This window comes from Xanthomonas sp. SS (genome assembly GCF_014236835.1).
Taxonomy (GTDB): Bacteria; Pseudomonadota; Gammaproteobacteria; order Xanthomonadales; family Xanthomonadaceae; genus Xanthomonas_A.
The window spans coordinates 340,786-568,576 of sequence record NZ_CP051190.1; the positions used below are offsets into that span (position 1 = coordinate 340,786).

191 protein-coding genes, 4 tRNA genes, 3 rRNA genes and 3 pseudogenes (2 of these 201 running past the window's edge) are annotated in these 227,791 nt (G+C 67.8%); 87 read left to right on the top strand and 114 right to left on the bottom strand.

The genetic code is table 11. From position 1 onward, the window contains the following. A protein-coding gene (locus HEP74_RS01515) for a putative peptide modification system cyclase (RefSeq protein WP_185814887.1) crosses the window boundary here: on the top strand, nt 1–2,272 show its 3' portion. 365 nt of this gene lie to the left of the window's left edge; the window shows 2,272 of its 2,637 coding nt (coding positions 366–2,637); its start codon lies off the left edge, out of view; its stop codon occupies nt 2,270–2,272. On the opposite strand, the gene HEP74_RS01520 is transcribed toward HEP74_RS01515, so the two are convergent. Beyond that, nucleotides 2,215–2,556 (bottom strand): NHLP-related RiPP peptide, encoded by a 342-nt coding sequence (locus HEP74_RS01520; RefSeq protein ID WP_185814888.1) that lies wholly within the window; start codon nt 2,554–2,556, stop codon nt 2,215–2,217. The genes HEP74_RS01515 and HEP74_RS01520 overlap by 58 nt on opposite strands. Before the next feature lie 104 nt (nt 2,557–2,660). On the opposite strand from HEP74_RS01520, the gene HEP74_RS01525 reads away from it, so the two are divergent. Next, nucleotides 2,661–3,848, top strand: a complete 1,188-nt coding sequence (locus HEP74_RS01525; protein ID WP_185814889.1) for a putative peptide maturation dehydrogenase — start codon at nt 2,661–2,663, stop codon at nt 3,846–3,848. Nucleotides 3,849–3,962: 114 nt separating this feature from the next. Here HEP74_RS01525 and HEP74_RS01530 read toward each other — a convergent pair whose 3' ends face one another. The 3 genes from HEP74_RS01530 to HEP74_RS01540 all read right to left on the bottom strand — a co-directional run bounded on the left by HEP74_RS01530 (nt 3,963) and on the right by HEP74_RS01540 (nt 7,242). Beyond that, entirely contained in the window at nt 3,963–4,778 is an 816-nt protein-coding gene (locus tag HEP74_RS01530; protein WP_185814890.1) for a DUF2884 family protein, read from the bottom strand. 121 nt (nt 4,779–4,899) lie between these two features. Then, nucleotides 4,900–5,403, bottom strand: coding sequence for a cupin domain-containing protein (locus HEP74_RS01535; protein WP_185814891.1), 504 nt, complete (start codon nt 5,401–5,403; stop codon nt 4,900–4,902). A 216-nt stretch (nt 5,404–5,619) separates the two neighbouring features. Then, nucleotides 5,620–7,242, bottom strand: a complete 1,623-nt coding sequence (locus HEP74_RS01540) for a SulP family inorganic anion transporter (protein WP_185814892.1) — start codon at nt 7,240–7,242, stop codon at nt 5,620–5,622. Nucleotides 7,243–7,691: 449 nt separating this feature from the next. Between HEP74_RS01540 and HEP74_RS01545 the strand changes: the two genes are divergently transcribed. The 4 genes from HEP74_RS01545 to HEP74_RS01560 all read left to right on the top strand — a co-directional run bounded on the left by HEP74_RS01545 (nt 7,692) and on the right by HEP74_RS01560 (nt 10,522). Then, nucleotides 7,692–8,111: a hypothetical protein gene (locus HEP74_RS01545; protein WP_185814893.1), complete on the top strand. Its 420-nt coding sequence runs from the start codon at nt 7,692–7,694 to the stop codon at nt 8,109–8,111. Nucleotides 8,112–8,302: 191 nt separating this feature from the next. Beyond that, nucleotides 8,303–8,509, top strand: a complete 207-nt coding sequence (locus HEP74_RS01550) for a hypothetical protein (protein WP_185814894.1) — start codon at nt 8,303–8,305, stop codon at nt 8,507–8,509. Between the two features lie 31 nt (nt 8,510–8,540). Continuing rightward, entirely contained in the window at nt 8,541–9,632 is a 1,092-nt protein-coding gene (locus tag HEP74_RS01555) for a DUF3182 family protein (protein ID WP_185814895.1), read from the top strand. A 2-nt stretch (nt 9,633–9,634) separates the two neighbouring features. Beyond that, a complete protein-coding gene (locus HEP74_RS01560; protein ID WP_185814896.1) occupies nt 9,635–10,522 on the top strand; it encodes an alpha/beta hydrolase family protein in 888 nt (295 codons plus the stop codon). 90 nt (nt 10,523–10,612) lie between these two features. On the opposite strand, the gene HEP74_RS01565 is transcribed toward HEP74_RS01560, so the two are convergent. Both HEP74_RS01565 and dkgB read right to left on the bottom strand, forming a co-directional pair. Continuing rightward, nucleotides 10,613–10,930 (bottom strand): hypothetical protein, encoded by a 318-nt coding sequence (locus tag HEP74_RS01565; RefSeq protein WP_185814897.1) that lies wholly within the window; start codon nt 10,928–10,930, stop codon nt 10,613–10,615. Between the two features lie 335 nt (nt 10,931–11,265). Then, nucleotides 11,266–12,069: a 2,5-didehydrogluconate reductase DkgB gene (gene dkgB, locus HEP74_RS01570; RefSeq protein WP_185814898.1), complete on the bottom strand. Its 804-nt coding sequence runs from the start codon at nt 12,067–12,069 to the stop codon at nt 11,266–11,268. Nucleotides 12,070–12,368: 299 nt separating this feature from the next. Here dkgB and HEP74_RS01575 point away from each other — a divergent pair, with 299 nt between their 5' ends. From HEP74_RS01575 to HEP74_RS01585, 3 genes are all read left to right on the top strand, one after another. Further along, nucleotides 12,369–13,271 (top strand): LysR substrate-binding domain-containing protein, encoded by a 903-nt coding sequence (locus HEP74_RS01575; protein ID WP_185814899.1) that lies wholly within the window; start codon nt 12,369–12,371, stop codon nt 13,269–13,271. 264 nt (nt 13,272–13,535) lie between these two features. Next, nucleotides 13,536–13,982: an Rrf2 family transcriptional regulator gene (locus HEP74_RS01580; RefSeq protein ID WP_185814900.1), complete on the top strand. Its 447-nt coding sequence runs from the start codon at nt 13,536–13,538 to the stop codon at nt 13,980–13,982. Next, a complete protein-coding gene (locus HEP74_RS01585; protein WP_185814901.1) occupies nt 13,972–14,913 on the top strand; it encodes an NAD(P)/FAD-dependent oxidoreductase in 942 nt (313 codons plus the stop codon). The genes HEP74_RS01580 and HEP74_RS01585 overlap by 11 nt, the downstream gene beginning before the upstream one ends. Nucleotides 14,914–14,982: 69 nt before the next feature. Here HEP74_RS01585 and HEP74_RS01590 read toward each other — a convergent pair whose 3' ends face one another. From HEP74_RS01590 to HEP74_RS01600, 3 genes are all read right to left on the bottom strand, one after another. Further along, complete coding sequence (locus tag HEP74_RS01590; RefSeq protein WP_185814902.1) at nt 14,983–16,203, bottom strand: RtcB family protein; 1,221 nt, start codon at nt 16,201–16,203, stop codon at nt 14,983–14,985. A 55-nt stretch (nt 16,204–16,258) separates the two neighbouring features. Further along, a complete protein-coding gene (locus HEP74_RS01595) occupies nt 16,259–17,380 on the bottom strand; it encodes a slipin family protein (protein WP_185814903.1) in 1,122 nt (373 codons plus the stop codon). A gap of 373 nt (nt 17,381–17,753) precedes the next feature. Further along, nucleotides 17,754–17,829 (bottom strand) — tRNA-OTHER (locus tag HEP74_RS01600). Nucleotides 17,830–18,756: 927 nt separating this feature from the next. Between HEP74_RS01600 and HEP74_RS01605 the strand changes: the two are divergent. Together HEP74_RS01605 and pcaD are read left to right on the top strand one after the other, a co-directional pair. Further along, nucleotides 18,757–19,246, top strand: a pseudogene (locus tag HEP74_RS01605) (nuclear transport factor 2 family protein). Nucleotides 19,247–19,570: 324 nt separating this feature from the next. After that, entirely contained in the window at nt 19,571–20,350 is a 780-nt protein-coding gene (gene pcaD / locus HEP74_RS01610) for a 3-oxoadipate enol-lactonase (RefSeq protein WP_185814904.1), read from the top strand. A 73-nt stretch (nt 20,351–20,423) separates the two neighbouring features. Here the strand turns inward: pcaD and curA are convergent, their stop codons facing one another. Together curA and HEP74_RS01620 are read right to left on the bottom strand one after the other, a co-directional pair. Next, nucleotides 20,424–21,470, bottom strand: coding sequence for an NADPH-dependent curcumin/dihydrocurcumin reductase (curA, locus tag HEP74_RS01615; RefSeq protein ID WP_185814905.1), 1,047 nt, complete (start codon nt 21,468–21,470; stop codon nt 20,424–20,426). After that, entirely contained in the window at nt 21,467–22,426 is a 960-nt protein-coding gene (locus tag HEP74_RS01620) for an aldo/keto reductase (protein ID WP_185814906.1), read from the bottom strand. The genes curA and HEP74_RS01620 overlap by 4 nt, the downstream gene beginning before the upstream one ends. 175 nt (nt 22,427–22,601) lie before the next feature. Between HEP74_RS01620 and HEP74_RS01625 the strand changes: the two genes are divergently transcribed. Together HEP74_RS01625 and HEP74_RS01630 are read left to right on the top strand one after the other, a co-directional pair. Further along, complete coding sequence (locus HEP74_RS01625; RefSeq protein ID WP_185814907.1) at nt 22,602–23,459, top strand: class I SAM-dependent methyltransferase; 858 nt, start codon at nt 22,602–22,604, stop codon at nt 23,457–23,459. A gap of 113 nt (nt 23,460–23,572) precedes the next feature. After that, complete coding sequence (locus HEP74_RS01630) at nt 23,573–24,109, top strand: pseudouridine synthase (protein WP_185814908.1); 537 nt, start codon at nt 23,573–23,575, stop codon at nt 24,107–24,109. Between the two features lie 314 nt (nt 24,110–24,423). Here the strand turns inward: HEP74_RS01630 and HEP74_RS01635 are convergent, their stop codons facing one another. The 3 genes from HEP74_RS01635 to hrpB all read right to left on the bottom strand — a co-directional run bounded on the left by HEP74_RS01635 (nt 24,424) and on the right by hrpB (nt 27,979). Then, nucleotides 24,424–24,825: a hypothetical protein gene (locus HEP74_RS01635; RefSeq protein ID WP_185814909.1), complete on the bottom strand. Its 402-nt coding sequence runs from the start codon at nt 24,823–24,825 to the stop codon at nt 24,424–24,426. A 336-nt stretch (nt 24,826–25,161) separates the two neighbouring features. Next, nucleotides 25,162–25,338, bottom strand: coding sequence for a hypothetical protein (locus HEP74_RS01640; RefSeq protein WP_185814910.1), 177 nt, complete (start codon nt 25,336–25,338; stop codon nt 25,162–25,164). A 25-nt stretch (nt 25,339–25,363) separates the two neighbouring features. Then, nucleotides 25,364–27,979, bottom strand: a complete 2,616-nt coding sequence (hrpB, locus tag HEP74_RS01645) for an ATP-dependent helicase HrpB (RefSeq protein ID WP_255427847.1) — start codon at nt 27,977–27,979, stop codon at nt 25,364–25,366. Nucleotides 27,980–28,089: 110 nt separating this feature from the next. Here hrpB and HEP74_RS01655 point away from each other — a divergent pair, with 110 nt between their 5' ends. After that, nucleotides 28,090–28,887: a TatD family hydrolase gene (locus HEP74_RS01655; protein WP_185814911.1), complete on the top strand. Its 798-nt coding sequence runs from the start codon at nt 28,090–28,092 to the stop codon at nt 28,885–28,887. Nucleotides 28,888–29,112: 225 nt separating this feature from the next. Here HEP74_RS01655 and HEP74_RS01660 read toward each other — a convergent pair whose 3' ends face one another. From HEP74_RS01660 to HEP74_RS01760, 21 genes and pseudogenes are all read right to left on the bottom strand, one after another. Then, nucleotides 29,113–29,625 (bottom strand): hypothetical protein, encoded by a 513-nt coding sequence (locus HEP74_RS01660; RefSeq protein WP_185814912.1) that lies wholly within the window; start codon nt 29,623–29,625, stop codon nt 29,113–29,115. 431 nt (nt 29,626–30,056) lie between these two features. Beyond that, nucleotides 30,057–31,001: a 2-dehydropantoate 2-reductase gene (gene panE / locus HEP74_RS01665; RefSeq protein ID WP_185814913.1), complete on the bottom strand. Its 945-nt coding sequence runs from the start codon at nt 30,999–31,001 to the stop codon at nt 30,057–30,059. 445 nt (nt 31,002–31,446) lie between these two features. Beyond that, the gene (locus tag HEP74_RS01670) at nt 31,447–32,679 is read right to left on the bottom strand and encodes an OmpA family protein (RefSeq protein ID WP_255427848.1); all 1,233 of its coding nucleotides are present in this window, start codon (nt 32,677–32,679) and stop codon (nt 31,447–31,449) included. After that, a complete protein-coding gene (locus HEP74_RS01675; protein WP_185814914.1) occupies nt 32,607–33,215 on the bottom strand; it encodes a hypothetical protein in 609 nt (202 codons plus the stop codon). Before HEP74_RS01675 ends, HEP74_RS01670 begins: the two co-directional genes overlap by 73 nt. After that, nucleotides 33,215–33,886, bottom strand: a complete 672-nt coding sequence (locus tag HEP74_RS01680) for a TadE/TadG family type IV pilus assembly protein (protein WP_185814915.1) — start codon at nt 33,884–33,886, stop codon at nt 33,215–33,217. The genes HEP74_RS01675 and HEP74_RS01680 overlap by 1 nt, the downstream gene beginning before the upstream one ends. Further along, entirely contained in the window at nt 33,883–34,272 is a 390-nt protein-coding gene (locus HEP74_RS01685; protein ID WP_185814916.1) for a DUF192 domain-containing protein, read from the bottom strand. The genes HEP74_RS01680 and HEP74_RS01685 overlap by 4 nt, the downstream gene beginning before the upstream one ends. Further along, entirely contained in the window at nt 34,269–35,159 is an 891-nt protein-coding gene (locus HEP74_RS01690) for a type II secretion system F family protein (RefSeq protein WP_185814917.1), read from the bottom strand. The genes HEP74_RS01685 and HEP74_RS01690 overlap by 4 nt, the downstream gene beginning before the upstream one ends. Beyond that, nucleotides 35,156–36,004: a type II secretion system F family protein gene (locus tag HEP74_RS01695; RefSeq protein WP_185814918.1), complete on the bottom strand. Its 849-nt coding sequence runs from the start codon at nt 36,002–36,004 to the stop codon at nt 35,156–35,158. The genes HEP74_RS01690 and HEP74_RS01695 overlap by 4 nt, the downstream gene beginning before the upstream one ends. Continuing rightward, a complete protein-coding gene (locus HEP74_RS01700; protein WP_185814919.1) occupies nt 36,004–37,716 on the bottom strand; it encodes a TadA family conjugal transfer-associated ATPase in 1,713 nt (570 codons plus the stop codon). The genes HEP74_RS01695 and HEP74_RS01700 overlap by 1 nt, the downstream gene beginning before the upstream one ends. Before the next feature lie 32 nt (nt 37,717–37,748). After that, nucleotides 37,749–39,272 (bottom strand): type II and III secretion system protein family protein, encoded by a 1,524-nt coding sequence (locus tag HEP74_RS01705; RefSeq protein WP_255427849.1) that lies wholly within the window; start codon nt 39,270–39,272, stop codon nt 37,749–37,751. A 71-nt stretch (nt 39,273–39,343) separates the two neighbouring features. Continuing rightward, nucleotides 39,344–40,123 carry a Flp pilus assembly protein CpaB gene (cpaB, locus tag HEP74_RS01710; protein ID WP_255427850.1) on the bottom strand — a complete coding sequence of 260 codons (780 nt, stop codon included), beginning with the start codon at nt 40,121–40,123 and terminating at the stop codon, nt 39,344–39,346. A gap of 96 nt (nt 40,124–40,219) precedes the next feature. Continuing rightward, nucleotides 40,220–40,414: a hypothetical protein gene (locus HEP74_RS01715; RefSeq protein ID WP_185814921.1), complete on the bottom strand. Its 195-nt coding sequence runs from the start codon at nt 40,412–40,414 to the stop codon at nt 40,220–40,222. Then, nucleotides 40,411–41,004 (bottom strand): hypothetical protein, encoded by a 594-nt coding sequence (locus HEP74_RS01720; protein WP_255427851.1) that lies wholly within the window; start codon nt 41,002–41,004, stop codon nt 40,411–40,413. Before HEP74_RS01720 ends, HEP74_RS01715 begins: the two co-directional genes overlap by 4 nt. Nucleotides 41,005–41,099: 95 nt before the next feature. Continuing rightward, a complete protein-coding gene (locus HEP74_RS01725) occupies nt 41,100–41,912 on the bottom strand; it encodes a TadE family protein (protein WP_255423632.1) in 813 nt (270 codons plus the stop codon). Between the two features lie 5 nt (nt 41,913–41,917). Further along, the gene (locus HEP74_RS01730) at nt 41,918–42,781 is read right to left on the bottom strand and encodes a hypothetical protein (protein WP_255427852.1); all 864 of its coding nucleotides are present in this window, start codon (nt 42,779–42,781) and stop codon (nt 41,918–41,920) included. Beyond that, the gene (locus tag HEP74_RS01735; protein ID WP_185814923.1) at nt 42,718–44,232 is read right to left on the bottom strand and encodes a pilus assembly protein TadG-related protein; all 1,515 of its coding nucleotides are present in this window, start codon (nt 44,230–44,232) and stop codon (nt 42,718–42,720) included. Before HEP74_RS01735 ends, HEP74_RS01730 begins: the two co-directional genes overlap by 64 nt. Before the next feature lie 164 nt (nt 44,233–44,396). Then, nucleotides 44,397–44,675 carry a pilus assembly protein gene (locus tag HEP74_RS01740; RefSeq protein ID WP_184413945.1) on the bottom strand — a complete coding sequence of 93 codons (279 nt, stop codon included), beginning with the start codon at nt 44,673–44,675 and terminating at the stop codon, nt 44,397–44,399. Between the two features lie 837 nt (nt 44,676–45,512). Next, nucleotides 45,513–45,716, bottom strand: a pseudogene (locus tag HEP74_RS01745) (ABC transporter permease); the annotation flags it as partial. A gap of 88 nt (nt 45,717–45,804) precedes the next feature. Next, a complete protein-coding gene (locus HEP74_RS01750) occupies nt 45,805–46,257 on the bottom strand; it encodes a hypothetical protein (RefSeq protein WP_185814924.1) in 453 nt (150 codons plus the stop codon). Beyond that, a complete protein-coding gene (locus tag HEP74_RS01755) occupies nt 46,254–47,069 on the bottom strand; it encodes an ABC transporter permease (protein WP_185814925.1) in 816 nt (271 codons plus the stop codon). The genes HEP74_RS01750 and HEP74_RS01755 overlap by 4 nt, the downstream gene beginning before the upstream one ends. 21 nt (nt 47,070–47,090) lie before the next feature. Beyond that, the gene (locus tag HEP74_RS01760) at nt 47,091–48,104 is read right to left on the bottom strand and encodes an ABC transporter ATP-binding protein (protein ID WP_185814926.1); all 1,014 of its coding nucleotides are present in this window, start codon (nt 48,102–48,104) and stop codon (nt 47,091–47,093) included. A 139-nt stretch (nt 48,105–48,243) separates the two neighbouring features. On the opposite strand from HEP74_RS01760, the gene HEP74_RS01765 reads away from it, so the two are divergent. After that, nucleotides 48,244–48,954, top strand: a complete 711-nt coding sequence (locus HEP74_RS01765; protein WP_255427938.1) for an FAD-binding oxidoreductase — start codon at nt 48,244–48,246, stop codon at nt 48,952–48,954. 112 nt (nt 48,955–49,066) lie between these two features. On the opposite strand, the gene HEP74_RS01770 is transcribed toward HEP74_RS01765, so the two are convergent. Continuing rightward, the gene (locus tag HEP74_RS01770; RefSeq protein ID WP_185814928.1) at nt 49,067–49,960 is read right to left on the bottom strand and encodes an AraC family transcriptional regulator; all 894 of its coding nucleotides are present in this window, start codon (nt 49,958–49,960) and stop codon (nt 49,067–49,069) included. Between the two features lie 237 nt (nt 49,961–50,197). Between HEP74_RS01770 and HEP74_RS01775 the strand changes: the two genes are divergently transcribed. The 6 genes from HEP74_RS01775 (at nt 50,198) to HEP74_RS01800 (ending at nt 55,535) form a co-directional block, all read left to right on the top strand. Beyond that, nucleotides 50,198–50,953 carry an SDR family NAD(P)-dependent oxidoreductase gene (locus HEP74_RS01775; protein ID WP_185814929.1) on the top strand — a complete coding sequence of 252 codons (756 nt, stop codon included), beginning with the start codon at nt 50,198–50,200 and terminating at the stop codon, nt 50,951–50,953. A 247-nt stretch (nt 50,954–51,200) separates the two neighbouring features. After that, complete coding sequence (locus tag HEP74_RS01780; RefSeq protein ID WP_185814930.1) at nt 51,201–51,782, top strand: hypothetical protein; 582 nt, start codon at nt 51,201–51,203, stop codon at nt 51,780–51,782. Further along, on the top strand, nt 51,779–51,979 hold the full coding sequence (gene relB / locus HEP74_RS01785) for a type II toxin-antitoxin system RelB family anti-toxin (RefSeq protein WP_053840574.1): 201 nt from the start codon (nt 51,779–51,781) through the stop codon (nt 51,977–51,979). Before HEP74_RS01780 ends, relB begins: the two co-directional genes overlap by 4 nt. Nucleotides 51,980–52,061: 82 nt before the next feature. After that, a complete protein-coding gene (locus HEP74_RS01790) occupies nt 52,062–53,579 on the top strand; it encodes an alpha/beta hydrolase (protein ID WP_185814931.1) in 1,518 nt (505 codons plus the stop codon). A 31-nt stretch (nt 53,580–53,610) separates the two neighbouring features. After that, on the top strand, nt 53,611–54,357 hold the full coding sequence (locus HEP74_RS01795; RefSeq protein WP_185814932.1) for an ABC transporter ATP-binding protein: 747 nt from the start codon (nt 53,611–53,613) through the stop codon (nt 54,355–54,357). After that, nucleotides 54,354–55,535: an ABC transporter permease gene (locus tag HEP74_RS01800; RefSeq protein WP_185814933.1), complete on the top strand. Its 1,182-nt coding sequence runs from the start codon at nt 54,354–54,356 to the stop codon at nt 55,533–55,535. The genes HEP74_RS01795 and HEP74_RS01800 overlap by 4 nt, the downstream gene beginning before the upstream one ends. Nucleotides 55,536–55,676: 141 nt before the next feature. Here HEP74_RS01800 and HEP74_RS01805 read toward each other — a convergent pair whose 3' ends face one another. Together HEP74_RS01805 and HEP74_RS01810 are read right to left on the bottom strand one after the other, a co-directional pair. Further along, the gene (locus tag HEP74_RS01805; protein ID WP_185814934.1) at nt 55,677–56,690 is read right to left on the bottom strand and encodes an energy transducer TonB; all 1,014 of its coding nucleotides are present in this window, start codon (nt 56,688–56,690) and stop codon (nt 55,677–55,679) included. A gap of 178 nt (nt 56,691–56,868) precedes the next feature. Next, nucleotides 56,869–57,477 (bottom strand): TIGR00645 family protein, encoded by a 609-nt coding sequence (locus tag HEP74_RS01810; RefSeq protein ID WP_179571039.1) that lies wholly within the window; start codon nt 57,475–57,477, stop codon nt 56,869–56,871. A 110-nt stretch (nt 57,478–57,587) separates the two neighbouring features. Here HEP74_RS01810 and HEP74_RS01815 point away from each other — a divergent pair, with 110 nt between their 5' ends. From HEP74_RS01815 to HEP74_RS01830, 4 genes are all read left to right on the top strand, one after another. Further along, a complete protein-coding gene (locus HEP74_RS01815; RefSeq protein WP_185814935.1) occupies nt 57,588–58,277 on the top strand; it encodes a glutathione binding-like protein in 690 nt (229 codons plus the stop codon). Nucleotides 58,278–58,353: 76 nt separating this feature from the next. Beyond that, nucleotides 58,354–60,585, top strand: a complete 2,232-nt coding sequence (dap4, locus tag HEP74_RS01820; RefSeq protein ID WP_185814936.1) for a dipeptidyl aminopeptidase 4 — start codon at nt 58,354–58,356, stop codon at nt 60,583–60,585. Between the two features lie 39 nt (nt 60,586–60,624). Then, nucleotides 60,625–61,233, top strand: a complete 609-nt coding sequence (locus tag HEP74_RS01825) for a cytochrome c oxidase assembly factor 1 family protein (RefSeq protein WP_185814937.1) — start codon at nt 60,625–60,627, stop codon at nt 61,231–61,233. A gap of 319 nt (nt 61,234–61,552) precedes the next feature. After that, the gene (locus tag HEP74_RS01830) at nt 61,553–63,346 is read left to right on the top strand and encodes a DUF885 domain-containing protein (RefSeq protein ID WP_185814938.1); all 1,794 of its coding nucleotides are present in this window, start codon (nt 61,553–61,555) and stop codon (nt 63,344–63,346) included. 45 nt (nt 63,347–63,391) lie between these two features. Here HEP74_RS01830 and HEP74_RS01835 read toward each other — a convergent pair whose 3' ends face one another. Further along, nucleotides 63,392–63,763, bottom strand: a complete 372-nt coding sequence (locus HEP74_RS01835) for a hypothetical protein (RefSeq protein ID WP_185814939.1) — start codon at nt 63,761–63,763, stop codon at nt 63,392–63,394. A gap of 317 nt (nt 63,764–64,080) precedes the next feature. Continuing rightward, nucleotides 64,081–64,554 carry a YbjQ family protein gene (locus HEP74_RS01840; RefSeq protein WP_185814940.1) on the bottom strand — a complete coding sequence of 158 codons (474 nt, stop codon included), beginning with the start codon at nt 64,552–64,554 and terminating at the stop codon, nt 64,081–64,083. Between the two features lie 178 nt (nt 64,555–64,732). On the opposite strand from HEP74_RS01840, the gene HEP74_RS01845 reads away from it, so the two are divergent. The 3 genes from HEP74_RS01845 to hemB all read left to right on the top strand — a co-directional run bounded on the left by HEP74_RS01845 (nt 64,733) and on the right by hemB (nt 68,305). Continuing rightward, entirely contained in the window at nt 64,733–64,981 is a 249-nt protein-coding gene (locus tag HEP74_RS01845) for a hypothetical protein (protein ID WP_053839316.1), read from the top strand. Between the two features lie 152 nt (nt 64,982–65,133). Then, nucleotides 65,134–66,894 (top strand): thiamine pyrophosphate-dependent enzyme, encoded by a 1,761-nt coding sequence (locus tag HEP74_RS01850; protein WP_185814941.1) that lies wholly within the window; start codon nt 65,134–65,136, stop codon nt 66,892–66,894. A 418-nt stretch (nt 66,895–67,312) separates the two neighbouring features. After that, nucleotides 67,313–68,305: a porphobilinogen synthase gene (gene hemB / locus HEP74_RS01855; protein WP_185814942.1), complete on the top strand. Its 993-nt coding sequence runs from the start codon at nt 67,313–67,315 to the stop codon at nt 68,303–68,305. Nucleotides 68,306–68,458: 153 nt separating this feature from the next. Here hemB and HEP74_RS01860 read toward each other — a convergent pair whose 3' ends face one another. Beyond that, entirely contained in the window at nt 68,459–69,469 is a 1,011-nt protein-coding gene (locus HEP74_RS01860; protein ID WP_185814943.1) for an NAD-dependent epimerase/dehydratase family protein, read from the bottom strand. A 94-nt stretch (nt 69,470–69,563) separates the two neighbouring features. Here HEP74_RS01860 and HEP74_RS01865 point away from each other — a divergent pair, with 94 nt between their 5' ends. Further along, a complete protein-coding gene (locus tag HEP74_RS01865) occupies nt 69,564–70,451 on the top strand; it encodes a LysR family transcriptional regulator (RefSeq protein WP_185814944.1) in 888 nt (295 codons plus the stop codon). 183 nt (nt 70,452–70,634) lie between these two features. Here HEP74_RS01865 and HEP74_RS01870 read toward each other — a convergent pair whose 3' ends face one another. After that, a complete protein-coding gene (locus HEP74_RS01870) occupies nt 70,635–71,387 on the bottom strand; it encodes a DNA/RNA non-specific endonuclease (protein ID WP_185814945.1) in 753 nt (250 codons plus the stop codon). A 196-nt stretch (nt 71,388–71,583) separates the two neighbouring features. Here HEP74_RS01870 and HEP74_RS01875 point away from each other — a divergent pair, with 196 nt between their 5' ends. Then, nucleotides 71,584–74,088 (top strand): PepSY domain-containing protein, encoded by a 2,505-nt coding sequence (locus HEP74_RS01875; RefSeq protein WP_185814946.1) that lies wholly within the window; start codon nt 71,584–71,586, stop codon nt 74,086–74,088. A 226-nt stretch (nt 74,089–74,314) separates the two neighbouring features. Here the strand turns inward: HEP74_RS01875 and HEP74_RS01880 are convergent, their stop codons facing one another. Then, complete coding sequence (locus HEP74_RS01880) at nt 74,315–75,214, bottom strand: TolB-like translocation protein (RefSeq protein ID WP_185814947.1); 900 nt, start codon at nt 75,212–75,214, stop codon at nt 74,315–74,317. Nucleotides 75,215–75,266: 52 nt separating this feature from the next. On the opposite strand from HEP74_RS01880, the gene aroE reads away from it, so the two are divergent. The 6 genes from aroE to HEP74_RS01910 all read left to right on the top strand — a co-directional run bounded on the left by aroE (nt 75,267) and on the right by HEP74_RS01910 (nt 82,879). After that, nucleotides 75,267–76,115, top strand: coding sequence for a shikimate dehydrogenase (gene aroE / locus HEP74_RS01885; protein ID WP_185814948.1), 849 nt, complete (start codon nt 75,267–75,269; stop codon nt 76,113–76,115). Between the two features lie 47 nt (nt 76,116–76,162). Continuing rightward, entirely contained in the window at nt 76,163–76,489 is a 327-nt protein-coding gene (locus HEP74_RS01890) for a hypothetical protein (protein ID WP_185814949.1), read from the top strand. Between the two features lie 106 nt (nt 76,490–76,595). Beyond that, entirely contained in the window at nt 76,596–78,695 is a 2,100-nt protein-coding gene (gene dinG, locus HEP74_RS01895) for an ATP-dependent DNA helicase DinG (RefSeq protein ID WP_185814950.1), read from the top strand. A gap of 220 nt (nt 78,696–78,915) precedes the next feature. Further along, entirely contained in the window at nt 78,916–80,439 is a 1,524-nt protein-coding gene (katB, locus tag HEP74_RS01900) for a catalase (RefSeq protein ID WP_221893151.1), read from the top strand. 68 nt (nt 80,440–80,507) lie between these two features. Next, entirely contained in the window at nt 80,508–81,053 is a 546-nt protein-coding gene (locus HEP74_RS01905) for an ankyrin repeat domain-containing protein (protein WP_185814951.1), read from the top strand. A gap of 245 nt (nt 81,054–81,298) precedes the next feature. After that, on the top strand, nt 81,299–82,879 hold the full coding sequence (locus HEP74_RS01910; protein WP_185814952.1) for an SDR family NAD(P)-dependent oxidoreductase: 1,581 nt from the start codon (nt 81,299–81,301) through the stop codon (nt 82,877–82,879). A 50-nt stretch (nt 82,880–82,929) separates the two neighbouring features. Here the strand turns inward: HEP74_RS01910 and HEP74_RS01915 are convergent, their stop codons facing one another. Next, nucleotides 82,930–83,226 carry a hypothetical protein gene (locus HEP74_RS01915; RefSeq protein WP_185814953.1) on the bottom strand — a complete coding sequence of 99 codons (297 nt, stop codon included), beginning with the start codon at nt 83,224–83,226 and terminating at the stop codon, nt 82,930–82,932. Nucleotides 83,227–83,233: 7 nt separating this feature from the next. Further along, nucleotides 83,234–83,659 carry a hypothetical protein gene (locus tag HEP74_RS01920; RefSeq protein WP_185814954.1) on the bottom strand — a complete coding sequence of 142 codons (426 nt, stop codon included), beginning with the start codon at nt 83,657–83,659 and terminating at the stop codon, nt 83,234–83,236. Nucleotides 83,660–83,937: 278 nt separating this feature from the next. Here HEP74_RS01920 and HEP74_RS01925 point away from each other — a divergent pair, with 278 nt between their 5' ends. Next, nucleotides 83,938–84,468, top strand: a complete 531-nt coding sequence (locus HEP74_RS01925) for a TfoX/Sxy family protein (RefSeq protein WP_255427853.1) — start codon at nt 83,938–83,940, stop codon at nt 84,466–84,468. A 36-nt stretch (nt 84,469–84,504) separates the two neighbouring features. Here HEP74_RS01925 and HEP74_RS01930 read toward each other — a convergent pair whose 3' ends face one another. Beyond that, nucleotides 84,505–84,972 carry a metallophosphoesterase family protein gene (locus tag HEP74_RS01930; RefSeq protein ID WP_185814955.1) on the bottom strand — a complete coding sequence of 156 codons (468 nt, stop codon included), beginning with the start codon at nt 84,970–84,972 and terminating at the stop codon, nt 84,505–84,507. A gap of 141 nt (nt 84,973–85,113) precedes the next feature. Between HEP74_RS01930 and HEP74_RS01935 the strand changes: the two genes are divergently transcribed. Continuing rightward, nucleotides 85,114–85,419 carry a hypothetical protein gene (locus tag HEP74_RS01935; RefSeq protein WP_221893152.1) on the top strand — a complete coding sequence of 102 codons (306 nt, stop codon included), beginning with the start codon at nt 85,114–85,116 and terminating at the stop codon, nt 85,417–85,419. Nucleotides 85,420–85,917: 498 nt separating this feature from the next. Here the strand turns inward: HEP74_RS01935 and acpA are convergent, their stop codons facing one another. The 21 genes from acpA to HEP74_RS02030 all read right to left on the bottom strand — a co-directional run bounded on the left by acpA (nt 85,918) and on the right by HEP74_RS02030 (nt 102,664). After that, nucleotides 85,918–87,618 carry an acid phosphatase gene (gene acpA / locus HEP74_RS01940; protein WP_185814957.1) on the bottom strand — a complete coding sequence of 567 codons (1,701 nt, stop codon included), beginning with the start codon at nt 87,616–87,618 and terminating at the stop codon, nt 85,918–85,920. A 312-nt stretch (nt 87,619–87,930) separates the two neighbouring features. Then, nucleotides 87,931–88,329, bottom strand: coding sequence for a VOC family protein (locus tag HEP74_RS01945; RefSeq protein WP_185816455.1), 399 nt, complete (start codon nt 88,327–88,329; stop codon nt 87,931–87,933). 115 nt (nt 88,330–88,444) lie between these two features. Continuing rightward, nucleotides 88,445–88,726, bottom strand: a complete 282-nt coding sequence (locus HEP74_RS01950) for a hypothetical protein (RefSeq protein ID WP_185821911.1) — start codon at nt 88,724–88,726, stop codon at nt 88,445–88,447. A 144-nt stretch (nt 88,727–88,870) separates the two neighbouring features. Beyond that, entirely contained in the window at nt 88,871–89,215 is a 345-nt protein-coding gene (locus HEP74_RS01955; RefSeq protein ID WP_185814959.1) for a hypothetical protein, read from the bottom strand. A gap of 2 nt (nt 89,216–89,217) precedes the next feature. Continuing rightward, nucleotides 89,218–89,706: a YcxB family protein gene (locus HEP74_RS01960; protein ID WP_185814960.1), complete on the bottom strand. Its 489-nt coding sequence runs from the start codon at nt 89,704–89,706 to the stop codon at nt 89,218–89,220. A gap of 79 nt (nt 89,707–89,785) precedes the next feature. After that, complete coding sequence (locus HEP74_RS01965; RefSeq protein WP_185816456.1) at nt 89,786–90,772, bottom strand: AI-2E family transporter; 987 nt, start codon at nt 90,770–90,772, stop codon at nt 89,786–89,788. Between the two features lie 210 nt (nt 90,773–90,982). After that, nucleotides 90,983–91,297 carry a hypothetical protein gene (locus HEP74_RS01970; protein ID WP_255427854.1) on the bottom strand — a complete coding sequence of 105 codons (315 nt, stop codon included), beginning with the start codon at nt 91,295–91,297 and terminating at the stop codon, nt 90,983–90,985. Nucleotides 91,298–91,400: 103 nt separating this feature from the next. After that, nucleotides 91,401–91,820, bottom strand: coding sequence for a YfbO family protein (locus tag HEP74_RS01975; RefSeq protein ID WP_185814961.1), 420 nt, complete (start codon nt 91,818–91,820; stop codon nt 91,401–91,403). 68 nt (nt 91,821–91,888) lie between these two features. Beyond that, nucleotides 91,889–92,212 carry a hypothetical protein gene (locus HEP74_RS01980; RefSeq protein WP_185814962.1) on the bottom strand — a complete coding sequence of 108 codons (324 nt, stop codon included), beginning with the start codon at nt 92,210–92,212 and terminating at the stop codon, nt 91,889–91,891. Between the two features lie 46 nt (nt 92,213–92,258). Beyond that, the gene (locus tag HEP74_RS22070; RefSeq protein WP_255427855.1) at nt 92,259–92,432 is read right to left on the bottom strand and encodes a hypothetical protein; all 174 of its coding nucleotides are present in this window, start codon (nt 92,430–92,432) and stop codon (nt 92,259–92,261) included. A 213-nt stretch (nt 92,433–92,645) separates the two neighbouring features. Further along, nucleotides 92,646–93,452 carry a trypsin-like serine protease gene (locus HEP74_RS01990; protein ID WP_185814964.1) on the bottom strand — a complete coding sequence of 269 codons (807 nt, stop codon included), beginning with the start codon at nt 93,450–93,452 and terminating at the stop codon, nt 92,646–92,648. An 83-nt stretch (nt 93,453–93,535) separates the two neighbouring features. After that, nucleotides 93,536–93,757: a hypothetical protein gene (locus HEP74_RS21850; RefSeq protein WP_255427856.1), complete on the bottom strand. Its 222-nt coding sequence runs from the start codon at nt 93,755–93,757 to the stop codon at nt 93,536–93,538. Between the two features lie 356 nt (nt 93,758–94,113). Next, complete coding sequence (locus HEP74_RS01995; protein ID WP_185814965.1) at nt 94,114–95,334, bottom strand: PQQ-dependent sugar dehydrogenase; 1,221 nt, start codon at nt 95,332–95,334, stop codon at nt 94,114–94,116. 602 nt (nt 95,335–95,936) lie between these two features. Beyond that, nucleotides 95,937–96,263, bottom strand: a complete 327-nt coding sequence (locus HEP74_RS02000; RefSeq protein WP_185814966.1) for a hypothetical protein — start codon at nt 96,261–96,263, stop codon at nt 95,937–95,939. Between the two features lie 60 nt (nt 96,264–96,323). Continuing rightward, nucleotides 96,324–96,776 carry a hypothetical protein gene (locus HEP74_RS02005; protein ID WP_185814967.1) on the bottom strand — a complete coding sequence of 151 codons (453 nt, stop codon included), beginning with the start codon at nt 96,774–96,776 and terminating at the stop codon, nt 96,324–96,326. Nucleotides 96,777–96,836: 60 nt separating this feature from the next. Continuing rightward, entirely contained in the window at nt 96,837–97,190 is a 354-nt protein-coding gene (locus HEP74_RS02010) for a hypothetical protein (RefSeq protein ID WP_185814968.1), read from the bottom strand. A 120-nt stretch (nt 97,191–97,310) separates the two neighbouring features. Then, nucleotides 97,311–97,547, bottom strand: a complete 237-nt coding sequence (locus HEP74_RS22075; protein ID WP_524540760.1) for an Imm32 family immunity protein — start codon at nt 97,545–97,547, stop codon at nt 97,311–97,313. A 3,198-nt stretch (nt 97,548–100,745) separates the two neighbouring features. Beyond that, nucleotides 100,746–101,243: a DUF6265 family protein gene (locus HEP74_RS02015; RefSeq protein WP_185814969.1), complete on the bottom strand. Its 498-nt coding sequence runs from the start codon at nt 101,241–101,243 to the stop codon at nt 100,746–100,748. A 66-nt stretch (nt 101,244–101,309) separates the two neighbouring features. Then, nucleotides 101,310–101,777 carry a hypothetical protein gene (locus HEP74_RS02020; RefSeq protein WP_185814970.1) on the bottom strand — a complete coding sequence of 156 codons (468 nt, stop codon included), beginning with the start codon at nt 101,775–101,777 and terminating at the stop codon, nt 101,310–101,312. A gap of 116 nt (nt 101,778–101,893) precedes the next feature. Continuing rightward, complete coding sequence (locus HEP74_RS02025) at nt 101,894–102,073, bottom strand: hypothetical protein (RefSeq protein WP_185814971.1); 180 nt, start codon at nt 102,071–102,073, stop codon at nt 101,894–101,896. Nucleotides 102,074–102,247: 174 nt separating this feature from the next. After that, complete coding sequence (locus HEP74_RS02030) at nt 102,248–102,664, bottom strand: VOC family protein (RefSeq protein WP_221893153.1); 417 nt, start codon at nt 102,662–102,664, stop codon at nt 102,248–102,250. A 681-nt stretch (nt 102,665–103,345) separates the two neighbouring features. On the opposite strand from HEP74_RS02030, the pseudogene HEP74_RS02035 reads away from it, so the two are divergent. Next, nucleotides 103,346–104,358: pseudogene (locus HEP74_RS02035) on the top strand (integron integrase). 146 nt (nt 104,359–104,504) lie between these two features. On the opposite strand, the gene ilvD reads toward HEP74_RS02035, so the two are convergent. Beyond that, the gene (ilvD, locus tag HEP74_RS02040) at nt 104,505–106,343 is read right to left on the bottom strand and encodes a dihydroxy-acid dehydratase (RefSeq protein ID WP_185814973.1); all 1,839 of its coding nucleotides are present in this window, start codon (nt 106,341–106,343) and stop codon (nt 104,505–104,507) included. Between the two features lie 304 nt (nt 106,344–106,647). On the opposite strand from ilvD, the gene HEP74_RS02045 reads away from it, so the two are divergent. The 3 genes from HEP74_RS02045 (at nt 106,648) to HEP74_RS02055 (ending at nt 108,756) form a co-directional block, all read left to right on the top strand. Continuing rightward, nucleotides 106,648–107,190, top strand: a complete 543-nt coding sequence (locus HEP74_RS02045) for a DUF1190 domain-containing protein (protein WP_185814974.1) — start codon at nt 106,648–106,650, stop codon at nt 107,188–107,190. Between the two features lie 41 nt (nt 107,191–107,231). Further along, a complete protein-coding gene (locus HEP74_RS02050; protein ID WP_185814975.1) occupies nt 107,232–108,413 on the top strand; it encodes a glutathionylspermidine synthase family protein in 1,182 nt (393 codons plus the stop codon). A gap of 154 nt (nt 108,414–108,567) precedes the next feature. Further along, nucleotides 108,568–108,756: a hypothetical protein gene (locus HEP74_RS02055; RefSeq protein WP_185814976.1), complete on the top strand. Its 189-nt coding sequence runs from the start codon at nt 108,568–108,570 to the stop codon at nt 108,754–108,756. A gap of 210 nt (nt 108,757–108,966) precedes the next feature. On the opposite strand, the gene HEP74_RS02060 is transcribed toward HEP74_RS02055, so the two are convergent. The 17 genes from HEP74_RS02060 to HEP74_RS02140 all read right to left on the bottom strand — a co-directional run bounded on the left by HEP74_RS02060 (nt 108,967) and on the right by HEP74_RS02140 (nt 139,411). After that, nucleotides 108,967–110,274, bottom strand: a complete 1,308-nt coding sequence (locus tag HEP74_RS02060; protein WP_185814977.1) for a PstS family phosphate ABC transporter substrate-binding protein — start codon at nt 110,272–110,274, stop codon at nt 108,967–108,969. 320 nt (nt 110,275–110,594) lie between these two features. After that, nucleotides 110,595–122,657 carry a filamentous hemagglutinin family protein gene (locus HEP74_RS02065; protein WP_185814978.1) on the bottom strand — a complete coding sequence of 4,021 codons (12,063 nt, stop codon included), beginning with the start codon at nt 122,655–122,657 and terminating at the stop codon, nt 110,595–110,597. Nucleotides 122,658–122,681: 24 nt separating this feature from the next. Next, a complete protein-coding gene (locus HEP74_RS02070; protein ID WP_185814979.1) occupies nt 122,682–123,035 on the bottom strand; it encodes a hypothetical protein in 354 nt (117 codons plus the stop codon). Next, complete coding sequence (locus tag HEP74_RS02075; RefSeq protein ID WP_185814980.1) at nt 123,032–123,730, bottom strand: hypothetical protein; 699 nt, start codon at nt 123,728–123,730, stop codon at nt 123,032–123,034. The genes HEP74_RS02070 and HEP74_RS02075 overlap by 4 nt, the downstream gene beginning before the upstream one ends. A gap of 2 nt (nt 123,731–123,732) precedes the next feature. Continuing rightward, on the bottom strand, nt 123,733–125,436 hold the full coding sequence (locus HEP74_RS02080; protein ID WP_185814981.1) for a putative porin: 1,704 nt from the start codon (nt 125,434–125,436) through the stop codon (nt 123,733–123,735). Nucleotides 125,437–125,464: 28 nt separating this feature from the next. After that, a complete protein-coding gene (locus HEP74_RS02085) occupies nt 125,465–126,136 on the bottom strand; it encodes a TonB family protein (protein WP_185814982.1) in 672 nt (223 codons plus the stop codon). A gap of 9 nt (nt 126,137–126,145) precedes the next feature. Next, nucleotides 126,146–126,550: an ExbD/TolR family protein gene (locus HEP74_RS02090; protein ID WP_185814983.1), complete on the bottom strand. Its 405-nt coding sequence runs from the start codon at nt 126,548–126,550 to the stop codon at nt 126,146–126,148. Between the two features lie 4 nt (nt 126,551–126,554). Next, nucleotides 126,555–128,324: a DUF2341 domain-containing protein gene (locus HEP74_RS02095; RefSeq protein WP_185814984.1), complete on the bottom strand. Its 1,770-nt coding sequence runs from the start codon at nt 128,322–128,324 to the stop codon at nt 126,555–126,557. A 35-nt stretch (nt 128,325–128,359) separates the two neighbouring features. Beyond that, nucleotides 128,360–129,922, bottom strand: coding sequence for a ShlB/FhaC/HecB family hemolysin secretion/activation protein (locus HEP74_RS02100; protein WP_255427857.1), 1,563 nt, complete (start codon nt 129,920–129,922; stop codon nt 128,360–128,362). 620 nt (nt 129,923–130,542) lie between these two features. After that, nucleotides 130,543–131,841, bottom strand: a complete 1,299-nt coding sequence (locus tag HEP74_RS02105; protein WP_185814985.1) for a DUF58 domain-containing protein — start codon at nt 131,839–131,841, stop codon at nt 130,543–130,545. A 163-nt stretch (nt 131,842–132,004) separates the two neighbouring features. After that, nucleotides 132,005–132,997: an AAA family ATPase gene (locus HEP74_RS02110; RefSeq protein ID WP_185814986.1), complete on the bottom strand. Its 993-nt coding sequence runs from the start codon at nt 132,995–132,997 to the stop codon at nt 132,005–132,007. Further along, the gene (locus tag HEP74_RS02115) at nt 132,994–134,190 is read right to left on the bottom strand and encodes a DUF4350 domain-containing protein (protein WP_185814987.1); all 1,197 of its coding nucleotides are present in this window, start codon (nt 134,188–134,190) and stop codon (nt 132,994–132,996) included. Before HEP74_RS02115 ends, HEP74_RS02110 begins: the two co-directional genes overlap by 4 nt. Continuing rightward, nucleotides 134,187–135,887, bottom strand: a complete 1,701-nt coding sequence (locus HEP74_RS02120; protein ID WP_185814988.1) for a DUF4129 domain-containing protein — start codon at nt 135,885–135,887, stop codon at nt 134,187–134,189. The genes HEP74_RS02115 and HEP74_RS02120 overlap by 4 nt, the downstream gene beginning before the upstream one ends. Next, nucleotides 135,877–136,902 (bottom strand): stage II sporulation protein M, encoded by a 1,026-nt coding sequence (locus tag HEP74_RS02125; protein ID WP_185814989.1) that lies wholly within the window; start codon nt 136,900–136,902, stop codon nt 135,877–135,879. Before HEP74_RS02125 ends, HEP74_RS02120 begins: the two co-directional genes overlap by 11 nt. Further along, nucleotides 136,899–137,576, bottom strand: a complete 678-nt coding sequence (locus HEP74_RS02130) for an RDD family protein (protein ID WP_185814990.1) — start codon at nt 137,574–137,576, stop codon at nt 136,899–136,901. Before HEP74_RS02130 ends, HEP74_RS02125 begins: the two co-directional genes overlap by 4 nt. 232 nt (nt 137,577–137,808) lie before the next feature. Then, nucleotides 137,809–138,759 carry a DUF2167 domain-containing protein gene (locus HEP74_RS02135; protein WP_185814991.1) on the bottom strand — a complete coding sequence of 317 codons (951 nt, stop codon included), beginning with the start codon at nt 138,757–138,759 and terminating at the stop codon, nt 137,809–137,811. 91 nt (nt 138,760–138,850) lie between these two features. Then, complete coding sequence (locus HEP74_RS02140; RefSeq protein ID WP_185814992.1) at nt 138,851–139,411, bottom strand: RBBP9/YdeN family alpha/beta hydrolase; 561 nt, start codon at nt 139,409–139,411, stop codon at nt 138,851–138,853. A 125-nt stretch (nt 139,412–139,536) separates the two neighbouring features. Here HEP74_RS02140 and HEP74_RS02145 point away from each other — a divergent pair, with 125 nt between their 5' ends. Next, nucleotides 139,537–140,010 carry an Lrp/AsnC family transcriptional regulator gene (locus tag HEP74_RS02145; protein ID WP_185814993.1) on the top strand — a complete coding sequence of 158 codons (474 nt, stop codon included), beginning with the start codon at nt 139,537–139,539 and terminating at the stop codon, nt 140,008–140,010. Between the two features lie 17 nt (nt 140,011–140,027). On the opposite strand, the gene HEP74_RS02150 is transcribed toward HEP74_RS02145, so the two are convergent. After that, nucleotides 140,028–140,579, bottom strand: coding sequence for a gamma carbonic anhydrase family protein (locus tag HEP74_RS02150; RefSeq protein ID WP_185814994.1), 552 nt, complete (start codon nt 140,577–140,579; stop codon nt 140,028–140,030). A gap of 582 nt (nt 140,580–141,161) precedes the next feature. Continuing rightward, on the bottom strand, nt 141,162–141,371 hold the full coding sequence (locus HEP74_RS02155; protein ID WP_185816765.1) for a hypothetical protein: 210 nt from the start codon (nt 141,369–141,371) through the stop codon (nt 141,162–141,164). Nucleotides 141,372–141,425: 54 nt separating this feature from the next. Between HEP74_RS02155 and HEP74_RS02160 the strand changes: the two genes are divergently transcribed. The 4 genes from HEP74_RS02160 to HEP74_RS02175 all read left to right on the top strand — a co-directional run bounded on the left by HEP74_RS02160 (nt 141,426) and on the right by HEP74_RS02175 (nt 148,623). Continuing rightward, the gene (locus HEP74_RS02160; protein ID WP_179570936.1) at nt 141,426–142,283 is read left to right on the top strand and encodes a PA4780 family RIO1-like protein kinase; all 858 of its coding nucleotides are present in this window, start codon (nt 141,426–141,428) and stop codon (nt 142,281–142,283) included. 593 nt (nt 142,284–142,876) lie between these two features. Beyond that, complete coding sequence (locus tag HEP74_RS02165; protein WP_185814995.1) at nt 142,877–144,061, top strand: efflux RND transporter periplasmic adaptor subunit; 1,185 nt, start codon at nt 142,877–142,879, stop codon at nt 144,059–144,061. Nucleotides 144,062–144,070: 9 nt separating this feature from the next. Further along, a complete protein-coding gene (locus HEP74_RS02170; RefSeq protein ID WP_185814996.1) occupies nt 144,071–147,199 on the top strand; it encodes a multidrug efflux RND transporter permease subunit in 3,129 nt (1,042 codons plus the stop codon). Then, nucleotides 147,196–148,623: an efflux transporter outer membrane subunit gene (locus HEP74_RS02175; protein ID WP_185814997.1), complete on the top strand. Its 1,428-nt coding sequence runs from the start codon at nt 147,196–147,198 to the stop codon at nt 148,621–148,623. The genes HEP74_RS02170 and HEP74_RS02175 overlap by 4 nt, the downstream gene beginning before the upstream one ends. A gap of 171 nt (nt 148,624–148,794) precedes the next feature. Here the strand turns inward: HEP74_RS02175 and mnmG are convergent, their stop codons facing one another. Together mnmG and HEP74_RS02185 are read right to left on the bottom strand one after the other, a co-directional pair. After that, nucleotides 148,795–150,684, bottom strand: coding sequence for a tRNA uridine-5-carboxymethylaminomethyl(34) synthesis enzyme MnmG (mnmG, locus tag HEP74_RS02180; protein WP_185814998.1), 1,890 nt, complete (start codon nt 150,682–150,684; stop codon nt 148,795–148,797). A 500-nt stretch (nt 150,685–151,184) separates the two neighbouring features. Beyond that, complete coding sequence (locus tag HEP74_RS02185; RefSeq protein ID WP_185814999.1) at nt 151,185–151,742, bottom strand: hypothetical protein; 558 nt, start codon at nt 151,740–151,742, stop codon at nt 151,185–151,187. Between the two features lie 165 nt (nt 151,743–151,907). On the opposite strand from HEP74_RS02185, the gene HEP74_RS02190 reads away from it, so the two are divergent. From HEP74_RS02190 to HEP74_RS02200, 3 genes are read left to right on the top strand one after another with little or no spacing between them, the layout of a single operon-like run. Next, nucleotides 151,908–152,867, top strand: coding sequence for a pyridoxal-phosphate dependent enzyme (locus tag HEP74_RS02190; protein ID WP_185815000.1), 960 nt, complete (start codon nt 151,908–151,910; stop codon nt 152,865–152,867). Next, nucleotides 152,852–153,469 carry a YdcF family protein gene (locus HEP74_RS02195; RefSeq protein WP_185815001.1) on the top strand — a complete coding sequence of 206 codons (618 nt, stop codon included), beginning with the start codon at nt 152,852–152,854 and terminating at the stop codon, nt 153,467–153,469. The genes HEP74_RS02190 and HEP74_RS02195 overlap by 16 nt, the downstream gene beginning before the upstream one ends. A gap of 51 nt (nt 153,470–153,520) precedes the next feature. Continuing rightward, a complete protein-coding gene (locus HEP74_RS02200; protein WP_179570926.1) occupies nt 153,521–153,949 on the top strand; it encodes a ketosteroid isomerase-related protein in 429 nt (142 codons plus the stop codon). Nucleotides 153,950–154,121: 172 nt separating this feature from the next. Here HEP74_RS02200 and bioC read toward each other — a convergent pair whose 3' ends face one another. From bioC to bioB, 6 genes are all read right to left on the bottom strand, one after another. Beyond that, nucleotides 154,122–155,012: a malonyl-ACP O-methyltransferase BioC gene (gene bioC, locus HEP74_RS02205; RefSeq protein ID WP_185815002.1), complete on the bottom strand. Its 891-nt coding sequence runs from the start codon at nt 155,010–155,012 to the stop codon at nt 154,122–154,124. A 393-nt stretch (nt 155,013–155,405) separates the two neighbouring features. Next, entirely contained in the window at nt 155,406–156,188 is a 783-nt protein-coding gene (locus HEP74_RS02210) for an SDR family oxidoreductase (RefSeq protein ID WP_185815003.1), read from the bottom strand. A 183-nt stretch (nt 156,189–156,371) separates the two neighbouring features. Then, a complete protein-coding gene (bioH, locus tag HEP74_RS02215; protein ID WP_185815004.1) occupies nt 156,372–157,133 on the bottom strand; it encodes a pimeloyl-ACP methyl ester esterase BioH in 762 nt (253 codons plus the stop codon). 47 nt (nt 157,134–157,180) lie between these two features. Continuing rightward, nucleotides 157,181–157,534, bottom strand: a complete 354-nt coding sequence (locus HEP74_RS02220; protein WP_185815005.1) for a DUF7079 family protein — start codon at nt 157,532–157,534, stop codon at nt 157,181–157,183. Between the two features lie 24 nt (nt 157,535–157,558). Further along, a complete protein-coding gene (bioF, locus tag HEP74_RS02225) occupies nt 157,559–158,764 on the bottom strand; it encodes an 8-amino-7-oxononanoate synthase (protein ID WP_185815006.1) in 1,206 nt (401 codons plus the stop codon). 120 nt (nt 158,765–158,884) lie between these two features. Beyond that, nucleotides 158,885–159,940: a biotin synthase BioB gene (gene bioB, locus HEP74_RS02230; RefSeq protein WP_185815007.1), complete on the bottom strand. Its 1,056-nt coding sequence runs from the start codon at nt 159,938–159,940 to the stop codon at nt 158,885–158,887. A gap of 49 nt (nt 159,941–159,989) precedes the next feature. On the opposite strand from bioB, the gene HEP74_RS02235 reads away from it, so the two are divergent. Together HEP74_RS02235 and HEP74_RS02240 are read left to right on the top strand one after the other, a co-directional pair. Beyond that, nucleotides 159,990–160,715, top strand: a complete 726-nt coding sequence (locus tag HEP74_RS02235) for a ComF family protein (protein ID WP_185815008.1) — start codon at nt 159,990–159,992, stop codon at nt 160,713–160,715. A 369-nt stretch (nt 160,716–161,084) separates the two neighbouring features. Continuing rightward, nucleotides 161,085–161,594: a SecDF P1 head subdomain-containing protein gene (locus HEP74_RS02240; RefSeq protein WP_255423970.1), complete on the top strand. Its 510-nt coding sequence runs from the start codon at nt 161,085–161,087 to the stop codon at nt 161,592–161,594. Nucleotides 161,595–162,055: 461 nt separating this feature from the next. On the opposite strand, the gene ubiA is transcribed toward HEP74_RS02240, so the two are convergent. After that, nucleotides 162,056–162,958 (bottom strand): 4-hydroxybenzoate octaprenyltransferase, encoded by a 903-nt coding sequence (gene ubiA / locus HEP74_RS02245; protein ID WP_185815009.1) that lies wholly within the window; start codon nt 162,956–162,958, stop codon nt 162,056–162,058. Between the two features lie 269 nt (nt 162,959–163,227). Here ubiA and HEP74_RS02250 point away from each other — a divergent pair. Continuing rightward, nucleotides 163,228–163,304, top strand: a tRNA-Arg gene (locus tag HEP74_RS02250). A 532-nt stretch (nt 163,305–163,836) separates the two neighbouring features. Then, nucleotides 163,837–164,667: an alpha/beta fold hydrolase gene (locus HEP74_RS02255; protein WP_185815010.1), complete on the top strand. Its 831-nt coding sequence runs from the start codon at nt 163,837–163,839 to the stop codon at nt 164,665–164,667. Between the two features lie 323 nt (nt 164,668–164,990). Here the strand turns inward: HEP74_RS02255 and HEP74_RS02260 are convergent, their stop codons facing one another. Then, on the bottom strand, nt 164,991–166,556 hold the full coding sequence (locus tag HEP74_RS02260; RefSeq protein WP_185815011.1) for a YifB family Mg chelatase-like AAA ATPase: 1,566 nt from the start codon (nt 166,554–166,556) through the stop codon (nt 164,991–164,993). A gap of 13 nt (nt 166,557–166,569) precedes the next feature. Next, nucleotides 166,570–166,839, bottom strand: coding sequence for a ubiquinone biosynthesis accessory factor UbiK (gene ubiK / locus HEP74_RS02265; RefSeq protein WP_009595755.1), 270 nt, complete (start codon nt 166,837–166,839; stop codon nt 166,570–166,572). A 176-nt stretch (nt 166,840–167,015) separates the two neighbouring features. Here ubiK and HEP74_RS02270 point away from each other — a divergent pair, with 176 nt between their 5' ends. Both HEP74_RS02270 and HEP74_RS02275 read left to right on the top strand, forming a co-directional pair. Beyond that, nucleotides 167,016–167,354, top strand: a complete 339-nt coding sequence (locus tag HEP74_RS02270) for a P-II family nitrogen regulator (RefSeq protein WP_003480503.1) — start codon at nt 167,016–167,018, stop codon at nt 167,352–167,354. Between the two features lie 883 nt (nt 167,355–168,237). Then, nucleotides 168,238–170,217 carry a glycoside hydrolase family 84 protein gene (locus HEP74_RS02275; RefSeq protein WP_185815012.1) on the top strand — a complete coding sequence of 660 codons (1,980 nt, stop codon included), beginning with the start codon at nt 168,238–168,240 and terminating at the stop codon, nt 170,215–170,217. Between the two features lie 212 nt (nt 170,218–170,429). Here HEP74_RS02275 and HEP74_RS02280 read toward each other — a convergent pair whose 3' ends face one another. Both HEP74_RS02280 and speE read right to left on the bottom strand, forming a co-directional pair. Then, a complete protein-coding gene (locus HEP74_RS02280) occupies nt 170,430–171,161 on the bottom strand; it encodes a hypothetical protein (protein WP_185815013.1) in 732 nt (243 codons plus the stop codon). A 169-nt stretch (nt 171,162–171,330) separates the two neighbouring features. Further along, a complete protein-coding gene (gene speE, locus HEP74_RS02285; RefSeq protein WP_185815014.1) occupies nt 171,331–172,182 on the bottom strand; it encodes a polyamine aminopropyltransferase in 852 nt (283 codons plus the stop codon). A 262-nt stretch (nt 172,183–172,444) separates the two neighbouring features. Here speE and speA point away from each other — a divergent pair, with 262 nt between their 5' ends. From speA to HEP74_RS02300, 3 genes are all read left to right on the top strand, one after another. Beyond that, complete coding sequence (gene speA, locus HEP74_RS02290; protein ID WP_185815015.1) at nt 172,445–174,334, top strand: arginine decarboxylase; 1,890 nt, start codon at nt 172,445–172,447, stop codon at nt 174,332–174,334. A 235-nt stretch (nt 174,335–174,569) separates the two neighbouring features. Beyond that, entirely contained in the window at nt 174,570–175,685 is a 1,116-nt protein-coding gene (locus HEP74_RS02295; protein ID WP_185815016.1) for an acyltransferase family protein, read from the top strand. Between the two features lie 123 nt (nt 175,686–175,808). Then, nucleotides 175,809–176,456 (top strand): hypothetical protein, encoded by a 648-nt coding sequence (locus HEP74_RS02300; protein ID WP_185815017.1) that lies wholly within the window; start codon nt 175,809–175,811, stop codon nt 176,454–176,456. 397 nt (nt 176,457–176,853) lie between these two features. Here HEP74_RS02300 and HEP74_RS02305 read toward each other — a convergent pair whose 3' ends face one another. Next, nucleotides 176,854–177,762, bottom strand: coding sequence for a LysR substrate-binding domain-containing protein (locus tag HEP74_RS02305; protein ID WP_185815018.1), 909 nt, complete (start codon nt 177,760–177,762; stop codon nt 176,854–176,856). Between the two features lie 105 nt (nt 177,763–177,867). Here HEP74_RS02305 and HEP74_RS02310 point away from each other — a divergent pair, with 105 nt between their 5' ends. The 4 genes from HEP74_RS02310 to HEP74_RS02325 all read left to right on the top strand — a co-directional run bounded on the left by HEP74_RS02310 (nt 177,868) and on the right by HEP74_RS02325 (nt 180,001). After that, the gene (locus tag HEP74_RS02310) at nt 177,868–178,191 is read left to right on the top strand and encodes a carboxymuconolactone decarboxylase family protein (protein WP_185815019.1); all 324 of its coding nucleotides are present in this window, start codon (nt 177,868–177,870) and stop codon (nt 178,189–178,191) included. A 19-nt stretch (nt 178,192–178,210) separates the two neighbouring features. Continuing rightward, on the top strand, nt 178,211–178,609 hold the full coding sequence (locus HEP74_RS02315; protein ID WP_185815020.1) for a tautomerase family protein: 399 nt from the start codon (nt 178,211–178,213) through the stop codon (nt 178,607–178,609). Next, nucleotides 178,606–179,172 carry a DUF4865 family protein gene (locus HEP74_RS02320; protein ID WP_185815021.1) on the top strand — a complete coding sequence of 189 codons (567 nt, stop codon included), beginning with the start codon at nt 178,606–178,608 and terminating at the stop codon, nt 179,170–179,172. The genes HEP74_RS02315 and HEP74_RS02320 overlap by 4 nt, the downstream gene beginning before the upstream one ends. A 73-nt stretch (nt 179,173–179,245) precedes the next feature. Beyond that, nucleotides 179,246–180,001, top strand: a complete 756-nt coding sequence (locus tag HEP74_RS02325; protein WP_185815022.1) for an SDR family NAD(P)-dependent oxidoreductase — start codon at nt 179,246–179,248, stop codon at nt 179,999–180,001. 193 nt (nt 180,002–180,194) lie between these two features. Here the strand turns inward: HEP74_RS02325 and HEP74_RS02330 are convergent, their stop codons facing one another. From HEP74_RS02330 to radC, 3 genes are all read right to left on the bottom strand, one after another. Further along, a complete protein-coding gene (locus HEP74_RS02330; RefSeq protein ID WP_185815023.1) occupies nt 180,195–181,016 on the bottom strand; it encodes an SPOR domain-containing protein in 822 nt (273 codons plus the stop codon). A 15-nt stretch (nt 181,017–181,031) separates the two neighbouring features. Next, nucleotides 181,032–182,720, bottom strand: a complete 1,689-nt coding sequence (gene argS / locus HEP74_RS02335; protein ID WP_185815024.1) for an arginine--tRNA ligase — start codon at nt 182,718–182,720, stop codon at nt 181,032–181,034. Between the two features lie 166 nt (nt 182,721–182,886). Continuing rightward, nucleotides 182,887–183,561, bottom strand: coding sequence for a RadC family protein (gene radC / locus HEP74_RS02340; RefSeq protein WP_185815025.1), 675 nt, complete (start codon nt 183,559–183,561; stop codon nt 182,887–182,889). Between the two features lie 97 nt (nt 183,562–183,658). On the opposite strand from radC, the gene coaBC reads away from it, so the two are divergent. Genes coaBC through HEP74_RS02355 form a run of 3 tightly spaced genes read left to right on the top strand, consistent with a single transcriptional unit; the run spans nt 183,659 to nt 187,746 of the window. Continuing rightward, nucleotides 183,659–184,921 carry a bifunctional phosphopantothenoylcysteine decarboxylase/phosphopantothenate--cysteine ligase CoaBC gene (coaBC, locus tag HEP74_RS02345; protein WP_185815026.1) on the top strand — a complete coding sequence of 421 codons (1,263 nt, stop codon included), beginning with the start codon at nt 183,659–183,661 and terminating at the stop codon, nt 184,919–184,921. Further along, on the top strand, nt 184,918–185,388 hold the full coding sequence (dut, locus tag HEP74_RS02350) for a dUTP diphosphatase (protein ID WP_009588584.1): 471 nt from the start codon (nt 184,918–184,920) through the stop codon (nt 185,386–185,388). The genes coaBC and dut overlap by 4 nt, the downstream gene beginning before the upstream one ends. A gap of 15 nt (nt 185,389–185,403) precedes the next feature. After that, entirely contained in the window at nt 185,404–187,746 is a 2,343-nt protein-coding gene (locus HEP74_RS02355; protein ID WP_185815027.1) for a phosphomannomutase/phosphoglucomutase, read from the top strand. A 366-nt stretch (nt 187,747–188,112) separates the two neighbouring features. Here HEP74_RS02355 and HEP74_RS02360 read toward each other — a convergent pair whose 3' ends face one another. After that, nucleotides 188,113–188,793, bottom strand: coding sequence for a hypothetical protein (locus tag HEP74_RS02360; RefSeq protein WP_185815028.1), 681 nt, complete (start codon nt 188,791–188,793; stop codon nt 188,113–188,115). A gap of 15 nt (nt 188,794–188,808) precedes the next feature. Next, nucleotides 188,809–189,468: an orotate phosphoribosyltransferase gene (gene pyrE, locus HEP74_RS02365; RefSeq protein WP_185815029.1), complete on the bottom strand. Its 660-nt coding sequence runs from the start codon at nt 189,466–189,468 to the stop codon at nt 188,809–188,811. Nucleotides 189,469–189,603: 135 nt separating this feature from the next. Between pyrE and HEP74_RS02370 the strand changes: the two genes are divergently transcribed. From HEP74_RS02370 to HEP74_RS02380, 3 genes are all read left to right on the top strand, one after another. Then, nucleotides 189,604–190,404 (top strand): exodeoxyribonuclease III, encoded by an 801-nt coding sequence (locus HEP74_RS02370; RefSeq protein ID WP_185815030.1) that lies wholly within the window; start codon nt 189,604–189,606, stop codon nt 190,402–190,404. Beyond that, nucleotides 190,401–191,717 carry an AmpG family muropeptide MFS transporter gene (locus HEP74_RS02375; RefSeq protein ID WP_185815031.1) on the top strand — a complete coding sequence of 439 codons (1,317 nt, stop codon included), beginning with the start codon at nt 190,401–190,403 and terminating at the stop codon, nt 191,715–191,717. Before HEP74_RS02370 ends, HEP74_RS02375 begins: the two co-directional genes overlap by 4 nt. Nucleotides 191,718–191,787: 70 nt before the next feature. Next, nucleotides 191,788–192,015 carry a hypothetical protein gene (locus tag HEP74_RS02380; RefSeq protein ID WP_104558896.1) on the top strand — a complete coding sequence of 76 codons (228 nt, stop codon included), beginning with the start codon at nt 191,788–191,790 and terminating at the stop codon, nt 192,013–192,015. 42 nt (nt 192,016–192,057) lie between these two features. Here HEP74_RS02380 and HEP74_RS02385 read toward each other — a convergent pair whose 3' ends face one another. Together HEP74_RS02385 and HEP74_RS02390 are read right to left on the bottom strand one after the other, a co-directional pair. Further along, a complete protein-coding gene (locus HEP74_RS02385) occupies nt 192,058–193,188 on the bottom strand; it encodes an anhydro-N-acetylmuramic acid kinase (RefSeq protein WP_185815032.1) in 1,131 nt (376 codons plus the stop codon). A gap of 90 nt (nt 193,189–193,278) precedes the next feature. Beyond that, nucleotides 193,279–194,748, bottom strand: a complete 1,470-nt coding sequence (locus HEP74_RS02390) for a M23 family metallopeptidase (protein WP_185815033.1) — start codon at nt 194,746–194,748, stop codon at nt 193,279–193,281. 167 nt (nt 194,749–194,915) lie between these two features. On the opposite strand from HEP74_RS02390, the gene tyrS reads away from it, so the two are divergent. The 6 genes from tyrS to rrf all read left to right on the top strand — a co-directional run bounded on the left by tyrS (nt 194,916) and on the right by rrf (nt 201,983). Further along, nucleotides 194,916–196,127, top strand: coding sequence for a tyrosine--tRNA ligase (tyrS, locus tag HEP74_RS02395; protein WP_185815034.1), 1,212 nt, complete (start codon nt 194,916–194,918; stop codon nt 196,125–196,127). Nucleotides 196,128–196,739: 612 nt separating this feature from the next. Further along, a 16S ribosomal RNA gene (locus HEP74_RS02400) occupies nt 196,740–198,283 on the top strand. Between the two features lie 84 nt (nt 198,284–198,367). Next, nucleotides 198,368–198,444: transfer RNA gene (locus HEP74_RS02405), tRNA-Gln, on the top strand. A gap of 75 nt (nt 198,445–198,519) precedes the next feature. Next, a tRNA-OTHER gene (locus HEP74_RS02410) sits at nt 198,520–198,595 on the top strand. A 224-nt stretch (nt 198,596–198,819) separates the two neighbouring features. Next, a 23S ribosomal RNA gene (locus HEP74_RS02415) occupies nt 198,820–201,692 on the top strand. 176 nt (nt 201,693–201,868) lie between these two features. Continuing rightward, nucleotides 201,869–201,983, top strand: a 5S ribosomal RNA gene (gene rrf / locus HEP74_RS02420). The 16S, 23S and 5S rRNA genes sit together here with 2 tRNA genes alongside, the layout of an rRNA operon. An 85-nt stretch (nt 201,984–202,068) precedes the next feature. Here rrf and HEP74_RS02425 read toward each other — a convergent pair. Further along, nucleotides 202,069–202,254: a PepSY domain-containing protein gene (locus HEP74_RS02425; protein WP_185815035.1), complete on the bottom strand. Its 186-nt coding sequence runs from the start codon at nt 202,252–202,254 to the stop codon at nt 202,069–202,071. Between the two features lie 546 nt (nt 202,255–202,800). On the opposite strand from HEP74_RS02425, the gene HEP74_RS02430 reads away from it, so the two are divergent. Further along, nucleotides 202,801–203,868, top strand: coding sequence for an NAD(P)-dependent alcohol dehydrogenase (locus tag HEP74_RS02430; protein WP_185815036.1), 1,068 nt, complete (start codon nt 202,801–202,803; stop codon nt 203,866–203,868). Nucleotides 203,869–204,236: 368 nt separating this feature from the next. On the opposite strand, the gene HEP74_RS02435 is transcribed toward HEP74_RS02430, so the two are convergent. Together HEP74_RS02435 and HEP74_RS02440 are read right to left on the bottom strand one after the other, a co-directional pair. Beyond that, nucleotides 204,237–205,967: a M28 family metallopeptidase gene (locus HEP74_RS02435; RefSeq protein ID WP_185815037.1), complete on the bottom strand. Its 1,731-nt coding sequence runs from the start codon at nt 205,965–205,967 to the stop codon at nt 204,237–204,239. A gap of 84 nt (nt 205,968–206,051) precedes the next feature. Continuing rightward, a complete protein-coding gene (locus HEP74_RS02440; RefSeq protein WP_185815038.1) occupies nt 206,052–206,714 on the bottom strand; it encodes a DUF4097 family beta strand repeat-containing protein in 663 nt (220 codons plus the stop codon). A 161-nt stretch (nt 206,715–206,875) separates the two neighbouring features. Between HEP74_RS02440 and HEP74_RS02445 the strand changes: the two genes are divergently transcribed. Together HEP74_RS02445 and HEP74_RS02450 are read left to right on the top strand one after the other, a co-directional pair. Further along, nucleotides 206,876–208,129: a murein hydrolase activator EnvC family protein gene (locus HEP74_RS02445; protein WP_255427940.1), complete on the top strand. Its 1,254-nt coding sequence runs from the start codon at nt 206,876–206,878 to the stop codon at nt 208,127–208,129. A gap of 105 nt (nt 208,130–208,234) precedes the next feature. Beyond that, nucleotides 208,235–209,737: a S41 family peptidase gene (locus HEP74_RS02450; RefSeq protein WP_185815039.1), complete on the top strand. Its 1,503-nt coding sequence runs from the start codon at nt 208,235–208,237 to the stop codon at nt 209,735–209,737. 180 nt (nt 209,738–209,917) lie between these two features. Here HEP74_RS02450 and HEP74_RS02455 read toward each other — a convergent pair whose 3' ends face one another. After that, the gene (locus HEP74_RS02455; RefSeq protein WP_142742976.1) at nt 209,918–210,238 is read right to left on the bottom strand and encodes a DUF1820 family protein; all 321 of its coding nucleotides are present in this window, start codon (nt 210,236–210,238) and stop codon (nt 209,918–209,920) included. Between the two features lie 40 nt (nt 210,239–210,278). Further along, nucleotides 210,279–210,971: a rhomboid family intramembrane serine protease gene (locus HEP74_RS02460; protein WP_009605019.1), complete on the bottom strand. Its 693-nt coding sequence runs from the start codon at nt 210,969–210,971 to the stop codon at nt 210,279–210,281. 232 nt (nt 210,972–211,203) lie between these two features. Here HEP74_RS02460 and HEP74_RS02465 point away from each other — a divergent pair, with 232 nt between their 5' ends. The 6 genes from HEP74_RS02465 to HEP74_RS02490 all read left to right on the top strand — a co-directional run bounded on the left by HEP74_RS02465 (nt 211,204) and on the right by HEP74_RS02490 (nt 221,859). Further along, entirely contained in the window at nt 211,204–212,541 is a 1,338-nt protein-coding gene (locus tag HEP74_RS02465; RefSeq protein WP_185815040.1) for an outer membrane protein transport protein, read from the top strand. 632 nt (nt 212,542–213,173) lie between these two features. Next, the gene (locus tag HEP74_RS02470; RefSeq protein ID WP_185815041.1) at nt 213,174–216,155 is read left to right on the top strand and encodes a TonB-dependent receptor; all 2,982 of its coding nucleotides are present in this window, start codon (nt 213,174–213,176) and stop codon (nt 216,153–216,155) included. A gap of 72 nt (nt 216,156–216,227) precedes the next feature. After that, a complete protein-coding gene (locus HEP74_RS02475; protein WP_185815042.1) occupies nt 216,228–218,099 on the top strand; it encodes a beta-galactosidase in 1,872 nt (623 codons plus the stop codon). A 70-nt stretch (nt 218,100–218,169) separates the two neighbouring features. Then, entirely contained in the window at nt 218,170–219,543 is a 1,374-nt protein-coding gene (locus tag HEP74_RS02480; protein WP_185815043.1) for an APC family permease, read from the top strand. Continuing rightward, complete coding sequence (locus tag HEP74_RS02485; RefSeq protein WP_185816461.1) at nt 219,540–220,466, top strand: carbohydrate kinase family protein; 927 nt, start codon at nt 219,540–219,542, stop codon at nt 220,464–220,466. The genes HEP74_RS02480 and HEP74_RS02485 overlap by 4 nt, the downstream gene beginning before the upstream one ends. Beyond that, nucleotides 220,447–221,859, top strand: coding sequence for a family 4 glycosyl hydrolase (locus HEP74_RS02490; RefSeq protein WP_185815044.1), 1,413 nt, complete (start codon nt 220,447–220,449; stop codon nt 221,857–221,859). The genes HEP74_RS02485 and HEP74_RS02490 overlap by 20 nt, the downstream gene beginning before the upstream one ends. A 164-nt stretch (nt 221,860–222,023) precedes the next feature. Here the strand turns inward: HEP74_RS02490 and putA are convergent, their stop codons facing one another. Next, the gene (gene putA / locus HEP74_RS02495; RefSeq protein ID WP_524540782.1) at nt 222,024–225,209 is read right to left on the bottom strand and encodes a bifunctional proline dehydrogenase/L-glutamate gamma-semialdehyde dehydrogenase PutA; all 3,186 of its coding nucleotides are present in this window, start codon (nt 225,207–225,209) and stop codon (nt 222,024–222,026) included. A gap of 274 nt (nt 225,210–225,483) precedes the next feature. On the opposite strand from putA, the gene HEP74_RS02500 reads away from it, so the two are divergent. The 3 genes in view from HEP74_RS02500 to ctaD are tightly spaced (at most 30 nt apart) and all read left to right on the top strand, a layout consistent with a single transcriptional unit that may run on beyond the window. Continuing rightward, the gene (locus HEP74_RS02500; protein WP_185815046.1) at nt 225,484–225,960 is read left to right on the top strand and encodes a DUF2244 domain-containing protein; all 477 of its coding nucleotides are present in this window, start codon (nt 225,484–225,486) and stop codon (nt 225,958–225,960) included. Between the two features lie 20 nt (nt 225,961–225,980). Then, on the top strand, nt 225,981–226,970 hold the full coding sequence (gene coxB, locus HEP74_RS02505) for a cytochrome c oxidase subunit II (protein WP_185815047.1): 990 nt from the start codon (nt 225,981–225,983) through the stop codon (nt 226,968–226,970). A 30-nt stretch (nt 226,971–227,000) separates the two neighbouring features. After that, nucleotides 227,001–227,791 carry the beginning of a cytochrome c oxidase subunit I gene (gene ctaD, locus HEP74_RS02510; protein WP_185815048.1) on the top strand. Its footprint extends 820 nt past the window's final position, so only the first 791 of its 1,611 coding nucleotides appear in the window; its start codon is at nt 227,001–227,003; its stop codon lies beyond the right edge, outside the window.

Consider the following 227,791-nt stretch of genomic DNA (forward strand, 5'->3'; position numbering starts at 1 on the left):
CGCCAAGCCGCTGGAAGTGGAGGGCCTGGCCAAGCCGACCGCGGCGCGGCTGATGACCCTGGCCCGGCCCGGGCAGATCCTGCTGTCGGCGGTGGCCGAGTCGCTGACCCACCGCGCCGCGCGCGAACTGGGCGAGCGCGGCGAACGCCTGCTGTGGAAATCGCACGGCCGTTGGCGCTTCAAGGGCGTGCCGACGGCGCAGGAGATCTACGAAGTCGGCGAGATCGGCAACACCCCGCTGCGCGCGCCGAAGCCGACGCCGAAGGCGTGGCGGGACATCCCGCTGTGGCGGCGGCCGGCGGCGCTGGTAGCGGAGGCGACGCTGACCCTGGGGGCGGTCGCCGCGTTGCTGTTCTTCGGTCGTCCGGAGCCGGCCATCGCATTCGCCGAGCGCGACTGGATCGTGGTCGGTGACCTGCGCAACCTCACTGGCAACGCGACGCTCGACGCCTCGCTCGACCAGGCGTTCCGGATCAGCCTGGAGCAGTCTCGCTACGTCAACCTGCTCAGCGACCTCAAGGTGCGCGACACCCTGGGCCGGATGAAGCGTAGCCCGGACAGCAAGATCGACCGCGCGGTCGCCTCGGAGATCGCGCTGCGCGATGGCGCGCGCGCGGTAATTCTGCCGACCGTCGCCGAAGTGGGCGGCCGCATCCGCGTCACCGTGGAATTGGTCGACCCGGCGACGCAGGCGACCGTGCATACCGAATCGCAGACCGGACGCGGGCTTGAGTCGGTGCTAGCGTCGGTGGACACGGTCAGTGGCCAGTTGCGGCACCAGCTCGGCGAAGCGATCCAATCGGTCGAGCAGGCATCCAAGCCGTTGCCGCAGGTCACCACGTCCAATCTGGATGCGTTACGTTCCTACGCATTGGGCATGGAGGCGACGGGGAAGGGCAATTGGAAGCAAGCGGAACAGAATTTCCGCGTGGCGATCGAGCTTGATCCGCAGTTCGCGCTGGCCTACCTAGGCATCGCCCGTGTGCTTGCAGCGACCTCGGATCGCGCTGCGGCGGTGCCGTATCTGCAGAAGGCACAGGAATACGCATCGCGCCTGCCGGCGCGCGACCGGCTCTACCTTGCGGCATGGGCGGACGAACTCAAGGACAGTCCGGCCGCTCTGGGAGGATGGCAGCAGTTGGTGCGCTTGTATCCCGACAGCTTCGCCGCACACGGTAATGCGTTCTGGCATCTGTTCCAGGCCAATCGGTTCGCCGACGCATTGCCGCATGCGGTCGCCGCCGACACCTCGCAGGATCCGTATCGGTCGATCGCCACCGACGACATTGGCCGCGTCTATCTGGTGCAGGGAAAGTTGGAGCAGGCCAAGGCCCAGTTCACCCAGATCGCGCTCCAGGACAAGAGCGGACCCGGTCGGCGCCTGGCCAATGTGCTGGCGCTGCAGGGCAATTATGTCGAGGCCGAGGCGCGGCTGCGCGCCATTCCCAAGAGCGACTATGCGAACGACGACATGGTGCCGCGCCTGGACCTGATCGCGCTGAAGGTGGACCAGGGCAAATGGGACGAGGTCGCTGCCGAACTCGGCGATGCGATCAATGCCAGTCGCTCGGCCAACGACTTCACCCAGGCCCAGTTCGGCTTCGTGCAGTTGTCGGTCCAGGCGTTGACGCTGCCGTCCGGCAAGGTGTTGCCGCGACTGCGGCAATGGCAGAACGTCCAACTGCAGATGCAGGAGCGGGCGCTTCCGGGCGAGCCGTACGCGGCCGATCGCGCTGCGCTCATTCTCGCCTCCGCCTATCTGGCGCAGCGGCTGGGCGACGACGCGCTGTCGGCGCGCGCGCTGAAGGTGGCAGGTCCATGGGCGCAGACATCGGCGGATCCGGCACTGGGCAAGTTGCTGCGGGTCGTGCAGGCGGGTCAGCACCGCTTGCGCGGCGAGTACGCGCAGGCACTGGCGTTGCTGGCACCGCGCGATGACGATCTGCTGCAGTCGCGGGTGGCGCTGTATCTCACCTTGCAGGCGGCCGGGAAGCATCGGCAGGCGCTGGCGCAGGCGGATTGGATCGGCGAACACCGAGGCCTCGCCTATGGCGAAGCCTCGGTATCGCAGTCGCTGCAGACGTTGAATGTCGCCGATACGCGCCTGGCCGCACGTTGGGCGGCGCAAACCCTGTCGGAGATGGACAGGGTCCCGGATGCGCAGCGGCGGATCGAAGCGCTGTTCGCCGTATGGCCCAGGGCCACGATGCCGGCTTACTTGAGACAGACGGTCGAGGCGACCTTGCCGGCTTCGAAAGCGAAAATGACGTGATGGTTGCCGTCCACCGTCAGGTGGCTGACCAGCTCCTTGCGCGCCTTGGCGATTTCTTCCTTTGACGCCAGTTCCTGCGTGGTCATGCAGAAGAACGGCGCGCCCTGCGTGGGCGGCGTCGGGTCAGCGGCCAGGGCGTGGTCGGCCGGCTTGTAGCCGAGACTGGCGAGAGCGGCGACCGGATTTTCCTGGAAGCTGGTGCGGAAAGCGTCGTCGGTGCTGAGCAGCTCCAGCAGGCGGTCGGCGATGTCGGCAGGCAACGGATCGTGGGGAGCGGTATTCATAGGAGTGTCATCTCGCAGGGAAGGGTGATGTTCGGCGCGACGCGTAAGGCGCAACCACTATATCTATCGGCATAATCGCCTACCAACTGAATAGGTCTTTCCGCATGCGCGTGCGCCGCTGTTTTCATCTGTTCCTCGAGCCGCGCGAGGTCAGCCGCTTCGATATGGCCTCGCTGTTGGCAGGAGGCAATGGCCTCAAGCGCGAACGGCAATGGGTCGCGCTGGCACCGCATCTGGATCAGGAGGTGGAGGTCGATGCGTTGGAGCGGGAACTGCTGGGCACGCTCAGTGCGGGCGATTGGATCGAGGCGCAGGCATTGCCGCCGGATTGCGCCGCCGCCAGCACGCGCCTGCTCGAGGTCGGCCTGCTATTGAGCGACGACGACACGGCGCGCGCTGGCTTCGCCGAGCGCGACGCGGCCATGCGCGAAACCTACTGGTGGGGGCCGGCCGCACTGGCGCACCGCTTCGGGCGCTGGCAAGGCAGCGACAGCGTCGTGGCGATGGAGGCCAATGGACTGACCACGGCCGCCGGTCTGTGCGAGAAGCTCGGCCCGCCGCCTGCGGAAGTGGGCGAGCGCGTTGCGGCCGCCATGCGCCTGCCGTTGCCGCGCCAGCAGGAGGATGACTTCGATGCGCTGCTCGCGCGGCGCGCCACCTGCCGCAATTTCGATACCGCGCGGCCCTTGCCGCTGGCTGCGTTCTCGCAGCTGATGCAGCGGGTGTTCGCAGCACGCGCCAGGGTCGAGGCCGACGGTGTCGCTGCATTTCTGAAGAAGAACGCGCCTTCCGCCGGCGGCTTGCATGCCACCGAGGCCTATCTGATCGTGCAGCGCGTCGAGGGGCTGGCCCCGGGCCTGTACCACTACCACCCGGTCGACCATGCTCTGGAGCCGTTGCCTGCCGCGGATGTCGCCCTGGACGTGTTGGCACGTACCGCCGTCGCCGGTCAGCATTGGTTCGCCGACGCGCCGGTACTGGTGGTGATGGCGCCGCGTTACGCGCGCATTTACTGGAAGTATCGCCACCATCCCAAGGCCTACAGGGCGTTGCTGCTGGATATCGGACACCTGTCGCAATTGCTTTACCTGTGCGCGACGCAGGCGCAGTGGGGCGCGTTCGTGACCTCGGCGATCAACGAAGTGGATATCGAGCAGGCATTCGGCATGGACCCGTTGCGCGAAGGGCCGCTGGTGGTGTGCGGTTTCGGTTGGCGGGCGCCGGCGTTGACCACGGCGGAGTTCGATCCGGCCGGCGCGGTATGGCAGGCCAGCGACTCTCCATCGCCCTGACGAGCGCGCGTAGTGGCGTGAGGCGCTTCCCGTCAGCGCCAGCGAGCATGGCCGCGGCACTGGTGCTGCGCCACTGCAGCTGCGGTGCCGCCCGCAGCTGACCGCTGCCTGCGCTCAGTGCGCCTGGCTGTGCGCCGCTGCCGTTGCGGCCATAGCCGCCTCGTCGGGTGCGGCCGGTTTGGCTGGCTTGTCGCTATGTTCGAGCAGGTCCAAACGCTTGCCGCCAGGCAGCCGGTAGTCCAGTTGCTGCTCCAACGCATCGAGCGCGGCGACCTGCACGCAGAGCGCGTTGGCCCTGGCTTCCAGCGCCTTGCCGCGCGCGTCCATGCGCCGATCCATGTCCTTCTGCATCGCGTCGGTGCGTTTCTCGATGTCGTCGGCGCGGCCGGTGAACACCGCGAACATCACCCCGCTGGTCAGCGCGCCGGCCATTTCCTCGGCGGCGGCGCTGACGTCGGCTTCGAACGCCTTGTCGAACGGTTCCTTCTGCCATTGGCCTTTGCCGAGGGTGCGCTCGAGGTGGGCGAGGGCGGCGTCGCGGTGCCGCTCGATTTTGCGCGCCTTGCTGCGGCTGCCGGTGATCGCTTCGACCACGCCGCCGAAGGCGTCGAAGGTGATGCCCACCACTTCGCGGGCGATGCCGGCCACTTCGGGCATCAGTGCCTGCGCGCCCTGTTCCATCTGCCGCACGCGCTGGGCGTCGGCATTGCTGAGCGGCTGCGCGACGCCGTCCACCTGCAGGCGGCCGTCATGCAGGAACACGGTCTTCGGCGTGCCGGCGCTGCGCGTCAGGGCGACGCCGGTGCGGTCGACGATGACGTCGTAGGGCGTGGAAAAGCCGCATTGCTGCGAGGAGAACTGCGGCCCGGCGCTGGCACTGGCGGCGGCACCGAGCAGGGAGAGGGTGCATACGGAAAGCAGCAGGCGCATGGCGACGGTTCCTTTGACGATGGCAGCAGCATGGGTGCTGGGCCGTGCCGTGTCGTCTGCGGGAAGTCAGGGTGCGGGAAGTCATGCCCGCAGCGCGGTGCGCCGGCAGGCCCGCGCGGGTCTAGCCCCGGCCCTCAGGCATTTTCCAGTGCTGGAGAAGGGGGCCTTGCGGACCGGCGACGGGATCGCTGGGCGGGAACGGCAACTGGGCGATGCGCTGGATCGTTTCGGCGCTGGGCGCCTGCCGGCAGATGTCCCAGTCCTGCCCGGCGGGATAGGCACCGACCACCAGGAAGTCGCTGCTGGAATCGATGCAGCAATGGCCGGTGCCGGCCGGCAGCAGCAAGGCGTCGCCGGCCGCCAGCGCGGTTTCGGGGCCGCCTGGGCCACCGATGACCAGCCGCGCGCTGCCGCTGACCACACCGAGCACCTCGTGGGCAGTTGAATGGTAGTGGTGGTAATCGTAGATGCCATCGCGCCATTGCGGCGGCCAGCCATGGGCGGCGAAGCGACGTTCGAAGCCGGCGGCACCGCCATCGCGGTCGGCCTGGCGGTACAGCAGGACCGGCAGGAACGGATGGTTGGGGACCCAGTCTTGCGGCGGCAGCCAGTGTTCCAGGTGCATCGGCGAATCCTCGCGGCATGGTGCGGCGGACAGCGGGCGGCCGCCGTTGCGGAGCATGCTAGCCAGGCCGCGTGGTCGTGGCGTCATGGCGCGATGCGGCGGCATCGTCGCGGTGCATTTGCGCGTGCATAGGCCGACACGGGCACCGAAGCCATCCGCTGAACTGCGACACGGCAGCGAGCGCAGGCGGTATCGCCTGCGTTGCCGCTATTCACTTCAATGCAAGGGTGCCGGCCCTGCGTCGGCACGATGGTGCGTGCCCAGATCCCCGACCATGGCGGCGCTGGCGGCGTTCAGTCCGATCACCTGCACCTGCGCGCCATGGCGGCGGAACTTCAGCACCACCTTGTCCAGCGCGCCGATGGCGCTGATGTCCCACAGGTGCGCCTGCGACAGGTCGAGGGTGACCCGCGCCGGCGCGTGCGCATAGTCGAACGCGGCGGCGAAACTGCCGGCCGAGGCGAAGAACAGCTGGCCGCTGATGCGGTAGGTGTGGCCGCCATCGGCGTCCTCGGTCTTGACGATGTCCAGCATGCGCCCGACCTTGCGCGCGAAGAACAGCGCCGACAGCAGCACGCCGGTCAGCACGCCGCGCGCCAGGTCGTGGGTGGCCACGGTCACCGCCACGGTGGCGAGCATCACCACGCTGGAACTCTTCGGATGCGTGCGCAGCTGCGCCAGCGAACGCCAGCTGAAGGTGCCGATCGAGACCATGATCATCACCGCCACCAGCGCGGCCATCGGGATCTGCCGCACCCACGGGCCGGCGAATACCACCAGCATCAGCAGCACGCTGCCGGCGACCAGCGCCGACAGGCGGCCGCGGCCGCCGGATTTCACGTTGATCACCGACTGCCCGATCATCGCGCAGCCGGCCATGCCGCCGATCAGCCCGCTGGCGATGTTGGCGGTGCCCTGGCCGATGCACTCGCGGTTCTTGCCACTGGGGGTGTCGGTCATGTCGTCGACGATCTGCGCGGTCATCATCGATTCGAGCAGGCCGACCACCGCCATCGTCGCCGACACCGGGAACACGATCTTCAATGTCTCCAGCGTCCATGGCACGTCCGGCAGCAGGAACGTCGGCAGGCTGTCGGGCAACTGGCCCTTGTCGCCGACGGTGGGCACGGCGATGCCGAAGTACAGCGCCATGCCGGTCAGCAGCACGATCGCCACCAGCGGCGGCGGCAGTGCCAGCGTGCGGGTCCAGCGATGGCCGAGCAGCAGGGCCGCGGCACCGATCGCCGCCACCGCATACAGCGCACGCGCATCGAGGCTGCCGGCGGTCAACGCGGCGCCCAGCAACAGCAGCCACAGGCCGAGTCCGGCAAAGGTGCGCTGCGACAGCCACGGCAGGCCGTAGATCACCAGCAGGCCCAGCGCCACCAGCGGATACACCAGCGCCGGCACGCCGATCAGTTCCGGCAGCTGCGCCATGAAGATCAGGATCGCCAAGGCGTTGACGAAACCGGTGATCACCGAGCGCGACACGAAGCGCATCAGCGCGCCGAGCTTGAGCAGGCCCGCGCCGATCTGCAGCACGCCGGTCAGCAGCGTTGCCGCCAGCAGGTACTGCAGGCCGTGGTCCTTGACCAGGCCGACCATCAGCAGCGCCATCGCGCCGGTGGCGGCGGAGATCATGCCCGGCCGGCCGCCGACGAAGGCGATCACCACGCAGATGCAGAACGAGGCGTACAGCCCGACCTTGGGATCGACCCCGGCGATGATGGAGAAGGCGATGGCTTCGGGGATCAACGCCAGCGCCACAACCAGGCCGGCGAGCACGTCGCCACGGAGGTTGCCGAACCATTGCTGACGCAGCGGGGGATAAAGATTCACGAGAAAACACTCCTGGCGCCGCGCCCGTCGCAGGGCGGCGCTACACGAAATGGAAAGCCAGAACACACCGGGCGTCCCGCAGGGGGACAACGTGGAAAGCGCAACGCGGGTGTCAGGGTGGCGTCATGTCGTGGCGTGGGGAGCGGAAGAGCGCGCGCGGCGATGCGCTGCGTGCCGCGCCAGTATAGAACAGTCGCGCCGATGCCGGTCTTGCGCTGCTGCCCAGTTGCGCGTGCTGCGGTGGATGCAGCGCTGCATCTGCCGGCATGCGGCCACGCGGCGAGGAGCGCGCTGCTGTCCGATACGGCCGTTCGCAGCCGGTGGCCTACTTGCTCAGGCCGAGCCGCGGAACGCGCCGTCCCATTGCCGCAGAGGCTGCGGCTCACAATCTCCTCACTATTTGCGCGCAAAATGCGTCGATCGGATTGCGCGACGTGGAGCGCCAGCGAATGAACGATTTACGCATCGACCAGGTCGACGCTGCCTTGTCCGCACTGGACCAGGCCGATCCGCAACGCAAGGCGGCGCTGTGGCAGTGGGCGTATCTGGAGATGCTGCACGAAACCCTGAGCGCGATGCATCAGCTGTCGCACCGGGTCGGCGTGGCCGAGTTGGTCGCCGATGCCTGGCTGGCGCCGGTGGACGTGATCGCACTGGAACACTCGTTCCTCGACCGTGCCACCCTAGCCGACCCGCGCGTGCAGGCCTTCGCGCTGGCGCTGGCCGAAGCATCTTCGCGCCAGTCGCGCGCCGAGCTGTGGCGCAGCGGCTATGCCAGTACGGTGCAGGCCACGCTGCAGGGCATGCAGGCGCTGGCCGGCAAGCACCGGATCGATGCGCAGGTCACCGCACCATTGTCGTCCGCCTGAGCGCCGCCCCCGAGAGGCATTCGTGCGGGGTGGATAACGTTGTTAGTGACGCGCCGGTAGCATGCGCTCGCAACAGGCAACGTCGTCGGTTGCATCTTCGACATCGAGATTCGACATCCGGATATCCCGCTAACGCGCTCGGCACGCAGCGTTCACCATGGCGCAACGCGGTTGCCGACAGCCTTGGAACCATGGTCAATCCCCTCCGCCATTCCTCATCGCAGGCGACGGCCAGGCATCAGGCTCCGCCTACAAACGACGTTCCCGCCGATGCCCCGGGCATCTCGGAGGCCGGCGCCTGGTGGCGACAATTGCGCGCCGCCGTGCCGCGCTGGCTGCTCGCCGCGGTCGCGCTGTTCGCGCTGGGCTTGCTGCTGTTCTGGTACGCCCGTGCTTGACCTCCTGTCCTGTTCGCCTGGAGAGCCGCGCATGGCGCCATCTGCCGCACACGACCATGTCCGTCGCTGCAGCGTCCGCATGCATCCGCCCGGCGGACACGAGGTCGCCACGCACGCCTGGATCGCCGCCGAAGTGGCGCGGCTGATGCGCCTGCCGTTGCAGGATGCCGGCGCGACACAGAGCGGTTTCTACGTACCGGACGACACCCTGACCGCCGCGCAGGCGCAACAGCTGGGCGTGCGCGCGGCGGCCGACCTGCTCGGTGGCGTGGTCCCGCATGCGTTCGTCGCCACCAAGGCGATCAGCCATCCGCTGGTCGATCCCGGCGCAGCCGCGCCACAGGGCTGGAACCATGCGCTCGGCGGCGCATTGGCCGAGGCCACGGTACCTGGCTACACCGCGTTCGCGGCGGACGATGCGCGCGTGGCGTATGCGCGCCTGTGCAGCGGTGGCCAGGTGCGCTTGAAGTTGCCGCATGGCATCGCCGGGCAAGGCCAGCTGTTGCTGCACGATGCGCAGGCGTTGGAGACCGCGCTGGACGCGTTGGCAGCGTCGGATCTGGCGCAGCAGGGCGTGGTGCTGGAGCGGCAACTGGACCGCTCGACGACCTTCAGCGTCGGCGAAGTGGACTGCGCCGGCATGACCATCGCCTACTACGGCACGCAATCGGCCACCGACGACGCTGCCGGTCGCGAGACCTACGGCGGCTCGCAGCTGTTCGTGATCCGCGGCACCCTGGACGCGCTGCTCGAACGCACATTGCCGCCGCAGCAGCGTGAGGCGGTGTTGAAGGCGCGCCATTACGATCGTTGCGTCGCCCAGGCCTATCCCGATTTCTACGCATCGCGCCGCAACTACGACGTGATCGACGGCGTCGCCCAGGACGGCACGCGCCTGTGCGGCGTGCTTGAGCAATCCTGGCGTGTCGGCGGCGCCACACCGGCGGAACTGGCCGCGGTCGATGCCTTCCAGCGCGATCCGGCGTTGCACGCGGTGATCGCGGCCACGGTCGAACGCTATGGCGCGCCGGCGCTGCCCGCGGACGCGGAGGTCTACTACATGGGCGAAGATCCGCGCGTGGGCCGCCTGACCAAATACCGTTATGTGAGCGCTGCGGACTGACGATGGAAACCAAGCTCTCCAGCATCGATATCGCGGTGGACGGCGACGCCTTGAGCGGCACCTTGCTGACGCCGACCAATGGCATGCCCGGCGTGCTGTTCGTGCATGGCTGGGGCGGCAACCAGCATCACAACCTGGTGCGCGCGCGCGAAGCGGTCGGCCTGGGCTGCGTGTGCCTGACCTTCGACCTGCGCGGCCACGAAGGCATGGCGTCGATGCGCGAGACGGTGACGCGCGCGCAGAATCTGGACGACATCAAGGCGGCCTACGACCGGCTGGTGGATTCGCCGCAGGTGGATCCGGAGTCGATCGCGGTGGTGGGCCTGAGCTACGGCGGCTACCTGGCCTCGCTGCTGACCCTGGAGCGGCCGGTGGAGTGGCTGGCGCTGCGTTCGCCGGCGCTGTACAAGGACGCGCATTGGGACGGGCCGAAGGTGGCGTTGAACCGCGATCCGGACTTGATGCCGTATCGGCATCGCGCCGTCGCGCCGGACGACAACATTGCGCTGGCCGCGTGCCAGCGCTTTCGCGGCGACGTGTTGCTGGTCGAGGCCGAGCAGGACGTGATCGTGCCCGGCCAGGTGCTCAAGAACTATGCCGCCGCGTTTTCCAATGCGCGCTCGCTGACCTCGCGGGTGATCAAGGGCGCCGACCACGCGCTGACCCGCAAGGAACATCAGCTCGAATACACCCGCTATCTGGTCGACTGGCTCACCGAGATGGTGGTCGGGCGCCGCGTGGCGCTGGCCAAGAACGTGGTCGAACGGCGCAAGCAGCAACTCAAGAGTACCCAGGGCGATGCGGCGACGTCGCCCGGGCAGGGCTCGAAAGAATTCCACGGCCGCATCGAGGCCAAGGAACGCACCTCCGACGCGCCGCCGTCGCGGTGAAGCGCTGCGCGGCAGCGCCGCGACGGATGCGCGCAACGAAGCGGTCGCGCTGCAGTCTGCAACGCGATCCCGGCACGCTCGCCGCTGCCGTCAGTGGCTGCGCCCGGATTGCTCCAGATGGTGCCAGGCGTGGCGGACCAGCCAGCGCGCCTCGTCCCACGGCACCGACAGCGATGGCGCCAGGTGGTGATAGGACTCCTGCAGCACGCGGTACAGCTGCGCTTCGGTGGCGCGCGGATAGGCCAGATAGACGTCGTAGCCCATCTTCAGCAGCGAGGCATAGTCGGAGAAACCATGGTGACCGAGGCGGCCATTGGCATGCGCATGCCGCCAGTAGGCCATTTCGGCATCCAGATCGACGGCGCGACGAGCGTGGGCAGGACGAGCGAGAGCGGAAGCGGTCTGCATGGGTAGGACTCCTCTCGAAGCTACCCCCCTGTCGCTCCGATCCTAACGGATAGTTGCCGCGATTTGCGCCTGCAGCGCGATACCGCGCGCGAATCGCTGAACCGATAAGCGAGATGAGCGGGAAGACGCTCTGGAAGCGCTTGCAACGCCGTGCTGGATAACGTGCCGGTTGCGAGGTCGCATGACGCGTTGTCGTCGTGCCGGCGACAACGCGTCATGCAACGAGGCGCCATGCGCGCGGCACATGCCTTGTCATGCGGCACATGCCGATCGCCGTGGAGGTGACGTGGAGGCGACGGCACGTTCACCCAGCCGAGGCATGCAGCGCCGCGGCTTCAGTCCCAGTCCGGCGCGATACCGGCCGGGTTCGCCAGCCGTTCGCCGCGGTCCAGCGTGGCGATCTGCGCCATGTCCTCCTCCTCCAGGCGCAGCGACTGCGCGAGCAGATTGCTGGCCAGGTTCTCGCGCTTGGTCGAGGACGGGATCACCGCATAGCCCTGCTGCAGCGCCCAGGCCAACGCCACCTGCGCCGGCGTGGCGGCATGGCGCGCGGCGATCGCGGCGATCGCCGGATCCTGCAGCACCTTGCCGTAGGCCAGGGTCATGTACGAGGTGACGTGGATGCCCTGTTGCTGCAGGTAGCCGATCAGCTTGCGATTCTGCAGATAGGGATGCACTTCGATCTGCTGCGTGGCGATCGCGTCGGCACCGAGGATCGCGATCGCCTGCTCGGTCAACGCGATGGTGAAGTTGGACAGGCCGATCTGCCGGGTCAGGCCTTGCCGCTTGGCGTCGGCCAGGGCGTGCAGATATTCGGCCATCGGCACCGCATCGCGCGGCGAGGGCCAATGCACCAGGGTCAGGTCCACGTAGTCGCTGCGCAGCTTGTCCAGGCTCTGCCGCAGGCTCGGCAGCAGCGTGTCGGCGGACAGGTTGTCGGTCCACACCTTGGTGGTGACGAAGATATCCGCGCGCGGCACGCCGGAGGCGGCGATGGCCTGGCCGACCTCGGCTTCGTTGCCATAGATCTGCGCGGTGTCGACGGCGCGGTAGCCGAGTTCGAGCGCGTTGCGAACCGAGTCGACGACGACCTGATCCTTGAGCCGGAACGTACCCAGGCCGAAAGCGGGAATGCGCATGCGGTGACTCCTTGCGAGGAAGATGGGGAAGAAGATTGGATTTCAGTATGCGAGCGGCGCGGTCATGTCGGCGTCGCTGCGGCGCCCATCGCATCGGGCTGGCCGATCGGTGCGGTGACGCCGAGGGGGCGCTCACAGGGCAGGCAGGGCAGAGACGGAAGAGGGAACACGACGGCATCCGGGAGAAGAAGCAGGGACCCAGTGTGGACCTGTCCCTGGCCAGGAAAAACCCATCGCCAGACCAATCACTTTTGCATTCTGGTCAATAATCGATTCCCGATTCCACCATCCGCTCTGCCATGAAGACGACGCTGGACGAACTGCAGGCCTTCATCGCCGTGGTCGATACGCACTCCATCACCGCCGCCGCCGACGCATTGGGGCAGACCGCCTCCGGGGTCAGCCGCGCGCTGGCTCGGCTGGAGGAAAAGCTGCAGACCACGCTGCTGCGGCGGACCACCCGGCGCCTGGCGCTGACCGAGGAAGGCCAGGCCTTCTTGCAGCGCGCCCGCGAGATCGTGGCTGCGGTCGAGCAGGCCGAAGAGCAGATGGTCGCGCGCCGCCAGCGCCCGGTCGGGCGCCTGCGCGTGGATGCGGCCACGCCGTTCATGCTGCATGCGATCGTGCCGCACGTGGCCGGCTACCGCGCACGCTATCCGGATGTGGAGCTGGAGCTGACCAGCAACGACGGCATCATCGACCTGCTCGAACGCCGCACGGACCTGGCGATCCGCATCGGCGCGCTGCGCGATTCCAGCCTGCATGCGCGCGCGCTGGGCAGCAGCCGGCTGCGGGTGCTGGCCAGTCCCGACTATCTGGCCCGGCGCGGCGTGCCGCGCCGCGTGGACGCGCTGGTCCGGCACGACCTGCTCGGCTTCACCCAGCCCGAGTCGCTCAACGAATGGCCGCTGCGCGGCAGCGATGGCGCCGCGTTGCACATCCGCCCGACGCTCGCCTGTTCCAGCGGCGAGACCCTGCGTCAGCTGGCACTGGCCGGCGACGGCATCGCCTGCCTGTCCGACTTCATGACCGCGGCCGATCGCCGCGATGGCCGCCTGGTGCAGCTATTGCCCAAGCTCACGCTGGACGTGCGCCAACCGATCCACGGCGTGTACTACCGCAACACGGCGGTCTCGGCGCGCATCGCCTCGTTCCTGGACCATCTGGCCGACGCGCTGGGGCCGGCGCCGTTCGCGGCGTGACGCATGCGTGCGCCATGCGCGCATTGGCGAGCGGGGCGAGGCGTCGCCGATCGGGACACGCTGGCAGCGCGCGCCACGATGCCGTGAAGCTGCGCAGCCGAAACGGGCCGCACATGCACGTCGTGCAGACGACGCCTCCAATAGCCTGCCTGCGTACGAATGACGCGTGTGCCGCGTCCATGTGCGAGACCGCGGCGGCGGTTGCGCCGCCGTTCCGGCCACCCGGACTGGACACGCATTTGTAAATGTAACTAAGATGGTTACATGAAGCGAAACACGCAACTCTCCGATGTGCTGCACTTGCTGGTGCACATGGCCCAGCATGGCGAGCCGATGACCTCCGAGCAGATGGCGGCCTGCCTGCAGAGCCATGCGGTGGTGGTGCGGCGCCTGCTGGCGCGGCTGCGCGACGCGCAACTGGTCGAATCCACCCGCGGCCACGGCGGCGGCTGGCAGTTGGCGCGCGCGCCGGAGGCGATCAGCCTGTACCACGTCTATGTCGCCTTGGGCGAGCCGCTAGTGCTTGGCCACGGCGTGCGCGGTCCGCATCCGGATTGCGCGATCGAGCGTGCGGTCAACGATGCGCTCGACGACGGCTATCGGCAGGCACAGGCCGCGTTGGCCGCACAGCTGCAGGCATTGACGCTGCGCAAGCTGGGCCAGCGCGTACAACGCAAACTCAAACAGGAGCAGAAGACCCATGCAACATGATGCCGTGATCGTCGGTGGCAGTTTCTCCGGTCTGTCCGCCGCGCTGATGCTGGCGCGCGGGCATCGCAAGGTCCTGGTGGTCGATGCCGGCCTGCCGCGCAACCGGCACGCCGCGCACTCGCATGGCCTGCTGGCGCTGGACGGCATGCCGGGCAGCGCGGTGCTGGCGCAGGCCAAGGCGCAGCTGCTGGCCTATCCGACCGTCGAATGGTGGGACGGGCAGGTCGAAGAGGCGACTGCATTGCCCGGCGGCTGGGACGTGGCGCTGGCCGACGGCAGGCGGATACGCACGCGCGGCATGGTGCTGGCGACCGGCGTCGTCGACCAGTTGCCGGACCTGCCGGGCGTGGCCGAGCGCTGGGGACACACGGTCATGCACTGCCCGTACTGCCACGGCTACGAGCTGGGCCGGCAGGCGCGCATCGGCGTGCTCGGCAACGGCACCGCCATGTCGGCGGAACAGGCGCTGATGCTGGCCGACTGGGGCCGGGTGACGTTGTTCGCGCAGGGCATGCCGCTGGACGACGCCGAGCTGATGGCCAAGCTGGCCAAGCTGGCCAGGCGTGGCGTGCAGCTGGAAACGCGGCGGGCAATCGCCTTGGAAGGCGAGGGCACGGCGATCGACGGCATGCGCGTGGACGATGGCGCGCTGGTGCAGATCCAGGCGCTGTTCCTGGGCGCGCCGACGCGCATGGCCAGTCCGTTGGCCGAGCGCCTGGGTTGCCGCTTCGAGCAAGGCCCGTTGAGCCCGTATCTGAGCGTGGACGAAAAGAAGCTGACCAGCGTGCCGCGGGTCTATGCGGCCGGCGACGCGGCGCGCATGTTCGGCAACGCCACGCTGGCCTCGGCCGATGGCGTGATCGCCGGCATCGGGCTGCACCACGCCTTGATCGCCGAAGACAGCGAGCAGGACGCTGCGGCTGCGGCATAAAAAAAGGCCGTCCGCGAACGGACGGCCTCGCACCGGCACGAGGCCGGCAGCTGCCAAGGCCACACCGCCTCAGCCCTTCACGCACAGCACCTGACGCAGCGTGTGCACCACTTCCACCAGGTCGCTTTGCGCGGCCATCACCGCGTCGATCGACTTGTACGCCGCCGGCGACTCGTCGATCACCGCCGCATCCTTGCGGCACTCCACGTGCGCGGTGGCCTCGCGGTGCTGGGCCAGGGTGATCTGCTGGCGCGCGGCGGTCCGGCTCATCACCCGCCCGGCGCCGTGGCTGCAGCTGTGGAAGCTGTCGCCATTGCCCAGGCCGCGCACGATGAAGCTCTTCGCGCCCATGCTGCCGGGAATGATGCCCAGCTCGCCGGCACGCGCGCTGACCGCGCCCTTGCGCGTCACCAGCAGTTCCTCGCCGGCGTGCGTTTCCTTCTGCACGTAGTTGTGGTGGCAATTCACCGCCAGCTTCTCCAACTGGAACTTCGGCAAGCGGTGGCGCATCTCCGCCAGCACCCGCGCCATCATCGCCTCGCGGTTCTCGCGGGCGTAGTCCTGCGCCCAGGACACCGCTTCCACGTAGTCGTCGAACAACGGCTCGCCTTCCATGAAGAACGCCAGGTCCTTGTCCGGCAGGTGGAAGCCGAGCACGCGGTGCGCCAACTGCTCGCGCGCCTGCTCGATGAAGTAGCTGCCGATCAGGTTGCCGGTGCCGCGCGAGCCGCTGTGCAGCATCACCCACACCGCGTCGCTCTCGTCCAGGCACACCTCGATGAAGTGGTTGCCGCCGCCGAGCGTGCCGATCTGGCAGTCCAGCTTGTCGGTGCGGATCCGGCGGTGCCTGGCCTTGATCGTGTCCAGGCGCTCGACCAGCCCCGACTGCGCGATGCGCGTGGCGATGCTGTCGGGCAGCTTGCGGTGCTCGCCGCCGCGGCCGTTGCCGACCGGCACGCTGCGCTCGATGCTGGAGCGCAGTTGCGCCAGGCTGTCGGGCAGATCGGCCGCGCGCAGCGTGGTCCGCACCGCGGCCATGCCGCAGCCGATGTCCACGCCGACCGCCGCCGGGATGATCGCGCCGCGGGTCGGGATCACCGAGCCCACGGTCGCGCCCTTGCCCAGGTGCACGTCCGGCATCACCGCTACCCACGGTCCCACGAACGGGATCGCGGCGATGTTGCGCAGCTGCTCGTGGGCCTGCGCTTCCAGCGGCACGCCGCGCACCCAGCCCTTGATCGGCGTGGCACTGCCCTCGGCGTGCAGCAATTCATAGTTCTGCATGTTCATGTCGTCATTCCTTCGAGGCCCTGCGTGGCGCTTCCTTGCGCCGCACAGGGCAGTCCTACTTCATCGTCACCAACTGCTTCAGCACGCCATCCAGGCCGCCGAACACGGTGAGCTTGTCGATCTTCTCGGTGACCTTCTCCAGCGCCTCCAGCTCCTTCAGCCGCATCAGCACCGGGTTGTCCTCGATCAGCTTGGCGGTGTTGAGCAGCGACCGCGTGGCGTTGGCCTCCTCGCGCCGGCGGATCACGTTGGCCTGCGCCGACTTCTCTGCCTGCACCACCGCATTGAGGATGTCCTTCATCTCGCCTGGCAGGATCACGTCCTTGACCCCGACGCCCAGCACCTCGATGCCGAAGCCGGCGACCTGCTCGCGCACGTAGCCGAAGATGTCCGCATCCAGCGAGGCCTTGTCGCCCAGCAGCTCGTCCAGCGTCTTCGCCGACACCGCACGGCGCAAGCCGTACTGCAGCTCGCGGTACAGCTGGTCGCCGTACTTGGCCACCCGCGTCCGCGCCGCGACCGGGTCGGCGACGCGCATGCTGGCGGCCAGGTTGACGCGCAGGCTGACCTTGTCGCGGGTCAACAGCTCCTGCCCGGACACCTCCACCGACTGGATCCGCAGTTCGATCACTTCCGCGACGATGTTCTTGCGGAAGTTCCAGAACGCGTAGTGCCCCGGCGCCAGGGTCTGCTGCAGGCGCCCATCGACGAACACCAGTCCCGCCGACTCGGCCGGAACGTCCAGCGCCACCGCGAAGCGCGACAGCAGGCCGAGCTGGCGCAGGCGCTGGGCGACATCCGCCGGCACCGCCAGGCTCTCGCCCAGCGGCAGACGCATCACCTCCACCGCGATCAGCCCGTGCCAGTACAGCCGGCGCGTGCCGGGCGCCAGCACGTCTTCGAGCTTGCCCTGCTTGAACACCAGGCCGACCTCGTCGCTGCCCAGGTCGGCCAGCACGAAGACCTCGTGCAGCTGCGCGCCCAGGCGCGCGATCAACGCATCGACATCGGCACCGGCGTATTCCGGCACGGCGATATTGCAGGTCTTCACGTCGATCCGCTGCGACGGGTCGAACAGGCGGTAGACGCCGGGCGCGAGCACGCGCTCGAAACGCCGGTTGCGATACATCAGGCCGCGCTCGCTATCGCCGATCACGACCCGCTTGGTCCAGAACATGGCACGTTCTCCTTGTGTGGCTCTGGTGATCCGGTCCTGTGGATGAAATCGCCGCGCCGGACCGAGGGGCGCGAGGACGCTGGGTTGCGGATGCCGTCGGCACCGCAACGCTGCAAAGAGATGCAAGTACGCGCACGACGTCGCTGTGGCGGCCGGCGGGCGCTGTCGGTGCGGAGGCTTGCGCGTGGGATCGTCATCGCGTTGCAGTGCGATGCGACCGTCGGCGCAGGCGCGCACGTTCAGGGCGGCGCGGCGGCGGCAGCGGCGCTGCGGTGCATGCGTTACGCAGCGCCAGTGGCGATGCGTGCGGCGTGATCCGCGCGGCGCGACTTGCTGGGCTTGCGCCCGGTATTGCACATGACGTGAAAGGTCATGGTTCTCGGAGCGGGAATCGAACCCGCAACATTCGGATTAATTTCCGATGCTCTAACCAATTGAGCTATCCAAAAGCGACGTGCCGGAATCGAACCGGCGACCAGTGGACAAGCCACTGCTCTACCTCTGAGCTAACGTCTGGTGGAAACTGCACGTCCCGGCCGCAGGCATACGCGACGGCAGTGCCGTGCGCACCGGACGGGAATGGCATCCCGTACCGCTAGCGGCCATTAAGTGCAGTTTCCCATTGCCATCTCCTTCGAAACGGCAATTCCTGCGTCGATCCCATTCCCGCCGCCCGCGTCCGGCACCTGGACGCAGCGCTTGCGCGCCTCGCGAGCGAAACTTCCCTGTTTCCGGGCATTCCATGCCCGGGTGCCTGGGATGTTGGATCGACAAAACAAAAAAAGCATGCGAACGCGCAAAGCAAAACGCCCCCGGCATGGTGTCCGAGGGCGTTCGCGTTCCTCGGAGATCGATGCAACCGATCTCCGCAACGGGCGATCAGTCGATCAGGTGGTGGGATCCAGCCGCAGCGCGGTATCGCGCAGCGCACGCAGTGCCGCTGCGCGCGTTTCGCGCTGCAGGCTGGGCAGATGTGCGGTGAAGGGGCGGAAGGTCATGGTCGTCGGATTCGTCGTTGCCGAACGTGTCGGCTGATGGGCGCGCACATTACCTGCGTTGTTTTCGTTGCGCAAGGGGTTTATCGAATTATTTTTCTCTCTCGCCAATGCCTCGATCGCCGCGCGCCGCGTCGGCGGTCGCCGCAAGATTCGGAATTCCCTGGGGCGCGTTTCCAATTCTGGTGTTTTGGTTACTGTGGCCGGCTCCGAAGAGCGGGAAAATTCATCGGCAAATCGCCGGATTTTCTCTGGCGATGGCCGGCCTGGCGCAATGCGCACTGTTAGGCTCGCGATGCGTCCTCCAGCACCAAATCACTTACTTTTCGGTAACTGGATGGCGCCTGCGCTCAAGCCACTTCCCCCAACGGAGCCATCGAAATGAAAATTCGCCTGCATGCGTCTCTGCTCGCATTGCTGCTCGTGTTCCCCGCCGCGTCCGCATTCGCGCAAACCGCGGTCACCGCCAATCCCAACCACCAGCAGCTGCTGCAGGCGTCGGATTGGCGTACCGAGGCGAACAAGCGCCTGGTCTACGACTTCTGGCGCATCGTGTTCGAAGCCGGGCACACCGAGTACGCGCCGATGTACATGGCCAAGGACTATATCCAGCACAATCCGACCGTGGCCAACGGCCGCGATGCGTTCCTGCAGTTCCTGACCGCCTTCGTCAAACCTCAGCCGATCAAGCCGCGCGTGCAGCTGCCGCTGGTGGCGATCCTCGCCGAGGGCGATTACGTGACCCTGGTATCGGTGCGCACCTTGCCCGACCCCCAAGGACGCGACCAAGACCTATACGACCACCTGGTTCGACATGTTCCGCATCCAGAACGGCAAGATCCAGGAGCATTGGGATCCGGCGACCAAGTGAGATAGGCCAGGGTCGAGGACGTCGCGGCGATGCGTCGCTGCGGCACGCACGATGCGTGGTGTCGCAGCGACGCGGTGTGTGTGGCCGTGATGCCGTCATCGGACGGATTTCTTTGTTGTCCGGCGCCCGCACAGGGTGGCGAGTTGGATGTTGACGTGGCCCGCATGTGCAGTCTGTCGCGCATGCACCTCGAGAATGCTGTGCCGGCTTGCAGTGGCGAACATCCGGCGGTGCGCGTTTGGAGCATGCTGGCAAGGCGCGAGAGGGCTAGACTCCGGTAGCGGCCATCGGTCGCGCGCCCTTCCCCCAGCCGACATCGCCGCCATGCCCTTCCTCGAACTTCCGACGCATCGCCTGCATTACCGCATCGACGGCAGCGAAGGCCGTCCATGGCTGACCTTCTGCAATTCGCTCGGCACCGACCTGCACATGTGGGACGCGCAGATCGATGCGCTGGCGCCGTACTACCGGGTGCTGCGCTACGACCGTCGCGGCCACGGCGCCTCGAGCGCCGCGCCTGGTCCGTATCGGATCGAGGATTTGGCCGGCGATGTGCTGGCGTTGCTCGATGCGCTGTCGGTGGAGCGCACCCATTTCTGCGGCCTGTCGATCGGCGGGCTGACCGGGCAGTGGCTGGGCATCCACGCCGGCGCGCGCCTGCATACGCTCACCGTGTGCGCGACCGCGGCCAAGATCGGCACCAAGGATGGCTGGCAGGCACGCATCGCGCAGGTGCAGGCCGACGGACTGGCGTCGCTGCTCGCCGGCACCCGCGAGCGCTGGTTCACCCCGGCCTTCGCCGAGATGCAGCCGGCGACGGTCGAGACGATCCTTGGGAGCTTCATGGACACCGATGTGCAGGCCTATGCAGCCTGCTGCGAGGCAGTGGCCAGCGCCGACTTCCGTGGCGTCCTGGGCGAGATCGCCACGCCGCTGCTGGCGCTGGCCGGGCACGACGATCCGGTCTGCCCGCCGGACGGTCTGCAGGCGATCGCCGCGCAGGCGGCGCGCGGCAGCTTCGCCCAGGTGCATGGCCGGCATCTGTGCAATGTGGAATCGCCGCACGCCTTCAACGACGCGCTGCTGCGCTTCCTGTTGCAATAGCCACGGTCAGGGCTGCAGAGACGGTTGCCGCGCGATCCCGACCGCGCAGCGCAGGCTGTCCAATCCCGAATCCTTACTCCCGGCTCTCATCCAGCTTCACAACCAGCTTGCCGAAATTGCCGCCGCCGAGCATGTCGATGAAGGCCTGCGGCGCGTTCTCCAGTCCATGCACGACATGCTCGCGGTAGCGCACGCGGCCGTCGGCCAGCCACGCGCCCATCTCGCGCAGGAACTCGGGATAGAGCTTGACGAAATCGCCGACGATGAAGCCGCGCAGGGTCAGCCGCTGGCGCAGCACCTGGTTCATCAGCGCCGGCAGGCGGTCCGGCCCCGGCGGCAGTTCGCCCTTGCTGTTGTAGGTGGCGACGGTGCCGCACACGGGCACCCGCGCGAAATCGTTGAGCAGCGGCAACACCGCATCGAACACATGGCCGCCGACGTTCTCGAAGTACACGTCGATGCCGTCTGGCGCGGCGGCGCGCAGTTGCTCGGCGAAGTCCGCAGCGCGATGGTCCAGCGCCACGTCCAGGCCCAATTCCTCGCGCAGGTAGCGGCATTTCTCGGCGCCACCGGCGATGGCGATCACCTTCGCGCCGCGCAACCTGGCGATCTGCGCCACGCTGGCGCCGACCGGGCCGGTGGCGGCGGCGACCGCCACGGTCTCGCCGCTCTGCGGCTTGCCGATCTCGTGCAGGCCGGCATACGCAGTGAAGCCAGGCATGCCGTAGACGCCGAGCGCGGTGCTCGGCGGCAACGGCGAGTGCGGATCGAGCTTGCGCCGCAGGCCGGCGCCGTCGGCCACCAGATGCGTCTGCCAGCCGCCGCTCTGCACCAGCACCAGATCGCCGGGCTTGAAGTCGGGGTGGTGCGATTCCAGCACCTCGGCGACGGTGCTGCCGACCATCACCTCGCCCAGTTGCACCGGTGGCGCGTACGAGGGTCCATCGCTCATGCGCCCACGCATGTACGGATCCAGCGACAGCCAGCGGTTGCGCAGCAGCACCTGGCCGGGACCGGGCGCGGCCAGCGGCGCTTGTTCGATGCGGAAATTCTCCGTGGTCGGCGCACCTTGCGGACGCGAGGTGAGGACCACGCGGGTGGTATGGGAAGCGGTGCTCATACGGTTTCCTTGCTTGCGGTATCCAGTTGCGCGATATCGTCGGCCGACAGCGCCAGGCGCGCGGCGGCCAACAACTGCTGCAACTGCTCGATGCTGGTGGCGCTGGCGATCGGCGCGGCGATGCCGGGGCGCGCGATCAGCCACGCCAAGGCGACCTGGGTCGGCGTGGCCGAGTGCTTGCCGGCGATGTCGTCGAGCGCGGCGAGGATGCGCAGGCCGCGCGCGTTGAGGTAGCGCGCGATCACGCTGTCGCCGCGCGCCTGGCTTTTCGCCGCATCGGCGGGATTGCGGTACTTGCCGCTGAGGAAACCGCGGGCCAGCGCGTAGTAGCAGATCGTGCCCAGGCCCTGCTCGCGCACCAGCGGTTCCAGGCCGGCCTCGTAGCCGGCGCGGTCGTACAGGTTGTATTCGGGCTGCAGCGTCTCGTAGCGCGGCAACCCGTATTGCGCCGACACCTTCAGCGCTTCGGCCAGGCGTTCGGCGCTGTAGTTGGAGGCGCCGATCGCGCGCACCTTGCCTTGCTCGATCAGCCGCCCGAATGCGGCCAACGAGGCTTCCAGCGGCACCGACTCGTCGTCCTCGTGCGCCTGGTACAGATCGATCACGTCGGTCTGCAGGCGCTGCAGCGATTCGTCCACCGCCGCGGCGATGTTGTCGGCGGTCAGGCCCGGGCGTTCGGCCCATTTGCCGACCTTGGTCGCGATCAACACCTTGTCGCGCTTGCCGCTGCGCTTGAGCCACTGGCCGATGATGGTTTCCGACTCGCCGCCGCGGTTACCGGGCACCCAGGCCGCGTACGCATCGGCGGTGTCGATCAGGTTGAAGCCCGCTTCGACGAAGGCGTCGAGCAAGGCGAAAGAGGTCTTGGCGTCGGCACTCCAGCCGAACACATTGCCGCCGAAGGCGAGCGGCGCCGCGTGCAGGCCGGAACGGCCGAGTTCGCGCGTGTGCAGCATGGGGAACGCTCCGCTGTGGGGAAGGGCGACAGGATAGTCGCCGCAGGTTTCGGTATCGGGGCGATGGTCGCGAAAACAGCGTTCCGTTTGCGTGATTCGCGCTAACGCGAAGACAACATTCGGGCGCGCGCGCATGCGTGCTAGGCTCGCGTCACACCGACAACGGACGTACGCCATGAGCCTTCGCACCACGCTTGCCTGCGCTTGTACCCTTGCCATTGCCGCGACGCTGGCGATCCCGGCCGCACAGGCGATCAAGCCTGCCGACAGCGCCAGCCTGCCCGCTCCCGATGCGGCCTTGCAGAAGGCCATCGACGGCAGCTGGCGCGACCGCATCTACGTCGAGCGCGATGCCTATCGCCACCCGGGGCAGACCCTGGCGTTTTTCGGCATCAAGCCGACCCAGACGGTGATCGAGATCACCCCGGGCGGCGGCTGGTATTCGGAAATCCTGGCGCCGTACCTGCGCGAGCGCGGCCAGTACATCGCCGCGGTGGTCGATCCGACGGCGGTGCCGGAAGGGCGCGGCCGCGAGTATCAGCAGAAGGCGCGCGCGACGCTGGAGCAGAAGTTCGCCGCCGCGCCGGCGCAGTACGACCACGCCAAGCTGGTGGCGTATTCGCCGACCGCGCCGGTCTTGGGTCCGGCGGGCTCGGCCGATCTGGTGCTGACCTTCCGCAACGTGCACAACTGGCGCATGTCCGGCCAGGCCGAGGGCATGTTCAAGGGCTTCTACGCGGTGCTCAAGCCCGGCGGCGTGCTCGGCGTGGTCGAGCACCGGGCCAAGGCCGATGTGCCGGCCGACGACAAGAGCGGTTACGTCGGCCAGGCGCAGGTGATCGCGATGGCCGAGGCGGCCGGCTTCAAGCTGGCCGGCAAGAGCGAGGTCAACGCCAACCCGCGCGACACCAAGGACTATCCGGGCGGCGTGTGGACGCTGCCGCCGAGCAATAGCCACGATGCCGCCGACGACGCCAAGTACAAGGCGATCGGCGAGAGCGACCGGATGACGCTGAAGTTCGTCAAGCGCTGAGAGCGGCCGGCGCGGGCAGCGGAAAAAGGAAACCGGCGTGGGAGAATTGCCCGCGTCGCGCGCGACGCCGATGCTCGCCAATCCCGAATCCCCACTCTCCAATCCCCGCTTCCATGCTGATCGCGTTCAACAAGCCGTTCAATGTGCTGTGCCAGTTCACCGATCGCAGCGAACCGCCGCGGCGCACGCTGGCCGGGTTCGGCCTGCCCGCCGACGTGTATGCGGCGGGGCGGCTGGACTACGACAGCGAAGGCCTGCTGCTGCTTACCGACGACGGCGCGCTGGCGCACCGCTACACCGACCCGCGGCACAAGCAACCGAAGACGTACTGGGTGCAGGTGGAAGGCGTGCCGCAGCCCGAACAGCTGCAGCGCCTGCGCGATGGCGTGCTACTGAACGACGGACCGACCGCGCCGGCGCAGGCCAGCGTGCTGGAGACGGCGCCGGACCTGTGGCCGCGCGACCCGCCGGTGCGTTTCCGCAAGACGGTGCCCGATGCCTGGCTGCAGATCGTGCTGCGCGAGGGGCGCAACCGCCAGGTGCGGCGCATGACGGCCGCGGTCGGCTTGCCGACCCTGCGTCTGGTCCGCGCGGCGATCGGCACGCATCGGCTGGACGGGTTGGCGCCGGGCGCGTGGCGGGCGCTGTAAGCCGTCTGGGCAACGGTCTCTGTAGGAGCGGCTTCAGCCGCGACAGACTCTATCGGTAAAGCGTCGCGGCTGAAGCCGCTCCTACAGGAACGGGGCCGGGTGGTCGCGAATCTTGGATTGAGACGCGGGCGTGCCGCGTGGCGTATCCGCAGGCGCTCGACGATCGCCGTCGCGGCGGCCGCGTCGCCGCGCCGCGGATCGTCGGCGCATCACGCCCTCCGCCGCCTGCAAACTAAAACAGCGGCCGGATGCATCCGGCCGCTGTTTCGATGGCGCTGCTGTCGTCGCTGTCGCGGCGACGCTCCTGCAAAGCCTTATTCTTCGGTAGCGTCCTGCGCGGCCGCGGCACGGCGCGAGGTACGTGCCGCCGAACGACGGGCACCGGCGTTGCCGCGCTTGCTGGCTTCGATGCGCTGCGAATCGCCTTCGATCGGTGCGGCGTTGTCGCGCTGGCGCTTGCGGTAGATCGCATACCCGAGCAGGCCCACACCCACCGCCGCGGCGGCGATCGCGATGACCGGATTGCGGCGCACCGCGGTGCGCGCGACCTTGGTGCCGGTCTTCACCGCACCCAGCGCCGCACCGGTCTTGAGCGCGCCCATGGCGGCGCCGGACTGCAACCACTTGTTGGCCTGCGGCCCGATGTGACGGAGGCTGTCGCCGGCATGGCTGGCGAGATCCAGCGCGCGGTCGGTGATGATGGTCAGCTTGCTCATGGGGGCGTCCTTACTGGCAGGAATAAGGGCTGCAGTGTCCCTTGGGCGCCGTATACATGGCGTTAGCGCGCCGGCGTGGAATCGTCTGGCGGCTGAATGCGCAGGGCGGTTCGGGTGCGGCGGTCGGTGCGCTTGCGGTCGCCACGCTGGGGATTTCTCGCTAGGACGCGCTGGCGCGATATCGCCGCGGGCGACGCCGGTCGGCGCACGGTTCGCGCAGGGTTATTGCCTTCGCCATCCATGGCCGCGGGCGGCGGGTGAGGCGGTGCTCGCCGGCCTCCGTACCTTGGCGTGCTTGCATCGGACCTTGGCGGAAGCGCGGCAGGCAGAGCGTCCCTACGCCGCTGTCGCCGCCTCGAATGGCCGCAACCTGCAGCGCGGCAGCCGGGCGGCTTCGCCGAGCCAGACGGCGGAGGTCGTCGAACGTCTGCTGGCGCTCAACACCACCGCGCTGACGCGGCTGGCGATCGCGCCGCGGCTGGCGCAGTCCGGCCACGGCGCGATCATCAGCATCGGCTCGGTTTTGCCTGCCGTCGGCTCAGGTGCCACGCGGCTTCGCGCGATGGCTGGCGGTGGCGGTCCACGGGTCGTCCGGCCACGGGTGGCGGGGATAGCGGCCCTTCATTTCCTTCTTCACTTCCGGATAGGTGCTGGACCAGAAATTGCGCAGGTCCTGGGTCACCTGCAACGGGCGTCCGCCGGGCGAGAGCAGGTGCAGCAGCAGCGGCACGCGGCCGTCGGCGACGCGCGGGGTGTCGGCCAGGCCGAACAGTTCCTGCAGCTTCACCGCCAGCACCGGCGGCAACGGCTGGCCGTCGTGGTCGAGCGCGTAGTCGATGCGCCGCTCCATGCCCGAGGGCACGGTGATCCGCGTCGGCGCATGGCGATCGACGGCCTGCCGCCGGTCCCACGGCAGCAGCGACTTCAGCGCCTCGCCGAGGTCGTCTTCGCCCAGCGCGTCGAGCCGGGTCTTGCCGGCGAAGGCCGGGCGCAGCCAGCCGTCCAGGCCTTCCAGCAACGCCGCATCGCCGAGATCGGGCAAGCCCAGTTCCGGCATCCAGGTACGCAGCGCGACCACGCGCGCGCGCCACTGGGTCAACGGTTCGCTCCACGGCAGCGCCTGCAGGCCGAGTTCGCGCACCGCCTCGGTCAGCGCCGCCGCCGCGTGCGCCGGATCGACGCGGCCGGCGGGGCGGCTGTCGAGCACGATGCGGTCGAAGCGGGTTTCGCGCAGCGCGCTCAACGCACGCCGCTCGGCGTCCCAGCGCACCACGTCCTGCTGCACGAAGCGCTGCGGGAAGTCCACGCGCAGCCGCGCTTCGTCCACCGGCGCGGCGCGCAGCAGTAGCGCGTCCTTGGCCTCGTAGCGCAGTTCGGTGGCGACCAGCCACGGCTCGCCGCGCAGGTCGCTGTGCTCGAACAGGCGCGCGCTGCGGCCGTTGGCCAGCAGGTAGCGCAGCGGATCGGCCGGATGCCGGGTGGCGATGCGGTCGGGGAAGGCGTGGGCGAGCAGGTCGCCGAGTTCGTGCGCTTCCACGCTGTCCGGCGCCGCGGCGTCGCTGCGCAGGCGCCGCCGCCATTGCTTGGCCGCCGCGTCGATCGCGGCCAGGCCGCCGCGGTTGGCGTCGTGCGGGGCGCGGCCGCGGCGGAACCCGGCCAGTGCGCGCCAGCGCGCCGCCAGCGCGTCGCCGCCTTGGCGCAGCGGATCGCGGGCCTCGACCAACGCGGCCAGGTCGCAGGCCAGCGCCTGCGCCCGCGCATCCGGCGCGGCCAGCAGCATCGCCGCCAGCCGTGGGTGGGTGCCCAGCGCGAGCATGCGCCGGCCGCTGGCGGTAATCGCATGGTTCTCGCTCAAGGCGCCGAGCCGCTGCAGCAGTTCGCGCGCGGCGGCCAGCGCGCCGGCCGGCGGCGGATCGACGAAGCGCAAGGCGTCGCTGCCCCAGGCCGCCAGTTCCAGCGCCAGCCCGGCCAGTTCCACCTGCAGCATTTCCGCGCGGCGCTGCGCCTCCAGGCGCTGCGACTGCGGCCACAGCCGGTAGGCCCAGCCGGAGGCGACACGGCCGGCGCGGCCGGCGCGCTGGTCGGCCGAGGCCTGGGCGATGGCGGTGACGTCCAGCCGCGAGAAACCGCTGTTGGGATCGTAGTGCGGCTCGCGCGCCAGGCCGGCATCGATCACCACGCGCACGCCGGGCAGGGTCACCGATGATTCGGCCACGTTGGTCGCCAGCACCACGCGGCGGCGGCCGTGCGGATCGGGCTGCAGCACCTTGGCCTGCTGCTCGACCGGCAGCTCGCCATGCAACGGCAAAACGTCGACACCGCCACTCCCTTCTCCCATCGGGAGAAGGTGGCGCGCAGCGCCGGATGAGGGTACGCCCGAGGCGGTGCCGGACGAGATGCCGCCAGAAGCAGCCCCGGATGCGGGCATACCCAACCCCACCCCGGCCGCTTCCAGCGCCGCCTGCACCCGCGCGATCTCGCGCTGCCCGGGCAGGAACACCAGCACGTCGCCGGGATGCTGCTGCAGCGCGTGCTCGATGGCGCGGCGGGTCTGCGCTTCCAGCGCCTCCTCGCGCCGCGCCGGGAAATGCGCGATCTCCACCGGATAGCTGCGGCCGGCACTGGATAGCCGCGGCGCGTCCAGGAACTGCGCCAGGCGTTCGCCGTCCAGCGTCGCCGACATCACCACGATGCGCAGGTCCTCGCGCACCTGCGCCTGCACGTCCAGCGCCAGCGCCAGGCCCAGGTCGGCGGCCAGGTGGCGTTCGTGGAATTCGTCGAACAGCAGCGCGCCGACGCCGTCGAGCATCGGGTCGTCCTGGATCATCCGGGTCAGGATGCCCTCGGTGACCACCTCGATGCGGGTGCGCGCGGACACCTTGTTCTCGAAGCGGATGCGGTAGCCCACGGTCTCGCCCGGCGCCTCGCCGCGCTGCCGGGCCATGAACGTGGCGGCGCTGCGCGCGGCGACCCGGCGCGGCTCCAGCATCACGATGCGGCGGCCCTGCAGCCACGCCGCGTCCAGCAGCGCCGGCGGCACCTGGGTGGTCTTGCCGGCACCGGGCGGGGCTTCCAGCACCAGCCGCGGATGCGCGGCGAGGCTGTCGCGGATCTGCGGCAGCAGCGGATCGATCGGAAAAACGGGAGAGGCCATCGGCCAAGGATACGGATCGGCTGCGTCGCTGTAGAGCGCATCCATCTCGCCGGTAGCGCCGGCCCCGTACAATCTCCGGCTTTCCTGCCCGGCTTCCTCGGCATCTCCGCATGACTCTGATCGATATCGGCGCCAACCTCACCCACGACTCCTTCGATCGCGACCGCGACGCGGTGCTGCAGCGCGCCCGCGACGCCGGCGTCGCGCAGCTGGTGGTCACCGGCGCCAGCCGCGAGCACTCGCCGCTGGCGTTGCAGCTGGCGCAGCAGCACCCGGGCTTCCTCTACGCCACCGCAGGCGTGCATCCGCACCACGCGCTCGAGTACACCGCCGAGTGCGATACCGAGTTGCGCGCGCTGCATGCGCATGCCGAGGTGGTGGCGGTGGGCGAGTGCGGGCTGGATTACTTCCGCGATCTCGCGCCGCGCCCGGCGCAGTACCGTGCCTTCGAGCGCCAGCTGCAGCTGGCCGCCGACACCGGCAAGCCGCTGTTCCTGCACCAGCGTGACGCGCATGCGGATTTCCTGGCGCTGATGCGCCAGTTCGACGGCAAGCTCGGCCCGGCGGTGGTGCATTGCTTCACCGGCACCCGCGAAGAGCTGTTCGACTATCTGGACCGCGACTGGCACATCGGCATCACCGGCTGGTTGTGCGACGAGCGCCGCGGCGCGCATCTGCGCGAGCTGGTCAAGAACATCCCTGCATCGCGGCTGATGATCGAGACCGACGCGCCGTACCTGCTGCCGCGCACGCTCAAGCCGCTGCCGAAGGACCGGCGCAACGAGCCGGCGTTCCTGGCACACATCGTCGAGGAACTGGCGCGCGACCGCGGCGAGGACGTGGCGGCGACCGCGGCGGCGACCACCGCCACCGCGCGCGGGTTCTTCCGCTTGCCTGATGTCGCGTGAGTTGCGTCCATCGTGCGGCTGCGGCTATTGCCGTTGTGCTTGGCGATGTGCGCCTGTGCTGCACGGACCGAATTGCTGCCGCAGTGGTCGATCGCGGCCGTTTGCGCTGCGAGATCCTGTAGGAGCGGCTTCAGCCGCGACCGGCATTGCCGGTAACCCCCGTCGCGGCTGAAGCCGCTCCTACAGGGTTCATGGCCTGCCGGTTTTCCATGGCGCGCATCCGCGCTATTCGACCTGCGCGTCCTCGCGCTTGGCCTCGGCCATCGCTTCCGGCTCCAGTTCCTCGGCGCTGCGGTTGAGCTTGACGAACACGCCCCAGGCGACCAGCAAAAGCGCCGCGCACAGGCCGACCGCGGTGGCGTAGGGCAGCTTGGCCGGGTCGTCGTGCATCAGTTCGAAGATCGACACCAGCGTCTCGATCGCCAGGGCGATGACGATGACCACGAAGAACCGCGACAGGTAACGGCGCACCCGCGTCGGGCCACTGACCTTGACGTCGCGCTGCACCTCTTCCTCGAAGATGGTCTGGCCCAGTTCCAGCGTCACCAGGGCCACGGTGAGCAGCCCGATCGCCTCCAGCACCACGTTGAAGCGGTCGCGGATCACCAGGTCGCCGCCGGGGGCGAGGCCGTGCCACAGCTCCAGCACCGCCATCGCCACCAGGCCGGCGGCGCACAGCAGGAACAGCAGGATGATGACGAAATGGCCGCCGCGGAATAGTTTTTCCATGAACTTCATCGCCGCTCGCCGTGGTCAGGTCGGCGAGCATAGGCGCGGCGGGCGTCAGCGGGGCGCGAAGGCGTACGCAGAGGCGGGATGGTGGCAAGCGGCGCATGTCCCGATGCCGGGAATGCGTTCCCCCACGCCGTCCCGCGGCCATAGCCACAATGGCTATGGGAAGCTCGCCGTGAGCTGGCTGGTCCGGTGCTGCACAAGAGGTGGCGCGCGGCGATCGTTGGCCGAAGACACTGTGGGAGGGACTTCAGTCCCGACGCTTGCCGGCCGGCCAAGCGCATGGTCCGCTTGTGGCCGCTTAAGCCGCTCCCACACACAATGCGCATTGCGCCTCGCCACGCTGCGCCGGATCCAACATCGGGAAGATTGCGCGAGACGGCGGTTCCGGCGCTTCAGTGAATCGCATGCCGCTGCAGACGCCGCGCTGTCCGGTTCTATTGCTCCGCCAGCCCCGCCTGGTAGGCCTGCAGGTGGCAGTAAGCGGCTATCAGCCATGGCGCGGCGTGGCCGGCGGCGCGGGCGCGCGCCAGCATGTCGCCGACGATGTGCTGCGCTTCCACCTGCTGCCCGGCTTCCAGGTCGCGCAGCATCGACGCTTTCATCGGCGAGCCGGGTTGGGTCAGCAGCTGCAGCGCGTTGGCCTGCGCCGCTTCCGGCACCGGTTCGCCTGCGGCGGCGGCGACCGCCGTGCATTCGGCATACAGCCCATGCAGCAGCGCCACGCCGTCGTCGCTGGCGACGATGCGGCCGGTCGGCGCGCGCATCAGGCAGGTGGCCGCGGCCAGCGCGGTCAGGAAGGTGTACTTGATCCACTGTTCCTGTGCGATGCGCGGCGTGGCGACATGGTCGATGCCGGCCTGCGTGCAGGCGGCGGCCAGGTCGCGCACGCGTGCGCTGTCGGCGCCGCGTCCGTCGCGTTCGCCGAAGGTCAGCGAGGCCGGCTTGCCCAGGTGCTGGATGCTGCCGTCCGCGTCCAGCGTGGCGCTGATGAAGCACAGCCCGCCGAGCACGCGTTCGGCCCCGAAGCGCGTGTCCAGCACCGGGTAGTGGCGCAGGCCGTTGAGGATCGGCAGCAACGCGGTGTCGCCGCTCATCGCCGGCGCCAGCGCGTCCAGGGCGCTGTCCAGGTCGTAGGCCTTGCAGCTGAGGATCGCAAGGTCGAATGGCTGCGCGGCGGCCGCGGCCGGCAACGTGTCGGCGGTCAGCGTGGTCACCGCGATGTCGGCATCGCCGCGCGGGCTGCGGATGCGCAAGCCGTCGCGCTGCAGCCGATCGGCTCGTGCCGGGCGGACCAGGAAGGTGACGTCGGCGCCGGCCTGGGCCAGGCGTCCGCCGAAGTAGCCGCCGGTCGCGCCGGCGCCGAGGATCAGGATGCGCATGCGCCGATGGTAGCAGCGACGCCGGCCCGGTTCAGCGAGGCGGGTCGCGCGTCTGCGGCGTGCGCAAGCCGTCCGGGGGCGCGAAGGTCTCGGCGGGCACGGGCCCGTAGCTGACCGCGTCCACGCGCAGGCTGCGTTCGTCGCGGCGGCTGCCGATACGGCCGCGATAGCCGAGCAGCAGGCCGCTGCTGTCCAGCCAGAGCGTGCCGCTGGTGGTGCCGTCGGGCCCTTGCGTGGCGGATTGATAACGCCAGCCGGCGGCGGGGCGGCCGGCGATGAATTCGCCGGGGACCGGCGCGCAGCGGCAGCCGATCCGCCTAGGGGATTCTTGGTGTCGTGTAAGTAGAGCCCGCTGGCGTCGCGCGGAAAGGACCTGCCCGCGACGAGCCAGGCGTGCAGGTTTCCGCTACCGATGCGGCATCCAAGCGGGCTCTGTTGACAGGTCCTAGCGCTTGACTAGTTCGACCCTGCGGTTTTGCGCCTTGCCAGCTTCGTTTGCGTTGTCGGCTACCGGATCGGCATCGCCAAAGCCGGCAGACGTCAATCTGGTCGCATCGATGCCCTGGGCCGCAATTGCGGAGGCGACAGCCTTGGCGCGGCCGTCCGACAACGTCTTGTTGTGCGCCGGGTCGCCGGTGTTGTCGGTGTAGCCATTTACGGCCAACTTCAGCGAGGCATCCTGCTTGAGCAGCTGCACGACCTGCTCGATCTGCGGTTGCGAGTCCGGCAGGATGTCGGTCTTGTCGGTTGCGAAGTTGACGTGCAATGCCACCTTGCCGGTCTTGTCGATCTGCGCCTTCAGTTCGCTGGCCGGCAGCAGGCTGGCGGTGATTTCCAGCGGCTTGGTCTCGGCGATGAGCAGTCCGCCGCCGAACTGGTAGCTGCACAGGTGGATCCAGATGTCGCGATCGGCGCGATGCACGACGAACACCTGTGTGGGATTGTTCCAGACATCGCCCAGGCCGCTGTTGTACTTGACCGCGAAATCGCGCGGCCATTCCTTGATCTTCTGCCCGGCTTGTTCCGGAATCTTGCCGTCGAAGATCTTCTTGCCGCCCAGCGACGCGACCACCGCTTCGATGTTGCGTTCCAGTTCCACGTCCGAGAAGGTCTTGCCCTGCGCGGCATCGATGTGCGCGGACCATACCTTGCCCTCCACGGTTTCCAGGCGATCGCCTGTCCAGAACGGCACCTGGTCGAAATCGGCGACATCCGGCGTGCTTCCGGTGACATAGCCGTTGGGAAGCGCGATATACGGGAACGCGCCCAGCGGTACGCTCGACACCGGCAGGCTGGACGCATCGAAGCCCTTGGCGGTTGCTTCCTGTTGAGGTTGCGACGCCTGCGGACTGCCGTCCGCGGCCGCGGACGCGGCGGCATGCTCGTCGCCTTGCGCGGCGTGCTCCTGCTTCTTGCAGGCGCCAAGACCCAGGGTGATCGCTACAACCAACGTCGCCGCTACTGCCTTTTTCACAGAGGTACTCCTTTGCCGGGGGACGAAAAAACAGTGTAGCCGCGAACCCGGCCGATCTTCCTGCGCCACGATGAACACCGACCAATCGGCGACGCGAAACGGCGCGCGGCGCGGGCTGCCAGCGCCCGTGACTAGTGGGCCGGTTCGGGGGGCTGGAACAGCGCATCGGGTTGCGGGCGGTATTCCACGCGCTGGATGTCCCATTGCTGCTGCTGTTGCAGACCGGTCTTGCCGCGATACGCAAGCACCAGGCCGGTGTCGCGATCCAGCCACATCGTTCCCTGCCGGGTCATGCCGGGGCCGCTCGCATTGGACAGCCGGTATCGCCACTGCACCGCCGGCCGACCGGCATGGACGCCGGTGTCGACACGTTGGCAGTCTGCGAACATGCCCAGACCTGCGCAGGGCTGTTCCGGGTCGAAGCGCAGCGGCCAGCGCATGCCGGGCACCGGCATGCCATCGCCCTGCTGGCCCACGATCCACCCGATGCTCGCGTCCTTGGTGAGGATCAGCGCGTACGGCGTGCCGCTTGCATCCTTGAACTGCACGCGCAGCGCATCGTCGCGGAAATACAGCGTCACCGGCTGCGGCGCGTCTTTGGGGCGGATCCGGCTCAGCCCGCTCAGTTGGTTGGTCGTCACCTCGGCCACGCCGGAGAATGGCAGTTCCTGGGCGAGGGCCGTTCCCGCGAGCGCAAGGGAGAGCGCCAGCGCGCCGGCCAGCAACGAGCGTCGACGCATCACTTGTCCAGGTTGCCCTGCTTGTAGATGGGCGATTGCATCCGCACGATGGCGTAGCTCTCGATGGGCAAGCGCCCGGTGAATGTCTGCAGCGGCGATGATTCGAACGTACCTGGCTTCAGATACTGCGATCGCCCGCCGAGCACCCAGCCCACGAACGGCACCACAAGCGGTGCGTCGTAGACGACCTTGATCTTGAGGATGTTGGCGTCCTGGACATTCACGCCGCTGCTGCCGACCGTGGTGCTGCGGTAGGCGAGCGTATCGTTGGGCAGGGCGTACTGGCCGTTGTACTGCCGCTCCTTGAAGTTGCCCCATGCCGCACGCGTCGGGTTGATCACGGTGATATGGCCGTGCACTGTTAGGTCGGGCAGTGCTTTTGTCCAATATGCGACCTCCATTGCGGCCTGCCCGGTTTCGTGCACATACAGGGGCAGCATGCCTTTGGCCAGGGCCTTGCGCATTTCCTGCCGGTCCACGCCGCTCACCGCACCCGCCCGCGCCGTCATCAGCGCGGCATAGTCGAGCGTCGATTTCATCCGGTACACCAGCACCGCCTGGATGACGGAGAGCAACAGGAACAGCAGGACCGGGGTGATGATCACCAGTTCCACCATGGATTGGCCGCGCATCGAGTGCCGGCCGCGAAATTCCCGCATGCGTGTCTTCATGGCCATGCTCCAGTGTCGGGCGGCGGCGCGACCGCTGCGGCGCGCCAGCGCCACTGTTCGCCCTGCTGCGGTTGCAGGCGGTCCAGCGCGCCGCCATGGAATTCGATGGTGGCCACGGCGCGACGGCAGGCCGCGGCCCGGTACGGCCTGACGTTCTGGCGCCATTCCAGGACGACGTCGTCGCGCGCGAGAAACACCAGGTCCAACGGGTAGGCCATGCCGATGGTGTGCACGCTGGCGCATGGCCGGATCAACAGGGCTTCCGATCCGTCCTCAGCCAGGGCCGGCCGCGCCAGCAAGCCGCGCATCCGCGACCACCAGGTGTCGGCGGACCACACGTGCGGGATGGACGCGCCCCGGCTGCGTTCGATGAGTCCGCGCTTCACAGGATTCCCTCCTGCAACATCTTCAAGTAGATGAAGTAGCCCAGGAACAGGAAGATCAGCGGGAAGAAGAACATCACCAGCGGCAGCATCATCTTCACCGGCGCCTCCAGCGCCAGCTTCTCCGCGCGCAGGAAGCGCTCTTCGCGGCGTTGGTTGGCCTGCGCGCGCAGGGTGTCGCTCAAGTTGGCGCCGACCTTGTCGGCCTGGATCAGCGCGCTGGTGAAGCTGGTGATTTGGCCGATGTCCATGCGTTCTGCCATGCGCCGCAGCGCTTCTGCCCTGGGAAGCCCGGCGCGCAGATCGCGGAGCATGCGCGAGAACTCCTGCGACAGCGCGCCGGCCGGCCCCTTGGCCACGGCCTGCTCGATGCCGCCGGTCACATTCAAGCCGGCTTCCACCGACATGGTGATGAAATCCAGGTAGACCGGCAGGTCGCGCACCACCGCCTTCTGCCGCGCCTTGCGGCGTTCGCCCAGCCACAGCGCGGGGTAGAGCCAGCCCAGCACGCCCCCGAAGAACAGGCACATCAGCCCCGCCCCGATCGCGAGCTTGCCGAGCATCGCCGTGCACAGCAGGAATACCGCGGTCACCACGATCGCGCTGGCCATGCGCAGGCCGTAGAATTCTTCCGGGGTCAGGGTGAAGTCCTGCCCGGCGGCCTGCAGCTGGCGATGGGTCTGCTCGAGCTGGGTGACGCTGAGGTGCGGCGCGATGCGGCGCGTCAGCACCGTCACCAGCGGCCACATCAACTGCATCAACCGTGGCAGCGGGTCGTAGTAGGTACGATCCTCCAGCTCGACTTCGCGGATCACCCCGCGCGTGCCGATGATCACCAGCGCGACGGCGCCGGCGGCCAGAAGAGCGACGAGGGCGAGCATCCAGGTCATACGTCGATCGTCATGATCTTCTTGCAGAGACGATAGCCCAGGTATTCCATGACCAGGCAGATGGTGATCACCACCCATCCGTGCCAGCTGTGGAACATGGGCTGCATGGTTTCGCTGTACATCAGGCTGAGATAGCCGATCAGGAACACCGGCAGCATCGCCATGACGATGCCCTGCAAGCGGCCCTGCGCGGTCAGGGACTTGACCTTCTTTTCCATGGTCAGGCGCCGACGCAGCGTTTCGGCCAGCGTCGCCAGGGTTTCGGCCAGGTTGCCGCCCACCTCGCGCGAGATGTTCACCGCCGAGACGAACAGTTCGGCATCGGTGATCGGCACGCGCTTGCTGAAATTTTCCATCGCTTCTTCGGCGCGCACGCCCATGTGCTGTTCGCGCAGCACCAGCGCCAATTCCTGCGCCAACGGCGGCTGCCCATCGTGCACCAGCACTTCCATCGCCGGCGCGAAACCCACGCCGGCACGCAGGCTGCTGGACAGCATCTGCAGCGCGTCGGGGAGTTGTTCCTGGATCTTTTCCAGCCGGCGCCGGCGCAGATACGCATAGATCTTGCGGGGCGCGAAGATCAGGAAGACGCCGATCAGCACCGCGATGACCAGGCTGCCGGTCAGCATCCAGATGAGCAGCGGGATGATCACCATCACCACGGCGCTGATCATGTAGACCTGCGCCGGGTCCATGAACAGGAACATGTCCGCCAGGTTCATGCGCGCCTGGTCCATGAAACTCTCGCGGTAGCGCTGCATGAACCGCTCGCCGGAACGCGCAACCAGCAGAACGCCGACCAATGCGCCGCCGAACACCAGCAAGGCGATCAACCACAGGGCCATCAGCGCGTACTTCCCTGGCTGCGGAAAATATCCAAATCCACCGACACGCCACGCTCGGCCAGCTCTTCGTAGAATTCGGGCACCGCGCCGGTCGCCACGAAGTTGCCGGCGACCTTGCCGTCCGGCCCGTGGTAGGTGGTCGGCTTGAACAGGAACAGGTCCTGCATCTGGATGGTGCCGCTTTCGATGCCGGTGATTTCGGTGATGTGGCTGACCTTGCGCGACCCGCAGGGGTAGCGGCGCTGGTGCACGATGAGGTTGACCGCCGAGGCGATCTGCTCGCGCACGACCGTCATCGGCAGTTCCATGCCGGCCATCATCACCATCACTTCCAGGCGCGACAGCGTTTCGCGCGGGTTGTTGGCGTGCGCGGTGGTCAACGAACCCTCGTGGCCGGTATTCATGGCCTGCAGCATGTCCAGGCTCTCGCCTCCGCGGCACTCGCCGACCACGATCCGATCCGGGCGCATGCGTAGCGCGTTCTTGACCAGATCGCGGATGGTGATCTGGCCCTTGCCCTCCATGTTCGCAGGGCGGGCCTCCAATGCGACCAGGTTCGGCTGCACGAGCTTCAGTTCGGCCGCGTCCTCGATGGTCACCACGCGGTCGCCATCGGGGATGAAGTTCGACAGGATGTTCAGCAGCGTGGTCTTGCCCGAGCCGGTGCCGCCGGACACCACGATGTTGCGGCGCTCGCGCACCGCCATGATCAGGAAGTCCAGCATCGGCTGGTTCAAGGAGCCGTATTTCAACAAGTCTTCGCCCATCAGGCGGCGCGTGGCGAACTTACGGATGCTGATGCTCGGCCCGCGCAGGGCCACCGGCGGGATCACCGCGTTCACGCGCGAGCCGTCCTTCAGGCGCGCATCGACCAGCGGCGAGCTTTCGTCGATGCGCCGGCCCAGCGGGGTGACGATCCGTTCGATCGCCGCCAGGCAGGCGCGTTCGTTGGAGAACACCACCTCCGATTTCTGGATGCGCCCGGCCCGCTCGATGAAGATATCGTCGTGGGCATTGACCATGATTTCGGTGACGGTCGGATCCTCGATCAGATCTTCCAGCGGACCCAGACCGATGGCTTCGTCCAGTACCTGTTTGGCCAGGCGGCGCGGGTTGATGTCCGAGGGCAGGTCGGCAAACTCGCGCGCGAGGATGTCGTCGATCAGGTTGATGGTGCTGTCGCGGAGTGCGCCGTCGTCCATGCTGCGCACATCCATCCGGCGCAGATCCATTTGCCGGACCAGCGCCATGTGCAGTTTGGTGCGCCAGGTGGCGATGTCCGGCGGCGGCGGGCCGGCCAGCACCATGTCGGTGGAAGCCGGCGTTGCGGCTGCCGCATCGGCCGGCGCCGTTGCAGGTTCGGCCGCGCGCGCGGCGACGCCATCGTTGGCCGCCGGCGTGTGCTTGGCGATCCGCGCGTCGTCGCCACTCACCTTGAGCATGTAGTGCCCGATGCGGATCTCGTCCTTGCCGTCGATCGGGCCTTGCTTGGCCAGGACAACCTTGCCGTTGAGCGTGATCGGCTCGCGCCCGCCCAATGGCAGGATGAAAACGCCCTCGTCTTCGCGCAGCAGCGTGGCGTGCTTGCCGGCGATATTCCAGCCTTGGAGCATCACCAGGTTGGCATCGCCGCGGCCGATGCCGCACTCCCGATGCATGCATTTGACCTGGCGAGTATCGCGGCCCGGCGTATTGATCAGCACTGTGAACATGACGATGAACCTTCCGCACTACGTAGGGTGGATTACTTGATCAACTTGTCCTGCCTGGGGCTGATCTCGTCCTGCAAGCCCTTTTCGATCGCATCGCCGCGTTGCAGGTCCTGCAGGTTCTCCGGCGAGGTCGGGCTGACGATGCGCGGGGTCACGAAGATCACCAGCTCGGTCTTGTTGCCGCGGAACCCGTCGGAGCGGAACAGCTTGCCCAGGATCGGGATGTCGCCGAGGATCGGCAGCTTGTCCACGGCCTTGGAGGCCTCGCGATCGAGCAGGCCTGAGATGACGATGGTCTGGCCGGCGTTGACGTTGATTTCGGTCTCGGCGCGACGGGTCAGGAAGCCGGGCACGCCCTGCACCGACACCGAAGGGTCGATCCTGCTGACTTCCGCCATGATCGAGGTGTTCACCTGATTGGAGGAATTGACCGTCGGGTTGATGTTGAGACGGATGCCGTATTCCTTGTATTCGATCTGGGTCTGCCCGAGCACCGACGGCACCACGATCGGCACCTCGCCGCCGACCAGGAACGAGGCGCTGCTGCCGCTCTTGGCGCTGAGCTTGGGCTGGGCCAGCACCCACGCCTTGCCGCGGCTCATCAGCAGGTTGATCTGCGACCCGATGGTGGTCGCGATGCCGAAGTAGCCCTGCGGTCCGGGCAGCCTGGTCGGCAACGTGTCCTTGACGTCCTGGAAGGTCTGGTTGTTCTCGGGAAGCACGCGAAAGAAGCCGTTCGTGGTGACATCGCGGATCAATCCGCCGATCGGACCGTCGATCGTGGTGTCCCAACGGATACCCAGGTCTTCCACCGCGTTCTTGTTGAACTCCATGATGGAAACGTCCATCTGGATCATCGGCCGCATGCCGACCGGATCGGCGCCGGCAAAGTTCAGGACCTGCGGATACAGCTTCTGCAATGCCTGGATCTTTGCGGTCGTGGCCGCATCGATGTCGTTACCGGAGATGACGACGTTGGAGCCGATCGCCCTCACGGTGACGCCAGGCGTATTGCCCAGCAACTCGCGTACGGTGTCGGCCACGCCTTCCGACTTGCCACCCGTCACCGTCACGCTGACATCGCGCTGGCTGCCGTCCGCCATCCACAGATGCACGTTGGTGTCGCCGGGCTTGGTGCCGATCATGACCAGTTCGGACTTGCCGACCGAAAACACGCTGAGCACCTCGCCATCGCCGACCGCGATGCGGCGCAGCGCGCCGTGCACGCGCCGAACCACGGCCTCGCCCGCATAGACGGTCTGGGCAGGCTGCAGCGGTGGTGCCACCGACGGCTTCTTGTCGCCCGCCAGGGCGACGCCGCCTGAGGCGGTACCCGCTCCCAATTCCTGGATCTGCGATTCGGCCGCACGCTTGAACTGGTCGACCTGACGACCTTGCGCGATCAGCCGCGCCTGCTCGGCCGCGGCCTCGTCGGACGGCGTGCCGGCGGCGGCGGGCGCCGCTGCAGGATGCGCCGCGGTGTTCGCCGCAGTCTTCGCCGCGGCCGGTATGGCGGCCTGTTGGGCCGACGCGTTGATGCCTCCAATACCCGCCAACAGGATGCCAGCCAGCCACGCCGCCGACCTGCCTGCCTTGCTTCTGCTACGTCCTGTTGCTTGCCTCATGCTCAACCCTTTCCGCCAATGATGAACTCAACGCGGCTGCTTCCGGTGCCGGTGCTTTCCGGATCGCCCGATCCCAGCGATCGCAGTAATTGACTCTCGCTCATGCCTGTCGCCGCGCCGGGCGAGGTGTCCTGAAGTTCGCGCAGCAGCACACGGACCGCGCCCACCTTCGAGGCCATGGCCAACTGCTTGGCCTGGTACTGGTCGAGTTCCAGGGTGACGCTGGAGAATCCCGCCGATTCGTTCGACTCCTCTCCCTCCTTTGGCGTGGGCGCATCGCCGATCCGGCTGCCGGCCGCCAGGACCTTGACCTTCTGCAGCAGCGGAAACACCTGGGCGCCGCTGCCCGAACCGGGCGCGCCGCTGGTGGAGGCATCCTTCACGAAGAAGATATCGATGAGGTCGCCCGGGGCGATCATGCCGGAGATCGAGTTGTTCTCGTCCACGCTCATCGTGTAGGCGACCTTGCCCTTGGGAATCAGCCGGGAAAACTGTTCGTACAAGGGCACCAGCGCACTGGCGCTCAGTGGCGCGCCGCCACGGGCCGGAGCACGCAGCATCCGCCCTTCGTACTGGCCGTGGTTGTCCGGCGTGACCGCATCCGCAGGCGCGAATTCGGCCGGGATCGGCCGCGATGCCAGATCGCTGCCTTGCAGGATCGCGCCCTGCGGCAGGTCGTTCACCGGCACGGCCACCTCGACCATCGGCCGCGTGTCCTGGGTGCGCTCGGCGACGGTGGTGCGGATGTAGCTCACCGCGATGAAGGCGGCGAAGGCCGCCATCACCACGGCGATGATGATGAACAGGATGTTCTTGCTGAGTTTTGGTTTCTGCATGAAGAGTTGCCGTCGAGGCAGGCCGTGGCGAGGGAATGGAGGTCAACCCACCAGGATGTCGGACGCCGAGATGGCGTAGACAAAGGCGGCATAAAGGTCTTTCAGGGCGGTGACCACGTCGGTGATCACGTTCGGATTGGCGATCAGCACGATCACCAGCGCCATCACCACCACGGTGTACTCGATCGTGGATTGACCGCGTTGGGTGCGCTTGCAGGGCATGCCGGAGCGGATCATTCGACCACCGCCACGACCACGGTACCGGTCTTGCCGCGGCTGGAGGTCACCGTGACGCGTTCTTCCTGGCGGATGAAACGGCCGACGCAATGCGGGCTCGTCGCCGCGCAGGCGGACGAGGAGCTGTCCCGCACGTAACCTTGCGCTGCGAAGTGGCGCGTGTAGTACTGCTGGTTCTGCAGCGGCGTATAGCGGTTGAGCATGCTCAGGGTTCTGACATGGCGCGGCGTGTCCATGTAGACGATGTCTTCGGCGACCTGTGTATCCGGCAGCCGTCCGAAGCCCTTGCCGACGCCGTCCGCCGGCAGGTCGTTCTTCGGGAGCTGCATCACGCCGATCTGGCCGCGCGTGCTGGTGGCATCTCCGCTCAGTTCGACGGTGACGTAGTAACCGCCTGCCTCCATGTGGCCGAGCACGGTCTTGTTGCCCACGGGAGTGGCCACCACGCCCTTGCCCCATTCCTGTCGATAGAACTGTTCCACCTGGCCTGGCGGCGCGGCCACGGTGAAGCGGCTGGCGCGCATCGAAATGCCGTTGTAGATCATGTGGTCGGACACGATCTCGCCCGAGGCCTGTTCGGGCACAGGCACATCCGGCCAATCCGCCGCGCGTGCATGCTGTGTGGCGAGCCCGAACAGGACCGGGCCCACCATCTGCGCGAGCAGGCGGCTGGAAGGTCGCCCGCTCATTGCTTGGCCGGGTAATTGGCCAGCTTGTCCGCGGGGACGACATCCGGCTCGATCGTGCCGATTTCCAGGTCGCCGAGCGATCCGACCATCGGCATGATCGGCTCCAGCACCTTCAGGGTGTCGAAGATGCCATCCAGCCCTTCGAAATACGACAGCGGCGCCAAGGGCTTTACGGTGCTGACCACGCTGCGCGGTCCGCTGCGTGGGCCGGACGCGTTCCAGGCATCCGCCAGCAGGGTCTGGTGGCGCTTGTCGACCAGGTTGAGGTTGTCCAGCGGCTCCAGGAAATGCGCCGGCCGGCCATCGGCGGTCTTCAGGTCGCGGTAGTTCAGCGACACTTCCGCGGTGACGTAGCCCTTTCGATTGGGCGGGAAGGCGTTGTCGAAATAGTTCTTCGGCAACAGCGTCGCCGCTTCGTCGACGTAGCCAGGTGAATTGGCGTTGGCGGTCCGCGTGACCGACAGGTCGTTCTTCTCCAGCAACTTCTTGTTCGAAAACGTATTGAGCATCTGGTCGCCGAACGCACCGCTGCTGCTGCCGGACGTCGCCGACCTGATCGGCGCATCGGCATCGGCGAAGTTGCGATCGAGCGCTTTGCTCTGCAGTGCGCCTCGGGTCGGCGGCTGGTAGTTGTTGGCTACCGTGGCTTCCCAGGCCGCATTGCGTGCGGCCTGCATCGCCATCTGCTTGCCGTGCCCGAGCTTGGCCACGACCGGGATCAGCAGAAAGAGCGGGACCAGCACAGCGGCACACACGGCTAGTTCCACCATGCCTTGCCCGCGCATGCGGCGTGGCGACGCAATGGACATCGTTTTCATCCTGCCTGCTCCTTGCCTGCTACCTCGCCGGCGGGGTCCTCGGGAAGCAGTCCCTTGCCGAGGCTGAACGACTTGACCTGCAGCAGGCAGCCATTCCCGCCTTGCAGCGGCTTGGCTTCCAGCGGGATGGAATTCAGGTAGTTGCCCGCGCTGTCCACCGTGCAGCCCGCCGCGTCGGCCGGCGCCTCGGCGAATCCCCACTTCATGCCGCCGGACCACATGCACACTTCCTGCTGCCCGTTCTGCCACCGGGTGCAGGGCTGGCCCTTGATCTGGCCGTCGCCCATGAGCTTCCAACCGGTGCCCTGTACGTCCTGGCGCTCCTGGGTACGTGCGCCGCTGTCGATCGCTTCGTACATGCCGGTCGCGTCTTCGATCGCGTCGTGGTCTTCGTGTTGCTCGAGCTTGGCCAGGCATGCGCTTCGCCCGTCTTCGCCATCGGCGCCGAGCGTCCAGCTGACCTGGTGCGCGAACTGGCGTCGCGCGTCGATCATGATTTCGACTTCGCCGGTGCCCAGCTTGGCTTCTTCCTGCGGCGAGAGCGCGCGCGTCGGCATGCCGGAGCCGCTGCAGGCGTCCAGCTTGGCGCGATAGTTCTTGCGCTCCATGTTCTCGCCGCCCACGCGCGATTCCCATGCCAGAACGACATGCAGCGCGGGCAGCGATTTGGCACCGCCATCGGAAGCCGAGGCCTCCAAGTCGCCTTCGGCTGCATCGCGCGAATGGCAGCCGCCGGTGAAGGCAAGCAAGGCCACGCAGCCTGCGGCGAGGGCGCGGGATCTTTTTTCGAAGAACATCATGGAGCGGCCACCAAAAGAGTACGGTCCGCCGCTGGTGTCTGCACCAGGCGGGCCTGCCAATACGGACTGAACAAACTGCCTTTTTCGAATTTTCCGTCGCCCTTGCCCCAAACCGAACGCCGGAAGGCGGCGAGCTCATGGGGGCGGTTGAAATAGACCTGCGCGCTGGCCATCGCCCGCAACTGGTTTCCGCGCGCCTCGTCCTTCAGTTCCATGCGGCCACGCCCGATCTTGAGCGTGGAACTGGTGCGCGCCTTTTCTATCTTGGTGCCCACCTCGACCGTATAGATTGGCCCGGCATTGGCGCCGTCGGGAGTTTGCGAATAGGTGCTCTTGACGTCGTGATACTGCGGGCTGATACCGTAGCGGTAGCCATTGAAAAATGCTTTGTCGCGCTTGAAATCCTCGATCACGGCAGGGTCGCCTTCGATGAACCGGCCGGCGATATCGCTGCGCTTGGTGCCGTTGTAGGCCTTGTAGGTCCTGTTGTCGTAGGGCGATTTCCATCCACGCCCATTGCTCATTCCCCCGAAGAAATTCGGCTTGCGGCCATCGACGGCTTGGGTGCCGCCCCAGCCCAGCGGAATCTTGACGTCGTCCAGCGGCCAGGGAAGAGGAAGCTTGAATTGGAACGCATCCACGGCCGACCAGCGATCGTATTCGACCATGTCCGTGCCGCCGTTGTTGTTGAACACCCCGAATGCGGTGCCGTCGCGCGCGCGCGTAAACGTGTCGCGCGATGCCATGACCACGTTGCGGTAGCGTTCGCCGCCCGGGTTGGTGCTGGTCAGGCCTTTGCGCTGGCCGGGGCTGTAGCGTTCCAGCTGGTTGCCCGCCGAGACCACGTTCTTGGCTAACACGCCCTTGCCGACCAGGGTCAGTTCCGCATCTGGTGCGTTGTCCTTGACCACCTTGTTGGCAAGGAGGAAGACGTTGGCTTCCGATGCGAGCGTCCCGACCGCGGCATCCGCCGCAAGCGCATAGGGGTGGTCCAGCACCTGGTCCAGCACTCGGATTTCGCCGTTCGCCACCTGCATGAAACCTTGCCGAAAGACCTTGAGCGCCTTGTTGATCGCAGTCATGGCGCGATCGAGCGCGATCAGCACTTCGCCCAGGCCAGGCACCCAGAACAACAAGGTCTCGGCGACCTTGGTGAATTCTCCGAAATGCACGGAGGTGGAGTGCACCATCGTCAGCCACGAATTCAGGCTGACCGTTTGCGCGATCGCCACTTCGTTGGCGACGCGTCCGCGGTTCAAGTAAGCGGCGAAGTTGCGCGCGCGCGCCTGCTCGACCGCGATGCTGTAAGCCGCGGCATCGGCGGCATTGGTGATTTCCACTTTCTTGCCGACGACCTGTCCGGTGTTGAAGGTCACCAACAGGCCAACGCACAGCACCATCAGGAACGCCAGCACCATGGGCATCGACTGCCCCGACATGTCGGGGCGGACGCGTCCCAGCCGTGGCGCGACATTCCTTGTAGACGGATCGGCGGCTGCGATGATCCCCATCTGGTGTCCTTCCGGAAAAACGCTTCGCTAAGAACGCCATGGATGCGTTCAGCTCGGCTGGGTCCATTTATAAAGGTGCTGATCAAAAAAACGCCGAGGCGTGCCCACGGCGGTGACAACGACAGGCCACCATCTGCCCTGCTGGGCAGATGGTGGCGAAGGCCTTACTTGTTGCCGTTGTACGCGGCCATGCCCTTGTCCTTATCGGCCTGGCTCTGCGCCTTGCCGGCGTTGGTACCGGCGCGGTTGATCATCTGGCTAGCGTCCTGCTTGCCCGACAGCTCCTGCGCCATGCCGGCGACCTGGCTGCGGACGGTGCCGCCGAAGAAGGTAAACACGCCGATGGCGGCGATCGCGATCAGGGCCACGATGATGATGTACTCGGTCATGCCCTGGCCGAGCTGCTTGCGGCCGAAACGAATGTGCCTGCGTTGGTTCTTCATTGAATCCTCTCCTTGGCTCTGGCGCCCACTGGACCGGCAGCACACTTACGTCCGCGCGGTTGCGTGTAGGCGTGTGGGTTGCATAAGTGAAAACATGCGCAGATATGAAACTTATCCTTGGCCCGCATTTGACATCTGATGGCAAATGTATCTCGGACGTGGCCACTTTATAGTCAAAATATTGCCGGTTCAAGAAAACTACCGTTAATGTCTTGGGCAAAAATGGAATGTTTATCCCGTAATTGAGTCAAACTTCAGGCACAACGTTCCATGAATCGATTCACTCTGTGCTGATTTCGGAATGCCAGCTCGGCCAAGGCGGTGCGCGGCGAATTCTTGACTCGGCGCGGCCATACCCTTGGAATACCTAGATGAATAGGGGATCCCTTTACTGTTCCCCGGCGCACTGCTGGAGTCGAACGCCGGAATAGGGATGCGCAAGACGCGTCGCCATGTGGTGGAGACGACGGTATGGCGAGAGCCTGCGATGACTGACGCTGGTCCCATTGCTTTCACCTCTTAAGGGTTCGGCGAGGATCGCGAGCGTGTCGAGAATGGCCGGCGACAGAATCTGCGCAGGCAGGGCACCAGGGCTTCGCTGCGTGGGCTGACCGCCATCGGTCGCCAAGTGCCAGCCGGCGTGGCGACGGCGACCAAGGCATCGATCTACGGCTGCATGGCTTCGCAGACGCCGAAGGTATTGCCGGCGTCGACGATGTCCTTGTCCTGGGCATAACCCGGTTTCAACGCCCGGTCGACGTGCTGCTGCGATGCTTGGTATCGGTTCTTGCAGCCTGACGCGCGCAAGCTGGGCGCGCCAGGGCAGCGTGCAATTAGCTACGCAACCCCACTCACGCCACGCCGCAGCAGCCACAACGCCAGTGCGCTGATCACCGCGAGGAAGCCCAGCATCAGCGCGTAGGCCACTCATATCGACACGTCGCCGCTGCCGAGCAGGCCATAGCGGAAGGCATTGGCCATGTAGAAGATCGGGTTGGCCAGGGTGGCGGCCTCGGCCCAGCCGGGCAGCAGCTTCACCGACGAATGCTCCCTGGTCGCGACGGCGCCGAGGATCGGGGTGCGCGTCTGGTGGTGCCCTCCGGCGATGTGGAATCCGCCAACCGGGCCGCTAGCCCTTGGTGTCCTGCTTGGCCAGCGGGCCGATCAGGCTCTCGATCCCGGCGCGTACCTCGGCGCACTGCTCGCGGTAGTGCGCCTGGCGTTGCGCCAAGTCCTGGGCGCTGCCTTGCGCCTCGACGGCGGCCATCAGCTTGCGGAAATCGTCGAAGCCGGCGCGCATCGCAGCGTCGTGGGCGGCCGCATCGAAGGTCACGTTCGCGGCCAGCGCGCGCTCGCGCGCGGCCTGCTGCAGCGCGTCGGCAAGGCGGGACATCTCGGCGGGCGGCAGGTCGCAGTAACGGGCCTGGGCCAGCTGCGTGCCGTCGGCCTCGCCCAGCCGGTACAGCGTCTCGGCACCCGGCGCGGCCGGATCCTGGCCGGCGGCGGGCGCGGTAGCAGGCACCGCGGCGGCGCTGCACAGCAGCCACAATGACAGCGGCCCGATGGCGCGGCGCGCGCTCAACTGCGCAATCCCACTCCACGCTTGAGCAGCCACAGTGCCAGCGCGCTGAGCACCGCGACGAAGCCCAGCATCAGCGCGTAGGCCACCCATACCGGAACGTCGCTGCTGCCGAGCAGGCCGTAGCGGAAGGCGTTGACCATGTAGAAGATCGGGTTGGCGTGGGTGGCGGCCTCGGCCCAGCCGGGCAGCAGCTTCACCGAATAGAACACGCCGCCCAGGTAGGTCAGCGGGGTCAGGATGAAGGTCGGCACGATCGCCACGTCGTCGAACTTCTTCGCGTACACGGCGTTGATGAAGCCGGCCAGCGAGAAGATCGTCGCGCCCAGCAGCACCGTGGTCAGGGTCACCAGCGGGTGCGGGATGCGCACCGGGGTGAAGAACATGGCGATGATCAGCACCAGCACGCCGACCATCAGCCCGCGCAGCACGGCGCCAGCGACGTAGCCCCACAGGATCACCCAGTTCGGCATCGGGCTGACCAGCAGTTCCTCGACATGGCGGCCGAACTTGGCGCCGAAGAAACTGGAGCTGATGTTGCCGTAGCTGTTCTGGATCACGCTCATCATCACCAGGCCGGGAACGATGAACTGCATGTAGCTGTAGCCGCCCATGTCGCCCACGCGCGAGCCGATCAGCCCGCCGAAGATCAGGAAGTACAGGGTCATGGTGATCGCCGGCGGCACCAGGGTCTGGCCCCAGATGCGCAGGATGCGCTTGACCTCGCGGCGTACCACGGTGCCCAGCGCGACCCAGTTGCGCTGGGTTGGCGTGGTCTCGGGGAGGAGGGATTGCGGTTTGGCGGTGGTGTTCATTGGCGTCCAGCGAAAGAGGGGTCAGGCGGCGGCGGGCGGCTGCTTCGGCGAGTCTGGCGCCGAGGCCGGGCCGCTGGCGCCGTCCCGGTTGTCGCCGGTGAGGCGCACGAACAACTCCTCCAGGCGGTTGCTCTTGGTGCGCATCGAGCGCACGCGGATGCCGGCGGCGCCGAGCGCGGCGAACACGCGGTTGAGGTCCATCGCCCGCGGCATGTCCAGGTCCAGCGTATGCGCGTCCTGCGCGAGCAGGGTGGTGCCCTCGATCGCCGGCAGCTGCGCCGGCAGTTCGCCGTCGATGTCGAGCAGGAAGCCTTCCACGTCGAGCTTGGCCAGCAATTCGCGCATCGGTCCCTGTTCGACGATGCGGCCGCGGTCGATGATCGCCAAGTTGCGGCACAGGCTCTCCGCTTCCTCCAGGTAGTGCGTGGTCAGGATGATGGTGGTGCCGGCGGCGTTGATCTCGCGCAGCACGCGCCACATGTCGCGGCGGATCTCGATGTCCACGCCGGCGGTGGGTTCGTCCAGGATCAGCAGGCGCGGTTGGGTCATCATCGCGCGGGCGATCATCAGCCGCCGCTTCATGCCGCCGGACAGGGTGCGGCTCATCACCTGCGCCTTTTCCCACAGGTGCGCGCGCTTGAGCTCCACTTCGGCCTGGCGCTCGGCCTGCGCGCGCGGCATGCCGTAGAACCCGGCGTAGTTGACCAGGATGTCGAAGGGCTTCTCGAACAGGTTGAAGTTGATCTCCTGCGGGACCAGGCCGAGCAGGCGCATCGCCGCGCTGCGCTGGGTGCTCAGGTCGGTGCCGAACACCTCGACCTGGCCGGCGCTGAGGTTGACCAGCGAGCTGATGATGCCGATCAGGGTGGATTTGCCGGCGCCGTTGGGGCCGAGCAGGGCGAAGAAATCGCCGGGCAGCACGTCCAGCGATACGCCGTGCAGCGCCTGCACGCCGTTGTCGTAGGTCTTGCGCAGCTCGCGCACGCGCAGCGCGGGCACCGTCGCGGAGGGGGAGAGCGGGGAGGCGATATTCAAGGCGGACCCTTTCGCGCCCTGTAGACGGCGCTGAAGAAATGCAGCCGCTATTATAGGAGACCTCGTGGGCTCGGCCCCGGCCATAGACTGTTGCATCCGCGTGCCTGCCCAATTCCCGTTGAAACTGGTCGACCGCCACATGCTGGCCCCGGCCGTCGGCCACTACCGCTTCGTCCGCGACGACGGCCAACCGCTGCCGTTCGTGCCCGGCCAGTTCGTGCAGGTGCACTTCCACTACGCCGACGGCACCGCGACCAAGCGCAGCTATTCGCTTGCCACCCGCCACGACCCGTCGCAGCCGGCCGATGCGACGGTCGAGATCGCGGTCAGCTTCGTCGCCGGCGGCGCGGCCACGGCATTGTTCGAAGGGCTGGAGATCGGCGGGCAGGTTTGCGCCAGCGGTCCGTACGGCCGCTTCTGCCTGAACCAGGGCGACAGCAACCGCCGCTACCTGCTGATCGCCACCGGCACCGGCGTCACCCCGTACCGCTCGATGTTGCCGCTGCTGGAAGCAGCGATGGCCGAGCGCGGCGTGGAAGTGGTGCTGCTGCTGGGCGCGCGCACGCCGGCCGAGTTGCTGTACGGCGACGAGTTCCGCGCCTTCGCCGACGCGCACCCGGGCTTCCGCTTCGTGCCGTGCTTCTCGCGCGAGCTGCCGGAGGCGCCGCATGCCGACGTGCGCCACGGCTACGTGCAGCAGTTCCTGGGCGAGTTCGCGCCGCAGGCCGACGGCGATGTCGCCTACCTGTGCGGCAACCCGAACATGGTCGACGCCTGCTTCGACGCGCTGAAGGAAGCCGGCCTGCCGGTGCAGCACATCCGCCGCGAGAAGTACGTCAGCAGCAAGTAGCGCCAGCGCGTCGCCGCTGGCCATGCGCCAGCGCCTGGTTGCTCGCGTCCTGCTCGCGTCCTGCCCGCGCCGGACGCTGCAGCGTTTGCTTGGCACGGGACCCGCACCTCGGCTACGCGGCCGAGGTCAGGCGCTGCCGGGTGTGCTTCATGTCCTTGCCCGGCGGCATGCCGAACATGCGGCCGTATTCGCGCGTGAACTGGGGAACGCTTTCGTACCCTACGGCCGAGGCCGCCCAGCCGATCGTTGCGCCTTCCGCCAACAGCAGGCGCCTGGCCTCGATCAGGCGCAGCTGCTTCTGGAACTGCAGCGGGGTCAGCGAGGTGATCGCGCGGAAGTGCACATGGAACGTCGACAGGCTCATTCCCGCCGCCTCCGCCAGTTGCTCCACGCGCAACGGCTTGGCGAAGTCCGCGCGGATCCTGGCCACCGCGCGGCCCACCCGCCGGGCATGGCTGTCGGTGACGCCCAGCGCACGCATCGCGCCGCCGTGCCGCCCCGACAGCAGCCAGTAGTGCAGCTCGCGCAGCAACTGCGGCCCCAGCACGTGGACCGACGCGGGGCGATCCAGCAGGCGGATGAGCCTGTCCGCGGTGTCGGCGACTTCCGCCTCGGTCGGATCGACGCGTACCGGCGATCCCATCGCGAAAGGGAGCGTTCCCATCTCGGCCACCAGCGATGCGATCGTGGCCGGATCCAGCTCCACTACGCAGGCGTAGTAGGGCGCGGCGAGCGAGGCATGGGTGATCTGGCTGACCGTGGGCACTTCCGCGGTGACCAGCAGGGACTCACCGGCACCGAAGTCGTAGCTGCTGCTGCCCATCGTGACCTGCTTCCTGCCCTGCAGCACCAGCGCCACCAGCGGCCTGCAGATGGCGTAGTGCAATGGCGTCGGCCGGGTCTCGCGCAGGATCGCAAGCCCGGGCAAGGGCGTATGCGCGACCCCGTCCTCGTCGACGTTCGCATCGGCGTAGCGACGCGCGGTTTCCAACAGATTCGCAGGCATGTGCAGACCCTAGCGCGTGGCCGCAATGGGCACAATCGGATTGGATGATTGGGCAAGAAATCCGGAAGAAAAGGCAGGGCTGCGCCGAAATTAGCGCAGGAAATTAGTGCTGCTCGAGGTCCGCTGGTGCGAAATCGGGATGAATAGGCAAGAAATGGATGGAATCGGGAAACTGCGCGAGGGCGTTCCGGCCGATCGTCTCTGCACCCCGCAACATCCACCCCGCTGGAGATTCCCATGACGTCGATTTCGCTCATCACCGGTGCCAACCGCGGCCTCGGCCGCAATACCGCCATCAGCATCGCCCGCCGTGGCGGCGATGTCCTGCTGACCTACCGCAACGGCGCCGACCAGGCCAAGGCCGTCGTCGCCGAAATCGAGGCGATGGGCCGCAAGGCGGTGGCCTTGCCGCTGGACGTGAGCGACGTGGCGTCCTTCGGCGCCTTCGCCGACGCTGCGCGCAGCGCGCTGTCCGGTACCTGGTCCCGCACCGGCTTCGACCACCTGATCAACAATGCCGGTCATGGCGAGATGGCCATGCTCGCAGAGACGACCGAAGCCCAGTTCGACGCGCTGTTCGCGACCCACGTCAAGGGCGTGTACTTCCTGACTCAGGCGCTGCTGCCGCTGATCGCCGATGGCGGCCGCATCGTGAACTTCTCCTCCGGCCTGACCCGGGTATCGATGCCGGGCTTCTCCGCCTACGCCGCCGCCAAGGGCGCGGTCGAGATCCTGTCCGTCTACATGGCCAAGGAATTCGGTGGTCGCGGCATCGCGGTGAACACGGTGGCCCCGGGCGCGATCGAAACCGACTTCCTGGGCGGCGCCGTGCGCGACCTGCCCGATCTGAACAAGCAGTTCGCCGACATGACCGCCCTGGGGCGTGTGGGTGTGCCCGACGACATCGGCCCGATGGTCGCCAGCCTGCTCGGCCCGGACAATCGCTGGGTCAACGCGCAGCGGATCGAGGTCTCGGGCGGGCAAGCCATCTGACCGACGGTTCCACGAGGCTCCGGAGGGCGTCGGCCTGCTGGCCGGCGCCCTTCGTGCGGCGACGGCAGAGCGCGTTGCCCGACGGCATCGCCTGCTGCCAGTGGCTGTAAAGGACGCTTGACAGTTGCTGCCGGCGCGCGCATCCTCCTGTAAAGCGTGCTTGACAGGGGGATGTAATGCGGAACGTCGTAATGGCATTCAATCGGTACCGGCTGTGGTCGGCCAGCGTTGTGGTCGGGGTCCGGCCGTGACCCGCTGCAGGCGCAGCGCCATCGTGGTGTTGAGCGTGAGCGTTGCGTTGCTCGCGGTCACGCCATGGCTGCGGTGGTTGCGCGGCGACGATTACTTTCGCGGGTTGTGGTTCGGTGTGTGCATCGGCGGCGTGTTGCTGGCGCTGATGCTGTGGTGGTCGTCGGGCAGCATGCGCGACAGCGCGGTGCCGGCGCTGGCGCGCCGCTACTACCGTGAACTGGGTCCGCCGATGCTGATGTACGTCGTGGTGATGCTGTGCTGGAAGCGCCTGCTCAACAGCGTGGAGGTGGACTGGGCGCGGGTGCTGATCGCGCTGCTGCCGGCGTTGCTGGTGGCGTTGGTGATCCGTGCGGTGGCGCGCTTCGTGCGCGACTCCGACGAGATGCAGCGGCGCATCGAGCTGGAGTCCATCGCCATCGCCGCCGGGCTGGTCGCCGGCGGCTACATGACCGCCGGTTTCCTGCAGGCGGCAGGCACGATCGCGGTGCCGGCAGCGGCGGCGATGCTGTGGGTATTCCCGATGCTGTGCGCGACCTACGGCATCGCCAAGGGCGTGAATGCGCGCCGCTACCAATGAACAGCCGCGTCCGCGAACTGCGCGAGGCGCGCGGCTGGTCGCAAGGCGAGCTGGGCGAGCGGCTGGGCGTGTCGCGGCAGACCATCAACGCGCTGGAAACCGGCAAGTACGATCCGAGCCTGCCGCTGGCGTTCCGTATCGCGCGGCTGTTCGCGCACAGTATCGAGCAGGTGTTCCTGTTCGACGATTCCGAGTAGTCCTTCCGACCTGCCATCGGTCACCTACGAGGCCATGCTCCGGCATGGCATCCTGCACCCCATGAACTCAAGGATGCGAACCATGCGACACCCATGCAGACCGCTCGCGATCGTCGCGGCGACCTTGCTGCTCGCCGCCTGCCAAGGCGGACACGGACCGGCACCGCAGAATGCGGGGCGCAGCTACGGCACGCTGCGCTTCCATCCCTGCACGTTGACCAGTCCGGTCGCGTCCAACAACGTCGAGGCGCAATGCACGCGTATGCCGGTGCCGGAGAATCCGGCGGTGCCTGGCGGGCGCAAGATCGAACTCAACATCGCCTGGTTGCCGGTCACCGGCCAGGGCGGCAGCGATCCGGATCCGGTGTTCTTCCTCGCCGGCGGCCCGGGCCAGGCGGCGACCGAGGTGGCCAGCATCGTCGACATGGCCTTGCGCGAAACGCGCAAGCGCCGCGATGTGTTCCTGATCGATCAGCGCGGCACCGGCCAGTCCAATCCGCTGACCTGCCTGGGCGCGGACGGCAAGGAAATGCAACTGGCCGATCCTGCGCGAGCGCCCACCGCCAATGAGTTGCTCGACTACGCGCGGCGTTGCGCGCAGTCGCTGCAGGGCCGCGCCGACCCGCGCTACTACACCACCACGCAGGCCATCGCCGACCTGGATGCCGTGCGCGCCGCGCTCGGCACGGACAAGCTCAACCTGATCGGCGGTTCCTACGGCACCCGCGTCGCCCAGCAGTACGCGGCACGCTATGCGGCGCACACCCGCAGCGTGGTGATCGACGGCGTGGCGCCGAACGACCTGGTGGTCGGCGGCGAATTCGCCACCACCTTCGAGGATGCGATCAAGCTGCAATCGGAGCAGTGCAGGGCCACCCCGGCCTGCGCCAAGCGCTTTCCCACCGACACCCGCGCGCAACTGCGCACGGTGGTGGAACGGTTGCGGCAGGCGCCGGCGGACGTGGACTATCGCGACCCGGCCAGCGGCGAGAGCAAGCACGACCGGGTGACCGCCGACACCGTCACCAGCCTGGCGTTCTCGTTCTCGTATGCGCCGCAGACCGCCTCGCTGTTGCCGCTGGTGCTGGACGAGGCCGCGCACGAGCGCTATGCGCCGCTGATGTCGCTGGCGAAGATGATGGGCAAGCAACTGGACGGGCAGATGAACCGCGGCATGCAATGGTCGGTGATCTGCGCCGAGGATGCCGACCGTTACCACCCGCCTGCCGCCGGTGGCGAAACCCTGCTCGGCCCGGAGGTGGCGCAGATGTTCTTCGCCGCCTGTCCGGCATGGCCGACCGGGACGCGTCCGGCCGGTTTCACCGCGCCGTTCAAATCCGAACTGCCGGTGCTGCTGACCTCCGGCGAGCTGGATCCGGTGACCCCGCCGCGCTATGCCGCGCGCGTGTTGCAGGGTCTGCCCAACGGCCGCCATCTGGTGGTGCGCGGCCAGGGCCACGGCACCATGACCCTGGGTTGCATGCCCAAGCTGCTGAGCCAGTTCTTCGAGAACGCCGATGCCAAGCAGCTCGACGCCACCTGCCTGGACGCGATGAGCGGCGTGCCGGCCTTCACTTCATTCAACGGATGGGAACCATGAGCCGCGCAGCGTTTCGCAGGGGAGAGTGCGCATGATCGTCGCCGACAATCTGCACAAGGCGTTCAAGACCAAGGCCGGCACCGTGCAGGCGGTGCAAGGGGTCAGCTTCGAAGCCGCGGACGGCCAGATCACCGGCCTGCTCGGTCCCAATGGCGCCGGCAAGACCACCACCTTGCGCATGCTGTACACGCTGATGACGCCCGACCAGGGCCAGGTGCGCGTGGACGGCATCGACGTGGGCGCCGATCCGCTGGCGGTGCGCCGCGTGCTGGGCGTGCTGCCCGACGCGCGCGGCGTATACAAGCGCCTGACCGCGCGCGAGAACATCGCCTACTTCGGCGAACTGCACGGGCTGTCGGCGGCGCGCATCGCCGAGCGCACGCGGCTGCTGTCGGCGGCGCTGGACATGGACGACATCCTCGACCGCCAGACCGAGGGCTTCAGCCAGGGCCAGCGCACTAAGACCGCGATCGCGCGCGCGCTGGTCCACGACCCGCGCAACGTGATCCTCGACGAACCCACCAACGGCCTGGACGTGATGACCACCCGCGCGATGCGCGGCTTCCTGCGCGGGCTGCGCGCCGAAGGGCGTTGCGTGATCTTCTCCAGCCACATCATGCAGGAGGTGGCGGCGTTGTGCGATCGCATCGTCATCGTCGCCAAGGGCACGGTGGTGGCCGCCGGCACGGCCGACGAACTGCGCGCCCTGACCGGCGAAGACAATCTGGAAGACGCCTTCGTCAAGGCGATCGGCAGCGACGAGGGACTGCACGCATGAGCCTGTTTCGAACCGTTTTCACCGTGATGCGCAAGGAATTGCGCGATCTGTCGCGCGATCGCCGGACCCTGGCGCTGGCCCTGCTGCTGGGTCCGCTGCTGTATCCGGCGCTGATCCTGGGCATGGGCGCGCTGGCCGAGAGCCGGGTCAGGACCCAGATCGACAAACCGCTGGACATCCCGGTGATCGGCCGCGAGCGCGCGCCGAACCTGGTCGCGTTCCTCGCCGCGCAAGGCCTGAACGCGGTCGCGCCGCCCAAGGACCTGACCGCGGCGATCCGCAGCCAGGACGTGGACCTAGCGCTGAAGATCGACGAGGACTACGCCAACGCCTGGCGCGAGGGGCGGCCGGCGCTGGTGGAGATCATCAAGGACAGCACCCGCCGCGATGCCGACATCCCGACCACGCGCGTGCAGACGGCGCTGAGCATGTACAGCCAGCAGGTCGGCGCGTTGCGGCTGTTGGCGCGCGGCGTCGATGCGCAGGTGGCGCGGCCGCTGGACATGGCCGTCCAGGACCTGGCGACGGCCGAAGCCAAGCGCGGCGTGCTGCTGGCGATGCTGCTGCCGGTGCTGCTGAGCATCACCTCGTTCATCGGCGGCGCCTATCTGATCCTCGACGCCACCGCCGGCGAACGCGAGCGGCAATCGCTGGAGCCGCTGCTGGCCACGCCGGCTTCGCGCGGCGCCATCGTCAGCGGCAAGATCGCCGCCGCGTGCGTGGTCGGGCTGGCCTCGCTGCTGCTGACCCTGCTCGCGTTCAAGCTCAGCGCGCAGGTCGCCAGCGGCATCGGCCGCCAGCTCAACGTCAGCTTCGTGGCGATGTTGCAGATGCTGTTCGTGCTGCTGCCGATGCTGTTCATCGGCACCTCGCTGCTGACCCTGCTGGCCGCGACGGCCAAGAGCATGAAGGAGGCGCAGAGCCACATGACCTGGCTGATGCTGCTGCCGATGCTGCCCGGCTACGCGTTGATGGTGTATCCGCTGAAGACCACGCTGTGGCAGTTCGCGGTGCCGTTCCTGGCGCAGAACCAGATGCTGCTGAAGATCATCCGCCGCGAACCGATCGACCTGCAGATCTGGGCGGTGTACCTGGCCGCCGGCTTCGGCCTGGCCGCGGTGCTGTGGCTGGCCGCGGTGCGCCGCTACCGGCAGGAGCGGTTGGCGATATCAGGGTGAAGCCGGGATTGGGGAGTCGGGATTGGAGATTCGTAAAAGCAGCGCAAATGCATGCTGCAGGAACGCCCTTCGCTCTTACGAATCCCCAATCCCGACTCCCCAATCCCAAAAAAAAGCCCGGCAGAGCCGGGCTTTTTTTTCTCAGCCGCCGGGATTGAACGCCAGCGTGCGCCGCGTGGTCACCGGCGCGCTGACCGGCTCGAAGCGCCAGCGCTTGGTCGCGTTCAGCGCTTCGCGGTCGAACACCCGTGCCGGGGTGGCGCGCAGCACGCGGGCGCTGGTGACCGAGCCGTCGGTGCCAACGGTGATCTCCACCAGCACTTCGCCGGCGGTGCCCGAACGCAGCGCTTCGGGCGGGTAGCGCGGCGCCGGGGTGCTGATCGCGCGTAGCGATTGGGTGCTGGCAGTGGCCGTTGCTGCGGGCGCGGCGGCCGGCGGCGCGGCGGCGGGCTGCGCTGCCGGAGCCGCTGCCGGCGCGCTGCGTGCCGCGGCGGCCTGGCGCTCGGCGTCCTGTCGCGCTGTCTCGCGGCGCGCGGCTTCCTGTTGCGCGGCGATCTGCTGCGCAGCCTGCGCCTCGCTGGCCTGCTGTTGCGCCTGCTTCTGCTGCTCGGCCAACAGCTTGGTCTTCTGTTCGGCCTCCTTCTTGACCTTGTCGGTCTCTTCCTGGCTGCGCTGCGCCGCGGACTGCATGCCGTTGCTCACGCCCAGCTTCAGCCGCGGCAATGCCGGCGCCTGGCTGTCGATCTTTTCGATCAGCGCGACCAGCCGCTGCGCTTCCGGAAAGTCCTCGCGGTTGATGCTCTGCTCGGCGGCGATCAGCGTGTATGGCATCAGGTCGGTCAGCGCGCTCTTCACCCCGGCGTCGTCCGGCTGCTTGTCGCGCAGCGCCAGGTAGTACTCGACCGCGTTGTTGCCGGCCGGCGCGTACATGCGGTTCTCGCGCAACGCCTGGCTGGCCGACTCGTGCAGCTGCTCGGTGCCCATCGACTGCACCTTGGCCGAGACCGGCGGCGCGGCCGGCGCGGTTGCCGCGGGCTTGGCCGCCGGCGCAGCGGCCGGGGCGGCGTCTTCCTGCTTGGAACAGGCGGCCAGCGCGGCCAGCAGCAGTACCGGCGCCATGCGGCGCGCCTTTGCGAATGTCGTTACCTGCAACATGCTTCCCCCTAATCCCCGGTGATGGCAATGAATACGCAGCGGTGGTTCTCCCGCGCAGCCGGTCCGGCTCCCCCGTCCCTGCCAGCGCACCCCACCTGCCAATCTAGCATCCGCTCCCGCCGCGTGCTTGACGGTCGCGTGGCGGCCGCCGCAAAAGCGTGAGCCCGCGCACGCGAGGTCAGTGCGCCGGTTTCGGCGGCGCGGACATCAGCCGATCGGTCCAGGCGATGCCGATCGCCGACAGGATGAAGATGCCGTGGATGATGGTCTGCCACAGCACGCCGGTCTGGGTCAGCGTCGCACAGCTCTTCAGGTCCACCGTGGCCGCGGCGCTGGCCAATTGGTCCGGCGAGCACAGCGGCATGCCGCCCAGCGCGCCGACCGCGATGAAGGTCTTGAGCAGGTGGATCGAGGAGATGCCGATGATCGACAGCGCCAGCTTCACCTTCAGCACACTGGCATTGACGTGGCTCAGCCACTCCGGCTGGTCCGGATGGCCCTCCAGGCCCAGCCGCGAGACGAAGGTCTCGTAGCCGCCGACGATCACCATCACCAGCAGGTTGGAGATCATCACCACGTCGATCAGGCCGAGCACGATCAGCATGATCTGCTGCTCGCCCAGGCTCGGCGCTTCGTGGATCAGGTGCCACAGCTCCTTGCCGAACAGGAACACGTACACGCCCTGGGCCACGATCAGTCCCAGGTACAGCGGCAGCTGCAACCAGCGCGAGGCGAAGATCAGGCTGGACAGCGGATTCAGGCGGGGCGTCGGGCGCGGAGGGCTCATGGCGTGGTATCGAATGCTGCGTTGCAGGAAGGCGCAGGGTACTGGCCCGCCGTGATGCTGCCAAGCGCGCGGCGCGGCTACACTGGACGCCCCGTTTCCGGACCGCCGCCATGATCGATCTGTACTACTGGCCCACGCCCAACGGCCACAAGGTCACGTTGTTGCTCGAGGAAGCCGGGCTGGACTACACCATCAAGCCGGTCAACATCGGCGCCGGCGAGCAGTTCGCGCCGGAGTTCCTGGCGATCTCGCCGAACAACAAGATGCCGGCGATCGTGGACCATGCGCCGGCCGACGGCGGCGCGCCGCAGAGCGTGTTCGAATCCGGCGCGATCCTGCTGTACCTGGCCGAGAAGACCGGGCGCTTCCTGCCGGCCGATCCGCGCGGGCGCACCGTCGCGCTGGAGTGGCTGTTCTGGCAGATGGCCGGGCTCGGCCCGATGACCGGGCAGATGGGCCATTTCAATGTCTACGCGCCGGAGAAGATCGGCTACGCGATCGACCGCTATAACGCCGAGGTGCGGCGCCTGCACGGCGTGCTCGACAAGCGCCTGGCGCACAGCGAGTACCTGGCCGGCGCCGAGTACGGCATCGCCGACATGGCCAGCTATCCGTGGATCGAGGTGTACAACGGGATCACTCCCAATTACGCCGCGTTCCCGCACCTCAAGCGCTGGCACGATGCGATCGGCGCACGCCCGGCCACGCAGCGCGCCTACGCGCTGAAGCAGCAGGTCAATCCCAACGCCGGCAAGCCGCTCAGCGACGCCGAACGCAAGCACCTGTTCGGCAAGCGCTGAGCCGGTCCGCGTCACGCTTCTCAAACCGCCGGCACGCGCGCATCCTTGCGCGCTTAGTGCTACGCCAGGAACCTTCATGCGCTCTGTGTTCGCCGCTCTCGCCCTCATGCTCGCCACTTCCCTCGTTCCCGCGCACGCCGAAAAACTGACCCTGGAGGCCATCACCGGCAGCAAGCCGTTGTCGGGGCCGACCTTGATGAAACCGCAGGTCGCACCCGACGGTTCGCGGGTGACCTTCCTGCGCGGCAAGGACAGCGACCGCAACCAGCTGGACCTGTGGGAATACGACATCGCCAGCGGCCAGACCCGCTTGCTGGTGGACTCGAAGGTGGTGCTGCCCGGCACCGAGACGCTGAGCGACGAGGAAAAGGCGCGGCGCGAGCGCCAGCGCATTTCCGCCTATGCCGGCATCGTCGATTACCAGTGGGCGCCGGATGCGCACGCGCTGCTGTTCCCGCTCGGCGGCGAGCTGTATCTGTACGACCTGCGCAAGACCGGCAGCGCCGCGGTGCGCAAGCTCACCAATGGCGAGGGCTTCGCCACCGATCCGAAGATCTCGCCGAAGGGCGGTTACGTCAGCTTCGTGCGTGCGCGCAACCTGTGGGTGATCGACCTGGCCAGCGGACAGCAGCATCAGCTGACCCGCGACGGCAGCGACACCATCGGCAACGGCGTGGCCGAGTTCGTCGCCGACGAGGAGATGGACCGCCACACCGGCTACTGGTGGGCACCGGACGACTCGGCGATCGCCTTCGCGCGCATCGACGAATCCGGCGTGCCGGTGCAGAAGCGCCCGGAGGTGTATGCCGACCATACCGAGGTGATCGAGCAGCGCTATCCGCAGGCCGGGCAGCCCAACGTCAGGATCCAGCTGGGCACGATCGCGCCGCGCGCCGACGCGCAGCCGCAATGGATCGACCTGGGCAAGAATGCGGACATCTACCTGGCGCGGGTGGACTGGCGCGATGCGCAGCGCCTGACCTTCCAGCGCCAGTCGCGCGACCAGAAAAAGCTCGAACTGATCGAGGCGACCCTAGCCGGCGGCAAGCAGCGCGTGCTGGTCACCGAGACCAGCAAGACCTGGGTGCCGCTCAACCACGACCTGCATTTCCTCAAGGACGGGCGCTTCGTCTGGGGCTCGGAGCGCAGCGGCTACGAGCACCTGTACCTGGCCTCGGAAGACGGCCGCAAACTGGTGCCGCTGACCCATGGCGACTGGATCGTGGACGAGTTGCTGGCGGTGGACGAGGGCGCCGGCAAGGTCTACTTCTCCGCGACCAAGGAGTCGCCGACCCAGACCCAGCTCTACACGGTGCCGCTGGCCGGCGGCGCCATCGAGAAGCTGTCCAAGCCCAACGGCACGCATGCGGCCAGCTTCGCCAAGAACGCCAGTGTCTATGTCGACAGCTGGTCCAATACCACCACGCCGCCGCAGATCGAGTTGTTCCGCGCCAATGGCGAAAAGATCGCCACGCTGCTGGTCAACGACCTGGCCGATCCGCAGCATCCCTACGCCAAGTATCGCGACGCGCAGCGGCCGCTCGAGTTCGGTAGTCTGACCGCCGCCGACGGCAAGACGCCGCTGCACTACCGGCTGACCAAGCCGGCCGACTTCGATCCGGCCAAGCGCTATCCGGTGGTGGTCTACGTCTACGGCGGCCCCGCCGCGCAGACCGTGCTCGATGGCTGGCCGGCGCGCGGCGACGCGCTGTTCGACCAGTATCTTGCCCAGCATGGCTACGTCGTGTTCTCGGTCGACAACCGCGGCACGCCGCGCCGCGGCCGCGACTTCGGCGGCGCGCTGTACCAGCGCCAGGGCACGGTGGAAGTGGACGACCAACTGCGCGGCGTGGCCTGGCTGAAGGCGCAGCCGTGGGTGGATGCCGCGCGCATCGGCGTGTACGGCTGGTCCAACGGCGGCTACATGACCCTGATGCTGCTGGCCAAGCACAGCGAGGCCTATGCCTGCGGCGTGGCCGGCGCGCCGGTGACCGATTGGGGGCTGTACGACAGCCACTACACCGAGCGCTACATGAACCTGCCCGCGGCCAATCCGGACGGCTACCGCGACGGCCGCGTGGCCGCGCATCTGGACGGCCTGAATTCGCCGTTGCTGCTGATCCACGGCATGGCCGACGACAACGTGCTATTCACCAATTCCACCTCGCTGATGAGCGAGCTGCAGAAACGCGGCAAGCTGTTCGAGCTGATGACCTATCCCGGCGCCAAGCACGGCCTGTCCGGCAGCAATGCGCTGCACCGCTACCGCACCACCGAAACGTTTCTGGCGCGTTGCCTGAAGCCCTGATCGTCACCCGCACCGTCTTTCGCCGAAAAGGAGTTCTGCATGTCCACGCCGCCACCGCCGCTTCCCAATTCGCCCTCGCCCCCGCCCTCGCTCGATACCGCTGCCGCCGCCACGCCGCCGTTGGCGGTCCGCAGGGGCTGGTGGTCGCGTCACTGGAAATGGGCGGTGCCGTTGCTGGTGATGGTGCTGGGCGCAATGCTGCTGGCCTCGATCGCCGTGTTCGTGCTCGGCATCGCACGCGTCACCAAGTCGTCCGAGCCGTACCGCGTCGGCCTGATGGCCGCGCAGTTCGACCAGCGGGTCATCGATGCTCTGGGCGCGCCGGTCAAGGACGGGATCATGCCCAGCGGCAGCATTTCCACCAGCAACGGCACCGGTAACGCCAATTTCAGCGTCTCGCTGCACGGCGCGCGCGGCAACGGCACCTTGTACATCGAGGCCGAGCGCCATGCCGGCGAATGGCATTACACGACGCTGCAGGTGCTGCCCGACGCCGGTGAGGCGATCCCGTTGCTCGACGATGTCGCACCGGACGAAGAGGACGCCGGCGAAACCGATGCCGAGTCCGATTCCGACGCGGATGCCGCTAGCGAGGTGCAGGCCGAAGCGGATCCGTCTGCGCCGGTCGGGGCGGATAGCACGCAGTAAGCCCATACGCGGCTGCTGCACGCGCCGCGGTTGCGGGCGGGATACAAACAACCGCCCGGACGACTCCGTGAAGCCGCTGCGTTGCGCGGCCAGGGTGGATGCCATGCATCTCGCTATCGCCGTGCTGCGACCGCAGACGGCGCGGCCGTGTGTACGCGTCGCGTGCCTGCAGCGGCCGTCACGCAATTCGGGTCGCTGCCGCAACGCTTCCGTTTCGCGAGCGATCGCCGGCCACCCGGCGCGGCCATGACCTACGGCAGCTTGCCGGCCGCGCGCGCGCCGCGTACGGTCGCCGCATCGTCCCGCTGGAGATCCACCGATGAAGCCACTCGTCCTCGCCATCGCGCTGGCCCTGGCCGCGCCCTTGCCTGTCCTCGCGCAGGCCGCGCCGGCTGCCGCTTCGGCCGAGACCGCCGGCCCGGCATGGGTGAAGCGCAGCAACGACTTCGCGCAGATCCTGCTGCAGGCGCAGGCGCCGTTCCAACCCGAGGAGGTGAGCTTCTTCGGCGTTCCAGGGTATGACGACAAGGTCACCGACCTGGGGCCGGACAATGCCCGCCGCTATCGCGACGCGATCGGCAAGGCCCGGCGCGCGCTGCAGGAAAAGCTGGAAGTCGAGCGCGACCCCAACGTCCGCCAGGACCTGGCGATCATGATCCACGCCGCCGACCAGGCCGCCGAAGGCAGCGCGTTGAACGAGCGCCTGATGCTGCCGTGGCAGGATGCGCCGCAGATGGTGTTCGGCGGCCTCAACAATCTGCTGTCCGAACAGGTGCCGGCGGCGCGCCGGGCCAAGGCGCTGGACCGGCTGCAGCGCTACGTCGGCCTGGCGCCCGGTAGCAGCTCCTCGCTCGTGTTGGCGCGCCAGCGCTACGAGGAAAAGCTGGCCGACGGCGCGCTGCTGCCGCCGACCCGGCGCGAGGTCGAGCAGGCCTTGAGCAACGTGGACACCTACGCCAAGGGCATTCGCGAACTGTTCGCGACCTACAAGATCGACGGCGCCGAACCGGCGCTGGCGGCGATGGACAAACAGTTCAAGGACTACGCCGCCTGGACGCGCAAGGTGGTGTTGCCGAAGGCGCGCGAGGACGCGCGCCTGCCGCCGGAGCTGTATGCCTTCCAGCTCAAGCAGGTCGGCATCGACATCGCGCCGCAATTGTTGATGCAGCGCGCGCAACTTGAATTCATGGAGACCCGCGCGGCGATGCAGCAGCTGGCGCCGCTGGTGGCCAAGGCCAAGGGCCTGAAGGTCGACAATCCCAGTGACTACCGCGCGGTGATCCGCGCGCTCAAGCGCGACACCATCGCCAACGACCAGCTGGAAACCCATTACCGCGACGTCATCGCGCAGATCGATCCGATCATCCGCCAGCAGCGCATCGTCGATGTGCCGCAGCGGCCGATGCAGATGCGGCTGGGGTCGGCGGCCGAGAGCGCGGCGCAACCGGCGCCGCATTTCCGTCCGGCGCCGCTGGTCGGCAATACCGGCGAGCAGGGCACCTTCGTGCTGCCGCTGGGCAATCCGGATACCGCCGGCAAGGGCGAGCACTACGACGACTTCAACTTCGGCTCGGCGGCGTGGACGCTGAGCGCACACGAGGGCCGGCCCGGCCACGAACTGCAGTTCACCGCGATGGTCGAGCGCGGCGTGTCGCTGGCGCGCAGCATGTTCGCGTTCAATTCGGTCAACGTCGAGGGCTGGGCGCTGTATGCCGAGGCCGAAATGGTGCCGTACGAACCGCTGGACGGGCAGCTCATCGCGCTGCAGTTCCGCCTGCTGCGCGCCGCGCGCGCCATGCTCGACCCGATGCTCAACCTGGGCCTGACCGACCGCGAACGCGCGCGCCTGGTGCTGGAGAATGACGTCGGCCTGTCGCCGGCGATGGCGCGGCAGGAACTGGACCGCTACATGATGCGCGCGCCCGGCCAGGCCGGCAGCTACTTCTACGGCTACAGCCGCATCATGGAACTGCGCATGCGCACCGAACTGGCGCTGGGCGCGAAGTTCGACCGGCTCAAGTTCAACAATTTCCTGCTCGACCAGGGCCTGCTGCCGCCGGATCAGCTGGCGACCGCGGTGGACGAGGTATTCGTGCCGACGCAGCGGAAGTGACATGCCGTGCCGCTGCGTCCAGGCGCAGCGGCACGGCCACGTAACTCAGTGCTCGAACGGAACGTTTTCGGGCTGCCGCCCGTCCGTTCCCTTCCAGTTGCCTTCTTTCCGGGCCACAGGGCACACGCTCATGTATTGCCCGACGGCGGTCACCGCGGTTTGTGTCCATGGGAGAAAGCAGACATAGCCGAAGCAGCATGTGCCGGTGGTCGGGTAAGGGCAGTAGCCGGGGGCGGCGATCCAGGTTCCGCTGGTCGCGCTTATCGGAATCCAGTTTTTGTCTTTGCCCTTGCACCCCTGGGTGCAGAACACGAAGGGATCGTCGTCGCGACATGCCAGGGGCACATAAAAGCCTGCAGCTTCGGCGGTAACTTGTAGCCCGAAGAACGCGACCAATATCCATATCCAGCGCTTCATAACGAGTCCTTCTGTCAATGACGGTCCATCCCGGGCGCTAAGACCAATGACGGGTCACTGCCCTCGCGGGTCCGGATCCATCCCCTGCAGTGCCCGAGGGTCAGGGAATACTATAACCCGGCCAATAGCTTACCAAGGGTTCCCGGGTGATGGCCGCGTGTCTTGGCTCGCTGGCGCCAGCCCTGGGACGGCCACGTCGGGGGACAGCACTGGGCCGGCCTTGGCGCCTGGCCGCACCCGGCCTCGGGTCGGTCCGATAGCCGGGGGTGAACAGCGCTCCCAGTGAAAACGGCCGGATGCACTCTTCCCGGTGGCGCTCAGCGTTCCTGCGGCGGCAATGGCTGTTGGGGCTGCGCCTGTGGCGCTGCCGGCACCTGCGCCCCCGGCGGCACCCAAATGGCCATGCCGGCGGCACGCTTCTGCGTGGTCGGGATGCCGATGCCCAGACCGCCGCCGACGTGGCCGCCGTAGCTGCCGGCGCCGACCGACATGCCGCCGCCCGAGCGCTGCGAGGCCACGCCCATCAGCACCACGCCGTTGGCGCCGAGCTTGGCCGCCTCGCGCTTGAGCCGTGCCATCGCCGCGTCGGTCTGGCCCTGGGTGCCGAAGCCGGCCGCGCTGGACGATTCGAGCTGGGCGATGTCGACCGCGCCGAGCGGCGGGGTCGAATAGATCTGGACCAGGGCCGGGTCGATCGGCGCACGCGGCGCGCCGACCATCACCTTGGAGGAGCTGGCGCAGCCGGCCAGCGCGAACAGCAGCGCCAGCGGCAACAGCGGTCGGACGTTCATGGCATTACCCCCGTGGATCGGATACGAGGCGATGATAGGCGCGACCGGTGAACCGCGCCGCACCCGCCATTGCCGCGCCACCGTGGCACGCCCGCCGTGAGTCCCGTGCCAAGAGTTGGCTTGCGCCGCCATGGCCGCGCGCTATGGTGCGCACTGGCATTCAGCGAAGGGCGGCGGCATGGGCTTGATCAGTCTGTTGTGGGGCATCGTGGCGTTGCTGTGGATGATCCTGGCCTTCATCCCGCTGCTAGGCTGGGGCAACTGGTTCGTGATCCCGTTCGCGGCGGTCGGCGCGATCATCGCCGCGATCGGCCTGCTGTTCACCTCGGCCCCGAACCGCGGCCGCGCCAAGACCGGGCTGATCCTCAACGGCCTGGTGATCGTGGTCGGGGTGATCCGGCTGAGCCTGGGCGGCGGGGTCATCTGACGCACCCGTAGTGCGCCGCGCCGCCGGTCTGCATGGGGCGGCGTGCGTTGGGCCCGCCGTGCGTTTTCGCATGCCGTTGACCTTGCCCTGACGGATGCCGCACCGGCGCTGTGCTCTGCTCGCCTCGACGCAGTCGCGGACAGGAGCGAAGCATGGCGCGCAACGGGGCGGACATCCTGATCGACACGCTGATGGCGTTCGGCGTGGACACGATCTTCGGCATGCCGGGCGACGGCATCAATGCACTGATGGAATCGATCCGGGTGCGCGCACCGCGGGTGCGTTTCGTGCAGATGCGCCACGAGGAATCGGCAGCCTTCGCGGCCACGGCCCACGCCAAGGTCAGCGGCAGGCTCGGTTGCTGCCTGGCCACCACCGGCCCGGGCGGGGTGCATCTGCTGAACGGGCTCTACGACGCCAAGCTCGACCGCGCGCCGGTGATCGCGATCACCGGGTCGCCGTACCACGACCTGGCCGACACCTTCACCCAGCAGGACGTGGACCACAGCAAGCTGTTCATGGACGTGGCGGCGTATTCGGCCCGGGTCATGGGCGCCGGGCAGGTCGAGAACGTCGCCAGCCTGGCCTGCCGGCATGCGCTGGCGCTGCGCGGCGTGGCCCATCTGGCGATGCCGATCGACGTGCAGGACGAGCCGGAAGCGGCCGATGTCGCCTCCAGCCGCAACCTGCCGCACCATGCATCGCTGCTGCCCGCGGCCGGCCACGGCCGCGCCGATGCGGAGGCCATCGAACGCGCCGCAGAACTGCTGAACGATGCCGAGCGGGTGACGATCCTGGCCGGGCAGGGTGCGCTTGGCGCCATCGAAGCGCTGACCGAGACCGCCGAGCTGCTCGGCGCGCCGATCGTCAAGGCGCTGCTCGGCAAGGGCCTGCTGGCCGACGACCATCCGCTCACCACCGGCGGCATCGGCCTGCTCGGCACCCGCCCCAGCCAGGAGGCGATGGAGGGCTGCGATGCCCTGCTGATCGTCGGCTCGACCTTTCCCTACATCGAGTACTACCCCAAGCCCGGGCAGGCGCGCGGCGTGCAACTGGATTGCGATGCCACCCGCGTCGGCCTGCGCTTCCCGGTCGAGGTGGGCCTGGTCGGCGATGCGCGCAGCACGCTGCAGGCGCTCAACGCGCAGTTGCGGCGCAAGCAGGAGCGCGGCTTCCTGCAGCAGGCGCAGGAAGGCTACCGGCAATGGCGGGCCCTGTTGCGCAGCAGCGTCGAGCGGCAGGCGATCCCGATGCCGCCGGGGCGGATCGTGCGCGAGATGGGCGACCGACTGGACGAGGACGCCATCGTGGTGTGGGACTGCGGCCACAATACCGGGCTGATGGCGCGCTACGTGCAGGCGAAGGCGCGGCAGACCTACATCGGTTCCGGCCTGCTGGCGTCGATGGCCTGCGCGGTGCCCTACGCGATCGCCGCGGCGCTGGCGCATCCGGGCCGGCAGGTGGTCGTCTTCACCGGCGACGGCGGCTTGAGCATGCTGCTGGGCGAATTGGTCACCATCGCCCGCTACCGCCTGCCGATCAAGCTGGTGGTGATCAAGAACAACACGCTGGGCCAGATCAAGTGGGAGCAGATGATGTTCCTGGGCAATCCGGAGACGGAATGCGACCTCACTCCCATCGACTTCGCGCAGGTGGCGCAAGCCTGCGGCGTCGCCAGCTGGCGCGTGCAAGATCCGGCGCAGTGCGCCGAGGTGGTGCAGGCGGCGCTGGCCGCGCCCGGCGCGGCGTTGATCGAAGCGAGCGTGGATCCGAACGAACCGTTGCTGCCGCCCAAGCGCGTGGAGCAGTACGCCAGGCACTTGGAGCAGGCCTTGCAGCGCGGCACGCCGGGCGCGCAGGAACTGCGCGAAGCGCTGGCGCGCGAGCCGGCGCGGACCATGCTGCAGGACTGAGTTCGGCGGACCACGCGCTGCGGTTCCGGCACCGGCGTGCAGATCGCGCCAACCCACTGCGCCGCTACCTTGCGTCTGACCATCGCGTGCCGCTCGCGTGGCTGCGCCGACCTGGCCATCCTTGCGACAGGCCGCCGCGTTATCCACGCACTCAGCGTTGCCAGCGACGTCGTGCCATGGCCGGCGATGCGTGTCGAGAGCGGCAGCAGCGCTGTGGCGCGTATGGCCTTGCGGACGCTGCGTCCCGTGTCGGCACCTGGCGGGTGCGGGTGCCGGGCGTAGAATGAGGCCTTGCCGTTGCGGCGCCCGGCATCGCTGAAAGGCGGCGCGGCCGTCCGCTTCCATCTCGGCCTTGGAGCGCGTGCGGCGGTCGCTGGCCGGACGCGCCGCGCCCGTCTCTCTGCACAGGAACCGTTTCATGGCCCATCCCCATTACCGCCCCCGGCGCATGCGCCGCGACGACTTTTCGCGCCGGTTGATGCGCGAGAACACCCTGACCGCCGACGACCTGATCTGGCCGGTGTTCGTGCATGAACTGTCTGGCCGCGCGCCGATCGCCTCGATGCCGGGCGTGGAGCGGCTGTCGATCGACGACCTGCTGAAGGAAGCCGAGACCGCGCTGGAACTGGGCATCCCGGTGATCGACCTGTTTCCGGTCATCGACCCGTCCGGCAAGAGCCTGGACGCGGCCGAGGCCTGGAACGAGAACGGCCTGGCGCAGCGCGCGGTGCGCGCGTTGAAGGCGCGCTTCCCCGAACTGGGGGTGATGACCGATGTGGCGCTGGACCCTTACACCACCCATGGCCAGGACGGCATCATCGACGCGCGCGGCTATGTGCTCAACGACATCACCGTCGATGCGCTGGTCAAGCAGTCGCTGTCGCACGCGCAGGCCGGCGTGGACATCGTCTCGCCCTCGGACATGATGGACGGGCGCATCGGCGCGATCCGCCGCGCGCTGGATGCCGAGGCGCACCTGCACGTGCGCATCATGGCCTATTCGGCCAAGTACGCCTCGGCGTTCTATGGCCCGTTCCGCGACGCGGTCGGCAGCGCCGGCAACCTCGGCAAGGCCGACAAAAGCACCTACCAGATGGACCCGGCCAACGGCGACGAGGCCATGCGCGAGATCGCGCTGGACCTGGAGGAAGGCGCCGACATGGTCATGGTCAAGCCCGGCATGCCGTACCTGGACGTGGTGCGGCGAGTGAAGGACGAGTTCCGTGTGCCGACCTTCGCCTACCAGGTCAGCGGCGAGTACGCGATGCTCAAGGCCGCCGCCGCCAACGGCTGGCTGGACGAACGCAAGTGCGTGCTGGAATCGCTGATGGCGTTCAAGCGCGCCGGTGCCGATGGCGTGCTGACCTATTTCGCGCCGCAGGTGGCGCGCTGGCTGCGCGAGGCGCGTTGAGGCGACGGGGTACTTGCAATGCAGATGATGCCGCTTGTTGTAGGAGCGGCTTCAGCCGCGACAGGACGCTACCGGTAGCATCCTGTCGCGGCTGAAGCCGCTCCTACAACGGCAGGATGCGCAGGGAAAGACCTGCAGGCATAGGCGCTGCATTTATGACGTGGACGCTGGCTGCGCCAGCGGCATGGATGTCGCCGCCGGCAGGCAACCCAACCCTATCAGCGTCGCCTCCACCGCCTCGTCCAGTGGCGTGTGCGGTTCTTCGCCCAGCGTTTGCAGCAGGCGCGCGTTGCGCATGCGCAGCGGATGGCGCCACAGCGGGCGCATCTCGCGCAGTTCGCGCGCCAGCGGCCAGAACGGCATGGCCAGGGTCAGCAGCCACCACGGGAAGCGGCGGGTCTGCGGCGGCGCCATGCCGTGGCGTTGCAGTGCGCGTGCGATCGCCGCCGCCATCTGCGTGCCGTCGGCGTCCCAGTGGCCGTCCATGTGCAGCCGCGCGAACGCCGGCAGCGCATCGCGCTGCTGCAGCAGGCGCAGCATGGTCCGCGCCACGTCCGGTACGTACGCCCATTGATGGCCGACGCCAGGATCGCCCGGCAGCGTCACGCTGGCGATCGGCTGCCCTGGTTTCACCAGGCCCTGCGCGAACCAGCTGTTGCCCACGCGCGGGCCGAAGAAGTCGCCGGCGCGCACCACGATGACCCGCGCACCGTGCGCGGTCGCGGCCTGCAGGCGCCGCTCCAGCTCGACCCGGATCGCGCCCTTGCGTGTGGCCGGGGCCTGCGCCGCGTCTTCGTCCGGCGCCGGGTAGGCATCCAGGCCGTAGTTGTAGACCGTGCCCGGCAGCACGATGGTCGCGCCTTCGGCGCAGGCCGCGGCGATCGTGTTGTCGATCATCGGAAGCACCAGCTCGGCCCAGCGCCGGTAGCCCGGCGGATTGACCGCATGCACGATCGCCGCGCAGCCGCGCGCGGCCTGCAGCACGTCCTCGCGGCACATCGCGTCGCCGCGCAGCCAGTGGATGCCGTCGCGGGTTTCGCTGGCGGCCGCGAGTCCGCGCTGCAGGGCGCGTACCTGCCAGCCGGCGTCGCGCAGTTGGCGCGCCAGTTCGCCGCCGATGCCGCCGGTGGCCCCCAGGACCAGGGCGGTGGATGTCGTTGCCATGCGGATGCTCCGTTTGCGGGGAAGGCGATCAGTGTGGTCGCCGCCGCAGTTCAAAGGAATTGGCGAACATAGGCCATCGGCTATACATTTATGTATGGACAACGCAATCGGTTGGGAGCTCTATCGGTCATTCCTCGCGGTGCTGGAGGAGGGCTCGCTGTCGGCGGCGGCGCGTGCGCTGGATCTGACCCAGCCCACGGTCGGCCGGCATGTGGCGGCGCTGGAGAAGGCGCTGGCGGTGCCGTTGTTCGTGCGCTCGCAGAGTGGGTTGCTGCCGACCGACGCGGCCCTGGCGCTGCGCGGCCATGCGCAGGCCATGGGCAGCATCGCCGCGTCGCTGCAGCGCGCGGCCGGCCGCCACGGCGAGGCGGTGCAGGGCACGGTGCGGATCTCCGCCAGCGAGGTGATCGGCGCGGAAGTGTTGCCGCCGGTATTGGCCGGCTTGCGCCGCACGCATCCGCAGTTGCGACTGGAACTGGTGCTGAGCAACCGCGTGCAGGACCTGCTGCACCGCGAGGCCGATGTGGCGGTGCGCATGACCCGGCCGCAACAGGATCTGCTCATCGCCCGCCGCATCGGCGAGATCGCGCTGGGCCTGTATGCCGATCGCGACTACCTGGCACAGCACGGCACGCCGCAAGACCTGGAAGAACTCGCACAGCACGCGCTGGTGGGTTTCGATGCGGAGACGCCGTTCCTGCGTGCCGCGCGCGCGGCGCTGCCGCAGTGGCGGCGCGAGGCGTTCGCACTACGTGCCGACAGCGACCTGGCGCAGCTGGCCTTGATCCGCGCTGGCTGCGGTATCGGCTTCTTCCAGGCGGCCCTGGCCCGGCGCACGCCGAGCCTGCTGCCGGTACTGCCGCAGCAGGTGCACCTGGGCCTGGAGACCTGGATCACCATGCACCAGGACCTGCGCGGCAGCGCGGCCTGCAGCGCCGTGTTCGCGGCGCTGGCGGAAGCAATGACCGCGCACGTGGCCTGAGCCACGTGCACGGCGATTGCCTGGTGATGCGATGGGGCGAGCCGCCTGTCTGCGGAAATGCGGTCTGCTGGTGCAAATGCATCTGCAGACCGCTTTCTTAGCTCCATATGCTTACGGTATCGACACAGCCTCAGCAGGCGACGCGCCTACGAATCCCCAATCCCGAATCCCCAATCCCGGCCTTCAAGGCATCGTCAACGCGATCGGCGTCGATTTCATCGCCGCGGAGATCGACGGGAACGGATCGACGCTGGCCATGGTGATCACGTCGTCGATCGACACCACGTCGCAGGTGATGCTGTCGTCGTTCACGCACAGGTAGGCGGCCGCGCCGACGCCCGGCTCGTACACTGCCTTCCAGACGTAGTCCGCCACTTCCACCTTGTCGGTGCCGATGGTCGTCACCTTGTCGTCGAAGGCCGGGCCGGTCACCACGTAGATCTCGCCGCGCTGCTTGGCCAGCTGCCGCACCTGCTCTTCGATGCGCGCCCATTCGCCGGTGTTGAGCTTGTGGTCCTGCGGGACCACGTTGGCCATCGAGAAGGTCTCCTTCTCCGTGCTCTCGGTCGAGGCGTCGCCGGCCGGAGTCATGTGGCCGCGGTCGAACCCGGTGTTGGTGTAGTCCGAGCTCTTGGAGCGGTCGGCGGCGGGAATGGCGGTTTCCTCGTGGAACGAACCGACCCGGCCGATCGCCTCGGCACCGGCGACCTGCTGGTCGGTCAGGTGCTCGGCGGAGTACAGCGGGCCCTTGGTCACGCCCGAGGCCAGGATCGCGTATTCGGTGTGGCAGACCTCGGTGGTGCGCGCGGTCAGCGAGGCGTCCACGCTCGGCGGTTTGCCGCCTGCGTACAGCGTGGCGCAACTGGTGGCGGCCATCGCCGTTTGGGCCGTGAACAACGCAAGCAGAACCAGACAACCGCGCAGGGAGAAGGACATCGCGTACCTCGCTAGCCAAGGGGGAGTGAAGAAACTGGCGAGGGGCGATGTCGCTACGGTGACCGCTGGATGTGCCGCGCATGGCAAAGGTGTTGCCAGTCACGTTTGCGGGTAGACGAGGCGGCTCGGCCCGACGCAGATCCGATAAGCGTTCTCATTTACAATGCGCGGCCGCCTTCCGAACCCGTCCTGCGCCGTGACCAAGAAGCTGTTGTTCCAGCTGCACTGGCTGTTCGGCATCAGTGCCGGGCTGGTGCTGTCGGTGATGGGCCTGAGCGGGGCCACGCTGGCGTTCGAGGACGAGATCGTGCGTTGGGCCAACCCGCCGCTGGCCGAGGTGGCCGCGCGCCATGCGGCCGGTGAGTCGCCGTTGCCGCTGGCCGAGCTGGCGCGGCGTCTGGACCTGGGCGGCACGCACCGCACCACGCGCATGCTGATCGACCCCACCGGCACGCGTCCGTCCAATGTGCGCCTGACCGGCCGCGACGGCGGACGCCTGTATTTCGATCCCTATACCGGCCACACGCTGCCGCAGCCGCGGCTGAGCGGCTTCTTCGAATTCGTCGAGGACCTGCATCGGCGCCTGGCCGCCGGCGAACGCGGCAAGGCGGTCACCGGCGCCTGTGCGATCGCGCTGCTGTTCTTCTGCCTGTCCGGGCTGTACCTGCGCTGGCCGCGGCAGTGGTGGAGCTGGCGCGCATGGTGGGTGGTGGAATGGAAGCGGCAGGGCCGCAGTTTCCTGTGGAGCCTGCATTCGGTGATCGGCACCTGGTGCCTGGCGATCTATCTGTCGATCGCGCTGACCGGGCTGTACTGGTCCTACGACTGGTACCGGCAGGGACTGGTGGCGGTGCTCGGCGGCGAGCGCGCGGAAAACGAGGGCGGCGGCCGCGGCGGCAAACCGCCGGCGGTGGACTATGCGCGGCTGCAGGCCACGCTCGATGCGCTGCCGGACGTGCGCCGCGCCTATCTGGACCTGCGCCTGCCCGGCCGCCCCGGGCAGCCGCTGATCGCGCGCTATCTGGCCGCCGATCCGGTGCACAGCCGGGCCTTCGACGGCCTGGAGATCGATCCGCGCAGCGGCCGCATCCTGCGCCGCCTGGACTATCGGCAGCAGCCGCTGGGGCGGCAGCTGTTGAGCAGCGTGTTCGCCCTGCACACCGGCAGCTTCTTCGGCCTGGCCGGGCGCGTGGTGGTGATGCTGGCCAGCCTGTGCATGTCCTTGTTCTTCGTCACCGGCTGGTTGTTGTACCTGGACCGGCGGCGCAAGAAGCGCGCGTTGCACACCGCGCGGCGCGATCTGGCCTCGCCCGCGCAGGACGCCGCCGAGCCGTGGCTGGTGGGCTTCGCCAGCCAGAGCGGATTCGCCGAACGCCTGGCCTGGCAGGCCGCCGGCCAGCTGCAGGCGGCCGGCATGCCGGTGCAGGTGCAGTCGCTGGCGCAACTGGATGCGGTGCAGTTGCGCAGCGCGCGGCGCGCGCTGTTCGTGGTCAGCACCTTCGGCGACGGCGAGGCGCCGGATCCGGCGCGCGCTTTCGAGAAGAAGGTGCTGCGCCAGGCGCAGGCCCTGCCCGAGCTCGGCTATGCGCTGCTGGCGCTGGGCGATCGCCAGTACGCGCGTTTCTGCGGGTTTTCGCGGCGGCTGGAGCAGTGGCTGGCCGCGCAGGGCGCGCAGGCGCTGTTCCCGGCGGTGGAGGTGGACAACGCCGATCCGCAGGCGCTGGCGCAATGGCAGCGGCAGCTGTCCGCGGTCACCGGCGTGGCGGAAGCGGCGCCGGCTCTGCAGGCGCCGCCGGCGCTGGAGTGGCGCCTGGCCGGACGCACCCTGCTCAACCCCGGCAGTGCCGGTGCGCCGGTGTGGCGCATCGATCTGGCGTTACCGGCACAGGCGCAGTGGCAGGCGGGCGACATCCTGGAAGTGCAGCCGTGTCATGCGGAGGATGCCGTGCGCGCCTGGCTGTCCACGCATGGCCTGGCAGCGGACACGCCGCTGCGCGCCGGTGGCGTGTCGCTGCCGTTGCAGGCGGCGCTGGCCGATCGCGCACTGGCGCCGCCCGGAGACGCGCACGATCTGCAGGCCTGGTTCGATGCGTTGCCGCAGTTGCCGCTGCGCGAATACTCGATCGCCTCGGTGCCGGCCGACGGCCTGCTGCAACTGGTGGTGCGCCTGACCCGGCGCGACGACGGCAGCGCCGGCCTGGGCTCGGGTTGGTTGTGCCTGCATGCGCCGCTCGGTGCCGCGGTGCAGGCGCGGGTGCGCGCCAACCCCGGTTTCCGCCGACACGGTGATGCGCCCTTGCTGCTGATCGGCAACGGCACCGGCATTGCCGGCCTGCGCAGCCTGCTGCGCGAAGCCGAGCAGGCCGGTGTGCATGGGCATTGGCTGCTGTTCGGCGAGCGCAATGCCGCGCACGACGCGCTGTTCGGCACGGAATTGCAGGCCTGGCGGGACAGCGGCCACCTGCAGCGGCTGGACCTGGCGTTCTCGCGCGACCAGCCGGACAAGGTCTACGTGCAGGATCGCCTGCGCGATGCGGCCGACGAAGTGCGCGCCTGGCTCGCCCGCGGCGCCACGCTGCACGTCTGCGGCAGCTTGGACAGCATGGCCCGCGGCGTGGATGCGGCCTTGCGCGAAATCCTGGGCGAGGATGGGTTGGATGCGCTCAGCGCGGATGGGCGTTATCGGCGCGATGTGTATTGAGGTCTGAGGCAGGTGGAGCGATTTGGGGGAGTGCTCGGCTCCGGATCGAATTCGGTGGCGTTGTTTCCACCGCTGCGTCTGTCGCGGCTGAAGCCGCTCCTACAAGGGCAGAAGGCGCAGTTCGCTTTTTTGTAGGAGCGGCTTCAGCCGCGACCAACTGCATCAGTGATCGCGTGGAAGCGAAGATGCGGTAACCGGCCTGCGGCAAGCGCGCGTTTCGTCGCCGTCAGCGCACACCCGCACAATCGCCGCTGCCGCTCGCGGCCGGTGCCTTCATCCGGTAAATATCGCGCTTGCCGGCCTTCGGCGCACGCGCGCTGCCGACCAGCAACAGTTCGCTCGGCTTGGAAGCATCCAGCACCGCGCCGCGGGTGTCGCCGTCGGCGCCGTTGAACGACAGCGCCAGCGGCTGCGCCTGCACGTAGTGCCCGCCGGCGCACTGCGCGAGCAACAGCTGCGCGCCTTGCGGCTTGCGCGCCCGCGCGAACACCAGCGCGCGGCCGTCGCCCAGCCAGGCGGCGTCGGTTTCGTCGTCGGCACTGTTGATGCCGTCCAGCGCCTGCAGTTGGCCGAAGACCTGGCCTTGCAGCCGCGCCACGAACAGGTCCATGCCGCCGGCACCGCCGTGGCCGTCGCTGGCGAACAGCAGCCGGGTGCCGTCCAGCGACAGGATCGGGGCGCGCTCGTCGCCGCGCGAGTTCACTGCCGCGCCCAGGTTCTGCGGCGGGCCGTAGCGGCCGTTGGCCAGCAGCGGCGCGCGGTACAGGTCGCTGCCGCCCTGGCCGCCGGCGCGGTCGGAGGCGAAGTACAGCCAATGCCCGTCGGCGCTGAAGAACGGGTCGCCATCGGCAGCGGGCGAGTTCAGTGGCGCCGGCAACGGCTGCGGCTCGACCCAGCGCCCGTCGCGCAGCGTGGCCTGCCACAGGTCGCCGCCGCCGGGCGCGCCGGCGCGGTCGGGGCTGGCCCAGACGATGCGTTGTCCGTCGGGCGAAACGCTGGCACGGGTCTCGTCGGCCTTGGTCGAGACCACACCCATGCCCTCGATGCCGAACTCGGAAAGCGCGAACGCCGACGGCGCGCAGAGTAAACTCGCGGCCAGCGCGAGCGGCAGGGCGGGGGTCCGCATGTCGGATTCCTTCGGATGTCGCGACCAGTCTAAAACAACCAACGAGCGTTCCATGCCCACATCCCGCTATGCCGTGTTCGGCCATCCCGTCACCCATTCGCTGTCGCCGCGCATCCATGCCGACTTCGCCAAGCAGACCGGCATCGCCCTGCAGTACGACGCGATCGACGCCTTGCCGGACGGCTTCGCGGCGGCACTGGCGGCCTTTGCCGCGGAAGGCGGCGTGGGCGCCAACGTGACCCTGCCGTTGAAGGAAGCCGCGTATGCGCTGAGCGTGATCCACAGCGAGCGCGCGCAGCGCGCCGGGGCGGTCAACACGCTCAGCTTCCGCGACGGGCAGTGGCACGGCGACAACACCGACGGCGCCGGCCTGGTGCGCGACCTGACCGGGCGCAACGGCCTGGACCTGCGCGGCCGCCGCGCGCTGCTGATCGGTGCCGGCGGCGCCGCGCGCGGCGTGGCGCCGGCGCTGCTGGAGGCCGGCGTGCAGCAGCTGCTGATCGTCAACCGTTCGCCCGAGCGCGCTGATGCGCTGGTCGATGCGCTGGGCGAACCGGCGCGCGCCATTTCCCGCTACTGGGAAGACCTGCGCGAACTGGGCGACTTCGAACTGATCGTCAATGCCACCGCCGCCGGCCGCGACGACAGCGCGGGGTTCTCGCTGCCGCTGTCGCTGGTCAACAGCATGACCCTGGCGGTGGACCTGAACTATGGCGAGGTCGCGATCCCGTTCCTGGCCTGGGCGCGTGCGGCCAACTGCCGCGATACCGTGGACGGCCTGGGCATGCTGGTCGAACAGGCGGCCGAGAGCTTCGAGCGCTGGCATGGCGTGCGCCCGGACACCGACCCGGTCTACGCCGCGCTGCGCGCGCGCGACGCGGTGCTGGTCAGCGCCGACTGACCTTTTTTGCGCCCCGGCGCTTGTTTCGTAGCTAAACGGAGATTCCGATGGACGATGGATTCGTGATGCAGCTGTTGACCACGGTAGGCTTCCAGCTGCCGATCCTGATCGTGCTCGGCACCGGCCTGGTGCTGCTGGCCACGCGCCGCCCCGGCCGCGCCCGCACGCTGGGCCTGTGGGGCTTGAGCCTGCTGCTGCTCGGTGGGTTGTGCGGCACGGTGACCTCGCTGCTGCCGATGTGGATCATCGCGCAGGGCGGGACCTACTCCAGCTACGCGGTCTGGTTCGGCATCCTGCAGGCGGTGTTCACCCTGCTGCATGCGGTGGCGATGCTGCTGGTGGTGCTGGCGCTGCGCCTGGCGTTGCCGCGCTGACAGGCTGCGCGCGGCATCGGCGGCTAGCCGTTCACCTTTCCCCGGCACGCGGCGGCCAGACCTGGGAAAATAGCCGGCCGATCCCCGGCACGAGCAGACAGGCGGCATGGAAAAGGCAGCACCCACGCGGCAGTTGACCGACGAGATGAAGGCCGGCATCCGCGACGCCTACACCAAGCTGCAGGCCAACACGCCCGGCTTCATGGTGCGCCGCGCGCAGAGCCAGATGATCGGGGTGGTGTCGCGCGCGCTGGGCACCTCCGGCGGCGTCGGTGTGGCCGAGGCGCCGACCGGCGTCGGCAAGAGCCTGGGCTACCTCACCGCCGGGGTGCCGATCGCGCTGGCCAGCAAGAAGAAGCTGGTGATCAGCACCGGCACCGTGGCATTGCAGTCGCAGCTGGTGGAACGCGATATCCCCGCCTTCCTCAAGGCCACCGGCATCGAGGCGACGGTGGCGCTGGCCAAGGGCCGCACCCGCTACCTGTGCGCGCGCAACGTCGCCGAACTGCATGGCGAAGCAGCGCAGAACAGCATGTTCGAGGACGAGGCGCCGCTGTACGACCGCCCGCTGAGCCCGGCCGAGGCCGAACAGGCGCGCGCGCTGGCCAAGGCCTACGCCGACAAGACCTGGAACGGCGATCTGGACACCGCGCCGGAGCCGATCCCGGCGTCGTTGCGCGCGCGCATCACCACCAACGCCGCCGGCTGCGCCGGGCGCCGCTGCTCGTTCGCGGTGCAATGCCCGGTGCTGAAGGCGCGCAGCGACGTGCGCGATGCGCAGATCGTGGTCACCAACCATGCGCTGCTGCTGTCGGCGCTGGCGTTGGGCGACAGCGACAACGGCCAGCCGCTGATCGCGCCGCCGGCGGACATGCTGCTGGTGCTCGACGAGGGCCACCACATCGCCGGCGTCGCCATCGACCAGGGCGCCGCAAACCTGGCGCTGGACGACATGGCGCGGCGCACCGGCCGCCTGCAGGCGCTGGTCGGCGCCGCCTATCGGCTGGCCGACAAGGACACCATCGGCAACCAGCTGCCGAACGAAGCGATCGAACTGGCGACCCAGGTCAGCAAGGGGCTGAAAACCTTCCGCGCCGAGATCGAACGCGCCTGGGTGCCGGAGCCAGGCCAGGAAGAGCCGATGTGGCGCGCGCCCAACGGGCGCCTGCCCGAGGACTGGAAACCCTTCATCGATGCGCAGGCGCAGGACACCGCCGCGCTGCTCAACTGGGTGCAGGCCGCGCATCAACTGGTGGCCAAGTCCAAGCAGGAAGACGCGGCCAAGGAGCGCCTGCAGCGCAGCCTGGGCATGGCCCTGGAGATGGTCGAGCAGCAATACGCGCTATGGCTGGGCTGGCGCCGCGAGGACCAGGACGGGCAGGCGCCGATGGCGCGCTGGATCACCCTGTCGCGCGATGCCGACCTGGTCTGCCATTGCTCGCCGGTGTCGGCCGCGCAGGTGTTGCGCGCGCTGCTGTGGAGCGAAGTGGACTCGGCGGTGCTGACCTCGGCCACGCTGACCGGCGGCGGCGATTTCCAGGCGCTGGCGATCGACAACGGCCTGCCCGCGCATGCGGAGATGGTGTCGCTGTCCTCGCCGTTCGACCTGCCCAACCAGGCCGAGCTGATCGTGCCGAAATTCCCGGTGGCGCCGGACGACCGCGAAGGCCATCCGCGCGAGGTCGCGCGCTACCTGGTCAAGGAACTGGACTGGGGCAAGGGCTCGATCGTGCTGTTCACCTCGCGCTGGAAGATGCTCAAGGTCGCCGACCTGTTGCCGATCGCGCAACGCAACCGCGTGCTGGTGCAGGGCGATGGCTCCAAGTCGCAGATGATCGGCGAGCACATGCGCCGCATCGGTGCCGGAGAAGGCTCGGTGCTGTTCGGTTTGAATTCCTTCGGCGAAGGCCTGGACCTGCCCGGCGAGGCCTGCACCACCGTGGTCATCACCCAGGTACCGTTCGCGGTGCCGACCGATCCGCAGACCGCCACGCTCGGCGAGTGGTTCGAAAGCCGCGGTCTCAACGCCTTCAACCTGATTGCGGTGCCGCACGCGCTGCGCACGCTGACCCAGTTCGCCGGGCGCCTGATCCGCAGTTCCAGCGACCACGGCCGGGTCATCATTCTCGATTCGCGGCTGCTGACCAAGCGCTACGGCAAGCGCATCATCGATGCGCTGCCGCCGTTCAAGCGGGTGATCGGCTAGCGCCGCGCGCTGTCTACATATTGATGTCGCTTGCTTCGCATCGCGCCGCTTGTGCAATGCGCACATGCCACGAAGTGCAAAGCGCAACGCACATGGGCGAGGACCGCAGTCACAACGGCAGGCACGCATGCATCCTGCCTATCGCAGTCATAGCAACTAACGAATTCTCAGCCTGCGGTTCCGCCGCCATGCTTCAGCTCCCTCAACACGAGCTGACGCCATGCGCCCTGGAACACTGTTGGTGCTCGCCCTGCTGTCGCAGACCCTGATCGTTCCCGCCGGGTTCGCGCAGTCCACGCTCACCCGCGACAACGGTGCGCCGGTCGGCGACAACCAGAACTCGCAGACCGCCGGCGCCACCGGCCCGACCCTGCTGCAGGACGTGCAGCTGATCCAGAAGCTGCAGCGCTTCGACCGCGAGCGCATCCCCGAGCGCGTGGTGCATGCGCGCGGCACCGGCGTGCATGGCGAGTTCACCGCCAGCGCCGACATCTCCGACCTGACCAAAGCCAAGGTGTTCGCTGCCGGCGCGAAGACCCCGGTGTTCGTGCGCTTTTCCTCGGTGGTGCACGGCAACCATTCGCCGGAGACGCTGCGCGATCCGCACGGCTTCGCCACCAAGTTCTATACCAGCGAAGGCAACTGGGACCTGGTCGGCAACAACTTCCCGACCTTCTTCATCCGCGATGCGATCAAGTTCCCGGACATGGTGCATGCATTCAAGCCGGATCCGCGCAGCAACCTGGACGACGATTCACGCCGCTTCGATTTCTTCTCGCACGTGCCCGAAGCCACGCGCACGCTGACACTGTTGTACTCCAACGAAGGCACGCCGGCCGGCTACCGCTTCATGGACGGCAACGGCGTGCACGCCTACAAGCTGGTCAACGCGCAGGGCGAGGTGCACTACGTCAAGTTCCATTGGAAGTCGCTGCAAGGCCTGAAGAACCTGGATCCGAAGCAGGTGGCGCAGGTGCAGGGCAAGGACTACAGCCACCTGACCAACGACCTGGTCGGCGCGATCAAGCAGGGCGACTATCCGAAGTGGGATCTGTACATCCAGGTGCTGAAGCCGGAAGACCTGGCCAAGTTCGACTTCGATCCGCTGGATGCGACCAAGATCTGGCCGGACGTGCCCGAGCGCAAGATCGGGCAGATGGTGCTGAACAAGAACGTGGACAACTTCTTCCAGGAGACCGAGCAGGTGGCGATGGCGCCGGCCAACCTGGTGCCGGGCATCGAGCCGTCGGAAGACCGCCTGCTGCAGGGGCGCATCTTCTCCTATGCCGATACCCAGCTATACCGCGTCGGCACCAATGGCCTGAGTCTGCCGGTGAACCGGCCACTGGTGGCGGTCAACAACGGCAATCAGGACGGGTCGATGAACTACGGCGCCACCGCGAGCGGCGTCAACTACGAGCCGAGCCGGCTCGCCCCGCGCCCCCAGGATCCGAACGCGCGCTACAGCCAGCTGCCGCTGTCGGGCAGCACCCAGCAGGCCAGGATCGCCCGCGAGCAGAACTTCAAGCAGGCCGGCGAACTGTTCCGCAGCTATAGCAAGAAGGAACAGCAGGACCTGATCCAGAGCTTCGGTGAATCGCTGGCCGGCACCGACGACGCCAGCAAGCACATCATGCTGTCGTTCCTGTACAAGGCCGATCCGGCCTACGGCAGCGGCGTCGCCCGCGTCGCCAAGGGCGATCTGGCGCGGGTCAAGCAGTTGGCCGCGCAACTGCAGGATTGATCGTTCACTGCGCAGCGCGGCGGCGCCTCCCCCACGCCGCGCTGCGCCTTCTTTGCCGGAGACCGAGCATGCTTCGCTTCCTTCTTCTCGCCTTGAGCCTGGTCGCTGTCTCGGCGACTGCCGCGCCCGCATCCGCCGACCCGGCGAGGATCCAGGCGCAACTACGCGACTACTTCTTCGATGCTGCGCGCGAAGGCCGCCAGGACATGCTGGCCGAGTTCATCCAGGCGCACTACGACCTCGATACCCGCGACGACAAGGGCTATACCGCGCTTATCCTGGCCGCCTACCACGGCCAGCAGCCGGCAGTGGAGCAATTGCTGCGTGCGGGTGCCGATCCGTGCGCGCAGGACAAGCGCGGCAACACCGCGCTGATGGGCGCGATCTTCAAGGGCGAACTGGCCATCGCCAAGCGGCTGATGCAGGCCGATTGCGCGCCCGACCAGCGCAACAACGCCGGCCAGACCGCGGCGATGTATGCGGCGCTGTTCCAGCGCACCGAAGTGCTGAAAGATCTCGCCGCCAATGGCGCCGACCTGCAGGCCAAGGACGCACAGGGCAACGACGTGGCCAAACTGCAGCGTGGCGAGTTCGCGCAGGCACCGCTGCGCTGAACCACGCAGGAGAAGCGCGGTGCGCCTAGGCATGGCCGGCGCGCTGCAGGCGAGCACTGTGGTTCAGCCGCCGACCATGGCGCCGAAGCCCCGGGATCGGCGAAAATACCCGCCCTGCCGGGCAACTACGGCTTCCTGAAACACGCTTCGCGCTGCCGCTGCCCGTTCGCTGCAAGGACTGGGCACGCCGCATCGCCGGCGGCGCCCGCCGCGCTGTCGTGCCTTCGCTTCTTCCTGGATCCGTCTTGAACACCACCGCCTCGCCCCCTGCCGCCGACGACCTGCCCCTGACCGAGCGCCTGCGCGTCGCCCTGGACCTGCTCGAAGCCATCGATGCCGACCGCAGCGTGCTCGACGCGCTGCCCGAGGCCGACCGCGTGCGCCTGCACCAGGTCGTCGCCAAGGTCTATCACCCCGAGCCCAAGGCGCGCCGGCAACTGCTCAAGCAGCAGGCGCGCGAACGCCACCAGGAGAAGGTGCGCAAGGCCGAAGCGCTGCTCGAGCAGACCGGCATCCGCGCGCTGCGGCGCAAGCCGGTGTTCAGCACGCCGAACTACTTCCCGCCGCATGCCGCCGGCCTGCACGACGCCAGCAATGCCGCGGCCGCCGAACCCGCGGCGGCGCAGTCGCCCGAGCTGCGCCACTGCTACGTGTGCAAGCAGAAGTTCACCCAGCTGCATCATTTCTACGACCAGATGTGCCCGGCCTGCGCCGAACTGAACTACTTCAAGCGCACCGAGACCGCGGACCTGCGCGGGCGCGTGGCGCTGCTGACCGGCGGCCGGGTCAAGATCGGTTACCAGGCCGGGCTGAAGCTGCTGCGCGCCGGTGCCGAGCTGATCGTGACCACGCGCTTCCCGCGCGATTCGGCCGCACGCTACGCGCAGGAACCGGATTTCGCCGAGTGGGGCCATCGCCTGCAGGTGTTCGGCCTGGACCTGCGCCACACGCCCAGCGTCGAAGCGTTCTGCAGCCAGCTGCTGGCCACGCGCGAGCGGCTGGACTTCATCGTCAACAACGCCTGCCAGACCGTACGCCGGCCGCCGCAGTTCTACGCGCACATGATGGCCGGCGAGACCGCCGCGCTGCACGAACTGCCCGAGCACGTGCGGCGCCTGGTCGGCCATTACGAAGGCCTGCGCAGCCCGGAACTGCTGCCGGCGGCATCGGCGACCACGCTGCCGGCGGGCCAGGGCCACGGCATCAGCGGCGCCGACGGTCTGACCCGTGCTGCCGAACTGTCGCAGGTGCCGTTGCTGGCCGACGAACTGCTCGGCCAGCAGCACCTGTTTCCCGAAGGGCGCCTGGACCAGGACCTGCAGCAGGTGGACCTGCGCGGGCGCAACTCGTGGCGCCTGCTGATGGCCGAAGTGCCGTCGGTGGAATTGCTGGAGACGCAGCTGGTCAACGCCATCGCCCCGTTCATCATCAACGCGCGGCTCAAGCCGCTGATGCTGCGCACGCCCGAGCGCGACAAGCACATCGTCAACGTGTCGGCGATGGAAGGGCAGTTCTACCGCAACTTCAAGACCACCCGGCATCCGCACACCAACATGGCCAAGGCCGCGTTGAACATGATGACGCGGACCTCGGCGGCCGATTACCAGAACGACGGTATCCACATGAACAGCGTGGACACCGGCTGGGTCACCGACGAGGATCCGGCCGAGATCGCTGCGCGCAAGGTGCAGGAAGAACGCTTCCACCCGCCGCTGGACATCGTCGACGGCGCCGCGCGCATCGTCGATCCGATCATCCACGGCTGCAACACCGGCGAGCACGTGTGGGGCCAGTTCCTGAAGGACTACGCGCCGACGGATTGGTGAGTGGGCGGAGAGGCCATGCGTCGCCGGCCTCCCGGAAACCGCTGCGCGATTCAGCCCGGTTGGCGCAGCCGGTGCGCCTTGAACAGGGTTCCCAGCCAGTTACCCAGCCGGCCGGTCATCCAGCGCAGGCCGAGAAACCAGAGACAGGCAGGCCATACCAGCAAGGCGATGCCGAGCGTCAACAGCTCGAGGTCGAATGCCGTCATCGTGCCGGCCACGTAGCAATCTCCGCGAGGCGGGCAGCCCAGCTCCGCGTACAGGCGTTCGATCCTGTCGGAGAGCGCCAGCGGAACGTAGGCGAGCGCGAGCCACCACAAGGATTGGATGATGCGCTTGAGCAGGACCACCTGCGCCTCAACCGGATTGGTCGGAGCCGGCCGTGGAGGCGGCCTGGTCATTTTCGCGGCCCCAGAACTCCACCAGGATGGTCATGACGGTCCACACGATCAGCGTCGGCTGGACCTTGCCGGGGATGACGTCGTGCGCTCTGAGCACCAAGTCGGCCATCCTGGGGAAGCTGAGCACGAGCACGGTCGTATAGATCGCATAGGCGACCCTGTGCCGGCTGTTGGAGATGAAGAGGATGGAAATGACGATGCCGGACAGCAGGGTCAGCACGACGCCGAACTGCCAGTTGTTGAGCGTTTCGGTACCGGTGAGCACGAACCCCAGCACGGCGCCGAAGAACATGTTCATGCCGTTGAGGTTTGCCTGATATTCGTCACTGGACATTTTCCCCAGGCCGGTCTTGCCGAAGACACCGCCGAACTTCTTCCACATGAGACATCCCCTTTGTCTGCGACGCGATCTAGATCGCCCATTTCCCACTGCATCGAGCGTTCGGCAACGCCTGCGCCCCCGCGCGGCATCCACCATGTTCCCCGTTCCCCGTTCCCGTTCCCGTTCCCGGCCCGGGCCGGTCGGCCCTGCGGCCCTGCGGCCAGCAGCCAACTCTAGCGGAGATTGGCGATGGCCACAGCACGATCGCGGCACGGATCGCCGCATGCGCGGTGCGGGAAGAGCGCTTCTATCCAAGGTGGGGCAGCCTCGACGGCGCCATGCGCATCGTCGATGCGGATCATCCACGGCTGCAAAGCCGTGGAGTCGGCGTGCGGACATGGGCGTATCGCTTGGCCAAGGATACTTTCCGATGCGCGGCGCACTCCGGCGCTTGCGCTTTGCCGGCCGCGATGCAGAATCCGGCATCGACCCAAGCGCAGAGCGACGACATGGCCTCCGATGCCAGCTACGTGGATTACGTCATGGAACAGGCGGCGCTCGGCGCCGCGCTGACCTGCAAGAAGATGTTCGGCGAATACGCGCTGTATCTGGACGGCAAGGTGGTGGCGTTCGTCTGCGACAACCAGGTCTTCGTCAAGCCGACCGCCGCCGGGCGCGCGCTGCTCGACGACGTGGTCGAACAGGCGCCGTATCCTGGCGGCAAGCCGCACTACCTGATCGACGAGGGGCTGGAGGACCGGAGCCTGTTGCAGCGCCTGCTGCGCGCCACGGCGCAGGCATTGCCCGCTCCCAAACCGGCCAAGGCCAGCAAACGCGCAAGCCGGCCCCGGCCGCCCGCGCCGCGCTAGGTCGCGCGTCGTTTCCCGGAATCCTGCAGCGCCGCTTCAGGTCAGCGCGTGCAGCTCGCCGCGGACGCCGCCTGCCTGCAGATGCAGATAGCCCACTCCGATCGGCAGGCTGAAACGGCGCGGTCCGGCACTGCCGGGATTGACGTACAGCACGCCGTCGCGGGTCTGCAGCAGCGGCTTGTGCGAATGCCCGCTGACCACCACGTCGACGGATACGGGATCGCGCGCCAGCGTCTTCAGATCGTGCAGTACGTGCAGGCGGATGCCGGCGATGTCGAGGTCCAGCGTGTCGGGCAGCACCTGCGCCCATGGCGCGGTATCGATGTTGCCGCGGATCGCATGCAGCGGCGCCAGCGCACGCAGCGCATCGAGGATCTCCGGCTTGCCGATGTCGCCGGCATGCACGATGGCCACGCAATCGCGCATCGCCGCCAGCGCCTGTGGCCGCAACAGGCCGTGGGTGTCGGAGATCAGGCCGATTCGCAGCGGCGGGACGGAAGGCATCGGCAGGGCTTGGCAACGGGACGGAGTGCTAGCCTAAACCCCACGTTCGCAAGGCCGCGTGCCGGTCTGAGCGAAAGACTCCTTTCACCACGTCGCGAGAACCACATGCCTGCAGCGCTCGATCGGGAACCAGCGGCCTACGTGGAAAAGGCCGACGCCGCCGCGATCCAGGTCCTGGCGATGCGTGGCGAACACGATGCGGCGCTGCGTGCGCTCGGTTTCGCATGCACCGGCGAGGCCGGCGTCCATGCCATGGTGGTGCACGACGACGCGGAAAAGGCCGAGGCCTTCCACGCGCTGCGCGAACTCGGCCTGGCCTTTGCCGCCGGAAGGGAATGGTGCCCGGCAGAGGTCTTCTGCTATCTGCGCGACAAGGGACTGCTGAGCGGACCGTTCCTGCGCATCGCCTGGACCCAGCCGGGCCGTTATCGAGTGGAGGAGGCGTGATCGCGTGCCACGCGGACCGGCTGCTCGCGACCGTGCATCCTGGCCGAGTCGCCAGGCGCATCGGCGAGCATGGCCGCTACGCCTCTGTGCTGCCGCGATGCGGCGTGCAGCGTCGCATCGCGGCGCCCGATTGATGGCCGCTTCGATGTGGCGGCTATCGGACCCACCACAAATGCTGCGTAGTACGTGCGGGCGGATACCTGCGATGTCGACGTCCAGCGTGTTGAGCATCGCCTGCGCCCATGACGCGGCACCGCTGTTGCCGCGATCGCTGCAGCCACGCGAGCGCAGCGCATCGAGGATCTCCGGATTACCGATGTCGCCGGCATGCACAATGGCGACGCAATCGCGCATCGTCGCCAGTGCCTGCGGCCGCAGCAGGTCGCGGATGTCGGAGATCCGATTCGCAGAGGCGAATCGGACGGCATTGGCGGCGGCCTGACGGGGAGGCCGATAGCCTAACTGCGCTGGCGGCCACCGTTCTCCCCAGGCTCCTGCTCAGGCGAAGTGCAGCGCGGCGGTCAGGTCGCCCGGGCGCACTCCGCTTGCGGCCTGCATGGCGCGCTCCCGTTCGGCCAGGCCCGGCAGCGTCTCCAGCCCGAAGCGGCGAGTGATGAAGCGCAGGATCGAGCCGGTGTCGTAGACGTTGTGATCGACATGCCCGCGCCTGGCGTGCGGCGACACCACCAGCGCCGGGATGCGCGAGCCCGGCCCCCAGCGATCGGCCTTGGGCGGGGCCACGTGGTCCCACCAGCCGCCGTTCTCGTCGAAGGTGATGAACACCACCGTCTTGTCCCACAGCGGGCCGTTGCGCAGCGCGTCCACCACCATCGCGATATGGCGGTCGCCGGCGGCCACGTCGGAATAGCCAGCGTGCATGTTTAGGTTGCCCTGCGGCTTGTAGAACGCCACCGGCGGCAGCGTGCCGGCCTGCACGTCGGCGATGAAGCGGTTGTCCGGGGCGCTGTCGCCCAGCCCGCCGTCGCGCAGGCGTCGCGCGCGCGCGGACGTGCCGGGAGCGAGATTGGCGAAATAGTTGAGCGGCTGGTGGTGGATCTGGAAATTGGGGCTGGTCGGGAACTCGGGGGTGTCGCCGGTGTCGCCCTTGCCCTGCACCGCCAGGCCCCAGCCGCCGGCATACCAGGCCCAGTCCACGCCCTTGGCATCGAGCGCGTCGCCGATGTGGCGGTGGGTCTGCGCCGGCAAGACGTCGGGGCTGTCGGGGGCGGCGTAGTCGGGGCGCGCCGGGTCCTGGCTGGTGCTGGGCTGGAACGGCGGGCTCAGGGTGTTGACCGCCCAGAAATCCGGGGTCAGCGCGCCGCCGCGCACGAAGCGCGGCTTGCCGTTGAGCGCGGTGTCCGGCGAATCCTCCTGCACCGCCAGGCGGATCTCGTCGGGCCGGTCGCTGGCCATGGCGCTGATCTGCAGTCGCGCCGGGCCGGTGTCCGCATGCGGGTAGTACGGCGCCTGCGCGGCGACCAGGTATTGGTGATTGAGGAACGAGCCGCCGAACGCGCCCATGAAGAAGTTGTCGCACAGCGTGTACTCGCGCGCCAGGCTCCACAGCCGCAGCGTGGCCGGGGCATCGGCGTAATGGCCCATCACCAGCCCGCCGGCATCGCTCCACGCGGCAAAGCCGTCGTTGCGGCCGCCATTGATCTGCATCTGGTTCTCGTAGAACCGGTGCACCAGATCGCGGGTGACCACGCCATGCGGCAGCGGCTTGCCGTCGGCCGTGCGCAGCGGGAACGGCGCATTGGGCAGCGGACCGATCGCGTCCTCGCCGATCTTGTAGCGGCGGTGGTCCACCACCTGCTCGTCCGGCGCCAGCCCGCCCCAGATCGGCGGCAGGATATCGAGCACGCTGCCGTCGCGATCGACCTGTCGCGCCTGCGCCGGCGTCACCGCCGACAGCGGCCGCTGCAGCCCGGGAAACTCCGGGAACAGATTGTTGAAGCTGCGATTCTCGGCGTAGATCACCACCACGTGCTGGATCTTCTCGCGCAGTTGCTTGTCCAGGTCGCTGGCCGACAGCGGGCCTTGCGGCGCGCGCTTGGCCGCCTCGGCGAGCGCCTCGGTGGGGCCGATGGCCAGCGCGCCGCCGGCCAGCGCCAGGCCGCCGAGCAGGCGACGACGCTGTGGGTTTTCGGGGGTGGCATCGGTGTCGGTGGACGCGGGGTCCTGGGGCGGCTTCTTCACGGTGTCATGGGCGTTGGGAGAAAGGCATCGACCAGTGTGGGCCGCGCAAATGACAAGTCAAAGCGGGCGGGACGGCTGGCCGGCGTGGCGTTCAGCGGCCGTATCGCAGACCGTCGCCGTGCCCTGCTGCGATCCGACAGGAAGGGGGGCGCCGACCAGCCGATCCAGCGGTGTTCGACGGCGGAGATTTCCCGCAAGGCCTTGCGTTGCGGGCAGCGCCTCACGCGATCGGTCGACGGCATGGCCGGCGCCTACGCCAGCAGCGATCGGAACGCAGGCAAGCGCCCACCAACCGCCGCAGTGTCGCCGCGCCTACGGCGCCCGATTGATGACGGCTTCGATGTGGTGGCCATCCGTATCCACGACGAACGCCGCGTAGTAATCGGGGCCGTAGTCCGGGCGCAGGCCGGCGGCGCCGTTGCTCTCGCCGCCATGCTGCAGCGCCGCTTCGTGGAACGCGACAACCGCATCCCGGCTGGGTGCAGCGAAGGCGAGGTGGAAGCCGGGACCGGGCGCGCGCGCACCGGCGCCGCGCAGCTTGATCGCCAGCTTGTCGCCGCCGCCGGGCAGTCCATAGCCAACGGCCTGGTCGTCGTCCCCGGGACTCAGGTCTTCCCACACCCGGACATAGCCGAGCGCACCCAGCACGGCATCGTAGAAGCGCGCGGCGCGTTCGATGTCTGCGACGCCGAGAGAGACGTGATGGAGCATGCTGTGGAGTTCCTGGTCGAGTGGACCGGCTCCGCCCTTGCGGGAGCGAAGTGCCATGTGTGTGGGACCGATCCGGATCGGACGATTTGACGCGTGGTCCGACGCGAGTGGCAGCTTACCAACGCCAGCCGTACTTCTTCATTCGCTTGCCATGCGCCCGCATGTCCTCCGCGGCCGTGGAACCCCTGCGGACCCTTCCATAGCGGCCGACATGGTAGGCGACAAGCGCAAGCAGGACGCCCAACAATGCATAGCCGACATGGCGAACGTCCTGCAGCGCGAAGGCGAGATACAGGTTGCGCAGTGCGCCCAGAACCAGCAGCAGGGAAAATCCAAGCATCACCAGGCGCCTGACGCCAAGCCATGTCGTCGCAACCGCTTCTTCTGCAGATCGCATGGGCCTGCGCCGGCTGCGCAGCCAGAGCAACGCAGAGAAAAGCACTGCCAAGAGGCCGAGAATGTAGATTCCAGAATGCGGCACGCAACTTCCCTGTCAGTCCCAATGTGTCAGCGCCGCGGTAGAGGCGCCTGGTGGCCTAGTTTAGGCGCCATTGAGCGGTTTGTGTTTCGCCCACTCGTGTTCGCACTCGGCGCGATCGATGCGAAACGGCTCGAACTCGTCTGGATCGGGTGCCGCTGCGCCGAGGCCGCCATACGCGTCCTCAAGGTGATCGCGGTGGTAGAACAGGACCAAGCCGGCGTCATGGATATCGATCTGCCGGCTCGGCCAGAACGCATCATCGGTCTCGAACAACCACCAGGCGTGGCCCCATACGCTGTAGCGATCGGCGCGGGACTGATTCCAACGGCGTTTGTAGTAGTGGGGCATCGGGTGGTGCCAACCCTTGATTGCAAGGGGCCAAGAGATGGCCTCGACCGCATGCATCGTCAGGAAACCTTGCCGCCCGCAGCCAGGACCCGGGTGCGGATGAACTCCGCGGCTTCCGGGGTGAGGTCGGCGAGCGGCAAGGTGACGAATTGAGACTTCGAAAGCAGCAGCAGCCAATAGGATTCGAATCGCCACACTTCGCAGACGGCCGACCAGGGCAGTGTCGTGGTGCCGGCACGCGAGGAAAGCGATAGCGAGGCTTCGGATGCTTCGAGCGTGCCGAGGGGAGCGCCCATCGCATCGAGCCTGAGCAGCGAGTGGCGATAGTGGATGGCATAGAGCGCTACGGGAAAGACAACGCCGAGCGCCAGTACGCCAGCCAGTACGCCGACCCACCAGGAGGCGTTGCCGCCGCGAACGAGGAACACAAGGGATCCCGCCACCAAGGCCAGGGCTACGAGATACCGCAGCCCGACGACGCGCCAGCAGAAGCTCGCCACGGCTTGCCGGATCAGCGTTCTGTCGTAGCGCAGGGTGGCGCGATGCATCGGATAACGTCCGCATTGGGCGCCGCCGTATGGCGGCGTCGGTCATGAAGATCCGCAGTCTACGCGCTACGCGGCTGGATCAATCCGCCGGTACGGCATCGTCTGCGTCGTCCAGCGCATGGTGGACGTACAGATGCTTGACCAGCACGTAGATCACCACGGTCAGCGGCGCCGCCAGCACCACGCCCATCGGTCCGAACAGCACGCCGATGCCGAACAGCGAGAACAGCAGCAAGGCCGGCGGCAGGTCCACCGCACGCGCCTGGATCAGCGGTTGCAGCACATGGCCCTCGATCTGCTGCAGAACCACGAACACCAGCAGCGCGCCCAGCGCCACCTGCGGACTGACGGTGAAGCCGAGCAGCACCGCCGGAACCGCCGCCACAATCGGGCCGACGATCGGGATGAAGTCCAGCAGCGCGGTCAACAGGCCGATGCCGAGCGCCACCGGAACGCCCAGCAGCCACAGCCCCAGACCGGTCAGGCTGCCGATCACCAGCATCGCCAGGAACTGACCGCCCAGCCAGGCGCGCAACACCTGGCCGCTGGCGGCCAAGGCCTCGTCGGCGACATCGCGCCGGTCGCGCGGCAGCAGCCGCAGCAGCCCGCGCCGATACAGCTTGGGCTGCGCGGCCAGGTAGACGCCGCCGACGAGCATCAGCACCGCGTCGGTGATCCCGCCGCCGGCCGACAGCACGATCGCGCCGGCATGCGTGGCCAGCGTCGAAGCGCCGTCGCGCAACTGGTCGGGAATGCTTTCGATCTGCGGCCCGAGCGGGCCGGACTGCAACCACGCATGGAACTTGTTCCAGGCCGCCGGCAGCGTGGTCCGGAAGGCGTCGATCTGGGCGGCGACTTCCGCGCCGAACAGCAACACGATCGACGACAGGATCAGCACTAGCAGCAGGATCACCAGGCCCAGTGCCGCCCATTCCGGGACCGGCAACCACTTGCGCAACGCCGACGCCAGCCCGTGCAGCAGCACGCCCACCACCACCGCGCCGAACACGACCAGCAGCAGTTCGGAGAGCTGCCAGGCCAGCAGCGCCAGGCCCACCAGCGCCATAACGACCAGCACGCGCGCCGCGAAAGGCCGCAGCGGGGACGGAGAACTTGGGGCGGAGGAAAGCATGTGGCACATCCCGGCAAACGGCAGTGTGCGGACGATACGGTCAGCGCAGTGCAAGGCGAGCGAAGAGCGCAAGGCGCTGCCGTTGCCTGAACCGTCCTGGCAGATGACGCAGACTCGGCGCGAATGACAGGTCCGGGCGCATTCCTAGCACGTAAAGAAGAAGTACACGAACGCCAACCCCAGGCCGCCCACCCACACGGCGATCATCCCGCAAAACCCGAGGACGATGACGGCCGATCGAGACAACCAGCGCATGCCGCGCGAGCGCCGGACAAGGTAAGCGAACAGCAGACTGCCGACGACGATGCCCATGGCGACGACGAGCCAGCCCAGCAGGTTGACGATCGGATTCTTCGGTCCGAATTCGGGCGGGCATTGGCTCGTCGCGTACGCGGGGAAGGAGAACGTCAGCAGCGCAAAGAGCGTGCTGTCTGCCGAATGCCGCCACTCAGTCTTCATGCGTGTGTGCCGGCGCCGAAGGCGCAAAGAACGGCGTCCCGCCAATGCACGCATCAAGCCGCACCGCGAAGCGGCACCGGGTGGGACAGATCGCTAGAACCCACTAGTCCCACCAACAGGCAATGGGGCTTGTTCCACTGGGAACTCGATAAGGCTCATAGGATTGATCCGCGAATCCCGCCCAAGTCTCGTCGGGCTTTAGCTCCTTGGGGAACCATGTCGCCACCTCCTCGGGTGTGGCGGAGGTCATGATGTAGACGGTATCCGAAAACGGCCACTCGGGAACATCGAACGCGGTGATCTGAACGCGGATGTCTTCGACATCCGGACGCCGCGCAATAGCGCGAAATAGGCTGTGGAACGCGTCGGGTGCCGGAGCGCCGCCAAGGTTGCAACCAATGCTCCCGACCTCGACGTTCCCCTCGAAGAACTCGTCGACGGTCAGTAGCGGTCGCGGGGTGTCAGGCTCGTCGGGATGCCCCAGACGGCTGACGCGTTCGGTGATGCGGTCTAGAGGGGGCATGTGGCTCTAACGTCCAAATTGAGCTGGTGCGTGAGGCGGCTTCGGATTGAGCATTGCCATGACTGGCCTCACTCACGCCCCTGCATGTTGCTTGCCTTGATCAGCTTTGTAACGGTGAGGACGCGTTTGCATACGCCGAGATTGCCATAGCTCCCCTGCGGTCCGAGTACGCCCTGCACCGTGACATGTGAGATGCCCCAGCGCTCCGGCAACTCAGCCTTGGACATGTTGCCGTTGATGCACCATTTTTCGTTCTTGTCGGCGGGGGTCAGATAGGCAAACTCAAAGTTGTAGAAGTACTCTCCCGAGTAGGTATCTGTGCCATCCGAGGTGGTGGCGCAGCCTGCGCAAAGTGCCGAAAGAAGTGCTATCAGACCTGTTTGACGTCTCATGTAGCGCCCCAGCGTCTGGATTGAGCCACGCCGCGTAAATGAATTATTAGGACTGTACCGCAGCATTGCCGGGCTCTGAGAAGGTGCCGAGTAGAGTTTGCTCGAAGCCGAAAATGCTCACGGTTTTGTAGTCGATCATTCGGATGCGGGAGATGGCAAGCTCGACAAGCGATGGGTCCGCATTGGTCAGGCTGTCTTTGACGCCGAGATTGAGGTCCAAGAGCGGAAAGATCCAACGGGGATCGCCCACCTCCAGGAAGTCGTGAAGAGGCAGCTCGCTTGGGCACTCGTAAACGGTGATCCAGTGGGATCGGAAGTCCCCGAACTCACGAAGCTCCAACCCGCAGTGGCTGCAATATCTGGACATCGACCTAACGTATGGGTTGAGCCGAGCCGCGAGCGACTTCGGCTTGAAGGACTGGTTGGCGTCCGCCTACGGTTGCATAGAGACGATGCTTTCAATCCACTCGCTGTAATGACTCAGGCGAACATTGCAGGTGATTTGACCATACCTGCCAGGCGTCCTGATAGTGCTTTGAGGATCTGACCATGAGGTCAATCCGGCCACCAGCCAATCCTTGTTGGCCTGGATAAGGACTGGCCCACCACTGTCACCACTTCCCGACCCGCCTTCAAGGGGAAGGGCGTCCGATGGTTTGTCGAACATATAGCAGAGCCAGCGGCCATCGGCGCTGGTGACTTTGTTGTACGCACGGCGAAGCTGCGTGCGGTGAGCGTCACTGAATTCGTAGCCAGTGACCCCGTTACCCGTAGCGCCTTTCCCTATGATCTTGACGACATGACCGAACTCATCACTGCTCTTGTTGATTGCGGCTGGAGCGACATCGGTAACGGGTTGGGCCAATTTGAGAAGCGCGATGTCATCTGAGGAGGATAGAACCACCCTGAAAAGCGTCCAGTCCCAAGTAGCCAGCGCTTGGTCGAGTAGCGCTTGCGGAGGCTTCTTGTAACCTGGATGTATCACGAGACGTTCAACGTCCCTGGATATCCCATTGATGGTGACCTGCTTGATGTCCGGTTGCCAGGTAACCGCATGGGCAGCGGTTACCACCCATTGCGGCGCAATCAGCACGCCATGCCCCTCGCCAGGCATGTCAACCAAGGCAGGAAACTCAGATGCCGGAACTCGATACTTCGAGTCGTCAACGTCATCCCGAATGACGATTGCGCCCGCACTGAAGGGCACAACAAGCAGTGCGAGTAGCAAGAGCCGGGTCATATGCGATTCCTTTGAAATTCTCTTCGAGTGGCTAGCGCTTGAATCGAGCCAAGCCGCGAGGCGGCTTCTGCTTGAGCAAAATACTAGGCCCCCGCTGCTTGCCCCGGCCGCCAGCCAAGGAGGCGGGCAGGCAGGAGCAGGATGGCGTGCAGGAGCGCGAACACGGCTGAGAACGTGATCCCCACTAGGCGGAAGGGCAGGGTCAGTAGCCAAACGATTGGCCATAGGACCAAGGCCAGCAGGGCCAGTGGCCAGCACAGAACGAGGAGAAGGCACCACGCAACTGTCGCAATTAGCGCTTTCACGATGCGGCTCCTTTGGCCGGTGGGCAGAACCGGAAGGATTGCAGCTGCATGGCAACGCGGCGACTGGCGTGCGACGAACGAGCCAAAGCACCCGATAAAACGCCAAATAGGGCGACGAACTCTCCCAGCGGGCTAACGCCTGAGTCAAGCCGATCTGCGAGGTGAGTTCGGCTGCAATGGTTAGGCAGATCCATACCGCCGCCCGAGCCATAGCTTGATGTTACCGAGGTTAAAGGCGTTGACGATCCGAGTAGCTACAGACCTCCAAGTCCGAAAGGCGCTTGTCCGACGCCCAAACGATCGGGCCCAGGTACTCAACGCTTGAGTTCTACCCTCATCCGCCGCCCCTCAGGGCATTACTTCGGCGTGAGTCGGTACAGGCCGCCGGGTTGCGCATCTTCCAATACCCACAACGCGCCATCCGGCGCCTCTTCGATATCGCGGATGCGTTTGTCCAGGCTCCAGCGCTGAACCGCGGTGGCGCCGCCCTTGCGGTCAACGGTGACGCGAATGATCCCCCCGCTGACAAGGCCGCTGATCAAGGCGCTGCCCCTCCACTGCGGGAACATGCTGCCCTTGTAGAACATGATGTTGCCTGGTGCGATCACCGGTACCCAATAGATCACGGGCTTGACGAGATCGGGACGCGTGTCCGGGCTGGGGATGGGCACGCCGTTATAGTTCATGCCATAGGAAACCAGCGGCCAGCCGTAGTTCTTGCCACGCTGGATCAGGTTCAGTTCGTCGCCGCCTTGAGGGCCGTGCTCAAGCTCCCACAGTCGACCGTCAGGCGCGAAGGCGAGGCCATACGGCGTGCGGTGGCCGGTGGACCACGTTTCGGCCGGCGTGAGGTTGGGGCCGGGGAACGTATAGGTGCTGACGACCGGAGCCGTCTTGGCTGCTTCGGTATCGGCCGCCGGATCGATCAGCGGAATGGTGGCGGCACCGACCTTGCCTGCCCACGGATTGCCGGGCGCGGGTTTGCCGTCCAGCGTCAGCCGCAGGATCTTGCCAGCCGGTTGATCGGGATCCTGGGCCGGCGTGAAGCGCTGGCGGTCGCCCACGGTGAGGAAGAGGTATTTGCTGTCCGGTGAGAAGGCGATCTGGGCGCCGGCCTGGCCGCCCTTGCCCGTGGGCATCTGGCGCCAGAGAACCTGGAAGTTATGCAGCCGGGCCTGATTGCCTTCCAGAACGAGCTGGCCTCGGCCCATGGCCAGGCCGCCGCCATAGTCGCCGGGCGCGACATAGGTAAGGTACACATTGTGGTCAATGGCGTAGTGGGGCGAAAGGAAGACGCCCAACATGCCGTTCTGGCCTTCGACATAGCTGGCCGGGATGCCCTTGATCTCGGTCTTGGCGCCACCTGGCGTGACAAGCTGGAGACGGCCGACCTTCTCGGTCACGAGCATGCGGCCATCGGGCAGGAAGGCAATGCGCCAGGGCAGGTCGAAGCTAGCGACCTTGGTGACCTTGAAGGGGAGGTCGGGATCGGGTTTCTGACCGCCTGCGTTGGTCTGTGCGTGGGCGGCGCTTGTGAGCAGAGCACCAACCAGGAACCCGCTTGCCAGCTTCATCATGTGCGTGTTTCCTTGCGGCCGAGTGACCTGGGAGATCCTAATGTCTTGAATGCTGTTTGGGTGTGACGGTTTGTTTAATCCTGGCGTGAAGTCGGAATGAAAGTCCTGATTTCGAATTTCCAGTTGAAAATTCTTATCGGAAGTCACATCGCGTCAGATGTTTTCGAAGGCATGAGCTTGGGCGTCAACCCTGCCTAATGTCGAAGGCATAGAGGACCACTTGGATGACTTGAGGAGGCTTTGCTCGCATCTGCTTGTCCGCGAGGGGTCGATTCGGACGATGTGGCCAAAGACGCTAGCATGGCGCTTGAGGAGGTGATCTAAAATTTTTTACTGGCCGCCCTGATTGCCGAAACCAAAAACCGCATTGCCGCGAACATTGAAGTACCCGTGGGAGGCGAGTGCCATACAGATGCGCTCTGACCAGGCGCAATCTAACGGACCCATGGTTATCGCGATTGGGACATAGAGCGGCTCATCTGGTAAGCCGCGAGCAATCACGGCCTCAACATCCTGCTCTGTCCATCCGTCTTGAAATGGGCCCATTGTGGCAACTAGCGCCTGAAGCCGCGCCGCGAAGAGGTTTCGGCTTGAATGAATTGTTAGGTCGCGGCGCCATTGGCATCCTTATTTGGGTAGAACAGTAGGGTGCTGCCTTCTTGCAGCGCATCCTCGTAGAAGCCGGCAAACCCTCTGTATAGATCTGTATTTAGAACCTCGACCTGAAGCTTTCCATAGCGCATGTTCTCAATGTTCGTGAAGCCATACCTGCCACACTCAGCGACAGCCGCTTGGTACTCGCTTGCGTCCGAGTCTTGGCGGAGGAACAGCATGCACTTATGAGTTGCACCAACCTCCGGATGATTCCATGTGTACTCGGCATCGCCAGAGTACTTGCCAGTGAACCCATAGATTACGACGACAGTCATTGAGTGACCTAACGCCTGAATTAAGCCGACCCGCGAAGCGGGTTCGGCTTGAATGAATTGTTAGGCCCCTGGCCCCGCGCCATACAACTGCTCCCAGTAGTGGCCGTAACCCCATGCCTTGGCACCTGAGGATCGGCAGATGTATGGCCTCTCATCAGTACGTAGCTCACTAGTGCATTCAAAGCTGAATGTGGCGCTATGGAAGACGTGACCATAGGACTCCTTGACCTCGATCCCGGTGACCTCGAATGCGACATTCATCGACGCGTGCAGCAGTGCTTCCGCCGGAATGCCATGTGCCTCTGACTCTCTCAGGAGCCACTCTCGATAGCTTGCGCCGGTGCGCATCTCGGGCTTGGAGAGGCCGTTGATCGAGGCGGTTCCTTGCAGAAAATCGAACTCTACGACGCCATTCTTCTCCCTCGCCAACACTGCTAGATCCAACCCCTCGGGCAGATCAAGGAATCTCTGAGGAAGCATGTTTGCGAAATGCTGGATAACCTTGCGGCGCATGAAGGGGCCTAACGTCTGAGTTAAGCCGCGCCGCAAAGCGGCGTCGGCTTGGACGAATTGTTAGGTGGCCAGCCGGAACAGTGATTCGTCCTGCGGCCAGCTACCCTCATATGTGTACGACTCCAGGCAACTAATGTAGCCGTCCTTGACCCACAAAATGAGCCCGGCGCCGTCCGGCAGCTCCGGGTGCTCCGCGTGACCCTTGGGCATGTCCTCAATCTTCCAGCGAGCCTCGTCCAGCAGCGCTGCGCTAGGGTCTACTGCAAGATTTGTGTAGAGCCCAACACCCGTGTAGTCGCGGGACGCACATTTGCCTGTAGCCAGTTGAGCCAGAATCACATCCCGCTGCGGGTCCGAGGCAGCAATGGCTTCGATTGCTCGCTGCTCATATGCGCTGAGTTCTTCGATGGTCATCTAACGCCCGCGGTAAGCCGCACCGGAGTGCGTAGCACGGAGGGAATGTTGGTGTCGGCTTGACCAACCATTTAGGCCGCTGCGCGAAGGCAAAGCGTTGCCGTTGATAGATGAACGATGCTAGTCATTGCGACAAACCACAAACTGTGGCGAATTGCGGAACTGCTTAAGTTGATCAGAAAGATGGACGTGATCGTAGCTTTCGCCCATGCGTTCCATATCGGCAGCGCACTTAATTAAGAAATTGGCAATCTGGCGCAACTCTTTGGGAGAAGCGCATAGCGTCACCTCAGTGAGTGTAGTAGGTGTGATTTCCTCTGGCGGGAGATCAGTTTCTGAGTATCCGAAGAACTTCATATGCCAAGATGCCTAACACCAAAATTAAGCCGACCCGCAGCAGGGCGGCTACTGAGGGTGAGTATAGCCGAAGACGTGCGCTCGGGCGCCACCTTGATGTGGGTTCGGCTTGAATGAATTGTTAGGCTTCACTACTTTGTAGCCTGAAAAAAATTACAACATCAAGTACGATAGATGTTGCGGTAAAGAGACCTGCGCCTGCAAGGAATATATTTGTCAGCGCCAAAGAGTCGCTGGATAGTAAGAAGCGAAGAAATGCGCCTGGAGTCGCAATGGCGCAAAGGATCGCAAGAGATCCCGATGCTGCCGAGGAGAAGCGTATCCAAGGTCGTTTGTCCTCCAAGCCAAATTTGATGGCAAAGAGATTTATCGCAGCTGCGATGATCAGTATGAGGATAGCTGCGAGGACTCTCAATGAACTCTCACTTGCGGCCTATCGTCTGAATTAAGCCGACTGGCGAAGCCCGTCGGATTGAATGAATTGTTAGGCCGCTGCCCGAAGGAGCAAAAGCCCAATGATGCAAAAGACCAGCAGTCCGACGAGAACTTGGTGAGCACGGTAGTGCCGCCTAATGGCAACGTGATCAGGGTGTGACAAGTCATTAGCTACTGGAATCTTTCGCATGCGTAATAGGTTAAGGACGATCCCGAGTGGTGAGCCGCCCGAACGAAAGCTGTCCAACTCAGCAGACTTCAATTGCTGTGCACCAATGGCCTTGCGGATGCTGCGGGCCAGCAACCAGTCATTCGCTATGACGGCAGCGAAAAGAGCTATAGTTATATAAGTCAAAAGGTGCATGAACTCTCCGAGCGGCCCAACACCTGAATTAAGCCGCGCCGCGAAGCGGCGTCGGCTTGAATGAATTGTTAGGCATCGCGGCGCAAGGCTACTCTTTCGAAATGGCGTACTGGGCTTGCCTGACACAAGATTCCGCTTCGCTCCTGCTCTTGAACTGATCCACGGTGAGTACGCCCCAGCCGTGGCCCGTCATTCCTACCCAGATGATTGGGACTTCATCGGCGCGGGTGTCCAGATTTAGCACGCCACTTTTCCCGCCAGGGTTGTGCTCGATGTAGACGCTATGAGGGCCAGGTTCTACAACGACATGTGCGAAGTTGTTTGGCTTCAAGGTTCCGATCGGCCTATTGTCAACGATTGCAGTTGTGCGGTTGCCTGCTCCGACAAACGCGGCTTTCTCTCGACATACGTACAGGCTAACTCTCCCGGGAACAGGCTGCAGTTCACGCAACGTAGCTTCGGCGCTCTTGTCTCCGTATGTCACCGTCGCGCATCCGGACATGGTTGTGACGACTAGCCCAGCTGCTACAGCATGTTGGATCTTCATCTGAATCCCCCTGAGGCTTGACGAGGCCTAACGCTTGAATTAAGCCGAGTTGCGTAGCAACTTCGGCTTGAATGAGTTGTTAGGCAGTGAGTGGCCGAAACGGTTGAGACCGCAACCGTGCTCCCCCAGCATTGTCCGCCTGAGTCGAGTGTGCCACAGCCTGTGAGATGAAGCTTGTGCCGCAATGCCACGGGGCCTGTTGGCTCCGAAGCCAGGCGCAATGAGTGCCGCGCGGCAGTGACACGAAATGACGAAGCGGCGGACTGCCCGATGCCAGTTACGGTGAGAACCACTGTCCGGAGCCAACCGCGTGCGCGCCAGTGAACTGGTCGAAGATGCGAGCACCGATGCTGTTGCTCCACCACGGCCTAACACCAGAATTAAGCCGGCCCGCGAGGGGGGGGCGGCTTTAATGAATTGTTAGGCTTATGCGCAAGAACTATGTTCCAGTTCTTGCAGAACCCCTTCTCATTGGTGCAGGCGTCAAATAGCGACACCGTAAACGAAAAAATAATAAATGCGGTTGTTAGACAGATACCGAAGATGTTGAGATACGTGCCGGCCACATCTCTGGAAAGACGGCGGAGATAAACGATGAGAAGGACGAAGCATAATATTGAGACCTGTGTTAGTAGTCCCTTGAGTAAAAGTTCTCCGAAGCCCCCTGGGCCGTCGCCGTGAACAACGGAGAACTGTCGGAGGACAACCAACAAGAAAAGCGCGTTGATAGTTAGAAAAATTCTTGATGTGGCTTTCATCAGGGTCTGTCTGAAGTCTCCAGCACAAGCCTAACGTCTGAATTAAGCCGGCCCGCGAAGCGGGCTCGGCTTGAATGAATTGTTAGACCCTTTCATATGACCAGTCTTGGTAGCGCAGTAGCTCCATGAGCAGCTCAATGATCCGGTCTCTTGAGTTGTTGAGCTGAGCTCGATACTTTGAAATTCTCTCTTGGACCGAATTGGGCGGATAGACTTCACCGTGGGCCATAAACATTTGCAGCGGCTTCTTCGTGAGCGTACGAATCTCCCCAGCGTAAAAGCTGCCTTGTGGCAGCGACTCAATAAAGCGGCATAGCTCCTCACAATGGTCCGAGAGCTGATCTACGCTTTCCGCCGCACTGTTGACGTGTGAGAGAAAATTTAATCTTTTAAACAAAGGCTGAAACTTGGGGCATAGTATCGACGGGTCTTTGTGTTTCCTAAAAAGCCTCAATCTTCCGATCTCAATTGCCTTAGTTGGATTGTGCTGATCCCTTAAATGGCAGTTAGGACACAGCGGGATAAGATTATCAGCGACCGAATTAGATGGATCCTCGTCTATGTGATGCAGTTGTGGGTCGCGCGATCCACAGACGGAACACAAGTGACTGTACTCCTTGAGTACCGAAGCTGAGACTGCTTGTCGCGGACTTTTTCGCGGACTTTTCATAATGGTCTAACGCTTGAATTAAGCCGCGTTGCGAAGCAACGTCGGCTTGAATGAGTTGTTAGGCAGTGAGTGGCCGAAACGGTTGAGACCGCAACCGTGCTCCCCAGCACTGCCCGCCTGAGCCGAGTGTGCCACAGCTCGCGGGATGAAGTTTGCAACGCCAATGCCACGGGCCTGCTGGCTCCGAAGCCAGGCGCAATGAGTGCCGCGCGGCAGTGACGCGAAATGATGAAGCGGCAGACTGTCCGATGCCAGTTACGGTGAGAACCACTTTCCGGAGCCGACCGCGTACGCGCCAGTGAACTGGTCGAAAGTGCGAGCACCCATGCTGTTGCTCCACCACGGCCTAACGTTTGACATGAGGGGCGCCCAAAGGCGCTAGCCTTTGGGCGTCCCTCTCGATGGAAGGGTTAGGCGGCACGGGCTACCTGGCAGGGAGTTTGAGTTGTGAATCGCAGCTCACTCGGTTCATTGGGAACTCGATGACCCGGAGAGCTCCTTTCCGCATGCCCTCGATTCGAGCCCGCAGCTTCGTTTCGCCTTCGAGTTGATAGATGACCCGTTGCGGGAAGTCGTGTTGTGTATTCTCGAACACGACCTCGGTCTCACCAAGGCGCAGGAGAGGGAAGACCACTGTTTTCTGCCCTGACGGCATGGCGATGAATGCCAGTTGTCCACTTTCCACAGCTCGGATCTGCATGAACTCAAACTCGACTGTCTTTCCTTGCTTCACCGTGCGGCTCACGCCGAGCAAGGTGCCGCCAGCCAAGGGCAGCCAGTGCTCGCCTGAGCCCGGCTCGGCGGTATCGCTTTTCCAGCAGCCCCCAAGCCAAGCCAACTGCGAGATGTCTGCAGCTCTTGCACTTGTGCCCGTGTCAGCGAGAAGGACGAGTATTGCTGCTAGGAAGGGCAGAGTACGCATGGTATTTGTGCCGCCTAACACCTGAGTTAAGCCGCGCCGCAAAGCGGCGTCGGCTTGGACGAATTGTTAGCTGGCACCCGCAACCTCCCGCAGGGCCAGCGTGAGCGCCCGCAACTCCTCAGGATGGTAGCGGAAGTCGGCCTCTACATTGCTGGAGCCACGAGCAATCCACTCTTCTCCGACCTGCTGATACTGCTCCTTGGTAAGAGAGCTGTACTTTTCGTAAGGGTAGCGCAACTTTACGAAGTTGCTGCCGAGATCGGCCAAGACACTTTCGTGACTATCGGTCAGAGCGGACGGGCCGGCCCATTCTCCGGCGAGCCGAAGCACGGTGGCTTGGGTTTCTTGTGGGAGCTGATTGAAAAACGGCAAGTAATGGTGGCCGTGAGCCTGTTCGCCCGTGGCGCGTTCTACGACGACCTTGAGCAGCAGCTCAAAGCCGACAAGCTGTAGTAGGTACGCGGAATCTGATTCGTCACCTGCTGCCCGCAGCAGCTCAGCCGACGCGAAGCGCTTAGTGCTTTCTCGAAGCATCAATGAGTGCCGAATTGTTTGCATGCCAGCTAACGCCTGAGTTAAGGCGAGCCGCGAAGCGGCTTCGCCTTGAATTGTTAGGCCGCGAGCAAGGAAATCCCACTAGCTGCGATTCTTTATTCATCGGTGGAGCTGGTAATCGAAAGATCGAGGGCATTGCCGTTGATGTCTACGAAGAGCCGGCTGCCATCCTTGAATCTGATCCCTACCTCGCCTGGTTGGTGGCGCCAGACAGTCTCGACCATTTTTCCACTTAGCAGCTCAGTGGCCCGTTGGGCTTCCTCTTCAAGCGTCATGAACTTTTCCCTTGCGGCCTAACGCCTTGGCTCAGTTGCCGCCGGAGCAGCCTAAGGCAGCCGAAGCGCGGAGCGCTTTGGGCAGTCAACTGCAGCGATTTGTCGGGCACCCAAGGCAACCTCCGCAAACTGTTCAAGTCGCCATGAAGTTGTGAAACATGCCCGAAAATAGAATCATTTATCCAAGGACGGCGGTTGCATGAGTTCAAGTGCTGTTCCTGACGGACCTACGATATACATCACATGAGTACCAGTACGCGAGCCTTCTTCGATCTTCTGGGGTTTACCTTGAGCTTTCCAGCCATAATAACCGACCTTCTCGATCACTGCCTCAATGTTGCTTACTTGAATGGCCAAGTGAAGTATCCCGGCACTGTAAGGCCTGGAGGGAGCCTCCGTGCGCTTTGTAACATCGTCGTACTCTAGCAATTCGATTTTTTGGCCAGCGAGCTCAACTATTGCCATTTTTACGGTTGCATTCTTGGCGCCGGTCACCTGCGTAAGGAAGTCGCCAGCCATTTCCCCGGTGCGGATAAGTTCAGCGCCCAAGGCTTCGGTCCAAAACAGTATGGCATCGTCGAGAGATGGCACTGAAATGCCTACGTGATCAGAACGGTAGACCTCAAAATTTCGTGACGATGCCATTACTCACCTTGAAATTACGAAAGTTAATGATTGACTGAATTTCCGCACTAAATGACCGCGCCTAACGCCTGAATTAAACCGACCCGCGAAGCGGGTTCGGCTTGAATTAATTGTTAGGCATGAGCTACTGCCATGCCAGCGCTTCTGCTTTTCTAGTTGCCTTATCAACAGTTACGGTGAATCCCTTGCAATCAAAAACCCACTTGCTGCCGCAAGTTGAGTAGTCGAATGACCACACAGGACTCTGCGGATTAGCAACTCCGGATGGGCCAGTTTTGGTTGGCTCTCCAAACTTACTTAGGTCATATCCTGCTTTAGTCGCTTCAGCATTGGCGAGAAGAATCGCCTCTTGGCGAGAACCCACCGTCGCGACACCCTTGACTGCGAGAGTGGTTGAGTCCGTGCAAGCCGCAGCAATAAGCGCAGCGAGAGCTGAAATGGCAAGTAAGTCTGATCTCATGCCTAACTACTATTGGACCGCCTAAAAGCGGTGTTGTACCAAGTATCGACTAACGCCAGAAGTCTGGGAAGGGGGGGGATTCCTACTTCGTAACAATGACTTGCCGGATGGCAACCGATGGTCTTGGCGTCGATGCTGGTTGCGTTATCCGACGTTTGAGCAGGCGTATGAGTTACACCCATGACGATGCAGGCGTAACGACGCGGCTGGCGCCCAAGCTGCTGGATCAGGTCCGTGGTCGGCTGCGGCTTCGCCACTACAGCCTGCGCACCGAGCAGGCGTATGTGGGCTGGATACGGCGCTTCATTCTGGCCAACGGCAAGCGGCATCCGGTGCAGATGGGGCGGGCAGAGGTCGAGGCGTTTCTGACCGAACTGGCGACGCGGGGCCAGGTGTCGGCCGGAACGCAGAATCAGGCGCTGGCGGCGCTGCTGTTCCTCTATCGCGACGTTCTGGGCGTGGAGTTGCCCTGGATGGAGAATCTGGTGCGCGCCAAGCGACCGCGGCGGATTCCGGTGGTGCTCTCGACTGAGGAGGTCGCGCGCTTGCTGACGATGCTGGAGGGGTCCTGTCGGCTGATGGCGGGGCTGCTGTACGGCAGCGGGATGCGGTTGCTGGAATGCCTGCGGTTGCGGATCAAGGATGTGGACATGGTTCGCGGCGAGATCGTGGTGCGCGACGGCAAAGGCGGCAAGGATCGGCGGGTGCCGCTGCCGCGCAGCCTGCGCGGGGAATTGATGCAGCAACGCGAGCGGGCGCTGCTGCTGCACGCCGCGGATCTCGCCGAGGGGGCGGGAAGGGTGTTGCTGCCACATGCGCTGGCGCGCAAGTATCCCAATGCCGATGTCGAGCCCGGCTGGCAGTATCTGTTCCCCGCCGCGCGTCGATCGGTGGATCCGCGCAGTGGCCGAGTGGGCCGGCATCACGTGTCGGAGGAAACGCTGCAGCGCGCAGTGCAGGCGGCACGGCGCCGGGCTGGCATCGCCAGCCGGCGACCTGCCACACCCTGCGGCATTCGTTTGCCACGCACCTGCTGGAAGCCGGCCACGATATCCGCACCGTGCAGGAGCTGCTAGGCCACAAGGATGTGGCCACCACGCAGATCTACACGCATGTGCTTGGGCGCGGGGCCTCGGCGGTGCGCAGCCCGCTGGATGGGCTGGGCGTCGGCGGCGAGTGACGTGCCGCCAGGAAAAGCAACCCAGCTGCGGGCGATTGCAGTCACGCGTCGGGACTGATGGCCCAAGGCCACCCAGAGTCCCTCCCACAGTGCAATGCCAGGACACCATGAAGACCGCGGAAGTCCACGGTCTTCATGACAACGCCTCAACCGTCCAGCATCGCCTTGTCGCGCACCGCGCCCTTGTCGGCGCTGGTTGCCAGCAGCGCGTACGCCTTCAGCGCGGTGGTGACCTTGCGTGGGCGTACTTCGACCGGCTTCCAGCCTTGCACGTCCTGTGCGGCGCGGCGGGCGGCCAGTTCGGCGTCGTCGACCAGCAGGTTGATGCTGCGGTTGGGGATGTCGATCAGGATCTTGTCGCCGTCGCGGACCAGGCCGATGGCGCCGCCGGCCGCCGCTTCCGGCGAGGCGTGGCCGATCGACAGGCCGGAGGTGCCGCCGGAGAAGCGGCCGTCGGTGAGCAGGGCGCATTGCTTGCCCAGGCCCTTGGACTTCAGGTACGAGGTGGGGTAGAGCATCTCCTGCATGCCGGGGCCGCCCTTGGGGCCTTCGTAGCGGATCACCACCACGTCGCCGGCCTTCACTTCGTCGGCGAGGATGCCCTTGACCGCCGAATCCTGGCTCTCGAACACCTTGGCGTTGCCTTCGAACACGTGGATCGATTCGTCCACGCCGGCGGTCTTGACCACGCAGCCGTCGACGGCGATGTTGCCGTACAGCACCGCCAGTCCGCCTTCCTGCGAGTAGGCATGGGCGACGTCGCGGATGCAGCCGGCTTCGCGGTCGGCGTCCAGCGTCGGCCAGCGCGTGGCCTGGCTGAAGGCGATCTGGGTCGGGATGCCGGCCGGGCCGGCCTTGTAGAAGGTGTGCACGGCGTCGGCTTCGGTCTGGGTGATGTCCCACTGCGCGATGGCGTCGGCGAGGGTGCGGCTGTGCACGGTGGGCTGGTCGGTATGCAGCAGGCCGCCGCGCGCCAGTTCGCCGAGGATGGCGACGATGCCGCCAGCGCGGTGCACGTCTTCGATGTGGTACTTCTGGATGTTTGGCGCGACCTTGCACAGTTGCGGCACATGCCGCGACAGGCGGTCGATGTCGCGCAGGGTGAACGGCACTTCGCCTTCCTGCGCGGCGGCGAGCAGGTGCAGGATGGTGTTGGTGGAGCCGCCCATCGCGATGTCCAGGGTCATCGCGTTCTCGAACGCTTCGAAGGTGGCGATGCCGCGCGGCAGGGCGGTCGGATCTTCGGCGCCGTACCAGCGGTGGCATAGCTCGACCGCGGTGCGTCCTGCCTTCAGGAACAGCTGCTCGCGGTCGGCATGGGTGGCGACCACGGTGCCGTTGCCGGGCAGGGCCAGGCCCAGCGCCTCGGTCAGGCAGTTCATCGAGTTGGCGGTGAACATGCCCGAGCACGAGCCGCAGGTGGGGCAGGCGCTGCGCTCGAACGCGGCGACCTTTTCGTCGGAGGCGTTGGGATCGGCGGCGATCACCATCGCATCGATCAGGTCCAGGTTGTGGTCGGCGAGCTTGGTCTTGCCCGCTTCCATCGGCCCGCCGGACACGAACACGGTGGGGATGTTGAGGCGCAGCGCGGCCATCAGCATGCCGGGAGTGATCTTGTCGCAGTTGGAGATGCACACCAGCGCGTCGGCGCAGTGCGCATTGACCATGTATTCCACCGAGTCGGCGATGATCTCGCGGCTGGGCAGCGAATACAGCATGCCGTCGTGGCCCATGGCGATGCCGTCGTCCACCGCGATGGTGTCGAATTCCTTGGCCACGCCGCCGACGCGCTCGATCTCGCGGGCGACCAGCTGGCCGAGATCCTTCAGGTGCACGTGGCCGGGCACGAACTGGGTGAAGGAGTTGGCGATGGCGATGATCGGCTTGTGGAAGTCGGCGTCCTGCATGCCGGTGGCGCGCCACAGCGCGCGCGCGCCAGCCATGTTACGGCCGTGGGTGGAGGTCTTGGAGCGATAGTCGGGCATGGGGGTGTCGTGCGGTCGGAAGGCGGGCGGAGTGCTGGCGGAAGCGGGCGGCCCGGCGGGCCGCAAAGGGTTGCATTCGCAACCTTTTGCGCGCCGTACAGGGCCATTGGCCACGTTATCACGCGGCCTGTGCGGCTGCCCTTGCCGGCGATGAACCGGTGCCTTACGCCAGTCGCGTGGATGCCGCCGCGATGCCCGATCCGGGGATCGGACGATGCGGATGCACGGGCCTACGCTGTGCCGTCGATTTCCGTCCCTGGCCGGAACCAGGCATCATCTGGGTCTGTGGTCCGGGAGGGAACCGATGAAGCGATCCAAGAAGGCTGCGCTGTTGCTGATGGGCAGTGCGCCGCTGCTGTTCACGGCCTGCGCGCCCGAAGCCAAGCACCAGGAGGGGCTGTACACCTCGGTGGAAGCCTGCGCGGCGCAGACCCACGACATCACCACCTGCCGCGAGGCGTTCAAGCAGGCGCAGCAGCAGTCGGCCGAGCAGGGGCCCAAGTACGCCAACCGCGAGCAGTGCGCGCAGGAGTATTCGGCCGAGCGCTGCGTGGAGCAGCGCGACAGCCACGGGCATTCGTTCATCGGTCCGCTGATGACCGGTTTCTTCCTGTCGCAGATGCTCAACGGCAACCGCATGGCCGGCTTCAATGCCGCGCCGGCGTTCCAGGACCGGCAGAGCCAGTGGCAGCGGCCCGCTACCGCCGGGGCCGGCGCTACCACCACCACCAGCCTGCGCGGCAACCAGACCATGACCCATATCGGCGCCACGCCGAACCGGGCGGTCACGGTGAGCCGTGGCGGCTTCGGCAGCTCCAGCGGCGCGCGCGGCAGCTTCGGCGGCTGATTGCCGCACCTCTTTACGCCGCATCCAACCAAGGCAAGTACATGCAACGCATCGCGATCGTCGAACGCGGCGACTGGCGCGCGCAGGCCGCCGAGTGCGGCTTCCGTTTCCATACCATCGGCGGTGAACGCTACTGGGACGAACGCGCGTACTACGCGTTCACCTTGCGCCAGATCGAACGCGACCTGGAGGATCCCAGCGCCGAGCTGCACCAGATGGCGATGGGGCTGGTGGACGAGATCGTTGCCAGCGAGGAGTTGATGCAGCGCCTGGCGATTCCGCCGGCGTTCCGCGACTGGATCGCCGAGAGCTGGCGGCGCCGCGATCCGCACTTGTACGGGCGCCTGGACCTGGCCTACGACGGCACCGGCCCGGCCAAGCTGTACGAACTGAACTACGACACGCCGACCTCGCTGTTCGAGTCGTCGTTCTTCCAGTGGCAGTGGCTGGAAGACCAGCGTGCGCAGGGCCGTCTGGCGCAAGATGCCGACCAGTTCAACTCGATCCACGAGACGCTGGTGGAGCGCTTCGCCGAACTGGCGGCGCAGTTGCCGCCGCCGCTGTCCTTCGCCGCGGTGCGCGAGTCGGAAGAGGACCAGGGCACGATCGCCTATCTGCGCGATTGCGCGGCGCAGGCCGGGCTGTTCGGCGAGGCGATCGCGATCGAGGACATCGGCCTGTCCGAGGACGGGCGCTATACCGATCTGAACGACGTGGTGATCGGCGCCATGTTCAAGCTGTATCCGTTGGAAGACCTGTTCGCAGAGCGCTTCGGCCAGGCCCTGCCGGGATCGGGTCTGCGCCTGCTGGAGCCGCCGTGGAAGGCGGTGCTGAGCAACAAGGGCATCCTGCCGCTGCTGTGGTCGCGCCATCGCGGCCATCCCAACCTGCTGCCGGCCGCGTTCGACGACGGCGCCGCGCTGCCGCCGGGTTGGGTGCGCAAGCCGCTGCATTCGCGCGAAGGCGCCAATATCGCCTTGCACCTGGCCGACGGGCGCATGCTGGAGAGCGACGGCCCGTACCAGGGGCCGTGCATCGTGCAGCAGGCGCATCCGTTACCGGCATTCGATGGCCGCTATCCGATGGTCGGCAGCTGGATCGTCGGCGATACCGCGTGCGGCATCGGCATCCGCGAGGACGACGGCCCGATCACCCGCGACAGTGCGCGCTTCGTGCCGCATGCGATCGTCGAAGCGGGGCAGCCGGGGGTTTTGTACGCCTGAGCCTGGGGCGCTACCGCAGAGGTGCGCGCCGGCGCTCGCATGGCCATCGCCATCGCCATCGGCGAACGACGCGCCGCGCTGATGGCGAGTCCGCTGCGCGGCAGCCGGGTACGCTGGGTTACTCTAGCAATCCCATCCACGCAGGCGACGTGCCATGGATCGCAATTCGATCGCGCAACGATTGCAGTATATGAAGGACGAGCGCCGCGCGGGTGGCGAGCAGCTGCAGCAGCTGGATGCCCGCAGAAGCGATTTGCAGCAGACGCTGACGCGGATCGATGGCGCGATTCAGGTGCTGGAGGAGCTTCTGGGCGATCAGCAGGAGCCGCCGGCTTCGGCGTAGCGGTCTTCGGGGCGGTCGCGTTGCCGGTGGTGCGGGTCTCGCCCGGCGCGGCCTGCGGCGATGTTCGGCTGCGCGCTGAGGCTGCAGAAAGACAGGAAGACGGACGCAGCGCCGCGTCCCCATCGCTGCATCGACTGCAGCGGCCAAGAAACAGAAAACCGGCGGGCATCGCTGCCCGCCGGTCGCGTGATTGACGCTAAGCGCTAGCGTTTACTGCACGCAGGTGTTGACGGTGTTCTGCGCCGAGGCGGTGACGCCGCCCAGGTAGGCGAAGCCCTGCGGCAAGGCCGGGCGGGTGCTGGTGTTGTAGAAGATGTTGAACAGGTCCTTGACCGCCTGCACGTGCGCGGCGCTGCCGTTGCCGCTGGTGAAGCCGGCCAGGTAGGTGATCGCCGCGATCGGGTAGGTGTTGGTGATGGCGGCGGTCGGATTGACCAGGCGCACGCAGTTCTTCACCGCGGTGGTGCCGCTGCCCGGCACGACGTTGACGGTGGAGCCGTCGAGCACGCGACCCGTCAGCAGCGCAGCGGCGGCCAGGGTGACCGGAACCTGGTTGCCGCTGGAGTCCCTACCGAAGTTCTGCGGGTCGAAGCCGGCCACGGTGACGTACTTGGCCGACTGCAGCAGCACTTCGCCGATGTCGGCATAGCCCAGCGCGTTGCTGTTGGTGACGCGTACCGAGGTCACCACGCCGTTGTTGCCGCTGGCGCCGATCGCGCGCGAGCCGTACACGCCGCTGGTGCCGCCCGGCAGGGCCGAGTTGAAGGTCTGGTTCGGGCTGAACACGAAGCCCGACGGCACGTTGGCGGTGCCGTTGCAGGTGCGCGCCAGGTAGCTGGTGAAGGCGAAGGTGGTGCCGCTGCCGTCGGTGCGGTAGACGATCTTGATCGGACCGGTGGTGCCGCTGCCGGACACGCTGCTCCAGTCGCTGACCAGGCCCGAGTAGACCTGGCAGACCTGGGCGGCGCTCAGGTTGAAGCTGGCGGTCGGGGTGCTCTGCGGCAGCGCGATGGCGCCGGCCAGGGTCGGGACCTGGACGATACCCACTTTGCTGGCGGCATTGCCGCCACCCAGGAACGCGTTGTAGTCGGCGGTGCTGTACGGCGCGTCGGTGCCGATGAAGTCCGGTGCGGCAGCCGCGCCGCTGAGGCCCAGCGGCGAAACGCTGAAGTCCTGGCAGGCCTGGTTGGCGGCGGTGCTGCCGGTCACCGTGTTCTTGCCGAAGCCGCTGCCGGTCTGGCAATACGACACCTTGTTGGTGCTGTTGGTGCTGTAGGTCAGGAACACCGAACCGGTGCCCAGGGTCGCGGTGGTGAAGCCGCTACCGGCGGTGTTGCCGGCATTGGTCGACAGGCGCGCGTTCGGGGTCACGCCGGTATAGGTGTTGCCGACATACGGCTGCGCCGGGAAGGTGGCGCCGCCGCCGTAGAGGTTCTCGGCGGCCATGGCCGAACCGGTGGACAGGGTCGCGATCGCAATGGCGATCGCGCTGACGCGGGGGAAATTAAGATTAAGCACTTGCCTCTCTCCTTGGTGAGAAAACGACGGAATGGATCCGGGGGAATTCTTTACCTGTAGCGTGCTGGCGCCATGGACTGGCGCCAAGAAAGGTTGCGCTCGGCAGATGATAATGCGGCGACATTCGTCGGAATGTTTCTTTACCTGTGATGCGCAGTCTGAAATGGCCTGATTTTCATGGCGATGACATAATCAATTGATCGGAAACTAACGATTAACTAGATTATTTTCCGAAGCGGAAATTGGTGTCTACAAAATGCGCCATTTTCTACTTGCCGCGACGACGCCTGAACGCCGCCGCGGCCCGTGTCGCGGCACTGTCATGGACCGGGCTGGCAGCGCGGATCGTCCACCTTGCAGTCGCCGAACCCGACCACCTGCACGGTGATCACCGAGGGCGCTTCGCGTGGCGTGGAGGTGCCGCGCGCCGCCAGATCGCCGACTGCATCGGTCACCGCCGCCGCGGCGTTGGAGGCGGCGCTCAATGCACCGCCGTCGACGTTGCGTGCGGTGCCGACGCCGACCGCATCGCCCTGCACCTGGATGTTGTCGGCATTGGCGACGAACTGCGCGGCCACGATCAGGTTGCCGCTGGCGCGAATGCCTGCATCGCCGGCATCGACGGTGCCGCGCGGGGCGACTAGCACCGCGTTGCCGCGCGGGTCGTCCGTGTTCAGGCGCAGCGTGGCGATGCCGGCGCCGCTGACCTGGCCGCTGGCATCGAGGATGCAGTACTGATCCTGGTCGCACAGGTAGCGCGCACGCGCGCGCTCGGCGCTGGTCTTGCTGCCCTTGCCGGCGTTGATGTCGCCGTTGGAACTCCACAACATCAGGTCGCCGCCGCGCTGGGTGAAGATGCGGCTCTGCGCCAGCAGCACGCTGGCGTCGGTGAACACGCCGATGTCGCCTTGCCCCACCGCCAGGATGCCTTGCTGCGCCGGACCGATCAGCACGTTGCCCTGCGCATCGGTCACTACCGGCGGCGCCAGCACGCTGCCGACCTGCAGTCCGCCGCCCGGGCCGAGGATGCGGATGTCGCCTCCGGCCTGGGTCTGCAGGGTTGAGCCGCGCATGTCCAGGGTGCCGGTGACGCTGCGGGTCGCCGCGCCGTTGGCGCCGCCTTCCAGATTGTTGCGGGTGTAGCCCAGCCGTGCGGGGAACAGCGCTTCGATCGCGGCATAGCCGCGCGTGTATTTCTGGAAGTCCGGGCTGGACCGATCCGCATAGCCTTCGCCGACCTGTTTGAGAACGTCCAGGAACACGCGTTCGCTCAGCAGGCGCTGGGTCGCGCTCGGCAGCTGGGCGAACTGGCGCCAGGCCTCGGCGGGTGTCGGCGTGTCCTGCGCGGTCGCGGCTTGCTGCGCGCGCGGCGTCGAGGCCGGTGCGGACGTGTCCTGCGCATGTTGGCGCACGAAGTCGAGCAGCCATTGCCGGTAGGTGTCGGTGTTCTGCTGGCTGCCCGGATCCAGATACAGCGCGGCCAGCGCGTCGGCATCCTCGCCGTTGGCCACACCGTAGCGCACCACCAGGTCGGCGCCGGAGGTGGTGCGGATGCCGCCCGCATTGCGGTCCACAAGCCCGATGCGCAGGCCCTTCATCGCCTCTTCGGCCGAGGTCAGCGGGCCGAGATTGCGTCCGGCCTCCACCTCGAACGTTCCCGGGCCGGCGAGCGACATCCAGCCCCAGCGCACGGCCTGGTCGCCAAGCGGGCCTCCGAGGATCGAGGTGTAGCGGATGTCGCGCCCTGCCTGCACCCGGGTCACGTCCGAGGCCCGGTAGTTCTGCGCTCGCAGATCCAGGTTGACGATGTCGCGGCCGGCACGGATGTCGGCCGGTTTCGGCATTTGCAGGGTCAGCGGATTGAGCATGAAGCCGTCGGCCGCATAGCCGCTCGCCACGTCGCCGTCGCGGCTGTAGAGGCGCACCGGTTGCGTGTCGTCCCGATGCAGACCGAGTTGCGCGCCGCTGCCGGCGGCATTGTCGTTGCCGTCGTAGTTGCCGGTTTCGTCGAGCATCGCCAGTTGCAACCTGCTCTTGCCGGCGACCAGGGTGTCGTTGAACAGGCGGATGTCGCCCTGCGCCATCGCCTCGAGCTGCCCTTGCGCCGACGGATACAGGCGGCCGCCGGTCTCGAACTGCAGGCTGCCGGCATGGGCGACCGCTTCCACCAGGGCCGGCAGCACGTTGTCGAACACGCCGTCGTTCAAAATGAGACTGTCGGTGCCGCGGCTCGCATCGCGCGCGCCGTTGCCGAACAGCGTCGCCGGCAGCTTGAGCGTGCCGAGGCGGATATCGCCGTTCAAGGTGTCGATGGCGATCGCCGAGGCGCTGCCGTAGTCGGTGCCGGCGCGGGTGCTGTCGCTCATCAAGGCGGCGACGCCGCCGGAGGACAGCACGTAGCTGGGATTGACGATGGCGCCGAGCGCGGCGTCGCCGCCGGCGTGGATCGTCCATTGCCCGTCCTGCAGCGCGAACACCGGATCGACCGCGCTGCTCACCTGCAGCAGCGTCCCCGATGCGTCGTAACCCTGGCCGCTCAGCGTGAACGCGCTGCCCAGGTTGCCGCCGGCGTCCAGGCGGCCTTGTCCGCGTGCGACGAAATAGTCGCCGCCGAGCACGTCGCGTCCGGCCTGCACCTGCAGGTCGCCGCCGCCATAGGTCTGGCGGCCCTGCGCGGTCAGCCGGTAGCTGGTCGGCAGCGACACCGACAGTTCGCGGATGTCGCGGCCGGCCTGCACCGCGACGTCGCCGCCGCTGCTGAGCACGCCCTGGGAGAAGCCGCCGTAGTTGATCAGCCCGGCGCTGGGGGTGACGCCATCGGCGCCGACCGGATTGCCGACCTGCAGCCACGGCCACCAGTACTGACCGACGTAGTTGCCGACCACGCCGGTGCGGCTACCGTCGCGATCGAACACCTGGCGGTTGCCGAGGATGTCGCGCCCGGCCTGCAGCAGCAGGTCGCCGGCGGCTTCGGCATTGGCCTGCGCGCTGACCACCTGGTCTGCGCTGTGGCTGGCGTCGTCGCTGCGCACGATGCGGATGTCGCTGTCGGCCTCGCTGCCGGCGGCGGGCTGGCCGGCGCTGTAGATGCTGGCCGGCGCGTCGGCGTCGGCGAAGCGCAGGTCGCGCGCGGCGGCGATCTGGATGCTGCCGGTGCCGGTGCGCACCACGGTCGGCAGCAGCACGTCGTTCTTGCCGCTTTCCTGGTAACGCTGGTGGCCGTCGAGCACCACGTCGGCGTCGCTGCTGGCGCGCAGCGCGTCGGGGCGGATGCTGGCGAAATCGGCGCCGGCGACGATGCGGTAGCGGCTGCTGTCGCCGCCGATCAGGCTGGTGGTGGCGAGCGGCAGCGGATTGCTGGCGTTGGCCTGCAGCGACGGGGTGTTGTGGGTGGCGGCCGGCAGCAGCGGGCCGAGCACCGGCGCGGCGGGCAGGGCCAGGGTGGCCAGGCCGAACACGCCCGAGTTGGACAGCTCGGTGTTGTACGCGAACATGCCGAGCAGATAGCTCTGGTAGCTGGCCAGGTAAGTGGAATAGTCCGCAGGCGAAGTCGGCGCGCGCGGCGCCTGCGGCTGGTCGGGGTAGTCCTGGACCGGGTAGCCGTTGTCCGGCGAGTAGCTGTAGATCACCCCTTCCAGCAGGCTCATCGGCAGCCCGCCCAGGTCGTGCGGTTGCTGCAGCATGTCCAGCAATTGCAGGTATTGCCCGTAGTACTGCGCGGCCTGGTCGGGATCGCCGAGGTCGGACGGCGGCGCCGGGAGCAGGCCGTCGATGCTGATGAAGGCGTTGTTGAAGGCGTTGTCGAGCAGCGCCTGGTAGGCGTTGGCCGCGCCGCTGTAGGTGCCCTGCGGGCCGCCGCCGCCGAACGGATTGCGCAGTTGGTAGAAGCCGTCGCTGAGGCTGGCCTTGATGGTCACGCCGCCCTCGGCGCGCAGGGTCAGCACCGGTGCGTTGCCGTTGTAGCGGAAGTCCAACTGGTCGCGGTTGGCGCCGGCGCCGAGGTTCCAGTTGCTCATCACCCGGATCTCGCCGCCGTTGATGGCCGGATCCGGATTGCGCAGCTCGATGCCGGGGCGCGCGCGCAGGTTGGGCAGGTTGGCCAGGCGCGCTTCGAACGCGAAGCCGGGACGTTGCACGAAGCCCATCAGCGTGCCGGGTGTGCCCGCTGCATCGTCGGCATAGCCGTAGAACTGGCGATGCGCGGCGTTGGCGCTGTCCGGAACGAACACGTAGCGGCTGAGGTAATCGGCGACTTGCGCCGGCGTGGTGGGCGCCGCCACCGCGTTGCCGGCCAGATCCGTCCAGCTGCCGGCCAGCAGCGCGCCCTGCGCGTCGTACCAGCCGGCCGGATCGACGATGCCGTCGAAGTGTTTGACTGGATCGGTGCTGGCGTCGGTGGTGCTCCACACCGCGTAGGCTTCCAGGCCCACTTCGCGCGCGCCGCGCACGCTGGCGCCGTTGGCCACGGTCACGTTGACCTCGCCATCGGCGAGCAAGGGCGTGCGGATCTCGACGTTGCCGCCGGACAGGCCGCCAGCGCTGCCGCCGGAGACATCCAGTACCGCGCCGGCGCCGAGCGCGATGCTGCCGGCCGCGCCGACCTGCACGTTCTGGTAGCCGTAGTCGGCGTTGAGGGTGCCGTCGTCGCGGCCGCTGCTGCCCAGCGTGATCGTGCCGCCGCGCTTGTCGGCGGCGCTGCCGCGGGCCAGCAGTTGACCGTCGATCGCCACGCCGTGGCGGCCCCACAGGGCGATGCTGCCGCCCTGCGTGCCGGAGGCGTCGATGCTGCCGGCGATGCCGATGTTGCCGTTCGCCGCATCGCGGCCGATGGCATCGGCGCCGCCGTCGGCGGTCAGGGTCACCGCGTCGGCGCGCAGCGTGTTGCCGGCCGACAGCAGCAGGTTGCCGCTGCGCGCATGCAGGTCGATGGCGCCGTCGAAGCCGCCGCCGGCCAGCTGCGCGGCCAGCGGATCCAGCGCGATCGCGCTGCCCGAATCGAGCAGGAAACGGCCGCCGCTGCCCTGCGCGGCGTGGCCGTCGAGGGTGCCGGGCAAGCTCACCCGGCCTTGCGTTGCCGACAGGTTGACGCTGCCGGCGTCGGCGCTGCCCACGGCCGACACGTCGATGCGGGTGGTGGCATCGGCGAGCACGTCGCCGGCCGTGGCCTGCAGCGTGACCGTGCCGCCTTGGGTCGGCTTGGTGGTGTCGAAGAACGTGCTGGCAACGCCGGACGCATCCAGCGTGGCGCCATCGTGCAGGCGCACCGCGCCGTCGCTGCTGCGCAGGACGATGCCGCCGGAATTGGCGCGGATCAGTCCGTTGCTGTCGATGCTGGCACCGACCAGCGTCACCCGCCCGCCCAGCGGTTGCGCCGCGTTGACGCTGCCGCCGCTGCCTTGCAGGCGCAGCGCGCCGCCGGTGCGCAGAGTCTGATCGGCGCCGGCGTCGGCCAGCAGCAGCGGGGTGCGCAGGTCCACGTCGCGCGTGCCGAAATCGAACTGGCCGCGGTCGCGCACGTACAGCGTCTGCGCCGCATCCACCGCGACCGCGCCGAATCCGGTCAACTGCTTGTCGCCGCCGGCGAAGGCGACCTCGCGTCCCTGCAGGTGCAGCAGGCCGCCGCCGGCCACGGTGTCGGCCGGTGCCGCGCTGGCGCCCTGGTTGGACAGGGTCAGCTGATCGGCGCTCAGGCTGACGTCGCGGCCGTCGCCGACGAAGCGGCCGGCACTGAGCGTGAGCGCATTGCTCACGCGCAGATCCAGGCCGCCGGCGAAGTCCATGTCGCCGTAGCTGTGCAGGTTGACCTGTTTCGCTTGCGCGAACTGGGCCAGGCTGCCGGCGCCCAGCACCAGGCCGTCGGCATCGCCGCTGGCCGCCTGCGCGTCCAGCCGCACGTGGCCGGCGCTGGCGTCGATGCGCTGGCTGCGCAGCAGCGCGCCGGCATCGATCGCGCTGTCGCCGGTGGAATCCAGGCTCAGTGCCGCGCCGCCGTCGAGCAGCGCGCCGGCGCCGATCTGCAGCCGTGCGCGCGCCTGCGCCGCCTCTGGCACGTTCGCCCGTTCGATCGTGGCCGCGCCGAGGCTGGACAGGCGCACCAGCGCGCCGTCGCCGCTGTTGCCGCCGTCCTCGCCGATCAGCAGCGTCGTGGCCGCGCGATCGCCGCTGCCGCCCTGCGCGCGCAACACGCTGCCGGCGTCCACGCGCAGGCCGCCGTCGGCAGCGTCGCCGGCGGCGGTCGCCAACAGCAGTTCCGGCGCTTGCAGCGCGCTGCCGGCGTCGTTGCTGATCCGCAACTGTTGCGAGGTGACATGCAGGCGCGTGCCGTCGGCGCTCTGCTCGCGGGTGCCGCCGAGCAGCAGGCTGCCGGCGTTCATCGCGTTGAGCGCGCTCGCTTCCACGCCGACGTAGCCGGTCGCGGCGCTCTGGCCGGCGCCGAGCACCTGCAGCGCGCGCGCGGCGATATCGATCTGCGCGGCGTTGCCGCCGCTGGCCGCGGCGGTGGACAGGCTGGCGCCCAGGCGCAATGCCTCGCCCGCCGCCAGGATCAGCTGGCCGCCGTCGCGCGGCAGCTGCGGCGTCGCGTTGCCGGCGCCGGCCGCCTGCGCGGCGAAGAACGCGTTGGCGCCGGTGCGGGTGTATTCCGAGTACTGGCCCCAGGTCGCCGCCGACTGCACTTCGAACAGCTGGCTGCGCGCGCTGCGGGTGCCGCTCAGGGTATCGACCAGATAGCCGGCGACCACCGCGGTGCCGTCGGCCGCGACCAGGTTCTGCGCGGCGGTGGCGTCGGTGCTGCCGCTGCGCGCGACCACCCGGTAGGCGCCGGGCAGGGTGGCGTACTTGGCCGGCAGCAGCGTGTAGTCGCCGTCGGCCAGGCCAGGCACGCCGCTCAGATGCACGGCGCTGCCGAGCGCGGGCGTGCCGCCCTTCTGTTCGAACGCCGCGTCGCTGGCGGCGACCGGGCTCTGCACGCCTGGCACGATCGCATAGACGCTGCGGCCGTCCGCGTACAGCGGTACCTGGGTGGCGTTGCCGCTGGCATAGCTGGTGTTGGTCGAGGACAGCAGGTCGCGGCTGCCGCCGGTGCCGGGCACCCACTCGCTGGCCTGCAGGTCGCCGCCGCCGGACAGGTCCACGCGCGCGCCGGGCGCCAGCGCGACGCTGTCGGCGTCCAGCCGGATCTGCTTCTGCGGCGGCGCGCTCAGCGCGGTGCTGCTGCCTTGCGCGCTGCCGTCGTAGCGCCATTGCGAGCCGTCCACGGTGCTGCCGTACGGCAAGGTCGCGCCTTCCAGCGACACCGAGGTGAGGCTGCCGGCACCGAGGCTGACCTCCAGCGTTGGCGTCAACGTGCGAGTGCCGAACACCGCGCGCGTGGCCGCGTCGTCGAGCGCGCCGACGCCGAGCAGCAGCCGCCCGCTCGGCGCGCGCAGGCGTCCGTCCTGGGCGATGCGCGTGGCATCCAGCGCCAGGGTGCCGCCGGCCGACAGCGGCAGCGCCGGCATGTCGCCCTGGGCCTGGATGCGGATGCTGGTCTCGGCGCGGCTACCGTCGCTGCCGGGCGCGCCGAGCGCGCGCACCAGGAAGGTCTCGCCGCTGGCCGGATACAGCTGCGCGGCGCTGAAGCTCAGATTGCCGGCGGTCAGCAGTTCGCCGGCGCGCGGCGTGGCGATGCCGTTAGCGTCGAGCAGGTAGGCATAGGCGGCGGGCGTGTGGAACCGCACTGCGCCGCTGCTGGACAGCCGCGCCTCGCCGACGCCGTCCAGCGCGAACTGGCCGCCGAGATCGATCTGCGCGGCTTTCACCGTCAGCGTGGTCGCGCCGGGCGCCTGCGGTTCGACCAGGACTGCGGCCGCGCTGTTCGGCGACTGCCAGCCGTTGAGGCCGACGTAGGCGGCGCTCAAGGTGACTTGGCCGCTGTCGGCCAGGCTGCCGAAGCCGGTGGCATCGGCAGCAAGCAGGGCATAGCGCGGCGCATTGAACACCAGCGCGCGCGCCAGCGACAGGTCGACGTCGCCGGCGAAGCCAACCGCTACCTGCGGGCGCAACGTGTTGGTCGGCGACTGGTCGCCGACCAGCAGGGTGTCGATGCCGCTGCCGTCCAGGCGATCGGCGGCGAAGTACAGCGGGCCAGGCGTGGCGCTGGCGTTCGGCAACGGCGCGCCCGGCTGCGCGCCCTGCGGCAGGCGGCTGTCGTGCTGGGTGAAGATCACGCCGCTCGGACCGGGCAATACCTGGTTGCTGCCGTCGACCAGCTTCAGCGGCAGCAAGGCCAGGGTGCCGCCGCGGTCCTGCGCGCTGCCGCCGCCGGCGCGGATGCTGCCGTCGAAATACAGGCCGGTGCTGGCGGCCAGGTCCAGGCGCCCGCCGGCGCTGCCCACGGTCTGCGCCTGCAGCGTGTCGCCGCCGCCGATGATGGGGTTGCCGCTGGGCAGATCCAGCACCGCGCTGGTGCCGGACAGGTCCAGCTGCGCGCCGGCGGCGACCACGATCGCGCCGCTGTCGTTGCTGAGGGTGATGTGGCCGCCGTCGAGCACGCGCCCGCTGCGCGGCCGCACCAGGCCGTTGGCGCCGGGCTGCAGCGCGGCCTGCGGATCGAGCAGGGCGATGCCGGAGACGTCCAGACGGCTGTTGGCGCCCAGCCACAGCGCCTTGCCCGGCGCCGCATAGGCCGGGCCGCGGTCCACGTCCGGCGCCGCGGACAGGCCCGAGTCGCGCGAGGTGTCGCCGGACACGGCGATGCTGCCGCCGTGCGCCTGGATGCTGCCCAGCACCTCGACCTGGCCACGCCCGCCGATGCGCACGTTGGCGCCCGGATCCAGCAGCAGCTGCGCGCCTTCGTCGAGCAGCACGCGGCCGCTGGCGCCGCTCAGGCTGGGATTGCCGGCGACGCGGCCGAGGAAATCGCCGCCGCGCAGCGCGAAATCGGTGGCGGGACGATAGAACGGATCCAACTGGCCGAGCGTGGCGTAGCCATTGCCGCCGGACTGCGCCGCACCGGCGACCACCTCGCTGCCGCTGGCGGCGCCGCGCAGCGCCTGCAGGTTCGGGAGCAGGTTGCGCTGGCTCACCCGCAGCTGGGTGCCGGCGACGACGGTGGCGTCCTGCTCGGCGGCCAGGTCGTAGCTGCCGAAGCTGTTGTCGGCGAAGAAACCGGCATCCAGGTGCAGTACGCGCGCATCGCTCGGTGCGCTGCCGCCGATCTGCACGCCGAAGGCGCGCATGCTCAGCGTGCCGCCGCCGGCGAAGTTGTCCGCGCGCAGATTGGCCGGGTCGAATTGCAGCAGCCCGGCGCCTTCGGCGACCGGGTTGTTGGCGGTGTAGGTGGGCGAGCCGGCACTCTCGTTGGAGGGGCGTACGTAGGTGTGTAGCGCGATGTCGCCGCCATGGCCGAGCGGCCGCCCGTCGCGCATCGCCAGCGCGCCGTTGCCGTCGACATAGCCGCCGCTGGAGGCATCCAACACGGCGCCGGAGGCGATCAACAGCGATCCGCTCTGGTCGACGTTCTGGCCAGTGACGGGGTCGGTGATGCGCAGCTGCAACGCGTTGAGGCTGATGCTGCCGCCATCGACGAAAGCGCTGCCCTGCGCTTCGGCGCCGAACCGGCGATCGTCGTTGATCCAGCGCCCGCTCACATCCAGCCGTGCGTCCGCGCCGAGCAGCAGATCGCCGTGGCCGAGCAACTGCCGCGTGTCGGTGGCTCGCCTGGGATCATCCACGAAGGCGAAGCCGCCGCTGCTCTGCAGCGCGATCTTGCCGGCGTGCGCGGTCAGCGTGCCGTCGATCTCCAGGCGCTGCGCCTGCAGCGAGATCGTGCCGCCGTCGGCGACCTGCACATGCGCGCCGGTCGCTACCTCGATCACCGGCGCATTGCCGATCGCCAGCGTCTGCAGGCCGCTGCCATTCACCATGCGCGTGGACAGCTGCGACCAGAACAGCGGATTGTCGCGGTCCTGCGCCGGGGCTGCGCTACCCGGCAACGCATCGGCGCGCGTCCCGAGCGTCAGCCCCTGCGGCAGCGCCGTGGCGTCGTCGACGATGCGCCAGCTGCGTTGCTCGCGGCTGATGTCGCCGTTGACCGACAGGCCGATCGTTGCGTTGTACAGGCCCACATCGCTGTCGATGCGAAGCGCGCCGCCTTGCGGCAAGGTGCCGCTGGCAACTTGGTAACGCCCGGCGAGCGCCTGCGCGGAAAGATCGCCGGCGAGCAGTGCCACGCCCGGTTGCGCCCCGTTGCCGCTGTTGTGGCGGCCGAGTTCGATGTTCAGCGCGCCGGCGTCGCCGCCCTGTAGGTAGTCGCTCTCGTAGTAGCGGCGGCTGCCCAGCAATGGATTGCTGAACTGTTCGCTCACGCCCCAGCGCGTGTGCGCGACGGTCTGCGTGCCGGCCACGCCCAGGTAGCGCATGGACGGGTCGGCGCTGGCCAGGTCGTACAGGCGGCCGTCGGCACCGAGCAGGCGCGGCGTTTCGACCATGCCGCCGAGCATGTGCACGTAGCCGCCGTCCATGTTCACCTGCGCGCCGGGCGCGATCACCAGGTCGCGCGCGCCGATGTTGATGGTGCCGCCGTCGAGCAGCATCTCGTCGATGGTGCGCGGAACCTGGTCGACATAGCCCTGCGCGTTCAGCAGCGGGCTGCCGACCCAGGCCTGGCCGTCGTCGCGCACGCCGCTGGCGCGGCGATCGAACTGCAGCGACTGGCGGAACAGCGCGCCGTCGCGCTGCAGCGGCGCGTCGGCCAGTTCGTTCTGGCCCACGCGCGGGATCTGGATCAGGTTGCTGCGCATCGCCTGTTGCACGTCGGCGATGCCGGACACGTCGAGCTGTGCGCCACCGTCGATCATCAGCCTGTTGTTGAGCGGGGAACGCCCCTGCAACCGGATGGTCTCGCTGCCCAGGCCGATCAGGTTAACGGTGCCGCCCGGAGCGAAGGTGAGCGACTGCGCGCGCAGCTGCACCTGTGCGCCGGCCAGGATCATCTTGGGACCGAGGAAGGCCAGGTCGGCAGCGCTGCTGGAGGTGGTGGTCTCGCCATCGTGCTCGGGCAAGATGGCGGTGACCGAGCCTGGCGCCAGTTCCAGCGCGCCGCCTCTGTAGTTGGCCAGCGCATCGCCGCCGACGGTGCCTTCCTGGTCGATCGCCAGCAGCATCACGCTGCCCGGGCGGCTGATGCTGGTGCTGGCCTGGACCAGGCCGCGCTGCTGCACGTCGTAGCCGACCAGCGTCGCGTTGCCGCGGGTCGCCGCGATCGTACCGCTGTTGTCCAGTGTACCGACTGCGGAGCGGTCGCTGCCGATCGGCGAAAAGAAGCCGCTGAAGCCCAACGGCATGAGGTTGCCGCTGCTGGTGCCGAGCAGCGTCTGCAACTCCTGCGACTGCCGCAGCCCCAACACCGCCGCCAGCGTCGCCTGCCCGTCCTGCGCGGTCACGGTACCGGCGTTGCTGACGTTCGGCGCGGCGATCAGGGTGTAGCCCTGGCTGCCGCTGGCGATGCGCGCGCCGCTGTCGATCTGGATGTCGCCCGGGGTCTGCCCGGCGGCCATGCTGTCCAGGCCGGTCAGCACCGTGCCGCTCTGCCCGGTGGTCCCGAACAGGCCGCGGGCGAGGAAGGTCTGGTCGCTGGTGGCGCGGTTGGCGTCGAACAGATCCAGCGACGACACCAGCAGCGAATGCACGTTGACCTGGCTGGCGCCGCCGAACAGCACGCCGTTGCGGTTGAGCAGGTAGACCTGGCCCGGCGCCTGGATGCTGCCCAGGATCCTGCTCGGCGCCGCGCTCGGGTCGTTGACCCGGTTCAGCGCGATCCACTGCGCCGCGTCGCTGCCGCCGGCCGACTGGTCGAACTGCAGCAGGGTGCGGCTACCGACGTTGAACGTCTCCCAGTTGAGGATCGCCTTCTTCTGGGTCTGCTGAATGGTGACCTGGGTAGTGCCGCCGGTGGTCTGCTGGGTCGGCGCACGCGCGCCCAGCCAGACGTTGCGCTGGCCCAGGCGCGGGTCGTCGCTGCGCACCGCGCCCGGATCGATGACTGCGCCGTCGGGCAGTTGCAGGCCGCCCTTGCCCAGGCCATCGGGGACCATGCCGGCTTGCGCTGCCTGCGCCGCGGCGCGCGCGGCGGCCTGGGTCGCGTCCAGGGCCTGGCGCGCCTGCGCGGCGCGCTGGAACGCCTGCAGCGAGGTCTGCGCCAGCTTGCTGGCCGCCGCCGATTGCAGGCCCTGCTGCTGCGCGGCGGCCGCGGCCTGCGCGCCCGGGTCGGCGCCACGGCGCACGAACGGGCTGGTCTGCGCCTGGCTGCGGCCGACCAGGGCGGCCGAGATCGCCAGGCTCAGCACCAGCAGGCGAAGGGGACGGCGGAGGCGGTTGCGGCGGCGGCGACGGTTGCGGGGCATGGCGGCGATCTCGGTGGCGGCGCGTCAGCGCGCCGGAGCGAACGGAGTAGGGAGGTAGTGCGGCTGCGGCCGCTGCGGAACCAACGAGCGGCCATAGGCATCGCCGTAGCGCTGGCGCAGCGCGGCCGGCGTGGGTTGCCCGCGCTGCAGCGGATCCAGCGTGCTCGCGGCGGCGGCCAGCGGCGAGGCGCCGGGGCGGGCGCTGGCGGCCGCGGCGCGCAGCGCCTGGTTGAGGCAGTCCAGGTGGCCGGCGACGTCCTCGCCGATCCGCACCTGCACGCATGGCGCAGTCGCCGCGGGTGTGGCCGGCGCGGCGTGCGCGTGCAGTGCCAGCGCGGCCAGCGCGAGCGATGCCAGCGCGGCGCCGCGGCGCTTCATTGCACGCTGTCCTGCATCGCCGTGGCCGTGGCCGTGGCCGTCGCCGTCGCCGTGGCCGCGGTGGCGCCGGCGCAGGCCTGTGTCTGCGCGTGCTGTTCGGCCAGGCGGTCTTCCAGGGCGCGCACGCGGTTCTCGCGGGTCACCCTGGCCATGCCGAACAGCTCGCGGCCGTGGCTGCGCACGAAGCGCACGAACGCCGGGTCGCGGTACAGCGCGGCCAGTTCGCGCGCGGTGGCGTACAAGGCCTCGCTGCCGCTCGCGCACTGCGCCATCCGCGCGCGCTGGCGCTGCAGTTCCGCATCCAGCGTCGCCTGGGTCTGCGCCTGCTGCGCTGCGGCCTGCGCGGTCCTGGCCTGCGCCTGCTGCTGTTCGCGCTGTTGCGCCAGCGCCGCGTCGCGTTCGCGCTGCGCCTGTTGCAGTTGCCGCTGCAGCGCGGCCTCGCGGCCCGGATCGGCGCTTGCGGCACGCGGCGTTGGCGCTGGTGCGGCGCGCAACGCATCGCGCTCGCGTTCGGCAGCGGCGGTGGCCAGCTGCTGCTGCACCAGGTCCGCTTCGGCCTTGCGCAAGCGCGTGCTGGTCTCACGCAGCGCTTCGCGCAATCGCGTCTCGGTGCTGTCCTGGGCGTGCAGTGGGGCGACGGCGAGCAATGCCGTCACGAGCATGCCGCAGGCCAGATGGGAGGGAAGGCGGGGCATGCTCAGAACTCCGTGCCGAGGTCGAGCTGCAGCAGGTCCACCGCGAACGGCGGGCCGGAGATCTCGTTGGCGCTGAGCCAGCGCAGGCCGACCCAGGTGTTGCGCGCCAGCGCATAGTTGCCGCCGACGATCAGCCCGCGCGCATTGGTGCCGCCCAGGTGGAAATCCGAATCGGTGAAGCCGTCCGGCACCGCGTCCGATTCCAGGTACTTGTAGCCGATGCTGACGTTCCAGTCGCCGGGCTTGACCGGCTTGGGCTGGCCGACGGTGAAGTTGAGGTAGTAGCCCATGTCGCCGCCATCGAACACGCCCTGGTCGCCGAGGTTGTTGACCGGGCCGAGCGAGCGCACGCGTGCGGCGTTGTAGCGGGTGTTCTTGACCACGTCGGCCTCGACCAGCACCGCGACCGGGGCGAACTGGTCCAGCTGCAGCTGCGCGTGCAGGTCGGCCACGCCGAACTTGCTGGCATAGCCGTAGTACTGCAGTTGCGGGCCGTTGGGGTTGGCGGGATCGGCGACGATGTCGCGCAGCGCGACCAAGGTGTTGCCGAACTGCTGGAACTGCGGCCGCGAACCGTCGGTGTCGCAACTGTCGGCCGAGGTCGGCGCCAGGCACGGCGACGAACGCTTGCCCTCGAACTGGTCGTACTGGAAGTAGCCCAGGCCCACGCGCAGCGCCATCGCGTCGGCGAAGCGCCACTGCGCGCCCAATTGCGCGCCGTACATCCACTTGTCGCGGCTGCGGGTCTTGCTGGTGCTGGTGGAGCCGAAATCGAACTCGGTGTTGTAGACCGGGAACAGGCCGGCGCTGATCCACGGCGCGAACTCCGCGTCGGCGTCGGCGAGGTCGTAGCGCGCGGCCACGCCATCGAAGTTGAGATCGTTGTCGAACACCAGTTCGCTGCTCCAGAACGGATTGGCGAAGCGGCCGAACGACAGGGCCAACCCGTCGAGGGGCGTGAGCTGCAGCGCGGCGCGGTCCAGCCACAGCGAATACTTGGACAGGTTGCCGTTGCCGCCCAGGGTCTGGTTGGTGGACACCGGGCTGCGGTCGCTGCCGGTGGCCAGGCGCAGGTCGGCCTGCACCCAGTCGGCGATCTGCGCGCTGACCCCGAGCCGCGCACGCACGCGCATGCGGCTGCGGTTCTGGGTGGTGTTGAGGAACGGGGCGTTGTTGCTGCCCACCGTATCGAAGCCGGAGCCGGCATTGATGGCGCCGAAGTTGGGGAAGGCCGCGTAGTTGTCGTCGGCGTTGAACACGCCTTCGCCGCGCACGCGCAAGTCGCCGTACACGCGCACGCGCTGGGTCCATTCCGGCAGCGCACCGGGCGCGGCCCAGCCTTCGGACTTTGCCTGCGCGGTGACTTCGGCGCGCAGCTCGTCCTTGATCTGCTGGCGCACCGGCTCGGGTACGTACGGCACCACCACCGCGCCGGGCTGGGTCTTGTACCCCGCGGTGCCGGCCAGCGCCGGTGCGGGCGCGGCGGTGGCGGAGGCTTCGCGGATCAGGTCGTCGGCCTGGGCGCGGGTCATCACGCCCTTGGCGACCAGCAGATCGATCAAGCGCAGCGTGACCTGCGGGTTGATCTGCGCCGGGTCGATCGCGGGCGCCGCGGACTGGGCCATGGCTGCGGCCGGCGCCAGCAGCAATGCCAGCAGCGCCAGGCGCAGCCGGGACGGACGGTGGAGAGGAGACGAAGTGGTCATGCGGGAGTCCTTGATGCGAAACGCGGCGTCAGCCCGGCGCCAGGGCGCCGATGCGCAACTGGATGGGCTGGGGAAGGGAGGCGGGCGGCGGTTGCGGCAGCGGCTGGTCCTGCAGCGCGCGCACGATCGCCGCGTCCAGTTCCGGCTTGCCGGCCGAGGTGAGGATCTGCAGGCGGCCGATGCTGCCGTCCGGGTTCAGCCACAGCGCCACGGTGGCGCTGTAGCGGCCCTTGCGGGTGCGTTCGTCGCGCTGCAGCAGCTGCTGCACCGCGCGCTGCACGCTGGCCGCATAGCTGCCGAACGGACTGCCGCCGCCGCCCTTGCCGCCGATGCGGGTGCCGCCGCCGTCGCCGGCCTGCAGGCCGAAGGCGTTGTCGCCGGGACCGGCCGGCGCGGTCAGCGGGTCGCCCGGCGGGGTCGGCTCGGCGTCCGGCTTGGGTTGCGGCGTCGGCTCGGCGGCCTGCAAGGGCTGCGGGCGTTCCTGCGGCTTGGGCGGCTGCGGATCGGGTTTGGGCGGCGGCGGAGGCGGCGGGGGCGGCAGCATCACCTGGGTGATGCGCGGCGGTTGCGCGCGTGCTGGTGTCGCTTGCTGCGGGCGCAGCAGCGTGGAGACCAGCCAGCCAAGCAGCAGCAGCGCGAGCAACGCCGCGCCGACTTTCAGCCAGCGCCGCGGCGGCTCGGTGTACTGCAGCGTATCCATCGCGTCCACTCAGCCGGCCGCCGGGCGTTGCGTGGCCAGGCCGATCGAGGCGATGCCGAGCCGGCTGCACAGGTCCAGCACCGCCATCACCTTCTCGTACTGCACGGTGCGATCGCCGCGCAGCATCACCGGCAATTCGGCATCGCTGGCCAGCGCGTTGCGCAGCTGCTGTTCCAGTTCGCTCATGCTCACCGGCACCGCGTCCAGGCTGACCTGGCCGTTGTTGTCGATCGCGATGACCTTGGTCTTGGGCTCGGACAGCGGCTTGGCCGCGCTGGCCTTGGGCAGTTCCACCTTGATGCCCTGCACCGCGGCGGTGGTCATGATGATGAAGATCACCAGCAGCACGTACGCCAGGTCCAGCATCGGCGTGATGTTGATGTCGTCGTAGGGCTTCTTGCCTTGGACCTTCATCGGCTCAGCCTCCGCCCACGCGGACCGGCGCGTCGCCGGCATAGTCTTCGGCGATGCGTTTTTCCAGTTCGTCGACGAACACCTGCATGTCCGCCGAGACCGCTTCGGCCTGGCTGAGCAGATAGTTGTAGCCGAACAGCGCGGGGATCGCGACGGCCAGGCCGGCCACCGTGGCCAGCAGCGCGGCGGCGATGCCGGGGGCGATCGCGTTGATGTTGACGTCGCCGGCCGCGGCCACCGCGGCGAAGGTGATCATGACCCCGACCACGGTGCCGAGCAGGCCCAAGAACGGGCCGCCGGAAATGGCGATGGTCAGCAACACCATGCTCTTGTGGATGCGCTGGCCTTCGCGCACTGCGGCCGCGTCCAGCGCCGAGCGGATCGCGGCAATCGACTGCGGACGCACCACGTTGGTCCCGCTGGCCTGCAGGCGTTCGCGCAGTTCCTGCTGCCCGACCTGCAGCAGCCGCGCCAGATTGGAGCGCACGCCGGCGCTGGTGCCGAGCTGCTGCCAGTGCGGGGCGTGCAGCGGATGCGCGGCCACCTGCTGGCGGTAGGCGTGCAGGAAGCGCGCGTTGGCGCCGGCGGTGGCGTTGAGGTACAGGCCCTTGCGCACCATCACCCACCAGCTGATCAGCGCCATCACCCCCAGGATCCCGATCACCGCCCACGCATCCGGGGTCAGCGCGGCGATCAGGATGCCGAAGTAGTTGTGGCCGCCATCGCCGGAATGCTGTTCGACCGGATCGAAGCGCAGCAGCCGCGCGTCCACGCCCTGGCTGCGCGCCGCCGCTTCGATCGCGCCGATCGCACGCGTGTTTTTGGCGATTTCGACCTCGTCGAGCACGCCGATGAAGTTCGGCCGCGCCGCGCCGGATTCGCCGCCGAGCAGCAGGCCGCCGCTGCTGGCCGGCAATGCCACCGCGGTCTCGCCGGCGGGCTGGCCGTTGACGAACAGGGTCGCGGTCTTGCCGTCGCTGCGCAGCGCCACATGCGCCCAGGCATCGACCGGCAGCGCGGTGGTGGCGGCGATCTGCGCGGTCGCGCCGAACTCGGCCAGCACGCGGCCTTCGTCCAGGCGCAGGGTGAGCACGCCAGGCAGCGCCAGCAGCACGCCCGAGGCATTTGCGCTGGCCGGCTTGGCCCACAGCGACACGGTCGCCGGCTGCGCCGCTGGCCAGGTCAACGAGGCCGAGGTGGGGATCGTCACCGGCGCGCGTCCGTCCAGGCGCAGGCCGGCGCCGATCAGCGCGGTGTCGGCCAGGGTCGGTGTCGTGGCGGTGTTGTTGCCGTAGGCGGTGCTGTCGGCACCGGCGGCTTGCGCACTGGCGAAGTGATAGACCGCCACGGTGTCGGCGTCGTAGCTGCCCTTGGCGTCGCTGCCGCCGCTGGCCTCGGGGTTGCCGAAGTAGACGTATAACGGCGTGCTCGCGTTGGCCGGCAGGTCGGGCAGATCGACCCAGGCCAGCGCCACCTGGTCGACCAGGCCGTCGTATTTCTCGAAGTGGTACTTCAGCGGCGTGCGGTCGTCGCCGGCGACGAAACGCACGTCGCTGCCGTCGGCCTTGGCATCGGCGAAGTTGAAATTGCCCGCGTGCAGGCGCACCAGCACCTGGGTGCGCCCGGACGGCTGGCTCAGCGCCGCACCGGTGGACGTGGTCTCCAGGGTGAGCTTGGCTCGATAGTTCCACTTGCCGTCCCACCATGTCGCGGCCATCGCCGGCAACGCGAGCAACAACAACCCCAGCAGCACGAACATACGCAGTCTGATCACGATCTACCCCAATTGATGTTTGAACGACGCCGGCGTCAGAACTCGCTCCACAGCCGGAACAGCACGTTGATGTCTTTCTGCTTGTGCCCGCCGGGGCTGGACAGCGGCGCCGCCACTTCCAGCGCACCGTTGAGATGCGCGAACGCCTTGAAGGCCGCGCCCAGTCCGGTCGACACCAGGGTTTCGCTGACCGACTGCTCGGGCAGCGGGTCGTGGATGCGCGCATAGCCGGCGTCCACGAACGCGTGCACGCGCGCTTCCTGCACCATGCGCCCGGCCGCGGAGGCGAACGAGGGACTGCGCAGTTCGAACTGGCCGGCGGCGCCGTAATCGCCCAGCGCCTGGCTTTCGGCATAGCCGCGCACGCTGTCCATGCCGCCGATGCTGAATTGCTCGTTGCTGATCAGCGGCTCGGACGCCAGCTGGGTCTGCAGTCGCGCATACCACTGGTAGTCGCTGCCGAAGCTGCGCGTGCGCGAGGCGTCGGTGCGCAGGTGGAAGAAGTTGGAGCGCGCCTTGTAGCGCTTGATGTCGAAGCGCGCGCTGTCGTCGCCGACGCCGCGCACGTTCATCGTCGCGGTCAACTCCAGCGTGTCGGTGCCGCGCGGCTGGCTCCAGGTGGCGTTGTAGGCGGCGCTGAGCGGCAGGTAGCGGATCGGCGCGGAGCTGCGGTCGCCGCCGAACAGGGTGTCTTCCTTGAAGTCCTTGTAGTCGGCGCCGATGCTCAGGCTGTGGAAGAAGCCGGCATCGGCCGGCAGCGCACGGATCAGGCGCAGGCCGGACAGGCTGCCGTTGCCGATCACGTTGAAGCCGCCGATCGCGGCGACCTCGCTGTCGCTGCGCACCGTGTAGCCGAGCAGCGACCACGGCGATGCGCCGAAACGCGCCAGGTACGAAGCGGAAAACACCCGCGCATCGGACGGCTGTTGCGGCGCGGTCTGCGCCGAGAAGGTCAGGCTGTGGCCGCGTTGCCACAGATTGTCGTAGCGCACCGACCCGCTCAGCCGCAGTTCCGAGGTATTGGCGCTGTTGCGGTTGTTGAGCTCCAGGCTGCCGTGCAGCGGCAGCGTGTCCTCCACGTTCAAGTCCACGTCCACCGTGTTCGGCTGCGCGCCCGGCTTGACGTCGGGGGTGACGCGGCGGTCCGGCCACTGGTTCAGCGCGACGATATCGCGCTGCACGGCGTTGAAGTCGGGCACGGTGCCTTCCTGCAGCGACGGCGCGCCATCGGCGATGGCGTCGGGAGAAAAATAATCCGCGCCATTGACCCGCAAGCGGCCGATGCGCTGCTCGCTGACCTGCAAGGTGACGAGACCATTGCCTGCATCCTGCTCGGGAATGCTCACCGCCACCGTGGCCAGGCCCTTGCCCGCGTACAGCGTCTGCAACGCGGCGCGCGCCGCTTCCACATCGGCCTCGCTGCGTTGCGGGCCGAGAAACGGATACACCGCGCGCTCAATTTCCGTTGCGCTCAATTCGCTGTTGCCGACGACCTGATAGGCCATCACGTCGAAACGCGCGGTCGGCGCGTCTGCGGCGAAGGCGCACGGCACGCCGCACACGGCCATGCCGAGCGCTGCGAAGATTCGCAACTCCATCTGAAAATATCCCCTGAACTTCGGCGCGCGGCGCGATGCCGCTATGAAGACCGCTGCAATGCGGCGAGGACCATAGGAGCGCTAAATGACCATCCGCGAACGCTTTTATGACGGCGCGTGTAAGGTTTTTGCCATAGACGGCAAAAATGTGCCGAGCACTGAAATATGAATTCGAAGTGCAGCAACATCATCCGCGGCTAGCGCCAGGCTGCGCATAGCGAAGCGCGGGATTACCGCGCGATGACGCGCTCAGAGGCGCACGCAGCAGCGCAGCGGCACCGGTACGACTTGTCTACGAGATCGTCCGTGTCGCGGCTGCGCGACGACAAAGATCGGTCGCGCTAAATGCGAGGTAACGTTCACCAGCGCAGCCCGGCTGCTTCTCGCCGGTGGCCGGGAGTCGCGGCGCAGCGCTTGTCGCCAGCTTGTCGGCCGTGGCCTGCTACGACTTGATCAAGGAGAAGGCGCCGTCCGGCGTTTCGGCATCCGAGCTGGACAGGTTGCTGCAACGCTGCGAATGAACGCCGCCTTGGCATCTGCGGATCGCTTGCGTGCTTGGACGCTGCAGCGATCGCGCGCCGTTTCGCCGGCAACGCTGTTCCGCGAGCTGCGCGTTGCCGCTACAACAACCCGTCGCGTTTGACCGCGAGATAGCGTTCCACCAGCGCGCCCGGCAGTTCCTCGCCGGTGACGTCGAGCACCATCACGCCGTGGCTGCGCAGGGCGTCGTGGGCGTCGCCGCGTTGTTGCAGATAACGCGCCACCGCGCCGGCCTGCACCGCCTGCTGCAGGTCGTGCACGTCCTGGCTCAGCGCCTGGTCCAGCGCGTGCTCGCGCAGGCTGGCCACGCACACCAGGTGCCGGCGTTGCAGCAGCCGCACCGCGGCGAGCAGGTCTTCGATGTCTTCGTCGCGCACGTTGCTGATCAGCATCACCAGCGAACGGCGGCGCTGGCGCAGCGACAGTTCGGTCGCCGCCGCCAGGTAATCGGTGGCCACCGCCTGCGGCTGCAGGTCGTAGCTGGCGCGCAGCAGCGCATCGACCGTGCCCATCCCGCGCTGCGGTGCGACCCAGCGCGCGTCGCCGCCGCTGGCCATCAGGCCCACCGCATCGCCCTGGCGCAGCGCCAGGTACGACACCACCAGCGCGGCATTGAGCACGTTGTCGAAATGCGACAGGCCGCTCTCGCTGGCCATCATTCGCCGCCCGGTGTCGATCAGCATCAGCAGCTGCTGGTTCTTCTCGTCCTGGTACTCGCGCGAGATCAGCTTGCGCGCGCGCGAGGTGGCCTTCCAGTCGATCTGGCGCAGGCTGTCGCCGACGCGGTATTCGCGCATCTGGTGGAAGTCGGTGCCTTCGCCGCGGCGCCGCTTCAGGTGCGCGCCGACCAGCCGCGAGGCCTGTTCGGCACTGAACAGGGCGAAGCGGGTCAGCGGCGCGAAGTTCGGATACACGCGCACGGTCTGCGCCGCGCCGGCCACGCGCCGCTGCCGCCACAGGCGCCAGGCCGAATGCAGGCGCAGATGGGTGCCGGGAAATTCGAAACGGCCGCGCGCGGTCGGGCGCAGCCGGTAGCTGAGGTGGGTTTCGCTGGCCGCTTGCAGGGTCACGCGCCGCGGCAGGCCCTGCATCCACCAGCCGCCGGGCACCAGATCGAACACGTCCAGCGTCTGCCACTGCGCGCTGTCGATGCGCAGCCCGGCCTCGCGCTCCACGCCCAGCGGCAAGGCTTCCGGCAGTTCGCGGCGCAACTGCGGGGTGGGGCTGCGCCACAGCCGCCACGCATCGACCGCCGCGATCACGCCGATCGCCGCACCCAGCGCTTGCCACGGCCACAGCGACAGGAACTCCAGTGCCGTGGCCAGGCCGCACAGCGCCCATAGGCCGAGCAGGGCGAGCAGTGGCGGAGCAGGTCTCATGGATGAGTGGCCGGGATTGGGGATTCGGGAATGGGGAATCGCAACAGCGCGGCGCGTGCACCCAAGGCCGCACTGGCAGCAGTTCGGACTCGATCAGGGAATGCCGGCATCGCCGCCGGTGCGGGCTCTGCCGAATCCCCAATCCCCAATCCCGACTCCCGGCTCATTTCCTCGGCGCCTCCACCTTCGCCAGCAGTGCGCCCAGCGCGTCGTCGGCGCTCTGGCCTTCGATCTGCAGTTCCGGGGCCAGCGCGATGCGGTGGCGCAGTGCCGGCTTGGCGATGTCGCGGATGTCGTCGGGGGTGACGAAGTCGCGGCCGGACAGCACCGCCTGCGCGCGCGCGGCGCGGATCAGCGCGATGCTGCCGCGCGGGCCGGCGCCGAGCGCGATGCCCGGCCAGCTGCGGGTGGCGGCGACGATGCGCACCGCGTAGTCGATCACCTGCGGGTCCACCACGATCGCGGCGGTGCCCAACTGCATCGCCACCACGTCGTCGGCGCTGAGCACGCGCGGCACCTGCGACAGGTCGAAGTCGCCGGCGCTGCGCCCGGTGGTGACCGCTTCCACCATGCGCTTTTCGTCTTCGAGCTGCGGATAGTCGATCAAGATCTTCAGCAGGAAACGGTCCAGCTGCGCTTCGGGCAGCGGATAGGTGCCTTCCTGTTCGACCGGGTTCTGCGTGGCCAGGGCCAGGAACGGCGGCGCCAGCGGAAACGCTTTGCCCTCGATGGTGACCTGGCCTTCCTGCATCACTTCCAGCAGCGCCGACTGGGTCTTGGCCGGGGCGCGGTTGATCTCGTCGGCCAACAGCAGGTGGGTGAACACCGGGCCGCGGCGGATCTTGAAGCTCTCGGTCTTGGGGTCGTACACGGCATGGCCGCTGACGTCGCTGGGCATCAGATCGGGGGTGAACTGCACGCGCGCGTAGTTCAGTTCCAGCGCCTGCGCCAACGCGCGCACCAGTAGGGTCTTGCCCAGCCCGGGAACGCCTTCGATCAGCACGTGGCCGCCGGCCAGCAGCGCGATCAGGATCTGCTCGAGCACCTCCGGCTGGCCGATGAAGGCCTGGCCGACCGCGTCGCGGATCGCCTCGACGCGTTCGATCAGGGCAGGGCCGGTGAGGGGGGCGACGGATTCGGCGGGGGCGGTGGTCATAACTGGTTTCTCATCTGGACGAGGAGGCGAATGCGATCGCGGAAGGCGGCGTGGTGTTTGGGCGCTGGCGCCTGCAGCGCGTGTTCGACCTGCGCCGGCGACAGGTTCAGGCGTTCGGCGATGGCCGCGGCCTGCGCAGCACCCTGCAGCGCGGCGGCGAGCGGCGCGCGGCGCCGCAGCCGGGTCAGGAACGCCTGGCGTATCGCCGCGTACAGCAGCGCGGACTTGCCGTAGCGGAACAGGTGCTCGCCGCTGGCGCGCACGTGTTCCAGCAGCGAGCGGCGGTCGCCGGCCGGCGAGGCGCGCAGCGGACCGAAGCGCTGCATGCGCGACCAGAGCCAGGCCAGCAGCATCAGCAGCGCCGGCAGCCAGGCCGGCCAGCCGCGGGTGAACAGCGTGCGCCACAGCGACGGCAGTTCGGCGGAGTAGATCAGATAGATGGTGCCGTGGCCGTAGTTGGGCGCCAGGATCTGCCGCGCCAGCAGGCGATGCGGCACGTCGCGCAGGCCGCCCTGGCGGAAGAACGGCGAGTCCTCCATCGGCGACCCCTTGGTTTCGAGGGTCTTGCGCATGCGCGAATCCTCGTTCTGCAGGAAGTCCATCTCCGCCAGCACGTCGACGTTGCCGTCGCCGTACGGCAGGCGCGCGTAGGCGTAGTCCTCGTCGCTCCCCCACAGGTTGCTCGCCGCGTCATAGTCGACCTGGAAACGCCTGCCGTTGCAGAACTCGCTGTGTTCGGGCTGCCCGGGAACGGCCAGTTTCAGGCAGTCGTCCGGCGTGCCGTCCTCCAGGCTGACATCGAGCGCATCGAAGATAGGCAGCGTGGTCTTGTCGCCGTCGCCGTCGGCCGCCGGCGTGCGCAGGATCAGGTGCCCGCCGCGCTCGACCCAGGCCAGCAGCGCATCGCTGTCGGCCTTGCTCAGCATGCGCGGGTCGCCGAACAGCAGCACGCTGTCATGCGGCTGCAGGCGCATCGCCGCCAGGTCCAGGCGCTGCCGCGACTCGGCGCGCACGCCGTCGGCGCGCAGGGTCTGGCGCAACGCATACAGCGGGTTGTACGCGGCCTCGCCGCGCGGCGGCAGCGCCAGTTCGCGTTCCGCGCGTTCGTAGCGGCCCAGGAACCAGGCCGCCAGCACGCTGGTCACCAGCAGCCCGAGCAGGAAGATCAGCGCATTGCGGGTGCCGCTGTTCATGCGCGCCACCGGTATTGCTGCTGCAGTTCGTCGAGCAAGCCGGCGAAGGCGTCGTCGTCGGGCAGGCGCGCGGCGTAGGCGGCGTATTGCCAGGTGCGCACCATGCGCGCGAACAGGCTGCGGTCGGCTTCGTCCGGCAGGCGCCTGGAGGCGCGCAGGCATTGCGCTTCGGTGGCGCCGGGCGGCAGCACCAGGTTGGCGCGTTCGCAGACGGTCTGCACGCTGGCGCGGTACAGCAGCGCCAGCGCGTTGCGTTGCTGGCCTTCGCGCCACAAGCGACGCGCGATGGTGGCGACGTCGTCCGGCAGCGGCTCGGCGCTCAGCACCGGCGCATGCGCCACCGGCGTTTCGACCGGGGCACGCTTGCGCACGCTGCCGCGCATCCACGGTAGCCAGCGCTTGGCGGTCAGCAGCAGGACCAGCACCAGTATGCCGGCCAGCAACCACATGCCCCATTCGCCGACGAACGCGAACACGGCCGCCACGCTCGCCAGCAAGCCCTGACCGAAGCGTGGATCGAGCTTGCTCTGATCGGATTTCTTCTCCTCGTCCTGGTCCTCGTTGCGGTCGCGCTTCTTCCAGTAGCCGATGCTGCGCTTGCCCGACAGCAGCGGATCTTCGTAGGCGCGGTCGGCGGCGCGGTCGAAGCGCGCGTCGGCGGCGGGGACGGTGTTGAAGATGTCGTCGAGCGCGGCCGGCTCGGCAGCGTCTTCGTCATCTCCATCGTCCTGAGCCTTGTGCGGATCGCCCATCGCGGTGCCGTCGTCCGCGGCGTCCGCGTCGTTGGCGGCGGCGTGCGGCGCTTCCGTCGCCGGAGCGGGGGACAGCGCATGCGGATCGGCCGCGACCGGGCTTTCGCTGCCTGGTGCTGCGCTTTGCGCGCGCAGCGCGGCGCCCGGGACGCCGAGCAGGACCAGGGCCAGCAGCAGCGGCGCGGCCCCGCCCAGCCGATCGCGCAGCCGGCGCAGCGCCATTTCCACGTCCCAGGCTTCGATCTCGGTGCGGCGGTTGAGGTACAGGCCGAAGCCGGCGCCGACGAAGAACGGTTCGATCAGCGTCGTCGCCAACCAGCCGAAGGCGTTCAGGCCGACGTCGGCCCACACCGGGTTCTCATCGCCGATCAGCGCCCACGCCGCGCGCGCGGTTTCCGGCAGCAGATCCACCGGCACGAACATCGCGATCGCGGCGATGCAGGCCAGCAGCAGCATCGCCTCGAAATGCCAGCACACGCTGGCCAGCAGCAGCGCATGCCCGTACACCGCGCCGCCCAGGGTGCGGCGGCGCTGCCGCTGCTGTTCGGCGCTGGCCCCTTCGAGCAATTCCAGCGGCAGGAACACCGTGCGCGCCGGGCTCAGCCGGCGCCAGGTCAGGTAGCCGAACATCGGGCGCCAGCCCCAGCGCAGCTGCGCGCGCAGCGTGTCGCGCACGCTGGGTACGTCGCCGAACACGCCGCGCGAGATCACGAACAGTGGGATCCGGTCCAGCACCGGCTTCAGCCACCACAGCGCCAGGCTGGCCAGCCAGAGCTGGTCGATCGCCCAGGCGCCGAGATTGAGCAACGCGAACAGCGGCAGGGTGAACAGCAACCACGGTTTCCAGATCGCGCCGGCATGGCGGCGCACCAGCGCGCTGCCCAGCTCCATCGCCTCCCAGGCCGAGCGTGCGCGCAGCACCACGTCCAGGCGTTCAATCCGCATCGCCGGCCTCCGCCATGCCGCGCCCGCCGCGCCACAGCCACACCAGCACCAGCGTCCACAGCAGGCCGGACACGCCGTACTTCACCGCCGCCGGCAGCGAGCCGATCGAGGACCAGAACGCTTCGATGAAGGCGGCGACCAGCAGCATGAATGCCACGCCCAGGCAGAGCTTGGCGCCGATCGTGCCGCCTTCGACCAGCGCGTCGATGCGCCGGCGCCGGCCCGGCGCCAGCAGCTTCAGGCCCAGTTGCAGGCCGGCGCCGCCGGCGATCACGATCGCGGTCAGTTCGAACGGCGCATGCCCGGCGACGAAGCGCCAGAACGTCACGCCGTAACCGATCTGGTGCAGGTGCCCGGCCACTGCACCGATGGTGACGCCGTTGAACAGCAGCACCAGCACCGTGCCGAGCCCGGCCAGCAGGCCGCTGGCGAAGGTGCGCAGGCCGATGCTGATGTTGTTCATGATGTAGTGGCCGAACATCTGCCAGTCGTCGCCGCTGTCGCGGCCGAGCTTGTGCGCGGCGCTGGCCGGGTCGTACATCCGTTCCATCTGCGCGACCTGCATCGGATCCATCAGCCCGTGGATCAGTTCCGGCCGGTACTGCAGCAGCACGAAGATGGTGACCAGCGGCACCACGAACAGCGCGGTGGCCGCGGCCATGCAGCCGGCCTGGCTGCGCACCAGCTGCGGGAAATCGGCGAACAGGAACTCGGCCGCGCGCCGCCAGCGCGGCCGCGGCGGCCGGTACAGCTCGGTGTGGCCCTGCTGCATCAACTGCTGCAGGCGCGCGGTGACCAGCGGGCTGTAGCCGCGCTTGCGCGCCAGCGCCAGCTGCTGGCAGAGCCGCCGGTAGCGGGCCGGCATGTCTTCGTCGGCCAGGCGCCATGCGTCCGCGGCGCCGTCGGGCGCGCTCGCATTCGCGCTGGCGGGGCGCTTGCGTCCGCGCGTGTGCAGCCAGGTCTCGAAGGCCTCCCACTCGCGCTGATGGCGGGCGATGAACTGCTCTTGCCTCATCGCCGCCCCAACAGCCAGTTGGCCATCGCATACAGCCGCAGCACGCCGGCCTGGCCGGGCGTCTGCGTCAACGGCAGCGCCAGCGTGGCCAGTTCCAACTGCCGCGCCGGTGCCAGCCGCGGCGCGCGCTCGGCGAAGGCGATCAACGCCGCCTGCTCGGCCGGCAGCAACGCCAGCGGCGGCGGCGCCGCGCTGGTGATCGGCGGCAGTCCGGTCTCGTGGCGCGGCGGCTGGTGGATCACCAGGGTGCCGGCGACCATGTCGCCCAGGCGCCGCGCATGCACGTCGAACAGGCAGGCGATCAGGCCGACGGCATAGCCGAACGGCAGCATGTCCACGGTGCGCAGCAGGTTGCGGGTGATCGCCGCCATCCAGCCGGCCGGCGCGCCGTCGCGCGAGACCACGCGCAGGCCCAGCGCCTTCTTGCCCAGGGTCTGCCCGAACCAGCCTTCGAGCACGATCGGATAGGCCCAGAACACCAGGAACATCGCCACCAGGTACAGGCCCTGGCCGAAGCCGCCGAGCGCGCCGAGCAGCAGGCCCATCAGGGTCAGCACGCCGAAGCGCACCGCCAGGTCGATCAGCCAGGCCAGCGCGCGCGGCACCGCGCCGGCGGCCGGCAGGTGCAACGGCACGCCTTCGGGCGTGATCACTTCACGGTAGGTATCGAGCATGCCGCTCACCGCCGGAGTGCGGCGTGGCGCGCATGCGTGCCTGCGATGTAGGGAGGCCGTCCTTCCGTCCGGCCGGCTGCCTGTGGCGGCATGCGTGATCTCGACTGCGTCCTGCTCCGAACCGCGACTTTAGCCGGCGCGGCGCCAATTGCCCAGCCGGGCGCCGTTGCCGGCGCCGGAAGGTCCTCATTCGATGACCACGACAGCGCGGCGAGCATGCCGCGCAGGCCGTTCAACGCACCGTGCCGCCGTCGCGCTTGCGCCCGGAGAACAGCTTGCCGATCCCGCCAGCCAGCGCCATCAGCCCCAGCGCCACCAGCTTCCAGGCCTTGGCCAGGATCAGGCCGAGCTTGGCGAACAGGCCGGCCTTGGCCGCCAGGCCGCCGCCGATCAGCGTGGCCAGGCCGTAGCTGGCGATCTTGTCGGTGGATGGGTTGTGGTCGGCGTAGCGCGCGCCGCTGTCGAATTCGGCCATCGGCAGCAACTGCTGCATGCCGGTGCGCACCTGCGGCAACGCGTCCATGCCGGCGATCGCGTTGAGGCTCAGGTAGCCGTGGCGGCCGAGCACGCGGATGTCGTAGTTGAGGGTGTGGCCGTCGTTGCCCTGGAACGCCAGTTCGCGCGCCCAGTACAGCTTCTTGCTCGCGGCGTCGTAGCGCGGCGGCACCGCCCAGCCGACCAGGTCCACGCTCTCGTAGCCGGCTTCCTTGCGCTGTGTGTTCTCCTCGCGGGTTTCCTTCTGCATGTCCGCGAGCATGTCCTGGTAGTCGATCTTGCTGGCGTCCTCGTCGGACACGTAGCCGTCGTCGGCATAGGTGACCACCACCGCCCAGCTGCCCTGCTCGTCCAGCGCGGGCTTGCGCGGCACGATCAGGCCCAGCACGGTGTCGTCCGGCGGATTGCCCCAGTACGTTTCCAGCACCTGCCGCGCATCGTCCTTGCCGAGATAGCGGAAGTTGTGGTTCAGCTCGAAATGCACCTTGGCCTGCGGCACTTCGATGTGCCCATCCTGGAAATGCAGCGAGGCGACGAACTGCTCGGCGCTCATGCCGTCCTGGCCCTGCTCTTCTTGGGCGTGCTCTTCCTGAGCATGCTCTTCTTCGGCCACGGCCGATCCGGCACTGGCGCCCAGCGCAAGCAGGAAAGCGGCCAGCAGGCCGCGCAGCGGAAGTGTCTTGGTCATCGCGAATCCATTCGGTGGCGTCCCCACGCCAGAGGCGCGCAGTGTCGCGCAAAGCGCCACGCCGCGCCAGTCGCCCGCGTCGCGGCGGCGGTCAGGCGCGCGCGGCGGGCGCGTGGCCGATACCGGCGTCGAACGCGGCCAGCAGCTGCGCGCCGCCCGGCCACGCGCCCAGGCCGCTGGCCGCATTGAGGTGTCCCACGCGGTCGAGTTCGATGAGTCCGCTGCCCCACTCGGATGCGCGACGGCGGCTGTAGGACAGCGCTGCGTACGGATCGTCGCTGCCGGCCACGATCAGGCTGGGAAACGGCAGCGGCGCCGCCGGTACGGGAACGAAGCTGGCCGCCTCGGCCTGCGGAAACGCGGCGCTGTCCGGATCGGGCACCGCGACCAGGAAGGCGCCGCGCGGCAACCGCTCGGCGCGCGCGGCCCAATGCGCGACCAGCAGGCAACCCAGGCTGTGCGCGACCAGCAGCGGCGGCGTGGCGCATTGCTGCACGCAGCGGTCGAGCGCGCGCAGCCAATCGTGCAGTTGCGGTTGCGCGAAGGAATCCGGCTGCAGCCGCCGCATGCGCGCGTCGCGCTGTTGCCAAAGGGTTTGCCAATGCCCCGGTCCCGAGTTGCCGATGCCCGGCACGATCACCACCGCTTGCATGCGCTACGCTCCGTTCGAGAGAGCGGCCAGTGTCGCGATGCACGCGTCGCCGTGCCATGGCGATTCATCGCCGCCGGCGGCGTTTTGCCGATGAATCCAAGGTGCATGACGAGAGGACGAGCAGCGTGGCAGCGAAACCCTGGCAGGGCGATGCCCTGGATCACGCGATTCTGGAAACGTTGCAGTGCGACGGGCGCATCGCGTTGGCGGAGCTGGGGCGGCGCATCGGCCTGTCGCAGCCGGCGATGTCCGAGCGCGTGCGCCGGCTCGAGGAGCAGGGCGTGATCACCGGTTACGCGGCCAGGGTCGATCCGCGGGTGGTGGGCCTGGCGACGGCGGCCATCGTCCGCCTGCGCACCACGCATGCGCAGATCGGCGCGTGCCTGGAGCAGTTCGCGCAGATGCCGCAGGTACTGGAAGTGCATCGGGTCACCGGCGAGGACTGCTTCGTGCTGCGCGTGCTGGTGCCCGCGCCGGCGCAGCTGGAACCGATCATCGATGCGTTGGCACGGTTCGGTGCGGTGACCACCAGCGTGGTGTTGCGCAGCGAGGCGCCGCGGCCGATCGGCCGCGCGCTGCTGGCGCTGGCGGCGCAGTAGCCGCGACGCCTTGCGGCTTACTGCGGCGACGCCGCGGCCGCCTCCAGATAGCGATCCTTCAAGCGCACGTAGTGCTGCGCGGAGTAGTGCAGGCTTTCGACCTCCTTGTCGCTGAGCGTGCGCGCCAGCCGCGCCGGATTGCCCAGCCACAGTTCGCGCTCGCCGACGGTCTTGCCCGGCCCGACCACCGCGCCGGCGCCGACGAAGCCGTATTTCTTCACCGTGGCGCCGTCGAGGATGCACGCGCCCATGCCGATCAGGCACAGGTCCTCGATGGTGCAGGCGTGGATGATGCAGCCGTGGCCCACGGTCACGTCGGCGCCGATCAGGGTCGGATAGCCGGCGGTGTTGAACGGGCTGTGGTGGCTGACGTGGATGATGCTGCCGTCCTGGATGTTGCTGCGCGCGCCGATGCGCACGTGGTTGACGTCGCCGCGGATCACCGTGCCCGGCCACACCGACACGTCCTCGTCCAGCACCACGTCGCCGATGAGGGTGCAGGCCGGGTCCACGTAGACGCGTGCGCCGAGCTGCGGCGTCTTGTCCAGGAACGGGCGGATCGGGTTCACGGCATTCTCCGGTGGAGGGGGACAGGCACCGGGCTGCGGCGCGCCGGTCGATGATAGCGCCTGGCCGCGAAGCGCTTCTGGCACATGGCTGGGGGGCGCGGAGATGCCGGCAACGGCGCGGCCGCTGGCGCGATCGATCGTGAAGGTCCGTGCGGCCCTGGGCAATTGCGGCCGCCAGGTCAGGCCCATGGCCAGCAGCGTGCAGCTGGCCAGCGTCCGCAGCAGGTGCACCCAGGCGCAGCCTGCGGCCCTGGGCCGAGACATCTGCAGTCGCAGAGGCTGTCGACCGAGATGCGCCAGGCACGGCGCAGCGACCGGTGAACGACGGCATCGCCGGACACGGACAGCACGGAGGGGAGGTTGCGCTTAGCCAGGCATGCGCGAACGCGGCATCTGCGCGCGGGCGGGCTGGTGAAGGAGGGGCGAATCGTCGTAGGCGTAGGCACGGCACGGTTGCCCACGTGCCGGGAGCGCAGCGGATGCAGGCCGAGGCATCGCCCTCGGGCCGGGCCGGGATGCCGCACGCCGCCTCTGCGGCCGCAGTCCGGCGAGCCCGTCGCGCGAGCTCGCCGGAGGCGTTTGTTACTTCTTCTTTTCCTTCTTGGCCGCGCGCTTTTCCTTCAGCGTCTTGGTCGGCTGCTTCTTGTCGCTCTTTTTCTGATCCATGCCCTTGCTCATGACACCCTCTGGACGATTGCACTGTGGATTGCCGGCTGCGGCCGCCGTGGCGGCGATCGCGGCTGCCACTTTACTCCGCTGGCGGCCGGCCATGCCGCAGTTGTCGCCCGGCATGCACGCAAGGTTGGGTCATAATCCGGTTTTCCCCTTCAAGGTCCCCCGCGTCCGATGAAAACCCCCCAGGGCCTGCAGCCGCTGATCGAGGACGGCGTCATCGACAGCGTGCTGCGCCCGCTCAAGAGTGGCAAGGAGGCCGCCGTGTATGTGGTCCAGGCCGGCGCCGAGGTGCTGTGCGCCAAGGTCTACAAGGACATGGCGCAGCGCAGCTTCCAGGCGCGGGTGCAGTACCAGGAGGGCCGCAAGGTGCGCGGCAGCCGCCAGGCGCGGGCGATGGGCAAGGCGACCAAGTTCGGCCGCCGCGAGCAGGAAGCCGCGTGGAAGGACACCGAGGCCAACACCCTGTACCAGCTGGTGGACGCCGGCGTGCACGTACCGCAGCCGCGCGGCTACTTCCACGGCGTGCTGCTGATGGACCTGGTCACCGATGCCGACGGGCAGAGCGCGCCGCGGCTGGGCGAGGTGGAACTGGAGCCGGAGCAGGCGCGCGCGTTCCACATGCAATTGATCGGCGACGTGGTGAAGATGCTGTGCCTGGGCCTGGTGCACGGCGACCTGTCCGAATACAACGTGCTGGTCGCCGCCGAGGGCCCGGTGGTGATCGACTTCCCGCAGGTGGTCAGCGCCGCCGGCAATAACGCCGCGCGCGACATGCTGCTGCGCGACGTGCACAACCTGCGCGATTGCCTCGGCCGCTTCGCCCCCGAGCTCAACGAAACCCACTACGGCGAAGAAATGTGGGCGCTGTACGAGAAGGGCGAACTGCGCCCGGACAGCGCGCTCAGCGGCCGCTTCGTGTTCGACACCCGCCGCGCCGACGTGCGCGCGGTGCGCGACTCGATCGAAGACGCGCGGCAGGAAGCGATCATCCGCCAGCAGGGTCGCGAGGCCGCGGCGGACGAGGACTGAGCGCACGCGGCGGTGCGCCGTGACAGGGCGCGCTGCAGAAAACGTGTTCTTGCCGAAGTGTGCCGCTCGCCATTGCGCGCTGCGCGGCGCAGCGGCCGACCAAGTGCTGCGACTCCGCCGCTGCGTTCGTCGTAGCTGAAGTCGCTTCCACAAGGCTTGCGGCAACGCGTTGGGTGCGCTGCGTGAGGGGCTTCAGCCCCGACGCGCTCCGGTTGCCGCAAGTGCGCCACTTTATTTGTCGCGGCTGAAGCCGCTCCTACAGGGGCTTGCGGCCAACTTATCGGTTGCACTGTGGGAGGGGTTTCAGTCCCGGCGCAGCATGATCGTGGCTGACAGCGGACCCCAGTGACCACAACACGACACGACGCCGGCATGCGCTCTGTAGCTGTTCGCGAGTGCAGCGCACAGCGCAATTTTCGTATGCGATGCGATACCAAAGTATCGTCGAAAAGATCAATCTTTCTCCAGTCTTTCTGCGCGCGCAGAAAAATTGAAGTGGCAGCTGACTGCCATTTTCGTGCGGGTATAAAGCGGGAATACATTTCGTGTAGCGTTGCGCGCTTCGATCTCCCACCCCCTCGATTTCGACGCTCATGTTCGACGCCTTCGCCGCGCCTCGTTGTTTGATTTTCTGTGGATCCATTTTGTTTCTGGCGATGGCGACGGGGTGTTCGTCCACTGCGCAACCGCCGCCGCCGATCAAGGTCGGCACGCTCGCGCTGGCCCCGCACAGCCTGCCGGTGGAGCAGTCGCTGCCCGGGCGCACCGTGGCCTACGAAGTGTCCGACGTGCGGCCGCAGGTCAACGGACTGCTGCGGCAACGGCTGTTCGCCGAGGGTCAGGATGTCCAGGCCGGGCAGGTGCTGTACCGGATCGATCCTGCGCCGTATCAGGCCGCCTACGACACCGCACGCGGGCAGCTCGCGCAGGCCCAGGCCGCCGTGCTCGCGGCGCGTCCCAAGGCCGCGCGCTACCGCACCCTGGTCGAGCAGGACGCGGCCAGCAAGCAGGATGCCGACGACGCGCAGGCCGCCCTGCAGGAAGCCGAAGCCAACGTGGTGGCGGCGCAGGCATCGTTGCAGGCGGCGCGCATCAATCTCGGCTACACCCGGGTGACGGCGCCGATCTCCGGCACCATCGGCAGCTCGGCCTATACCGCCGGCGCGCTGGTGACCGCGCAGCAGGACGCGGCACTGGCCAGGATCCAGCGGCTGGACCCGATCTACCTGGACGTGAGCCAGTCCAGCACGCAGATGCTGGCCTTGCGCGAGCGCCTCGATGCCGGCCAGATCAAGGCCGCCGACGGCAAGATCGCGGTGCGGATACGCCTGGAGGACGGCCGCTTCTATCCGCATCCGGGCACGCTGGAGTTCGTCGGCAGCTCGGTCGATCCCGGCACCGGCGGGGTCACCCTGCGCGTGGTCGTGCCCAATCCGCAGCACCTGCTGCTGCCCGGCATGTACCTGCGTGCGCTGCTGCCGTTGGCAAGCGATCCGAGCGCGATCCTGGTGCCGCAACAGGCGGTGACCCGCGACAGCAAGGGCGAGCCGCTGGTGAAGTTGCTCGACGCGCACAACCGGGTGGTGGAGCGGCGGATCCGCACCGGCGACACGGTCGGCCACGACTGGGTGGTGGAAGCCGGGCTCAAGCCGGGCGAGCGGCTGATCGTGATCAACGGCAGCCGCGCCGAGATCGGCAAGCCGGTCGTGCCGTATGCGGTCAGCGCCGCGCAGCTCGAGGCCGCGCCTGCGGTGCCGGGCGACGCCCAGGCCGACTGAGGAGCTGCCATGTCGCGTTTCTTCGTCAACCACCCGGTGGTGGCCTGGGTCATGGCCATCGTCGTCGTCCTGGTCGGCATGCTGGCCATCCACGCGCTGCCGATCGAGCGCTATCCGCAGATGGCGCCGCCGACCATCACCGTGCGCGCGGCCTATACCGGCGCCTCGGCGCAGACCGTGGAGAACACAGTCACCCAGCTGATCGAGCAGTCGCAGCAGAGCCTGGACCACCTGCTGTACATGACCTCGACCAGCGCCTCGGACGGCACCGCGCAGGTCAACCTGGTGTTCGAGACCGGCACCAACGCCGACACCGCGCAGGTGCAGGTGCAGAACCAGTTGCAGTCGGTGATGTCGGTACTGCCGCAGGCGGTGCAGCAGAACGGCCTGGTCATCACCAAGTCCAGCGGCTCGCTGTTCGAGGTGGTGGCGTTCACCTCCGACGACGGCAGCATGGACAACTTCGATGTCGCCAACTACATGGAATCGAACATCGACGACCAGATCAGCCGGGTCAGCGGCGTGGGCAACATCCAGCCGATGGGCTCGGAGTACGCCATGCGCATCTGGCTGGATCCGGAGAAGCTGCGCAAGTACGCGCTGATGCCCTCGGACGTGGAGAACGCGCTGCAGGCGCAGAACACCGACGTGTCGGCCGGCGAGATCGGCGGCCAGCCGGCGCCGCGCGGGCAACGCCTGGATGCCACCGTGACCACGCGCAGCCGCCTGCACACGCCGGCGCAGTTCGGCGCGATCGTGCTCAAGAGCGGGCCCGGCGGCGCGGCGGTGCACCTGTCCGACGTGGCCAGGATCGGCCTGGGCCCGGAAACCTACGACAGCATCACCCGCTTCGACGGCAAGCCCTCGGCCTCGCTCGGCATCGAGTTGAACGCCGACGCCAATGCGGTGGAAACCTCCAGGGCGATCGATGCGCGCCTGCAGGAGCTCAAGCAGTACTGGCCGCACGGCTACAGCTACCACATCGCCTTCAGCACCACGCCGTTCGTGACCACCTCGATCAAGGAAGTGGTCATCACCCTGATCGAAGCGGTGCTGCTGGTGGTGGCGGTGATGTACCTGTTCCTGCAGAACTGGCGCGCCACGCTGGTCCCGACCATCGCGGTGCCGGTGGTGCTGATGGGCACCTTCGGCGTGCTGGCGGCGTTCGGCTATTCGATCAACACCCTGACCATGTTCGCGATGGTGCTGGCGATCGGCCTGTTGGTGGACGACGCCATCGTGGTGGTGGAGAACGTGGAGCGGGTCATGAGCCAGGAAGGGCTGCCGCCGAAGGAGGCGACGCTGCGCTCGATGCAGCAGATCGGCGGCGCGCTGGTCGGCATCGTGCTGGTGCTGACCGCGGTGTTCGTGCCGATGGCCTTCTTCAACGGCGTCACCGGGGTCATCTACCGGCAGTTCTCGATCACCATCGCCGCCTCGATGATCCTGTCGGTGCTGGTGGCGATGACCCTGACCCCGGCGCTGTGCGTGACCATCCTCAAGCCGCTGCATCAGGGCGAGGCGCCGATCGGCTCGCACGGCCGCCTCGGCCGGTTCTTCGTCTGGTTCAACACGCGCTTCGGCCAGCTGTCCGAGCGCTACCGTGCGCTGGTCGAGCGGGTGCTGGGCCGGCGCGCGCTGAGCCTGCTCGCCTACGCGCTGCTGCTGGTCGTCACCGGCGTGCTGTTGTGGCGCCTGCCCGGCGCGTTCCTGCCCGACGAGGACGAGGGCATGCTCAACGTGCTGGTCAAGCTGCCGGCCGGCTCCACCCTGGAGCAGACCCTGGCGGTGACCGACCGCCTGACCAAGGCCGCGCTGCACGAGCCGGGGGTGCGCTCGGTGCTGTCCTCGGCCGGCTTCAGCGTGACCGGCGCCGGCCAGAACGTCGGCATGGCCTTCGTCCGCCTCAAGGACTGGGACGAGCGCGAAGACGATGCCGACACCATCGCCGCGCATCTCAACACCGCCCTCGCCGACGTGCCCGACGCGGAACTGTTCGTGACCTCGCCGCCGGCCATCAGCGGCCTCGGCGACGCCTCCGGCTTCACCTTCGAGCTGATGGACTACGAAGGCGCCGGCCACGCTGCCCTGGCGAACGCGCGCGACAAGCTGCTGCGCCTGGCCGGGCACGATCCCAAGCTGCGCGACGTGCGCTACGCCAGCCTGGAGGATGCGCCGGTCTATGCGGTCAAGATCGACGACGACAAGGCCCAGGCGCAGGGCGTGGACCCGGGCGACATCAACGCCACGCTCAACAGCGCGCTCGGCGGCGACTTCGTCAACAACTTCATCTACAAGGGCCGCATCAAGAAGGTCTACGTGCAGGGCGACGCCGAGGCGCGCATGGCGCCGCAGGATCTGCAGCGCTGGACGGTGCGCAACGCCAGCGGCGACATGGTGCCGATGTCCGCCTTCACCACCTCGCACTGGACTAGTGCGCCGGCTGCGCTGGAGCGCTACAACGGCGTGTCGGCGATGGAACTCACCGGCCAGGCGGTGGCCGGGGTCAGCTCCGGCGCGGCGATGGACGCCATGGCCGAACTGAGCAAGCAGCTGCCGCATGGCTTCGGCTATGCGTGGTCGGACATGGCCTACCAGGAGAAGCTGTCGGCCAACCAGGCGCCGGCGCTGTACGCGATCTCGCTGCTGTTCGTGTTCCTGTGCCTGGTGGCGCTGTACGAAAGCTGGACGATCCCGTTCGCAGTGATGCTGGCGGTGCCGGTGGGCGTGTTCGGCGCGGCGCTGTTGATGACCGTGCGCGGCCTGCAGAACGACGTGTATTTCCAGGTCGGCCTGCTGACCACGGTGGGCCTGGCGGCCAAGAACGGCATCCTGATCGTGGAGTTCGCGCGCGAGCTGGAGCGCCGCGGCGAACCCCTGCTGGCCGCCACCTTGCACGCGGTGCAGATGCGCCTGCGGCCGATCCTGATGACCTCGCTGGCGTTCCTGCTCGGTGTGCTGCCGCTGGTGTTCAGTCACGGCGCCGGCTCGGCGGCGCGCCACTCGCTGGGTACCGGCGTCACCGGCGGCACGTTGGCCTCGATCACCCTGGGCCTGTTCTTCGTGCCCTTGTTCTACGTCATCGTGCGCAGCGTGTTCCCCGGCAGCAAGCATCCGCCGCTGGAGGCCACGCCATGAGCGCCCGGACGTTACGCTTGCTGGCCGTGGCCTGCTGCGCGGCGCTGGCCGCGTGCAGCATGGCCCCGCACTACGCGCGTCCGGCGGCGCCGGTGCCGCTGCGGTTCGACACGGCGGGCACTGCCCCGCCCGCGGCCGGCGCCGCGCTGGCGATGCCGGACTGGCGCGAGGTGTTCCTCGATCCGCGCCTGCGCCAGGTCATCGCGCTGGGCCTGGACAACAATCGCGACTTGCGCGTGGCCATGCTCGACATCGACAAGGCGCGCGCGCAGTACCGGATCCAGCGCGCCGCGCTGGCGCCGTCGCTGGATGCCAATGCCAGCAGCAGCCGCCAGCGGAGCAGCGCCAGCGCCAGCGACACCGGACAGGCGCAGATCGACAGCAGCGACACGCTGCAGGTCGGCGTCAGCAGCTGGGAACTGGACCTGTTCGGTCGCTTGCGCAGCCTGAAGGACGAAGCGCTGGAAACCTGGCTGGCCAGCGCCGAAACGCAACGCAGCGTGCGCCTGAGCCTGATCGGCCAGATCGCCGACGACTGGCTCGCGATCGGCGCCGACCAGCAACTGCTGGCGCTGGCGCAGCAGACCCTGGACAGCCAGGAGCAGACGCTCAAGCGCAGCCGCGTCCAGCACGACAACGGCATCGGCTCCGGGCTGGACCTGGCGCAGATCCAGAGCGGCGTGGAAGCGGCCCGCGTCGATGTGGCGCGCGATGCCACCCAGCTCGCCCAGGCCCGCGACACGCTGCAACTGTTGGTCGGCGCGCCGGTGGACGCCGCGTTGCTCGCCGGGCCCGATGCGTTCGACGGCAGCGTGGCCCTGGCGTCGCTGCCGGCGGGACTGAATGCCACGGTGCTGCTGCAGCGTCCCGACGTGCTCGCCGCCGAGCATGCGCTGAAGGCGGCCAATGCCGACATCGGCGCCGCGCGCGCGGCGTTCTTCCCGACCGTCTCGCTGACCGCGTCCACCGGGCGCAGCAGCGATGCGCTGTCCACGCTGTTCGCGGCGGGCTCGCGGACCTGGTCGTTCGTGCCCAGCATCGCGCTGCCGATCTTCCACGCCGGCGCGCTGAAGGCCTCGTTGGACGTCTCCAAGATCGGCAAGAACATCGCCGTGGCGCAATACGAGAAAGCCATCCAGAGCGCCTTCAGCGATGTCGCCGATGCGTTGGCGCAGCGCGATCACCTCGACGCGCAGCTGAGCGCGCAACAGGCGCTGGTGGACGCGGTGCGGCGCAGCCACACGCTGGCCGAAGCGCGTTACCGCGCCGGCGTGGACGACTACCTGCAGGTGCTGGACGCGCAACGCTCGCTGTACGCCGCGCAGCAGGATCTGATCGCCCTGCGCCTGCAGGACGACAGCAACCGGGTCGCGCTGTACACGGTGCTGGGCGGCGGCGCGGATGCAGTGGCGGCGGGTCGGTGAGCGCAATCCAGCGCGCCGTTGCCCCCTGTAGGAGCGGCTTCAGCCGCGACAGGTACTACCGATAATGCCTGTCGCGGCTGAAGCCGCTCCTACAGGGGCAGGCACCGGGAGCCTTGGACGGGTGGCAGTCGCCTGGGAAAATACGTGCGACGCCCTACCGGCCGCCGCCGCTTACGCCACCCGGCTGCGCCGCGCGCGCTCCAGGTGTACCAGCAGCAGCGAGATCGCCGCCGGGGTCATGCCGGGAATGCGCTGCGCCTGGCCCACGCTCTGCGGGCGCACGCGCTGCAGTTTCTGCTGCACTTCGGCGGACAGCCCGCGCACCTGCGCGTAGTCGAACGCCTCGGGAATCGGCGTGTCCTCGTGGCGCTGCTGGCGCGCGATCTCGTCGCGCTGGCGATCAAGATAGCCGGCGTACTTGATGCCGATCTCGACCTGCTCGGCGACCTGCGCGTCGTCCACGCCCGGGCCCAGCGACGGCACCCGCATCAGCGTCGCGTAGTCCAGCTCCGGGCGCTTGATCAGGTCGAGCACGGTGGTCTCGCGGCTCACCGCCACCCCCAGCGTCGCGGCGACCTCGCGGCCCAGCGCATTGCCCGGCGTGGCCCACAGCGCGCGCAACCGTTCGTTCTCCCGCGCCACCGCCTCCTGCTTGGCCTGGAAGCGCGCCCAGCGCGCCTCGCCGACCAGGCCCAGGTCGTGGCCGATGCCGGTCAGGCGCGCGTCGGCGTTGTCCTCGCGCAGCTGCAGCCGGTATTCGGCGCGGCTGGTGAACATGCGATACGGCTCGGTGGTGCCGTGGGTGATCAGGTCGTCGATCAGCACGCCGATGTAGGCCTGGTCGCGGCGCGGCGACCACGGCTCCAGCCCGCGCACCTGGCGCGCGGCGTTGAGCCCGGCGATCAGGCCCTGCGCGGCCGCTTCCTCGTAGCCGGTGGTGCCGTTGATCTGGCCAGCGAAGAACAGCCCCGGCATCGCCTTGGTCTCCAGCGAGGCTTTCAGCCCGCGCGGGTCGAAGAAGTCGTATTCGATCGCGTAGCCGGGGCGGGTGATGTGGGCGCGCTCGAAGCCGCGGATCGAGCGCACCAGCTCCAGCTGCACGTCGAACGGCAGCGAAGTGGAGATGCCGTTGGGATAGATCTCGGCCACGTCCAGGCCTTCGGGCTCGACGAAGATCTGGTGGCTGGCCTTCTCGGCGAAGCGCACCACCTTGTCCTCGATCGACGGGCAGTAGCGCGGGCCGATGCCCTCGATCTGGCCGGTGTACAGCGGCGAGCGGTCCAGCGCGCCGCGGATGATGGCGTGGGTGCGCTCGGTGGTATGGGTGATCCAGCACGAGACCTGGCGCGGATGCTGGGCGAGTTCGCCCATGAACGACATCACCGGCAGCGGATCGTCGCCGGGCTGCTCTTCCATCGCCGCGTAGTCCAGGCTGCACCCGTCGATGCGCGGCGGGGTGCCGGTCTTGAGCCGGTCCACGCCGAAGCGGCCGTCGCGCAGCGTCTGCGCCAGCGCGGTGGCCGGCGGGTCGCCGGCGCGACCGCCGGCATACTGGGTCTGGCCGATGTGGATCTTGCCGGCCAGGAAGGTGCCGGCGGTCAGCACCACCGCCGCCGCCTCGAAGCGCAGGCCGGTCTGGGTGATGGCGCCGCGCACGCGCTCGCCTTCCACGATCAGCGCGTCCACCGCGGCCTGGAACAGGGTCAGGTTCGGCTGGGTCTCGACCAGGCGCCGGATCGCGCCGCGGTACAGGTTGCGGTCGGCCTGGCAGCGGGTGGCGCGCACCGCCGGGCCCTTGGACGCGTTGAGCGTGCGCCACTGGATGCCGGCCAGGTCGGCGGCATGCGCCATCGCCCCGCCCAGCGCATCGATTTCCTTGACCAGATGGCCCTTGCCGATGCCGCCGATGGCCGGGTTGCAGCTCATCGCGCCCACCGTCTCCACGTTGTGGGTCAGCAGCAGGGTGCGCGCGCCGGCGCGCGCGGCGGCCAGCGCCGCCTCGGTGCCGGCGTGGCCGCCGCCGATCACGATGACGTCGTAGCGGTAGAAGGAATCGCTCATCGGGTACTCGTCCGCTCGGTCGCGGGGACCGGGATGGGGGCGTTCGCGAAACGGCGCACGCCGGAAAACAGAAATTTTGGAGTTCTCATCGCAGTTTACGGATTCGCCCCTAAAGTTGGCACGCCATCTGCAGATATCCCTACTGCACCCAACGTGGCATTGCGTCAGGGGCGTACGACTGGAATTGGAACAGGGGCCAGTCACGCGCACGTTGGGGGAGCTGGGGGCCGGTAGTCGGGGGACTGCCGGCCCTTTTTTATGCCTGCGATTCGGGTCCGATGCCAACAACAGCAAGGCCCGAACGCGAAAAGCCCCGGCGAACCGGGGCTTTTCGTTTTAGGCGCCGACGCCCGACAGGGCCGGAACAGGGGGGATCCAGATTTCCCTGTCGGACATCGACATAGACGGTGGGGCGATCCCTTCGGGTCATAAAGCGACGCAGGCGGTCACCCCGTACGACGTAGAGTGCGTCTTGTGCCTGCGTGAAATCAAGCCTTTTCTTAGGGCTCTAGTGTGCGCTTCGTCCCATTGCTACGACCCAGATTGCCAGGCCGGGGTGCGGCCGGACGCGGCTGGGCGGCCGGCCGCGGCGCGCTGGCCGGACGTGGCTGCATCGACTGCGGCCGCGGCTGCATCGACTGGGGGCGTGGGCCGGCGTTGGCGGCATCGGGACGGCGCAGCCGGTCCAGGTCGCGCCACGGCGCCTTGCCCCGGCCGCCGCCGCCACCGATGACCGGTGGCGGCCGGTCCGGCGGGCGGCCGTTGTCGTCGGGCCGCGGACGCGGAGGCGGACGGTGCCGCGGCGGACCGTAGTAGTCGCGGTAGTAGTAAGGACCGCCGTAACCGTAGTAGCCATAGCCGTAATAGCCGGCGCCATAGCCGTAGGGCACCGCGCCGTACGGCGCGTAGTAACCGTCGGAGTAGCCGTCCGGATAGCGGTATTCGACCGATGGGGCGCCGCGGTAATAACCGCCGCCGCCGTTGTCGGCGTAGTCGTAGGTGGCGCAGCCGCTCAGCGTGGCCAGCAATCCAGCGGCCCAGATCAGGCGCATGTTCATGGCGAATCCTCTCCCTGAGGCTGACCGACAGGTTCGGCGTGTTGCATTGAATGCCCCCTTAACTCGCTTCGTCGTTGATTGAACGCTTAAGTCGCGTGCAACCGCCGTTTTGCCCCGGCAGTCCGCGACACCGCGAACTTGGGACGATACGCTAACCTTTCACGCATGTTCTCATCTTCACTGCCCGTTTTCGCCGATGTGACCGCCGCCGCCGCGCGGATCGCGCCGCATGCCCAGGTCACCCCGGTCCTGCGCTCGCGGGCGCTGGACGCGGCGACCGGCGCGACCCTGCTGTTCAAGGCCGAGCACCTGCAGCGCAGCGGCGCGTTCAAGTTCCGCGGCGCCTGCAATGCGGTGTGGGCGCTGAGCGAGGCGCAGGCCGCGCGCGGCGTGGTCACCCATTCCTCGGGCAACCACGGTGCGGCCCTGGCGCAGGCCGCACGCAGCCGCGGCATCGGCTGCCACGTGGTGGTGCCGGAGGGCGCGGTGGCGGCCAAACTGGCCAACATCGCCCGCGACGGCGCCACCCTGTGGCGCTGCGCAGCCGGCATCGCCGCGCGCGAGGCGATGTGCGCGCAGGTGCAGCAGCAGACCGGCGCGACCCTGGTGCATCCGTATACCGATCCGGCGGTGATCGCCGGCCAGGGCACCGCGGCCCTGGAATTGCTCGGCGCCAGCGGCCCGCTCGACCTGCTGGTGGTGCCGGTCGGCGGCGGCGGCCTGGCCGCCGGCAGCCGCCTGGCGCTGTCGGCGCTGGCGCCGCAGGCGCGCCTGCTGCTGGCCGAGCCGGCCGGCGCCGCCGACACCGCGCGCTCGCTGGCGGCCGGCTCGCTGCGCGTGGACTTCGTCCCGGACACGATCTGCGACGGCTTGCGCGGCACCCTAGGCGCGCCCAACTTCGCGCTGCTGCACGGCCAGGCCGAGACGATCGTGGTCGAGGACGCCGCCACCGTGGCGGCGATGCGGCTGCTGTGGCAGGTGCTCAAGCAGGTGGTGGAACCCTCGTCGGCGATCGCGCTGGCGGCGGTGCTGGCGCAGCCCGAGCGCTTCGCCGGGCGCCGGGTCGGGTTGATCCTGTCCGGCGGCAACGTCGACCTCGACGCCCTGCCGTGGGGCGCGGCGTGAAGCCGCGGCGACGACGCGGCTGGCTGGGCTGGCTCGGTCGGCTGACCGCGGTGCTGGGGCTGTGGCTGCTGGGCGTGGCGATCTACATCGTCTGGGTCGGCGACCGCGACCAGGCGGCGCCGGCCGACGCGATCATCGTGCTCGGTGCGGCCGCCTACGACGCCAAACCCTCGCCGGTGTTCGAAGAGCGCATCCGCCACGGCCTGGACCTGTACCAGCGCGGCTATGCGCCGACCCTGATCTTCACCGGCGGCTTCGGCGGCAACGGCGCGCGCTTCGCCGAGTCGCAGGTGGCGCGCCGCTACGCGCTGCGCCACGACGTGCCGGCCGACGCGATCCTGATCGAGACCGTCTCGCGCACCACCCGCCAGAACCTGCTCGAGGCGCGCGGGCTGATGCGCAGCCACGGCCTGCACCGGGCGATCGTGGTCAGCGATCCGCTGCACATGGCGCGGGCGCTGCGCCTGTGCCGCGAGCTGCAGATCGACGCGCTGGCCTCCTCGACCCCGAGCACCCGCTTCCGCAGCTTCCAGACCCGCTGGCGCTTCCTGCTGCAGGAGGTCTACTTCTTCCACCGCGACCTGGTGGTGCCGGGCGCCTGAACGGACCCGGCCGCCGTATCATGGGCGCCCGCATGGCATGAGGTGGTGGCGATGAAGATCGACGGAACCCGCGAACAAGACCGCGCCATTGAACTGGTGCTGTCCTATTACGACGCGTTCAACCGCGGCGACTGGGCGGCGATGCTCGACAAGCTGACCGACGACGTCGCGCACGATCTCAACCAGGGCGCGCGCGAGACCGGCAAGGACACCTTCGCCGCGTTCCTGCAGCGGATGAACGCCAGCTACCGCGAGCAGCTGCGCGATATCGTGGTGCTGGGCGGGCAGGATGGCCGCCGCGCCGCCGCCGAATACGTGGTGCACGGCGAATACCACCACACCGACGAAGGCCTGCCGCCGGCGCGCGGGCAGACCTACGTGCTGCCGGGTGGGGCGTTCTTCGACATCCGCGACGGCAAGATCGCCCGGGTCAGCAACTACTACAACCTGCAGGACTGGATCGACCAGGTGTCTGCCTGAGCGATCGCACGCACGGCCGCCCGGCTGTCGTGTAGGAGCGGCTTCAGCTGCGACAGGTTCTACCCGTAGACTCGGTCGCGGCTGAAGCCGCTCCTACAGGTAATACGTCCGGTTCCGAGCTCTTGCGAGTCCCGAGTCCCCTGACCCGAGTCCCGGAACGAAACGCGCCGCCTCAATCGCCGCGGCGGCGGATCGGGATCGCCGACACCGGCACCGCGGCGATCTCGCTGCCGCCCTCGCGGATCGGAGCGCCCGGCGGCGGCGCCCAGGCGTGCGCATAGATCACTTCCCAACTGCTCGGCAGCTTGCCGTCGGCGTTGCGCAGCGGCTCGTAGGCGGCGCTGGCGGCGGCGAAACGGCCGCGCCCGGTCAGCGTGTGGCGGCGCGCGTGCAGCGCGTTGGTCGCGCCGATCGCGCGCAGTTCGCGCATCAGCGCGGCCAGGTCGGGATAGGTGAGGGTGAACAGGTCGCGGTCCAGCACCGGGTCGCGGAAACCGGACAGCATCAAGGCATCGCCGAACTGCGCGATCGGCGCAAAGCGGCTCACGTGCGGCGCTTCGCGGTCGGCCTGGGCGAACGCCTCGCGCAGTTCGACCAGCGTGTCCGGGCCGAAGCTGGAGCACAGCAGCAGGCCGCCGGGCTTGAGCACACGGCGGAAGCCGGCGAACACCGCCGGCAGGTCCTCGACCCACTGCAGGCACAGGTTGCTGAAGATCACATCGACGCTGTGCTCGGCCAGCGGCAGCGCGCGCGCATCGGCGCAGACGCGGCCGAACGGCTTCCACCAGCCGGCCTGGCGCTTGGCCTGCTGCAGCATCGGCAGCGCCTGGTCGAGCGCGATCACCTGCGCGCGCGGCCAGCGCTTCTTCATCGTCGCGGCGGCGTGCGCCGGGCCGCTGCCTACGTCCAGCACCACCTGCGGCACGCGGTCGCCAAGATAGTCCAGCGATTCCAGCAGGCGCTTCTCGACCTCGTGCTGCAGGGCGGCGGCGGCATCGTAGCTGGCGGCGGCGCGCGAGAACGCGCGGCGGATGTGGTGGGCGTCGAACGAAGAGGAATCCATCGGCGCATTATCGCCGGCCGCAGCGCGCAGCGGCCAGCGAAAAGCCGGGAATGGGGAATCGGGAGTGGGGAATCGAAACGGCTGCGGCGGCGAGGCGGTCGCCTGGCTTGCCCATTCCCGTCTCTCCATTCCTCAATTCCCATCGCCATCGTGCATCAGTCCGAGCGCATCAGCGGACACCGCGCGGACCGCACGCAGCCATTCACTCCGTCTCGAACCCTGTCCCTTTCCAGGATGGGCCGCGCACCGAGCAACAGGATCTGCCCACTGACGCAATGGCCTGTGCATTGCACGCAGGCGCGCAGGCCGCACCGAGCTCATCCGCAATACAAACGTCAAACATCGTAAGCGACCGCGCGCAGTCCCCAATCCCCAATCCCCAATCCCAGCTCTTCAGAACGTCCCCGGATAAGCGCCGCCATCGAGCAATAGGTTCTGGCCGCTGAGGTAGCCGGCCTGCGCGCTGCACAGGAACGCGCAGGCCGCGCCGAATTCCTCCGCCGTGCCGAAACGCCCGGCCGGGATCCGCTCGCGCTTCTGTGCCGCCACGGTGTCCACGTCGATGCCATTGCGCTGCGCGGCATGGGCGAAGTTGCTGCGCAGCCGGTCGGTGTCGAATTGGCCGGGCAGCAGGTTGTTGATGGTGACGTTGTGCGCGACGGTGCGCCGCGCCAGCCCGGCGACGAAACCGGTCAGGCCGGCACGCGCGCCGTTGGACAGGCCCAGGCTGTCGATCGGCGCCTTCACCGCCGCCGAGGTGATGTTGACGATGCGGCCGAAGCCGCGCGCCTGCATCGCGTCGACGGTGGCGCGGATCAGCGCGATCGGCGCCAGCATGTTGGCGTCCAGCGCGCGCAGCCAGTCCGCGCGCTCCCAGTCGCGGAAATCGCCCGGCGGCGGCCCGCCGGCGTTGTTGACCAGGATGTCGACCTGCGGGCAGGCCGCCAGCGCGGCGGCGCGCCCGGCCTCGGTGGCGATGTCGGCGGCGACCGCGATCACCGCGCCGGCGCCGGGCAGCGCGCGCAGGCCATCCGCCGCCTCGTCCAACGCGGCCTGGCCGCGCGCCACGATCACCACGTTGACCCCTTCGCCGGCCAGCGCCCGCGCGCACCCCAGGCCCAGGCCCTTGCTCGCGGCGCAGACCAGCGCCCATTTGCCGGCGATTCCAAGATCCATGCCTGCGTTCCGATCGATTGAGGGAATTGCGATGATCGGACATCGGCGTGATGGCGGCCAGCGCGCGGAATTCCGCCCCCCTGTAGGAGGGGCTTCAGCCCCGACCGGGTTTCACCGGTAACGCCTGGTCGGGGCTGAAGCCCCTCCTACAGAAAGCGCAAGCGCGCATCCGCAACGCGCGCGCTACGCCAGGCTGGCGAGGAATCCGCGCAACGCTTCCGCCACCTGATCGGCATGGCCAAGAAACGGCGCATGGCCGCCGCCGGCGATGCTCAGCGTCCTCGCATGCGGCGCCAGCGCCGCGGCGTCGTCCATGCCGGCGGGCGAGACCAGCCGGTCGCGCTGGCCGCTGATCCACAGGCTGGGTATGCGCAGGCCGGGCAATGCGCGGCGCAGGTCGCTGCGCTCGAGCAGCGTCAGCCCATCCTGCAGCGCCTGCGCATCGGGTTCGCCGCGTGCGCTCAGGGTCTCGCGCAGCGTGCGCAGTTCGGTGCGGGCATGCGCCGAGCCCAGCGTGTCCAGCGCCAGGAAGCGGTCCAGGGTGCCGCGGTAGTCGTCGGCCAGGTCGCGGCCGAACTGCGCGAACACCTGCGGTTCCACCGCATGCGGCCAGTCGCTGCCGCGCACGAACCGCGGCGTCGCCGCGAGCATCGCCAGGCCGCGCACCTGCGGCTGAGTCGCCGCGGCATGCAGCGCGAACAGCCCGCCCAGCGACCAACCCAGCCACGCCGCCGGCGGCGTCGCCGCGGCGATCGCGCTGACCACGTGCGGCAGCGCCAGCGGAGTGTCGTCGCCGCGGCTGTGGCCATGCCCGGGCAGGTCCACCAGGTGCATGCGGAACTGCGCCGACAGGCGCTCGACCAAGGGCGCGAAGATGCCGCCGTGCAGCGCCCAGCCGTGGATCAGGACCAGATCGGGGCCATGCCCCAGGGTTTCGATGTGCATCGTCGATCGTGTGCCGAATGGAAAGGAAGAACCAGGGAGCGCCGCGCTCAGCCTTTCGCACGCAAGGCCAGCAGTCGCGGCAGCAGCAAGCGCCATTGTTCGCGCGGGTAGGCGCGCGTGCGCCACGCCGGCCAGCGCTGCACGCCTTCGCCGCGCTGGATCGCCGCGCTCAGCCAGGCGTGGTCGAAGCCTTGCCAGGCCCCGGCCACGCTCAACAGGTTCGGCGCCAGGCGCGGATGCACGTCGCGCAGCAGCATGCGCCGCAGCGTCTCCGCTGCGTACGGCGAGGCCGCGAGCACGGCGGCGATATGCGCATGCCGCGCCGCGACGTCGTCGTCCAGGTACAGCTCGGACAGCGCGGCCCATACCTCGCGCCGCGCCGCGAGGTCGCCGTCGTTCACCGCAGGCCGCTCACGTCGGTGCGCTCACGCAGGCAGGCCGACCGGATGCGCGGCCAGGCGGTCGCGCGCCAGCGCCAGCGCGTCCAGCAGCGCCTGCACCTGCGCCGGCGTGTGCAATGCCGACAGCGTGACCCGCAGTCGCGACTTGCCTTCGGGCACGGTCGGCGGGCGGATTGCGGAGACCAGGAAGCCGGCCTGCTCGAGCGCCGCCGACAGCGCCAGCGCGCTGGCCTCGTCGCCGCACAGCAGCGGCTGGATCGGCGTGTCCGAGGCCATCAGTTCCAGGCCATGGCGACGCGCGCCGCCGCGGAATGCGGCGATGGTCTCGGCCAGGCGTTCGCGCCGCCACTGGTCGCGCCGCGCCAGTTTCACCGCGGCCAGCGAGGCGGCGGCCTGCGCCGGCGGCAGCGCGGTGGTGTACAGGTAGGGGCGCGCGGTTTCGGCCAGATGCCGGATCAGCGCCTCGTCGCCGACCACCAGCGCGCCGTAGCCGCCCAGCGCCTTGCCCAGGGTCACCAGCTGCAGCGGCACATCGTCCACGCCCAGTCCGGCCTCGGCCACGCAGCCGCGGCCATGCGGGCCGACCACGCCGACGCCGTGCGCGTCGTCCACGTACATCAGCGCCTGCTGCATGCGCGCCACCAGGGTCAGCGAGCGCAGCGGGGCGATGTCGCCATCCATGCTGAACACGCCATCGGTGGCCAGCATCGCCGCGCCGTCGGCGGCGTGCTTGAGCTGGCGCATCGCGCCTTCGGTATCCAGGTGCGGATAGCGGCGCAGGCGGCAGCCGGCCAGGCGGGTGGCGTCGAGTAGGCTGGCGTGGTTGAGCCGGTCCTGCACGCACACGTCCTCTTCTTCGCTCAGCAGTGCCTGCTGCACCGCCAGGTTGGCGAGGAAGCCGCTGCCGAACAGCAGTGCGCGCGGATAGCCGAGCCAGTCGGCGACCTCGCGTTCCAGGCTCTCGTGCAGCGCGTGGTGGCCGCAGACCAGATGCGAGGCGGTGGCGCCGACGCCCTCGCGCGCGGCCGCGTCCTGCAGTGCGGCGAGCACTTCGAACTGCTGCGCCAGGCCCAGGTAGTCGTTGCTGCAGAAGCCTGTCAGCCAGCGCCCGTCCAGCTCCAGGCGCACGCCGTCGCGGCGGCCCACGCTGCGGCGCACGCGGATGCGGCCCTGCGCCTCGCGCAGCTTGCGCAAGGACTGGATGCGGTCGTGCAGGTCGGGACGGGCCATGGGCGGCGGGGCATGGGGCGGCTGGCTAGCGTAGCGCGTCCCCGGCCGCGCCGGGCGCCGCCGGCGATGGACGGCCGGATCGGCGGATGGACGTGCGCGCGCCGGCGCGGCGCGCTGGGGTCAGACCAGCGCCGCGGCGATCGCCGGCCTGTCCGCTGCCGGCGCCGGAGTGGTGATGTCCGCATGCACGGTGCCGGGGTGGTCGTGCGCATCGGCGTCCACCTGCACCTGCATCGGCTTCAGCCCCAGCCGCGCGAACAGCGCCTGGTCGCGTGCGGTGTCCGGGTTGCCGGTGGTCAGCAGTTTTTCGCCGTAGAAGATCGAGTTGGCGCCGGCGCAGAAACACAGCGCCTGCAGTTCGTCGCTCATGCTCTCGCGGCCGGCCGACAGCCGCACCATCGCCTGCGGCATCGCGATGCGGGCCACGGCGATGGTGCGCACGAACTCGAACGGGTCCAGCTCGACCGTGCCGTGCAGCGGGGTGCCGGCGACCTGCACCAGGCGGTTGATCGGCACCGAGTCCGGATGCACCGGCAGGTTGGCCAGCGCCTGCAGCAGGCCGGCGCGTTGCTCGCGCGATTCGCCCATGCCGACGATGCCGCCGCAGCAGGTCTTCATGCCGGCATCGCGCACGTGGGCCAGCGTGTCCAGGCGGTCCTGGTACTGGCGGGTGTGGATGATCGTGTCGTAGAAGTCCGGCGCGGTGTCCAGATTGTGGTTGTAGTAGTCCAGCCCGGCCGACTTCAGCGCCTGCGCCTGGCGCCCGTCGAGCATGCCCAGGGTGGCGCAGGTCTCCAGGCCCAGCGCCTTCACTTCGCGGATCATCGCCGCGACCTTGGGGATATCGCGGTCCTTCGGCGAGCGCCACGCCGCGCCCATGCAGAACCGCGACGCGCCGGCGGCCTTGGCCTGGCGCGCTTTCTCCAGCACCGCCTCGGTGCTCATCAGCTTCTGCGCGTCCACCCCGGTGTCGTAGCGCTGCGCCTGCGGGCAGTACGCACAATCCTCCGGGCAACCGCCGGTCTTCACCGACAGCAGCGTGGAGACCTGCACCTGCGCCGGATCGAAGTGTTCGCGATGCACCGCGGCGGCGCGGTGCAGCAGCTCCGGGAACGGCAGATCGAACAGGGCGAGCAATTCCTGGCGTTGCCAGTCGTGTCGGACGACAGCGGACATGGGGGTTTCCTGACGGTAAGCGGCTGGGAAAGCGGGCAGTCTGGTGAGCATGGATATCCCTGTCAACTTCAGCGGGGTGGGTCGGGTTGACGGCTACTGGCGGCGGCTGCAGCGTTGGGTACTGCCGGAGCGCTGCCTGGTCTGTACCGAGCCCGGCGCCGCCGGCCTGGACCTGTGCCCGGCCTGCCGCGACGCGCTGCCCTGGAATGCCAGCGCCTGCCAGGGGTGCGCGCTGCCGCTGCCCGCGCTGGACGCGGACCAGTTGTGCGGCAGCTGCCAACGCAAACCGCCCCCGCTGGCGCTGGTCGCCAGCGCCTGCGTCTACGCTGCGCCGGTGGATGGATTGCTGCGCCGCTTCAAGTTCCATCAGGACCTGGCCGCCGGGCGCCTGCTGGCGGCATTGCTGCAGGCGCGCTGCGCCGGTTTGCCGCGGCCGCAGGCACTGCTGCCGGTGCCGCTGCATTGCGCACGGCTGCGCCAGCGCGGCTACGACCAGGCGCTGGAACTGGCGCGGCCGCTGGCGCGCGCGCTGCGCCTGCCGCTGTGCGCCGGCCTGCAGCGCGTGCGCGCCACGGCGCCGCAGTCCGAACTCGATGCGCAGGCGCGGCGTCGCAACCTGCGCCATGCGTTCGTGGTGCAGGCGCCGCTGCCGCCGCACGTGGCGCTGATCGACGACGTGATGACCACCGGCGCGACCCTGCATGCCGCGGCACAGGCGCTGCGCCGCGCCGGCGTGGCGCGGGTCGATGCGTGGGTGGTGGCGCGGGTGCCGTGAGGCCGTGAGTGCGCTGGTGGCTTGCATGCCGCGGCGGCGATTGGCCCTGCGATGGCAAGGGTGGCGGGTCATGTGGACCTGCGTGTCTGGCGCTGGCCGTGGTCGCGTGATCCGTCATGCATGCGGGGAGCGATCGCTGTTTGGTTGCCTGGACCACGCAACGGCAGCGAGGGCGTTTTCTGATTGGGGGGCGAGCTTTACGCTTCGTCGTGCCACGCAGGCGCCACGACCCGACGCAATCGGCCGCTGTCGGACGGGTTCCGCAGCACGGTGCATGGCACGTTCTTCTGCGTGACATGGGTGGGCACCTGTCTGCGACAGGCCACAACAGCCGGTTCTTCTATGATGTCGCCAAACGAACTGCGGGAGATGGCGATGCGCTTGAGAACTCTGGGACTGTCGTTGGCGTTGTGCGTGTTCGGGGTCAGCGGGTGCAGCTACGCCCCGTCGCCCGATGGCGCCGACACCAGCGCGAGCGCGAGTGCGGTGAAGGCGAAGATCGAATGGCGCCTGGCCAGCTATGCGCCGAGCGCCGGCTATACCGAGGCCGTGTACCAGGGACGGCCGGTGTATCTGGCGCCGCAGCAGTTATTGGCCGTCGATGGCGCCGCGACGGTGGCGCGCGTGGACGGCGACGATGGCAAGCCGGCACTCGATCTGAGTTTCTCGGGGAACGACGATCGCCTGACCCGGGCGACGGAGCAGAACATCGGCAAGCCGATCGCGCTGCTGGCCGATGGTCAGGTGCTCACCGTGGCGACGGTCATGGCGCCGCTCCCCGGCGACCGACTGCGTATCAGCGGTCTGCAGGATGCGCAGGAACAACAGCGGGTGTTCGCGCTGCTGACGCATGCGTCGACGGCGCACGCGAAGCCTTAGTGCTGGCTGATGCGATCCGGATGGGGCACCGTGTTCACCATTGCGGGCTTGTGTGGCCTTGCGTGCCAGTTGGTGTTCGAGCCACGCGACGCTGTCTTGTGCCGGCAGCTTCGCGCGATGCCGCTGCTTCGAAGCGGCGGGCGCCGGCGCTTCCTCGATTGCGCCGGCGGGCTAGGTCGAGGAAGGGGATATGCCGATCCAGCAGCTGGGATGCGGATTTTGCCGGTCACGCTTGTCGTGATCGAAGTCGCTCCTGGCGCTGTCCATGGGAAAGGCGTCGCGGCTGAAGCCGCTCCTACAGGAGTCGATCGATGGTTTTGTGGGAGGGACTTCAGTCCCGACGCTTTATCGGCAACGATCAGGCGAATCGTGCCCTGCGGCATTGCCGTCAGCGGCCAAACGCACCGATCCCGACGACATCCTTGTGCGCAGCCGCCACTGCATGGCTTCTCCGCTTCGGCCTACCCCGCCCGCAGCGCCAACGCCGCGACGATGCCGGCGAAGATCGCCAGGCCGACCCAGTTGTTGTGCATGAAGGCACGGAAGCAGGGCGCGCGTTCGCGGGTTCGCGCGATGCGGAATTCATAGACCACCAGCAGCGCGGCCACGCTCAATCCCGCCCAGTACCAGATTCCCAGCGCGCCGCGGGTGCCGACGAAGCCCAGCGCGACGAACATCAGCGCATACAGGATGCCCAGCGCGACCAGGTCCAGGTCGCCGAACAGGATCGCGGTGGACTTGGAGCCGGCGCGCAGATCGTCCTCGCGGTCCACCATCGCGTACCAGGTGTCGTAGGCGGTGGCCCACAGGATGTTGGCCGCGTACAGCAGCCAGCCCAGCGCCGGCACCTCGCCACGGATCGCCGCGAACGCCATCGGGATGCCCCAGCCGAAGGCCATGCCGAGGTAGACCTGCGGCAGGTAGGTGTAGCGCTTCAGGTAGGGATAGCTGGCAGCCAGGAACAGCCCGACCACGCTCAGGCCGATGGTCAGCGCGTTCATCGTCAGCACCAGCGCGAAGGCGGCGAGCATCAGCAGCGCGAACACCGCCAGTGCCTCGCGGCCGCTGACCGCGCCGGTGGCCAGCGGCCGGCCGCGGGTGCGCTCGACCTGCGGGTCCAGCCAGCGGTCGGCGTAGTCGTTGATCACGCAGCCGGCCGAGCGGGTCAGCCAGACCCCGGCGGTGAACACGAACAGCGTCCACAGCGGCGGCATCCCGTCGGCCGCCAGCCACAGCGCCCACCAGGTAGGCCACAGCAGCAGCAGCGCGCCGATCGGACGGTCGCCGCGCAGCAGTTTCCAGTACTGGCCCAGGCGCACGCGCGGCGGCAACGCGGCGGACGTTTCGTAGCGTTCGTAACCCATCGTGCAAGGGTAGCAGCCGGGCCCGCTCGGCGGCAGCACGGCACGGGTCGTGGCCGCTGCGACGGCTACGGTCTGTGCATCCGCGTCCAGTTACAGACCCAGGCGTAGGAGCCGGTTGTACGCAGGCGATGCGCAGTCGCCGGGCTCCGGCCGCTTGCGGAAACCGCGCCGCTCCGGCGCCGGCTACGGCGACCGCCGGTTCGGCCCTGGCGGCAATCGGACATGGGGGAGACGCGGCGCGCGGTTTGCCGTTAGAATGCGCGTCCGTTGCGCCCGTAGCTCAGCCGGATAGAGTAGTGGCTTCCGAAGCCATTGGTCGGGGGTTCGAATCCCTCCGGGCGCACCACATCATTCCCAGCCTGCATGGCCTCTTCGACCGCGAATCCTGCCGGTGGTGGACACCGCCTTCGGCGCTGCGGCGATCGACGGCCTGTGGCGCATGACACCGTTGCCCGTAATCATGCTGCTCGGGATGCCGAGCTGGCGCCCTCTGCGTTGAAAGGCTGGCGCGTACCGCGTGTCTCCCCGAGCGCGCCGCATCATCGTCCATCGTGCTTGGAATTCCTTCCGCAGCTGGTCTGCATCGCCTTTGGCGTTGCGGCGGCGACCGGCGGTCTGGGGCGCGTGGCGCCGCCGTCGCTCCCTGGGATGCCGCGCTGGATTTCGCTGGGCTGCATCGCCAGCGCGTGCGGCGCGCATGGCAAAGCGGCCTCCGCCATGCCCGCGCCGCCGCCGGGACGCTCGCGGCCGTGGTATCTGGGCTCGCGGCGGTCCAGTGCCGGGCAACTCCTTTCGCATCCTCTTCGGTGTCGTGTCAGTGCGGTCGCTATGAATCGTGTGGCGCGGACTTCGCTGCAGCCCCTTGCCAGAGGCCACCGGTGATCGGTCCGCGCACCCCGCTCGGCAAGCCCGCGGTCCACTTGCTGGGCGACGACGATGCGCTGGCCTACCTGCGGCTCGGCGCCGGCGCCCCGGTGGTGCTGGTGCACGGCGCGCTGTGCGACTACCGCTATTGGGCGCCGCAACTGCGCGGCCTATCCGAGCGCTTCGAGGTCGCCGCGCTGAGCCTGGGCCAGTATTTCCCGCAGCTGCCATCGTCGCTGCGGCATCGCTTCGGCTGGCGTTGGCATGCGCAGCAGGTGGCCGGGTTCCTCGCTAGCTACGGACAACCGGTGCATCTGGTCGGCCACTCGCGCGGCGCCGCGATGGCCTGGCAGGTCGCGCTGCAACAGCCTGCCGCGATCGCCAGCCTGAGCCTGTTCGATCCGGGTGGGCCGCAGCCGCAGGGCCTGCCCGAAGACGTGGTGGCGATCCGCGCGCGGGCGATCGAATTGCTGCGCGACGGACAGGTCGAGGCCGGTCTGGAGTGCTTCGTCGATTCGGTCAGCCAGCCCGGCGCCTGGGCGCGCAGCAGTGCGACGTTCCGGCAGATGGTGCGCGACAACGCGCAGACCCTGGTGCCACAGATCGGCGATGCGCTGCCGGCCTACGATCGCGAGCAGGCCGCGGCGCTGGCGGTACCGGTGCTGCTGGTCAGCGGCGAACTGAGTCCGGCGCAGTACCGCGACAACGCTTCCGCGCTGGCCGAGTGGTTGCCGGATGCGCGCCACCACGTCCTCTCCGGCGCTTCGCACGGGATGACCTTCACCCATGCGCGGCGCTGCAATGCCTTGCTGGCCGAGTTCGTGACATCGACAGCAGTGGGTTGAAGCCACACATGCATCTGCGGTGGGGGGAGCGCCCGTCGCGCGAGATGGATGATCCGAAAGCGCTGGCCGGTATTGCCGCGATGTATGGCCGGCACCGATTGTCCGTGGCGGATGGCGGCGATGGCGCGATCGCTTTGCGCCAAGCGTGCCGCCGTCGCTGTATCCGCATGCGGTAGGCGAGGCCGCCGCGCGGTTTCGTGCGATGCGTGCATGCACACCAGTAGTCCCACTTCTGCTTGCCGTGTTCGCGACCACGGCCAGGTCCGCGTCGCCGCCGGGCAGGGCGAACAGCTTGGCGCTAGGCGGTTGCCGCGCCGGCAGGGTCAGCGCGCTATCGCACCGCGCCGCGCTTCGCTTGCGCGCGCAAAGGCGTCCGCTTGCGGTGCTGCGGACTCGCCGCGATCCAGTTGCCGGTAGCCGATCGCCTCGGCCAGGTGCGCGGTGGCGATCGCATCGCTTTCGACCAGGTCGGCGATGGTGCGCGCCACGCGCAGGATACGGTGCAAGGAGCGCGCCGACAGGCGCAGGCGGTCGATGGCGTGTTCCAGCAGCGCTTCGTCGTGCGGTTGCAGGCGGCAGTCGCGCAAGGTCTCGCTGTGGCCGAGCTGGCCGTTGGGGCAGCCGGCGCGCGCCAGCTGGCGTTGCCGCGCCTGCTCCACCCGGGCGCGCACGGCGGCGCTGCTTTCGCCGGGGGCGGCATCGGCGCGCAGCGCCTGTGGCGGCAGGCGCGGTACGTCCACGTGCAGGTCGATGCGGTCCAGCAACGGACCGGAGATGCGCGCGCGGTAGCGGCGGATGCTGTCGTCGCTGCAGCGGCAACGGCCGCTGGCGTCGCCGGCCCAGCCGCAGGGGCAGGGATTCATCGCTGCGACCAGTTGGAAGCGGGCAGGGAATTCGGCGCTGCGTGCGGCCCGCGACACCGTGACCGTGCCCGATTCCAGCGGCTCGCGCAGCACTTCCAGCGCGTGCCGGTTCCACTCGGGCAGTTCGTCGAGGAACAAGACGCCGCGATGCGCCAGCGAGATCTCGCCGGGGCGCGGATGGGTGCCGCCGCCGACCAGCGACACCGCGCTGGCGGTGTGGTGCGGGGATCGGTAGGGGCGTTGCCGCCAGCGCGATGGATCCAGTCCGCGGCCGCTGACCGAGGCGATCGCCGCCGCTTCCAGCGCCTCGGCCTCGCTGGCCTCGGGCAGGATGCCGGGCAGGCGCGAGGCCAGCAGGGTCTTGCCGCAGCCCGGGCTGCCGATCAACAACAGATGGTGGTGACCGGCCGCGGCGATCTCCAGCGCACGCCGCGCCTGCGCCTGCCCGCGCACGTCGCTCAGGTCGGGAAACGGCGTGGCCGCGGCCGGCAGCGCTTCGGCGGCGGGCAGGGTCTTGGTGCCGTTCAACAGCGCGCAGACTTCGAGCAGGGTACGCGCGGTGAACGCCTGCACGTGCTGCGCCAGCGCCGCTTCGGGGCCGTTGCCAGCCGGCACGATCAGCGTGCGCCCGGCTTCGGCGGCGGCCAGCGCCGCCGGCAGCACGCCGTCCACGGCGCGCAGCTCGCCGGTCAAGGCCAGTTCGCCGAGGAATTCGTAGTTGCCCAGCGCCTGCGGGTCGAGTTGCCCGGCGGCGGCGAGGATGCCCAGTGCGATCGGCAGGTCGAAACGGCCGCCTTCCTTGGGCAGGTCGGCCGGGGCTAGGTTGACGGTGATGCGCCGCGCCGGGAACTCGTATTGCGCGCACAGGATGGCGGCGCGCACGCGATCGCGCGATTCGCGCACCGCGGCTTCGGGCAGGCCGACGATCTGCGTCGCCGGCAGTCCGCCGGACAGATGGACCTCGACCCGAACCGGAGGCGCAAGCACCCCCGCGCGGGCACGGCTGTGCACCAGCGCCAGGCTCATGGCGGCGGGTGGCTCAGGCTTGCGCGGACGGCGCGTCGCCGCTGCGCGCGGCTTCCAGCGCGGCGACGCTGCGTTCCAGCGCTTCCAGTTTCTCGCGGGTGCGCAGCAGCACCGCGCGCTGCACGTCGAATTCCTCGCGGGTGACCAGGTCGAGTTTGCCCAGGCCGGCCTGCAGCGCGCTCTTGAAGGTGCTCTGCAGTTCGTCGCGGGATTCGCGCAGGCCTGGCGGTACCAGGTCGCTGAGGCGGCGGGCGAGGTCGTCGAGGTGATTGAGGTCGATCATGGCGATACTCCGGCAGGGAGCGCCAGACTGCGGCACCCTGCGGTTCGGGGCCATCGGTATCGGGCGCGGCGCGCTGTCGGAAAATTCCGGCGATGGGGCGCGCGATCATTTGAACCCGGCGGCCGGGCATCGCGCAACCGCGCTATCCTGACGCCATTGTGATTGGAGAAAGCCGCATGAAGATGATCATGGCCGTCATCAAGCCGTTCAAGCTCGACGACGTGCGCGAAGCGCTCGCCGCGCAGGGCGTGGCCGGCATCACCGTCACCGAGGTCAAGGGCTTCGGCCGGCAGAAGGGCCACACCGAACTGTACCGCGGCGCCGAGTACGTGGTCGATTTCCTGCCCAAGGTGAAGCTGGAAGTGGCGGTTACCGAGGACCAGGTCGAACGCGTGCTCGAGGCGATCGTCAAGGCGGCCGGCACCGGCAAGATCGGCGACGGCAAGGTGTTCGTGTACGACCTGGGCACGGTGGTGCGGATCCGCACCGGCGAACTGGATGCGGACGCGCTGTAAGGTCTCGGCGCGCGCGCTGCGCGCCCGGCGACAGGGCTGCATCGCGAGAATTCCAACGGTGATGTGAGTGGCAGTGCGATCGCATCGCGGATCGAGGCGCGTGTAGTCGGTGTTTCGACGCCGTACTGCGTCGCCCGGCACGTCGCCGCTCTACATAGACAAGCTCTCGGTAGAACTCGGCCCATGCTGTTCTCTGCGCCGCGATAGAACTGCTTTCACTCCGCAAGATTCGTCCGGCGTAGGGCCGCTGCGCCTGCGTGCAACGCCGATGGCTGCACTGGCTTCGCTGACCGCATACTCCTCCACGTTATCGCGCTCCGCGCCGTTGAACGAACGGAGTCCGGAACTGCACCGGCTTCGGTGGGTGTCGGGGCTGAAGCCCCTCCTACAGGTGCACCAGACGAGCATCGAGGCTCCCTGTGGGAGCGACTTCAGTCGCGACGCGCGAAGCGGTGATTTTTCGGCTGCGGATGCAGCCGGGACTGAAGTCCCTCCCACAGTGCGCCCAGCCGCTTGTCGCAAGGTTCCTGTAGGAGCGGCTTCAGCCGCGACAAACGAGCCGGAACTGCGCCCGCTTCGGCGAATATCCGGGCTGAAGCCCTTCTCGGTCTATAGCCGGGCAGTGATTGGTCAGGGCGATTTGCTCACCTTGCCGCTGCGGCAGGATCAGCGCTTTCGCGACAATCCGTAGGTCACCGGGCCGCCACTCATACCATTTAAATACCGAATGGGCGCGGGCCTGCTCCGCATTCGGCCTGATGCGAGCCAAGCCCGGAATTCGACATGCACTACTGAACTCCCCAGCCACGGCCGCGCAGCTTGTCGCGGCCCAGCGACTTGCCTACTCTGTGCCGTAATACCATTCCAATACCGGAGATCCGGAATGACGCGACGCGCTACACGGGCAGGCCTGAGTCTGCTCTCGATGACGGTGGCGCTGGGCCTCGCGCTGGCAGCCCCGGCTACGGCGCAACCGGTCACGCGGCCGGCGCTGTTTCCGAGTCCGGTCTCGATCCGGCTCGAGGCCGGCACCGTCGCGCTCGGCCGAAAGGTCGTGCTGGTCGCCGCGCCGGGCGCTGACCAGGCTTCGGTCGCGTTAGTCCGCCGCATTCTGGTGTCGGCGGGCGTCGAGCACATCGCCACCGCATCGCGCCTGCCGGCCACGTTCGAACAAACGTACATCGTCGTCGGCACCGGCGAGGCGGCGGTCGTCCGCGAGGCACTGACGCGCAGCAAGGCCGTGCAGGAGATGCGCAAGGAGGGCTACACCCTCGCCAGCGTCGCTACCGGCAAGGGCAGCCTGATCACGCTTGCGGGCCACGACGCCGACGGCCTGTTCCATGCCGCGCAGACCTTGCGTCAGCTTGCCGAACGCCCGGCCATCCCGACGCTGGTCATCCAGGATTATCCGGCGATGGCCATCCGCGGCACGATCGAGGGATTCTACGGGGCGCCATGGTCGATGGCCGATCGCGCCAAGCACATCGATTTCCTCGCCCGCACCAAGGCCAACACCTACATCTACAGCCCGAAGGACGACCCCTATGCGCGCGACCGCTGGCGCGAGGCCTATCCGGCGGCCACGCTGAAGGCGCTGGGTAGCTTGGCGGCGACGGCCAGGCGCAACCATGTCGATTTCGTCTACGCGATCTCGCCCGGGCCGTCGGTCTGCTTCTCCGATCCGGCCGATGCCAAGGCGCTGCTCCGCAAGTTCGACGCGTTTCGCGCGCTGGGCGTGCGCAGCTTCTACGTCGCGCTCGACGATATCGAATACACCAAGTGGAATTGCGAGCGTGACAAGGCCGCCTTCGGCCCGTCGGGCGCGGAAGCGGCAGGCATCGCGCAGTCGCACTTGCTTAACCTGGTGCAGGCGGACCTGGTCGCCCGGCACGCTGCGGCGTCGGAACTGATCATGGTGCCGACCGAGTATTACGACGCCAAGGAAAGCCCGTACAAGGCCGCGTTGCGCCAGCATCTGGATCCGAAGATCGTGGTGCAATGGACCGGCACCGACGTCGTGCCGCCGGCCATTTCCATCCCCGATGCGCGCGCGGCGACCAAGGCGTTCGGGCGCACGACGCTGCTGTGGGACAACTACCCGGTCAACGATTACGAAACCTCGGCCGGCCGGTTGTTGCTGGCGCCGTACACGCGGCGCGAGGCCGGTCTGTCCGTCGAGTTGGCCGGCATCGTCGCCAACCCGATGAACCAGGAAGCGCCGAGCCGCGTCGCGGTGATGGGGCTGACCTCGTTCGCATGGAACGACAAGGACTACGACGCCGAGCGGACCTGGCATGCGGCGGCGCGCGATCTGGCGGCGGGCGATGCGCGGGTGACCGCGGCGCTGCTCACCTTCTTCGATACTCAGCACCTGGCGCCGACCTTTGGCAGCCAGCCGTGGCAGGAGCAGGCGCCGCGGCTGAAGGCCGTGCTCGACCGGGTTCGCGAAGCGCTTGCCGGTGGCGACGCAGATGCTCGCGGCCAGGCGCTCGCCGAACTTGCGCGCAGCGCGGACGAGATCGCGGCCGCGCCCGCCGTCATCCGCGCGGGGGTGGCCGACCCCGGCTTCGCCGAACAGTCGCGCCCCTGGCTGGATGCGATGCAGGGTTGGGGGCGCGCGCTGCAGGCCACGGCAGCGGGTCTGCAGGCCGCCAACCGAGGCGACGCCGCGGCGTCGGGCTTGTTCGCCGATGCGACCCGGCTCGCCGCCGAGGCCGCGGCGATCCAGTCGATCCCCGGCGCGACGCGTTTCGGCGGGCCGGTCAAGATCGCCGATGGCGTGCTCGATCGCTTCGTGGCGGACGCCCCGACGCTGATCGCGCTCGGCGTACCGGCTGGGTCCGCTCCGACGGCCGCGCGCTGACGGTTCGGCGCGCGCCTGCATGGCGCGCGCAGCCCTACGTGGGCGATGCGGCCACTTTCAGTGTGGCGTAAATGTCTTGTTGAACAGACCTTCGGCTGCAGGATCGGCACCCAGCAAGCGCCGACGCAAGCATGCCGACCATGCCGACCATGCCGACCATGCCAGTCAGGCCACGCGTTGTCGTCGGCATGCGCGACCTCGATCAGGCGTTCTCAAGCCGCGGTATAGCCGCGTCCAAGGGTCAGCCAGAAGGCGAGCACGACTAGCGCGCCGATGAACATGACGGTCCGGCTGGATGGTGGAGGCAAGACACGGGACGGGCGCCGGGAGAACGCAACGAAGAGCAGGCCCAGCGGCGCGAGCAGGCTTTCTTGCGCCGCTTCCTTGAGAGCGGGCAACACCGCGCCTGGATAGAACAACACGCTGATGCAAGCCACGCCGCCGGCTACGCAATATGCGGCGAGCAGTGGCATGCCGTTCGGCAGGCAGGGGGCGACGTTGCGCACGACGAGGCGGTAGAGCCACAGGCCGGCCAGTCCCATGCCCAGGCGCCATGCCCATTCTGGCCGCAGTGCGAGATCGCGCACGACGAAGGCGAGGTCGCCAGTGTCGGTGACCGCCGAGAAGATCAGGTAGCCCGCGCCCCACAGGCCGTTGAACGCGGCGACCAGCGCGAACGCGGTGCGCGCGGTGGCGCGCCGGCTGCGATGTGCGGCGAGGGCGAACACCGCGGCGACGCAGAGATTGCTCAGCGGCCCGGCGGCATCGACCAGCGGATGGCCCGGCTGGCAGTGGAAGTACACGGAGCTGAGCAGGCTGACGGTGCCGCCCGTGCCCAGGCAGGTCAGGCCGTGGCCGACCGCCTCGTGCGCGATGCACGCGGCGACGAAGGCCATCGCCGCCAACGCGCACAGGGTCCAGAGGCGGGAGAACTCGGCAGGCATGCGCGACGCTGCAAGGGAGCGGGCTGACAGTATGCCGGCGTCGCGGCTTGCCGACCGTCCGCACGGCAATGCCGCGGCCAGCGGCGTGCGCCGCCGTTGCCGAGCGGCCACAACGCCCCCGGTCCGCGCGACGTGGCCGGCGCCAACCTCGTCGGCGCCGGCCCGGTGATTAGCCGCCCAGCGCCTCGGCCACGAACGGCGGCAGCACCTGGGTGCCGGTGTGCAGGTGCGCGCTGTAGTAGCGGGTGGCGAACGGCTTGGCCGCCGCGTCGGCTTCGCGGAAATCGAAGCCGCCGGACTTGCGCGCCAGGGTCACGCTCCACCAGCCGGTCGGGTAGCACGGCTGCGGGAACGGCACGGTGTGGAAGCTGGCGAAGCCGGCCTTGCCCATCTCCGCGCGCATTTCCTTGATCAGGTCCAGCAACGCCAGCGGCGATTCGGACTGCTGCACCAGAATGCCGTCGTCCTTCAGCGCCTTGAAGCAGCTGGCGTAGAACGCCTTGTTGAACAGGCCTTCGGCCGGGCCGACCGGATCGGTGGAATCGACGATGACGATGTCCACGCTGCCGGCCGGGCAGTTGGCCATGTAGGCGATGCCGTCGTCGAACAGCAACTCGGCGCGCGGGTCGGCGTTGGACTCGCACAGTTCCGGGAAGTACTTCTCGGCCATGCGCGTGACCTGTTCGTCGATGTCGCACTGGGTGGCGCTCTCCACGCCCGGGTGCTTGAGCACTTCGCGCAGGGTGCCGCAGTCGCCGCCGCCGATGATCACCACGCGCTTGGGCGCGGCGTGGGTGAACAGCGCCGGGTGGCTGATCATCTCGTGGTAGAAGAAGTTGTCGCGCGTGGTCAGCATCACCGCGCCGTCGATCACCATCAGCTTGCCCCAGTCGGTGGTGTCGTAGATCTCGATCTTCTGGAACGGCGACTGCACCTCGTCCAGCTTGCCGGTGATGCGATAGCCGATGGCCGAGCCGGTGGGCTGGAAGTGTTCGATGTACCAGTTGTCGTTGGCGCTCATGCGATGTCCTAAGAAAGCGGAAAGAATGCAGGCTATTCCTTCTCCCACCGGGAGAAGGTGGCGCGAAGCGCCGGATGAGGGTAGGGCGCAGCCTCGTGCAGCTGGATCACGCCAGGCCCAACCCTTCGCCGGATGAGGGCAGGGCGCAGCCTAGTCCAACCAAATCAAGCCACGCCAGGCCCAAGGTCGGCGCGGATTGTAACGGAGCCCACGCGTAGCAGGCGTTACAATCCACGCCCCTTTTCCCCGCCGAGCCGCCACGATGAGCGATTGGTCCCTCGACCAAGCCCGCAAGACCTATTCGATCCCGCACTGGGCCGATGGGTATTTCGACGTGGACGCGGCCGGCCGGGTGGTGGTGCGCCCGCAAGGCGCCGACGGCGTGGCGATCGCGCTGCCCGAGGTGGTGGACGCGGCGCGCGCGGCCGGCGCCAAGCTGCCGATGCTGGTGCGCTTCCCGGACATCCTGGGCGAGCGCCTGGGCAAGCTGCAGTCGGCCTTCGCCCAGGCCCAGGCCGACTGGGACTACGCCGGCGGCTACACCGCGGTGTACCCGATCAAGGTCAACCAGCATCGCGGCGTGGCCGGCACCCTGGCCAGCCACCACGGCGAGGGCTTCGGCCTGGAAGCGGGCAGCAAGCCGGAACTGATGGCGGTGCTGGCGCTGTCGCGGCCGGGCGGGCTGATCGTGTGCAACGGCTACAAGGACCGCGAATACATCCGCCTGGCGCTGATCGGGCGCAAGCTCGGCTTGCAGACCTTCATCGTCATCGAGAAGCCGTCGGAGCTGAAGCTGGTGCTGGAGGAAGCGCGCGCGTTGGATGTCAAGCCAGGCCTGGGCGTGCGCATGCGCCTGGCCTCGCTGGGCGCGGGCAAGTGGCAGAACAGCGGCGGCGACAAGGCCAAGTTCGGGCTGTCGCCGCGGCAGGTGCTGGACCTGTGGAAGGCGCTGCGCGACACCGAATACGCCGACTCGCTGAACCTGCTGCACTTCCACATGGGCTCGCAGATCTCCAACGTGCGCGACATCGCCAACGGCATGCGCGAGGCCACCCGCTATTTCGTCGAGCTGTCCAAGCTGGGCGCCAAGATCAGCCACGTCGACGTCGGCGGCGGCCTAGGCATCGATTACGAAGGCACCCGTTCGCGCAGCTACTGCTCGATCAACTACGGCCTGCATTCCTACGCCAGCAACATCGTGCAGCCGCTGGCCAACGCCTGCGAGGAACACGGCCTGCCGCCGCCGCGCATCGTCACCGAGTGCGGCCGCGCGATGACTGCGCACCACGCGGTGCTGATCGCCAACGTTTCGGAAGTGGAGCAGGCGCCGGAAGGGCGCGTGCCCGACGCGCATGCCGACGAGCCGGCGGCGATCCGCCACCTGCGCGAGATCCACGACGAACTGGACGTGCGCCCGGCGGTGGAGCTGTTCCAGGAAGCGCAGCATTTCCATGCCGAAGGCCTGTCCAGCTACGCGCTGGGCCAGATCGACCTGCCGCAGCGCGCGCGCATCGACGACCTGTTCTACGCCATCGCGCACGGCGTGCGCGCGCGCCTGAGCCATGAGGAAAAGAGCCACCGCCCGGTGCTGGACGAGCTCAACGAGCGGCTGGTGGACAAGTATTTCGTCAACTTCAGCGTGTTCGAATCGATCCCCGACGTGTGGGCGATCGACCAGGTGTTCCCGATCGTGCCGATCGAGCGCCTGAACGAAGCGCCGGCGCGGCGCGGGGTGATCTGCGACATGACCTGCGACTCCGACGGCATGGTAAAGACCTACGTCGAGAACGAGAGCCTGGACAGCTCGCTGCCGCTGCACGAACTGCGCCCGGGCGAGAGCTACCGGCTCGGCTTCTTCCTGGTCGGCGCCTACCAGGAGATCCTCGGCGACATCCACAACCTGTTCGGCGACACCGATGCGATCGAGGTCAGCGCCGATGGCGACGGCTACCGCATCGCCCAGCAGCGCCGCGGCGACACCACCGACGTGATGCTGGATTACGTGGGCTATGCACTGGCCGACCTGCGCGCGGCCTACGCCGAGCGCGTGGCTGCCGCGCAGCTGCCGGCCGAGCAGGCGCAGGCCTTGTCGGCGGCGCTGGAAGCGGGACTGACCGGTTACACCTACCTGTCGGACGAACCGCTGGGCTGAGTGCCGGCATGCGCTCCCTCGCCAATGGGCGGGGCGAGCGCGCTCCCCGGCGGCGTGTCGCGCCGCGTTGTCGAACGCACGCAGGAGCGTATCGAGCACGATCGTCGTTCCAGCGCATCCCGTGCAGACGCCACGCGCTTTTTCATCGCGGCACCTCTCGCGTTCGCCACGGCGGATGGACGAGCGCTGGCACCGGCCCATAAGCTGAGCGCCTCTGCCATCACTCCTTGACGCGATGCGCTACCCCGGATTGGATTTGCTGCGCGCGCTGGCGATCGTGTGGGTGATGCTGTTCCACTCGTTCGTGGTCGGCGGCCTGGGGCCGGAATGGGCCTGGCTGTCGCGCTATGGCTGGATGGGCGTGGACCTGTTCTTCGTGCTCAGCGGCTTGCTGATCGGCGGTCAGGTGCTGGCGCCGTTGGCGCGCGGCGAACCGCTGCGTTATGGCGATTTCTACCTGCGCCGCGCGTTCCGCATCCTGCCGGCCTTCATCGTGGTGCTGGCGCTGTACCTGGCCTGGCCCGGTTTCCGCGAAGCGCCAGGCCTCGCGCCGTGGTGGATGTTCGCCAGCTTCACCTTGAACCTGGGCATCGACTACGCCAGCCAGCAGGCGTTCTCGCATGCCTGGTCGCTGTGCGTGGAGGAGCATTTCTATCTGGTGTTCCCGCTGCTGGCGGCGCTGTCGCTGCGGCGGCCGTCGGCGCCGCGTTTCGTTGCGGTGTGCGGTGCGGTGGTGCTGGCCGGCATCGGGTTGCGCACGGCGACCTGGCTGCACGACAGCGCGCTCGAACGCATCGGCGACGGGCTGCAACGCAACTGGTTCATCGAGGACATCTACTACCCGACCTGGAACCGGCTCGACGGCTTGCTGGCCGGCGTGGTGCTGGCCGCGATCAAGGTGTTCCGGCCGCAGCGCTGGCAGTGGCTGCAGGCGCGCGCCAACGCACTGCTGCTGGCCGGGTTGGCGGTGTGCGCACTGGCGATGTGGCTGTTCCGCGAACGGACTGGCCTGCTCGGCAACGCGATCGGCTGGCCGCTGTTGTCGCTGGGACTGGCGCTGCTGGCGATCGCCGCCGCCTCCACGCGCAGTTGGATCGGCCGGCGCGCATTGCCTGGGGCGGGGTGGCTGGCGGCGGTCTCCTACAGCCTGTATCTGTCGCACAAGGCCGTGTTCCATCTCACCCAGAGCTGGTTCGGCGCCGCGCTCGATGGCCGCGGGCCGCTCGCGTTCGCGATCTATGCGGCGCTGGCGCTGCTGGCCGCCGCGTTGCTGCACTACGCGGTGGAACGGCCGTTCCTGCAGCTGCGCGAGCGCCAACGCGTCCAGCGCCGCATGGCGGCTGGTGCTTGAGCGCCGAGCCGTGCACGGTCCTAGCGAGGTGGCATCGTGGGCCTCTTTGGAAGCACCGCGAATCGTGTTATTTTCGCCCGCTCATGGAAGAGGGGGATCGAAATGCGGACGAGATGCTATGCCTTGATCGTTGCAGGGTGCTGCGGCCTGGCCGCCGCCGGACAAGGGGGCGCGCAGGTGCGCACGTCTCCCACAGTGGATACCAAGCCGAAAATACGCGAAACCTCGCCAAGAGCCCCTTTCGACAAGCAGGCGGCCGAAGCCGCGCTGGCCAAAGGACGGGCGACGATCGTTGGCGTGGCTTGCGCCTATCACGACAGCCGGATTTTCCTTGCCAATAACCGCAAAGTGATGCTGTTCCCGGCAACGCCGTACTTTGCGGAGTGGGTCGCCATGCGCAAGAAGGCGGACCGCAGCAAGGAGACGGCGCTGATGTCGGACGAGGCCTACAACATGCGCGTGGAAACCCAGACGGACGCCAAGGGTGCATTCCAGTTCACCGAGATGCAGCCAGGTAGTTACTACCTGGTGTTGCCCTTCCAGTTCGATCAGGCCAAGTCGCGCGATGTGTACGCGGGTAGCAGCTACGCCGGTTCGACCGAGGTGGACCACTACGAGCGGCAGGACTATACGGTCGCGCGCGACGACGAGCTTTTCAAAGAAGTGGAAGTCAAGACCGATGGCAGCACGGTCAAAACGGCGATTACCGGCGGCGCCGGCATGCTCAATGGCGGTGGTGGGCTGTTTAGCAAAATGCTGCCATGCAAGTGACGCGCCTAGCGGGATGCAAGCCGGTTTCGCGACCGCCGATGAGGTTCGTTGAAGGTATGGTGCGGCGCTAATTCCGGCGTGTCGTCGGTATTTCGCGGCAGCGGTGCAAGTTTTGCGGTCAACGCCGGCAGGAGCGGAAGTTGGGTCGCGGCACCCTCTAGCGCCGGTGATCGGGCAGTAGATTTCCGGCTACAGCCTCAGTTCGAGACCAAGATGGGCTGAGCATGACGGAGCGGGCAGAACATCGTTCGGTCCTTTGCCGCCCAGCTGCCGTTCCTGCGCCTGCGCGAACGCCTGGGGCGCGAGCCCTCCGAAATGCCGGTGGCTGCCTAGGCCATCACTGCCGGAGCGTACTGGCGCGGCAATCCGGTTGCGCGTAGTTCTCCACGTGGCCGCCTCACTCCGGATCGGCGTACGCCACGCGTGCCTCGTGCAGGCGCTGCTGCAGGATCTCCGCCAGGCGCGCCACTGCCGGCGCCGGTTCCGCGTCGGCACGATGCAGGTTCAAGCCCAGCGCCGGCAGCGTCGGCAGGCCGCCGACCCCTGGCGGCAGCAGCGCCAGCGCGTCGGGCAGGCCGGCCGGCGTGCGCAGGGTCAGGCCCAGTCCGGCGCGGACCGCGGCCCAGACGCCGCCCAGGCTGGCGCTGGTGAAGGCGATGCGCCATGGGATGCCGGCACGGTCCAGCGCTGTGGTCGCCGCAGTGCGCAGCAGGCAGGGCGCTTCCAGCATCACCAGTGGCAATGGCGTATCGCTGCTCCAGCCGCTCGGGTCCGGAAGTGGCGCCTGGGCTGCGGCGATCCAGCGCATCGGCCAGGCCGCCTGCGGCGCGCGATGCGCCGTCGCGGTCCCGGCGTCCCAGACCAGCGCCAGGTCCAACTGGCCCGCTTCGACCCGCGCCAACAACTCCTGATGGCGCGCGATGCGCGCTTCGATGCGCACCTTGGGATGGGCGCGGGCGAAGCGCCCCAGCACGTCGGGCAGCATGTGTTCGCCGAAATCCTCCTGCAGTCCAAGCCGTACCCAGCCCTGCAGGGCTGGCCCGTGCAGCGCACCGGCGGCCTCGTCGTTGAGGTCCAGCAGACGCCTTGCGTAAGCCAGCAACACCTCACCCGCGTCGGTCAGCGCCAGTCCGCGGCCACTGCGGCGCAACAGCGCGTGGCCGGCCTGCGCTTCCAGTTTCTTCAGCTGCGCGCTGATCGCCGACGTGGAACGCCCGTGCCGGTCTGCGGCCTTGGCGAAGCTGCCCAGTTCGACGCCGGCGACGAAGCTGCGCAGCGCATCGAGATCGAAGGTGACGCGACGCATGCTATCGATCCTGTTTTATCGAAGGTTGGATGCTGAATTTCCCGATTTTCAGGAACATCTTCGGTGGCTAGGCTGTGCGCAGTCAATCTCCAGCGCGAGCCATCAATGTCCGTCCTGCCCCCGCCTGCTGCATCCTTGTTCGGCGATATAGCGCCGAAATTCGCGCAATTGACCGAGGACGTGCTGTTCGCCGACCTGTGGCAGCGCCCCGCGCTGTCGCCGCGCGAGCGCAGCCTGGTCACGGTGGCGGCGCTGGTCGCGCTGTACCGGCCGCAGCAGTTGCCGTTCCACCTGAGCCGCGCGCTGGACAACGGCCTGGGCCGCGACGAACTGGCCGAAGCGATCACCCATCTGGCGTTCTACGCCGGCTGGCCGTGCGCCGCCTCGGCGCTGCCGCTGCTGCGCGACGCCACCGCGTCGGCCACCTGATTCCCCAAGGAGACACCCCATGCCATACGCCCGTATCTCGCTGCATCGCGGCGCTAGCCCCGACTATCTGCGCGCCTTGTCCGCCAGCGTCTACCAGGCCATGCACGAGGCCTTCGAGGTGCCGGCCGGCGATTGCTTCCAGGTCATCCATCAGCACGATCCGGGGGAACTGGTGTTCGATCGCCACTACCTCGGCGGACCGCGCTCGGACGCCTTCGTGCTGATCGCGATCACCGCCGGGCGGCCGCGCAGCGAGGCCTGCAAGCGCGCGTTCTATCGGCGCCTGGTGGAGCTGCTGGCGGTCGCGCCGGGCATCGCGCCGGAAGACGTGATGGTCAACATCGTCACCACGCAGGCGCAGGACTGGTCCTTCGGCGGCGGCCGCGCCGGGATCTTGGCAGCGGAGACCGACGCATGATCGCCATGCAGTACAGCATTGCGTTGCCTGCCGACTACGACATGGCCATCATCCAGCGCCGCATCGCCGACAAGGGGCCGTTGCTGGACGATCTGCCGGGACTGGTATTCAAGGCCTATCTCAGTGCCGATCGCGGCGATCGCGCGCTGTCCAGCCGCAGCAACCTGTATGCGCCGTTCTATCTGTGGCGCGATGCCGAGGCGATGCGCGATTTCCTCGCCGGCGCCGCGTTCCGCGCGCTGACCGCGTCGTTCGGACGGCCTGCGGTACAACTGTGGACGGTGTGCGCTGCGCGTCTGCACGCTGACCTGCGCAGTGCCCGCTACGCCCGGCGCGAGATCGCCGCGATCTCCGAGGCCGACGCGCTCGAAACGCTGGGCGACCGCGAGGCCGAGCGGGCGAGGGACGATCTTGCCGCAGGCGCGCTGGCCACGGTGAGCGCCTACGAGCCGCACGGCTGGAACCTGCTGCGCCTGCGGCTTTGGCGGGATCTGCCGCCGCCGCCGGACGTCGGTCAAGCCTATGCCGTGGGCCACGTGTCCATGCCGACAAGCGGCGATTGAGGCAACAGCACCCCGGCTTTGCCTGTTTGCTTTTACCATTCCCGATTGCCCACTCCCCATACCCGGCCTCCCAATGACCCAGACTGCCCTGATCACCGGCGCCACCTCCGGTTTCGGCGCCGCCGCCGTGCGCCGCTTCGTCAACGCCGGCTGGCGCGTGATCGCCACCGGCCGCCGCGCCGAGCGGCTGCAGCCGCTGCTGGCCGAGTTCGGCGCCGAGCGCGTGCACGTGGCGGCGTTCGACATCCGCGACGAAGCCGCGCTCGATGCGATGCTGGCGGAGCTGCCGGACGCGTTCCGCGGCATCGACCTGCTGGTCAACAACGCCGGCCTGGCGCAGGGCACCGCACCGGCGCAGGCCGCGTCGCTGGACGACTGGCGCACGATGATCGACACCAACATCACCGCGCTGGTGACCCTGACCCATCGCCTGCTGCCGACGCTGATCCAGCGCCGTGGGACGATCGTCAACATCAGTTCGGTGGCCGCGCTGTACCCGTATCCGGGCGGCAATGCCTACGGCGGCACCAAGGCCTTCGTCAGCCAGTTCTCGCTGGGCCTGCGCTCGGACCTGCACGGCACCGGCGTGCGCGTGACCGCGATCGAGCCGGGCATGGCCGAGACCGAGTTCACCCTGGTGCGGACACACGGCGACCAGGGCGCGTCGGACAAGCTCTACCACGGCGCGCAGCCGATGACTGCCGAGGATATCGCCGAGCAGATCTTCTGGGTCGCCACGCTGCCGCCGCATCTGAACATCAATCGGCTGGAAATCATGCCGGTGACGCAGTCCTTCGCCGGCTTCCAGGTGGCTAGGGGCCGGGATTAGGGATTAGGGATTAGAAAAAGCGAAAGCGGCGCCGATGTGTTGCGCCTGCTGACGGCTGTCGCAGCCAGGCGGCCGTCAGTCGCGCTCGCGACCGGCGAGGCAATTCAACGCATGTGGTAAGCCAACGGGTCGCAAGGAATGCGGGAGACGTTGCTTCTCCCGAATCCCCAATCCCGAATGCCCAATCCCGGCCTCACTGCGCCTTGATCGCGATCGCCGGCAGTCCGCTGCCGGTCAGCTTCTGCTTGGCCGCGGCCAGTTCGCTGGCGGTGCCGTAGGGCCCCATGCGCACGCGGTACACGGTCTTGCCGCTGATCTGCGCCGATTCCACGCGCGCCGACAGGCCCAGCATCGCCAATTTGGCCTTGGTCGATTCGGCATCGCCGGAGGCGCCGAACGAGCCGGCCTGCAGGATGTAGCGGGCGTTGTCCGCTGCTGCCGCGGCGGCCGTGGCAGCGGCAGGCGTGGCCGCCGCCGCGGTCGGCTTGGCCGCCGTGTTGGCGGGCGCGCTCGTTGCGGCGGTTTCCGGCAGCGGCGTGGGATTGGACAGCGCCGCCGTCGTTGCCGGAGCGGTAGCGGCCGTGGTCGCCGTCGCCGGCGTGGCGGCGGCCGGCTGCGGCGCGCGCGCCTGGCGCGCGGCCTCGGCGCGTGCGCTGGCGGCCAGTTCGGCGTCGGACATCTGCACTTCCTTGCCGGGCAGCAAGGTGTAGAAGTCGTACTGGGTCTGCGGGTCCTTCTTGGCGTCGGGCTTGGTGCTGCCGGCCGCCGCTGCCGCTGGTTTGGGCAGTTCCGGGGCCGCGTCCACATCGGCGTCGGCCACCGGCGCCGGTTGCGCATCCGGGTTGGCGCGTGGGCCGCCCACGCGCAGGAAGCCGTCGCCGTCCTTCTTGAACAGGCCCGGCGCCGCCAGGAATACCACTGCCGCGATCGCCACGCCGGCAATCAGCCACACCCATCCGGGCGTGCCGTTGCCGCTGTTGCGCCGCGCCTGCGTCTTACCGCGTCGTGCTGCCATCTACCGCTTCTCCACTCACATTTTTTCCGGGGCGGAAACGCCCAGGAGGTTCAGGCCGTTCGCCAGCACTCGCTGCGCCGCCACGGCCAGGGTCAACTTGGCGTTGCGCTCGCTCGCATCGTCCACCAGCACGGGAGTGCCGTGGTACCAGGTGTGGAACGCGGTCGCCAGTTCGCGCAGGTATTGCGCGATCAGGTGCGGCTCCAGCACATGCCCCGCATTCTCCACCACTTCCGGGTAGCGCGAGAGTTCCAGCATCAGTTCCAGCGAGGTCGCATCGTTCAGCCGGTTCAGCTGGCCCAGGCCGTCGGCCTGGTCGTAGTCCAGCTTCTTCTCCTGCGCCTGGCGCAGCAGGCTGCACACCCGGGCATGCGCGTACTGCACGTAGAACACCGGATTGTCGTTGCTCTGCTGGCGCGCCAGGTCGATGTCGAAGGTCAGCTGCGAATCGGGCTTGCGCGCGATCAGGAACCAGCGCGTGGCGTCGCGGCCGGCTTCCTCGATCAGGTCGCGCAGGGTCAGATAGCTGCCGGCGCGCTTGGACAGCTTCACTTCCTCGCCGCCACGCATCACCGTGACCATCTGGTGCAGCACGTACTCGGGCCAGCCCTTGGGGATGCCCAGGTCCATCGCCTGCAGGCCGGCGCGCACCCGCGCCAGCGAGCCGTGGTGGTCGGCGCCCAGCTCGGTGATCGCGCGCACGTAGCCGCGCTGCCACTTGCTCAGGTGATAGGCCACGTCCGGCACGAAATAGGTGTAGCTGCCGTCGGACTTGCGCATCACGCGGTCCTTGTCGTCGCCGAAATCGGTCGATTTCAGCCACAGCGCGCCGCCTTCCTCGTAGGTGTGGCCGGAGGCGACCAGCTTCTGCACCGCTTCTTCGACCTTGCCGTCGCGGTACAGCGAGCTTTCCAGGAAGTAGATGTCGAAGTCCACGCCGAACGCGGCCAGGTCGTGGTTCTGCTCGTTGCGCAGGTAGGCCACGGCGAAGCGGCGGACCGCTTCCAGATCGTTCGGATCCTTGGAACCGGTGACCAGGTTGCCTTCCAGGTCCACCGAGTCGCCGGCCAGGTAGGCGTTGGCCACGTCCTGGATGTAGTCGCCGCGGTAGCCTTCTTCCGGCCAGTCGGGGCTGTCGGGGGTCTTGCCCTGCGCGCGCGCCTGCACCGAACGCGCCAGGTTCTCGATCTGGCCGCCGCCGTCGTTGTAGTAGAACTCGCGCTTTGCGTTCCAGCCGTTGGCCTCGAGCAGCCGCGCCAGGCAGTCGCCGATCGCCGCAGCGCGGCCGTGGCCCACGTGCAGCGGGCCGGTCGGATTGGCCGAGACGTATTCCACGCCCACGGTGCGGCCATTGCCGACCAGGCTGCGGCCGTAGTCCTCGCCCTGCTTGAGCACCGCCAGCACCTCGCGCTGGTAGGCGCTGGGGCTGAGGTGGAAGTTGATGAAGCCGGGGCCGGCGATCTCGACCCGGGTCACTTCGTCGCTGGCCGGTAGCGCGGCGACCAGCTGCTGCGCCAGCGCGCGCGGATTGCCGCGCGCGGCCTTGGCCAGCAGCATCGCGGCGTTGGTGGCGAAGTCGCCGTGCTCGCGGGTCTTGGGCCGTTCGACCACGAAGTCCGGCGGCAGGGTGTCGGCCGGCAGGGTGCCGTTGGCGCGCAAGGCTTCGATGCCTTGACCGATCAGGGCGCGGAGTTGGGATTTCACGTGATCTCTGCTTGAAGCGCGGAACCGGCGATTTTACCCGACCCGCCGCCTCCCGGCCCGTGCCGGGTTCAGCCCGACCTCAGGCCGTCCGACGATGGCGGGTTGGGGAGTGGGCATTCGGGATGTGCCGCGCCGCCGCCGTGCTGCCCGGTTCCCGAATTCCGGCTCAGGCCCAGCCGCGCGCCGCCATCGACACCGGCGCTCCGTCGCCGACGATGAAATGGTCCAGCAAACGGATGTCCACCAAGCCCAGCGCCTGCTTCAGGCGGTGGGTAACGGCGCGGTCGGCGGGCGAGGGCTCCGAGTTCCCCGATGGATGGTTGTGGCCGATGATCACCGCGGCCGCGTTGTGCGCCAGCGCGCGCCGCACCACTTCGCGCGGATGCACCTCGGCGCCGTCCAGGGTGCCATGGGACAGTTCTTCGAACGCCAGCGAGCGGTGCTTGGTGTCCAGGAACAGCACCGCGAACACCTCGTGCGGCCATGCCCGCAGCCGTTGCGCGAAGTAGCGGCCGGCCGCCCCCGGATCGGTCAGGGTGGTGCCGCGTTCGAGCTCGGCGGCCAGGTGGCGCTTGGCCAGTTCCAGCGCCGCCGACAGCTTGCAGGCCCGTGCCGGGCCCAGTCCCGGCAGGCGCACCAGCTCGCGTGGCGGGCGGTCCAGCAGCATGCGCAGCGGGCCGTGCCGATGCAGCAGGTCGCGCGAGGTCCGCACTGCGTCACTGCCGGGCAGGCCGGAGCCGAGGAAGATCGCCAGCAGTTCGGCGTCGGAGAGGGCGCCGGGGCCGCGTTCCAGCAGCTTTTCCCGTGGACGTTCGGCGTCGGGCCAGTCGTTGATGTGCATATCGCCAGATTGGCGGGCGATATGGCGCAACGGTATCAGGGCCGCAAAGGGCCATCGGGTAAGCTAATCGTTCTTGCATGGGTAGGACATTCCCGACGTGACCGGTACTTTCGAGGGGCCCCTGCAGGGGCGGCGTGTGCTGTTGTGCGTGGGCGGCGGCATCGCTGCCTACAAGGCGCTGGAGCTGGTGCGGCGGCTGCGCGAGGCGGGTGCCGAGGTGCAGGTGGCGATGACCGCCGGCGCGCAGCAGTTCGTCACGCCGCTGAGCTTCCAGGCGCTGTCCGCGCACCCGACCCGCACCAGCCTGTGGGACAGCGCCGCCGAGCAGGCGATGGGCCATCTGGAACTGGCCCGCTGGGCCGATCGCGTGGTGGTGGCGCCGGCCACCGCCGACCTGCTGGCGCGGCTCGCCCACGGTCTGGCCGACGATCTGGTGACCACGCTGTGCCTGGCCACCACCGCGCCGCTGACCGTGTGCCCGGCGATGAACCACCGCATGTGGCTGCACCCCGCCACCCAGGCCAATGTCGCCACGCTGCGCCAACGCGGCGCCAGCGTGGTCGGGCCGAACGACGGCCCGCTGGCCGAGGGCGAATCCGGCCCCGGACGCCTGGCCGAGCCGGAAGAGATCGTCGCCGCGCTGGCCGGTGGCCACGCCGCGACCGCGGCGACCCTGGCGGCGCCCGCGCCGGTCGCGGCCAGTAGCGGTGGCGGTGCGCTGCACGGCCTGCGCCTGCTGATCAGCGCCGGGCCGACCTACGAAGACCTGGACCCGGTGCGCTACCTCGGCAACCGCAGCAGCGGCAAAATGGGCTATGCCCTGGCCGCCGCGGCGGCGCGGCAGGGCGCGTCGGTGGTGCTGGTCAGCGGCCCGGTGCACCTGCCCACGCCCGACGGCGTGCAGCGCATCGACGTACGCTCGGCGGCGCAGATGCGCGCCGCGGTGCTCGGCGCGTTGCCGGCCGACATCTACATCGGCACCGCCGCGGTCGCCGACTACACGCCCAAGCAGGTCGCCGCGCAGAAGATCAAGAAGAGCGGCGAGGTGCTGACCCTGGAACTGGTGCGCACCCCGGACATCCTGGCCGAGGTCGCCGCACAGACCCAGGCGCTGAAACTGGTGGTCGGCTTCGCCGCCGAGACCCACGACATCGAACGCTACGCGCGTGGCAAACTCAACGACAAGCACCTGGACCTGATCATCGCCAACCAGGTGGGGGTGGCCGGCAACGGCTTCGAGAGCGACCAGAATGCCGCCACCGCCTACTGGCAACAGGGCGCGCGCAGCTTCCCGGCCGTGTCCAAGGCGCAACTGGCCGAACAATTGCTGGCCCTGATCGCGGAGCGACTGCACGCATGACCATCCCCACGCCATACCCGCTGCAGGTCAAACTGCTCGACCCGCGCTTCGGCGACAGCTGGCCGCTGCCGGACTACGCCACCGAAGCCAGCGCCGGGCTGGATCTGCGCGCGGCCACAGAGGCGCCGCTGACCCTGGCGCCGGGCGATACCGCGCTGATCCCCAGCGGGCTGTCCATCTACATCGCCGATCCGCAGCTGTGCGCGGTGGTCTTGCCGCGCTCCGGGCTGGGCCATCGCCACGGCATCGTGCTCGGCAACGGCACCGGCCTGATCGATGCCGATTACCAGGGACCGCTGCTGATCAGCGTCTGGAACCGCGGCCGCGAGCCGTTCACCATCGCCCCCGGCGACCGCATCGCGCAACTGGTGGTGATGCCGGTCGTGCGCGTTGCCCTGCAGGTGGTGGATACTTTCGCCGACAGCGCCAGGGGAACGGGTGGATTCGGCCATACCGGAGTGCGCTGACAGGGGATCGTCTGCATGAGCGAGGCAACACAACGGCCGCCGGCGCCGGAGGGTTTGCGCAAGGCGGCGCCGCTGCTGGCGCTGCTGCTGGCCGTACTGGCCGGCTGGTTCGGCTGGAGCGGCGCGCAGCAATGGCGCTACGAACACAGCGCCACGGACCTGCAGCAGGCGCGCGACACGGCGGTGGCGCAGACCTCGCAGGCGCTGGCGGCGGTCGCCAAGCGCTTCGCCGCGCAATTGCAGCAGCCCGCGGTGCAGGCCGCCCTGGCGCGCGGCGACGCGACGGCGGCGGCGCAAGCCTTGCGCGAGGGCTGGAAGGACGCGGAAGACGCACAAGTGCTGCCCGGCGACCTGAGCGCCGGCTACGCCGACGCGGGCGGCTTCGGCTATGGCCGCCTGGCGCTGCTGGAAAAGGCGTTGCTGACCGACGCGGTCGCCAGCGCGGTGGTGCGCGACGGCGGCGGCGCGCGACTGGGGCTGGCCGCGCCGGTGACCCTGGACAGGGGCGCCGGCGTCGCCTACCTGCGCCTGCCGCTGCGCGTGCTGACCGCACCGCTGGCGCAGGCTGCGGTCCCGGCCAGCGGCTATCTGGCGCTGCGCCAGGGCAGCTACGACGTGATCGGCGCCGGCGATGCCGGCCTGGCCGACCATGGCGACGCCTTGTCGCGGCCGATCGGCACGACCGGGCTGCGGGTGGTCGCGGCATTGCCCGACGCCGAGGTCGGACCGCTCGGCCTGGACGCGCTGCCCTGCCTGATCGTCGCCGGACTGCTCGGCTTTTTGGCTCTGGCGGTGCTGCTGGCCACGCGTGGCCGCCTGCCGCGGCCGCGCCGCGCCAAGGCCGCCGCCGCGGCGGCCGAGCAGGAACCCACCCTGCGGCAGAGCCTGCAGCACCGCGAGCCGCCACCGGCGCCACCGGTGCCGGAGGGCGAGACCGCGCCGGCCAGGACGGTTCCGGCACTGACCGTGCCGGCCGCCATCTTCCGCGCCTACGACATCCGCGGCGTGGTCGGCCGCGATCTCAGCCCGCAGGTCGCCGCCTTGATCGGCCAGGCGATCGGCGCGGTGATGCAGGAGCAGGGCTTGAGCGAGGTGGTGGTCGGCCGCGACGGCCGCCTGTCCGGCCCGGAACTGTCGGCGGCGCTGATCGAAGGCCTGCGCCGCGCCGGCTGCCACGTCACCGATATCGGCCTGGCGCCGACCCCGGTGGTGTATTTCGCCAGCTTCCACCTGCGCGCCGGCAGCTGCGTGGCGGTGACCGGCAGCCACAACCCGCCGGACTACAACGGTTTCAAGATCGTGGTCGGCGGCGAAACGCTGTCCGGCGCGGCGATTACCGACCTGTATGCGCGGATCAGTGAAGGCCGCCTGCCGGCCGCCGCCGAACCCGGGCGGCTGGAGCAGCGCGACGTCGGCGACGACTACATCAAGCGCATCGCCGACGACGTGCAGCTGGATCGCCCGCTCAAGGTGGTGGCCGATGCCGGCAACGGCGTGGGCGGCGAATTGGCGCCAAGGCTGCTGGAGGCGATCGGCGCGGAGGTCATCCCGCTGTATTGCGACGTCGACGGCACCTTCCCCAACCATCACCCCGATCCCAGCGAGCCGCACAACCTGGAAGACCTGATCCAGACCGTGAAGCGCTTCGACGCCGACCTGGGCATCGCCTTCGACGGCGATGCCGACCGGCTCGGCGTGGTCACCAAGGAAGGCACGGTGATCTATGCCGATCGCTTGCTGATGCTGTTCGCCGCCGACGTGCTGCAACGCAACCCCGGCGCGCTGGTGATCTACGACGTCAAGTGCACCGGCAAGCTGTCGGACTACGTGCTGCGCAACGGCGGCAGCCCGATGGTGTGGAAGACCGGGCATTCGCTGATCAAGGCGAAGATGCGCGAGACCGACGCCGAACTGGCGGGCGAGATGAGCGGCCACTTCTTCTTCAAGGAGCGCTGGTACGGCTTCGACGACGGCCTGTACGCGGCGGCGCGGCTGCTGGAGATCCTGGCGCAGCGCGAGGAGAGCCCGTCCGAGGTGCTGGCCGAGCTGCCCGACAGCGTGTCCACGCCGGAGATCAAGCTGCCGCTGGCCGACGGACAGGACGCGCATGCGCTGGTTGCGCAACTGGTCGCTGTGGCGCAGCAGGAAGGCTCGGCGTTCGCCGGTGCGCGGCTGCTCACCATCGATGGCCTGCGCGCGGACTTCGCCGACGGCTGGGGCCTGGTGCGCGCGTCCAACACCACGCCGGTGCTGGTGCTGCGCTTCGAGGCCGACACCAGTGCCGCGTTGGAGCGGATCAAGGACCTGTTCCGCAGCCAGTTGCAAGCGCTGTTGCCGTCGCTGGCGACGGGATTCTGAGGCGCATGGCGTGTGCGCCCGGCGCCGCGCCGGGCGAGGCGACGTAGCGCCATCGGCATGCGGAGTGCTGCGGGAGCGGCTTCGTCCCGCGACAGGATGGCCGAGAGCGCAGCGATTCCGGGCTGCGCTCGTCGCGGTTGAAACCGCTCCTACAGGAAGCGCGGCCAACTCGCCGGGCGCAGTGTAGGAGGGGCTTCAGCCCCGACAGCATCCGAAACCGCTGGGCATCCGGGCTTCGCTCGTCGCGACTGAAGTCGCTCCCACAAGAGACTTGCGGCCTACTCGCTGGGTGCACTGTGGGAGGGACTTCAGTCCCGACATCCCTGTCGCGGCGACCTGGCTACCGCCGCTGGCCGCACGCCGCGCTCAACCGCTGTTCGTCGTCGCAGCCGGCGCCGTGCCGGTCCCGGGCCGCTTCGCCGCACGGTAGCGCTGCAGCGCGTCGTCGATTTCCTGGTTCAGGCCGAACCGCTGCTGTTCGAAGTTCTTCTGCATGCGCAGCTGCCACAGCAGCGCGCGATGGCGCTGCTGCACGTCCTCGACGATCTTGCCGGTCACCTTCTGCCCGGCCAGTTCGCGCGCGCCGGCGTTGGCCAGCAGGCCGACCAGTCCTTCGCGCAGGCTGTTGACGTTGTAGCGGGCGGTGTTGATGTTGTTGTCGACGATGCCGATGCGCTCGGAGAACACCCGGCGCAATTCCTCTTCGGTCTGGAACGACAGCAGCATCGCCTGGTCGGTGCGTTTGCGCGTTTCCAGCGCCGCCTGGTCGGCGCGCTGCTGCGCGGCATCGGCGGCGGCCGCGGCGCGCTCCTCGGCATTCAGCGCGCGGCCGACCGCGCCGCTGCGCATCCCGCTCTTGGCGTTGAATTCGTCGCGCGCCTGGTTCACCGCTTCCGGCGGCAGCGCATCGCTGCACACGCGCTGCCCGCCCTGGTTCCAGCAGTACAGCTTCTTGGATGGCGCCGGCTGCGCTGCGGCCGGCAATGCAATCAGCGCGAGCAGGACCGGCAACGCGGCCCGGCCCCATGGTCGTTGGATCGGCATCATGGCAGCCCCCTGCTGTCAGCCTGACGGATCGCAGCCGTAGCGTGCCCGGTAGGCCAGCAGCGGTTCGCGGAAGCCGACAAGGTCCGCGTTTCCATCGATGAATGCAAGCAGATCGCCCAGGTGCGCGACCGACACCACAGGAACGCCGGCCTCCGCCGCCACCGCCTGCGCCGCCGAGCGCCGGTCGTGCTCGCCGGCGATCTCCTGCCGGTCCAGCGCGACCAGGATCGCCGCCGGGAGGCCGCCGGCCTCGCGGATGATCGCCAGCGCCTCGCGGATCGCGGTGCCGGCGGTGATCACGTCATCCACGATCAGCACCCGGCGCCCGGCCAGCGGCGCGCCGATCAGGCTGCCGCCTTCGCCATGGGTCTTGGCTTCCTTGCGGTTGAACGCCAGCGGCAGGTTGCGGTCGCGCTGCGCGTACTCGCAGGCCAGCGCGGTCGCCAGCGGGATGCCCTTGTAGGCCGGGCCGAACAGCAGGTCGAAGTCGAGCCCGGCGGCGTCGGCCGCATCGGCGTAGCACGCCGCCAGGCGCGCCACCGTGCTCCCGGAATCGAAGCGCCCGGCATTGAAGAAATAGGGACTGACGCGCCCGGACTTCAGCGTGAACTCGCCGAAGCGCAGCGCCTGCGCATCCAGGGCCAATTGCAGGAAACGTTGCCGGTAGTCGGTCATTGGGATGCCGGGATTCGGGATTCGGGATGACGGGATTCGTGAAAGCATAGCCGGTTGCGGCCATGCAGCGTCCACGCATGGGGTACGCTTTCACGAATCCCCAATCCCCCCATCCCGAATCCCGGCTCTTCATCCATGCGCATCATCAGCTTCAACGCCAACGGCCTGCGTTCGGCCGCCACCAAGGGCTTCTTCGAGTGGTTTTCCAGCCAGCACGCCGATGTGCTGTGCGTGCAGGAGACCAAGGCGCAGGAGCATCAGCTGGCCGGGCCGGCGTTCCTGCCGGACGGCTACCGCGTCTGGTTCCGCGATGCCAGCACCAAGAAGGGCTACAGCGGCGTGGCCATTTATAGCAAGCGCGAGCCCGACGAAGTGCGCACCGCGCTGGGCTGGCCCGAGTTCGACGAAGAGGGCCGCTACCTGGAAGCGCGCTTCGGCAACCTGAGCGTGGTCTCGTTCTACATCCCCTCCGGCTCGTCGGGCGAACTGCGCCAGGGCTACAAGTTCCAGGTCATGGACTGGCTGCGGCCGATCCTGGACGAATGGCTTGCCAGCGGCCGCGACTACGTGCTGTGCGGCGACTGGAACATCGTGCGCTCGGCGCTGGACATCAAGAACTGGAAGTCCAACCAGAAGAATTCCGGCTGCCTGCCGGCCGAGCGCGACTGGCTCAACGGCCTGTGCGCCGATCGCGCCGAAGACGCCGACGCGGCCAGCGGCCGCGGCTGGGTCGACGCCTACCGCGCGCTGCATCCCGACGGCCAGGACTACACCTGGTGGAGCAACCGCGGCGCCGCGCGCGCCAACGACGTGGGTTGGCGCATCGACTACCAGTTCGTCACTCCGTCGCTGCGCGAGCGCCTGCAGGGCTGCGCGATCTACACCGCGCAGCGCTTCTCCGACCATGCGCCGTTCGTGGTGGATTACCGCGAATGAGCCCGGCCGCGTCCGCGCCGGCGTCCTACAAGGGCTGGGCCGGGATCAAGCGCGCCTTCGCCACGCCGTCGGCGGCGACGATGGCCCTGCTCGGCTTCGGCAGCGGCCTGCCGTTCCTGTTGATCGCTTCGCAGACCCTGTCCACGCGCCTGCGCGACGTCGGCCTGGACCTGGGCAGCATCGGCCTGATCAGCCTGGCCAGCTTCTTCTACCTGCTCAAGTTCCTGTGGGCGCCGCTGCTGGACCGCTATCCGTTCCCGCTGGTCGCGTTCCTGGGCCGGCGCCGCTCGTGGCTGCTGGTGTCGCAGCTGGGGGTCACGATCGGCCTGGCGGCGCTGGCGCTGATGCGCCCGGAACTGAGCATCGGCGGGCTGGTGCTGTGGGTGCTGATCGCCTCCTTCGCCGGCGCCACCCAGGATTCGGTGGTCGATGCGTACCGGATCGAGATCGCCCCGGCCTCGGCGCAGGCCGCGCTCGCCGCGACCTACACCTTCGGCTACCGCATCGGCCTGATCCTGTCCGGCGCCGGCGCGCTGTACCTGGCCCAGTTCGGCGACTGGACCCTGGCCTATCTGGTGATGGCCGGGCTGATGCTGCTGCCGATCGCCACCACCTTGCTGTGCCGCGAACCTGAAGTGCCGGCGTCCACGGTGGTGCGCAAGATCGACGTGGTCGGCGCGTTCTGGCAGCCGATCTCCAGCTTCTTCACCAGCAACGGTCTGGCGCTGGGCCTGGGGCTGCTGCTGTTCGTGGGCCTGTTCAAGTTCCCCGACCAGGTGATCGGGGTGATGTCCGGGCCGTTCTACCTGGATTCGGGCTTCAGCAAGGCCGACATCGCCACCGTCTCCAAATTGTTCGGAGTGTGGATGGGCATCGCCGGCGCCTTCGCCGGCGGCTTGGCGGTGGCGGCGTTCGGCTTCCGGCGCATGCTGTTCGTCGCCGCGCTGGGCGTGGCGCTGTCGAACCTGGCGTTCCTGCTGATGGCCCACCATCCCGGGCAATTGTGGTCGTTCTATGCCGCGCTCAGCGCCGACAACCTGTTCCAGGGCTTCGCCGGCACCGTGCTGGTCGCGTTCATGTCGTCGCTGACCGACCGCAACTTCACCGCTACCCAGTACGCGCTGCTGGTGTCGCTGGCCAACCTGCCGGGCAAGTTCGTCGGCGGCGCTTCCGGCTACATCGTGGAAGCCACGTCCTACAGCACCTTCTTCGTGCTCAGCGCGTTCACGGTGATCCCGACCCTGCTGCTGCTGGCTTGGCTGTGGCCGCGGATCCGCGAACAATCGGCGCCCGCCGCGCCGCAGGCGGATTGAAAGCCCGCCCGGACTTGCGGATGATGCATGGCGGCGCCTGGGGCGCGCCGCCGTCCGCTCGGGAGTCCGCATGACCGATCTGCTGTTGCGCGACATCGACCCCATCCTGGTCGATCGGATCCGCCGCATCGCCGTGGCCCGCGGCTGGACCCAGCACCAGACCGTGCTGAACCTGATCGAACAGGGTTTGTTCGCCAGCGAGCACGAGGTGCGCAGCGGCTTCGAGAATCCGGAGGTGGATGCCTTGTCCGACGCGATCGCCGCGTTGCGCGAACTGCCGGCCGGTGCCGGCTTCTGAGTCGCGTGTCGGCGCGCATGGCGCCGAGCGGTGCCGCCTTCGTCAGGCCAGGTGGATCGCGCCGAGGATGCGCGGCCCGCGTGCGCCGCTGACCGAAGGCAGGTTGCCGGGCAAGCCGGCCAGGGTCTGCCTTGCCAGCCAGGCGAAGCCCATCGCTTCCACGTAATCCGGATCCAGGCCCAGCGCCTGCGTGGACAGCACCTGCACGCCCGGCAGCCGCGCCTGCAGCCGCGCCAGCAACAGCGGGTTGTGCACGCCACCGCCGCAGACCAGCAATTGCCGGGTCGCCGGCTGCTGCGCCAGCAGCGCATCGACCACGGTGGCCGCGGTCAGTTCCAGCAGGGTCGCCTGCACCGCCGCGGCCGGATGCGCGGCCGGCTCCAGCAGCGCATCCACCCAGCGCAGGTGGAACTGCTCGCGCCCAGTGCTCTTGGGCGGGGCCAGCGCGAACCAGGGATCGGCCAGCAAGCGCTGCAGCAGGCCGTCGTCGACCTGGCCGCTGGCGGCGAAGGCGCCGCCGGCATCGTAGGGCTGGCCCAGATGGCGCTGGCACCAGGCATCGAGCAGCGCGTTGGCCGGGCCGGTGTCGAACCCGCGCACGCTGCCGTGCGCCGGCAGCAACGTCAGGTTGCCGATCCCGCCCAGGTTCAGCACCGCGCGGTCCTCGTGCGCCGCGCCGAGCATCGCCGCGTGGAAGGCCGGCATCAGCGGCGCGCCATGGCCGCCGGCGGCGACGTCGCGGCGGCGGAAGTCGCACACCGTGGCGATGCCGGTCAGCTCGGCGATGCGGTTGCCGTCGCCCAGTTGCCAGGTGAAGGCGGGATCGGCCAGCGGCCGATGGCGCACGGTCTGCCCGTGCGAACCGATCGCGCGGACCTGCGCAGGCGCGACGCCGGCTTCCTCAAGCAGGCGCAGCGCGGCCTCGGCGAAGGCGATCGCCACTTCCGCATCGAGCCGGCCCAGCGTATCCAGCGAATCGATGTCGCCGCCTTCGCCCAGTGCGATCAACGCCTCGCGCTGGCGGGGTGCCCAGGCGTAGGTACGGCCGAGGCGCAGCTGCGCCTGGCCATCGGCGCCGAAGCGCACCAGCGCGGCGTCGATGCCATCGGCGCTGGTGCCGGACATCAGGCCGAGGAACAGGGCTTCGTCGTCGAGTGCGATCGGATCGGGCATTGCAAGGCACCAGGCAGCGTCAGCGCCGCAGCGTGGGCGAGCGGCGGCGGCGCGTCAATCCGCGCCGCCGTGGCGAGGCAGGTACGCGGCTCAGCCGGCGTCGCTGGACTGCGCCGACTTGGCCGAGGCGACAGTCTTCTTCTTCTTCGCCGGGGCGTCGCCCTTCGCCGGTGCGGCGTCGGCGTAGATCAGCTTCTCCACGCGCTGGATGCGCGCCAGCGCGGGCGAGGTCTGCGCACGGAACGCGGCCAGCTCGGTGCCGGCCAGCGGCGTCGGCGGCGGCATCGTCACCGAGGCCGGATTGCGCTGCACCCCGTCCACGCGGAATTCGTAGTGCAGGTGCGGGCCGGTGGCCATGCCGGTCATGCCGACGAAGCCGATCACCGTGCCCTGGTTGATGCGCTGGCCGGCCTTGATCCCGCCGAAGCGCGACATGTGCCCGTACAGCGTGCTGTAGCCCTTGCCGTGATCCAGGATCACCACGTTGCCGTAGCCGCGCTGGGTGCCGACGAACTGCACCCGCGCATCGCCGGCGGCCATGATCGGCGTGCCCGAGGGCGCCGCGTAGTCGATGCCCTTGTGCATGCGCATGGTGCCCAGTACCGGATGCTTGCGCGCGCCGAAGGTCGAGCTGATCCGGCTGTAGGACACCGGCATGCGGATGAAGCTCTTCTTCAGCGGCCGCCCGCTGACGTCGAAGTACTCGGCCGGCTTGCCGTCGCGCTCGAAGCGGAAGCCGCTGTAGGTCTTACCGCGGGTGGTGAAGGTCGCCGCCAGGATCTTGCTGGTGTCGATCCGCTCGCCTTCGCGCCAGGTCTCGTCCATCACCACGCTGAAGCGGTCGCCCGGCTGCAGGTCCTTGTCGAAGTCGATGTCGTACTTGAAGATCTCGTCGGTCATCGTCGCGATCGCCGACGGCGACAGCCCCGCCTTGCGCGCGGCCACGTACAGCGAGCTGGTGATTTCGCCGCTGATGACCGCGGTGCGGGTGCTGGTCTCGCGCTCGGTCACCTTCTCGCGGATGTCGTCGCCGAGCAGCGACAGTTCCACGCGATGGGTGGCGTCGCGGTCGAAGCGGATCCCGCGCAGGCTGCCGGCCACCGGCAGGTCGAAGCCGATCTCGGCGCCGGGGCGCAGCTTGGTCAGCGCCTCGCGCGTGCCGGGGTGGTCCAGCACCTGGTGCATCACCGTGGCCGGGATGTCGAGCTGTTCGAACACCGCGCCCAGGGTCTGCCCGGGCTGGATCCGCACTACCTGCCAGCTGTCGCCGGCCACTCCCTGCTGCTGTGCCAGCGAAATCGGCGGCAATGGCAGCGCCAGGGTCGCGTGCGTGGTCTGCAGCGGCACGTCGATCGCATTGGAGAAGCCGGGCACGATCGTGGCCACCAGCGCGCCGATGGTGGCGAACAGGCTGGCGTGGATCCAGTGGCGGCGGGTCCAGCGGCCGGCGGGGAAGTGCTGCGTCAGCTGTCGATGCAGTGCGGTGTCGTGAAGCACATGGAGACGTTGCTGGAAGCGCTGCTTGCGCGCGCGTTCCTGTTCGGTTTCGCTGTTCTGCATCAAGGCTTCCTCATGAGCCCGAAGCGCGAGCTCAAAACTCGGCTACCATAAACACCGATCAACAGCGCGTCAAACCATTGAACCGGCTCAGGTTTTCGCCGGATGCGCAGTTAACTCGCACTTAACGTCATTCATGTTGCCTGGCGGCAACCCGTCGGAGTTCCGTTTTGTCCACGATTGAAGAGTCTCTTGCCCTGATCGGCCGCGGTGCCGACGAAATCCTCAAGCGCGAAGAACTGGAAGCGCGGCTGCGTACCGGTCGCCCGTTGCGCGTGAAAGCCGGCTTCGACCCGACCGCGCCCGACCTGCACATCGGCCATACCGTGTTGCTGAACAAGATGCGTCAGTTCCAGCAACTGGGCCACCAGGTGATTTTCCTGATCGGCGACTTCACCGGCATGATCGGCGACCCCACCGGCAAGAACGTCACCCGCAAGCCGCTGACCCGCGAGGACGTGCTCGCCAACGCGCGCACCTACGAGGAGCAGGTGTTCAAGGTGCTGGACCGCGAGCGCACCGAAGTGCGCTTCAACTCGGAGTGGTTCGGGCAGATGAGCGCGGCCGACATGATCCGCCTGGCCGGCCAGCACACGGTGGCGCGCATGCTCGAGCGCGACGACTTCGCCAAGCGCTATGCCGCGCAGCAGTCCATCGCCATCCACGAATTCCTGTATCCGCTGGTGCAGGGCTACGATTCGGTGGCCTTGAAGGCCGACGTTGAACTGGGCGGCACCGACCAAAAGTTCAACCTGCTGATGGGGCGTGGCCTGCAGGAGCATTACGGGCAGGCGGCGCAGATCGTGCTGACCATGCCGCTGCTGGAGGGCCTGGACGGGGTCAACAAGATGTCCAAGTCGCTGGGCAACTACATCGGCATCAGCGAGCCGGCGATCGACATCGTCACCAAGACCATGAAGATCGGCGACGAGCTGATGTGGCGCTGGATCGAACTGCTGTCCTTCGACATAAGCCTGAGCGAAGCGCAGGAACTGAAGCGGCAGGTGCAGGCCGGCGCATTGCACCCGCGCGAAGTGAAGCTGCGCCTGGCCCGCGAGCTGACCACGCGCTTTCACGACGCCGCGGCGGCCGAGCAGGCCATCGTCGGCTGGCATGCGGTGGTGACCGGGCAGGGCGACACCAGCGCATTGCCGCTGCAGGACGTGGCGGTGCCGGCGGAAGGCCTGCGCATCGCCGCGCTGCTGACCGCCGCCGGGCTGACCGCCAGCAACTCCGAGGCCAGCCGCAAGCTCAAGGAGCGCGCGGTCCGGGTGGAGGGCGAGGTGGTGGAAGACCCGCAGCACAGCTTCGTGCCCGGATTCGAAGGCGTGTTGCAGGTCGGCAAGCGCACCTTTGCGCGGGTGCGCCTGGTCTTGGCCTGAGCAGGATGGCGGCCGAGCGCCGCCATCGCCTGCAGTGACAGCCTTAAGTAGTAGTAGAGCCTGGGCTGCAAGCTGCGTCCTTATTAGTGATGTGCATCGCATCGGCGCGTATTGCGACGGCGCAGTGAAAAAATCTTTCACACCCCCTTCCCAAGCGGCGGGTTTGCAGCCATACTTTCCCTCCCCCGACGCAACGCCTTGCGGCAACGCAACAGCAACGCGGCGGGGTCGTCAAAAACCTCCTCAAAAAGGTATTGACGGCAACAAAAAAGCCGCTATGATGGGCGGCTCGGTTCAGCGGAAAGCCTACGGGTTTGAAGCGAAGCCGGCGTCGAAGCCTCCGAAACGAGGTGTTGACGGAAAGAAAAAGTCCGCTATAATGGGCGGCTCGCTACGACGGAAACGTCGCGGTGAAACGGGAAAGGCGCTGAGGCCGGCCCCAAAGTTCTTTGACAGTGTGCGCAGGTAACTTGTGAGGGCGCCTGCAGGTGGAAGTATGTCCATCTTGCAGACGTTCGAATCAAGAGCAACAAATCAATTGCTAAGCAAGCGATACGTAAGCTTGGTTTGAACTCTGCATATTCAAAGTATTGACCTTCGGGTCTGTAATTTTAAGTGAAGAGTTTGATCCTGGCTCAGAGTGAACGCTGGCGGCAGGCCTAACACATGCAAGTCGAACGGCAGCACAGTGGTAGCAATACCATGGGTGGCGAGTGGCGGACGGGTGAGGAATACATCGGAATCTACCTTTTCGTGGGGATAACGTAGGGAAACTTACGCTAATACCGCATACGACCTTAGGGTGAAAGCGGAGGACCTTCGGGCTTCGCGCGGATAGATGAGCCGATGTCGGATTAGCTAGTTGGCGGGGTAAAGGCCCACCAAGGCGACGATCCGTAGCTGGTCTGAGAGGATGATCAGCCACACTGGAACTGAGACACGGTCCAGACTCCTACGGGAGGCAGCAGTGGGGAATATTGGACAATGGGCGCAAGCCTGATCCAGCCATGCCGCGTGGGTGAAGAAGGCCTTCGGGTTGTAAAGCCCTTTTGTTGGGAAAGAAAAGCAGTCGGTTAATACCCGATTGTTCTGACGGTACCCAAAGAATAAGCACCGGCTAACTTCGTGCCAGCAGCCGCGGTAATACGAAGGGTGCAAGCGTTACTCGGAATTACTGGGCGTAAAGCGTGCGTAGGTGGTTGTTTAAGTCCGTTGTGAAAGCCCTGGGCTCAACCTGGGAATTGCAGTGGATACTGGGCAACTAGAGTGTGGTAGAGGATGGCGGAATTCCCGGTGTAGCAGTGAAATGCGTAGAGATCGGGAGGAACATCTGTGGCGAAGGCGGCCATCTGGACCAACACTGACACTGAGGCACGAAAGCGTGGGGAGCAAACAGGATTAGATACCCTGGTAGTCCACGCCCTAAACGATGCGAACTGGATGTTGGGTGCAACTTGGCACCGCAGTATCGAAGCTAACGCGTTAAGTTCGCCGCCTGGGGAGTACGGTCGCAAGACTGAAACTCAAAGGAATTGACGGGGGCCCGCACAAGCGGTGGAGTATGTGGTTTAATTCGATGCAACGCGAAGAACCTTACCTGGTCTTGACATCCACGGAACTTTCCAGAGATGGATTGGTGCCTTCGGGAACCGTGAGACAGGTGCTGCATGGCTGTCGTCAGCTCGTGTCGTGAGATGTTGGGTTAAGTCCCGCAACGAGCGCAACCCTTGTCCTTAGTTGCCAGCACGTAATGGTGGGAACTCTAAGGAGACCGCCGGTGACAAACCGGAGGAAGGTGGGGATGACGTCAAGTCATCATGGCCCTTACGACCAGGGCTACACACGTACTACAATGGTTAGGACAGAGGGCTGCAAACTCGCGAGAGTAAGCCAATCCCAGAAACCTAATCTCAGTCCGGATTGAGTCTGCAACTCGACTCCATGAAGTCGGAATCGCTAGTAATCGCAGATCAGCATTGCTGCGGTGAATACGTTCCCGGGCCTTGTACACACCGCCCGTCACACCATGGGAGTTTGTTGCACCAGAAGCAGGTAGCTTAACCTTCGGGAGGGCGCTTGCCACGGTGTGGCCGATGACTGGGGTGAAGTCGTAACAAGGTAGCCGTATCGGAAGGTGCGGCTGGATCACCTCCTTTGAGCAAGACAACTACGCCTACAGGCGTCCTCACAAGTAACCTGCATTCAGAGAGTTCCGCCACAGGGCGGGGCACCCCGATTTCGGGGCCATAGCTCAGCTGGGAGAGCACCTGCTTTTGCAAGCAGGGGGTCGTCGGTTCGATCCCGACTGGCTCCACCAGATTTGCAGATCCTCTGCAAACGCCCGCACATCCATGTGCGGACTGTCTAGGGGAACTGCAGGAGCAAAGACTTTGGGTCTGTAGCTCAGGTGGTTAGAGCGCACCCTGATAAGGGTGAGGTCGGTGGTTCGAGTCCTCCCAGACCCACCACTCTGAATGTATAAGCACACTAAGAATTTAAGATGCGCCAGCATTGAGGCTGGGGTATGTTCTTTTAAAATTTGTGACGTAGCGAGCGTTTGAGATCAAACTATCTTGACGTGTCGTTGTGGCTAAGGCGGGGACCTCGAGTCCCTAGAAATTGAGTCGTTATAGTTCGCGTCGGGCTTTGTACCCCGGACTCAGCATAGCTTGGAGGCAACTTCAGGTTATATGGTCAAGCGAATAAGCGCACACGGTGGATGCCTTGGCGGTCAGAGGCGATGAAGGACGTGGCAGCCTGCGAAAAGTGTCGGGGAGCTGGCAACAAGCTTTGATCCGGCAATGTCCGAATGGGGAAACCCACTGCTTCGGCAGTATCCTGCAGTGAATACATAGCTGCTGGAAGCGAACCCGGTGAACTGAAATATCTAAGTAACCGGAGGAAAAGAAATCAACCGAGATTCCCTAAGTAGTGACGAGCGAACGGGGACTAGCCCTTAAGCTGGTATGGTTCTAGAAAAACAACCTGGAAAGGTTGGCCATAGAAGGTGATAGCCCTGTATTTAAAAGGGCCATTCCAGTGAAGACGAGTAGGGCGGGGCACGTGAAACCCTGTCTGAATATGGGGGACCATCCTCCAAGGCTAAATACTCCTGACCGACCGATAGTGAACCAGTACCGTGAGGGAAAGGCGAAAAGAACCCCGGAGAGGGGAGTGAAATAGATCCTGAAACCGTGTGCGTACAAGCAGTAGGAGCTCGCAAGAGTGACTGCGTACCTTTGTATAATGGGTCAGCGACTTACTGTTCGTGGCAAGCTTAACCGTATAGGGGAGGCGAAGGGAAACCGAGTCTGATAAGGGCGCATAGTCGCGGGCAGTAGACCCGAAACCGGGTGATCTAGTCATGCCCAGGGTGAAGGTCAGGTAACACTGACTGGAGGCCCGAACCCACCCCGTTGCAAAGGTAGGGGATGAGGTGTGATTAGGAGTGAAAAGCTAATCGAACCCGGAGATAGCTGGTTCTCCTCGAAAGCTATTTAGGTAGCGCCTCGGACGAATACTGCTGGGGTAGAGCACTGTTATGGCTAGGGGTCATCGCGACTTACCAAACCATTGCAAACTCCGAATACCAGTACGTACTATCCGGGAGACACACGGCGGGTGCTAACGTCCGTCGTGAAAAGGGAAACAACCCAGACCCACAGCTAAGGTCCCAAATTCACTGCTAAGTGGAAAACGATGTGGAAAGGCACAGACAGCCAGGAGGTTGGCTTAGAAGCAGCCACCCTTTAAAGAAAGCGTAATAGCTCACTGGTCGAGTCGGTCTGCGCGGAAGATTTAACGGGGCTAAGCAGTGAACCGAAGCTTGGGGTGCATCGCGATAAGCGATGCGCGGTAGAGGAGCGTTCCGTAAGCCGTTGAAGGTGGATTGAGAAGTCTGCTGGAGGTATCGGAAGTGCGAATGCTGACATGAGTAACGATAATGCGGGTGAAAACCCGCACGCCGAAAGCCCAAAGGTTTCCTTTGCGCAACGTTAATCGGCGCAGGGTGAGTCGGCCCCTAAGGCGAGGGCGAAAGCCGTAGTCGATGGGAAGCAGGTTAATATTCCTGCACCTCGCGTAAGTGCGATGGAGGGACGGAGAAGGTTAGGTGTACCGGGCGTTGGTTGTCCGGGGAAAGGCGGTAGGTTTGGATCTTTGGCAAATCCGGGATCCTTTAAGACCGAGCACCGAGACGAGTCTTTTAGACGAAGTCACTGATACCACGCTTCCAGGAAAAGCTCCTAAGCTTCAGCTTACGCAGACCGTACCGTAAACCGACACAGGTGGGTAGGATGAGAATTCTCAGGCGCTTGAGAGAACTCGGGTGAAGGAACTAGGCAACATGGCACCGTAACTTCGGGAGAAGGTGCACCCTTTTGGTGGCTCATGCGAGCTATAGCTGAAGAGGGTCGCAGAAACCAGGCCGCTGCGACTGTTTATCAAAACACAGCACTCTGCAAACACGAAAGTGGACGTATAGGGTGTGACGCCTGCCCGGTGCTGGAAGGTTAATTGATGGGGTCAGCCGCAAGGCGAAGCTCTTGATCGAAGCCCCAGTAAACGGCGGCCGTAACTATAACGGTCCTAAGGTAGCGAAATTCCTTGTCGGGTAAGTTCCGACCTGCACGAATGGCGTAACGACAGCGGCGCTGTCTCCACCCGAGACTCAGTGAAATTGAAATCGCTGTGAAGATGCAGCGTTCCCGTGGCAAGACGGAAAGACCCCGTGAACCTTTACTATAGCTTTACACTGAACGTTGAGTTCGTCTGTGTAGGATAGGTGGGAGGCTATGAAACTGTGGCGCTAGCTGCAGTGGAGCCATCCTTGAAATACCACCCTGTCGTGCTTGACGTTCTAACCTAGGTCCGTAATCCGGATCGGGGACCGTGTATGGTGGGTAGTTTGACTGGGGCGGTCTCCTCCTAAAGAGTAACGGAGGAGCACGAAGGTACGCTCAGCGCGGTCGGACATCGCGCACTGTGTGCAAAGGCATAAGCGTGCTTGACTGCAAGATCGACGGATCAAGCAGGTACGAAAGTAGGTCTTAGTGATCCGGTGGTTCTGTATGGAAGGGCCATCGCTCAACGGATAAAAGGTACTCCGGGGATAACAGGCTGATACCGCCCAAGAGTTCATATCGACGGCGGTGTTTGGCACCTCGATGTCGGCTCATCACATCCTGGGGCTGTAGTCGGTCCCAAGGGTATGGCTGTTCGCCATTTAAAGTGGTACGCGAGCTGGGTTCAGAACGTCGTGAGACAGTTCGGTCCCTATCTGCCATGGGCGTTGGAAGTTTGAGAGGGGCTGCTCCTAGTACGAGAGGACCGGAGTGGACGAACCTCTGGTGTTCCGGTTGTCACGCCAGTGGCATTGCCGGGTAGCTATGTTCGGAAGCGATAACCGCTGAAAGCATCTAAGCGGGAAGCGCGCCTCAAGATGAGACTTCCCGGGGCACAAGCCCCCTTAAGGAACCATGTAGACTACGTGGTTGATAGGTCAGGTGTGTAAGTGCAGCAATGCATTGAGCTAACTGATACTAATGATCCGTGCGGCTTGACCATATAACCTCAAGTTGCTTCCTCAAAAAGCAACCCTTAGCGCGACAACACGTCGATAGCTATCCAAATGCTCGCTACGTCACACCCTATGAGAGGCTGGCGCCATCTGCCGTCCCTTCTAATCCTGCTCAATGCAGGTCCATGAAGCGACCGATGATCGGCGACACTCCAACCGTCTCCCTGGTGAAATTAGCGCTGTGGAACCACCCGATCCCATCCCGAACTCGGAAGTGAAACGCAGCTGCGCCGATGGTAGTGTGGCTCAAGCCATGCGAGAGTAGGTCATCGCCAGGGGCTTTACCCCAAATCCCCGTCCCACAAGGACGGGGATTTTTTATTGGGCGCAAAAAAAGCGGCAACACCTCAGTAAACCAACATCTCAGTCCCGCTCCGCGCTCACCACGCTTCCATCTACCCGGTCCGCGTACACCTCCACCCGCTCCCCCGTCGCGCTGTGCGCCCGCGCCTCCCACAAACCGTCGTCGTACTTCACATCGTGCACCTGCGTGTAACCTGCCGTCGTCAGCGATGCCCGTATCTCGGCTTCGCTCAGCTTCGACGGCACACCTTCCGCGTAAATGCGACCGCCGCGTGTGCCGATCGTGCTGGCCGACCTGAGGCGTCTGCAGCGCCATGTTTGGAATCGGATGCCGGAGACCTATGCTTGCAGGGGCCGGACGCCAACTCGGCGCTACGCCGAATCTCCGTTTCCATTGTTTCGTGCTTCTTAATCGTGGCAGGCCGGTTTCAGCGGTGCTCTCGTTTCTGCGTTGCGTACGCTTCCAGCTCCAACGGCATGGATAAGTACGCATTACGCGTCCATCCTCCGCTTGGGCTTCGGTCTTCCATTGCCGTTGTGTGCTCCAGATCGATATGGTCCTCGCGCTCGACGCTTGCCCTTGAGATCGATCCGAGCGATCCGGCGACGGCGTCCCCGGTTCGCTAGCCTGCCCGCCACGATGGTTCGCTCCGTTCCATCAGCGATGCGCGCTTTTAATGCACCGCGGCTTAGACTTTTCGACTGCTGCGCCAGCCGGCTTTGACCTGCGCTGTCGGCTCCGACGACATCGGAGCGCCGCTACCCCTTCCCCCGTCACGAGAGAACTCTCCCATGAGCCAAGCCAATGGATACGCCGCACTGGCGTCCGATCAGCCGCTGACCCCTTACGCGTTCGAGCGCCGTGCGACCGGGCCGCAGGACGTCAGCATCGAGATCCTCTACTGCGGCGTTTGCCATTCCGACCTGCATACGGCGCGCAACGAATGGCAGAACACCCAATACCCGTCCGTGCCGGGACATGAGATCGTCGGGCGGGTGACCGCGGTCGGCGACCAGGTCGAGGCCTTCAAGGTCGGCGACTTGGCCGGTGTCGGTTGCATGGTCGATAGCTGCCGGCATTGCGCGTCCTGCGCGGACGGCGAAGAGCAGTATTGCGAAAACGGCTTCGTCGGCACCTACAACGGCCCGATGTTCGGTGGCGAGAACACCTATGGCGGTTACTCCGACCATATCGTGGTCGACCAGAAGTACGTGCTGCAGATCCGCCATGCCGAAAAGGACCTGGCCGCGGTGGCGCCGCTGCTGTGCGCCGGTATCACCACCTATTCGCCGCTGAACCACTGGAAGGTGGGGCCGGGCAAGAAGGTCGGCATCGTCGGCCTGGGCGGTCTCGGCCATATGGGCGTGAAGATCGCGCACGCGATGGGAGCGCATGTGGTGCTGTTCACGACCTCGGCGAACAAGAAGGAGGATGCGCTGCGTCTGGGCGCCGACGAAGTGGTGGTGTCCAAGCTGCCGGAGGAGATGGCGGCGCACACCAACAGCTTCGACTTCATCCTCAATACCGTCGCTGCCTCGCATGACCTGGATGCCTTCCTGACCTTGCTCAAGCGCGACGGCACGATGACGCTGGTCGGCGCGCCCGCCGAGCCGCATCCGTCGCCGACAGTGTTCAACCTGATCATGAAGCGCCGGCAGTTGGCCGGCTCGCTGATCGGCGGCATCCGCGAGACCCAGGAAATGCTCGATTTCTGCGCAAAGCACGGCATCGTGTCGGACATCGAGACGATCGAGATGGCGCAGATCAACGAGGCCTACGAGCGCATGCTCAAGGGCGACGTGAAGTATCGTTTCGTCATCGACATGGCCAGCCTGGAGAATGCCAAGCAGGCCGCTTGATGCGGCGTGGCCGGCCGCGCGAGGATGCGGTCGGCCATGCGCGATCGATGCGCAATGTTCGACGATACGCCTGGGCACGCGAGTGCCCAGGCGTTTTTTTATGCGCGTCGTGTGCGATGACCTCGCGTTGGAGCGCCTTGCTTTTCCATGGTTAAAGGCAACGTAACGTGTAGGGCAACGCTTGGAGAGACCAAGGCCCCATCCGTTGCAACAGGCCACACCGGTAAATGCCTGTCGCGGCTGAAGCCGCTCTTACAGGGAAGCGGAGCGTCGGGCATCAGCGGAGATAGGAAAGCCGGCGGAACGGGATGAAACGACAACGGCGCCGCAGCGCCGTTGTCGTGACATCGCAAGAACGCGTCAGCCGATCATTTGCCAGGCGTGGCCGGCGCCTGCTTGGCATTGCCCATCATGCTGTCGCGGGCGGCCTTGAACGGATTGTCCTGATACCAGTTGGGCCACGCGTCGCCCGCGGCCAATCCCTTGCCGACGCCGTAGACGGCCTGCAGGTCGTCCATCACCCCGTCGAGCTTCCAGGTCGCCGGATCGTACTGGTCGGCGGGCGTGTGGTAGCGGTGCTTGCCGTAGTCCTCGGCAGCGCGCTTGCCGGCATCGATGCCACCGTCGACCAGATCTTCGCCGCCATCGATGTACAGCGCCGGCACGCCGGCCTTGGCGAAGTTGAAGTGATCGGAGCGGAAGTAGAAGCCGCTCTGTGGCGAGGATTCGGCATGCAGCACGCGGCCCTGCGCGGCGGCGATCGGCTTGAGCAGGTCCTCCAGTTCGGAGCTGCCGAAACCGTTGACCACCAGGTCCTTGGCGCGACCGGTGACCGGCATCGCATCGAGGTTGATGACGCCGGCGATCTTGTTCAACGGGAAGGTCGGGTGGGCGACGTAGTACTTGGAACCGAGCAGGCCCGACTCCTCCAGCGTCACTGCGAGAAACACCACCGAGCGTTCCGGCTTCGGTTGCTGGTGCACGAACGCGTCGGCGATTTCGAGGATGCCGGCGACGCCGGTCGCGTTGTCGACCGCACCGTTGTAGATGTTGTCGCCGCTCTCGCCCTCGTGCTTGCCTAGGTGGTCCCAGTGCGCCATGTACAGCACCGCTTCGTCGGCACGGCTGCCGCCGGGCAGCACGCCGACCACGTTGCGCGATTTCTTCTCGGAAATCGTGCTCTTCAGGTCTACCGACAGCTTGGCCTTCAGCGGCACCGGCTTGAAGCCGCGCTTGCTCGCGTCCTTGTAGGCCTGGTCCAGATCCAGTCCGGCGTCGGCGAACAGCTGCTTGGCGGCCTGCGCGGTGATCCAGCCCTGTGCCGGGATGCGCGGTTCCGGGTCGTCCTTGGCCGGCAGGTCGTACTGCGCGCCGGACCAGGAGTTCTTCACCACGTCCCAGCCGTAGCTGGCGCCGGGGGTGTCGTGCACGATCAGCGCGGCGGCCGCGCCCTTGCGCGCGGCTTCCTCGAACTTGTAGGTCCAGCGCCCGTAGTAGGTCATGCGCTTGCCTTCGAACAGCGCGCCGTCCTCGGTGTGGAAGCCGGGGTCGTTGACGAACATCACCACCGTCTTGCCCTTCCAGTCCTGGTCGGCGTAGTCGTTCCACTTCTGCTCGGGCGCGTCCACGCCGTAGCCGACGAACACCATGTCGCTGGCGTCGATCTTGACCTCGGTCTGGCCGGTACGGGTGCCGATCACCATGTCGGTGCCGAACTTCAGTTCGCGCGGCTTGCCGTTCTGCTCCAGCTTCAGCGTGGTGGTCGGGTCGGCCGTGGTCTCGGTCATCGCCACGTCTTGGAACCAGCTGTCGCCGTTGCCCGGCTGCAGGCCGATGCGCTGCATCTGATCGCGGATATAGGAGACCGTCTTCTCTTCGCCCGCCGTGCCGGGGCCGCGGCCTTCGAACGTGTCCGAGGACAGGGTCTTGACCAGTTCGCCGAAGTCGGCCGGCGTGATGTCGGGAGAAAAGGCGTGGCCCGCGGCGGCCACCGGAGCGGGCGCGGGCGGCGCGGCATCGGTGGCCGGGGCCGGCGTCTCGCGCTTGCACGCGGTCAGCGCGGCCGCGGCGGCCAGGCACAGCACAAGCTTGCGGGACATGGGGGCTCCTGGGGTGTGAGGAATCCCGATTCTATAGGCAAGTCCCGCACGCGCGCCGCCGGCAGTGCGTGCGGCGCGGCCGGATCAATTCTCCGGCGCGGTGTCGCCGTCGAACGGCTGCGCGGTGGCGCCGCTGATCGGGCCGGTCTTCGCGCTGCGGTGCACGTACAGGGTCACGTCGCGCTCGAAATGCAGCGGGCCGTCGATCACCGCGCGCGGGCCGATGATGATGCGCGGCTTGCGCGTCGGCTTGAACGAGATGCTGAAGCTCGGCTTCTTGATCTCGATGCCGCCGCCGAGGTGCGAGTCGCGGCCGACGGTGATGTCGCCGTTGACCGTCTCGATGCCGCCTTCCAGTTGCGTGGCGACCAGGCCGATGCTGCCGTTGACGCTTTCCACACTGCCGCCGATGCGCCCGCCGCGGTCGACGAAGATGCCGCCGTTGACCGTCTCGATGGACTTGGAAATCTGCACCTGCGAGCCCACGCGGATGCCGCCGTTGACGGTGGACAGGCCGCCGGTCTGCGCGTTGTCGGCGATCTTGAGGCCGCCGTTGACGGTTTCCACGTCGCCGACGCTGGCGCCGGATTCGACGGTGATGCCGCCGTTCACGGTTTCCAGGTCGCCGTACTGCTTGCCGGATTCGGCGGTGATGCTGCCGTTGACCTTGCTGATGCCTTCTGCGGCCAGGGCAGGGCCGGCGGCCAGGGCCAGCGCCAACAGGACCGATACATGCGTACGCTTCATCACCCACCTCCGGACGCCGGCCAGTCGCGGCACCTACTTGTGCGGCGATCACAACACGCTTCGCTACAATCCGCACCTGCCTGAAGTCATTGGACCAGCCCTTGCCCGCAACCGCCTCCGCTTCGTTGCGCTCCGCCTCGCCTACCGTGCCGGGGCGGCGCCTGCGCGCGCCTGGGCACGCGGCAACGAGGTGGCTGGCGGGGACGGTGCTGCTGCTGATCGCGACCCTGGCCCTTGCGCAGAACCCGCGCGAGGCCGAGCGCCGGCTGGAGAAGGTGCGCGGCGAGCTGAAGAGCGTGGCCGAGGAGCGGCGCGAACTGGAAGGCAAGCGCGGCGATGCCGCGCGCCAGCTGCGCGATGCCGACGAGAAGGTGGCCACCACCGGGCGCAGCCTGGCGCAGACCCAGCAGGCGCTGCAGCAGCACCAGCAGACCCTGGCCGAACTGGAGCGCAAGCGCGACACGCTGCGCAACGGCCTGGTGCGGCAGCGTGCCGAACTGGCGCAGCTGCTGCGCGCGGCCTATGCGATCGGCGGCAATGCGCCATTGAAGCTGCTGCTGGCGCAGGACCGGGTGGCCGACGCCAACCGCTTGCTGGCCTATCACCGCTATCTGCAGCGCGAGCGCGCGCAGCGCATCGCCACGCTGACCCATGAGCTGCAGGCGCTGGAACAGGTGCAGCGCGAGGTCGCGGCAAAGCGGCAACAGCTCAGCGCGGCGCAGCGCCAGCAGCAGGAACAGGCGGCGGCGCTGCAGCGCGACCGCAAGCAGCGCGCCAGCCTGGTGTCCGAACTGGACGAGCGCTACCAGGACCGCAGCGAGCGCGAGAAGGCGCTGGGCCAGGACGCCAAGGCGCTGGAAACGTTGCTGGCCAATCTGCGCGCGGCGGCGGCGCGGGCCGAGGCCGAGCGGCGTGCCGCCGCCAAGCGCGCGGCGGCCGAGCAGGCCGCGCAGGCCAAGGCCGCGGCGAAGAATCCGTCGCGCGGCGGCAGCAAGGTGCCGCCCAAGGTGGTGGCCTCGGCGCCGGCGCTGAAGGTCGGCGGCCTGGGCTGGCCGCTGTCCGGCGATCTGATCGCGCGCTACGGCGGCAAGCTGCCCGATGGCCGCACCAGCAACGGCGTGCTGATCGCCGCGCCGGCCGGCAGCACGATCACCGCCGTGGCCGACGGCACGGTGGTGTTCTCCGACTGGATGACCGGTTACGGCATGATCCTGATCGTGGACCACGGCAACGGCTACATGAGCCTGTACGCGCACAACGACACGCTGTTGCGCGATCCCGGCGCGCGGGTCAAGCGCGGCGATGCGGTGGCCAAGGTCGGCAATTCCGGCGGCCAGGGGCGCCCGGCGCTGTATTTCGAATTGCGCCGCAACGGTCAGCCGGTGGATCCGTCGTCGTGGCTGCAACGGCGCTGAGGGCCGCCGCGCCGGGGCATTCAACGCGAATTTAGCCTGGCTTCGCGCATAATCCGGACAGCTGCGCCGTGCACGGCGCAGGCCATCCCCTAATCGGAGTGCTTCATGCGCGTAGTTCTGTCCGCTGCCCTGTTGCTTGCTCTGGCGCCGCTGCCGTCGATGGCGCAGAGCGCCGGCGAACAGACGCCTTCGGCCCCCACCGCCAGCGCCGACGATCCGGATGCCACCGAATCGGCCACCTCGCGCGTGCCGCTGGACGAGATCCGCCGCTACGTGGCGGTGTACAACGCGGTGAAGGAAGCCTACGTCGATCCGGTCGACGACAAGAAACTGATGCAGTCGGCGATCCGCGGCCTGCTGCTCGACCTGGATCCGCACAGTACCTATTTCAGCAAGGAAGACGCCGAGGCCTTCGACGAACAGGCCACCGGCGCCTACGACGGCATCGGCGTGGAACTGCTGCAGCTGCCGGACAACACGCTGAAGGTGGTGTCGCCGATCGACGACACGCCGGCCGCGCGCGCCGGCGTGCGCTCGGGCGACATCATCGTCGCCATCGACGGCAAGCCGATCAGCGCGGTCAAGGCGATGGAGCCGTTGCGCGGCGAGTCGGGCAGCAAGGTGGTGCTGACCATCGTCCGCGAGAAGCTGGACAAGCCGTTCGACGTGACCCTGACCCGGCAGACCATCCGCGTGGCCAGCGTGCGTAGCCGCATGCTCGAGCCGGGTTACGGCTACATCCGTATCAGCACGTTCCAGGCCGATACCGGCGCGGACTTCCACAAGCAGCTGCAGCAGTTGCAGGCGCAGTCCGGCGGCAAGCTGCGCGGCCTGGTGCTGGACCTGCGCAGCAATCCCGGCGGCCTGTTGACCGCGGCGGTGCAGGTGGCCGACGACCTGCTCGACAAGGGCACCATCGTGACCACGCGCGGGCGCATCTCGGTCAGCGATTCCAAGTTCGACGCCACGCCCGGCGACCTGCTCAACGGCGCGCCGATGGTCGCGCTGGTCGATGCCGGATCGGCCAGCGCCTCGGAAGTGCTGGCCGGTGCGCTGCGCGACAACAAGCGCGCGCGCATTGTCGGCAGTCGCACCTTCGGCAAGGGCTCGGTGCAGACCGTGCTGCCGCTGGACAACGGCGATTCGGTCAAGCTGACCACGGCGCGCTACTACACGCCCAGCGGCAAATCGATCCAGGCCAGCGGCATCGTGCCGGAGGTGGTGCTGCGTCCGGAAGAGAGCAAGCAGGACGCGGACAAGCCGGCGGTGCTGGCCGACTACAGCGAAGCGACGCTGCCCGGCCACCTGCACGGCGACGACGAAGGCGCCGAGGGCTATAGCGCCGGCGACGTGCTGCCCGGCGACGCGCCGATCGCGCAGGCGCTGGCCGAACTGAAGCAGCCCGGCTCGGTGGCCAGGGCCACCGCGGCCAAGCAGGCCAAGGCGAAGCCGAAGGCGGCTGCGCCGACTGCGGCGAAGCCGGCGACGCTCGCGCCCAAGAGCGTGGCACCGAAGACCGAAGTGCCCAAGGCCGATGTGCCGGCCGCAGAGACGCCGAAGGCCGATCCGCCCAAGACCGACACGCCGACGCCGCCTTCGGGCGACTGACGCGGCGGCGGCGGTCGCACCACGCCGCGCAGTTCGATCCGGACGCTGTCCACTGTAGGAGCGGCTTCAGCCGCGACCGGGCGTTACCGGTAACGTCCGGTCGCGGCTGAAGCCGCTCCTACAAAATCACTGGGCGCCGATAGCGGCGCGGCGCTGACCGGCACTCTCACCCGCATGCGCTCAGCGCGGTTTGCCCGGCATCGGGAACGGGGTGATCACCTTTTCGCCGGTGGCCGCGTCGCGGATCGCGGACTGGCCTTTCTTTTCCACTTCCTCGATACGCACGATGCTCTGCATCGGCAGGTGCAGCATCTTGGTGTCGCCGAATTCCTCGCGCAGGCGTTCTTCGGTGGGATCGACCACCAGGCCGTCGTGCAGGTCGAACACCAGCCCGCCGATCTCGCTGAAGCCCCACAGGTGACTGCTGCCCACGTGCTGCGCGTACAACTCGTACACCTTGCCGTGGTTGAGGAACGTCACTTTGTACAGGGACTTGGCCATGCGCGAAGTATAGAGCGCGCCCGCGCCGCGGCGTGGCCGATCAAAAGCCCTTGCGCTTGCGCAGGCGCCGCGCGATCGCCGCGCGCACGTACAGCCCGTACCCCATGCCGAGGGTGAAGCCGGTCAGGTGCGCGGACCAGGCGACCATGCCGAACGCCGGGCCGATGTAGGCGAACACCACCTGCAGCGCCGCCCAGGTGCCGATCAGCAGCGAGGCCGGCGCACGCACGAATTCCAGGAACAGTCCCAGCGGCAGCACCACGCCGAGCTTGGCGCGCGGGAACAGCGCCAGGTAGGTGCCGATCAGCGCCGAGACCGCGCCGCTGGCGCCGATGATGACCCGGTCCGGGGTGCCGATCGCGAACACCGCAGCCAGGTTGGAGAGGGCGCCGCCGCCCAGGAACAGCAGCAGGAAGCGCCACGGCCCGAGCACGCGCTCGGCGGGCAGGCCGAAGATCAGCAGGAACACCAGGTTACCGAGCAGGTGCGACCAGTCCGCATGCAGGAACAGGGCGGTGAACAGCCGCAGCACGCTGCCGTCCTGCACCGTCGCCAGCCAGTCGCGCGGGCTGGCGACGCCGGCCGACAGCGCGCCCCAGTCCAGCCACAGCGTGGCGCGGGCCTGGTTGGGGCGGCTGATCGACCACAGGAACGCCAGCCACATCGCCGCGAACAGCAACGGTGTGGCCCAGCGCAGCGTGGTCCGGTCGCGGGAGGGAATGGAGACGAACATGCCAGTACCGGGGAACGTGGCCCGTAACGATACCGGCTCCCTCCGGCTGAACGCACGCCTACTCTGGGCAAAACTGAACGGGCGGTATTGTTATTGTTCGGTTAACGCAGCGGGGTATACTGCATACGGCGTCGTATGTCGGGAGGGGACTCCGGCGCGCATTTCCGGCTTGCTCAGCTGGGATGCGCAGACGCGAACACAGACATTTTCGTCTTCCGGAGAGTAACAAGCCATGCAAAACGCAACCCAGTTCGTCCGCTTCACCGCCCTGGCCGTCGGCATCGTCGGCGCCCTGACCATCGGTCAGGCGCACGGCGCCGCATTCCAGCTCAAGGAAAACAGCGCCAAGGGCCTGGGCCGCGCCTTCGCCGGCTCCGGCAGCGCCCCCGGCGACGCCTCGATCATCGCCAACAACCCGGCCGGCATGCGCCAGCTCGACGGCAAGGTGTTCCAGGCCGACGTCAGCGCGATCCAGTTCGCGGCCAAGTACGACGGCACCGGCACCTACGCCACCGGCTCGGCGATCTCCGGCGGCAACGGCGGCGATGCCGGCACGATCGCGCCGGTCCCGGCGGTGTACTTCCACCTGCCGTTCGGCGAAAACAACAACATGCACTTCGGCACCTCGCTGACCGTGCCGTACGGCTTCAAGACCGAATACGACCGCGACTGGGTCGGCCGCTACAACGGCGTCAAGACCGAGCTGCAGGCGATCGACCTCAACCTCGCCTTCTCCTACGACGTGAACCCGTACGTGTCGTTCGGCGCGTCGGTGTTCGCCGAGCGCCTGGACATCGACCTGTCCAACGCGATCGATCTGGGCAGCGTGCTGGCCGCGCGCCGCGTGCCGGGCTTCGCGCCGGGCAGCGCCGATGGCTACTCGCGCATCAAGGGCGACAGCACCGATTTCGGCTACACCCTGGGCGGCCTGTTCAGCATCGACGAGAACACCCACATCGGTTTCAGCTACCGCTCGAAGGTCGAGCACAAGATCACCGACGGCACCGCCGACTTCACCACCCCGGCCAACGCCGCCACCGTGCTGGCCGTCGCCGCGCCGGGCACCTTCGTCGACACCAAGGGCCGCGCCACGGTCACGCTGCCGGCCAGCGCGACCGCCAGCTTCACCCACAACATCAACGAGCAGTGGACGGTGATGGCCGACGTCAGCCGCACCGCCTGGAGCAAGTTCGACCAGGTGACGGTGGACTTCGCGAACAACCAGCCGAACAGCGTGCTGAACTTCGCCTACAACGACACCACCTTCGTCTCGATCGGTGCCGACTACCGCATGAGCGACACGCTGACCCTGCGTGGCGGCCTGGCCTACGACGAAACCCCGACCAGCAACGAGCACCGCGACGTGCGCGTGCCCGACGCGAGCCGCAAGTGGGTCTCGCTGGGTTTGAGCTGGCGTCCGTCCGAGCAGGCCGAGTACAGCTTCGGCTATACCCACCTGTTCACCAGCGACCCGAGCATCAACTCGACCACCGCGACCGGCAACACGCTCATCGGCAGCTACGACGTGAGCGGCAACGTGCTGGCGGCGTCGGTCAACTACAAGTTCTGATCGATCGCTTGCGCGACAGTGTCGCGGCGCAGGCCGCGCGCAAGGAGAGCCCCGCTTCGGCGGGGCTTTTTTTATGCGCGTTTCCCTGCTGCGGATGCGGCTTCGCGCATACCGCCGCGAATGCTTGACAGCCATCCCACCCTGGCGTAGAAGGTTTGTGAAGCCGATGGGGATGTGACATCGGCATGCGGCCACGGCAGTCATGCCGTCGCCATCTGGCCTGCGGTCGACGAATGGGAGAGGTTGGCAATGCACTACCGCGAATCGACCCCTTCGTCCTGCGCTGCAACGCCGCGCTTTTCCTGTACTGCGCCTTCGGCACTGGCTGCCGTGCGCGTTTCCCAAGGCGTGCCGGCATGACCGTTCGCCACAAGCTGAGTGCCCTGCGCTCACGCGACAAGTGCGTCGCCGGCTACTCGCCGCCTCGACGCTAATCGTGCATCGCGGTCTGATCTGACCGACGCACTCGCGTTTGTTTCCCGTGTCCCGTTGCCCGTGCGCGCCCGTTTATGCGCGCAGCGTCGCAGCGTGCGCGCCATGCATTCGCCGTGCGTCCGGTCGGTACCAACGACATCCGGGTTGCCGACATGCGTCGCGCCCGGTGCATGGCACTTTTGGCGAGGGGAAGCATCATGTGCAGTGGCAAGCGTTCGAACGGCAAGATTCTGGTTGAGGCGATTCTGGCGGTGCTGGGGGCGAGCGCCGCATTGACGGCGGTGGCGGGAACGGTGACCGGCCAGGTCAGCGTGCAAGGCAGCGGCAAACCTGCCGCGAACGCGCGGGTCGGCATCGCCGGGACCGCGTATGGCGCGGTCACCGATGCCAATGGGCATTTCGTCATCGCCGACGTGCCGGCAGGGCAATACGCGCTGGAGTCGAGCTACCCGGGTTTCAGCGCGGCGCAGACCAGCTTCGAAGTGAGCGACAGCGGGACCACCGCGCTCAGTGTCGCGCTGGACGAGGTCAAGCAGCTGAAGAACATCACCGTCGTCGCCAATCGCTACGACGCCAGCAACCTGAAGATGAATGCCGTGAACACGGTGGACGTGCTGTCCGCCAACGACCTGCAGCACACCGCGGTGCACAACGTCGCCGAGGCACTGGGGCTGATCTCGGGCATCAACATCACCACCACCGGCTCGGGCTATTTCGGCGGCGTGGATGGCGCGGCGCGCGGCGAGGGCATGTTCGCCTCGGTGCGCGGCCTGCCGTCGGAGTACAACGTCAACCTGATCGACGGGGTCACCGTCGCGCAGGGCATGCCGTACAGCCGCAGCGTGCAGCTCAGCCTGCTGCCGCCGTCGGGATTGCAGACCATCGTGGTCAACAAGACCTCCACTGCCGACATGGACGGCGACGCGATCGGCGGCACCATCGACTTCCGCACGCCCACCGCGTTCGACTACAAGCAGACCACCAGCGGCAGCGTGACCGGCAGTGGTCGCCTGGAGAGCCGCGCGCGCGATTACGGCGGCGACGGCCTGGGCGGCGGCCTGGCCGGCGAGTTCCAGCACAAGTTCGGCGACGAACAGCAGTTCGGTTTTTACGCCAGCGCCTACTACGACTACCGCACCTCGACCAACAGCGAGGTGGCCGCGGCGACCAGCGCGCTCAACGATCACTCGTGGGCGTTCCTGCATGCCGATGCCGACGGCGGCAACGCCGCCGGCTACGATCCGCAGCACAACCTGACCAGCACCGGCATGAACGTCGGCGTGGTCGCCGGCTGGGAACGCCGCTATGGCGGCAACGCCTCGTTCGACTGGCAGGTCGACGACAGCCTGTCGCTGTATGCGCGCGCTACCTATGCCTACGCCAAGACCGACCAGGGCACCACCTTCGTGCAGTTGCTGCCGCAGGACGTGACCTACGTACCGAGCGCGACCGCAGGCGTTTACACGCCCAACATCGGCCGCATCGCCTCGCGCTTCTGGTACGAGACCAATCCGGAAATCGCCGACCTGGCGACGTTCCAGATCGGCGCGCGCAAGACCTCCGGCGGCTGGACCTTCATGCCGAACCTGTTCTACAGCTTTGGCGACAACGACCGTCCGGATCACGTCGAGATCGACGGCCGCGAGGACAAGTTCTCGCAGACCAACTACGCCTACTCCGGCAGCAGCCTGGTCAGCTACGGCAGCGGCGCCTTCCCGTATCCGCAACTGACCCCGGCGTTGCTGGCGCAGGTCAACAATATCCCGTCGCTGTACGCCAGCAGCTACGGCGAACTGACCAAGATCTATTCCGGGCAGAAGAAGGGCGGCGCCAAGTTCGACGTGCGCTACGATTTCGAGGACGGCGCGCTGTCGGCGCTGCAGTTCGGAGTGAAGTACAGCAAGAGCTCGCGCAATTTCAGCAACCGCGACTGGTGGACCGGCGGCGTCGACGACACCAGCACGCTCGGCGATCTGGGCATCTTCAACGGCAACTACAGCGCGATCTTCCCCGGCAAGTATCCCTGGGTCACGCCCAAGGTCAGCGAGACTGCGGTCAGCAACGTCATCTACAGCCATCTGCGCGACGACGACCTGGACAGCTGCGGCAAGGCGTATTACGTCAACAACTGGAACTGCAACACGATGCGCGGCACCGAGGCGGTCGCCGCGGCCTATGCGATGGCGACCTTCTCGCTCGGCAACCTGGAAATCGTGCCGGGCGTGCGCTTCGAGCACAGCAGCATCCACAACACGTTCTGGGTGACGCCGTCCGATGCCGATGGCAACGAAACAGTCGGTTATTTCGACAGTAACCACACCGCCTACGACGAACCGTTGCCGAGCGTGTTCCTGACCTGGCGTCCCGACGCGCGCACCGCCTACCGCGCCTCGCTGTGGACCAGCTATACCCGGCCCGCGTTCGTGCAGTTGGGCGGCGGATCCAACATCAGCATCTCCAACAGCGTCCCCGCCGTCACCACCATCACCCAGGGCAACCCGGACCTGAAGCCGATCGAATCCACCAACCTGGACCTGTCCGGGGAATGGTCCACCGAGCACGGCGGCTTCTTCTCGGTCGCCGGCTTCTACAAGCGCCTGCGCAACTACATCTACGACGCTGGCTCCGGCCAGGCCAACCCTGGTTCCAGCGGCAGCGGCACGGTGTTGTATTCGATGCCGACCAACGGCGGCGACGGCCGCGTCTACGGCCTGGAGGTCAGCGCGCGCCAGCGCTTCCAGGACCTGCCCGAACCGCTGAACGGCCTGGGCGTGAGCTTCAACGCCACCCGCCAGCATGCGCGTGCCGACCTGGGCATGGACGGCTTCGAGAACGAGCACATGCAGTCGGCGCCCAATGCCATGGCCAACGTCGAGCTGTTCTACGAACGCGAGCGTTTCTCGGTGAACCTGAGCTACCACTTCAGCAGTTCCTACCTGCTCGGTTACGACTATCTGCACCAGGGCGCGACCTGGGACGACCTGTGGGCGCGCCCGACCCGGCGCGTGGACCTGCATGCCGGCTACCACTTCGACAACGGCCTGAGCCTGGATCTGTCGATCTCCAACCTGACCAAGGAGTACAGCTACTGGGCGCATGTGGGCCGCAGCGATCTGGCGGTCTCGGACATCGTCGATGCCGGCATGACCACGTTGCTGACCGCCAAGTACGCGTTCTAGCCCGCTCTCCGCAGGATCGGGGCGGTGCGCGTTTGCGCCGCCCCCTTGCGCACGCCGCCTTCGGAGACCTCGATGAAACGTCGCAATTTTTGCCTGCTCAGCGTGCTCGCGCCATTCGGGATGGCGGCCGCGCCAGCGGCTGCGATCGCCACGGTTGCCGCGCCCGAGGCGGATGGGCGTCCGCACACGTTCGGTTTTGCGCAAGGGCAGTTCGCGCTCGACGGCCAGCCGTGGCAGATCCGCAGCGGCGAGATGCATCCGCTGCGCATTCCGCGCGAGTACTGGCTGCACCGGATCCGCATGGCCAAGGCGATGGGCCTGAATACCATCGCGCTGTACCTGATGTGGAACGCATTGGAAGCCGAACCGGGCGTGTTCGACCTGGACACTGATCGCCGCGATTTCGTCGCCTTCATCCGCCTGTGCGCGCAGGAAGGCATGTGGGTCTATCTGCGGCCCGGGCCTTATGTCTGCGCCGAGTGGACGCTCGGCGGCCTGCCCGCCTATCTGTTGCGCGAGCCCGGCATGCGCCTGCGCGATGCCGGCGATGCGCGCTACATGGCGGCGGTGCGGCGCTACATCGCCGCGGTGGCGCCGCGCATCGCGCCGCTGATGGCGGCGGCCGGCGGGCCGGTGCTGATGCTGCAGGTCGAGAATGAGTATTCGATGTTCGGCGACGACGTCGGTTACCTGCAGGCGCTGCGTGCGCTGTGGCAGGAACACGGCATCGACGGGCCGTTCGCGGTCGCCGACGGCATGAAGGACCTGCGCCGGCGCAAGGCGTACCTGCCCGGCGCGGCGCTGGGCCTGGACGGTGCCGACCTGGCCGACCTGCAGCACGGCCGCGCCTTCGCCGGCGATGCGCCGGTGTGGGTGGCCGAGGGCTATCCGGGCTGGCTGACGCACTGGGGCGAGGCCGATTTCGCGCGGCGCGACTACCTGCCGACGCTGCGCCGGCTGCTGGCGCACGGGCATTCGTTCAACCTGTACGTGGTGCATGGCGGCAGCAACTTCGGCCTGAGCGCCGGTGCCAATGCCGACGACGACGGCTCCAACTTCCAGCCGGCGTTGACCAGTTACGACTACGGCGCGCCGATCGACGAGCGCGGCGCGGCGACGCCGGCGTATTTCGCGATGCGCGACGCGATCGCCGCGTCTGTGCCGCAGCGCTTGCCGCTGCCGCCGGCGCCGCCGCCGCGCACGACGTTCGCGCCGACGCTGGCGCTGCCCTATGCGTCCTTGTGGGACAACCTGCCCGCGGCGCCGGTCGCGACCGTGGCGCCGACCGGCAACGAACTCCTGTTCGGCCAGGACCAGGGACTGGTGCTGTATCGCCGCCGCATCGGTCCCGGCGCACAGTTGCGCGTGGACGGCGTGCACGACTACGCGGTGGTGCAGGTGGATGGCGAGGAAGCGGGGCACGTGTCGCGGGTGCGGCACCACGCATTGCACTCTTCGCCGCAGCTGGCGCTGCCACGGGCGCAGCAGGCCGAGCGCACGCTGGAGATCCTGGTCGACAGCTTCGGCCATGTGAACTTCGGTCCGGCGCTGGGCGATGCCAAGGGCCTGCTCGGCGAGGTGCAGTTGCAAGGCGCGCCGCTGCAGGACTGGCAGGCGTATCCGATCGCGCTGGACGACGCCTGGATCAAAGCGCTGCAGCCGCTGCGCGCGGCGTCGTCGCGGCCGGGGCTGTTCTTCCGTGCGGAGATCGTGGTCGAGTCGCCCGGCGACGTCTACCTGGACATGCGCGAGTGGGACAAGGGCTATCTGTGGGTCAACGGCCAGTTGCTCGGCCGTTACTGGCGCATCGGGCCGCAGCAAGGCCTGTATTGCCCGGGGCCGTGGCTGCGGCCAGGCCGCAACGAGGTGCTGGTGTTCGATCTGCACCGCACCCGCGCTGCCGCGATCCATTGCGCGAATGCGTTGCAAGGAGCGCGCGCATGAGCCTGCGCCGCATACACACCGACCGTCTCCATCCCACCCATTGCGTCGCGCCGGCGACAAGGGAGTCCGCATGCTGCTGACCACGCCCGATGCGACGCGCCACGATGCCGAGCACGCGCCGCCGCGCGCGATCGGATTCTGGGGCGGGCTGTCCGCGAACCTGCTGAACATGGTCGGCATCGGCCCGTTCATCACCATCCCGTTGGCGTTGTCGGCGCTGGCCGGACCGATGGTGCTGCTGGGCTGGGTGGCCGGCGCGCTGCTGTGTCTGTGCGACGGCCTGGTCTGGGCCGAACTGGGTTCGGCGATTCCCAAATCCGGCGGGCCGTACCACTACCTGCGCGAGGCCTATGGCCGCGACCGCCTGGGCAGCCTGTTCGGTTTTCTCTACCTGTGGCAGACGCTGCTGACCGCGCCGTTGTCGATCGGTGCGGCGGCGGTCGGCTTCACCCAGTATCTGGCGTTTCTGGCGCCGGGCCTGGCGCCATGGCAGCTGACCGCGATCGCCGCGGCGCTGTGCCTGTTCAACACCGCCTTGCTGTACCGCGAAGTGCGCTCGGTGCAGGTGCTGTCGCTGCTGGTCACCGCCGCGGTGGTGGCGGCGGTGGTGTGGATCGTGGCCAGCGGCCTGCTGCATTTCGACATGGCGATCGCGCAGCGTTTCCTGCATGCCGGTGCGGTCTCGCCGCACGGCTTCTGGCTCGGCTTCGGTGCGGTGGCGCTGATCGCGGTGTACGACTACGGCGGCTACAACAACGTGTGCATGCTCGGCGGCGAGATCCGCCAGCCGCGGCGCAACATTCCGCTGGCGGTGCTGTGTTCGATCCCGATCGTGGCGGCGCTGTACCTGGGCTTGAACGTGGCCATCCTAGGCGTGCTGCCGTGGCAGCAGGCGGCGCAGTCCAAGGCGGTGGTGGCCGACTTCATGCAGGCGATCTACGGGCATGTCGGCAGCACCATCGCGGTCGCGCTGATCATGCTGGCCAGCTGGGGCTCGGCGCTGGTGGTATTGCTGGGCTATTCGCGGGTGCCGTACGCGGCGGCGGCCGACGGGCAGTTCTTCCGGGTGTTCGCGCGGTTGCATCCGCGCGGCCGTTTCCCGACCGTGTCGCTGCTGTTCGTCGGCGCGACCTCGGCGCTGGCCTGCCTGCTGTCGCTGGACGATTTGATCGCCACGCTGATGGTCATCCAGATCATGTTCCAGTTCATGGCGCAGTGTCTGGCGGTGGTGCTGCTGCGGCGGCGCGCGCAGCGTCCGCGCGATGCGTTCTCGATGCCGTTGTATCCGTGGCCGCTATGGGTGAGCGTGGCCGGCTGGCTGTACATCCTGGCCACCAGCCAGGGCCGCCACCTGCTCGCGGCGGTGGTGGCGCTGGGAGTGGGCACGGCGCTGTTCTTGATTCAAGCCAGGAGGCAGGGCACATGGCCTTGGACAGCGCGATGAGCGCGTGCGACGTCGCGGTGGTCGGCGAGATCTATGCCGATCACATCCTCAGCGGTTTCCAGCGCTGGCCGCAGCCGGGCGAGGAAGCCCTGGCCAGCGCCTATCTGCGCGAGCTCGGCGGCGGTACCGTCAACACCGCCTGCGGGCTGGCGCGGTTGGGGCGCAGCACGCGGCTGATCGGCCTGATCGGCGAGAGCGACCGGCCCTGGTTCGCGCAGCGCCTGGGCCAGTTCCAGGTGCGCAGCGACGGCTTGCGCAGCGACCCGGCCGGCACCGGGATCACGGTCAGCGTGTCGATGCCCGACGACCGTGCGTTCTTCACCTACCTGGGCGCCAACGCGCAGCTCGATGCGCTGCTCGCACGCGCCGAGGTGCTGGACGAACTGTGCGCGGCGCGCCACGTGCATTTCGCGATGCCGCTGTCGCGCGCGCTGGCGCAGACGCTGCTGCCGGCGCTGGCCGCGGCCGGCTGCACGACCTCGCTGGACGTGGGCTTCAGCCCGGACTGGCTGGCCGCGTCGCACAACCTCGCCACTTGCCGCGAGGTGGATTATTTCCTGCCGAACCAGAAAGAGGCCGCGCTGCTCGGCTGCGGCGACGGCGCCGAGGCATGCCGCCAGTGGGCGCAGACGCTGGGCTTGCGCCATGCGGCGATCAAGCTCGGCGGCGCCGGCGCGATGGTGGTCGATGCGGCCGGCGCGCGCCGCGTGGCCGCGCCCGCGGTGCAGGTGCGCGACACCACCGGCGCCGGCGACGCCTTCGATGCGGGCTTCATCGATGCGCTGCTCGACGGCGCAGGACTCGACGACTGCCTGCGCCGCGCCTGCTTCTGCGGCGCGTCCTGCTGCGCCGCGCTCGGCGCGCTGGACGGCCTCCCCGATTTCGACCAACTGAGGAACTTCAATGACAGCAACGAATCGTAAGATCGCCTTGATCGGCGGCGGCGGGGTGCGCTCGCCACTGGTCGTGTATGGGGTCAACGAGGCGGCCGCGGCACTGGGCGTGGAGGAGATGGTGCTGTACGACCCGGACCCGGAGCGCGTGCAGTTGATGGTGGCGATGGGCCGCGCGGTGGTGACCGAGTTCGGCGGCGACTTGCGCCTGCGCGCCGCCGATTCGCTGGAGGATGCGATCGAAGGCGCGGACTTCGTGCTCAACAGCATCCGCATCGGCGGCATCGCGCAGCGCGCCGCCGACGAGCGGGTGAGCATCGATCAGGGCTATCCGGGGCAGGAGACCACGGGCCCGGCCGGCGTGGCCATGGCCTTGCGCACGGTGCCGGTGTCGATCGCGCAGGCGCGGCTGGTGGAGCAGTTGAGCCCGGATGCGTGGCTGGTCAACTTCACCAATCCGGCCGGGCTGATCACCCAGGCCGTGACCACGCATACCCGCGCCAAGATCGTCGGCATCTGCGATACCCCGACCGAACTGTTCCACAACATCGCGCATGCGCTGGGCGCGCACCACGCCGCGGTGGAATGCGATTACGTCGGCCTCAACCATCTGGGTTGGGTACGCGGCGTGCGCCTGCACGGCGAAGAGGTCATCGACCGGCTGCTGCAGGACGACGCACTGCTGCGCCAGCTGTACCTGGCGCCGCTGTTCGACTTCGACATGATCCGCGAGTTGCGGCTGATCCCGACCGAATACCTGTTCTTCTACTACGAGCGGCGCCGCGCGCTGGCCAACCAGCGCACCCAGGGCGGCAGCCGCGGCGCCGAGATCGAGACCTTGAACCACGCCTTGATCGCCACGCTCGGCAGCCGCCTGCAGGCCGGCGACGGCCACGGCGCGGTGCAGGCGTACGCGGCGTATCTGAACCAGCGCTCGGGCTCGTACATGAAGCTCGAGGCCGAAGCCGGTTCGGCGTTCGATGCCGGGGTCAGCCTGCAGGCCGATCCGTTCCGGGTCAGCACCGGCTATCACCGCATCGCCATCGACGTGATGAGCGCGCTGACCGGCGCAGTGCCGGCCAAGATCGTGGTCAACGTGCGCAACCAGGGCGCGATCGCCGATCTGCCCGACGACGACATCGTGGAGATTTCCTCGCACATCGACCGCGACCGCATCGTGCCGTGCCCGACCGCGCCGCTGCCGGATGCGGTGCATGGCCTGATCCGTGCAGTGAAGGCCTACGAGCGCGCGGCGATCGAGGCGGTGCTGTCGGGCAGCCGCCTGACCGCGCGCAAGGCGATGCTGATCCATCCGGCGATCGGCGAATGGACGCCGTCGCACGACTTGCTGGAAGGCCTGTTCGGGCATCTCAGCGACGACGGCCAGTGCCTGTGCCAGGGGCCGATGCATTGGCATGGCTAATTGGCGCGAGTGCGCGGCGACGGAGATGGATCCGTTGCCGCATGTGCCGAGTTCTTGTGTGATTTTTTTGTAGGAGCGGCTTCAGCCGCGACATGGCCTCACCGGAGGGTGCCTGTCGCGGCTGAAGCCGCTCCTACAGAGGTGCCGGCGAACTATTTCGCCGATCAGTCGCCCAGCGTCAGCAACGACGCATTGCCGCCGGCCGCGGTGGTGTTGACCGTCACCACCTTCTCGGTGGCGAAGCGCAGCAGGTAGTGCGGGCCGCCGGCCTTGGGGCCGGTGCCGGACAGGCCCTGGCCGCCGAACGGCTGCACGCCGACCACCGCGCCAATCTGGTTGCGGTTGACGTAGACGTTGCCGACCTGCACGCGTGCGGCGATGCGCTCGATGGTCTCGTCGATGCGCGAATGCACGCCCAGGGTCAGGCCGAAGCCGGTGGCGTTGATCTGCTCGATCACCGCATCGAGCTGGTCGGCCTTCCAGCGGATCACGTGCAGCACCGGGCCGAAGATCTCGCGCTGCAGTTGCGCCAGCGACTGCAGTTCGTAGGCGCGCGGGGCGAAGAAGCTGCCGTGGGCGGTGCCGTCGTCGCTGGCGGCCACCGCGATCAGGCGCGCTTCGCGGTCCATGCGCGCGGCGTGGTCGGTAAGAATCTTCAGCGCGTCGGCATCGATCACCGGGCCGACGTCGGTGGACAGCAGGCCCGGGTCGCCGATCTTCAGTTCGGCCATCGCGCCGGCGAGCATGGTCATCACCTTGTCGGCGATGTCGTCCTGCACGAACAGCACGCGCGCGGCCGAGCAGCGCTGGCCGGCGGAGATGAAGGCGCTGGAGATCGCGTCCTTGACCACCGCCTCGGGCAGCGACGAGGAGTCGGCGATGAACGCGTTCTGGCCGCCGGTCTCGGCGATCAGCACGCCGATCGCGGCGTCGCGCGCGGCCAGCGCGCGGTTGATCGCGCGCGCCGTCTCGGTCGAACCGGTGAAGGCGACGCCGGCCACGCGCGGATCGCGGGTCAGCGCGGCGCCGACGGTGGCGCCGTCGCCGGGCAGGAACTGCACCGCCGCCTCAGGCACGCCGGCGTCGTGCAGCAGCTTCACCGCGGCATGGCCGACCAGGTTGGTCTGCTCGGCCGGCTTGGCGATGACGGCGTTGCCGGCGGCCAGCGCCGCGGCGACCTGGCCGAGGAAGATCGCCAGCGGGAAATTCCACGGGCTGATGCACACGAACACGCCGCGGCCGTGCAACTGCAGTTCGTTGGACTCGCCGGTCGGCCCGGGCAGGCGCTCGGGCGCGCCGAACTGGGCGCGCGCCTGGCCGGCGTAGTAGCGCAGGAAATCCACCGCTTCGCGCACTTCGGCGACGCCGTCGGGCAGGGTCTTGCCGGCTTCCTTGACGCACAGCGCGATGAACTCGGGCATGCGCGCTTCCAGCAGGTCGGCGGCGTGCTCGAGGATGGTGGCGCGGCTGGCGGCCGGGGTGCGGTTCCAGCCCGGCTGCGCGGCGACCGCGTTGGCCAGCGCCTTCTCCACGGTGGCGGCGTCGGCCGGTTGCCAGCGGCCCACCACTTGGCGGCGGTCGGCGGGGTTGGTCACGTCCAGCGGCGCGCTGGCGTTCAGCGCGCCCGGCACCAGCGGCGCGGCCTGCCAGGGCTTGATCGCGGCGTTGAGCTGGTCGGCCAGCGCGCGCAGGTCGTTGTCGTTGGCGAGGTTGGCGCCCATGGAATTCTTCCTGTTGTGGTTCTGGCTGCGCAGCAGATCGGCCGGCAGCGGAATCTTCGGATGCGGGATGGAAGCGAACGCGGACACGGCCTCGACCGGATCGCGGATCAAGTCCTCGATCGCCACGTCCTCGTCGGTGATGCGGTTGACGAAGCTGGAATTGGCGCCGTTCTCGAGCAGGCGCCGCACCAGGTACGGCAGCAGGTCCTCGTGCGAGCCGACCGGCGCGTACACGCGGCACGGCACGCCCAGGCGGTCGGCGGGGATCACCTCGGCATACAGGTCGTCGCCCATGCCGTGCAGCTTCTGGTGTTCGTAATCCTTGCCGCCGGCGATGGCGCGCACCGCGGCGATGGTCTGCGCGTTGTGGGTGGCGAACATCGGGTACAGCGCGTCGCTGTGCGCGAACATGCGCTTGGCGCAGGCCAGGTAGGACACGTCGGTGTTCTGCTTGCGGGTGAACACCGGATAGCCGGGATGGCCTTCGACCTGCGCGCGCTTGATCTCCGCGTCCCAGTACGCGCCCTTGACCAGGCGCACCGGGATGCGGCGGCCGACGCGGCGCGCCAGGTCGGCGAGGAAGTCGATCGTGTACGGAGTGCGCTTCTGGTACGCCTGCACCGCCAGGCCGTAGCCTTCCCAGCCGTCCAGCGACGGATCGGAGAAGGTGGCTTCGATGATGTCCAGCGACAGCTCCAGGCGGTCGGCCTCTTCGGCGTCCACCGTGTAGCCGATGCCGTAGGACCGGGCCAGCTGCGCCAGTTCCAGCACGCCCGGCACCAGCTCGGCCATCACTCGCGCGCGCTTGGCGTGCTCGTAGCGCGGGTACAGCGCGGACAGCTTGATCGAGATGCTGGGCGCGGCGAACACGTCGCTGCCCTGGTACGAGCCGTTGGGACCGCTGCGCCCGATCGCGTGGATCGCCTGGCGGTAGGCGTCGAGGTAGCGGTGCGCGTCCTTCATGGTCAGCGCGCCTTCGCCGAGCATGTCGAACGAGTAGCGGTAGTGCGCGTTGTCGCCTTTCTTGGAGCGCGACAGCGCCTCGCCGATGGTCCGGCCCATCACGAACTGGTGGCCCATGATCTTCATCGCCTGGCGCACCGCCAGGCGGATCACCGGCTCGCCGACGCGGCCGATCAGGCGCTTGAATGCGCCGGCCACGTCGGCGCGGGTCAGGTCGTTGATCTGCACCAGCTTGCCGGTGAGCATCAGCCCCCAGGTGGAGGCGTTGACCAGCACCGAGTCGCTTTCGCCCATGTGCTTCTTCCAGTCCGCGTCGCCGAGCTTGTCGCGGATCAGCTTGTCGGCGGTTTCCTGGTCGGGGATGCGCAGCAGCGCCTCGGCCACGCACATCAGCAGCACGCCTTCCTCGCTGCCCAGGTCGTACTGGCGCATGAAGGCCTCGATCGCGCCCTGGTTCTGGGCGCGGGCGCGCACCCGGGTGACCAGGTCGGCGGCCAGCGCCTGCACCTTGGCCTGGTCGGCGGCGGGCAGGCGCGCCTGCTCGAGCAGTTCGCGCACGTGGTCGGCCTCGTCCTTCAGCCACGCGGCGGTGATCGCGGCGCGCAGTGCGTGGGAGGCGGGGGGCAGTTCGGGGGCAAGCAACGGCGAGGGAGACGCGGACGGCATCGCCGGTGCGGAACCGGCGCCAGACAGAGCGTTCATGCAGGGAGGACCAGGGAAGATGCGCGCATTTTATGCCAGCGCCCGCTCGCGCAGCGCGTCGGCGCGGTGCCCAGTTGCCGGCGCCGGGCACCGATGGCTGAACGTCTGCGGAGAGAATTTGGTTGCAATGCAGCATTTTTTATGATGAACGCGCGCTTGCCGGCGCGCAGGCCCGGGGCTACCATCGAATCGTTGCTCGCGGCTGGGACAGCGCGGCGGCTCGGAAGCGCGGTTCGACATGATCGAAATGTGTCCGTTTTCTGCGGAGGGAGCGGGTACGCAGCTGCGGCTGCGGCCGCCGCGGGCGCTCAGTGCCCGGCAATTCGTGATGTTGTTCGCGGCGCTGGCCGGGGCGATGTGGGCGGTGGCGGTGCTGGGGTGGTTGGCCGGCAACGTGTTCGCGCCGGCGTTCGCCTTGCTGCACAGCATCGTGGTGGCGCTCGCGCTGCGCTGGTCATGGCGCAGCGGCGATCGCGAAGAGGACATCCGGGTGGGTCCGGGCTGCGTGGAAGTGACCCGCACGAATGCAGGAACGCCGGCGTTCCGCGCCCACCCGCATTGGGTGCGGTTGCGGATCGAAGGCGACGACAGGGTGGTGCTGGCGTGCAGCGGCAAGCAGGTCCGGGTCGGCGAGTTTCTCGGCCCGGGCGAGCGCCGCGAGCTGGCGCAGACCCTGGAAGGCTTGCTGGCGGCCGCGACCGGCCGCAACCGATGACGCTCCAAGGGGTCTAGGCAATGAAGCAATGCGGCATGTGGAAGCAACAGGCGGTCAGGGGCGGGATGGCATTGGCGGCGGCGCTGGCCGCACCCATGGCGTGGGCACAATCGGCCGATCCGAAACCCTGGCAGTTGAACATGGGCCGCGGCGTCACCCAGAGCGCGCGCAATGCCTACGATTCGAACATGCTGTCGCTGTGGATCTGCGCGGTCATCGGCGTGCTGGTGTTCGGCGCGATGGGCTATGCGATGTTCAAGTTCCGCAAGTCCAAGGGCGCGGTCGCGGCGCAGTTCAGCCACAACACCAAGGCCGAGGTGATCTGGACGGTGATCCCGGTGCTGATCCTGATCGCGATGGCGTGGCCGGCGACGGCCAAGCTGATCGCCATGTACGACACCCGCGACGCCGAGCTGACGGTCAAGGTCACCGGCTACCAGTGGATGTGGCGCTACGAATACCTGGGCGAGAACGTCTCCTTCACCAGCCGCCTGGCGCGCGACTCCGACCGCATGCGCCAGAGCGGCCAGGTGCCGAGCCTGGAGAGCAATCCGCACTACCTGCTCGACGTGGACAACCGGCTGGTGCTGCCGGTGAACACCAAGGTGCGGTTCGTGATCACCTCCGACGACGTGATCCACGCCTGGTGGGTGCCGGCGCTGGGCTGGAAGCAGGACGCCATCCCCGGGATCATCAACGAAGCCTGGACCGATATCGACACGCCTGGCGTGTATCGCGGCCAATGTGCGGAACTGTGCGGCAAGGACCACGGCTTCATGCCGATCGTGGTCGAGGCGGTGTCCAAGCAGGACTTCCAGAAGTGGCTGGCGGCGCGCAAGCCGGCACCGGCGGCGGCCCCGGCCGCGCCGGCTGCCGCACCTGCCGAAGCGCCCGCCGCGCCGGCGGCTCCGGATGCGTCCGCGCCCGAGGCCACTGCGCCGGCCGCGCCGCCGCAGGCCCTGCTGCTCCGTCTTCGTTCCGGCTCGCACCTGACCGTGCAAGCCGCCTGATCTCCTGCATTCTTTTTTGAGGTAGCCGCCATGGCCCATTCCGCAGTCGATCACCACGACGAGCACGGGCATCAGCAGAGCTTCGTGGAACGGTGGTTCTTCTCCACCAACCACAAGGACATCGGCACGCTGTACCTGCTTTTCAGCTTCACGATGTTCATCGTCGGCGCGGCGATGAGCGTGGTGATCCGTGCGGAGCTGGCGCAACCGGGCCTGCAGTTCGTCAAGCCCGAATTCTTCAACCAGATGACCACCGTGCACGCGCTGGTGATGATCTTCGGCGGGGTGATGCCGGCCTTCGTCGGCCTGGCCAACTGGATGATCCCGCTGCAGATCGGCGCGCCGGACATGGCCCTGCCGCGCATGAACAACTGGTCGTTCTGGCTGCTGCCGGTGGCCTTCACCCTGCTGCTGCTGACCTTCTTCCTGCCCGGCGGCGCGCCGGCCGGTGGCTGGACCCTGTACCCGCCGCTGTCGCTGCAGGGCGGCTACAACGTTGCCTTCAGCGTGTTCGCGATCCACGTCGCGGGCATCAGTTCGATCATGGGCGCGATCAACATCATCGCCACCGTGCTGAACATGCGCGCGCCCGGCATCGACCTGCTGAAGATGCCGATCTTCTGCTGGGCCTGGCTGATCACCGCGTTTTTGCTGATCGCGGTGATGCCGGTGCTGGCCGGCGCGGTGACCATGCTGCTGACCGACAAGTTCTTCGGCACCAGCTTCTTCAATGCGGCCGGCGGCGGCGACCCGGTGATGTACCAGCACATCTTCTGGTTCTTCGGGCACCCGGAGGTCTACATCATGATCCTGCCGGCGTT

Bases quoted from the DNA above. Each gene is read 5' to 3' on its own strand.
- HEP74_RS01520 (WP_185814888.1), bottom strand. From the start codon at position 2,556: ATGAATACCGCTCCCCACGATCCGTTGCCTGCCGACATCGCCGACCGC.
- HEP74_RS01525 (WP_185814889.1), top strand. From the start codon at position 2,661: ATGCGCGTGCGCCGCTGTTTTCATCTGTTCCTCGAGCCGCGCGAGGTC.
- HEP74_RS01530 (WP_185814890.1), bottom strand. From the start codon at position 4,778: ATGCGCCTGCTGCTTTCCGTATGCACCCTCTCCCTGCTCGGTGCCGCC.
- HEP74_RS01535 (WP_185814891.1), bottom strand. From the start codon at position 5,403: ATGCACCTGGAACACTGGCTGCCGCCGCAAGACTGGGTCCCCAACCAT.
- HEP74_RS01545 (WP_185814893.1), top strand. From the start codon at position 7,692: ATGAACGATTTACGCATCGACCAGGTCGACGCTGCCTTGTCCGCACTG.
- HEP74_RS01550 (WP_185814894.1), top strand. From the start codon at position 8,303: ATGGTCAATCCCCTCCGCCATTCCTCATCGCAGGCGACGGCCAGGCAT.
- HEP74_RS01555 (WP_185814895.1), top strand. From the start codon at position 8,541: ATGGCGCCATCTGCCGCACACGACCATGTCCGTCGCTGCAGCGTCCGC.
- HEP74_RS01560 (WP_185814896.1), top strand. From the start codon at position 9,635: ATGGAAACCAAGCTCTCCAGCATCGATATCGCGGTGGACGGCGACGCC.
- HEP74_RS01565 (WP_185814897.1), bottom strand. From the start codon at position 10,930: ATGCAGACCGCTTCCGCTCTCGCTCGTCCTGCCCACGCTCGTCGCGCC.
- dkgB (WP_185814898.1), bottom strand. From the start codon at position 12,069: ATGCGCATTCCCGCTTTCGGCCTGGGTACGTTCCGGCTCAAGGATCAG.
- HEP74_RS01575 (WP_185814899.1), top strand. From the start codon at position 12,369: ATGAAGACGACGCTGGACGAACTGCAGGCCTTCATCGCCGTGGTCGAT.
- HEP74_RS01580 (WP_185814900.1), top strand. From the start codon at position 13,536: ATGAAGCGAAACACGCAACTCTCCGATGTGCTGCACTTGCTGGTGCAC.
- HEP74_RS01585 (WP_185814901.1), top strand. From the start codon at position 13,972: ATGCAACATGATGCCGTGATCGTCGGTGGCAGTTTCTCCGGTCTGTCC.
- HEP74_RS01590 (WP_185814902.1), bottom strand. From the start codon at position 16,203: ATGAACATGCAGAACTATGAATTGCTGCACGCCGAGGGCAGTGCCACG.
- HEP74_RS01595 (WP_185814903.1), bottom strand. From the start codon at position 17,380: ATGTTCTGGACCAAGCGGGTCGTGATCGGCGATAGCGAGCGCGGCCTG.
- pcaD (WP_185814904.1), top strand. From the start codon at position 19,571: ATGCCCTTCCTCGAACTTCCGACGCATCGCCTGCATTACCGCATCGAC.
- curA (WP_185814905.1), bottom strand. From the start codon at position 21,470: ATGAGCACCGCTTCCCATACCACCCGCGTGGTCCTCACCTCGCGTCCG.
- HEP74_RS01620 (WP_185814906.1), bottom strand. From the start codon at position 22,426: ATGCTGCACACGCGCGAACTCGGCCGTTCCGGCCTGCACGCGGCGCCG.
- HEP74_RS01625 (WP_185814907.1), top strand. From the start codon at position 22,602: ATGAGCCTTCGCACCACGCTTGCCTGCGCTTGTACCCTTGCCATTGCC.
- HEP74_RS01630 (WP_185814908.1), top strand. From the start codon at position 23,573: ATGCTGATCGCGTTCAACAAGCCGTTCAATGTGCTGTGCCAGTTCACC.
- HEP74_RS01635 (WP_185814909.1), bottom strand. From the start codon at position 24,825: ATGAGCAAGCTGACCATCATCACCGACCGCGCGCTGGATCTCGCCAGC.
- HEP74_RS01640 (WP_185814910.1), bottom strand. From the start codon at position 25,338: ATGCTGATGATCGCGCCGTGGCCGGACTGCGCCAGCCGCGGCGCGATC.
- hrpB (WP_255427847.1), bottom strand. From the start codon at position 27,979: ATGGCCTCTCCCGTTTTTCCGATCGATCCGCTGCTGCCGCAGATCCGC.
- HEP74_RS01655 (WP_185814911.1), top strand. From the start codon at position 28,090: ATGACTCTGATCGATATCGGCGCCAACCTCACCCACGACTCCTTCGAT.
- HEP74_RS01660 (WP_185814912.1), bottom strand. From the start codon at position 29,625: ATGAAGTTCATGGAAAAACTATTCCGCGGCGGCCATTTCGTCATCATC.
- panE (WP_185814913.1), bottom strand. From the start codon at position 31,001: ATGCGCATCCTGATCCTCGGCGCCGGCGCGACCGGCGGCTACTTCGGC.
- HEP74_RS01670 (WP_255427848.1), bottom strand. From the start codon at position 32,679: ATGGGACATCCAGCGCGTGGAATACCGCCCGCAACCCGATGCGCTGTT.
- HEP74_RS01675 (WP_185814914.1), bottom strand. From the start codon at position 33,215: ATGCGTCGACGCTCGTTGCTGGCCGGCGCGCTGGCGCTCTCCCTTGCG.
- HEP74_RS01680 (WP_185814915.1), bottom strand. From the start codon at position 33,886: ATGAAGACACGCATGCGGGAATTTCGCGGCCGGCACTCGATGCGCGGC.
- HEP74_RS01690 (WP_185814917.1), bottom strand. From the start codon at position 35,159: ATGACCTGGATGCTCGCCCTCGTCGCTCTTCTGGCCGCCGGCGCCGTC.
- HEP74_RS01695 (WP_185814918.1), bottom strand. From the start codon at position 36,004: ATGGCCCTGTGGTTGATCGCCTTGCTGGTGTTCGGCGGCGCATTGGTC.
- HEP74_RS01700 (WP_185814919.1), bottom strand. From the start codon at position 37,716: ATGTTCACAGTGCTGATCAATACGCCGGGCCGCGATACTCGCCAGGTC.
- cpaB (WP_255427850.1), bottom strand. From the start codon at position 40,123: ATGGCGGCCTTCGCCGCCTTCATCGCGGTGAGCTACATCCGCACCACC.
- HEP74_RS01715 (WP_185814921.1), bottom strand. From the start codon at position 40,414: ATGATCCGCTCCGGCATGCCCTGCAAGCGCACCCAACGCGGTCAATCC.
- HEP74_RS01725 (WP_255423632.1), bottom strand. From the start codon at position 41,912: ATGTCCATTGCGTCGCCACGCCGCATGCGCGGGCAAGGCATGGTGGAA.
- HEP74_RS01735 (WP_185814923.1), bottom strand. From the start codon at position 44,232: ATGGGGATCATCGCAGCCGCCGATCCGTCTACAAGGAATGTCGCGCCA.
- HEP74_RS01740 (WP_184413945.1), bottom strand. From the start codon at position 44,675: ATGAAGAACCAACGCAGGCACATTCGTTTCGGCCGCAAGCAGCTCGGC.
- HEP74_RS01755 (WP_185814925.1), bottom strand. From the start codon at position 47,069: ATGAACACCACCGCCAAACCGCAATCCCTCCTCCCCGAGACCACGCCA.
- HEP74_RS01765 (WP_255427938.1), top strand. From the start codon at position 48,244: ATGCTGGCCCCGGCCGTCGGCCACTACCGCTTCGTCCGCGACGACGGC.
- HEP74_RS01770 (WP_185814928.1), bottom strand. From the start codon at position 49,960: ATGCCTGCGAATCTGTTGGAAACCGCGCGTCGCTACGCCGATGCGAAC.
- HEP74_RS01775 (WP_185814929.1), top strand. From the start codon at position 50,198: ATGACGTCGATTTCGCTCATCACCGGTGCCAACCGCGGCCTCGGCCGC.
- relB (WP_053840574.1), top strand. From the start codon at position 51,779: ATGAACAGCCGCGTCCGCGAACTGCGCGAGGCGCGCGGCTGGTCGCAA.
- HEP74_RS01790 (WP_185814931.1), top strand. From the start codon at position 52,062: ATGCGACACCCATGCAGACCGCTCGCGATCGTCGCGGCGACCTTGCTG.
- HEP74_RS01795 (WP_185814932.1), top strand. From the start codon at position 53,611: ATGATCGTCGCCGACAATCTGCACAAGGCGTTCAAGACCAAGGCCGGC.
- HEP74_RS01800 (WP_185814933.1), top strand. From the start codon at position 54,354: ATGAGCCTGTTTCGAACCGTTTTCACCGTGATGCGCAAGGAATTGCGC.
- HEP74_RS01805 (WP_185814934.1), bottom strand. From the start codon at position 56,690: ATGTTGCAGGTAACGACATTCGCAAAGGCGCGCCGCATGGCGCCGGTA.
- HEP74_RS01810 (WP_179571039.1), bottom strand. From the start codon at position 57,477: ATGAGCCCTCCGCGCCCGACGCCCCGCCTGAATCCGCTGTCCAGCCTG.
- HEP74_RS01815 (WP_185814935.1), top strand. From the start codon at position 57,588: ATGATCGATCTGTACTACTGGCCCACGCCCAACGGCCACAAGGTCACG.
- dap4 (WP_185814936.1), top strand. From the start codon at position 58,354: ATGCGCTCTGTGTTCGCCGCTCTCGCCCTCATGCTCGCCACTTCCCTC.
- HEP74_RS01825 (WP_185814937.1), top strand. From the start codon at position 60,625: ATGTCCACGCCGCCACCGCCGCTTCCCAATTCGCCCTCGCCCCCGCCC.
- HEP74_RS01830 (WP_185814938.1), top strand. From the start codon at position 61,553: ATGAAGCCACTCGTCCTCGCCATCGCGCTGGCCCTGGCCGCGCCCTTG.
- HEP74_RS01835 (WP_185814939.1), bottom strand. From the start codon at position 63,763: ATGAAGCGCTGGATATGGATATTGGTCGCGTTCTTCGGGCTACAAGTT.
- HEP74_RS01840 (WP_185814940.1), bottom strand. From the start codon at position 64,554: ATGAACGTCCGACCGCTGTTGCCGCTGGCGCTGCTGTTCGCGCTGGCC.
- HEP74_RS01845 (WP_053839316.1), top strand. From the start codon at position 64,733: ATGGGCTTGATCAGTCTGTTGTGGGGCATCGTGGCGTTGCTGTGGATG.
- HEP74_RS01850 (WP_185814941.1), top strand. From the start codon at position 65,134: ATGGCGCGCAACGGGGCGGACATCCTGATCGACACGCTGATGGCGTTC.
- hemB (WP_185814942.1), top strand. From the start codon at position 67,313: ATGGCCCATCCCCATTACCGCCCCCGGCGCATGCGCCGCGACGACTTT.
- HEP74_RS01860 (WP_185814943.1), bottom strand. From the start codon at position 69,469: ATGGCAACGACATCCACCGCCCTGGTCCTGGGGGCCACCGGCGGCATC.
- HEP74_RS01865 (WP_185814944.1), top strand. From the start codon at position 69,564: ATGGACAACGCAATCGGTTGGGAGCTCTATCGGTCATTCCTCGCGGTG.
- HEP74_RS01870 (WP_185814945.1), bottom strand. From the start codon at position 71,387: ATGTCCTTCTCCCTGCGCGGTTGTCTGGTTCTGCTTGCGTTGTTCACG.
- HEP74_RS01880 (WP_185814947.1), bottom strand. From the start codon at position 75,214: ATGCGGACCCCCGCCCTGCCGCTCGCGCTGGCCGCGAGTTTACTCTGC.
- aroE (WP_185814948.1), top strand. From the start codon at position 75,267: ATGCCCACATCCCGCTATGCCGTGTTCGGCCATCCCGTCACCCATTCG.
- HEP74_RS01890 (WP_185814949.1), top strand. From the start codon at position 76,163: ATGGACGATGGATTCGTGATGCAGCTGTTGACCACGGTAGGCTTCCAG.
- dinG (WP_185814950.1), top strand. From the start codon at position 76,596: ATGGAAAAGGCAGCACCCACGCGGCAGTTGACCGACGAGATGAAGGCC.
- katB (WP_221893151.1), top strand. From the start codon at position 78,916: ATGCGCCCTGGAACACTGTTGGTGCTCGCCCTGCTGTCGCAGACCCTG.
- HEP74_RS01905 (WP_185814951.1), top strand. From the start codon at position 80,508: ATGCTTCGCTTCCTTCTTCTCGCCTTGAGCCTGGTCGCTGTCTCGGCG.
- HEP74_RS01920 (WP_185814954.1), bottom strand. From the start codon at position 83,659: ATGTGGAAGAAGTTCGGCGGTGTCTTCGGCAAGACCGGCCTGGGGAAA.
- HEP74_RS01925 (WP_255427853.1), top strand. From the start codon at position 83,938: ATGCGCATCGTCGATGCGGATCATCCACGGCTGCAAAGCCGTGGAGTC.
- HEP74_RS01930 (WP_185814955.1), bottom strand. From the start codon at position 84,972: ATGCCTTCCGTCCCGCCGCTGCGAATCGGCCTGATCTCCGACACCCAC.
- HEP74_RS01945 (WP_185816455.1), bottom strand. From the start codon at position 88,329: ATGCTCCATCACGTCTCTCTCGGCGTCGCAGACATCGAACGCGCCGCG.
- HEP74_RS01950 (WP_185821911.1), bottom strand. From the start codon at position 88,726: ATGCGATCTGCAGAAGAAGCGGTTGCGACGACATGGCTTGGCGTCAGG.
- HEP74_RS01955 (WP_185814959.1), bottom strand. From the start codon at position 89,215: ATGCATGCGGTCGAGGCCATCTCTTGGCCCCTTGCAATCAAGGGTTGG.
- HEP74_RS01960 (WP_185814960.1), bottom strand. From the start codon at position 89,706: ATGCATCGCGCCACCCTGCGCTACGACAGAACGCTGATCCGGCAAGCC.
- HEP74_RS01965 (WP_185816456.1), bottom strand. From the start codon at position 90,772: ATGGCGCTGGTGGGCCTGGCGCTGCTGGCCTGGCAGCTCTCCGAACTG.
- HEP74_RS01970 (WP_255427854.1), bottom strand. From the start codon at position 91,297: ATGAAGACTGAGTGGCGGCATTCGGCAGACAGCACGCTCTTTGCGCTG.
- HEP74_RS01975 (WP_185814961.1), bottom strand. From the start codon at position 91,820: ATGCCCCCTCTAGACCGCATCACCGAACGCGTCAGCCGTCTGGGGCAT.
- HEP74_RS01980 (WP_185814962.1), bottom strand. From the start codon at position 92,212: ATGAGACGTCAAACAGGTCTGATAGCACTTCTTTCGGCACTTTGCGCA.
- HEP74_RS01990 (WP_185814964.1), bottom strand. From the start codon at position 93,452: ATGACCCGGCTCTTGCTACTCGCACTGCTTGTTGTGCCCTTCAGTGCG.
- HEP74_RS01995 (WP_185814965.1), bottom strand. From the start codon at position 95,334: ATGATGAAGCTGGCAAGCGGGTTCCTGGTTGGTGCTCTGCTCACAAGC.
- HEP74_RS02000 (WP_185814966.1), bottom strand. From the start codon at position 96,263: ATGACTGTCGTCGTAATCTATGGGTTCACTGGCAAGTACTCTGGCGAT.
- HEP74_RS02005 (WP_185814967.1), bottom strand. From the start codon at position 96,776: ATGCGCCGCAAGGTTATCCAGCATTTCGCAAACATGCTTCCTCAGAGA.
- HEP74_RS02010 (WP_185814968.1), bottom strand. From the start codon at position 97,190: ATGACCATCGAAGAACTCAGCGCATATGAGCAGCGAGCAATCGAAGCC.
- HEP74_RS22075 (WP_524540760.1), bottom strand. From the start codon at position 97,547: ATGAAGTTCTTCGGATACTCAGAAACTGATCTCCCGCCAGAGGAAATC.
- HEP74_RS02015 (WP_185814969.1), bottom strand. From the start codon at position 101,243: ATGCGTACTCTGCCCTTCCTAGCAGCAATACTCGTCCTTCTCGCTGAC.
- HEP74_RS02020 (WP_185814970.1), bottom strand. From the start codon at position 101,777: ATGCTTCGAGAAAGCACTAAGCGCTTCGCGTCGGCTGAGCTGCTGCGG.
- HEP74_RS02025 (WP_185814971.1), bottom strand. From the start codon at position 102,073: ATGACGCTTGAAGAGGAAGCCCAACGGGCCACTGAGCTGCTAAGTGGA.
- ilvD (WP_185814973.1), bottom strand. From the start codon at position 106,343: ATGCCCGACTATCGCTCCAAGACCTCCACCCACGGCCGTAACATGGCT.
- HEP74_RS02045 (WP_185814974.1), top strand. From the start codon at position 106,648: ATGAAGCGATCCAAGAAGGCTGCGCTGTTGCTGATGGGCAGTGCGCCG.
- HEP74_RS02050 (WP_185814975.1), top strand. From the start codon at position 107,232: ATGCAACGCATCGCGATCGTCGAACGCGGCGACTGGCGCGCGCAGGCC.
- HEP74_RS02055 (WP_185814976.1), top strand. From the start codon at position 108,568: ATGGATCGCAATTCGATCGCGCAACGATTGCAGTATATGAAGGACGAG.
- HEP74_RS02065 (WP_185814978.1), bottom strand. From the start codon at position 122,657: ATGCCCCGCAACCGTCGCCGCCGCCGCAACCGCCTCCGCCGTCCCCTT.
- HEP74_RS02070 (WP_185814979.1), bottom strand. From the start codon at position 123,035: ATGAAGCGCCGCGGCGCCGCGCTGGCATCGCTCGCGCTGGCCGCGCTG.
- HEP74_RS02075 (WP_185814980.1), bottom strand. From the start codon at position 123,730: ATGCCCCGCCTTCCCTCCCATCTGGCCTGCGGCATGCTCGTGACGGCA.
- HEP74_RS02080 (WP_185814981.1), bottom strand. From the start codon at position 125,436: ATGACCACTTCGTCTCCTCTCCACCGTCCGTCCCGGCTGCGCCTGGCG.
- HEP74_RS02085 (WP_185814982.1), bottom strand. From the start codon at position 126,136: ATGGATACGCTGCAGTACACCGAGCCGCCGCGGCGCTGGCTGAAAGTC.
- HEP74_RS02090 (WP_185814983.1), bottom strand. From the start codon at position 126,550: ATGAAGGTCCAAGGCAAGAAGCCCTACGACGACATCAACATCACGCCG.
- HEP74_RS02100 (WP_255427857.1), bottom strand. From the start codon at position 129,922: ATGGAGTTGCGAATCTTCGCAGCGCTCGGCATGGCCGTGTGCGGCGTG.
- HEP74_RS02105 (WP_185814985.1), bottom strand. From the start codon at position 131,841: ATGAGACCTGCTCCGCCACTGCTCGCCCTGCTCGGCCTATGGGCGCTG.
- HEP74_RS02110 (WP_185814986.1), bottom strand. From the start codon at position 132,997: ATGACCACCGCCCCCGCCGAATCCGTCGCCCCCCTCACCGGCCCTGCC.
- HEP74_RS02115 (WP_185814987.1), bottom strand. From the start codon at position 134,190: ATGAACAGCGGCACCCGCAATGCGCTGATCTTCCTGCTCGGGCTGCTG.
- HEP74_RS02120 (WP_185814988.1), bottom strand. From the start codon at position 135,887: ATGCGGATTGAACGCCTGGACGTGGTGCTGCGCGCACGCTCGGCCTGG.
- HEP74_RS02125 (WP_185814989.1), bottom strand. From the start codon at position 136,902: ATGAGGCAAGAGCAGTTCATCGCCCGCCATCAGCGCGAGTGGGAGGCC.
- HEP74_RS02130 (WP_185814990.1), bottom strand. From the start codon at position 137,576: ATGCTCGATACCTACCGTGAAGTGATCACGCCCGAAGGCGTGCCGTTG.
- HEP74_RS02135 (WP_185814991.1), bottom strand. From the start codon at position 138,759: ATGACCAAGACACTTCCGCTGCGCGGCCTGCTGGCCGCTTTCCTGCTT.
- HEP74_RS02140 (WP_185814992.1), bottom strand. From the start codon at position 139,411: ATGCAAGCGGTGGTGATCGTGCCGGGCATCGGCAACTCGGGACCGGGG.
- HEP74_RS02155 (WP_185816765.1), bottom strand. From the start codon at position 141,371: ATGCCGGGCGACAACTGCGGCATGGCCGGCCGCCAGCGGAGTAAAGTG.
- HEP74_RS02160 (WP_179570936.1), top strand. From the start codon at position 141,426: ATGAAAACCCCCCAGGGCCTGCAGCCGCTGATCGAGGACGGCGTCATC.
- HEP74_RS02165 (WP_185814995.1), top strand. From the start codon at position 142,877: ATGTTCGACGCCTTCGCCGCGCCTCGTTGTTTGATTTTCTGTGGATCC.
- HEP74_RS02170 (WP_185814996.1), top strand. From the start codon at position 144,071: ATGTCGCGTTTCTTCGTCAACCACCCGGTGGTGGCCTGGGTCATGGCC.
- HEP74_RS02175 (WP_185814997.1), top strand. From the start codon at position 147,196: ATGAGCGCCCGGACGTTACGCTTGCTGGCCGTGGCCTGCTGCGCGGCG.
- mnmG (WP_185814998.1), bottom strand. From the start codon at position 150,684: ATGAGCGATTCCTTCTACCGCTACGACGTCATCGTGATCGGCGGCGGC.
- HEP74_RS02185 (WP_185814999.1), bottom strand. From the start codon at position 151,742: ATGAACATGCGCCTGATCTGGGCCGCTGGATTGCTGGCCACGCTGAGC.
- HEP74_RS02190 (WP_185815000.1), top strand. From the start codon at position 151,908: ATGTTCTCATCTTCACTGCCCGTTTTCGCCGATGTGACCGCCGCCGCC.
- HEP74_RS02200 (WP_179570926.1), top strand. From the start codon at position 153,521: ATGAAGATCGACGGAACCCGCGAACAAGACCGCGCCATTGAACTGGTG.
- bioC (WP_185815002.1), bottom strand. From the start codon at position 155,012: ATGGATTCCTCTTCGTTCGACGCCCACCACATCCGCCGCGCGTTCTCG.
- HEP74_RS02210 (WP_185815003.1), bottom strand. From the start codon at position 156,188: ATGGATCTTGGAATCGCCGGCAAATGGGCGCTGGTCTGCGCCGCGAGC.
- bioH (WP_185815004.1), bottom strand. From the start codon at position 157,133: ATGCACATCGAAACCCTGGGGCATGGCCCCGATCTGGTCCTGATCCAC.
- bioF (WP_185815006.1), bottom strand. From the start codon at position 158,764: ATGGCCCGTCCCGACCTGCACGACCGCATCCAGTCCTTGCGCAAGCTG.
- bioB (WP_185815007.1), bottom strand. From the start codon at position 159,940: ATGTCCGCTGTCGTCCGACACGACTGGCAACGCCAGGAATTGCTCGCC.
- HEP74_RS02235 (WP_185815008.1), top strand. From the start codon at position 159,990: ATGGATATCCCTGTCAACTTCAGCGGGGTGGGTCGGGTTGACGGCTAC.
- HEP74_RS02240 (WP_255423970.1), top strand. From the start codon at position 161,085: ATGGCGATGCGCTTGAGAACTCTGGGACTGTCGTTGGCGTTGTGCGTG.
- ubiA (WP_185815009.1), bottom strand. From the start codon at position 162,958: ATGGGTTACGAACGCTACGAAACGTCCGCCGCGTTGCCGCCGCGCGTG.
- HEP74_RS02260 (WP_185815011.1), bottom strand. From the start codon at position 166,556: ATGAGCCTGGCGCTGGTGCACAGCCGTGCCCGCGCGGGGGTGCTTGCG.
- ubiK (WP_009595755.1), bottom strand. From the start codon at position 166,839: ATGATCGACCTCAATCACCTCGACGACCTCGCCCGCCGCCTCAGCGAC.
- HEP74_RS02270 (WP_003480503.1), top strand. From the start codon at position 167,016: ATGAAGATGATCATGGCCGTCATCAAGCCGTTCAAGCTCGACGACGTG.
- HEP74_RS02275 (WP_185815012.1), top strand. From the start codon at position 168,238: ATGACGCGACGCGCTACACGGGCAGGCCTGAGTCTGCTCTCGATGACG.
- HEP74_RS02280 (WP_185815013.1), bottom strand. From the start codon at position 171,161: ATGCCTGCCGAGTTCTCCCGCCTCTGGACCCTGTGCGCGTTGGCGGCG.
- speE (WP_185815014.1), bottom strand. From the start codon at position 172,182: ATGAGCGCCAACGACAACTGGTACATCGAACACTTCCAGCCCACCGGC.
- speA (WP_185815015.1), top strand. From the start codon at position 172,445: ATGAGCGATTGGTCCCTCGACCAAGCCCGCAAGACCTATTCGATCCCG.
- HEP74_RS02295 (WP_185815016.1), top strand. From the start codon at position 174,570: ATGCGCTACCCCGGATTGGATTTGCTGCGCGCGCTGGCGATCGTGTGG.
- HEP74_RS02305 (WP_185815018.1), bottom strand. From the start codon at position 177,762: ATGCGTCGCGTCACCTTCGATCTCGATGCGCTGCGCAGCTTCGTCGCC.
- HEP74_RS02310 (WP_185815019.1), top strand. From the start codon at position 177,868: ATGTCCGTCCTGCCCCCGCCTGCTGCATCCTTGTTCGGCGATATAGCG.
- HEP74_RS02315 (WP_185815020.1), top strand. From the start codon at position 178,211: ATGCCATACGCCCGTATCTCGCTGCATCGCGGCGCTAGCCCCGACTAT.
- HEP74_RS02320 (WP_185815021.1), top strand. From the start codon at position 178,606: ATGATCGCCATGCAGTACAGCATTGCGTTGCCTGCCGACTACGACATG.
- HEP74_RS02325 (WP_185815022.1), top strand. From the start codon at position 179,246: ATGACCCAGACTGCCCTGATCACCGGCGCCACCTCCGGTTTCGGCGCC.
- HEP74_RS02330 (WP_185815023.1), bottom strand. From the start codon at position 181,016: ATGGCAGCACGACGCGGTAAGACGCAGGCGCGGCGCAACAGCGGCAAC.
- radC (WP_185815025.1), bottom strand. From the start codon at position 183,561: ATGCACATCAACGACTGGCCCGACGCCGAACGTCCACGGGAAAAGCTG.
- dut (WP_009588584.1), top strand. From the start codon at position 184,918: ATGACCATCCCCACGCCATACCCGCTGCAGGTCAAACTGCTCGACCCG.
- HEP74_RS02355 (WP_185815027.1), top strand. From the start codon at position 185,404: ATGAGCGAGGCAACACAACGGCCGCCGGCGCCGGAGGGTTTGCGCAAG.
- HEP74_RS02360 (WP_185815028.1), bottom strand. From the start codon at position 188,793: ATGATGCCGATCCAACGACCATGGGGCCGGGCCGCGTTGCCGGTCCTG.
- pyrE (WP_185815029.1), bottom strand. From the start codon at position 189,468: ATGACCGACTACCGGCAACGTTTCCTGCAATTGGCCCTGGATGCGCAG.
- HEP74_RS02370 (WP_185815030.1), top strand. From the start codon at position 189,604: ATGCGCATCATCAGCTTCAACGCCAACGGCCTGCGTTCGGCCGCCACC.
- HEP74_RS02375 (WP_185815031.1), top strand. From the start codon at position 190,401: ATGAGCCCGGCCGCGTCCGCGCCGGCGTCCTACAAGGGCTGGGCCGGG.
- HEP74_RS02380 (WP_104558896.1), top strand. From the start codon at position 191,788: ATGACCGATCTGCTGTTGCGCGACATCGACCCCATCCTGGTCGATCGG.
- HEP74_RS02385 (WP_185815032.1), bottom strand. From the start codon at position 193,188: ATGCCCGATCCGATCGCACTCGACGACGAAGCCCTGTTCCTCGGCCTG.
- HEP74_RS02390 (WP_185815033.1), bottom strand. From the start codon at position 194,748: ATGCAGAACAGCGAAACCGAACAGGAACGCGCGCGCAAGCAGCGCTTC.
- HEP74_RS02430 (WP_185815036.1), top strand. From the start codon at position 202,801: ATGAGCCAAGCCAATGGATACGCCGCACTGGCGTCCGATCAGCCGCTG.
- HEP74_RS02435 (WP_185815037.1), bottom strand. From the start codon at position 205,967: ATGTCCCGCAAGCTTGTGCTGTGCCTGGCCGCCGCGGCCGCGCTGACC.
- HEP74_RS02440 (WP_185815038.1), bottom strand. From the start codon at position 206,714: ATGAAGCGTACGCATGTATCGGTCCTGTTGGCGCTGGCCCTGGCCGCC.
- HEP74_RS02450 (WP_185815039.1), top strand. From the start codon at position 208,235: ATGCGCGTAGTTCTGTCCGCTGCCCTGTTGCTTGCTCTGGCGCCGCTG.
- HEP74_RS02455 (WP_142742976.1), bottom strand. From the start codon at position 210,238: ATGGCCAAGTCCCTGTACAAAGTGACGTTCCTCAACCACGGCAAGGTG.
- HEP74_RS02460 (WP_009605019.1), bottom strand. From the start codon at position 210,971: ATGTTCGTCTCCATTCCCTCCCGCGACCGGACCACGCTGCGCTGGGCC.
- HEP74_RS02465 (WP_185815040.1), top strand. From the start codon at position 211,204: ATGCAAAACGCAACCCAGTTCGTCCGCTTCACCGCCCTGGCCGTCGGC.
- HEP74_RS02470 (WP_185815041.1), top strand. From the start codon at position 213,174: ATGTGCAGTGGCAAGCGTTCGAACGGCAAGATTCTGGTTGAGGCGATT.
- HEP74_RS02475 (WP_185815042.1), top strand. From the start codon at position 216,228: ATGAAACGTCGCAATTTTTGCCTGCTCAGCGTGCTCGCGCCATTCGGG.
- HEP74_RS02480 (WP_185815043.1), top strand. From the start codon at position 218,170: ATGCTGCTGACCACGCCCGATGCGACGCGCCACGATGCCGAGCACGCG.
- HEP74_RS02485 (WP_185816461.1), top strand. From the start codon at position 219,540: ATGAGCGCGTGCGACGTCGCGGTGGTCGGCGAGATCTATGCCGATCAC.
- HEP74_RS02490 (WP_185815044.1), top strand. From the start codon at position 220,447: ATGACAGCAACGAATCGTAAGATCGCCTTGATCGGCGGCGGCGGGGTG.
- putA (WP_524540782.1), bottom strand. From the start codon at position 225,209: ATGCCGTCCGCGTCTCCCTCGCCGTTGCTTGCCCCCGAACTGCCCCCC.
- HEP74_RS02500 (WP_185815046.1), top strand. From the start codon at position 225,484: ATGATCGAAATGTGTCCGTTTTCTGCGGAGGGAGCGGGTACGCAGCTG.
- coxB (WP_185815047.1), top strand. From the start codon at position 225,981: ATGAAGCAATGCGGCATGTGGAAGCAACAGGCGGTCAGGGGCGGGATG.